Origin of the sequence: Nonlabens marinus S1-08 (assembly GCF_000831385.1) — a bacterium.
In the GTDB taxonomy this organism is placed as follows: Bacteria; Bacteroidota; Bacteroidia; order Flavobacteriales; family Flavobacteriaceae; genus Nonlabens; species Nonlabens marinus.
In genome coordinates, this window is sequence record NZ_AP014548.1 from 461,374 (window position 1) to 692,059 (window position 230,686).

At 39.9% G+C, this 230,686-nt stretch carries 216 protein-coding genes and 3 tRNA genes (2 of these 219 running past the window's edge); 119 read left to right on the top strand and 100 right to left on the bottom strand.

Annotated features, from left to right (window positions below; all coding sequences use genetic code 11):
- The 4 genes from NMS_RS02110 to NMS_RS02125 all read right to left on the bottom strand — a co-directional run.
- A protein-coding gene (locus tag NMS_RS02110; protein ID WP_041495163.1) for a S41 family peptidase crosses the window boundary here: on the bottom strand, positions 1–1,087 show its 5' portion. 497 nt of this gene lie to the left of the window's left edge; the window shows 1,087 of its 1,584 coding nt (coding positions 1–1,087); its start codon is at positions 1,085–1,087; its stop codon lies off the left edge, out of view.
- Positions 1,087–1,515, bottom strand: a complete 429-nt coding sequence (locus tag NMS_RS02115; RefSeq protein ID WP_041497383.1) for a deoxycytidylate deaminase — start codon at positions 1,513–1,515, stop codon at positions 1,087–1,089. The genes NMS_RS02110 and NMS_RS02115 overlap by 1 nt, the downstream gene beginning before the upstream one ends.
- A gap of 74 nt (positions 1,516–1,589) precedes the next feature.
- Positions 1,590–2,177, bottom strand: a complete 588-nt coding sequence (locus NMS_RS02120; protein WP_041495164.1) for a HupE/UreJ family protein — start codon at positions 2,175–2,177, stop codon at positions 1,590–1,592.
- Between the two features lie 85 nt (positions 2,178–2,262).
- A complete protein-coding gene (locus NMS_RS02125) occupies positions 2,263–4,239 on the bottom strand; it encodes a TonB-dependent receptor family protein (RefSeq protein WP_041495165.1) in 1,977 nt (658 codons plus the stop codon).
- A gap of 379 nt (positions 4,240–4,618) precedes the next feature.
- On the opposite strand from NMS_RS02125, the gene NMS_RS02130 reads away from it, so the two are divergent.
- Complete coding sequence (locus NMS_RS02130; protein ID WP_041495166.1) at positions 4,619–6,814, top strand: response regulator; 2,196 nt, start codon at positions 4,619–4,621, stop codon at positions 6,812–6,814.
- 15 nt (positions 6,815–6,829) lie between these two features.
- On the opposite strand, the gene NMS_RS02135 is transcribed toward NMS_RS02130, so the two are convergent.
- Positions 6,830–6,911: transfer RNA gene (locus NMS_RS02135), tRNA-Leu, on the bottom strand.
- A 129-nt stretch (positions 6,912–7,040) separates the two neighbouring features.
- On the opposite strand from NMS_RS02135, the gene NMS_RS02140 reads away from it, so the two are divergent.
- The 15 genes from NMS_RS02140 to NMS_RS02210 all read left to right on the top strand — a co-directional run bounded on the left by NMS_RS02140 (position 7,041) and on the right by NMS_RS02210 (position 20,676).
- On the top strand, positions 7,041–7,982 hold the full coding sequence (locus tag NMS_RS02140; protein ID WP_041495167.1) for a ribose-phosphate pyrophosphokinase: 942 nt from the start codon (positions 7,041–7,043) through the stop codon (positions 7,980–7,982).
- Between the two features lie 27 nt (positions 7,983–8,009).
- Complete coding sequence (locus tag NMS_RS02145) at positions 8,010–8,660, top strand: 50S ribosomal protein L25/general stress protein Ctc (RefSeq protein WP_041495168.1); 651 nt, start codon at positions 8,010–8,012, stop codon at positions 8,658–8,660.
- Between the two features lie 135 nt (positions 8,661–8,795).
- Entirely contained in the window at positions 8,796–9,362 is a 567-nt protein-coding gene (pth, locus tag NMS_RS02150) for an aminoacyl-tRNA hydrolase (RefSeq protein WP_041497384.1), read from the top strand.
- Positions 9,363–9,498: 136 nt separating this feature from the next.
- On the top strand, positions 9,499–10,428 hold the full coding sequence (locus tag NMS_RS02155; RefSeq protein ID WP_041495169.1) for a bifunctional riboflavin kinase/FAD synthetase: 930 nt from the start codon (positions 9,499–9,501) through the stop codon (positions 10,426–10,428).
- On the top strand, positions 10,418–11,758 hold the full coding sequence (locus NMS_RS02160) for an HTTM domain-containing protein (RefSeq protein WP_041495170.1): 1,341 nt from the start codon (positions 10,418–10,420) through the stop codon (positions 11,756–11,758). The genes NMS_RS02155 and NMS_RS02160 overlap by 11 nt, the downstream gene beginning before the upstream one ends.
- 67 nt (positions 11,759–11,825) lie before the next feature.
- On the top strand, positions 11,826–13,097 hold the full coding sequence (gene serS, locus NMS_RS02165; RefSeq protein WP_041495171.1) for a serine--tRNA ligase: 1,272 nt from the start codon (positions 11,826–11,828) through the stop codon (positions 13,095–13,097).
- 6 nt (positions 13,098–13,103) lie between these two features.
- The gene (locus NMS_RS02170; RefSeq protein WP_041495172.1) at positions 13,104–14,894 is read left to right on the top strand and encodes a tetratricopeptide repeat protein; all 1,791 of its coding nucleotides are present in this window, start codon (positions 13,104–13,106) and stop codon (positions 14,892–14,894) included.
- Positions 14,895–14,903: 9 nt separating this feature from the next.
- Entirely contained in the window at positions 14,904–15,233 is a 330-nt protein-coding gene (locus NMS_RS02175; protein ID WP_041495173.1) for a DUF4286 family protein, read from the top strand.
- Between the two features lie 18 nt (positions 15,234–15,251).
- The gene (locus NMS_RS02180) at positions 15,252–16,016 is read left to right on the top strand and encodes a hypothetical protein (RefSeq protein ID WP_041495174.1); all 765 of its coding nucleotides are present in this window, start codon (positions 15,252–15,254) and stop codon (positions 16,014–16,016) included.
- A 9-nt stretch (positions 16,017–16,025) separates the two neighbouring features.
- Complete coding sequence (gene rsmA / locus NMS_RS02185) at positions 16,026–16,865, top strand: 16S rRNA (adenine(1518)-N(6)/adenine(1519)-N(6))-dimethyltransferase RsmA (protein WP_041495176.1); 840 nt, start codon at positions 16,026–16,028, stop codon at positions 16,863–16,865.
- A gap of 166 nt (positions 16,866–17,031) precedes the next feature.
- The gene (gene mgtE, locus NMS_RS02190; RefSeq protein ID WP_041495178.1) at positions 17,032–18,381 is read left to right on the top strand and encodes a magnesium transporter; all 1,350 of its coding nucleotides are present in this window, start codon (positions 17,032–17,034) and stop codon (positions 18,379–18,381) included.
- 54 nt (positions 18,382–18,435) lie between these two features.
- Positions 18,436–18,912, top strand: coding sequence for a hypothetical protein (locus NMS_RS02195; RefSeq protein ID WP_041495179.1), 477 nt, complete (start codon positions 18,436–18,438; stop codon positions 18,910–18,912).
- Between the two features lie 47 nt (positions 18,913–18,959).
- Positions 18,960–19,901 carry a 2-hydroxyacid dehydrogenase gene (locus tag NMS_RS02200; RefSeq protein ID WP_041495180.1) on the top strand — a complete coding sequence of 314 codons (942 nt, stop codon included), beginning with the start codon at positions 18,960–18,962 and terminating at the stop codon, positions 19,899–19,901.
- Positions 19,898–20,293, top strand: a complete 396-nt coding sequence (locus tag NMS_RS02205) for a VOC family protein (protein ID WP_041495181.1) — start codon at positions 19,898–19,900, stop codon at positions 20,291–20,293. The genes NMS_RS02200 and NMS_RS02205 overlap by 4 nt, the downstream gene beginning before the upstream one ends.
- Positions 20,294–20,328: 35 nt before the next feature.
- Complete coding sequence (locus NMS_RS02210; protein ID WP_041495182.1) at positions 20,329–20,676, top strand: TM2 domain-containing protein; 348 nt, start codon at positions 20,329–20,331, stop codon at positions 20,674–20,676.
- Between the two features lie 42 nt (positions 20,677–20,718).
- Here NMS_RS02210 and NMS_RS02215 read toward each other — a convergent pair whose 3' ends face one another.
- Genes NMS_RS02215 through NMS_RS02230 form a run of 4 tightly spaced genes read right to left on the bottom strand, consistent with a single transcriptional unit; the run spans position 20,719 to position 25,423 of the window.
- A complete protein-coding gene (locus NMS_RS02215) occupies positions 20,719–21,810 on the bottom strand; it encodes a carboxypeptidase-like regulatory domain-containing protein (protein ID WP_158448947.1) in 1,092 nt (363 codons plus the stop codon).
- The gene (locus NMS_RS02220; protein WP_041495184.1) at positions 21,785–23,620 is read right to left on the bottom strand and encodes a GNAT family N-acyltransferase; all 1,836 of its coding nucleotides are present in this window, start codon (positions 23,618–23,620) and stop codon (positions 21,785–21,787) included. Before NMS_RS02220 ends, NMS_RS02215 begins: the two co-directional genes overlap by 26 nt.
- A gap of 46 nt (positions 23,621–23,666) precedes the next feature.
- Positions 23,667–24,953: an aspartate kinase gene (locus NMS_RS02225; protein WP_041495185.1), complete on the bottom strand. Its 1,287-nt coding sequence runs from the start codon at positions 24,951–24,953 to the stop codon at positions 23,667–23,669.
- A complete protein-coding gene (locus NMS_RS02230) occupies positions 24,950–25,423 on the bottom strand; it encodes a GNAT family N-acetyltransferase (RefSeq protein WP_041495186.1) in 474 nt (157 codons plus the stop codon). Before NMS_RS02230 ends, NMS_RS02225 begins: the two co-directional genes overlap by 4 nt.
- Before the next feature lie 115 nt (positions 25,424–25,538).
- Here NMS_RS02230 and fbp point away from each other — a divergent pair, with 115 nt between their 5' ends.
- Complete coding sequence (gene fbp, locus NMS_RS02235; RefSeq protein WP_041495187.1) at positions 25,539–26,549, top strand: class 1 fructose-bisphosphatase; 1,011 nt, start codon at positions 25,539–25,541, stop codon at positions 26,547–26,549.
- Between the two features lie 74 nt (positions 26,550–26,623).
- Here the strand turns inward: fbp and NMS_RS02240 are convergent, their stop codons facing one another.
- From NMS_RS02240 to NMS_RS02250, 3 genes are all read right to left on the bottom strand, one after another.
- Positions 26,624–27,049: a tellurite resistance TerB family protein gene (locus tag NMS_RS02240; protein ID WP_041495188.1), complete on the bottom strand. Its 426-nt coding sequence runs from the start codon at positions 27,047–27,049 to the stop codon at positions 26,624–26,626.
- A gap of 55 nt (positions 27,050–27,104) precedes the next feature.
- Positions 27,105–28,043, bottom strand: a complete 939-nt coding sequence (locus NMS_RS02245; RefSeq protein WP_041495189.1) for an NAD-dependent epimerase/dehydratase family protein — start codon at positions 28,041–28,043, stop codon at positions 27,105–27,107.
- A 302-nt stretch (positions 28,044–28,345) separates the two neighbouring features.
- Positions 28,346–29,017: a hypothetical protein gene (locus NMS_RS02250; protein WP_052476651.1), complete on the bottom strand. Its 672-nt coding sequence runs from the start codon at positions 29,015–29,017 to the stop codon at positions 28,346–28,348.
- A gap of 145 nt (positions 29,018–29,162) precedes the next feature.
- Between NMS_RS02250 and NMS_RS02255 the strand changes: the two genes are divergently transcribed.
- The 5 genes from NMS_RS02255 (at position 29,163) to NMS_RS02275 (ending at position 35,590) form a co-directional block, all read left to right on the top strand.
- Entirely contained in the window at positions 29,163–29,693 is a 531-nt protein-coding gene (locus NMS_RS02255) for a hypothetical protein (RefSeq protein ID WP_041495190.1), read from the top strand.
- Between the two features lie 54 nt (positions 29,694–29,747).
- Complete coding sequence (locus NMS_RS02260) at positions 29,748–30,824, top strand: ligase-associated DNA damage response exonuclease (RefSeq protein WP_052476653.1); 1,077 nt, start codon at positions 29,748–29,750, stop codon at positions 30,822–30,824.
- 142 nt (positions 30,825–30,966) lie between these two features.
- Positions 30,967–32,766 (top strand): ATP-dependent DNA ligase, encoded by a 1,800-nt coding sequence (locus tag NMS_RS14005; protein ID WP_041495191.1) that lies wholly within the window; start codon positions 30,967–30,969, stop codon positions 32,764–32,766.
- A 98-nt stretch (positions 32,767–32,864) separates the two neighbouring features.
- Positions 32,865–33,131, top strand: coding sequence for a hypothetical protein (locus tag NMS_RS13865; RefSeq protein ID WP_158448949.1), 267 nt, complete (start codon positions 32,865–32,867; stop codon positions 33,129–33,131).
- A gap of 2 nt (positions 33,132–33,133) precedes the next feature.
- Positions 33,134–35,590, top strand: coding sequence for a ligase-associated DNA damage response DEXH box helicase (locus NMS_RS02275; RefSeq protein WP_041497387.1), 2,457 nt, complete (start codon positions 33,134–33,136; stop codon positions 35,588–35,590).
- 10 nt (positions 35,591–35,600) lie between these two features.
- Here NMS_RS02275 and NMS_RS02280 read toward each other — a convergent pair whose 3' ends face one another.
- Both NMS_RS02280 and NMS_RS02285 read right to left on the bottom strand, forming a co-directional pair.
- Positions 35,601–36,305, bottom strand: coding sequence for a Crp/Fnr family transcriptional regulator (locus NMS_RS02280; RefSeq protein ID WP_041495193.1), 705 nt, complete (start codon positions 36,303–36,305; stop codon positions 35,601–35,603).
- Between the two features lie 17 nt (positions 36,306–36,322).
- On the bottom strand, positions 36,323–36,613 hold the full coding sequence (locus NMS_RS02285; RefSeq protein WP_041495194.1) for a hypothetical protein: 291 nt from the start codon (positions 36,611–36,613) through the stop codon (positions 36,323–36,325).
- A gap of 169 nt (positions 36,614–36,782) precedes the next feature.
- On the opposite strand from NMS_RS02285, the gene ileS reads away from it, so the two are divergent.
- Genes ileS through NMS_RS02305 form a run of 4 tightly spaced genes read left to right on the top strand, consistent with a single transcriptional unit; the run spans position 36,783 to position 41,893 of the window.
- Positions 36,783–40,193 carry an isoleucine--tRNA ligase gene (ileS, locus tag NMS_RS02290; RefSeq protein ID WP_041495195.1) on the top strand — a complete coding sequence of 1,137 codons (3,411 nt, stop codon included), beginning with the start codon at positions 36,783–36,785 and terminating at the stop codon, positions 40,191–40,193.
- 2 nt (positions 40,194–40,195) lie between these two features.
- A complete protein-coding gene (locus NMS_RS02295) occupies positions 40,196–40,585 on the top strand; it encodes a TraR/DksA family transcriptional regulator (protein ID WP_041495196.1) in 390 nt (129 codons plus the stop codon).
- Between the two features lie 7 nt (positions 40,586–40,592).
- Positions 40,593–41,243, top strand: a complete 651-nt coding sequence (locus tag NMS_RS02300; protein ID WP_041495197.1) for a DUF4097 family beta strand repeat-containing protein — start codon at positions 40,593–40,595, stop codon at positions 41,241–41,243.
- Positions 41,244–41,281: 38 nt separating this feature from the next.
- Positions 41,282–41,893, top strand: a complete 612-nt coding sequence (locus NMS_RS02305; RefSeq protein ID WP_041495198.1) for a lipoprotein signal peptidase — start codon at positions 41,282–41,284, stop codon at positions 41,891–41,893.
- Between the two features lie 34 nt (positions 41,894–41,927).
- Here NMS_RS02305 and NMS_RS02310 read toward each other — a convergent pair whose 3' ends face one another.
- The 7 genes from NMS_RS02310 to NMS_RS02340 all read right to left on the bottom strand — a co-directional run bounded on the left by NMS_RS02310 (position 41,928) and on the right by NMS_RS02340 (position 47,345).
- Positions 41,928–42,338 carry a response regulator gene (locus NMS_RS02310; protein WP_041495199.1) on the bottom strand — a complete coding sequence of 137 codons (411 nt, stop codon included), beginning with the start codon at positions 42,336–42,338 and terminating at the stop codon, positions 41,928–41,930.
- A gap of 3 nt (positions 42,339–42,341) precedes the next feature.
- Positions 42,342–43,433: an ATP-binding protein gene (locus tag NMS_RS02315; protein ID WP_041495200.1), complete on the bottom strand. Its 1,092-nt coding sequence runs from the start codon at positions 43,431–43,433 to the stop codon at positions 42,342–42,344.
- Positions 43,434–43,534: 101 nt separating this feature from the next.
- Positions 43,535–44,113 carry a 5-formyltetrahydrofolate cyclo-ligase gene (locus tag NMS_RS02320; protein WP_041495201.1) on the bottom strand — a complete coding sequence of 193 codons (579 nt, stop codon included), beginning with the start codon at positions 44,111–44,113 and terminating at the stop codon, positions 43,535–43,537.
- Positions 44,079–45,062, bottom strand: coding sequence for a succinylglutamate desuccinylase/aspartoacylase family protein (locus NMS_RS02325; RefSeq protein WP_041495203.1), 984 nt, complete (start codon positions 45,060–45,062; stop codon positions 44,079–44,081). Before NMS_RS02325 ends, NMS_RS02320 begins: the two co-directional genes overlap by 35 nt.
- A 2-nt stretch (positions 45,063–45,064) precedes the next feature.
- Complete coding sequence (gene rimK, locus NMS_RS02330) at positions 45,065–45,937, bottom strand: 30S ribosomal protein S6--L-glutamate ligase (RefSeq protein WP_041495204.1); 873 nt, start codon at positions 45,935–45,937, stop codon at positions 45,065–45,067.
- Positions 45,927–46,364 (bottom strand): ATP-dependent zinc protease family protein, encoded by a 438-nt coding sequence (locus NMS_RS02335; RefSeq protein WP_041497388.1) that lies wholly within the window; start codon positions 46,362–46,364, stop codon positions 45,927–45,929. Before NMS_RS02335 ends, rimK begins: the two co-directional genes overlap by 11 nt.
- A gap of 138 nt (positions 46,365–46,502) precedes the next feature.
- Positions 46,503–47,345 carry an alpha/beta hydrolase gene (locus tag NMS_RS02340; protein WP_084217587.1) on the bottom strand — a complete coding sequence of 281 codons (843 nt, stop codon included), beginning with the start codon at positions 47,343–47,345 and terminating at the stop codon, positions 46,503–46,505.
- A 140-nt stretch (positions 47,346–47,485) separates the two neighbouring features.
- On the opposite strand from NMS_RS02340, the gene NMS_RS02345 reads away from it, so the two are divergent.
- Entirely contained in the window at positions 47,486–48,187 is a 702-nt protein-coding gene (locus NMS_RS02345; protein ID WP_041495205.1) for a YqjF family protein, read from the top strand.
- A gap of 78 nt (positions 48,188–48,265) precedes the next feature.
- Here NMS_RS02345 and NMS_RS02350 read toward each other — a convergent pair whose 3' ends face one another.
- From NMS_RS02350 to NMS_RS13370, 3 genes are all read right to left on the bottom strand, one after another.
- Entirely contained in the window at positions 48,266–50,995 is a 2,730-nt protein-coding gene (locus NMS_RS02350) for a carboxypeptidase regulatory-like domain-containing protein (RefSeq protein WP_041495206.1), read from the bottom strand.
- 73 nt (positions 50,996–51,068) lie between these two features.
- Positions 51,069–51,923 carry a GLPGLI family protein gene (locus NMS_RS02355; protein ID WP_041497391.1) on the bottom strand — a complete coding sequence of 285 codons (855 nt, stop codon included), beginning with the start codon at positions 51,921–51,923 and terminating at the stop codon, positions 51,069–51,071.
- A gap of 83 nt (positions 51,924–52,006) precedes the next feature.
- Positions 52,007–52,882, bottom strand: coding sequence for a GLPGLI family protein (locus NMS_RS13370; RefSeq protein ID WP_052476655.1), 876 nt, complete (start codon positions 52,880–52,882; stop codon positions 52,007–52,009).
- A 120-nt stretch (positions 52,883–53,002) separates the two neighbouring features.
- Between NMS_RS13370 and NMS_RS02365 the strand changes: the two genes are divergently transcribed.
- Both NMS_RS02365 and NMS_RS02370 read left to right on the top strand, forming a co-directional pair.
- Entirely contained in the window at positions 53,003–54,562 is a 1,560-nt protein-coding gene (locus tag NMS_RS02365) for a sensor histidine kinase (RefSeq protein ID WP_041495207.1), read from the top strand.
- A complete protein-coding gene (locus NMS_RS02370; protein WP_041495208.1) occupies positions 54,555–55,250 on the top strand; it encodes a response regulator transcription factor in 696 nt (231 codons plus the stop codon). Before NMS_RS02365 ends, NMS_RS02370 begins: the two co-directional genes overlap by 8 nt.
- On the opposite strand, the gene NMS_RS02375 is transcribed toward NMS_RS02370, so the two are convergent.
- The gene (locus tag NMS_RS02375; protein ID WP_041495209.1) at positions 55,247–55,525 is read right to left on the bottom strand and encodes a DUF427 domain-containing protein; all 279 of its coding nucleotides are present in this window, start codon (positions 55,523–55,525) and stop codon (positions 55,247–55,249) included. The genes NMS_RS02370 and NMS_RS02375 overlap by 4 nt on opposite strands.
- Before the next feature lie 158 nt (positions 55,526–55,683).
- On the opposite strand from NMS_RS02375, the gene NMS_RS02380 reads away from it, so the two are divergent.
- Positions 55,684–56,712, top strand: coding sequence for a zinc metalloprotease (locus NMS_RS02380; RefSeq protein WP_041495210.1), 1,029 nt, complete (start codon positions 55,684–55,686; stop codon positions 56,710–56,712).
- A 62-nt stretch (positions 56,713–56,774) separates the two neighbouring features.
- Here the strand turns inward: NMS_RS02380 and NMS_RS02385 are convergent, their stop codons facing one another.
- The 8 genes from NMS_RS02385 to NMS_RS02420 all read right to left on the bottom strand — a co-directional run bounded on the left by NMS_RS02385 (position 56,775) and on the right by NMS_RS02420 (position 64,797).
- Positions 56,775–57,737 (bottom strand): L-histidine N(alpha)-methyltransferase, encoded by a 963-nt coding sequence (locus tag NMS_RS02385; protein ID WP_041495211.1) that lies wholly within the window; start codon positions 57,735–57,737, stop codon positions 56,775–56,777.
- Entirely contained in the window at positions 57,734–58,888 is a 1,155-nt protein-coding gene (gene egtB / locus NMS_RS02390; RefSeq protein ID WP_041495212.1) for an ergothioneine biosynthesis protein EgtB, read from the bottom strand. Before egtB ends, NMS_RS02385 begins: the two co-directional genes overlap by 4 nt.
- 151 nt (positions 58,889–59,039) lie before the next feature.
- Positions 59,040–59,864 (bottom strand): thymidylate synthase, encoded by an 825-nt coding sequence (locus NMS_RS02395; RefSeq protein ID WP_041495214.1) that lies wholly within the window; start codon positions 59,862–59,864, stop codon positions 59,040–59,042.
- Between the two features lie 121 nt (positions 59,865–59,985).
- Positions 59,986–60,369 (bottom strand): hypothetical protein, encoded by a 384-nt coding sequence (locus NMS_RS02400; protein ID WP_041495215.1) that lies wholly within the window; start codon positions 60,367–60,369, stop codon positions 59,986–59,988.
- 124 nt (positions 60,370–60,493) lie between these two features.
- The gene (locus tag NMS_RS02405; RefSeq protein WP_041495216.1) at positions 60,494–62,254 is read right to left on the bottom strand and encodes a NupC/NupG family nucleoside CNT transporter; all 1,761 of its coding nucleotides are present in this window, start codon (positions 62,252–62,254) and stop codon (positions 60,494–60,496) included.
- Between the two features lie 9 nt (positions 62,255–62,263).
- A complete protein-coding gene (locus tag NMS_RS02410; RefSeq protein ID WP_041495217.1) occupies positions 62,264–62,881 on the bottom strand; it encodes a bifunctional nuclease family protein in 618 nt (205 codons plus the stop codon).
- Between the two features lie 92 nt (positions 62,882–62,973).
- Positions 62,974–63,942, bottom strand: coding sequence for an electron transfer flavoprotein subunit alpha/FixB family protein (locus NMS_RS02415; protein ID WP_041495219.1), 969 nt, complete (start codon positions 63,940–63,942; stop codon positions 62,974–62,976).
- A 108-nt stretch (positions 63,943–64,050) separates the two neighbouring features.
- On the bottom strand, positions 64,051–64,797 hold the full coding sequence (locus NMS_RS02420) for an electron transfer flavoprotein subunit beta/FixA family protein (protein ID WP_041495221.1): 747 nt from the start codon (positions 64,795–64,797) through the stop codon (positions 64,051–64,053).
- 156 nt (positions 64,798–64,953) lie between these two features.
- Here NMS_RS02420 and NMS_RS02425 point away from each other — a divergent pair, with 156 nt between their 5' ends.
- From NMS_RS02425 to NMS_RS02445, 5 genes are all read left to right on the top strand, one after another.
- A complete protein-coding gene (locus tag NMS_RS02425) occupies positions 64,954–65,934 on the top strand; it encodes a pyruvate dehydrogenase complex E1 component subunit beta (protein ID WP_041495222.1) in 981 nt (326 codons plus the stop codon).
- Positions 65,935–66,314: 380 nt separating this feature from the next.
- The gene (locus tag NMS_RS02430; protein WP_084217589.1) at positions 66,315–68,819 is read left to right on the top strand and encodes a DUF5686 and carboxypeptidase-like regulatory domain-containing protein; all 2,505 of its coding nucleotides are present in this window, start codon (positions 66,315–66,317) and stop codon (positions 68,817–68,819) included.
- Between the two features lie 243 nt (positions 68,820–69,062).
- Entirely contained in the window at positions 69,063–71,435 is a 2,373-nt protein-coding gene (locus tag NMS_RS02435; protein WP_084217591.1) for a sodium-translocating pyrophosphatase, read from the top strand.
- 167 nt (positions 71,436–71,602) lie between these two features.
- Complete coding sequence (locus NMS_RS02440) at positions 71,603–72,871, top strand: MgtC/SapB family protein (RefSeq protein ID WP_052476657.1); 1,269 nt, start codon at positions 71,603–71,605, stop codon at positions 72,869–72,871.
- 17 nt (positions 72,872–72,888) lie between these two features.
- Entirely contained in the window at positions 72,889–73,911 is a 1,023-nt protein-coding gene (locus NMS_RS02445) for an App1 family protein (RefSeq protein ID WP_041497396.1), read from the top strand.
- Positions 73,912–74,471: 560 nt separating this feature from the next.
- Here the strand turns inward: NMS_RS02445 and NMS_RS02455 are convergent.
- Entirely contained in the window at positions 74,472–75,089 is a 618-nt protein-coding gene (locus tag NMS_RS02455) for a deoxynucleoside kinase (RefSeq protein ID WP_041495226.1), read from the bottom strand.
- A gap of 1 nt (position 75,090) precedes the next feature.
- Positions 75,091–75,912, bottom strand: a complete 822-nt coding sequence (locus NMS_RS02460; RefSeq protein ID WP_052476659.1) for a hypothetical protein — start codon at positions 75,910–75,912, stop codon at positions 75,091–75,093.
- Between the two features lie 191 nt (positions 75,913–76,103).
- Here NMS_RS02460 and rplM point away from each other — a divergent pair, with 191 nt between their 5' ends.
- The 14 genes from rplM to NMS_RS02530 all read left to right on the top strand — a co-directional run bounded on the left by rplM (position 76,104) and on the right by NMS_RS02530 (position 91,466).
- The gene (rplM, locus tag NMS_RS02465; protein WP_041495227.1) at positions 76,104–76,559 is read left to right on the top strand and encodes a 50S ribosomal protein L13; all 456 of its coding nucleotides are present in this window, start codon (positions 76,104–76,106) and stop codon (positions 76,557–76,559) included.
- A 3-nt stretch (positions 76,560–76,562) separates the two neighbouring features.
- Entirely contained in the window at positions 76,563–76,949 is a 387-nt protein-coding gene (gene rpsI / locus NMS_RS02470) for a 30S ribosomal protein S9 (protein WP_041495228.1), read from the top strand.
- 181 nt (positions 76,950–77,130) lie between these two features.
- Positions 77,131–77,913, top strand: coding sequence for a 30S ribosomal protein S2 (gene rpsB / locus NMS_RS02475; RefSeq protein ID WP_041495229.1), 783 nt, complete (start codon positions 77,131–77,133; stop codon positions 77,911–77,913).
- Between the two features lie 36 nt (positions 77,914–77,949).
- Positions 77,950–78,912, top strand: coding sequence for a translation elongation factor Ts (gene tsf / locus NMS_RS02480; RefSeq protein ID WP_041495231.1), 963 nt, complete (start codon positions 77,950–77,952; stop codon positions 78,910–78,912).
- Positions 78,913–79,060: 148 nt separating this feature from the next.
- Positions 79,061–79,969 (top strand): hypothetical protein, encoded by a 909-nt coding sequence (locus tag NMS_RS13375; RefSeq protein ID WP_052476661.1) that lies wholly within the window; start codon positions 79,061–79,063, stop codon positions 79,967–79,969.
- Positions 79,970–80,014: 45 nt separating this feature from the next.
- Entirely contained in the window at positions 80,015–80,938 is a 924-nt protein-coding gene (locus tag NMS_RS02490) for a hypothetical protein (RefSeq protein WP_041495232.1), read from the top strand.
- 63 nt (positions 80,939–81,001) lie between these two features.
- The gene (gene pyrH, locus NMS_RS02495; RefSeq protein WP_041495233.1) at positions 81,002–81,709 is read left to right on the top strand and encodes a UMP kinase; all 708 of its coding nucleotides are present in this window, start codon (positions 81,002–81,004) and stop codon (positions 81,707–81,709) included.
- Positions 81,710–81,755: 46 nt separating this feature from the next.
- A complete protein-coding gene (gene frr / locus NMS_RS02500; RefSeq protein WP_041495234.1) occupies positions 81,756–82,310 on the top strand; it encodes a ribosome recycling factor in 555 nt (184 codons plus the stop codon).
- A gap of 141 nt (positions 82,311–82,451) precedes the next feature.
- Positions 82,452–84,641 (top strand): DUF5686 family protein, encoded by a 2,190-nt coding sequence (locus NMS_RS02505; protein WP_041495236.1) that lies wholly within the window; start codon positions 82,452–82,454, stop codon positions 84,639–84,641.
- A gap of 83 nt (positions 84,642–84,724) precedes the next feature.
- Positions 84,725–87,115 (top strand): efflux RND transporter permease subunit, encoded by a 2,391-nt coding sequence (locus tag NMS_RS02510; RefSeq protein ID WP_041495238.1) that lies wholly within the window; start codon positions 84,725–84,727, stop codon positions 87,113–87,115.
- 143 nt (positions 87,116–87,258) lie between these two features.
- Positions 87,259–88,707, top strand: coding sequence for an asparagine--tRNA ligase (gene asnS, locus NMS_RS02515; RefSeq protein WP_041495239.1), 1,449 nt, complete (start codon positions 87,259–87,261; stop codon positions 88,705–88,707).
- Positions 88,708–88,844: 137 nt separating this feature from the next.
- Positions 88,845–89,273, top strand: a complete 429-nt coding sequence (locus NMS_RS02520; RefSeq protein WP_052476663.1) for a hypothetical protein — start codon at positions 88,845–88,847, stop codon at positions 89,271–89,273.
- A 132-nt stretch (positions 89,274–89,405) separates the two neighbouring features.
- The gene (gene rpoN, locus NMS_RS02525) at positions 89,406–90,854 is read left to right on the top strand and encodes an RNA polymerase factor sigma-54 (protein ID WP_041495240.1); all 1,449 of its coding nucleotides are present in this window, start codon (positions 89,406–89,408) and stop codon (positions 90,852–90,854) included.
- A 6-nt stretch (positions 90,855–90,860) separates the two neighbouring features.
- Positions 90,861–91,466 carry a hypothetical protein gene (locus NMS_RS02530; RefSeq protein ID WP_041495242.1) on the top strand — a complete coding sequence of 202 codons (606 nt, stop codon included), beginning with the start codon at positions 90,861–90,863 and terminating at the stop codon, positions 91,464–91,466.
- Here the strand turns inward: NMS_RS02530 and NMS_RS02535 are convergent.
- The 5 genes from NMS_RS02535 to NMS_RS02555 all read right to left on the bottom strand — a co-directional run bounded on the left by NMS_RS02535 (position 91,463) and on the right by NMS_RS02555 (position 94,660).
- Positions 91,463–92,176, bottom strand: a complete 714-nt coding sequence (locus tag NMS_RS02535; protein WP_041495243.1) for a porin family protein — start codon at positions 92,174–92,176, stop codon at positions 91,463–91,465. The two genes, NMS_RS02530 and NMS_RS02535, sit on opposite strands and share 4 nt — an antisense overlap.
- Before the next feature lie 83 nt (positions 92,177–92,259).
- Complete coding sequence (locus tag NMS_RS02540) at positions 92,260–92,745, bottom strand: ExbD/TolR family protein (protein WP_041495244.1); 486 nt, start codon at positions 92,743–92,745, stop codon at positions 92,260–92,262.
- A gap of 2 nt (positions 92,746–92,747) precedes the next feature.
- Complete coding sequence (locus tag NMS_RS02545; RefSeq protein ID WP_041495246.1) at positions 92,748–93,371, bottom strand: ExbD/TolR family protein; 624 nt, start codon at positions 93,369–93,371, stop codon at positions 92,748–92,750.
- 2 nt (positions 93,372–93,373) lie between these two features.
- A complete protein-coding gene (locus NMS_RS02550; RefSeq protein ID WP_041495247.1) occupies positions 93,374–93,850 on the bottom strand; it encodes a hypothetical protein in 477 nt (158 codons plus the stop codon).
- A gap of 24 nt (positions 93,851–93,874) precedes the next feature.
- On the bottom strand, positions 93,875–94,660 hold the full coding sequence (locus NMS_RS02555; RefSeq protein ID WP_041495248.1) for a MotA/TolQ/ExbB proton channel family protein: 786 nt from the start codon (positions 94,658–94,660) through the stop codon (positions 93,875–93,877).
- A gap of 333 nt (positions 94,661–94,993) precedes the next feature.
- On the opposite strand from NMS_RS02555, the gene NMS_RS02560 reads away from it, so the two are divergent.
- A complete protein-coding gene (locus NMS_RS02560) occupies positions 94,994–95,683 on the top strand; it encodes a VIT1/CCC1 transporter family protein (RefSeq protein ID WP_041495250.1) in 690 nt (229 codons plus the stop codon).
- A 40-nt stretch (positions 95,684–95,723) separates the two neighbouring features.
- Here the strand turns inward: NMS_RS02560 and NMS_RS02565 are convergent, their stop codons facing one another.
- Positions 95,724–96,665, bottom strand: coding sequence for an NAD-dependent epimerase/dehydratase family protein (locus NMS_RS02565; protein WP_041495251.1), 942 nt, complete (start codon positions 96,663–96,665; stop codon positions 95,724–95,726).
- A gap of 149 nt (positions 96,666–96,814) precedes the next feature.
- On the opposite strand from NMS_RS02565, the gene NMS_RS02570 reads away from it, so the two are divergent.
- From NMS_RS02570 to NMS_RS02585, 4 genes are all read left to right on the top strand, one after another.
- Positions 96,815–97,528: a glycosyltransferase gene (locus NMS_RS02570; RefSeq protein WP_041495253.1), complete on the top strand. Its 714-nt coding sequence runs from the start codon at positions 96,815–96,817 to the stop codon at positions 97,526–97,528.
- Entirely contained in the window at positions 97,525–98,145 is a 621-nt protein-coding gene (locus tag NMS_RS02575) for a lipid-A-disaccharide synthase N-terminal domain-containing protein (protein WP_041495254.1), read from the top strand. The genes NMS_RS02570 and NMS_RS02575 overlap by 4 nt, the downstream gene beginning before the upstream one ends.
- Complete coding sequence (locus NMS_RS02580) at positions 98,142–99,767, top strand: ArnT family glycosyltransferase (RefSeq protein ID WP_041495255.1); 1,626 nt, start codon at positions 98,142–98,144, stop codon at positions 99,765–99,767. The genes NMS_RS02575 and NMS_RS02580 overlap by 4 nt, the downstream gene beginning before the upstream one ends.
- A gap of 316 nt (positions 99,768–100,083) precedes the next feature.
- The gene (locus NMS_RS02585; RefSeq protein ID WP_052476664.1) at positions 100,084–100,638 is read left to right on the top strand and encodes a DUF421 domain-containing protein; all 555 of its coding nucleotides are present in this window, start codon (positions 100,084–100,086) and stop codon (positions 100,636–100,638) included.
- A gap of 231 nt (positions 100,639–100,869) precedes the next feature.
- On the opposite strand, the gene NMS_RS02590 is transcribed toward NMS_RS02585, so the two are convergent.
- Positions 100,870–101,316, bottom strand: coding sequence for a ferritin-like domain-containing protein (locus tag NMS_RS02590; RefSeq protein WP_041495256.1), 447 nt, complete (start codon positions 101,314–101,316; stop codon positions 100,870–100,872).
- Positions 101,317–101,557: 241 nt separating this feature from the next.
- Here NMS_RS02590 and NMS_RS02595 point away from each other — a divergent pair, with 241 nt between their 5' ends.
- Positions 101,558–102,673, top strand: coding sequence for an NAD(P)/FAD-dependent oxidoreductase (locus NMS_RS02595; protein WP_041495257.1), 1,116 nt, complete (start codon positions 101,558–101,560; stop codon positions 102,671–102,673).
- 237 nt (positions 102,674–102,910) lie between these two features.
- Here NMS_RS02595 and NMS_RS02600 read toward each other — a convergent pair.
- From NMS_RS02600 to NMS_RS02615, 4 genes are all read right to left on the bottom strand, one after another.
- Positions 102,911–102,995, bottom strand: a tRNA-Ser gene (locus NMS_RS02600).
- A 50-nt stretch (positions 102,996–103,045) separates the two neighbouring features.
- A complete protein-coding gene (locus NMS_RS02605; protein ID WP_041495258.1) occupies positions 103,046–104,119 on the bottom strand; it encodes an asparaginase in 1,074 nt (357 codons plus the stop codon).
- Entirely contained in the window at positions 104,109–105,236 is a 1,128-nt protein-coding gene (locus tag NMS_RS02610; RefSeq protein ID WP_316931176.1) for a 1-acyl-sn-glycerol-3-phosphate acyltransferase, read from the bottom strand. Before NMS_RS02610 ends, NMS_RS02605 begins: the two co-directional genes overlap by 11 nt.
- 44 nt (positions 105,237–105,280) lie before the next feature.
- Positions 105,281–106,048 carry a TatD family hydrolase gene (locus NMS_RS02615; protein ID WP_041495260.1) on the bottom strand — a complete coding sequence of 256 codons (768 nt, stop codon included), beginning with the start codon at positions 106,046–106,048 and terminating at the stop codon, positions 105,281–105,283.
- A gap of 132 nt (positions 106,049–106,180) precedes the next feature.
- Here NMS_RS02615 and NMS_RS02620 point away from each other — a divergent pair, with 132 nt between their 5' ends.
- Positions 106,181–106,621 carry a retropepsin-like aspartic protease gene (locus NMS_RS02620; protein WP_041495261.1) on the top strand — a complete coding sequence of 147 codons (441 nt, stop codon included), beginning with the start codon at positions 106,181–106,183 and terminating at the stop codon, positions 106,619–106,621.
- On the opposite strand, the gene NMS_RS02625 is transcribed toward NMS_RS02620, so the two are convergent.
- Positions 106,616–107,428 (bottom strand): DUF6252 family protein, encoded by an 813-nt coding sequence (locus tag NMS_RS02625; RefSeq protein WP_041495262.1) that lies wholly within the window; start codon positions 107,426–107,428, stop codon positions 106,616–106,618. The two genes, NMS_RS02620 and NMS_RS02625, sit on opposite strands and share 6 nt — an antisense overlap.
- Before the next feature lie 129 nt (positions 107,429–107,557).
- Here NMS_RS02625 and NMS_RS02630 point away from each other — a divergent pair, with 129 nt between their 5' ends.
- From NMS_RS02630 to NMS_RS02650, 5 genes are all read left to right on the top strand, one after another.
- Positions 107,558–108,067: a 30S ribosomal protein S16 gene (locus NMS_RS02630; RefSeq protein WP_041495263.1), complete on the top strand. Its 510-nt coding sequence runs from the start codon at positions 107,558–107,560 to the stop codon at positions 108,065–108,067.
- An 11-nt stretch (positions 108,068–108,078) separates the two neighbouring features.
- Positions 108,079–108,609, top strand: coding sequence for a ribosome maturation factor RimM (rimM, locus tag NMS_RS02635; RefSeq protein ID WP_041495264.1), 531 nt, complete (start codon positions 108,079–108,081; stop codon positions 108,607–108,609).
- An 11-nt stretch (positions 108,610–108,620) separates the two neighbouring features.
- Complete coding sequence (locus tag NMS_RS02640) at positions 108,621–109,355, top strand: tRNA1(Val) (adenine(37)-N6)-methyltransferase (protein WP_041495265.1); 735 nt, start codon at positions 108,621–108,623, stop codon at positions 109,353–109,355.
- Positions 109,356–109,492: 137 nt separating this feature from the next.
- Entirely contained in the window at positions 109,493–110,671 is a 1,179-nt protein-coding gene (locus tag NMS_RS02645) for an acyl-CoA dehydrogenase family protein (protein WP_041495266.1), read from the top strand.
- A gap of 90 nt (positions 110,672–110,761) precedes the next feature.
- On the top strand, positions 110,762–111,526 hold the full coding sequence (locus NMS_RS02650; RefSeq protein WP_041495267.1) for a DUF3050 domain-containing protein: 765 nt from the start codon (positions 110,762–110,764) through the stop codon (positions 111,524–111,526).
- A gap of 12 nt (positions 111,527–111,538) precedes the next feature.
- Here NMS_RS02650 and NMS_RS02655 read toward each other — a convergent pair whose 3' ends face one another.
- Both NMS_RS02655 and NMS_RS02660 read right to left on the bottom strand, forming a co-directional pair.
- The gene (locus tag NMS_RS02655; protein ID WP_041495268.1) at positions 111,539–111,823 is read right to left on the bottom strand and encodes a NifU family protein; all 285 of its coding nucleotides are present in this window, start codon (positions 111,821–111,823) and stop codon (positions 111,539–111,541) included.
- Positions 111,824–112,966 (bottom strand): Mrp/NBP35 family ATP-binding protein, encoded by a 1,143-nt coding sequence (locus tag NMS_RS02660; RefSeq protein ID WP_041495269.1) that lies wholly within the window; start codon positions 112,964–112,966, stop codon positions 111,824–111,826.
- Between the two features lie 187 nt (positions 112,967–113,153).
- Between NMS_RS02660 and NMS_RS02665 the strand changes: the two genes are divergently transcribed.
- A complete protein-coding gene (locus NMS_RS02665; RefSeq protein WP_041495270.1) occupies positions 113,154–113,618 on the top strand; it encodes a CBS domain-containing protein in 465 nt (154 codons plus the stop codon).
- Here the strand turns inward: NMS_RS02665 and NMS_RS02670 are convergent, their stop codons facing one another.
- From NMS_RS02670 to trxA, 4 genes are all read right to left on the bottom strand, one after another.
- The gene (locus tag NMS_RS02670; RefSeq protein WP_041495271.1) at positions 113,619–114,119 is read right to left on the bottom strand and encodes a GreA/GreB family elongation factor; all 501 of its coding nucleotides are present in this window, start codon (positions 114,117–114,119) and stop codon (positions 113,619–113,621) included.
- A complete protein-coding gene (locus tag NMS_RS02675) occupies positions 114,116–114,478 on the bottom strand; it encodes a DUF2237 family protein (RefSeq protein WP_041495272.1) in 363 nt (120 codons plus the stop codon). Before NMS_RS02675 ends, NMS_RS02670 begins: the two co-directional genes overlap by 4 nt.
- A gap of 139 nt (positions 114,479–114,617) precedes the next feature.
- Positions 114,618–116,015 (bottom strand): alpha/beta hydrolase family protein, encoded by a 1,398-nt coding sequence (locus tag NMS_RS02680; protein ID WP_041495273.1) that lies wholly within the window; start codon positions 116,013–116,015, stop codon positions 114,618–114,620.
- A gap of 107 nt (positions 116,016–116,122) precedes the next feature.
- Positions 116,123–116,419 (bottom strand): thioredoxin, encoded by a 297-nt coding sequence (gene trxA, locus NMS_RS02685; RefSeq protein ID WP_041495274.1) that lies wholly within the window; start codon positions 116,417–116,419, stop codon positions 116,123–116,125.
- Positions 116,420–116,620: 201 nt separating this feature from the next.
- Here trxA and uvrC point away from each other — a divergent pair, with 201 nt between their 5' ends.
- From uvrC to NMS_RS02740, 11 genes are all read left to right on the top strand, one after another.
- Entirely contained in the window at positions 116,621–118,420 is a 1,800-nt protein-coding gene (gene uvrC / locus NMS_RS02690) for an excinuclease ABC subunit UvrC (RefSeq protein WP_041497403.1), read from the top strand.
- Positions 118,421–118,430: 10 nt separating this feature from the next.
- On the top strand, positions 118,431–120,659 hold the full coding sequence (locus NMS_RS02695; protein ID WP_041495275.1) for a patatin-like phospholipase family protein: 2,229 nt from the start codon (positions 118,431–118,433) through the stop codon (positions 120,657–120,659).
- Positions 120,660–120,841: 182 nt separating this feature from the next.
- Positions 120,842–122,005, top strand: coding sequence for a homogentisate 1,2-dioxygenase (locus NMS_RS02700; protein WP_041495276.1), 1,164 nt, complete (start codon positions 120,842–120,844; stop codon positions 122,003–122,005).
- Between the two features lie 20 nt (positions 122,006–122,025).
- Positions 122,026–122,508, top strand: coding sequence for a CCC motif membrane protein (locus NMS_RS02705; protein WP_041495277.1), 483 nt, complete (start codon positions 122,026–122,028; stop codon positions 122,506–122,508).
- Between the two features lie 107 nt (positions 122,509–122,615).
- Entirely contained in the window at positions 122,616–123,779 is a 1,164-nt protein-coding gene (gene hppD / locus NMS_RS02710) for a 4-hydroxyphenylpyruvate dioxygenase (protein WP_041495278.1), read from the top strand.
- Positions 123,780–123,841: 62 nt separating this feature from the next.
- Positions 123,842–124,633, top strand: a complete 792-nt coding sequence (locus NMS_RS02715) for a DUF3108 domain-containing protein (protein WP_041495279.1) — start codon at positions 123,842–123,844, stop codon at positions 124,631–124,633.
- A 92-nt stretch (positions 124,634–124,725) separates the two neighbouring features.
- On the top strand, positions 124,726–125,694 hold the full coding sequence (locus tag NMS_RS02720; protein WP_041495280.1) for a tryptophan 2,3-dioxygenase family protein: 969 nt from the start codon (positions 124,726–124,728) through the stop codon (positions 125,692–125,694).
- Positions 125,695–125,698: 4 nt separating this feature from the next.
- A complete protein-coding gene (locus NMS_RS02725; protein WP_041497405.1) occupies positions 125,699–126,946 on the top strand; it encodes a M23 family metallopeptidase in 1,248 nt (415 codons plus the stop codon).
- A complete protein-coding gene (gene pgi, locus NMS_RS02730; protein WP_041495282.1) occupies positions 126,943–128,580 on the top strand; it encodes a glucose-6-phosphate isomerase in 1,638 nt (545 codons plus the stop codon). The genes NMS_RS02725 and pgi overlap by 4 nt, the downstream gene beginning before the upstream one ends.
- A gap of 118 nt (positions 128,581–128,698) precedes the next feature.
- Entirely contained in the window at positions 128,699–131,968 is a 3,270-nt protein-coding gene (locus NMS_RS02735) for a TonB-dependent receptor (RefSeq protein ID WP_041495283.1), read from the top strand.
- An 87-nt stretch (positions 131,969–132,055) separates the two neighbouring features.
- Positions 132,056–132,490, top strand: a complete 435-nt coding sequence (locus NMS_RS02740) for a hypothetical protein (RefSeq protein ID WP_041495284.1) — start codon at positions 132,056–132,058, stop codon at positions 132,488–132,490.
- A 65-nt stretch (positions 132,491–132,555) separates the two neighbouring features.
- Here the strand turns inward: NMS_RS02740 and mfd are convergent, their stop codons facing one another.
- Positions 132,556–135,909 carry a transcription-repair coupling factor gene (mfd, locus tag NMS_RS02745; RefSeq protein WP_041495285.1) on the bottom strand — a complete coding sequence of 1,118 codons (3,354 nt, stop codon included), beginning with the start codon at positions 135,907–135,909 and terminating at the stop codon, positions 132,556–132,558.
- A gap of 12 nt (positions 135,910–135,921) precedes the next feature.
- Between mfd and NMS_RS02750 the strand changes: the two genes are divergently transcribed.
- Complete coding sequence (locus NMS_RS02750; protein WP_231862351.1) at positions 135,922–137,349, top strand: dihydrolipoyl dehydrogenase family protein; 1,428 nt, start codon at positions 135,922–135,924, stop codon at positions 137,347–137,349.
- On the opposite strand, the gene NMS_RS02755 is transcribed toward NMS_RS02750, so the two are convergent.
- From NMS_RS02755 to gdhA, 6 genes are all read right to left on the bottom strand, one after another.
- Positions 137,346–138,170 (bottom strand): hypothetical protein, encoded by an 825-nt coding sequence (locus NMS_RS02755; protein ID WP_041495287.1) that lies wholly within the window; start codon positions 138,168–138,170, stop codon positions 137,346–137,348. The two genes, NMS_RS02750 and NMS_RS02755, sit on opposite strands and share 4 nt — an antisense overlap.
- Before the next feature lie 34 nt (positions 138,171–138,204).
- A complete protein-coding gene (gene pdeM, locus NMS_RS02760) occupies positions 138,205–138,840 on the bottom strand; it encodes a ligase-associated DNA damage response endonuclease PdeM (protein ID WP_041495288.1) in 636 nt (211 codons plus the stop codon).
- A gap of 12 nt (positions 138,841–138,852) precedes the next feature.
- Positions 138,853–141,264 (bottom strand): TonB-dependent receptor, encoded by a 2,412-nt coding sequence (locus tag NMS_RS02765; protein WP_041495289.1) that lies wholly within the window; start codon positions 141,262–141,264, stop codon positions 138,853–138,855.
- Positions 141,261–141,983 carry a DNA repair protein RecO gene (gene recO, locus NMS_RS02770; protein WP_041495290.1) on the bottom strand — a complete coding sequence of 241 codons (723 nt, stop codon included), beginning with the start codon at positions 141,981–141,983 and terminating at the stop codon, positions 141,261–141,263. The genes NMS_RS02765 and recO overlap by 4 nt, the downstream gene beginning before the upstream one ends.
- Positions 141,984–144,269, bottom strand: a complete 2,286-nt coding sequence (porZ, locus tag NMS_RS02775) for a type IX secretion system anionic LPS delivery protein PorZ (protein WP_041495291.1) — start codon at positions 144,267–144,269, stop codon at positions 141,984–141,986.
- 149 nt (positions 144,270–144,418) lie between these two features.
- Positions 144,419–145,762, bottom strand: a complete 1,344-nt coding sequence (gene gdhA / locus NMS_RS02780; RefSeq protein WP_041495292.1) for an NADP-specific glutamate dehydrogenase — start codon at positions 145,760–145,762, stop codon at positions 144,419–144,421.
- A 229-nt stretch (positions 145,763–145,991) separates the two neighbouring features.
- On the opposite strand from gdhA, the gene NMS_RS02785 reads away from it, so the two are divergent.
- The gene (locus NMS_RS02785; RefSeq protein WP_041495293.1) at positions 145,992–146,762 is read left to right on the top strand and encodes a THC0290_0291 family protein; all 771 of its coding nucleotides are present in this window, start codon (positions 145,992–145,994) and stop codon (positions 146,760–146,762) included.
- 59 nt (positions 146,763–146,821) lie between these two features.
- On the opposite strand, the gene NMS_RS02790 is transcribed toward NMS_RS02785, so the two are convergent.
- On the bottom strand, positions 146,822–147,964 hold the full coding sequence (locus NMS_RS02790) for a cystathionine gamma-synthase (protein WP_041495294.1): 1,143 nt from the start codon (positions 147,962–147,964) through the stop codon (positions 146,822–146,824).
- A 52-nt stretch (positions 147,965–148,016) separates the two neighbouring features.
- Positions 148,017–148,481 carry a DinB family protein gene (locus NMS_RS02795; protein ID WP_041497406.1) on the bottom strand — a complete coding sequence of 155 codons (465 nt, stop codon included), beginning with the start codon at positions 148,479–148,481 and terminating at the stop codon, positions 148,017–148,019.
- Between the two features lie 55 nt (positions 148,482–148,536).
- On the opposite strand from NMS_RS02795, the gene NMS_RS02800 reads away from it, so the two are divergent.
- Positions 148,537–148,896 (top strand): arsenate reductase family protein, encoded by a 360-nt coding sequence (locus NMS_RS02800; RefSeq protein ID WP_041495295.1) that lies wholly within the window; start codon positions 148,537–148,539, stop codon positions 148,894–148,896.
- Positions 148,889–149,806 (top strand): DMT family transporter, encoded by a 918-nt coding sequence (locus NMS_RS02805; protein ID WP_041495296.1) that lies wholly within the window; start codon positions 148,889–148,891, stop codon positions 149,804–149,806. Before NMS_RS02800 ends, NMS_RS02805 begins: the two co-directional genes overlap by 8 nt.
- Here NMS_RS02805 and NMS_RS02810 read toward each other — a convergent pair.
- The 4 genes from NMS_RS02810 to hemH form a co-directional block, all read right to left on the bottom strand.
- The gene (locus NMS_RS02810; RefSeq protein WP_041495297.1) at positions 149,799–150,236 is read right to left on the bottom strand and encodes a hypothetical protein; all 438 of its coding nucleotides are present in this window, start codon (positions 150,234–150,236) and stop codon (positions 149,799–149,801) included. The two genes, NMS_RS02805 and NMS_RS02810, sit on opposite strands and share 8 nt — an antisense overlap.
- Before the next feature lie 476 nt (positions 150,237–150,712).
- A complete protein-coding gene (locus NMS_RS02815; RefSeq protein WP_041495298.1) occupies positions 150,713–151,192 on the bottom strand; it encodes an acyl-CoA thioesterase in 480 nt (159 codons plus the stop codon).
- Between the two features lie 91 nt (positions 151,193–151,283).
- Complete coding sequence (locus NMS_RS02820; protein ID WP_041497407.1) at positions 151,284–152,663, bottom strand: MATE family efflux transporter; 1,380 nt, start codon at positions 152,661–152,663, stop codon at positions 151,284–151,286.
- A gap of 93 nt (positions 152,664–152,756) precedes the next feature.
- Complete coding sequence (gene hemH, locus NMS_RS02825) at positions 152,757–153,791, bottom strand: ferrochelatase (protein WP_041495299.1); 1,035 nt, start codon at positions 153,789–153,791, stop codon at positions 152,757–152,759.
- A 231-nt stretch (positions 153,792–154,022) separates the two neighbouring features.
- Here hemH and NMS_RS02830 point away from each other — a divergent pair, with 231 nt between their 5' ends.
- The 4 genes from NMS_RS02830 (at position 154,023) to NMS_RS02845 (ending at position 159,427) form a co-directional block, all read left to right on the top strand.
- The gene (locus tag NMS_RS02830) at positions 154,023–154,376 is read left to right on the top strand and encodes a hypothetical protein (protein ID WP_041497408.1); all 354 of its coding nucleotides are present in this window, start codon (positions 154,023–154,025) and stop codon (positions 154,374–154,376) included.
- Positions 154,377–154,386: 10 nt separating this feature from the next.
- Complete coding sequence (locus NMS_RS02835; RefSeq protein ID WP_041495300.1) at positions 154,387–156,753, top strand: M28 family peptidase; 2,367 nt, start codon at positions 154,387–154,389, stop codon at positions 156,751–156,753.
- On the top strand, positions 156,746–157,513 hold the full coding sequence (locus NMS_RS02840) for an NAD(P)H-binding protein (protein ID WP_041495301.1): 768 nt from the start codon (positions 156,746–156,748) through the stop codon (positions 157,511–157,513). The genes NMS_RS02835 and NMS_RS02840 overlap by 8 nt, the downstream gene beginning before the upstream one ends.
- A gap of 357 nt (positions 157,514–157,870) precedes the next feature.
- Positions 157,871–159,427 (top strand): hypothetical protein, encoded by a 1,557-nt coding sequence (locus NMS_RS02845; protein WP_041495302.1) that lies wholly within the window; start codon positions 157,871–157,873, stop codon positions 159,425–159,427.
- 259 nt (positions 159,428–159,686) lie between these two features.
- Here the strand turns inward: NMS_RS02845 and NMS_RS02850 are convergent, their stop codons facing one another.
- The 5 genes from NMS_RS02850 to purN are packed head-to-tail and all read right to left on the bottom strand — an operon-like array spanning position 159,687 to position 162,687.
- Positions 159,687–160,361, bottom strand: coding sequence for a porin family protein (locus NMS_RS02850; RefSeq protein ID WP_041495303.1), 675 nt, complete (start codon positions 160,359–160,361; stop codon positions 159,687–159,689).
- Positions 160,362–160,385: 24 nt separating this feature from the next.
- Positions 160,386–160,856, bottom strand: a complete 471-nt coding sequence (locus NMS_RS02855; RefSeq protein ID WP_041495304.1) for a CYTH domain-containing protein — start codon at positions 160,854–160,856, stop codon at positions 160,386–160,388.
- Entirely contained in the window at positions 160,856–161,632 is a 777-nt protein-coding gene (locus NMS_RS02860) for an ion transporter (protein ID WP_041495305.1), read from the bottom strand. The genes NMS_RS02855 and NMS_RS02860 overlap by 1 nt, the downstream gene beginning before the upstream one ends.
- 12 nt (positions 161,633–161,644) lie before the next feature.
- On the bottom strand, positions 161,645–162,124 hold the full coding sequence (gene rnhA / locus NMS_RS02865) for a ribonuclease HI (protein ID WP_041495306.1): 480 nt from the start codon (positions 162,122–162,124) through the stop codon (positions 161,645–161,647).
- Entirely contained in the window at positions 162,124–162,687 is a 564-nt protein-coding gene (gene purN, locus NMS_RS02870) for a phosphoribosylglycinamide formyltransferase (protein WP_041497409.1), read from the bottom strand. The genes rnhA and purN overlap by 1 nt, the downstream gene beginning before the upstream one ends.
- A gap of 134 nt (positions 162,688–162,821) precedes the next feature.
- On the opposite strand from purN, the gene NMS_RS02875 reads away from it, so the two are divergent.
- From NMS_RS02875 to pyk, 5 genes are all read left to right on the top strand, one after another.
- Positions 162,822–163,058 (top strand): acyl carrier protein, encoded by a 237-nt coding sequence (locus NMS_RS02875; protein WP_015361896.1) that lies wholly within the window; start codon positions 162,822–162,824, stop codon positions 163,056–163,058.
- Between the two features lie 10 nt (positions 163,059–163,068).
- Positions 163,069–164,316, top strand: a complete 1,248-nt coding sequence (gene fabF / locus NMS_RS02880; RefSeq protein ID WP_041495307.1) for a beta-ketoacyl-ACP synthase II — start codon at positions 163,069–163,071, stop codon at positions 164,314–164,316.
- A gap of 16 nt (positions 164,317–164,332) precedes the next feature.
- Positions 164,333–165,082, top strand: a complete 750-nt coding sequence (gene rnc, locus NMS_RS02885) for a ribonuclease III (protein ID WP_041495308.1) — start codon at positions 164,333–164,335, stop codon at positions 165,080–165,082.
- Positions 165,083–165,239: 157 nt separating this feature from the next.
- Positions 165,240–165,755, top strand: a complete 516-nt coding sequence (locus NMS_RS02890) for an IPExxxVDY family protein (RefSeq protein ID WP_231862352.1) — start codon at positions 165,240–165,242, stop codon at positions 165,753–165,755.
- On the top strand, positions 165,755–167,188 hold the full coding sequence (pyk, locus tag NMS_RS02895) for a pyruvate kinase (protein WP_041495310.1): 1,434 nt from the start codon (positions 165,755–165,757) through the stop codon (positions 167,186–167,188). The genes NMS_RS02890 and pyk overlap by 1 nt, the downstream gene beginning before the upstream one ends.
- 346 nt (positions 167,189–167,534) lie before the next feature.
- On the opposite strand, the gene dinB is transcribed toward pyk, so the two are convergent.
- Complete coding sequence (gene dinB, locus NMS_RS02900; RefSeq protein WP_041495311.1) at positions 167,535–168,620, bottom strand: DNA polymerase IV; 1,086 nt, start codon at positions 168,618–168,620, stop codon at positions 167,535–167,537.
- 93 nt (positions 168,621–168,713) lie between these two features.
- On the opposite strand from dinB, the gene NMS_RS02905 reads away from it, so the two are divergent.
- The 4 genes from NMS_RS02905 to NMS_RS02920 all read left to right on the top strand — a co-directional run bounded on the left by NMS_RS02905 (position 168,714) and on the right by NMS_RS02920 (position 172,834).
- The gene (locus tag NMS_RS02905) at positions 168,714–169,388 is read left to right on the top strand and encodes an NAD(P)H-binding protein (protein ID WP_041495312.1); all 675 of its coding nucleotides are present in this window, start codon (positions 168,714–168,716) and stop codon (positions 169,386–169,388) included.
- A gap of 66 nt (positions 169,389–169,454) precedes the next feature.
- The gene (locus NMS_RS02910) at positions 169,455–170,375 is read left to right on the top strand and encodes a PfkB family carbohydrate kinase (RefSeq protein WP_041495314.1); all 921 of its coding nucleotides are present in this window, start codon (positions 169,455–169,457) and stop codon (positions 170,373–170,375) included.
- A gap of 60 nt (positions 170,376–170,435) precedes the next feature.
- Complete coding sequence (locus tag NMS_RS02915; protein WP_041495315.1) at positions 170,436–172,334, top strand: amidophosphoribosyltransferase; 1,899 nt, start codon at positions 170,436–170,438, stop codon at positions 172,332–172,334.
- Positions 172,335–172,342: 8 nt separating this feature from the next.
- Positions 172,343–172,834 carry a hypothetical protein gene (locus NMS_RS02920; RefSeq protein WP_041495316.1) on the top strand — a complete coding sequence of 164 codons (492 nt, stop codon included), beginning with the start codon at positions 172,343–172,345 and terminating at the stop codon, positions 172,832–172,834.
- 128 nt (positions 172,835–172,962) lie between these two features.
- On the opposite strand, the gene NMS_RS02925 is transcribed toward NMS_RS02920, so the two are convergent.
- Positions 172,963–173,571, bottom strand: a complete 609-nt coding sequence (locus NMS_RS02925; RefSeq protein ID WP_041495317.1) for a superoxide dismutase — start codon at positions 173,569–173,571, stop codon at positions 172,963–172,965.
- A gap of 123 nt (positions 173,572–173,694) precedes the next feature.
- Here NMS_RS02925 and NMS_RS02930 point away from each other — a divergent pair, with 123 nt between their 5' ends.
- The 5 genes from NMS_RS02930 to NMS_RS02950 all read left to right on the top strand — a co-directional run bounded on the left by NMS_RS02930 (position 173,695) and on the right by NMS_RS02950 (position 183,208).
- Complete coding sequence (locus NMS_RS02930) at positions 173,695–176,841, top strand: UvrD-helicase domain-containing protein (protein WP_041495318.1); 3,147 nt, start codon at positions 173,695–173,697, stop codon at positions 176,839–176,841.
- Between the two features lie 41 nt (positions 176,842–176,882).
- A complete protein-coding gene (kbl, locus tag NMS_RS02935) occupies positions 176,883–178,082 on the top strand; it encodes a glycine C-acetyltransferase (protein WP_041495319.1) in 1,200 nt (399 codons plus the stop codon).
- A gap of 110 nt (positions 178,083–178,192) precedes the next feature.
- Positions 178,193–179,551 carry an OmpA family protein gene (locus NMS_RS02940; RefSeq protein WP_041495321.1) on the top strand — a complete coding sequence of 453 codons (1,359 nt, stop codon included), beginning with the start codon at positions 178,193–178,195 and terminating at the stop codon, positions 179,549–179,551.
- Between the two features lie 91 nt (positions 179,552–179,642).
- Positions 179,643–182,372 carry a PD-(D/E)XK nuclease family protein gene (locus tag NMS_RS02945; protein WP_041495322.1) on the top strand — a complete coding sequence of 910 codons (2,730 nt, stop codon included), beginning with the start codon at positions 179,643–179,645 and terminating at the stop codon, positions 182,370–182,372.
- Positions 182,369–183,208: an alpha/beta hydrolase family protein gene (locus NMS_RS02950; protein WP_231862353.1), complete on the top strand. Its 840-nt coding sequence runs from the start codon at positions 182,369–182,371 to the stop codon at positions 183,206–183,208. The genes NMS_RS02945 and NMS_RS02950 overlap by 4 nt, the downstream gene beginning before the upstream one ends.
- A 244-nt stretch (positions 183,209–183,452) precedes the next feature.
- On the opposite strand, the gene NMS_RS02955 is transcribed toward NMS_RS02950, so the two are convergent.
- Positions 183,453–183,526 (bottom strand) — tRNA-Ala (locus NMS_RS02955).
- A 78-nt stretch (positions 183,527–183,604) separates the two neighbouring features.
- On the opposite strand from NMS_RS02955, the gene NMS_RS02960 reads away from it, so the two are divergent.
- The 3 genes from NMS_RS02960 to NMS_RS02965 all read left to right on the top strand — a co-directional run bounded on the left by NMS_RS02960 (position 183,605) and on the right by NMS_RS02965 (position 185,607).
- Positions 183,605–184,939: an MATE family efflux transporter gene (locus NMS_RS02960; RefSeq protein WP_041495323.1), complete on the top strand. Its 1,335-nt coding sequence runs from the start codon at positions 183,605–183,607 to the stop codon at positions 184,937–184,939.
- A gap of 84 nt (positions 184,940–185,023) precedes the next feature.
- The gene (locus NMS_RS14060) at positions 185,024–185,155 is read left to right on the top strand and encodes a hypothetical protein (protein ID WP_262491888.1); all 132 of its coding nucleotides are present in this window, start codon (positions 185,024–185,026) and stop codon (positions 185,153–185,155) included.
- A complete protein-coding gene (locus tag NMS_RS02965) occupies positions 185,155–185,607 on the top strand; it encodes a 6-pyruvoyl trahydropterin synthase family protein (protein ID WP_041495324.1) in 453 nt (150 codons plus the stop codon). The genes NMS_RS14060 and NMS_RS02965 overlap by 1 nt, the downstream gene beginning before the upstream one ends.
- A 231-nt stretch (positions 185,608–185,838) precedes the next feature.
- Here NMS_RS02965 and hemF read toward each other — a convergent pair whose 3' ends face one another.
- Genes hemF through NMS_RS02990 form a run of 5 tightly spaced genes read right to left on the bottom strand, consistent with a single transcriptional unit; the run spans position 185,839 to position 190,580 of the window.
- Positions 185,839–186,750 carry an oxygen-dependent coproporphyrinogen oxidase gene (hemF, locus tag NMS_RS02970; protein ID WP_041495325.1) on the bottom strand — a complete coding sequence of 304 codons (912 nt, stop codon included), beginning with the start codon at positions 186,748–186,750 and terminating at the stop codon, positions 185,839–185,841.
- Between the two features lie 29 nt (positions 186,751–186,779).
- Positions 186,780–187,601 (bottom strand): EI24 domain-containing protein, encoded by an 822-nt coding sequence (locus NMS_RS02975; RefSeq protein WP_316931160.1) that lies wholly within the window; start codon positions 187,599–187,601, stop codon positions 186,780–186,782.
- Positions 187,561–188,910 (bottom strand): TrkH family potassium uptake protein, encoded by a 1,350-nt coding sequence (locus tag NMS_RS02980; protein ID WP_070097864.1) that lies wholly within the window; start codon positions 188,908–188,910, stop codon positions 187,561–187,563. Before NMS_RS02980 ends, NMS_RS02975 begins: the two co-directional genes overlap by 41 nt.
- A 1-nt stretch (position 188,911) precedes the next feature.
- A complete protein-coding gene (gene hemE, locus NMS_RS02985; RefSeq protein ID WP_041495327.1) occupies positions 188,912–189,931 on the bottom strand; it encodes a uroporphyrinogen decarboxylase in 1,020 nt (339 codons plus the stop codon).
- Complete coding sequence (locus NMS_RS02990; protein WP_041495328.1) at positions 189,918–190,580, bottom strand: uroporphyrinogen-III synthase; 663 nt, start codon at positions 190,578–190,580, stop codon at positions 189,918–189,920. The genes hemE and NMS_RS02990 overlap by 14 nt, the downstream gene beginning before the upstream one ends.
- Positions 190,581–190,621: 41 nt before the next feature.
- Between NMS_RS02990 and NMS_RS02995 the strand changes: the two genes are divergently transcribed.
- The 5 genes from NMS_RS02995 to nadD all read left to right on the top strand — a co-directional run bounded on the left by NMS_RS02995 (position 190,622) and on the right by nadD (position 193,720).
- Positions 190,622–190,972, top strand: coding sequence for a bestrophin family protein (locus NMS_RS02995; RefSeq protein WP_041495329.1), 351 nt, complete (start codon positions 190,622–190,624; stop codon positions 190,970–190,972).
- 66 nt (positions 190,973–191,038) lie between these two features.
- On the top strand, positions 191,039–191,632 hold the full coding sequence (locus NMS_RS03000) for a Crp/Fnr family transcriptional regulator (RefSeq protein ID WP_041495330.1): 594 nt from the start codon (positions 191,039–191,041) through the stop codon (positions 191,630–191,632).
- 47 nt (positions 191,633–191,679) lie between these two features.
- Positions 191,680–192,546, top strand: a complete 867-nt coding sequence (locus tag NMS_RS03005; RefSeq protein ID WP_041495331.1) for a YicC/YloC family endoribonuclease — start codon at positions 191,680–191,682, stop codon at positions 192,544–192,546.
- Positions 192,547–193,146 (top strand): guanylate kinase, encoded by a 600-nt coding sequence (gmk, locus tag NMS_RS03010; RefSeq protein WP_041495332.1) that lies wholly within the window; start codon positions 192,547–192,549, stop codon positions 193,144–193,146. It begins immediately after the preceding gene.
- Positions 193,139–193,720 (top strand): nicotinate (nicotinamide) nucleotide adenylyltransferase, encoded by a 582-nt coding sequence (gene nadD / locus NMS_RS03015; RefSeq protein ID WP_041497414.1) that lies wholly within the window; start codon positions 193,139–193,141, stop codon positions 193,718–193,720. The genes gmk and nadD overlap by 8 nt, the downstream gene beginning before the upstream one ends.
- A 69-nt stretch (positions 193,721–193,789) precedes the next feature.
- Here nadD and NMS_RS03020 read toward each other — a convergent pair whose 3' ends face one another.
- The gene (locus tag NMS_RS03020) at positions 193,790–194,698 is read right to left on the bottom strand and encodes a nicotinic acid mononucleotide adenyltransferase (protein WP_041495334.1); all 909 of its coding nucleotides are present in this window, start codon (positions 194,696–194,698) and stop codon (positions 193,790–193,792) included.
- A 219-nt stretch (positions 194,699–194,917) separates the two neighbouring features.
- On the opposite strand from NMS_RS03020, the gene NMS_RS03025 reads away from it, so the two are divergent.
- Positions 194,918–195,913 carry an NAD(P)H-dependent glycerol-3-phosphate dehydrogenase gene (locus NMS_RS03025; RefSeq protein ID WP_041495335.1) on the top strand — a complete coding sequence of 332 codons (996 nt, stop codon included), beginning with the start codon at positions 194,918–194,920 and terminating at the stop codon, positions 195,911–195,913.
- Between the two features lie 19 nt (positions 195,914–195,932).
- On the top strand, positions 195,933–197,486 hold the full coding sequence (amaB, locus tag NMS_RS03030; protein ID WP_041495336.1) for an L-piperidine-6-carboxylate dehydrogenase: 1,554 nt from the start codon (positions 195,933–195,935) through the stop codon (positions 197,484–197,486).
- 50 nt (positions 197,487–197,536) lie between these two features.
- Here the strand turns inward: amaB and NMS_RS03035 are convergent, their stop codons facing one another.
- Together NMS_RS03035 and NMS_RS03040 are read right to left on the bottom strand one after the other, a co-directional pair.
- Positions 197,537–198,280: a metallophosphoesterase gene (locus NMS_RS03035; RefSeq protein ID WP_041495337.1), complete on the bottom strand. Its 744-nt coding sequence runs from the start codon at positions 198,278–198,280 to the stop codon at positions 197,537–197,539.
- Entirely contained in the window at positions 198,277–199,413 is a 1,137-nt protein-coding gene (locus NMS_RS03040) for an ATP-binding protein (RefSeq protein ID WP_041495338.1), read from the bottom strand. The genes NMS_RS03035 and NMS_RS03040 overlap by 4 nt, the downstream gene beginning before the upstream one ends.
- Before the next feature lie 129 nt (positions 199,414–199,542).
- On the opposite strand from NMS_RS03040, the gene NMS_RS03045 reads away from it, so the two are divergent.
- The 3 genes from NMS_RS03045 (at position 199,543) to NMS_RS03055 (ending at position 202,667) form a co-directional block, all read left to right on the top strand.
- Positions 199,543–200,304: a UDP-2,3-diacylglucosamine diphosphatase gene (locus NMS_RS03045; protein ID WP_041495339.1), complete on the top strand. Its 762-nt coding sequence runs from the start codon at positions 199,543–199,545 to the stop codon at positions 200,302–200,304.
- A gap of 144 nt (positions 200,305–200,448) precedes the next feature.
- Positions 200,449–202,272, top strand: coding sequence for a PAS domain-containing sensor histidine kinase (locus NMS_RS13380; protein ID WP_052476672.1), 1,824 nt, complete (start codon positions 200,449–200,451; stop codon positions 202,270–202,272).
- 2 nt (positions 202,273–202,274) lie between these two features.
- Positions 202,275–202,667 carry a response regulator gene (locus NMS_RS03055; protein ID WP_052476674.1) on the top strand — a complete coding sequence of 131 codons (393 nt, stop codon included), beginning with the start codon at positions 202,275–202,277 and terminating at the stop codon, positions 202,665–202,667.
- Positions 202,668–202,670: 3 nt separating this feature from the next.
- On the opposite strand, the gene recJ is transcribed toward NMS_RS03055, so the two are convergent.
- Positions 202,671–204,365 carry a single-stranded-DNA-specific exonuclease RecJ gene (recJ, locus tag NMS_RS03060; protein WP_041495340.1) on the bottom strand — a complete coding sequence of 565 codons (1,695 nt, stop codon included), beginning with the start codon at positions 204,363–204,365 and terminating at the stop codon, positions 202,671–202,673.
- Between the two features lie 139 nt (positions 204,366–204,504).
- On the opposite strand from recJ, the gene NMS_RS03065 reads away from it, so the two are divergent.
- Positions 204,505–205,095: a carboxymuconolactone decarboxylase family protein gene (locus NMS_RS03065; protein WP_041495342.1), complete on the top strand. Its 591-nt coding sequence runs from the start codon at positions 204,505–204,507 to the stop codon at positions 205,093–205,095.
- On the opposite strand, the gene NMS_RS03070 is transcribed toward NMS_RS03065, so the two are convergent.
- Positions 205,092–205,880: a hypothetical protein gene (locus tag NMS_RS03070; protein WP_041495343.1), complete on the bottom strand. Its 789-nt coding sequence runs from the start codon at positions 205,878–205,880 to the stop codon at positions 205,092–205,094. The genes NMS_RS03065 and NMS_RS03070 overlap by 4 nt on opposite strands.
- Positions 205,881–206,045: 165 nt before the next feature.
- Between NMS_RS03070 and recQ the strand changes: the two genes are divergently transcribed.
- The 3 genes from recQ to NMS_RS03085 all read left to right on the top strand — a co-directional run bounded on the left by recQ (position 206,046) and on the right by NMS_RS03085 (position 208,997).
- On the top strand, positions 206,046–208,214 hold the full coding sequence (recQ, locus tag NMS_RS03075; protein ID WP_041495345.1) for a DNA helicase RecQ: 2,169 nt from the start codon (positions 206,046–206,048) through the stop codon (positions 208,212–208,214).
- On the top strand, positions 208,211–208,693 hold the full coding sequence (locus NMS_RS03080; protein ID WP_041495346.1) for an RNA methyltransferase: 483 nt from the start codon (positions 208,211–208,213) through the stop codon (positions 208,691–208,693). Before recQ ends, NMS_RS03080 begins: the two co-directional genes overlap by 4 nt.
- 109 nt (positions 208,694–208,802) lie before the next feature.
- Positions 208,803–208,997: a cold-shock protein gene (locus tag NMS_RS03085; RefSeq protein WP_041495349.1), complete on the top strand. Its 195-nt coding sequence runs from the start codon at positions 208,803–208,805 to the stop codon at positions 208,995–208,997.
- A 59-nt stretch (positions 208,998–209,056) separates the two neighbouring features.
- Here NMS_RS03085 and NMS_RS03090 read toward each other — a convergent pair whose 3' ends face one another.
- From NMS_RS03090 to NMS_RS03105, 4 genes are all read right to left on the bottom strand, one after another.
- Complete coding sequence (locus NMS_RS03090) at positions 209,057–209,251, bottom strand: hypothetical protein (protein ID WP_041495350.1); 195 nt, start codon at positions 209,249–209,251, stop codon at positions 209,057–209,059.
- Positions 209,252–211,363: a ferrous iron transport protein B gene (gene feoB / locus NMS_RS03095; RefSeq protein ID WP_041495351.1), complete on the bottom strand. Its 2,112-nt coding sequence runs from the start codon at positions 211,361–211,363 to the stop codon at positions 209,252–209,254. It abuts the gene before it with no gap.
- Positions 211,356–211,586: a FeoA family protein gene (locus NMS_RS03100; protein ID WP_041495352.1), complete on the bottom strand. Its 231-nt coding sequence runs from the start codon at positions 211,584–211,586 to the stop codon at positions 211,356–211,358. The genes feoB and NMS_RS03100 overlap by 8 nt, the downstream gene beginning before the upstream one ends.
- Before the next feature lie 105 nt (positions 211,587–211,691).
- Positions 211,692–213,215, bottom strand: a complete 1,524-nt coding sequence (locus tag NMS_RS03105) for a GH3 auxin-responsive promoter family protein (RefSeq protein ID WP_041495353.1) — start codon at positions 213,213–213,215, stop codon at positions 211,692–211,694.
- Between the two features lie 64 nt (positions 213,216–213,279).
- Between NMS_RS03105 and NMS_RS03110 the strand changes: the two genes are divergently transcribed.
- Positions 213,280–214,074 (top strand): DUF2797 domain-containing protein, encoded by a 795-nt coding sequence (locus NMS_RS03110; protein WP_041495355.1) that lies wholly within the window; start codon positions 213,280–213,282, stop codon positions 214,072–214,074.
- Here NMS_RS03110 and NMS_RS03115 read toward each other — a convergent pair whose 3' ends face one another.
- The 5 genes from NMS_RS03115 to NMS_RS03135 all read right to left on the bottom strand — a co-directional run bounded on the left by NMS_RS03115 (position 214,075) and on the right by NMS_RS03135 (position 219,266).
- Positions 214,075–214,617 (bottom strand): hypothetical protein, encoded by a 543-nt coding sequence (locus NMS_RS03115; RefSeq protein ID WP_148311324.1) that lies wholly within the window; start codon positions 214,615–214,617, stop codon positions 214,075–214,077.
- Positions 214,618–214,730: 113 nt separating this feature from the next.
- Positions 214,731–215,267, bottom strand: a complete 537-nt coding sequence (locus NMS_RS03120) for a TPM domain-containing protein (protein ID WP_052476676.1) — start codon at positions 215,265–215,267, stop codon at positions 214,731–214,733.
- 42 nt (positions 215,268–215,309) lie between these two features.
- Positions 215,310–215,801, bottom strand: coding sequence for a hypothetical protein (locus tag NMS_RS13385; protein WP_052476678.1), 492 nt, complete (start codon positions 215,799–215,801; stop codon positions 215,310–215,312).
- Positions 215,802–215,874: 73 nt separating this feature from the next.
- The gene (locus tag NMS_RS03130) at positions 215,875–218,553 is read right to left on the bottom strand and encodes an AsmA-like C-terminal region-containing protein (protein WP_041495357.1); all 2,679 of its coding nucleotides are present in this window, start codon (positions 218,551–218,553) and stop codon (positions 215,875–215,877) included.
- Positions 218,554–218,567: 14 nt separating this feature from the next.
- Positions 218,568–219,266 (bottom strand): queuosine precursor transporter, encoded by a 699-nt coding sequence (locus NMS_RS03135; RefSeq protein ID WP_041495358.1) that lies wholly within the window; start codon positions 219,264–219,266, stop codon positions 218,568–218,570.
- Positions 219,267–219,329: 63 nt separating this feature from the next.
- Here NMS_RS03135 and folK point away from each other — a divergent pair, with 63 nt between their 5' ends.
- Positions 219,330–220,499 (top strand): 2-amino-4-hydroxy-6-hydroxymethyldihydropteridine diphosphokinase, encoded by a 1,170-nt coding sequence (gene folK / locus NMS_RS03140; RefSeq protein ID WP_041495359.1) that lies wholly within the window; start codon positions 219,330–219,332, stop codon positions 220,497–220,499.
- Here folK and NMS_RS03145 read toward each other — a convergent pair.
- Both NMS_RS03145 and NMS_RS03150 read right to left on the bottom strand, forming a co-directional pair.
- Positions 220,483–221,028, bottom strand: a complete 546-nt coding sequence (locus NMS_RS03145) for an RNA methyltransferase (protein WP_041495360.1) — start codon at positions 221,026–221,028, stop codon at positions 220,483–220,485. The two genes, folK and NMS_RS03145, sit on opposite strands and share 17 nt — an antisense overlap.
- An 11-nt stretch (positions 221,029–221,039) precedes the next feature.
- Complete coding sequence (locus NMS_RS03150; RefSeq protein ID WP_041495361.1) at positions 221,040–222,041, bottom strand: PorP/SprF family type IX secretion system membrane protein; 1,002 nt, start codon at positions 222,039–222,041, stop codon at positions 221,040–221,042.
- Between the two features lie 231 nt (positions 222,042–222,272).
- Between NMS_RS03150 and NMS_RS03155 the strand changes: the two genes are divergently transcribed.
- The 5 genes from NMS_RS03155 to NMS_RS13665 all read left to right on the top strand — a co-directional run bounded on the left by NMS_RS03155 (position 222,273) and on the right by NMS_RS13665 (position 225,998).
- Complete coding sequence (locus tag NMS_RS03155) at positions 222,273–223,181, top strand: NifU family protein (protein ID WP_041495363.1); 909 nt, start codon at positions 222,273–222,275, stop codon at positions 223,179–223,181.
- Between the two features lie 49 nt (positions 223,182–223,230).
- Positions 223,231–223,962, top strand: a complete 732-nt coding sequence (locus NMS_RS03160; RefSeq protein ID WP_041495364.1) for a hypothetical protein — start codon at positions 223,231–223,233, stop codon at positions 223,960–223,962.
- Positions 223,963–224,188: 226 nt separating this feature from the next.
- The gene (locus NMS_RS03165) at positions 224,189–224,905 is read left to right on the top strand and encodes a hypothetical protein (protein ID WP_041495365.1); all 717 of its coding nucleotides are present in this window, start codon (positions 224,189–224,191) and stop codon (positions 224,903–224,905) included.
- Between the two features lie 79 nt (positions 224,906–224,984).
- A complete protein-coding gene (locus NMS_RS03170) occupies positions 224,985–225,701 on the top strand; it encodes a hypothetical protein (protein WP_041495366.1) in 717 nt (238 codons plus the stop codon).
- 102 nt (positions 225,702–225,803) lie between these two features.
- On the top strand, positions 225,804–225,998 hold the full coding sequence (locus NMS_RS13665) for a dodecin family protein (protein ID WP_316931178.1): 195 nt from the start codon (positions 225,804–225,806) through the stop codon (positions 225,996–225,998).
- Here NMS_RS13665 and tsaB read toward each other — a convergent pair.
- The 5 genes in view from tsaB to NMS_RS03195 are tightly spaced (at most 54 nt apart) and all read right to left on the bottom strand, a layout consistent with a single transcriptional unit that may run on beyond the window.
- Complete coding sequence (tsaB, locus tag NMS_RS03175) at positions 225,991–226,674, bottom strand: tRNA (adenosine(37)-N6)-threonylcarbamoyltransferase complex dimerization subunit type 1 TsaB (protein WP_041495367.1); 684 nt, start codon at positions 226,672–226,674, stop codon at positions 225,991–225,993. The two genes, NMS_RS13665 and tsaB, sit on opposite strands and share 8 nt — an antisense overlap.
- A gap of 18 nt (positions 226,675–226,692) precedes the next feature.
- On the bottom strand, positions 226,693–227,961 hold the full coding sequence (locus NMS_RS03180; protein WP_041495368.1) for an efflux RND transporter periplasmic adaptor subunit: 1,269 nt from the start codon (positions 227,959–227,961) through the stop codon (positions 226,693–226,695).
- 3 nt (positions 227,962–227,964) lie between these two features.
- Positions 227,965–229,431 carry a TolC family protein gene (locus NMS_RS03185; protein ID WP_041495369.1) on the bottom strand — a complete coding sequence of 489 codons (1,467 nt, stop codon included), beginning with the start codon at positions 229,429–229,431 and terminating at the stop codon, positions 227,965–227,967.
- Positions 229,432–229,485: 54 nt separating this feature from the next.
- Positions 229,486–230,655: an efflux RND transporter periplasmic adaptor subunit gene (locus tag NMS_RS03190; protein ID WP_041495370.1), complete on the bottom strand. Its 1,170-nt coding sequence runs from the start codon at positions 230,653–230,655 to the stop codon at positions 229,486–229,488.
- A gap of 24 nt (positions 230,656–230,679) precedes the next feature.
- Positions 230,680–230,686 carry the final stretch of an ABC transporter permease gene (locus tag NMS_RS03195; protein ID WP_041495372.1) on the bottom strand. The gene runs 1,253 nt beyond the window's last position, so 7 of the gene's 1,260 nt are visible here — the last part of the coding sequence; the start codon falls outside the window, past its right edge; its stop codon occupies positions 230,680–230,682.

Below are 230,686 nucleotides of genomic sequence, written 5' to 3' on the forward strand. Positions count from 1 at the left end.
AATCTTCGTTTCCTTTATTATAAGGTCTCTGAATGCTGCGACCTGTAGGAGTATAATATCGTGCTACGGTCAATCTCACGGCACTCCCGTCCCCCAGTTGCATCTCTTGCTGCACCAACCCTTTACCGAAGCTACGTCTGCCTATAATTGTCCCTTTATCATTATCCTGTAGAGCACCTGCCACTACCTCACTGGCACTGGCACTGTTTTCATTTATGAGGATAAATACTTTCTTGTCCTCAAAATCACCATTCTCAGTTGCGTAACTATCTTTTCTTTGATTGTTCCGGTCTTTTTGAAAAAGTATCAATTGATCCTCACGTAAGAATTCATCTGCCATATCAATAGCTGCATTCAATACACCACCTGGATTATCTTGTAAGTCAACTGCTAGCTGCGTGGCACCTTGAGCTTCTAGTTTGTGCACTGCCTTTTTGAATTCTTGACTGGTAGTTTCTGTAAACCGGTTGACTTTGATATACCCTAATTGATCTGTGAGCATGTATGCTGCGTCTACACTTTCGATAGCCACATCACCGCGCACGACAGGAACATACACCACAGCTTCATCTCCAGGTTTTAGAATTCCTAGGGTGATTTTGCTTCCTTTTTGTCCTTTAAGCGCTTCTGTTGAAAGTTTATCTTCACCAAAAAGGGGTTTCCCATCTAGGTACAAGATTTTATCACCACTCTTGATTCCAGCATTTTCACTAGGCCCTTTTTTTACGGTAGAAAGCACCGCTATAGTATCCTGATTCACAAAGTACCGAATACCGATACCCACAAAATTACCACGTAAATCGTCTGATGCTGCCTGAGCTTGATCTGTTGAAATGTAAACGGAATGTGGGTCTAAATTTTGAAGAATGCCGTTGACAGCCACGTCAACGATACTGTCTGTGTTGACCTCATCGACATAGCGCTGGTCGATAATGTCGATCAACCGGTTCAGCTTGCGCTTTTTGACACTAGAATTTGAGGTGAAACCATTATCCAATCCATTTACTGACAACAAGTTGCCTAGGAAAACCCCTAGACCCAAAAAGAGTCCCAAAAATAATGGATAGTATATGTAGCGTTTTTTCATTAATCAAGGTCGGTAATGTGCTCTATTACAACGCCCGCTTTCTCTAGGAATTGCAGACCGCTGTTGTCTTTATATGCCTGATGGTACACTACACGTTTAATGCCGCTTTGATAAATCAACTTGCTGCACTGCTGGCAAGGCGACATGGTAATATATAAAGTGGCACCATGACAAGATTGTGTGCTGCCCGCCACTTTCAATATAGCGTTTGCTTCAGCATGCAGTACGTACCATTTCGTATACCCTTCCTCATCCTCACAAAAATTTTCAAATCCACTGGGCGTACCGTTATACCCATCGCTTATAATCATGCGATCGCGTACAATAAGCGCTCCTACTTTCCGGCGTTTGCAATAGGATAATTGTGCCCATTCTCGCGCCATTCGCAAGTATGCTACATCGTACTTATGCTGTTTTTCTGCTTTCAATTTTACTGCTATGTTTTGCTGTTGTAGTGAGTTCGCTTTCGCGAAAGCGAAATTCATTAAAACTTATCTGCCACTTACCACATCCATCTAGCAATCAACATTGGGATAACAATTCCAAAAATGATAGCCGAAATGATTTGTGTCCAATCCTTTTTACTGAAACGAAAAAGTCCTGTAAATATAAAGTTTAAGATCAAGACTATGAGCACAATAACTAATTGTGCTGCCTCGATTCCCAAGGCAAATTCGCCCAGCATGAGTAGCGTGTTTTCATCACTACCTGCCGCCAGCATACGGAAGGCTCCCGAAAAGCCAAATCCATGTACCAGACCAAAGAACACTGCGATACTTGCGGTAAACCATGGCGTGTTATCTCTATGTCGCCTACCCGCTGTGAATATGTTGTACAACGCGGTAATCGCGATGGTTACCGGAATTAAAAATTCAATATAAGCCGTTGAAAATGAAACCTTCCCAAAAACTACTAGCAGTAGCGATATGGAGTGTCCTATGGTAAAAGCTGTCACGAGTAATAAAAGCTTGCGCCATCCATTGAATAGGAAAGGCACAGCGAGCAAAATGATAAACAAGATGTGATCATAAGCTTGAAGGTCCAGCACATGCCAGAAGCCCTCTAAAAAATAAAAGATAAAATTGTCCATTAGAATAAAAAGGTGGTTGATGGTTATTTCCCGAAATATAGAAAGAAGCGCTCGAGCTTAAAACTTATAACACCTCTATTACTAATTAAATTCGCACGCGTAATCCTGCGTAGACATGAACCCCAGGGGCAGGTTCGTAAAACCGCCCACCAAAGGCATTAATTCTTACATTATCAAAATAGCTGGAATTGAATAGATTATTGACGCCCCCTAGTACGGTGAATCTGGTATTCCCCAGTTGTAAAGGATAGCTTGCGCTCAAATCAGAAATTAGAGCATCTTTAATTTTAGCATCGTTCAGATCATCGGCAAACAGCGCACCTCGATACGTGGTATTAAGTTGAAGGAACAATCCATTCTCGACTTGGTAGGTCAAACCTAGGCTTGCTAGATGTTTAGGGATTCCGGGCAGCAGTTTTCCTTCCAGGTCTTGACCGTCCAGATTGTAGTCTGCATAGGCAAAATCAGAATAGGTATAACTGGCATTGACGGCAAGGTTTTGGGTAATAGCGGCTGTGGCAGAAAGCTCTAAACCATAGCGTTGGGTACTTCCTGCATTGCGATAAAATGTTCTTCCTGGAAATTGAGCCTGTTCAAAAGGAACCAGATCATCTGTAGTCTGGATGTAAAACACCGCAGCGGAATATTGTAATGCTGACTCTTGACTCTTGAATCCTACCTCATAATTTACGGCTTTTTGAGGGGTTAGATCAGGATTGAATCCTGAACTTCCATCGGGATTGGAAGAAAGCTCACTGAGCGCTGGAGTTTCAAAGCTGGTCGCAACATTAGCAAAAAAACGTTGTGATGGATTCAGTTCATAGTTAATTCCTGCGCTCCCGCTCCAACTGTTTAAATTTTGAGAACCGCTATTGTCATCACCTGATCGAACTTCTGCTTTCAAATTATTGATGTCATACCTTAATCCACCTAATATGTTCCACTGGCCAATGCTTAGACGGTCGACCGCATAAAAACCATAATTATTATAAGTTTCCAACTGATTAAAATCAAGTGCGCCTCGATCGCCATCCATATTATCATATCGCAACCGCTGGTCTGCTTGAAACGCTAATGAATAACCTATTTGAAACTTGTTTTTTAGTCGGTCATTTTGAGAATCGTAGGTCAAATAACTGCCTTGCCCATAATAATTGCGGTATAACTGCACCTGACCGCCAGACTCAAAAGGCAACTTATTGTCAAAATCCCGATAGGAATAAAACCCATAGGTTTGAAGCGACAGGTTCCCCCAACTTTGATCATAAGAAACCCCTGTTTTGAGTTGTCTAACTTGTTCTTGACTATCAAACTGAACATTACGATCTCTAGCCTGTCGTCGATCTTGCTTCACCTCGCTCAAGGTTAATCCTCCAGCATCTAGCGCAAAAGGACTATCTGTATAATTTAATTGTATACTAAAATTGTTGTCATTTTTTAAATCAAAGGCTGATTTCCAATTGAATTGATTGGTTTCAAAACCGCTAAAATCTCTATAACCCTCACTAGAGGTTCTGGAAAATGAAATGACACTTACTCCTGCATCATGCTTGATACCAGAAGTCAGGTCAAATTTGTTCATCCCAAAATTTCCTGCGACTGCTCCAGCCTCAATATAGGTACTGTCGATTTGAGAAACAGTATTGATATTGATCACTCCTCCTCCGGCATTTCCATAAAGTAATGAAGCTGGCCCTCTCAATACCTGTAGATTATCAATAAGTCCTAGAGTTAGGTTGTCAATTTGCCCTTGCCCATCTGGAGTAGTTTCTGGTATACCATCTACTACGATCTTTATTCCTCGTATCCCGAAGGCTGACCGTGCTCCAAAACCTCTTAAAGAAATTCTCAAGTCTTGGGAATAATTGTTCCTATTAAGCACAAACAGTCCAGGGATTCCATATAGGTATTCATCTAAAGAAAGTTGCTGTTTTGCAGTTTGTGAACCTTTAAAGTTCCTAGTGCTGATAGAAAATGGCAAGTCTACGGTAGTGTTTTGTAAATCGACAGGAGCGGCCACTTGAATTCTTACAGTTTCCAGACTATCAATTTGCGAGTGCATTAAAAAACATGAAAACAAAAGGGCAATAATTAGAACGCAATAATTTCTCAAGGGATTGGATTATGGTTAAGAAACTGCAATTTTACAACATACTAAATCGATTATCGTCAAAGTACACTCAGTATTCAAAATCGTAATTTTGAAAATACACAGATATATTTATTTGCCCCTCAACTATTTATACTTTAAGTGTACAGAAAAAATCGTGATCTGATCTGACTAGTATCACAAATAATCATCCCGCTACAATTAAGTTATAGTATCTTTATTAGCTTTTAAAATTCTAATTATCAGGGCAATATTGATCCATAGGGTTCTGGCGACCGTTTTTGTTGTTCTTACTTTTGGTGTCTGTAATGGGCAAAAGAAGTCTAGAGTCGTGCCTCAACGTGACACTACCTTATCTATCCAAGAGTACTTGCGAAACATGCTGGATAAGAGTTATTATCTATATGATCAGGGTAATTTCAGGGAATCTTTAGAAAATAATTTAGCCACCATAAAATTAGCGGAACAATATGGCGATTATGACGTGGCGCATAATTCATACAGCTATCTTGGGTATGATTACTTGGTTCTTGAAGATACCTTACGGGCACTGGAGAGTTTTGAAAAGTCACATTACTATGCTCGGAAGACCAGAGACCCTATATTAATTGCAAATGCTTATACAGACTTTGCGCAGTTATATGCTCAAGACAGCGCAACCTACGACAAGGGGATTCATTACTTTAAAAATGCATTGATCATTTATCATAAAGAAAGGGACAGCATTGGGCTGCAAGGTTCCTATTATGATTATGCTAGCATCCTTTTTCAAAGAGAAGATGAGAGACAGTTTCCTGTCATCATGGACTCCTTGAGTAAGTATACAGAAATTGCTGATGTAGGCCCAAGATTTAAGGCGATGGCATATATTCTACAAGCCAAAAGCCAAATGCGTGACAACGATCTTAAAGAGGCTGAAAGCACCTTAAGCAAATCTATCGCATTGACTAAAAAAGAAGGTCAGCGAGAACTGCTGGAAGAGTCATACAGTTTATACTCTGAGGTCTTAAGGCGACGAGGTAATTTCTTAGCCGCTTATGAAATGCTGTATAAATATGACAGCTTAAACAGAATCAATCAAAAAACGCGCAGGTTCTCAGAAAGCAAGAGGATTGCTGCACGATTTGAAGCTGATAAAAAAGAAAAAGAGATCCAAAAAGCAAATCTAGAAACAGAACTCGCACAAGAAAAAGTAAAGCAGCGAACGCTGACAAACTACTTGCTTGCAGGCATCATTGTGATAGGTATCGGCTCTATTATCATCCTTTTTTATATAGCAAGAAGACGCAAATCATTCATAAAAACCCTAGAATACAAAAACCAACAGGTAGTCAAAGCTAAAAAAGAGGCAGAACGACTGGCAAAAGTCAAAAGTAATTTCTTCTCTACGGTAAGTCACGAGTTACGCACACCACTTTATGGGGTAATAGGACTCAGCAGCATTTTGTTAGAAAAAAACAAAGACAAAGAAAACTTCCAAGATTTACAGTCCCTCAAGTTCTCGGCAGATTATTTGCTAGCTCTTATAAATGATGTACTTCACCTCAACAAAATCGATTCTTCGCAAAAGTTGGACAAAGAAGACGATGTATTTAATGTAAACGAGCTTCTAGACAACATCATTTCCTCCTTTGAATACATTAGAATACAAAACGATAACACGATAGAGACAGTGTATGATGTCCAGTTGCCACATCTTATTAAAGGAAATAGCACACAACTGTCTCAAATATTGATGAACCTAGTGGGGAATGCGTGCAAGTTTACAGAAAACGGCAAGATACGGGTAGAGTTGAAAGCCATAACTACTGGCAACACGTCTACTATAGAATTCTCAGTAGCCGACACCGGCCATGGTATTGCAAAAAATAAAATCAAACATATTTTTGAGGAGTTCGCTCAAGGCGAAAGCAAAAACAACACTTATCAAGGAACTGGATTGGGTCTTTCCATAGTTAAAAAATTACTGCATGCTGCTGGATCAAAAATAAAAGTCGAAAGTGAGCTAGGAAAAGGGTCAAAATTCTCCTTCCAAATGACCTATGAAGTTGTCCAAGAAAAAGTAACCCTCAAAAAACAGCACGTCAAAAACATTTATAGCCCTAAGTTATTAAATGGAGCGCGCATACTGATTGTTGAAGACAACAAAATCAATCAGATGGTCACTAGAAAAATTTTAGAGAAAGATGGTGTTATCTGTGAAGTTGCTGAAAATGGGAAGGTTGCAATAGACAAGGTAAAAGAGCAGTGCTACGACTTAGTCCTTATGGATGTAAACATGCCAGTTATGGATGGAATTGAAGCAACTCAAGAAATACGCAAATTCAATGCAGTCCCCATAGTGGCATTAACAGCTGTAGAATTAGAGGAAATGAGAGAGAAAATATATTCTAGTGGTATGGACGATATCATTGTAAAACCATATGATGTCAAACAGTTCCAGCAATCTATACTACATAACATAGAAAAAGGAAGCATTACTCGTAAAGGAAAAGAAATCCTAAAAACAAAAAAGCCAAAACAATAAAGTTTTGGCTTTGAGTACCTCAGGCCGGAATCGAACCGGCACGCCTTGCAGCATTGGATTTTGAATCCAACGTGTCTACCAATTCCACCACTGAGGCATTAAAATTGGGAATGCAAAAGTAACAAATAATCTCAATCTCCAATTTTTTTCCGTTGCTTTTTCTACGCAAGCAGGGAAAATAGTTTTACATTTGCAGCCTTAAAATCAAGACCCTAAACCTTTCACGATGCCGTATTCTATTTCTGAAGCAAAACTATTTGGTTGTAGACAAAGCATGGATCTCGCAAAATCCATTGCTCAAGAATATGGAGCGTCGCTAGGCCAAGTCAACTTCACCACCTTTAGTGACGGTGAGTTTCAACCTTCTTTTGAAGAGTCCATTCGTGGACGCCGTATTTTTCTAATAGGATCAACACATCCTAGCAGTGATAACCTAATGGAGCTGTTATTGATGATTGATGGTGCAAAGCGTGCAAGTGCTCGTCACATCACAGCAGTAATACCTTACTTCGGTTGGGCACGTCAAGATCGCAAAGACAAACCTCGTGTACCGATAGGTGCAAAGATGATTGCTAAAGTTCTTGAGGCTGCTGGAGCTACACGTATCATTACAATGGACCTGCATGCAGACCAGATTCAAGGATTCTTTGAGAAGCCAGTAGATCATCTATTTGCTTCATCCTTATTCATTCCTTACTTAAAAGAGTTAGGCTTGAGCGATTTGACCATCGCATCTCCAGATATGGGAGGTTCAAAAAGGGCTTATGCTTATTCTAAAATATTAGAAAGTGACGTGGTAGTTTGTTACAAGCAACGTCAAAAAGCAAACGTCATATCCCACATGGAGCTTATCGGCGATGTTACTGGTAAAAATGTGGTTCTCGTGGATGATATGGTAGACACTGCAGGAACATTGACTAAAGCTGCAGATGTTATGATGGAACGAGGTGCAAAAAGCGTTAGAGCTATTTGTACGCATGCGATCCTATCAGGAAAAGCTTATGAACGTATAGAAAATTCAAAACTTGTGGAATTGATCGTTACTGATTCCATTCCATTAAGACAACAAAGCGATAAAATCAGAGTCTTGTCCTGTGCTCAATTATTTGCCAGTGTGATGGCAAGTGTACAGAACAACGAGTCGATCAGCGATAATTTTATAATGTAATTTCAATTAATAATTAAATAACCCAAAATGAAATCAATCACGATCTCAGGATCTAAAAGAGAAAGCGTGGGCAAAAAGGCAACTAAAGCCCTACGTAATGCTGGATTGGTACCTTGTGTAATCTACGGAGGAGACGAGCCCATACACTTTTCAGCTGAAGAAAAAGCGTTCAAAAGCCTTATCTACACACCAGATGCACACCTAGTAGAAATAGATTTGGGTAGCGACGGTAAATTTGCTGCTATTGCACAGGACATGCAATGGCACCCAGTAAGAGAATTACTTTTACATGCAGATTTCTACCAGATTTTTGACGACAAAATGGTAACTATGGAAGTTCCTGTAAGAAGTACAGGTACAGCTCGTGGAGTACTTAACGGTGGTGTTTTGAGAAGAAACCTACGTAAATTAAGAGTTAAGGCTTTACCAGCAAACCTTCCTGACTTTATCACCATGGATATTTCTCCAATGAAAATTGGCGATAAGAAATATGTACGTGACTTGAGAGTTGATGAGTATGAAATCATGCACTCAGATTCTCTAGTAGTATTGATGATCAAAAACTCTCGTACTGCAATTGCAGATGAAGGTGATGATGAAGAAGAAGTACCAGCAGATGAAGTACCAGCTACTGAGGTGGACAATGAAGCTGCTGTCAAAGAAGGAACTGACGAATAAGCCACTCCTTGAATATTTTACAAGCCGTTCCTGCTATTGCTGGAACGGCTTTTTTATTTTTGATTTATGAAATTCCCTTGGAAAAATTGGTTCCAGTCCCCTAAACAAGAGGCCGCCATATCAACTGATGACACTATGAAGAAATTCCTTATTGTAGGATTAGGCAATCCTGGCGCAAAATACAGCGAGACCAGACATAATATAGGTTTTAAGATACTTGACCAGTTAGCAGCAGACAAAGGAGTTTCCTTTGAAACGCTCAAACTAGGCGATGTGGCTACTACAACCCATAAAGGTAAAACAGTCATTTTGCTTAAACCCAATACGTTCATGAACCTCTCAGGCAAGGCAATTAAATATTACATGAAGCAGGAAAATATCTCTAAAGAAGAATTACTTGTGATTACAGACGACCTCAACCTAGAATTCGGCACAATTCGAATGAAAGGTAAAGGCAGTGATGGCGGCCATAATGGGCTAAAGGACACCCAGGTGCAATTAAATACGCCTAATTACCCTAGATTGAGATTTGGGATATCAGATTCCTTTTCTAAAGGCCGGCAGGTGGATTATGTATTGGGAGAATGGGATGACGTAGAGCGCAAATCGCTTCAAGAACGTATTGAGACTTCCGCAGCAGCAGCACTGGCCTTTGTGCACGGTGGACTTGCTAATGCAATGAATGCCTATAATGGTAAATAATTTGAGAGGTATTTCGCTTTCGCGAAAGCGAACTTACTAGAACTTTCACCCAAAAAAGCTCCATGCGAGTTCCTCCGTAAAACCCTGCAAATTCCCATGGGATTATTTATTTTGCAGTGGGAAAAATAAAGCCACATTGAAGACTTACACGCATCTAGACCAATACCAGTCTGAAAAAAAATCCGTAGTTACTATCGGTACTTTTGACGGCGTGCATCACGGTCATCAACAAATTCTCAAAAAAGTAGTCAATCGAGCTGCAAGTGCAAACCTCACCTCAGTACTCTTGACTTTTTTTCCTCACCCGCGCATGGTCTTGCAACCAGATCATGACCTTAAGCTCATCAACACCATACATGAGCGTGTTGATTTAGTAGCTGCAAGCGGTGTGGATCACATGGTAATTCATCCATTTTCACTAGAGTTTTCTAGAACTACAGCACATGATTATGTCAAAAATATTTTAGTAGATCAACTTAACGCTGCGGTTGTAGTGATAGGTTATGACCATCATTACGGTAGAAACCGCACCGCTAATATTGAGGATTTGCGCAAGGATGCTTTAGAATATGGTTTCGAAATCATTGAAATTTCTAAGGAAGAAGTGGAAGAAGTAGCAGTGAGCAGTACTAAAATTAGAACAGCCATCACGGATGGCGACGTGGTTACCGCAGCACAATACCTCAACCGGCCTTTCAGCATTCATGGCACCATTGTTAAAGGAAAACAAATAGGGCGAACGATTGATTACCCTACAGCAAATCTTAAAGTTGACGAGCCTTATAAATTGATACCTAAACCAGGCGTTTATATTACAAGTAGTGTACTTGATGGTAAAACCGTTTATGGAATGACTAACATAGGGACGAACCCTACTGTTCCTGGAGCTGATAATCTTCAAAAAATTGAGACCTTTTACCTTGATTTTGATCGGGATCTTTATGGAGAATTAGTGGAGCTCTATTTTCATGAGCGACTGCGAGATGAAGTCAAATTCAAATCAATGCAAGAATTAAAAGCCGCCATGGCTTCAGACGAGGCAAAAACTAGAGCTTATGCAACATAAGGTGAATCAGTATTTATTCAAGCAGGTTGACAATTCAGCATTAGTACTGTTTAGGATATGTTTTGGGCTGCTGCTTGCCGTAGAAGCTTTTGGATCTATTGCTACTGGAATGGTTCGTCGCCAGTTCGTTGAGCCAGACTTCACGTTTACGTTTATTGGTTTTGAATTTTTAGAACCTTTGCCTGGCGATGGCATGTATATACTATTCAGTATTATGGGGGTAGCAGGGTTGATGGTCATGGTAGGCTACCGTTACCGTGTAGCCATGCTCTTTTATGCCATTACATGGACCTATGTATACTTACTGCAAAAATCCAGTTATAACAATCACTGCTATTTATTGATGTTGCTCAATTACATCATGGTTTTTTTACCTGCACACCGGTCTGCCTCTATAGACGCAATTAGAAAACCTGAACTGCGTAAAGAACATATGCCGCGATTGATCTATGTCTTTATCATCACATTGATCTGGATTGTCTATGCATATGCTAGTGTGGCCAAATTTTACCCAGACTGGCTGGATGGAAGTTTCCCTAGATACCTGATGAGCATACGCGGGAAAGAATGGTCTCTTTTACAAGAGTCCTGGACCCATGAGGCCATTAAATATTTCGGATTATTTTTTGATTTGCTGATCGTTCCCTTTCTATTGTGGAAACGTACTCGATGGGTAGCAGTTACAGCTTCCGTCTTTTTCCATATCTTCAATAGCGTCGTTTTTAAAATTGGGATATTCCCTTATCTCGCCCTTTCCTTTTTAATATTCTTCTTTTCCGTAGAAAAGATTCATCAATGGTTTTTATGGAAAAAAACATTCTATGATAAAGGTGAAGTCATCGTCCCTAAGTATCGCAATTGGATCCTAGGGATTAGCGGTATCTTTTTATTTATCATGTTTCTCCTACCCTTGCGGCATTGGACGATCAAGGGTGATGTCTTCTGGACTGAAGAAGGCCATCGCTTGAGTTGGCGAATGATGTTGCGCAGCCGCAATGGATCAGCAACATATACCACACTTGATAAAAATACGGGCCAGCGGTCGATTGTCAACCTTAAGGATCATGTATCCCGCAAACAACTAGGAGCCGTTCAAAGCAAACCCGATTTTATGTGGCAACTGGCACAGCGTTTGAAAAAAGAAGCCGCCGCCGAAGGGAAAGATATTGCCGTGTTTATCAATGCTCGAGTAGGCATCAACGGCCGCAGGCCTTCTCAATTTACCGATCCAGAAATAGATATCGCAGCCACAGAGTGGAAATACTGGGAACATGCGGAATGGATCTTGCCCTCACCAGGATATGACAGGGAAGAGAATCGTAAAAAGTAAAGCTTTGCATCCCGGCATTTTTACTAGCAGAATCCCTAATTTTATCACCTCATATTAGAAACCTCTCATGTTACAGATTGCAGCCATACGCGAGCACAAAGAAGAATTTGCACAAGCCCTGAAAAAGAGAAATATCGATGCTTACCCCATGCTGGAAAAAGCACTATCGATGGATGAAAAACGCCGCAGTATTCAAGCAAAACTGGACGAAACTCTTGCAGAAAGCAACAGATTATCTAAGCAAATAGGAGATTTGTACAAATCTGGACAAGCTCAAGAAGCCAATGCATTAAAGGAAAAAACTAGCGGTTTGAAAGAAACCTCTAAAGATCTTTCAGAGCAGCTGACGAATGCCGTCAATGGTCTGCAAGACATTCTATATGGTATACCTAACATCCCGCAAGACTCTGTTCCTGCTGGCAAGTTAGATACTGACAATGAAATAGTTTCTGAACATGATAACATCCCCACTCTTGTTGCAAATGCACAACCGCACTGGGAGCTGGCTAAGAAGTATGACATCATTGACTTTGAATTAGGGAATAAAATCACAGGTGCTGGTTTCCCAGTTTATAAGAGAAAAGGAGCTCGATTACAACGCGCATTGATCAATTACTTCCTTGATAAAAATACTGCCGCAGGTTATGAAGAAATACAAGTACCGCATCTAGTCAATGAAGCTAGTGGATACGGTACTGGTCAACTACCAGATAAGGAAGGACAAATGTATCATGTGGGTGAAGACGATTTATACCTCATCCCAACTGCTGAAGTTCCTATCACTAATCTATATCGCGGTGATCTTTTAGAAATGAAAGACTTACCTATTGCCATGACAGGTTACACACCTTGCTTCCGCAGGGAAGCGGGTAGTTATGGGTCTGATGTACGTGGATTGAATCGCTTGCATCAATTTGACAAAGTAGAAATACTACGCATAGAGCATCCAGATCAGAGTGATGCGGCTTTAGACGCTATGGTCGTTCATGTAAAAGGGATTTTAGAAGAGTTAGAATTACCCTATCGTATCTTGAGATTGTGCGGTGGTGATCTAGGCTTTACCTCTACACTTACGTATGACTTTGAAGTTTACAGTACAGCTCAAGAAAAATGGCTGGAAGTAAGTAGTGTTTCTAATTTTAGAACCTTTCAGGCCAATCGTTTGAAACTAAGATTTAGAAATGGAGATAATGGCACAGAATTAGCGCACACTCTCAACGGTAGTGCTTTGGCCTTGCCACGCATACTCGCTTCCATTTTAGAGAATTATCAAATGGAAAATTACATCAATGTGCCAAAAGCATTGATTCCTTATTGCGGCTTTGACCGCATCGATTAAAATTGAATGAATAGACTGCTGCTTTTTCTTTTTCTGCTAAGTTCCATTTTGGGTCAAGCCCAAAGCATACAGCTCGCAGATAATTATGCAGATCAAGGAGAATACGAAAAAGCCTATACTATTTATGAAAAGGCTTATCAAGGCAATAAGCGTAACTTCAATTACCTATTCCGGATGGTGGAATTCCAGCAACAATTGGAAAACTATCAAAAAGCAGACAGCTTACTGAATCAAGGAGAACAAATCGCAGCGGCAAAATTTTTGTTTCCTGTAGAACGCGGTTTTAATGCCAGTTTACAAGGCAAGGATGAGCTTGCGGCTGCATATTACAACAGTGCCATTGCACAAATTGATTCCATGCCAGAGAGCGGTTATAGTATTGCTCAGGCTTTTGAACGTCGCACCTTGCTGGATCAAGCCATTACTAGCTATGAAAAAACCATGGCTGTCAACCCCAGTTATGATTACAACTTTCAAACAGCCCGATTGTATGGTGAGCAAGGAAAGCTAGAACTCATGTTCAACAAATACCTGGATCTGATTCAAAATAATGAGGAGTTGGTCCCAAGAACTCAAGCTATCTTTTCGCAATACATCACAGATGATGCTGCAAACTCTGGAAATCAAGCCTTAAGGAAAGCCGTTTTATTAAGATCCAGATCAAACCCCAGCTTGATTTACAATCAGATTTTGAGTTGGTTATTTATCCAGCAAAAGGAGTTTAATGCAGCTTTTATTCAAGAAAAAGCGATTTACAACCGCACCCGAGAAAATATTCTGAATCTTCAGAACCTAGCGGTGATGGCGATGCAAGAAAAGGACGATGCCGCAGCCTTAAACATACTAGATTACATCATAGAAGAAACTCAGGTGCAAAGCATCAAATACGTCGCGCAAACTTTAGAGTTGAAGATTAAATCAGATGCCGCTGTGGTTAGCGATTTTCCCGCTATAAAAAAATCATACGAGCAGTTGATCAGCGATTATGGTAAAGATGAGCGCACGTTCTCTTTACAGCACAATTATGCTAACTTTTTAGCTTTGCAGACTGGAGACATTCAACAAGCCATTGAATTGTTAAGCACTTTAGAAGACCAAAAGTTGAGCAGGTATCAAATGGCAGAAAACAAAATGCTGCTGGCTGACATTCTTGTACTTCAAGAACAATTCAATCGTGCTTTGATCTTATATAGTCAGATTCAAAATGAACTCCCAAATGCTGAAATCGCTCAGGAGTCGCAATTTAAAGTGGCTCGAACTAGTTACTTTCAAGGAGATTTCCCTTGGAGCCTTACGCAGCTTAAAGTATTGCGTGGAGCAGCAAGCAAACTGATTGCAAACGACGCCATGGAACTGAGCTTGACCATAAGTGATCACTCTTTATATGATACGACATATGTGGCTTTAAAAGCTTTCGCGAAAGCGGAATTCAAACAATATCAAAACAAACGTACAGAAGCTATTGCCTTATACGACGCCCTTTTGCAAGATCATAAAGGCGATCCCATAGAAGATGAGGCCTTGTTAAAGCAAGCCAAGTTGTACGAACTCGAATCACAATTCCAAAAAGCAGAGCAGAACTACTTGAAGATTATAGACAATTACCCATCGAGTATCTTGATGGACGATGCTTTATATGGTATCGGCTTGCTCTATGAAAACCAAACACAGCAGCCAGAAGAGGCGCAAAAGATTTATGAGAAAATCATTTACAATCATGCAGACAGCATCTACTTTATTGATGCCCGTCGCAGATTCCGCAGGTTGAGAGGTGATTTTGAAACTACAGAATTATAAAACAAGCACATGGTAATTTACAACGTGACCAGTAACATGTCACAATCTCTAGAAGCAGAATGGCTGGAATGGACCCGCGAGCATATTGCCCAAGTATTAGGCACAGGGCTGTTCATGGACGCACGTTTGACTAAAGTATTGGTAGAAGAAGAGGACTCTAGCAGTACCTATTCCATACAATACAAAGCGAGCAGCAGGGAATCTTTAGATTTGTATTATGAGAAATATGCGCCTTCTTTAAGGAAGCTGGCGTACGATAAATTTGGGGAAACCGTACTTTCATTTAGAACCGAGTTAGAAGTAATTGATGAATATAGAGTGCACCCTAATTTGAATTAAGAATTTAATAGAATTTCAATGGAAGACAATCCTAAAACAGAGGCTTTCAGAAGAGCACAAAAAAAAGTAGTAAAACTTCGAAATAATCATAAAAAAACTCGAACGTTTGTAGGATTGATGGGTGCACTTACAATTATAATGGCGATAATTAGTATAATACTTCTTTTCAAGAACAAAAACTTATCATTCGATAAAAAATATTTTAATAAGGATATCAAGTCACAAATGGAGAAGGCCATTGAAGCTAATGCAGGTTTGGATGTTGTAAAGAATATTTACAATAATAGGGTAGTAACATCTCCTAGCATCACAGATATATTCAACAAAAATAGTGATCAATCAAAATATCCAGCAGAAACTCCTTTGTCCGAGGTATTATATGACATGAAGACTGACTACTATTTAAATCTTGAAAAGATTGATACTCTCTATCTGAAAAGGCTAGTGTTTGTAATTAAAACACACGAATTGATTAACCCATTTGATAAGTTAGATCAAAATCAAAAAAATGATTTTGAAAACTTAAGATTAAAGTTAGGAATAAATTATTCAGCAGTCTCTGCTGATGTGAATCGAATAACAGATCAACTACATAACAAAAATCAATTAGTGGATAAATATCTCGACAAATCTAACTTTAGTTTTTTAATCTCCATCATAGCCTTAGTTTTAACTATAGTTCTGTCTTTAATTCAAATTTTTCAAAACAGAAGAAAAAGAATGTTGGAGATTTGGAAGGATGTAATTTCTAATGATGAAATCTTGGAAGAAAATAAAGTTTAAAACAAACCCTTGGCTAAAAAACAATTTAAAAAATACACGAGTACCGATAAAGGCGTCACTGCCAAAAAGCATCTAGGACAGCATTTCCTAAAAGATGAAAGCGTTGCCATTGATATTGCAGAATGCTTGAGTTATGAAGGCTATAATCAAGTATTAGAAATAGGCCCAGGAACTGGAGTATTGACTAAGCATGTGTTGCGCAAAGGCATCAAGGTCACAGCGCTGGAACTGGATAGCGAGTCTGTGGTATATCTAAAGCATTCCTTCCCGCTGGAACATAATAAAATTGTTTCACCAGAAAGCTTTCAAGTCGTGGAAACCGATTTCTTACAAAAGGACCTGAAAGAAATTTATGACGATCGACCTTTTGCTATTATCGGGAACTTTCCATACAACATCAGTACGCAAATTGTTTTTAAAACCTTAGAATACCGCGACCAGATTCCAGAATTTGGTGGGATGTTTCAAAAAGAAGTTGCACAGCGCATTTGTGCAGATCATGGCTCTAAAACCTATGGAATCTTATCCGTATTGACTCAAGCTTACTATAATGCCGACTATTTATTTACAGTAGGTCCAGAAGTTTTTGACCCACCTCCACGAGTACATAGTGGTGTTTTACTGCTTACGCGAAAGTCAGACTACGACCAGCTTTCCTGCTCCTTTGAGAAATTGAGACAAGTGGTGAAACTAGCTTTCCAGCAACGCCGTAAAACCTTGCGTAATTCCCTAAAATCAATGGACCTTCCAGACGAGATGCGAGACAGGGAACTCTTTAGCCTAAGGCCTGAACAGATTTCGGTTCAAGATTTTGTAGACCTGACTACTGAAATTGAAGCCTTAGGATAAATTGACTTATTCAAACTAATAATTGAAGCTAGCTATACAAGCTATATTTCAATACTATCAAAGCTTTAAGCGGCGTTGCATAAACCGTATGCTGAAGCCTAATCCGATCAAAGGTTCCACATCCAATTTTATCCAGTTATATTTGTCCTAACCTCAACCCCATACTATGCAATTTCAGGTAACAGACGATTTTATTGAGGATCTACAGCGATTGATCGAGCAGGATGATTCTGTCAGAGTCCAGGCGATTCTAGAAGAATTACACTTTGCTGATATTGCAGAGATCATTGATGATCTCAACCTGGATCAGGCAATTTTCATCATCAAGTTACTGGACAGTGTTCGCACTTCAGAGGCTTTGATGGAACTGGACGAGGATCAGCGCGACCGAATCCTTAGCGCACTTTCGCCTCAAGAAATCGCAGACGAGCTGGAAGAAATGGATACAGATGATGCTGCTGATATCCTGAATGAACTTCCTGAAAATGTCGCTCAAGAAGTGATCTCTGCCATGATGGATGAGGAGCACGTTGAGAACATTGTAGACTTGTTGCGCTATGAAGAGAATAGCGCAGGTGGATTGATGGCTAAAGAATTAGTAAAAGTCAATGAAAACTGGACAGTTACAGGTTGTGTAAGCGAAATGCGTGCACAAGCAGAAAATGTAACCCGGGTCCACTCCATCTATGTGGTGGACAACAATCAAAAGCTAAAAGGTCGTTTGTCACTTAAGGACCTTTTAACCAGCGCAGAATCTACTCCTATCAAGGACGTCTACATACCTAAAGTGGATTATGTCACCGTAAACACCAGTGGTGAAGAAGTAGCACGCATCATGCGTAAATACGATCTAGAAGCCATACCCGTAGTGGATGAATTGGATCGACTCGTAGGCCGTGTCACCATCGACGATATTGTTGACTTTATTACCGAAGAAGCTGAAAAGGATTACCAACTCGCATCTGGTATCTCACAAGATGTAGAGGCTAATGACAGTATTTGGGAATTAACTCGAGCAAGGTTTCCATGGTTGGTTTTAGGGCTTTTTGGAGGTATTGGTGCCGCTGCGATTATGGGTCTATTTGAACCACTCATGTCGCAACATGCGATTTTATTCTTGTTTACTCCTCTTATTGCAGCGATGGCTGGAAATGTAGGAGTACAATCCAGTGCAATCATTGTACAAGGTATCGCAAACGACGATTTGAAAGGAAGTATTGGGAATCGATTGATTAAAGAGGTTTTGCTAGCCATGCTTAATGGCTTGATGCTAGGGATCTTATTATTTGCTTACACCTATTTTTCTAAAGGCGACGTGATGGTTTCACTAGCCATTTCCACAGCCTTATTTACGGTCATTATCGCTGCAGGGCTTATTGGAACCTCTGTCCCTATTATTTTGCATAAGCGCGGTATCGATCCTGCCCTTGCTACAGGTCCATTTATCACGACCAGCAACGATATTTGCGGGATTTTGATCTACTTTATGCTCGCCAAAGCCATTATCGGTATATAGACGGTTGATAGGTTTCCGCTTTCGCGAAAGCGTAATTCCCATTATCTTCACTGCATGGAAACAGCCAGTGCCAAAGAATTGCGAGATGAACTAAAACATCGCTCTGAAAGCGAGTTGCGGGATATCGTATTGCGGCTTTCCAGATTTAAGAAGGAAAATAAGGAACTGCTCTCCTATTTGCTATTTCAATCGCACAATGAGGACGATTACATCGCAACTATTAAAACGCTCATCGACGAAAAATTGCTGGAAATCAATACCAGTAATGGCTACTACGCAAAAAAGGCGGTTCGTAGGATTTTGAGAGAGACTAAAAAATTTGTGCGTTATTCTGGTAGTAAAGAAACTGAAGTAGCCTTGCTGATCCACTTTTGCCGCAGTTTGCAGGAAACCCACCCACGATTGATGAATGTCAAGGTTATTAAAGACATTGTAGAACGTCAGGTGGTGCTTATAAAGGTTCGTATTTCTACCTTACATGAGGATTTGCAACATGATTTTGAAGAAGAGATCAATTCGATTGATTACTAATTAGGGATCATCCTCGTCTTTTAGATACTTCTTTTACCTTTGAGCATATGAAGATCCTACACTTAGACAGCAATCACGAGATACTAGAGCAAAAGCTAGCAGATGCTGGCTTTGTAAACCACCATGATCATCAGTCCAGTAAGCAAGAGATCCAACAAAAAATAGCTGAATATGACGGCCTGGTAGTACGTAGTCGTTTCCCGATTGATGCAGAGTTTTTATCTCATGCAACTAACTTGAAATGTATAGGTCGTGTAGGCGCTGGACTGGAAAATATAGATCTTGAAGCTGCGGAAGCTATGAACATTACCTGCTTCAACGCCCCAGAGGGAAATAGGAATGCAGTAGGTGAACACTCATTAGCACTGTTGCTTTCTTTATTCAATAAGCTCAGAAAGGCAGATCAAGAAGTGCGTCAAGGAATTTGGGATCGAGAAGGAAATCGTGGGATTGAACTGGATGGTCGAACCGTGGGCTTGATAGGTTACGGGAATATGGGAAAAGCATTTGCTAGAAAACTAAGGGGTTTTGACTGCGAGGTCTTATGCTACGACATTAAAGATGGTGTGGGCGATGAAAATGCTCGCCAAGTAACTCTTACTCAATTGCAGCAAAAAGCAGAAGTCTTGAGTTTACACACACCACAAACACCAGAAACGATAGGAATGGTGAACGATGATTTCATCGCTGGATTTGAGCAACCTTTTTATTTAATCAACACGGCTCGTGGAAAATCAGTGGTCACCTCAGATGTGGTAAAAGCGTTAGAGAGTGGTAAGATTCTAGGTGCAGGGCTGGATGTTTTAGAATATGAGAAAAGCTCCTTTGAAAACCTTTTTCGCGAAAGCGATATTCCTCCCGCATTTAAAAAACTACTGGTAATGGACAACGTAATCTTAACTCCTCATGTAGCAGGATGGACCGTTGAATCCAAATTTAAACTCGCTGAAACCATCGCTGACAAAATGATTCAAAAATTAAAAGCATGAAAAAGGTAACAGGTATAGGTGGTATATTCTTCAAATGTGCGGATGTTCAAGTCACAAAAGATTGGTACGAAAAAAACTTAGGTATTGAGGGGGATCAATATGGACATACCTTTTGGCAACGAGATGCAGAAAATCCGGAGCAGAAAACCAGCCAACAATGGAGCCCATTCCCTAAAGACACCGATTACTTCCAGCCTAGTGATCAGGAATTTATGATCAATTACAGGGTAGAAAATCTAGATCAACTTTTAGTTGAACTACAATCTAATGGTGTAACCTTAGTTGGTGAACCTCAAGATTTTGACTATGGTAAATTTGCCTGGGCACTTGATGTTGATGGTCGCAAAATTGAATTGTGGGAGCCTAAAAACGAACATCTGTTTGAAAAATAATAGTACTTTTAGGGCACCAACTTAAACAAAAAACAATGAGCACTGAGGGTTACGACAGTACAAAAAGAAATAATGATTTTGAAGACGCAAAAAGAAGCGCGCAAGAAAGCGCACGAGATTTTCAGCGTGGAGTAAACGATATGGTTCAAGGTCAAGAAAATAAAAAAGTTCTAGCTGGTTTGCTGGGGATATTTTTGGGAGGGTTTGGAATCCACAAGTTTGTTTTAGGATACACACAAGAAGGGATCATTCAAATCATCATTACCGTTCTAACTTGTGGTTTCGGACAAATTATAGGATTCATTGAGGGTATTATCTACCTCACAAAATCTGATGAGGAGTTTTATGAAACCTATCAGATAGGACGAAAGCCTTGGTTTTAAATTTTATTACCTCCAATATCAAACCGCCACTGGCGGTTTTTTTTATTGTCCTACAGAATAATCGTAATCCATAGGCATCATACCTCCTACACCTAACTCAGGTATATAGCCAGAGAGCATCAATTCTCGAGGAGAAAGGTTGTTTCCATAACGATCTATGTACATGTAGTTACTTGACAAGTACATATCCGTTTGATTTCCATCGCGATCTCTAATGGAATATTTCAAGTTCCTGAAGGTTACTTGGTACACTTCATCACTTTCTCGACGTACTCTAATGTGATCCTCTGGTTTGACTTTAAATCCATCGTAGAACAGCTCAAAATTAGCTTCATTGAGCTGTTCACTTATGATCGATCGAAATAACCTTAGGTGGGATTTTGAAAAAGCTTTTTTTCTGCGGCGTTCCCGCTGGCGTTCCGTAGGTTTTTTACCTGGAAACTCTCTATAAAAGGAGGTGCCAGAGACAAATGAGTTTTCTGCTATATAGCGATCCCGTGCGTGTTCTAAACGGAACACTTTCTCTATATCAGTGGAATTTGGAATGAATTTGAAGTTCACTTCAAATTCAGCAAGATCGTAAGTAATCAAATAACCCAACTCTTCATTTTTTAGCAGAATAGGATTACTAGCAAAAGCTATGAGTTGCTTTAAACTGGGGTTGAATCGCAACTTTACATCTTTTAAATTGAGTACTGTGGCGTCCTCGCGACTTCTTTTACCCACAAAATAGTTGAGAAACAACTCTTCCTTTGTCGCTCGATCCCATGGATCTGGATCAATAACCACCGCTTCTAACGTATTAGTTTGTTCAGTCATTTTAACGCGACTCAAATCCATATCTATTGGATTCTCAATTTGGATTTTCTCATAGCCTAAAAAGGCAAAAACTAATGGTGCATTGTAAGCAGGAGAATAAATGATATTGTAAGTCCCATCTGGACCTGTCACTACACCTGTAGAGGTTCCAGAAATATATACAGCAACACCCATTAACGGCTCAGCGGTTGTCGCATCCACAACAATTCCAGATATTTTTGTGCTTTGGGCGCTAGCTATACCACCCATCAAACCTATCAAGAGAATTACTAAGCGCGAAAGATTAGTATTAATCGGTAGCCTCTTTATTTTCATCTCCATTCGATTCAAAATATTTCGCCTCCATTTCCGCTTGAAATTCTTCCATTACGGGCTTAACCGTGCTTTCAGGAAGATCTGCGATGCGTATATACATCAATCCATCAATGGCATCATTGAATAAAGGATCAACGTTGAAGGCAATAACCTTAGCGTTTTGCTTGACGTACTTCTTGATCAGCACAGGAAGTCGCAACTCATTAGGTTCTAACTCATCAATGAGTTTGTCAAACTTGTTCAAATCTGCCTCTGAAGCGTCAAAGATGAAGTCTTTGTCGGCATCTTCTAACTTGATTTTAAACTCCTTTTTAGGCTTGATGAATTGTGCGAGATAGGGATCGTAATAGTTGGACTTCATGAATTCAATCATGAGTGACTTAGAAAAATTAGAAAATTTATTGCTGATGCTTACTCCACCTATCAAGTACTTATGATTTGGGAATCGCAGCGTGCAATGCACAATTCCTTTCCATAATAAAAACAATGGCATCGGTTTTTGCTGGTATTCTGGAATGATAAAAGCTCTACCCATCTCAATGGATTCTTTCATCATTTTATGGGCATCTGTATCAATAGTAAAGAGTTCATTGAGGTAAAACCCTTCAATCCCGTACTTCTCAAAAATTTCCTCGCCCATGCCCATGCGGTAGGCTCCAGCAATCCGGTTTGCCTCATTATCCCACAAAAACATCTGGTGGTAGTATTGATCAAACTCGTCCAGGTCAATGGACTTGTTTGTCCCCTCACCTATTTGACGGAAGGTGATCTCACGCAAGCGGCCTAACTCTCTAAGAATGTTAGGTATTTGATCTGCTTTGGCTAGAAAAACCTCATAATTCTTGGAAATCAACAAGCGCTTCTCGTCATCGCGTAGTTTATTGACCTCTTGTATCATCGCATTAGAATCACCTGTTTTGATAATTTTTTGCGGTGGGGGTTTCGGTAATTTAATATTCTTAGGAATATCGCGCAGTTTTACAGTTTCCTTGTCGTAAGCTTTGGATAGCAGATAAGTCTTGCGGCGCAAAAACTCTGTAAAATCGTCTAGTGAGCTGTGCTCTTTTTGTGTAGCCACCGGGACGGCGTTTCCTATACGGACGATGATGGTTCTATGCTTTTGCGTAAGCAACTCTGAAGGTAATTTTGCCGTACGGAAGATATCTGAAATCTTAGCGAGTCTGTAAAAGAGCTTACTATTCTTCGCATGAAAGTAAATGGGTATAACAGGAACTTCCGCACGCTGGATCAACTTCATTGCTGATGGCTCCCAGGCTTTATCTACTACTAATTTCCCATCCCTATAGGTAGAGACTTCACCTGCTGGGAAGATACCCAAGGGTAAATCATTTTTCAAATGACGCATCGCTTGAATAAACCCTTTAGTAGAGGATTGCGCATCCTTATGATCTTCAAACGGGTTTACAGGCATGATATATGGCTTCAAGGGCTCAATGCGATGCAGCAAAAAATTAGCAATGATCTTGAAGTCTGGTCTGCGATCTACTAGCAGCTTTAATAATAAAATCCCATCGACGCCGCCTAGTGGATGATTTGATATAGTAATAAACGGTCCTGTTTTTGGAATTCGCCGCAGGTCATCTTCTGGAATCTCAAATTGAATTTGTAAATCATCGAGGATGGCGTCAAGGAACACCATCCCTTCCTTATCCTTGTTCTTATTATAAATTTTATTGAGGGTAGAAATGCGCAGTAGTTTCATTAAGGACCAGCCGCCTAACTTTCCTAGCAATCCATATTTGTCAATTTGGATTGCTTTTGCTACTTCGTTTGCATTTACCAGGCTCATATGCTCGTTCTACCGTGTTTCACAAATATAGTATATCAAAAAGTGATCACTCTTGGACGACCAATTGTAGTGTTTCTTGGGTTCGTTGTTTCAACAATACGTTCTTCCCTTCTTCCATTTCTTGAATGGTATCACCTGCATAATGACGAATGGTGTACAAAGAAACTCCAGTGACATGGCTCACCTTGAATTTTCCTTCTAGACCTTCTAATAAGGTAGAAATGCGATTGTACTTGTCTTCTAAACACAACGAAAAGCTAATGGCGCTGTTTTGAAGCAAACCTACCTGCATTTTGCTTTCACTCAATTCATGAAAAATATCTGAAATGCTGCTTTCTCCAATAAAGCTGAAATCCCTAGAAGAAATTCTCAAGAACACCATATTTTTTCTAACTATAAAGCAAGGCGTGGTAGGCACCAAGGATTTACTTGAAGTAATCGTCGACCCTTGTTCTTTAGGGTTGATAAACGACTTTACCTTAAGTGGAATCTCCTTCTCCTGCAACGGTTGCAACGTTTTTGGGTGAATTACAGATGCTCCATAAAAAGCCAATTCAATCGCTTCATCATAGGGGATTTTCTCTAACAATACCGTGTTGTTGAAAACTCTAGGATCTGCGTTCAATACCCCAGGAACATCCTTCCAAATGCTCACCTCACTAGCGTTTAAACTATACGCAAGAATAGCTGCTGTATAGTCACTACCCTCACGACCCAGTGTCGTGGTAAAGCCATTCTCGTCAGACCCTATAAATCCTTGAGTAATGAATAACTCGTCTGCACAGTGCTTTTGAATTTGCTCTTGGGTTTGTTCCCAGTCTACCGTCGCGTCTCGGTATTTATTATCTGTCATGATCAATTGCCGTGCATCTTTCCATACTACTGGAATCTCGCAGGCGTTCAAAAATGCTGCTACAATTTTAGAAGACATCAGTTCTCCATGGCTGACCACTTGATCGTATAAGAAACTGTAATTACGGCTTTTGTTGCGCAACATCTCGCCTTTTAAGGACTCGACAATTGCTTTGAGGTCTTTGTTAATTTCGCTTTCGCGAAAGCGTAATACACTAGCCTCATTCACACCATGAGCCAACTTTTTTAAGTCCTCCACTACCACTAAATGTTCCTCGTGCAGCTGATCGATAAGGTCTAAATAACTAGTATCGTTAGATTCATAGCTGGCGATGACCGCTTCTAAAGCGTTTGTGGTTTTTCCCATGGCAGATATTACGACCCCTAGCTTATCGGTTCCCATGGTTTTCAATACATTCATGACGTTGCGCACGCCATCGGCATCTTTAACTGATGCTCCTCCAAATTTGTATATTCTCATTGATCTAAATATTGGGCAAGTGATGTTTTATCCATTTGTGCGAGGTGCCACCCAGGAATAATGGAAGCTCCACTACTCTTATAAAATTCTATCGCCGAGGTGTTCCAATCTAGTACAACCCATTCCACACGACGTACGTTTTGTTCTTGAGCAAATTCCAGCACCTTATTGTAGAGCGCCTTACCCAGACCTTTACCTCGCATATGATCAGTGACGATCAAATCTTCCAAATGAATGGTTTTTCCTTTCCAGGTAGAAAACCTGGGATAACACAACGCAATTCCCTCAATCTCTCCATGGTATTCTCCAACGAAGCAAGTGAATAAAGGCGGAGTTTCAGATGCGTGCTTTTGAAGTTCCTCTACTGTTACTTCTACAGCGTCAGGCTCCTTCTCAAAAGTTGCTAGTTCTTGAATTAATTCTAGAACTCGTGGATAATCTTCTTTGACTGCAGGACGTATGTGTATCATGATAACAAAGTAAAGTCAAAAATGGAAGAAGCCCTTGAGATCTATCGTAAAAAGTAGTCCACTATAACGTTATAGTGCCTCTATAATTTTATATTTGTCAGCCTTAAATAGCTCTATGTCCCGTATTAATCAATCCCTAGGAGAATTTATCATTGAAAACCAAGGGGAGTTTGCCTATAGCAGTGGTGAACTATCACGACTCATCAACTCGATCAGACTAGCTGCTAAAATGGTGAATCACGAAGTCAACAAGGCAGGACTCGTAGACATTACCGGTAGTGTGGGAGAGATCAACACACAAGGAGAAGATCAACAAAAACTGGATGTTTTCGCTAACAATGTATTTATCCAAACCCTAACAAATCGTGAGATTGTTTGTGGTATCGCCAGTGAGGAAAACGAAGATTTCATAACTATCGCAGGAAGCAATAGTGATCACAAGAACAAATATGTGGTTCTTATAGATCCATTAGATGGTAGCTCTAACATTGATGTCAACGTGTCAGTAGGAACTATTTTTTCCATCTATAGACGTATAACTCCATTAGGAACTCCTGTAAAAAAAGAAGATTTTCTACAACCAGGAAATCTACAAGTTGCCGCAGGATATATCGTGTATGGTACTTCAACAATGCTTGTTTACACTACAGGCCACGGCGTCAACGGTTTTACATTAAACCCAGCATTGGGAACCTATTACCTTTCCCATCCTAACATGAGGTTTCCTGAAGAAGGAAATATTTACAGTGTTAATGAAGGGAATTATGTACACTTCCCTCAAGGAATCAAAGATTATATCAAATACTGCCAGCAGGAAGAAGGAAACCGTCCTTATACCAGCCGCTACATAGGTAGCCTGGTAAGTGACATTCACCGCAATATGATCAAGGGTGGAATTTATATGTACCCTAAAAGCTCTAAAGCTGCCACCGGTAAATTACGCCTACTTTATGAATGTAATCCCATGGCTTTTATTGTAGAGCAAGCTGGCGGAAAGGCGAGTGATGGAGAAACACGTATCATGGAATTGAAACCAACAGATCTTCACCAGCGTGTGCCATTTATTTGTGGAAGTAAAACTATGGTTGAAAAAGCAGAAGAGTTCATCGCAAAGGCAAAGAACTAATTCTTTAAAATTTGAGTAATAAAAAAGGGCTTTTCAATGTGAAAAGCCCTTCTCTATTTTACTTATTGCAATTTCTAGCGGTTCTTATTCAATAGATGACGGTAATCTTCCAGGTTCAAGTGACCATTAAAGATCTCTATAGAACGTTCTACCAGGTATTCTGCATCAGCATCTGTATAGCCTAATGCGGTAGCATATTTTCTTAATAATTTGTGCTCTGGTTCATCCATAACGTTGTCTGCGAAAACGATTTTAAACAAATCGTGCAACCACTGAATACGCTCATCACTGGTATTAGGAGGTGTTACTGGGTATCCCTGTGGGTTTTTAAGAATAACTTCATAATCAGAATCAGAAATATCAAGAACTTGCTTAAAACGTAATAGTTGCGTGGTTTCTTCTGGCTTTAAACCAGAGGAATAAGCAAGAGTCACTAGCATTGCAAAGTGACTTTTGTTTCTGGCGCTTTCTCCAGATTCAAACAGAGATGAAAATGACATAATTCAATTTTATTAAAGTACAAATATAATAATATGAAACAGGGAACTTCACATTCTAGCGCAGATGTTCCAGCATTTCTACAACCGTCTTCTTGAGGTCATAAGTGGAGTTCCAGTTCCAATCTTCCCTAGCTGTTGAGTCATCTATAGAACTAGGCCAGCTGTCTGCAATTTGCTGACGGGAATCTGGAGCGTAGGACATTTGGAACTCTGGAACATGCTTTTGAATCTCGCTTGCTATGTCAGCTGGAGTGAAACTCATCCCGCTCAAGTTATAGGAAGAACGTTCTTTGATTTGTTCTCCAGGGGCTTCCATAATTTGGACAGTAGCACGTATGGCATCTTCCATATACATCATAGGCAAGGCAGTATCTTCAGAAAGGAAACAAGAATAAGATTGTTCTTCTAGCGCTTTGTGAAAAATTTCTACAGCATAATCTGTAGTTCCACCACCAGGAAGAGTTTTCCAAGAAATCAAGCCAGGATAGCGTATGCTGCGCACGTCCACTCCATATTTGCTATGGTAATATTCACACCAGCGCTCCCCAGTTTGTTTACTGATACCATAAACTGTGGTCGGCTCCATAATGGTATGTTGTGGCGTATCGACTTGTGGGGTTGTTGGCCCAAAAACAGCAATACTCGATGGCCAAAACACCTTATTAATTTTTCCATCTTTAGCAAGATCCAGCACGTGGAAAAGCGAATTCATATTCAATTTCCAGGCTTTATCGGGAAATTTCTCACCCGTAGCGCTCAACATTGCGGCCATCAAATACACCTCATCCACCTCGTAATACAAACACGTATTCTCAATCTGATCATAATCCATCGCGTCGATGATCTCAAAAGGCCCAGATCTCATCAACTCCTCATTCCCTTCTCGTATGTCTGAAGCGATAACCTGATCATTACCATGCAGCTCGCGCAGTTTCATGGTTAGTTCTGTTCCTATTTGGCCGCAGGCGCCTATGACTAGAATTTTTTGGGGCATTGGTAAATTAATTTTGATGCAAAGATAAGAGGATGATAGGACAACGCATTTAGAATGTTACGGTAAGTTGTTGTGGGTTCCGCTTTCGCGAAAGCGTTACCTACCATAACATGTGGAACATCGATGTATTTTGAGAAAGAACTGGTTCCAATAGCAGTTCACCATAAAATTAGTTGGAACTGATGATGTTACAAGCCTGCAGATCAATAGATGTTCCGTTCTCATAATAAAATAGAAAACTCCCTTTGAAACGAGAATAATCTCGAATCCAAAGAGAGCCATCAACAATATGTATTCAAACATTACTTTTTCATTTCTTTCAATTTGTCCTCAGGTATGCTAGGTTCGTCTACATAACCTGCGTCTGCATTTTGTGAAAACATCATTTTTTGAGTGTATTCAGGCTTTTCTCCCTGAATTACTGACATGATAGTTTCCGTATAAAACATTCTGGCCTCATCTACAGATTTATTCCCTGTAGCCACATCATGAGCTAGATTTAAGGCAAGGTAATTTGCCATTTCTTTATCACATCTTGCTCCCATGGTACCTTTAGTTCTTTCCAGAATTACACTACCATCATATCTGGCCATGTCAGAATACTTTTCTACCGGAACCTGATAATTAACAGTTTGTAAAAGACAATCCTTATGTGGCATTGGGAATCGGTGGTCGATTTCCTCATTAGTTAACATAGTCATGGCAAAATCGCCGTTATTGTGCCATACCAATCTTTCATCTGTAATTTCATTGGGTACCCCATATTTATCCAGCATCACCTGAGCCACACCTTTAGGCGTTTCTTTCCAATTTTCAACATGGCTTTTTACTGAATCTACCGTCCATTCTGTCATTGCAGTTTCTGCGTTATCTGTAGTTTCCTGTTGCGGTTCCGCTGCCTCCTTACAAGAAGTCAACCCGATCGACAACACCATGATAAAAACAAACAATATTAAATTTTTATAATTTTTCATTTTATCAGTATTTTAGTTAATAACATATGTTTGTTTAAATATAAAAGTTAATATATCTCTTTTTGTTAAACAAATTATAGAAATTCTGAAAACAGATTGCTGCATACCGATCAACCTTAATTTTTGATTAGTTTTGGTATCAATTATGAAATATCTATTGTTTCTTTTTTTAAGCTTTCTACTTCTGTCCTGTGATCAGGACCAGAAAAAAGAACCTACACCAAAACCGGTAAACCTTGCTGAAATCCCATTTGACACTCCTAGGTTAACACTTGTGGGTAATGCTGCGAGCGTAACCAGCAGCTGGGAAGAGTACACAGCATTTCAAACTGCTTTTGAAAATTACGACCATAGTTTAGAAGCCACCGGAAGGCTAGCACTTGCCGTAAAAAATATGCGTGACAACCTGAGGCCAGAATTTGAAAACCAACCCATCCGGTCCCGTTTGCTAGTGTTAGAAAGCCGTGTCAAATCCTATGAGTCATTTTTGCAATACACCACTAAAACTGCTGATCAATACGAGGACTACTTTAATGCCATCGTTACCGCTCAAGATAACCTTACCGCACAACTCAATGAGAAATTTGAATTTGAACGCATAGAACAAGAGTTGATTGAAGAATTGAAAACCGACTTGCGTGACCTCAACGCGGTGCCATCTGACAGCTTGCGCTAATAAACTTCTCTTAAACCATCAGTCATTCTGGTACTCCGTGCCTAATTTTAGGCAATGTCCAAACCACTTTTACAATTTACCGATAGCGGAATCTATTGCGATGCTGCAGGTGTGTACCTCGATCCCTGGAAACCTGTGGACAAGGCGTTGATCACACATGGCCATGCAGACCACAGTCGCTGGGGACACAAGAAATACATCACGCATCACGATAACGTTCCTATTATTTCCCACAGGTTGGGCGACATTAATGTTTCTGGTATCGCTCACGGCGAAAATTTACTCATCAACAACGTCAAATTTTCATTCCATCCTGCGGGACACATTCCAGGATCCTGCCAGATAAGAGTGGAACACAACGACGAGGTTTGGGTTTTTACTGGTGACTACAAAACCGAAAATGATGGGATTTCTACTCCTTATGAACCTATCAAATGTGACACTTTTATAACGGAATGCACTTTTGGACTACCAGCATTTAAGTGGCGACCACAATCAGAAGTCATGCACGATGTCAACACATGGTGCGCACAAAATCATGCGGAAGGAAAAACCTCTATCCTATTTGCCTATTCCTTGGGAAAAGCACAGCGACTCATCAAACATTTGGATACTAGCCAGATGAAGATCTACTGTCATGGAGCCGTATACAAAATGACTGAAGTGTTAAGAGAATTGATTGATTTTCCAGAGACGACTCTAGTCACTAGAGATACTACCAAAGAAGAGTTGAAAGGGAGTATCGTGGTCGCGCCACCTAGCGCTCATGGATCTGCCTGGATGCGCAAATTTGTACCTTATGCAACGGCCAGTGCTAGTGGTTGGATGACCTTTAGAGGTGCGCGCCGCAGGCGTGCTATTGATAAAGGTTTTGTATTGTCGGACCATTGCGATTGGGATGGTTTGCTGCAAAGTATTGATGCAACCGGTTGTGAAAATGTCATTACCACACACGGTTATCAAGAGATTTTTGCAAGGTACCTGCGGGAAGAAAAAGGATTGAATGCGATTAGTGAACGCACTCAGTATGAAGGAGAAAATTTGAATGAATCTGAAAAAGAACTTGAAACTGAACCTGAACTTGAAACTTTAAAAGCAGAGGAAGTTAAATTGAAAAAAGAAAAGAAATAATGCTTACCAATTATAATTGCCTAAATAATTGGCAGATGCCTCAGTGCGCGACTAATGAAATTGTCAGTTCGAGCGCAGTCGAGAACACTTTATTCAATCAAGGTTCAAATTCGCATTCGAGTTCAAATTCAAGCACAGCGCTATGAAACAATTTGCAGAACTCATACGAACTATCGATGGCACCAATAAAACCAATCTCAAGGTCGCGGCACTAACGGAATATTTCAACACCGCACCAGAGGAAGATAAACTATGGACCATTGCCATCCTATCCCATCGCAGGCCTAAAAGACCAGTCAATACAACACTGATGCGCGAATGGGCGACAGAGATAAGCGGTATACCTATGTGGCTTTTTGAAGAATCCTACCACATCGTAGGCGATCTAGCAGAAACTATTGCTTTGATATTACCTACCACCAGCGAGCCGTCAGAAAAATCACTATCGCAAATTATTCACGAGTTGATTGCCTTGCGCAAAAAAACAGACCTTGAGAAAAAGGAATATTTACAGGAAAACTGGCTCAAGCTTAATTATTACGAGCGCTTCGTTTTCAATAAAATAATGACTGGTGGCTTTAGAATAGGTGTTTCTCAAAAATTAATGACTCGTGCACTAGCAGCCTCAACTGGTATTGATCAGGACATCCTAGCGCATAAACTGATGGGAAGTTGGACCGGCGAGAACACCACTTTTCAAGAATTGGTTTTTGAGGATAATGAAGTTGCCATGCGCGGTAAACCGTATCCATTTTATCTAGCTTATGCTATTGAAGATAAAGTAGAAGATCTAGGCGATGTAAACGACTGGAGTGCAGAGCATAAATGGGATGGAATAAGATCTCAAACTATTATACGCGCTGGAGAACTTTTTGTCTGGTCACGCGGCGAGGAATTGGTGACCGATAAATATCCAGAATTTCAGAAATTTCCGGAATTGATTCCTAATGGTACTGTTATCGATGGTGAGATACTGCCCTATAAGGATGGTCGGATTATGAATTTCAATGATCTCCAAACTAGGATAGGTCGCAAGACTGTGGGCAAAAAGTTGTTGAAAGATGTGCCTGTAGTGATTGTCGCCTATGATCTATTGGAATGGCAGGGAAAGGACATCAGGGAAATGCCATTTATTGAGCGTAGGAAGTTGTTAGAACAATTGGTGGATGCGGTGAAGGATGGAGTTCCTTATGGCCAATCTGGTAGCGACAAGCAGATCCTGAAACGAGTTCAGGATGACAAATCAGAAAATAATGTCAGTTCGAGCGAGGTCACTGAGCGGAGTCGAAGTGCAGTCGAGAACAGTTACGTTAGTTCGGATCTGAGTTCCAGTTCAAAACCTTTTTCCCCTTTAGGGAAATCTCCGCAGGAGAATGGGGCCGTTCCACTAATGCTTTCAGAAACCATGCACTTCAACTCATGGGAAGAAGTCGCCGAAGAACGCAACAAAGCAGAAGAACGCCGATCAGAAGGCTTGATGTTAAAAAGGAAAGACAGTCCGTATTTAGTAGGTCGTAAAAAAGGCGATTGGTGGAAATGGAAAGTCGATCCATTCTCTGTCGACGCTGTTTTGACCTATGCGATGCGAGGTCACGGTAGGCGAGCAAATCTCTATACAGACTACACTTTTGGGTTATGGCAGGATGGTGAGTTGGTCACTTTCGCGAAAGCGTACTCCGGACTAACCGATGCGGAATTTAGAAAAGTTGATGCTTGGATTAAGAAAAACACCTTGGAACGTTTCGGGCCAGTTCGATCCGTAACACCGCATCACGTTTTTGAGATTGCTTTTGAAGGCATAGCGCCCAGTAAACGACACAAATCTGGAGTTGCCACTAGATTTCCCAGAATTGTACGCTGGAGAAAGGATAAACCCATTGAAGAAGCCAACACGCTGGATGATTTAAAAGCGCTAATTCCTACGGATGGGGATTTTCTATAAACAACATTAGCATGAAAAATATTATTAGTTTAATTATTGTCATTGTAATAATTTCTTGTGTATCAACACAGCAAAATCTTTCTACAAAGTATCAATCAATGACAGAGTTATTCGACAAGGATGAAATACAGGGCAGATGGCTTACCAATTCTAAGATGGGTAGAGACTCTTACATTGAATTTCATCCTTCTGGATATTTCGATCTTAGTGATGGCAGAAACGGTTCTTATACTATTAAGAAGGACAGCATATATTTAAATTACCCAACTCTCAAACCGAAGGGCAGATTACTCAAACAGACTAAAGACACATTACTTATATATTGGGGAAATACGGAGGCTATACGCTATATCAGACCAAGGTGAAATTGAACAAAAAACAACTCTTCCATATCGCCGAAGATTTTTTCCAGCAGCAAGGCTGGACGGCTTTTCCGTTTCAGAAAATGACTTGGGATGCGTTTTTGGCGGGTAAGCATGGATTGCTCAACGCGCCTACTGGTAGTGGGAAAACCTATGCGCTTTGGGTTGCGATTGTTCTGAATTACATTAAAAATAATCCTGATTATAAAACCAAGCTTAAAAAAGGTTTGAAGGCGATTTGGATCACGCCGTTGCGTTCTCTTTCCAATGAAATTGAACAGACCTCACAACGATTTGTGGACGGCATTGGTTTGCCTTTTACGGTTGGGATTAGATCTGGCGATACTCCTACCGCTGAGCGCAAAAAGCAAATGAAGTCGATGCCAGATTTGTTGATTACAACACCAGAAAGTTTGCATTTATTATTGGCATCTAAGGATCATCAAAAGTTTTTCGGTAATCTCAACGCCATCGTAATTGACGAGTGGCACGAGCTGCTAGGAACCAAGCGCGGCGTGCAAATGGAACTGGGAATCTCTAGACTTCTCGGCTTGAGCCAGGAACTTCGCGTTTGGGGAATTAGCGCTACCATAGGCAATCTGGAACAGGCTAGACAAGTGTTACTGGGTGTTGATGAATCTCGCTTTCGCGAAAGCGTGCTCATCAAAGCAAACCTCAAAAAGGAAATTGAGGTCAAATCGATTATTCCAGAGTCGATGGACAAGTTCCCGTGGCGCGGACACCTAGGATTGCACCTAATGAAAGAAGTAGTTGATATTATCAACAGCAGCAAATCCACGCTGATTTTTACCAATACGCGAGCACAATGTGAACTTTGGTTTCAGGGCTTGATGACTAATTTTCCAGAGCTTGCCGGTGAGGTTGCCATGCATCATGGATCGATCAATAAAGAAACGCGCATTTGGGTAGAAAATGCCATACGTAATGAAAGCTTAAAAGCGTGTGTTTGTACCTCATCACTAGATCTGGGCGTTGATTTTGCGCCGGTAGAAACCATCATCCAAGTAGGCGGACCCAAAGGTGTTGCCAGGTTCCTGCAACGCGCCGGTCGCTCTGGTCACAGACCTGGCGAGACAAGCGTTATTCATTTTTTACCAACACATGCCTTGGAATTGATAGAGGCCAGCGCACTACAAAAGGCAGTTTCCACTCAAGCAGTGGAAGATCGATTACCATACATTCTTTGCTTTGATGTGCTAATCCAATATTTGTGTACGCTGGCTGTTTCAGGTGGTTTTTATCCTGACGAAATCTATCCCGAAATTAAAAATACGTTTTGCTATGCGAGTATAACCGAAGACGAATGGGACTGGTGCCTGAGATTGATCGTGCATGGTAGTTCATCACTACAATCTTATGACGAGTATAAGCGAGTTACTATTGAAGAAGATGGTAAATATGTCATCACAGATCGCAAGGTCGCGATGCGGCATCGATTACAAATGGGAACGATTGTCACTGCAACAGATGTTACGGTTAAATATGTAACTGGCGGTTACATCGGCTCCATCGAGGAATATTTCATCAGTAAATTATCTCGTGGTGATGTATTTGTTTTTGCGGGAAGAACCTTGGAATTTATCAGATTGAAAGGAATGGTCGCACAGGTACGCAACTCTGCTAAAAAAAGAGCTCAGGTTTCCAACTGGCAAGGAAGTAAGTTGCCGTTGAGTGCACAGTTGGGCGAATTGCTGCGCGAGGAAATGATCAATTTTCAAACTGGTAAAAAACGAACTCCGGAAGTCAAGGCTCTTCGAGATATCATCATCCGTCAACAACGTGAGAGCATTATCCCGCAGCGCGATCAGTTCTTGATTGAAACTTTTAAAACCCGAGAAGGTTATCACGCGGTATTTTATCCGTTTGAAGGTCGCTTTGTTCACGAGGCGATGGCTGGTATGATTGCCTATCGCATTAGTTTATTGAAACCCATCACGTTCTCGCTGGCTTTTAATGATTATGGCTTTGAAATTTTGAGCGACCAAGAATTTGATATGCAGGAAGTGCTGGACAATAATTTATTGACTCCAGAAATGCTATCCCAAGACCTGCAATCCAGCATGAACGCAACCGAAATGGCTCGAAGAAAATTCCGCGATATTGCGGTGATTTCTGGATTGGTATTTACGGGTTACCCTAACAAATTAATCAAGACGAAACACCTTCAAAACAGCAGCCAGCTGTTGTTTGAAGTTTTCCGGGATAATGAGCCAGAGAATTTACTTTTTCGTCAAGCCTATACTGAGACTTTTGAGCAGGCCATTGAAGAGTACCGATTATTTGATGCCTTAGAGCGTATTCAAAATCAAGAAATCATCTGGAAAGCTTGTGAAAAACCAACGCCCTTTTCTTTCCCAATCATTACAGACCGCTTACGCGAAAAATTAAGTAGCGAAAAGCTTGCAGATCGAATTAAGCGTATGCAGTTGCAGTGGGAGTAGGGTCTAATGGTTACAGGCCTTCGACTAACCTGTATAAAGCTTGCGGATCAATAACTTTTATTTGCTTCCCACTAGTTTCAATCCAACCTTTCTTTTTGAAAGCGGCCATTTTACGAATGCAGACTTCCTTTACAGTTCCTACAATTCCGGCAATATCCTCTCTGGTCAAAATAAGCGATAGGTAACCTTCATCATCGACGCCAAATTGATCTTTTAAGTACAGTAATGCAGATGCCAGTCGCTGCTCCACGCTTTTTTGCACCATATCTGCAATAACATTATCCGCTATTTTTAATTCTGCAGCCATAAACTTTAGAGCCGCTTTCATAAACTTTGCGTTATTGTCAATGGAAGATTCCATGGTAGACTTAGGAATAAAGCACAGCTCCATGTCATGAAGTGCGACAGCACCTAGATTGGAGTGCTCATCTACTACCATAGACCGCTGACCTAAAAGCTCTCCTTTTGTAGCCAGCTTAAGGATTTGATCCCTACCGCTGGTTCCTGCTTTAGTAACTTTAGAAACACCGCTGCGTACGCAATAAACGCCGTCCAGCCTATCGCCTTCATTAAAAATAGACTCACCTTTTTTGACAGATCTGGTTTTCTTACTATTAGAAATATTTGACAACTCTTCTCTACCTAAAACCTTAAGAGAATTGAGATGCCTGACAATACAGTTCTCACAACGACTTTCGTTTTTAGCTTGACCCATAAAACAGATATTCCTAGCTACAAGATAAATAAATTTAAAACGATAACGAAAGTACTAATCATGATGCTAGCGATAAATAAATGCAATACCGTTGTGGGTTTTTGAACAGTAAGAATGGAAGCATTATGTATCCCGCAAGCCGCAACTACTAAAAATACAGTAAGCAATTGAAAGAATCCAGCTGCTCCCATCATACTTGTCATGACGCCAAATCCACCCAAACACGTTGACACAATTATTGCGATTGCCGAATAACCCGTAAAATTCTCGTTCCAGTCTTCGTTTACCCTTGAATATAAAGTGTTCATACCATTTGATTTAAAAAGTTGAACAAATTTACCCTAGCAATAAGGCTGTAAACGATGACAAAAGTCACCGTATTCAAAATATGTAGAGTTCTTCTAAAAGGCACCAGGTAGTCAAAGCAAACATTTAGCTACAATTACGTACTTTTGCCAGCCGTAAAACAGTGGTGAAATGAGTACTAAATTCAAGGAATACAAAGGGTTGAACCTACCAGAAGTAGATGAGCGCATCAAAGCATTCTGGAAGGAAAACGATATTTTCAATAAGTCGATGACGACTCGCGAGGGAAATGAGCCTTTTATCTTCTTTGAAGGACCACCATCTGCTAACGGTCTTCCTGGGATCCACCACGTGATGGGACGTACCATCAAGGATCTTTTTTGCCGATTCAAAACACAGCAAGGCTATCAGGTCAACCGCAAGGCTGGTTGGGATACGCACGGACTTCCTGTGGAATTAGGCGTCGAGAAAGCACTGGGAATTACTAAGGAAGATATCGGCACTAAAATATCAGTGGAAGAATACAACGAGGAATGTAAAAAAGCAGTCCTCAAATACACCGATATCTGGAGCAAACTGACTGATGATATGGGTTACTGGGTAGATATGGAAGATCCATACATTACCTACAAGTCCAAATATATGGAGTCCGTTTGGTGGTTGTTGAAGGAAATTTACTCCAAAGATCTGATTTATAAAGGCTACACCATCCAACCGTATTCTCCTGCCGCGGGAACAGGTTTGAGTTCGCACGAGTTGAACCAGCCAGGTACGTATCAGGATGTTACGGATACTACGGTTACGGCTCAATTTAAGGTAAGTGAACCATCAAAATTGCCGTTTGAAACCAGTGGCGATGTATTCTTTCTGGCATGGACGACCACGCCTTGGACATTGCCATCGAATACTGCATTGACTGTAGGTCCTAAGATCGATTATGTTTTGGTCGAGACTTTCAATCAGTACACCGGCGAGCCCATGCAAGTGATCATTGCAGAAAAACTGGTCACGAGTCAGTTTGGAAAAAAATATCAGGATATTGAGGACAATGACGCTTTCGCGAAAGCGAAACAAGCCTACCGACTTTCTGACAAAAAAATACCATATCGCATCCTAAACAGCTGCAAGGGAAGTGAGCTAATTAACATTAAATACGAGCAGTTGCTGGATTATGCAACGCCCTATGAAAATGCGCAGGACGCATTTAGAGTGATCGCGGGAGATTTTGTGACCACAGAAGATGGTACGGGAATCGTGCATACGGCACCAACTTTTGGAGCAGATGATGCGCTGGTTTCCAGACAGGCAAATCCACCAATACCGCCAATGTTGGTATTGGATGAAAACCAAAATCCGGTTCCGTTGGTGAACCTTCAAGGAAAATTCCGTGAGGAGTTGCCTGAGATTGGTGGCAAGTATGTGAAAAACGAATATTTCGCAGAAGGTGAAGCGCCAGAGCGATCTGTGGACGTGGACATTGCCATTAAATTAAAAGAAGATAATCGCGCCTTCAAGGTCGAGAAATACGTGCACAGTTATCCGCATTGTTGGAGAACGGACAAACCTGTATTATACTATCCGCTAGACAGTTGGTTCATTAAAGTGACCGAGTTTAAGGATCGCATGCACGAGCTGAATAAGTCCATCAACTGGAAACCTAAATCTACTGGAGAAGGACGTTTTGGCAACTGGCTGGCAAATGCCAATGACTGGAATTTATCTCGATCCAGATTCTGGGGAATCCCATTGCCTATATGGAGAAATGAAACTGGAACAGAGGCAAAAATCATAGGTTCCATTGAAGAGCTGATGAACGAGATCGAGAAGTCCATCGAGGCTGGTTTCATGAAAGAAAATCCTTTTGCCGGATTTAAATCTGGCGATATGAGCGAGGCCAATTATGATCTGGTAGACCTCCATAAAAATGTAGTGGACCAAATTTTCCTAGTAGGAAAAAATGGTGAAAAGCTAACGCGCGAGGCAGACCTTATCGACGTTTGGTTTGATTCTGGCTCCATGCCGTACTCGCAATGGCATTATCCATTTGAGAACAAAGAAAAAGTAGAAAACGAACTGCGCAAAGCAGATTTCATTGCCGAAGGTGTGGATCAAACACGTGGTTGGTTCTACACACTGCACGCTATTGCAACGATGATAAGCGATGATGTGGCATATAAAAATGTTGTTTCCAACGGCCTTGTCCTTGATAAAAATGGGCAGAAAATGTCCAAGCGTCTAGGAAATGCGGCGGATCCTTTTGAGACGCTAGGCAAATTTGGTGCTGACGCGACGCGCTGGTACATGGTAAGCAATGCCAATCCTTGGGATAATCTTAAGTTTGATCTGGATGGTATTACTGAGGTTCAGCGCAAGTTTTTTGGCACGCTTTATAATACCTACAGTTTCTTTGCTTTGTACGCTAATGTTGACGGATTTAGCTTTCGCGAAAGCGAAATTCCTTTAAACGAACGACCAGAAATCGATCGCTGGGTACTTTCTGAATTAAATACATTGATCAAAGACACAACGGCATTCTACGAAGATTACGAACCAACTAAGGCTGCGAGAGCCATCACAACTTTTGTGACGGAAAACCTGAGCAACTGGTATGTGCGTTTGTGTAGAAGACGTTTCTGGAAAGGCGATTACCAGCAGGATAAGATTGCGGCTTATCAAACATTATATACGTGTTTGAAGACAGTGGCACAACTGGGCGCGCCTATTGCTCCGTTTTTTATGGATCAGTTGTATCGTGATCTAACCAGTGTTTGTGAAGAAAAAGCAAGTGAGAGCGTTCACTTATCCAGTTTCCCAACTTGTGACGAGTCTGTTATTAATCCAGAATTGGAAGAAAAGATGCACAAGGCGCAGACGATTTCTAGTTTGACGCTTTCCTTACGCAAAAAAGAGTCGATCAAGGTGCGCCAGCCGTTGCAGCGTATTATGATTCCTGTTCTAGGGAAAGCCGATAAAGAGCAGATTGAAGCCATTGCAGATCTTGTAAAAAGCGAGGTGAACGTGAAAGAAATCGAACTCATTGACGACGCTAGCGGAATCCTAGTTAAGGAGATCAAGCCTAATTTCAAGGCTTTGGGGCCACGTTTTGGGAAAGACATGAAATTGGTCGCTGGAATCATAAATAGTTTTCAACAAGAGGACATCGCTTTGTTAGAAAAAACTGGTGAGAAATCTGTTGATGTTGATGGAAAAGAAATTACTTTGGGCCTCGATGATGTTGAGATAACTTCTAAGGATATAGAAGGTTGGCTGGTTGCTAATCAATCTGGAATCACGGTGGCACTAGACGTTACTATAACCCCAGAGCTTAAAAAAGAAGGGATTTCAAGAGAACTGGTCAACAGGATACAGAATATCAGAAAGGATTCTGGTCTTGAGGTGACTGATCGCATCACGATTGAGATACAATCGCAGGAAGAGATCGACGCAGCTGTTTATAGCAACGATCAATATATTAAAGACGAGACGCTTGCGAACAGTATCGAAATTATAAACCAACTGGATAACGGTACGGAAATTGATTTTGACGAACTAAGCACGGTTATCCGTATTAAAAAGATATAACTATGAGTACTTCCACCGACGAAAAAGTAAGATACAGCGACAAAGATCTTGCTCACTTCAAAGAGATCGTAAAAGGTAAGATTGCCGAGGCAACTGAGCAGTATGAGTTGATTAAAAGCGCTTATATGAACGATGCTGACAATGGCACTGATGATACAGCACCGCAATTTAAGGCATTTGATGAAGGTAGTGCCGTAATGAGTAAAGAGGCGAATGCAGCCCTTGCCATACGCCAAGAGAAATTCATCCGTGATCTTAAAAATGCTTTGATACGTATTGAAAATAAATCATATGGGGTTTGCCGTGTCACTGGTAAATTGATTGCAAAAGAGCGTCTTGAATTAGTCCCTCATGCCACCTTAAGTATCGAGGCAAAAAACATGCAGGATTAAACAACTGGTGATTTTCTCTAGGGGTTTTCCCAATATCATTTTATTACTATGTATTTCAGCTTCTTTTTGTTGTCAAGCACAACAAAAAGAAGCTGTTTATACGTATACGGAATCTCAAAACGAAAATTTTGGTGTCGTATTAATTGATCTTGAACACTATATAGAGCTCACAATTACCACGAGTGAACAACCCCATTCATTTACCACAGATGATGTTCAGTCTGGCGAATATAGCAATGCGTTAGTCCTACAAACTAGAGTAGCAAACGACACCCTTTTCATCACGGATCCTGTTAGTCCCCTATTTCACTTTCCTCAAGATAAGCTTAGCGCACACAAAGTTACAGACTCAAAGGCCAAAATCGTTTTACCAGAAAGCCATCACCTTTTCCTAAATCTTTCTAATGCAAATGTTAACCTGCAAGGGTTATTTAGGAGCGTCATCGTAAATATCAACACTGGCAAAGTGAATCTAGAAAAATTGAAAGGAGACACTCAAATTACTAGCGTAAGCGCAGACATCACTGCAAAAGATTTAGAAAACTATTCCTTTGAAGCTAATTCCAGAAATGGAATTGTGACATTCAAAAATGAGAATCGCAGAAAAAAGTATCATTTGAAAGTTGAAAGCATCTATGGCGACATTGATCTGGATTAACATTTTTAAGTATATTGTAAATAGGTAGTACCAAACAAATGAAATTATACAAAGCCATTCTAATCATTGCCTTAGTGCTTATTGTTGATCAAGCCAGCAAGATTTATATTAAACTTAATTACATGCTGAGAGACTCCAGAAACCCGATAGTGGACTGGGATAAGTTTCAATTACTTTTTTATGAAAATCCAGGTGCAGCCTGGGGCTTTGAACTACCAGGTGATTATGGAAAAATAGTATTAACTGTTTTTAGATTATTTGCCATTTGTGGAATCGGCTATTGGCTGTGGAAGAGCGTCAAAAATAATGGCCACAAAATATTAATTATTTGTATCTCACTGATTTTTGCAGGAGCATTAGGTAACATCATCGACAGCGTTTTCTATGGAGAGTTATTTTCCAGCAGCGCTAATAGTGTGGCTACATTTTTACCTGCAGATGGTGGTTATGGGAGCTGGTTTCATGGTGAAGTGGTAGACATGTTGTATTTCCCTTTATTTGATGGTATATGGCCGCAATGGATTCCTATAATAGGAGGTCAGACCTTTTCCTTCTTTAACGCGGTATTCAATGTGGCTGACAGCTCCATCACTGTAGGGGTAATCTTGCTGATTCTATTTAGCAAAAAAGCATTTCCTGAAAAGAAGTGATGCTAAATTACTCACTTAAAAAGTATACCCGACTTTACTTTTGAAACGCTCTAGCGATCGCGTCCTTGGATATCGGCTTATTGATAAAGTGGTGCACGATGCCATGAGTTTCTGCGCGATTTACTTCAGCAGGATTGATGGTAGAACTCACTACATTTAATTTTACATTACGCTCTAATAAGCGGTCAGAATAAGGTTTGATTTCTTCCAAAAATTCCCATCCATTCATGATAGGCATGTTCAAGTCTAACAAAATTACTTCTGGAAGCTTTTCACTTTTATCATCTATGTGCTGATCAAAATACTGTAGAGCCTCTTGACCATTATTGAAGACGAGTATTTCCTCTGCAAAATGATTTTTTTTGATAAGCATGGTGACCAAACTAACATAAAGTTTGTCATCATCAATGATGCAAACCTTGGAAATAAGTGGAGCTACCTTCATAAGTTAGAATTTGACTGTAAAACTACTTCCAATGCTAGGGGCCCCTTTTACTACTAAGTCTCCGCCTAGGGCTTCAATTTGATTTTTAGCTAGGTAAAGACCTAAACCCTTAAATTCTTTGAGCTCCTCCTCGGTTTTATAACTTTTGAACATTCCCAAATCTTTACTTTTCAAATCAATGCCTCGTCCATTATCCTTAACTATGAGCAATCGCTTTTGACCTTTCACTTTAGTCCTTATTTGAATCACTAAGGGTCTAGACGGATCTCTAAAGTTAATCGCGTTAGAAATAAGAGTTTCAATTATATTTTCTAAAAAATTTGGTACGTATTCTATGTATTCTAAACGGATGAAATCAGTTTTCACTTGAATTCCAGCTTTATCAATTTCACTCTTGTATTTTGAAAGAATTGATTTAACCACCTTTTCTATCTGAATGACTTCTGTAGCTTTTTGAGAGTTGATAGTAACTACTTGATTTAAATGCTGTAGTGTGTCGCTTAAATTATGAGATATTTCTCTCAAGTATGAATAAAATACATTCGTTTTCTCATCTTCCAAAACCTCGTTGAACAATTCTAAAGTCAACTCAAGATTGCTACTGTGCGATCTTAAGTTGTGAGAGACTATATGGGCAAAGTGTAATAAACGCTCATTTTGAGCCTCTATTACCTCACTGTGCTGTTCTACAGCTTGACGCTCTCTTACATATTTATCAATGCTGGTAAATACACCACGCACTCCCATTAAATCACCATCAATATCAAATCTTGGTTTGCCAGTAAATCGCATCCAGATTTGCTGGTCGTCATAAGAGCACATTAAAATGTCGCGCTCAAATCGCTCTCCTCTTTGGCAGACATAAATTAGGTCCCGAGAGTCTTTATTGTTGCAAAAGAGAGAAGTTGCTTCATTTATAGATGGCGTATATTCTTCAGGCATATTAAGAATAGACCTTCCAATGCTATCGATATAGAATTTGTTTTGCTTGAAATTTGCACTATAAACTCCAGTTTTAGTAGCTTCAGCTACTTCAGTTAGAAAATAGGCTTTATCCTCAAGCGAGGATTTAAAATAATCATTGTGCTCTAACATCTTAGGGGACTATGTCAGTAATTTATTTTATCAGATGCTAAAAATAACAAAACTTTATCGACCAAAAGCTAGCTATGAGCTTTTAATCTATTAAAATAACGTTAGGGCGATCGGAATTTTACTACACCTTTTGGAGTAACTAACTGGTCCAAAGGCATATCAGTATCATTTGTCGTAATCGTAAAGTTAAGAGGCTCAAAGAAGGAAATTCCTACCTTAATGGTATTTGGTCGACATTTGGCTAAAAAACGGTCGTAAAAGCCTTTGCCATAACCTATTCGGTTGCCGTATTTATCTACCGCCAACAATGGAATGAACACCACATCTAAATCTTCATCCTTGATTTCAAAATCATCACCTTTTGGTTCTGGAATTCCATATTCATTGACTTTAATCGTAGTCTGATCAGTCAATAAGAAGTGACGAAGTTCAAAAGTCTCAAAATCACTCCTTGACAAGGCTACATTTTTATCTCTTCCTTGAATGACCTGAAGGATATACTCCGTACGTACTTCGTTTTTAGTTTGGATGGGTAGAAAGAGATGAAATAGGCTTTGATCCCATATATCTAGTTTCAAAACATTATTCGCAATTTGAAGGCTCAAACCATGAACCTCCTCATTAGACATTACTTGGCGTTTAGCCTCAAACTCTTTCCTTAAGCTCTTCTTGTCTTTCATCTTTGCTTATATGAAATATCGCATCTCCTTGATACACTAGTGGACTATGATTTACATTGATTACAAATCCATCCTGTGGGGACTTTACTTTGTGCCTCATTGTTCCATAGGGATCAGTAATGGAGGCAATCATCTCTCCTTTTTCAACTCGTTTTCCGTTAGCAACTCTAGGATGTAATAAACCACTGTATTTTGCTCTAACCCATTTGGATTTTTTAATTACATGAATGGGCTTCTCGTCAGGGTGAACTAATGATTTATCTTGTAACATACCCATATGATCCAGCACTCTTATTACACCATTTACCGCGGTAAGGATTACATTTTTATCACTTTGTTGAGATTTCCCTCCTTCAAACAAAAGGTAGTTTTTACCCATCTTGCTACACGTTTCACGGAAGGTTTTAGGTATGTTCTTTGACAATACTAAGAAGGGCGGGTGGAATATTTTAGCTAATTCCATGCTGTCTATCTCTAAGGGATCTACCCTTAACTGCGGCGCATTAAAACGTTGAGCTCCACCGGTATGAAAATCCATGACTAAATCTACATGAGGTAAAATGCCTTTAGTTACCTGATAGGCAAAACGACTTGCTAAAGAACCATTTTTAGCTCCTGGAAAAACTCGGTTCAGATCCCTACCATCTGGAAATTCTCTCTGCATATTCAAAAATCCAAACACGTTCACTACGGGAATAGCGATTACCATACCTTTTTTAGGGCGTACCACCTTTTTTGAAATAAGCTGACGAACTACTTCTACACCATTGAACTCATCTCCATGTACTCCGCCCGTGAGCAGAACCACAGGGCCTGCTTTTTTAGCTCGGTGAATAATTACCGGGATGTCTACCACAGTGCTGGTATATAACCGCGCCATATTAAAATTAAGCGTATGACTGGTACCTGGCTTTATTAAGGTGTCGAGAATAACAATGTCTGCTGCCATTCTTAAATATTAGTTTCTATATACTTTACTATTGCTCTTGCAATATTTTGTTGAGTAGCCGCTTCAATCCCCTCAAGTCCAGGAGAACTATTCACTTCTAGCACTAAAGGCCCTCGGCTGCTCTGCAATAAATCTACACCACAAACTCCTAATCCTAAAGATTTTGCAGCTGCAATTGCCGTATTTTCCTCTTCTTTGCTCAATTTTATTTTAGTGGCAGATCCACCACGGTGCAAATTAGAACGGAATTCTCCTTTTTGAGCCTGACGCTTCATAGCTCCAACTACTTTATCACCTACCACAAATGCCCTAAGATCTGCACCACCGGCTTCTTTAATAAATTCTTGCACGATGACTCTAGATTCCAGATTATTGTAGGCTTCTAGAATAGTCTCTGCACTTTCAAAATTTTCAGCAAGGTTGACACCTATTCCTTGAGTCCCCTCTAAAACCTTAATTATGCATGGAGGCCCATCTACCATTTCTAATATAGCACTGGTATGTTTACCGAAGTTTGTAAACACTGTCTTAGGCATTCCTACTCCAGAGCTACTCAAGCGCTGCAAACTTTGCAATTTATCTCTACTGCGTACTAAAGCTTGTGAGCTCACCGTGGTAAAACATTTCATCGCTTCAAATTGACGAACGATAGCGGTACCATAGAAAGTAATACTTGATCCTATGCGCGGTATAATGGCATCTGGCTTTTCTAAGCGAACGCCTTTGTAAAAAACAGTAGGTTTTTGCTTTTCAAGTTTTATATCACACTTGAGTGGATCAATGACTTTTACCTCATGACCAGCAGCCTTAATTTCTTCTACCATTCGAGCAGTACTATAGATACTACTGCTTCTTGATAGGATGTTAATCTTCATATTGGGATTGTAAATAGGAAATGTCCTGCAATTCAGGATCTACAATAAATTTTTTGGAGAGAAATTTTCTTCCTAAAAGAACGGGAAAACGCATCTCTGACCTATCGTTTAGGGTCAGAGATATTTTGTATAATTTATTGAACAAGCGTATGTTTGATTTTACCTCAAATCGTTGCTCTTTTAAGCCGTTGCTACTGCGTACGGTAGTCTCTTCATAGTCTGTAAATTCAATGTGTTGACCGTGAAATTGTGGGTGGCTTTTATCTAAAAAAACAGCATGAAGTACACCATCTTTCTCTACGATATCTTGACAATGAATACTTGAGGTATAGGCACCTGTATCGATTTTAATATCGATCTCATCCAGGTTAAGCTTTGGGAAATCTGCTTTATCCGTGCGGCCAATAATGGTTTTCTTACTCTTAATCACCCGTTTTCTTTAATTATGGTGCAAGGTAAAAAGATTTCTAATAGGAATTTTCCCTATTTCGCGCCAAAGGAAGTAGTGTTATTTCGCTTTCGCGAAAGCGAACTTCACCAACTTCTTAGATAACTTAATAGAAATTTATTGTTTATTCATAAACTCTCGCGTCTCATCAAACCGTGAGCTCCAGGGCCAAAACAATTGTGAAACCATTGCAACATGCCCTTTATCCAACCATTGAATGGAAGCTTGAGGCTGGTATTTTTTAAGTTCTTCAAGAAACTTTTTATTACTGGTGTCGATAGATTCATAGGTTTCATCGCCTACATAAATTTTGATCTCTGGGGTGTTTTCATCTATAAAATTGATAGGAGAAGCTTCTACCCACTCCTCTGGATTTTTAGTCCAGGTAGCGACATAATTTTGATCTGTCGATGGCGGATTTTTCCTTAAAAAAGATTCCATATCTAAACCAGCGGCATCGTTTAGAATGATTCCCTTAATGCTTTTAGGGTCAACCCCATACTTTGGATTCATTACAGCAAGTGCTGCGAGATGCCCGCCGGCGGAATGCCCTGTAAGATAAATACGCTCTGGATCGCCTCCATATTCAGTAATATGATCTTTTACCCATTGTATAGATTTGGCAATCTGTTGAGTCATTTCATCGTAGCTCGCTTTAGGGCTTTTAGTATAATCAGGCATGACCACCACCATGTCGTGCTTTGCAAAATTTCTACCTGCATAGCCGTATGTTTTCTTATTACCGCTATTCCAGTTGCCGCCATAGACGAATATTAACACAGGTAATTTGGCCTCCTTTTTTTGATTTGCAAAAACGTTGAGAGTCGGGTGATCAGCGATTCCATCGATCCTGCTGCCATAATCGATACCTGTCGTCTTAACAACGGAGCAGGAATTTAAAGTAAATACACCTATGAGTAAACTCAGTAAAATGGCACAGAAGTATGATTTTTTAAGCACTTAAATGTTGTTTGTCGACTATTTACGTCTTTTATCGTGTTTTGGTTTTCGGACATGAAAAAATACCGCTTTTACATTTGTACAAATTGCTGTGTGAGGTCTTTAACTAAGTATTCAAGTCCAGCCCCTAACTTTGTCAAATGTCGTTTCTTACCTCTACCTGGAGTTACCTCCCATTTGCCAATTATAAAGTCCCACCTGAACTATTGTATCCACACCTACCTAAAGGAACCGTACTGGATTTAAGAGGAGAGCTGGCAGATATTAGCTTAGTAGGTTTGCGATTTGAACGTACTCGCATTTTGAACTTACCTATACCTTTTCACATCAATTTTAGCGAGATTAATTTGAGATTCTATGTGTGTCAACCGGATACAGGTAAAAAAGGCGTTGTTTTTATTAAGGAAATTGTAGACAAACCCATGATCACTTTTGTAGCTAACAATCTCTATCACGAAAGGTATCAAACCATGCCTGTCCGTTTTGAACTGGAAGAAAAAAAGGGTCAGAAATCGCATTTAAAATACCAGTGGAAACCTAAAACCTGGCAAGAGTTTGCCCTAACCTATGAGCCTGAGGCGTTATCCATTGTAGATGGCAGTGAGGAACAATTTATTCTAGAGCGTTATTTTGGGTACTCCGAATACGATAAAAAAACGACCTTTGAATATGAGGTGTGCCACGCCAGCTGGGAACATTTTAAGGTTACCGACTTTCAAATTGATGTGGATTTTGAGCAAACTTACGGTCCTGAATTTGCTTTGCTAAACTCCTTACGACCAGACAGCGTGATGATGGCACAAGGGTCTCGAATCTCCATAGAGAAGAAAAGAAAATTGTAGAGTTCGCTTTCGCGAAAGCGAACTAAAAAAGGCAACATCTTGCGATATTGCCTTTAGAAATTTAACTGCAGATTTTTTTTATAAGTCGTATCTCACCTGTAGATAAACATATCGAGGTAGAACAAAATCTTGTGAAACGCTGGTCGCTACTTGACCAAAGTTTGCATTCACAATAGCCTCTGTATTCAATAAGTTTGTCGCTGCAACCTTATATTCCCATTTAGAGTCTGGCTCTCTATAGAAAGCACTAGCCTCTAGGAAGTCAAAGTTTTGCCCGCCTTGATCTGCATCAAACAAGTTCAAATCATACTCTGCCACCAGCTGTATTGCTTTTCCTATTTTCCAATTAGCATCGAGTCCTATTGCTTGGGTAGTAAATTGATTTTGGAACGTACCGTTGTCGGTATCTTGGAAAGATATTCTATAACTTACATCAAAGTTGATTCCCTCTTGCCAATTACTACCCGCACTTATATTGTAGGCATGTGTAAAGTTTGTCGATTCCAGCTGGCGACCATTGAAAATGTTGTTGAAAGAAGAGTAATTCACATTAGCTCCTATCCTTGTTCTAATCTTCCCAAATTCGCGTCCATACGATCCATTACCTCCAAAACTCTCATTTGCAAAAGCTGAGTTTATGGGCGCAGAAATTTGATTAATCCCATCTAGGATGGTACTATTTTGAATCGCATCACGATTTTTATTATAAAATACATTTGCAAATATGGTCGTATAATTAAACATATTAAAGTTGCGGTAATTAAGTCTTACCTCATCATTTATAGCTCCCTCTAACTGATTATTACCACTGCTTAAACTGTTGTAGTTCCCAAAAACTAAAGCTTGTGCGTAACGCTCCACATCTTGAAATGCGATGGTTTGATCATAGGTGAAATTCAATGATTCTGAAGATTTGAAGGCATACCTAATGTCTAGATCTGGAAGTATTTTTGATGTCTTTATCTCATTAGTCTCCCCATTCTGCTCATCTTTTGTCGTGATGTTATGGTAGTGAAATCCTGGTGTGATGGTAAATTTACCTGTGATGATTTTATAGTGCAATCCTGCATAAAGATCTGTGTAATTGTATTCTACGTTGTTTATTAGATCTGGATCAGTTAAATCATTTCTAGTGTCACCTCCTAATATTTGAAAAATATTAGAATTGTAATCTTGTTTATTAAAGATCCCACCTACAGTCAGGTTGATGTTACTTATTTTATTTAAGATGTACCAATAATCCACTTTAGCATCTAGCCTTTTAGTATCTACTAAATTTGACTGATTGATGTTATACGGGTCTGCTTGGGTCAAGTTCAATCTACCATTAAAAGGTTCTGGATCTTGTTGATCGCGTATGTCTCTTATCGCATTATAAAAAGGATCTTCTTCTTGATCTACATAACTTCCCTCAAAGGAAAATATACTACGATCGCCGGCTGTATAGTACATACTTAGATTTTGATCGATCACAATAGGACGTTGTGAATTAAGCTGATCAATATCTTCAACAATACTTTGAGTGCCGCCACCGTCAACAGGTTCTACACGTGCTGATAAGAAGTCAGATATTTGCTCTACATCAGTAATGTTAACCTGGCCGTTATAGTCTAGGGTAAAATTGGAGTTCGGTTTGTAATCTGCCCCTAATTTGAATATGGCTGTCTCGTTACGTTGGAACGAAAGATCTCTTGTATCTTCAATAATACCATTGTCGATGAATGTTCTATTGTTGTCCCTGCGATCTTCAGTATCGGTGCTAGAAACAATTGCAAAACCATTGATATCTAATGATTTATTTACTTTATAGGCACCGTTGAAGGCTCCAAACTTACTTTCAATATTTACAGCTCGATTGCTTTGAAAGGCTGTGATCCCTTGATTTCCAGTCCCTGTGTTTATACTTGACCCAATGCCACGAGTATTTGAAAAGTTTCTACCTGTAAAACGACGGTAATCGCTAAATGTAAATGCAGGCAAGCCTAAATTATTGAAGTCTGTCAAAATATTGATAGAAACATCTGGGCTATAATAAAATGCCTTAGGCTTTACTTGATACCGAGCTTCTTCATTACCATAACCTCCTGCTGCAGTGACTTCTCCAAACCAGAATTTTTCCTTCCCTTCTTTCAATCTAATATTGATAGCAACACGATCCTGATCGTTTCCTATACCTTTTAATTGGCTCACATTGTTGAAATTCTTTAACACCTCTACTTTAGAGATAGCATCTGCTGGGATATTTTTAGTGGCAAGTTTTGAATCGCCCTCAAAAAATTCCTTTCCATTTATGAAGACTCGCTCTACCCGGTTTCCTTCAACCGTAACATCGCCTTCCTCACTGACCTCCATTCCTGGAAGTTTTTTAAGAACGTCTTCCAGCTTTCGTTCCGTTCCATTAGTAAAACTATCGCTGTTATAAACGATTGTATCTCCTTTAATGGTAACGGGCATCTCATAAACAATGTTGATCGCATCCAATTGATCTGCACCATCTAACATCACAAAGTTTTTTACCATATCTCCTTGAATCTTAGTTACCTTTTCTTCAATCTGCCTTAATCCTAGAAAAGAGACTTTAAGGATATAAGTACTATCTTGTTTGAGGTTAGCCAATTGGTAGCGTCCTTCCGTATTTGTAATCCCAAAAGCTCCCATGGAATTGTTAGAACCATAAGCTATAACATTAGCCATTGCTACTGGAACACCTAGACTGTCTACAACAGTTCCTGTTATTTTTACGTTTTGTGCTTGGGCTAGCATTCCTGTAAGAAGTAAGCCTGCTAGTAAGAGAATAATTTTGTTCATTAGGTTGTTAGCTATTAAAAAACGAGGTTGGTTAGACCTCGCATTGTATTAAAAATGGGTTGTAATTATATAATTAGTTTCTACCACGACCGCCTCTACCACCACGGAAACGTTCTGACATTTCTTCCATCTTTTTAGTAAACGTGGCATTGTATTCTTCTAATTTGATTTCTTCTCCTTTGGTTTCTGCCTGAATTTTATCTCTCTTTTCAGGGTTCAAAACGATTTTAGTACACAACATAGTTGTGCCATTTGTGTTTAATTCTAAAATCAGTCCAGGTAGCCCTCCATATTCCGCTGGACCGTGTTGTACAGGAATTTCTGGAGTAAACCAGGCTGTCACGGTTGTAGTGTCATCCTTTTCAAACATGTCAGTCAATTTCATCGTTCCGTCTTCCTCTTTCTTTTTAGTATCCTCATCACGACGTCTTCTAAATGCACTCATATCTAGATCATCATTTTTCTTTACAGCAGTCGCTTTCACTGCAGTGTAGTTTCCTATTTTTCTAGATTCTCCTGTAATTTGCCAGTCCAATTGAGGCAGATCATCCTTAATAAGAAAGGTTTTTCCCATCATATCGCGCTGCTCCGTAAACGTGTTAGTGGTAATATTTTTATACTTATCGCCACCCATAGACGATCCCATAAAGTTTCCCCAGCCACCACCTTGACCAGGTGCTGCTAGCGCCACTTCTTGTTGCCATATAGATTCGTTTCTATTGAACTTGAGAATAAATGTTTTCTCGCTGGCTTTTTTAAGGTTGTCCTCTATACGCTTGCGTTGGTCTGGAGTAATATCTCTGTTCCCTTCTAAGAAGCTCTTATCGATTGAACCTTTTGAGAAATAAGTCGCCTCGCCGTACAATTCTTGAGCTGTAGACCAAGATCCCGCAGCTACAAGCGCTACCATTAAAAATATATTTTTCATGCCTTTTTGTTTTATAAGTGTTCCTAGCAACACAATAGTTACAAGAACTCACTTGAGACTTGAAAAAGTAAATAAGGTTTAATCTAGTTGCTTCTAGTTTCAGAAATTATGATAAATCCTTTCCCACCTTGCTTTTCCATACGCTCATCATACTTCTTTTTATAAAGCGCATCAAACTCTTTCTGGCTGATTTCCTTACCTGATTTAGGTTGTTTTATCTTTAAATTTTCAGCAGGATTGATCTCGATTTTAGTACATAAAAGCACCGTGTTTTTCTCCTTAACCTCCAGAATAAACCCTGGTAGCCCTTGATATTCTCCAGGCCCATTACTAATAGGGATTTCAGGAGTGTACCATGCAGTTATAGTTCGATCTTCATTTGTCTCTATTTGAGCCAGTAATCCTCCAGTCTCTTTCTTTTCTTCTCTTTTCTTTTTAGCTTCCTTTTGGATCTCAGTTAATTCAGGAACATAAGTAGCTTTGTAACACAAGTAGTTCCCTATTTGCTTGGTCTCTTGAGACAACTGCCAGTTGTAAGTAGGGAAACTATCCTTGATCAAAAACTCCTTGCCAAATATTTCTGCCTCCTTGTAATACATTTGTTGTGATAGGTTCTTATATATAGTCGCTCCTACACCATTATTGTTTGAAAATGAGACACTAAACTCACTACCTACACTGGGCTTTGCCAGCTCCACCACCTTATCATAAACAGATTCCGTTCCTGTAAACTCCATTTTGTATTCTTGTTGAGACCCTTTAGAGAGCGCTTCTCTGAACTTGCGCTTCATTTCATCTTGCATCGGGTCTTTACTTTTAGTAGTATCTTCCTTGATGTCAAACTTAGTTTGCGCTACGTAGTGTGCAATAGCTTGAAATTCTTGTTGGGCTTGTAATGTGTTCGCTTTCGCGAAAGCGAAAAAAACAACAGCCGCAACCATCCATTTAAAATTCTTCATGAGTATCTAGTTTAATAGTTCTGACCAAAGATGCTGTTATTTCTAACATATCTAAGTTAATGAGCGTTAACGTGTGTTAACCGATTTTTCAATACAAAAGGAAAACAGCACCTTTACCTTATGAACGGAAAAAGATATGCGTACGTATTAGTGTTAATCGTTGCGGTGATTTTTGCCACGCTTGCCATTCAAGTGTACTGGAACATCAAAAACTATGAAGATACCGCTGCGCAAGTGCATCGAGACCTTCAAACCGCTCTGGATAAAAGTGTGGAAGATTACTACACCATACAAGCTAAACGCAATACCATTAGCTTTTTTAATAATGATAAGGAAGGGTGGTCTAGTGAAAAAGTGGGGAATATAATGAGTGCAGTAGATTTTACTAAGGCTACAAAAGATGGTATTGTTTTACAGGATAGTTCTCGTTTGACGGGAATAACTGTGGTTCGAGGTGCTCAAATGGACTCGATAAATCTCATTAAAAACCCAAATTCGATATCGCATATTGATATAAAAAACAATATTCCTGTGTCAAAAAAAAGCGAGCTCAATAACATTTCTAATACAAAACCTCTCAGATCTGATACCCTTAAACCAAAACGGTCCTTCATTGAAACTTTGAGAATTAGTGATGATGAGATGAAGGGAGAAATGCAAGAATTTCAAAACCGTATCATTTTCTCCATGACTTCCAATGAAATGAACATGGAACGACTGGACAGCATTTATAAAAAAGAACTCCTACAAAAAGACATCGCCGTAAAGTATCAATTGCGATACAATGATGGGGATTCTCTGTTTTTTGAGGGTGACTCTCTTAAATCAGATTTCGTCATAAAGAGTGAAAGTGCTCTATTTTACAAAGACGCATCACTAGAAATGAATTATGCGGGTCAGGCAATGACAATTTTGAAACGCAACCTTACCGGCATGTTGCTTTCTACCGTTCTTATCCTTGCCGTGATCTCTTGCCTTTTCTACATGTTATACGTGATCCGCAAACAAAAGCAATTAAGCTTGATTAAAAATGATTTGATTTCTAATATCACTCACGAATTCAAAACACCTATTGCCACTGCAAGTGCCGCACTAGAAGGGGTACAAAATTTTACCATTTCAGGAGATACTGAAAAATCAGATCGCTATTTAAATGTAGGCCGGGAACAGCTCAATAAGTTGAATTTGATGGTGGAAAAGCTCCTAGAGACAGCAACCATCGACAGTGAGAATTTAGCATTGCAAAAGACAGATCTCAATATCAACCAGTTGATGCAAGAAGCTATTTGTCGTTATGAAAACACTACTAAAAAATCAATTTCATTTAATCGCCCTGAAGTGGATCCCATCATTTATGCAGATGCCTTTCATTTAGAGAATGCAATCAATAACTTGATAGATAATGCTTTAAAATACGGTGGTGATAAAATTGCTGTCGTGATAGATACATTCAACGAGCATCTATTCATAAAGATAAGTGATAACGGGAACGGTTTAAAAACTAGAGATGCCAGACATTTGTTTGAAAAGTTCTACCGTGTACCGCAGGGCGATCGCCACAATATAAAGGGACACGGTATAGGCCTGTTTTACACGAGAGCGATAATTGAAAAACATGGTGGCACTATTTCCTTAAACTTAAATCCAACCACCTTCAAAATTGAATTGCCTAATGAATAATTCACCTATTCATATATTATTAGCAGAAGATGAGCCATCGCTAGCGATGATAGTGAAAGAAAGTTTAGAAACTCGAGGGTTGAAAATATCCTTGTTCGCAGATGGTAAGTCGGCATTACAAGGTTTTACAAAAGGAAATTATGATCTTGTTGTTCTTGACGTTATGATGCCTGAAATGAATGGATTTGAAGTAGCTCAAGAAATCAGAGCTCAAGATGAAGAAATACCTATTATGTTTTTGACCGCTAAATCACAAACGGACGATGTCCTGAAAGGGTTTCACGTAGGTGGGAATGATTATATCAAAAAACCATTCTCAATGGAAGAGTTGATCGTACGAATACACAACTTATTAAATAGGAAAAAACTGCAACAATCTTCGGAGCAGTTTCGCATTGGGGAATTCATTTTTAATTTCCCCCAGCAACGATTGATTTACAAAAATAACGAGCCTGTCAAACTTACCCATAGAGAAGCGCACTTGCTGTATCATTTATGGAACAATAAAAATAAAGTGCTGGACCGCAGCTATATACTTCAAAAACTATGGGGAAGCGATGATTTCTTTTCAGGAAGGAGCATGGATGTATTTATTACCAAACTCAGGAAAAAACTGAATCAAGATCCTACTATAGAGATCTTAAATGTGAGAGGTTATGGGTATAAATTAATAATTCCGTCTACTTAAGACACCTCTACTCCTTTCCAGAAAGCCACGTGACCTTTAATTTCCTTAGCTGCTAATTTTGGATCTGGATAGTACCAGGCAGCATCTTTATTAATAGCTCCATCTACCTGAATGGAATAGTAGCTTGCGGTCCCTTTCCATGGGCAGGAAGTTGTTTTATCACTCTTATTAAAATATTCTTTACGGATAGAAGACGCTGGGAAATAGTGATTGTTTTCCACAACTATCGTCTTTTCACTTTCTGCCAATACTGTATTTTTCCAAATTGCTTTCATCCTATACTATTTTTTCCTTAAAATACAGCTTTTGTACATGCAGAACATCTTATCCGTCAAAGGTTTTAACTAAATAGTGTCGTTTATCGAAAAAATTGTGAATGCGTTAATTTATCGTTAAGATTAGTATACTTTCCAAGCTCATTAAAACCTAAGAAATGAAAAAAACTTTTTTAACTGTGGCTATTGCCGCACTGTTGTTTTCTTGTAGTGAGGAACGCTCTATCGCTGAAGATAATGCCATCACAAATGACGGAATTGAGCTAGCAGCTGCTCGTAAATGTTACGCAGCAGAGAACTTTGAAAAAATGCTTCTCCAGCCAGAATTCGCAAAAAATACAGAATCTATTGAAGCTCAAACACAACGATTTATTGAGCAAAGTGTAGCCCTAGCTAAAGCAAAGCCAGCCGGTAACGGCAAGCCAGGTGGAGGCGGCGGTGGTGGCACACCAGTCGCAGATAATTTAGGGGTACTAAACATTCCGGTTATTGTACACGTTATTTATAACACAAGTTCACAAAATATCAGCGACGCACAGATCAACTCTCAAATTGACGTGTTGAATGCTGACTTTAGAAAAACCAACTCGGACGCTGGTCAAGCACCTTCAGAATTTGCAGGTCTTGTAGCTGATTCAGAAATTACTTTTACACTTGCTAGTGTAACTCGTACTGCTAGCACTCGCACTTCATGGGGAACTAACAATGCAATGAAAAGCTCTGCTAATGGTGGTGTGGACGCAGTAGATCCTGCAAACTTTATGAACATTTGGGTTTGTAACATTGGTGGCGGAATCTTAGGATATGCTCAGTTCCCAGGTGGATCTGCTGCTACTGACGGTATAGTTGTTTCCCCACAGTACTTTGGAACTGTTGGTACTGCTACTGCTCCATTTAATGGTGGTCGTACTGCAACTCATGAAGTAGGTCACTATTTGAACTTAAGACATATCTGGGGTGATGGTAGATGTAGACAAGATGATTTCGTATCTGATACTCCTGCTTCTGATCGTGCTAACTACGGTTGTCCTTCTTACCCAACTAACAACTGTAAGTCAAATGACATGACTATGAACTACATGGATTATGTTGATGATGCTTGTATGTATATGTTCAGCACAGGACAAAAAACACGTATGAGAGCTTTATTTGCTCCAGGAGGTGTAAGAGAGTCTCTTGTGAATTAAGCCAGAGGTTTTAATAATTCAGAACCCCCAAGCAGAGAATGCTTGGGGGTTTTTATTGATACCTACCTGACTTGCATCAAATAGTTTTTGAAATACTTTTTCTCATCTTCATAAACGGCTGATATTTCTAATCCGGCTTCAGCGGCGAGCCACTCTACGACTTCGTCATCGTATTTCTGGGATATTTCAGTATGTATTGTTTCCCATTTTTTAAAACTTACGTTTAAGTCTAACTTTTGAACTTGCACTTGACATGCTTTTGTTGCTAATAGGTAGCTTTTGGCGGTACCAGTTTCGGGATCATAAGCTTCCCAGTGTTCAAATTGATCTACTGGAAAATTTGCCTGCATTTCTTTGTTGATACGGTGCAGTAAGTTTCTATTAAATTCTTGAGTTACGCCCTGGGAATCTGCATAAGCGTTCTGAATAGTCAATGGATCTTTCTTCTGATCAAATCCCATAAACAAGAAATCTTCTGGTCTCATCACATCTCTTAACTTGCTCAAAAAGTCGATAGCTTCACGATGCGCTAAATTTCCAATATTTGAACCAAGGACTAAAATTACCTTGGGCCGCTTATTGTATTGAGCGAGTTGTTCTAAGACCTTGAAGTAAGTCCCTTGTTCTCCTTGAACATCGATCTCAGGAAAAAGCTGAAGCAAATCTTGACTAAGCTCATCAATTGAATTTTGACTAATGTCAATAGGCTTGTAAGTAAAATTCACTTTTTGATCGTAAAGTTCCTTCAATAGCAACTTCGTTTTTTTTCCATCACCTGCGCCTAACTCGATCAAATCAAAACCGTTAGGTGAGGTAAATTGCTTGCGTAAATCGGCCTTATACGTATCGACGATGTTGTATTCAGATTCCGTCAGGTAATACTCTGGCAAACCCATGATTTGCTGGAATAGTTTATCACCTTTATCATCGTAAATATATTTAGAACTCAAAAATTTAGGAAAGGCGCTCAGTCCTGCCTTAACGTGTTGTTCAAACTCGTGTTGAAATACTTCTTTTTTAGTCATAAAGATTGGGCAAGTCTCAGTCCGGTAAATTGCCATCTTAAATAAGGATGGAAAAAGTTACGGTAGGTTGATCGGGCGTGGTGGGCAGCTGTGGCTATGGAAGCACCTCTCAGCACTTTTTGATTGACCATAAATTTACCATTGTACTCGCCTAAAGCGCCGTCTGGTTTTTGATAATTTGGGTAAGGTAGGTAAGCACTCTCAGTCCACTCCCATCGTTTTCCCCATTGAAATTTATCTTGCGCTACTTCCCATTCAAACTCAGTGGGCAGTCTCATGCCTTTCCACTGGGCATAGGCAAAAGCCTCATAATAGGAAATATGAGTTACAGCGGCGTCTGGATGGATCTTTTGTGATCCACTCAATAAGTAATTATACCACTGGTCGTCCTTGTAGTACCAGTACATGGGCGAGTTGATTTGTTGTTTTTGAACCCAATCCCAGCCTTCCGTATGCCAGATTAATACGTTTTCATAACCGCCTGCATCCATAAATTCTATCCACTCACGATTTGTCACTAAAGCGCTCGCGATGGAATAGGGTTCAAGAAAAACGCGATGTCTCGGCTGCTCGTTATCGTAACAAAAATCTTCAGAAGTGTATCCAATCTGATAAACCCCTTCCTCAATTGAAAGCATCTCATGTGATTGAGATTCTATTAAAACCTCATCAGTCTTGTCTCTATAAATAGGCTGGAGAGGATTGTTACCTAAAATATATTTGATATCAGTAAGTAGCAATTCCTGATGTTGCTTCTCATGATGGATTCCTATTTCTATAATTGGCTTTATCTCATCGCTTATTGGTCCACCTAATAATAACCTCATGGCATTAGTCACATGCTTTCGGTAATCATAAACGTCGCTCACGCTAGGTCTTGAAAGGTTTCCACGATCCGTTCGAACCACGCGTTTTCCCATGCTTTCATAATAGCTATTGAAGACATAAGCATAACTATCATCAAAACGTTTATAATCGGCTAGATGGGGAACTAACAGGAATTCTTCAAAAAACCAAGTGGTATGCCCTAGATGCCATTTAGGTGGTGAAACATCCACAATGGGCTGCACTACATAATCCTCAATTTCAAGAGGTTTACATAAGGTTTCAGAATCGGATCTGGTCTGGAGAAATAATTCAATAAGCTTCACTTATCAAATTTAAGATGTTTTGACGAAAACCTAATTCCTGCAGTAGTTAAGCTAGAGTTAAACAGAATCTTGTGGATCCCGCAGTAGTTCTTGAGAAGTTCGCTTTCGCGAAAGCGAAATAAACCACCAGATCAAAAACAGTTATATTAAATTATACGGCCACAGCACCTTTAATGGCTGGGTGCGGATCGTAGTTTTCTAATGAAAAGTCTTCAAATTTGAAGTCAAAAAGATCTTTAATTTCAGGATTTAACTTCATTGTTGGCAACGCTCTAGGCGTTCTAGACAACTGTAACTCTATCTGCTCCATATGGTTGCTATAAATATGTACATCACCAAAAGTGTGCACAAAGTCGCCATATTCATAACCGCAAACCTGGGCCATCATCATAGTCAATAGCGCATAACTAGCGATATTAAAGGGAACTCCTAAAAAAACATCTGCACTACGCTGGTACAATTGACAACTCAATTTATTGTCTGCTACATAAAATTGAAAAAAGGCATGACATGGTGGAAGGGCAGCTTTTCCATTGGCAACATTTTCAGCAAAGCTAACACTGGTATCTGGCATGACGCTGGGATTCCAGGCTGTTACCATCATACGACGGCTGTTAGGATTGGTTTTAAGCGTGTGAATGACTTCCTTAATCTGATCTATGCCCTCACTATTCCAGTTGCGCCACTGGTGTCCATAGACTGGGCCTAGATCGCCATTCTCATCTGCCCACTCATTCCAGATGCGCACTCCATTTTCTTGTAAGTATTGAATATTGGTATCGCCTTTTAGAAGCCACAAAAGTTCATAAATAATACTTTTTAAATGGACTTTTTTAGTTGTGACTAAAGGGAAACCTTCTTGAAGATCAAATCGCATTTGATGACCAAAAACACTGCGAGTTCCCGTACCTGTGCGGTCGCCCTTATCATTACCTTGTTCTAAAATATGCTGGAGTAGATCGTGATATTGCTTCATCTGTTACGAAATCTAATTTTTTGAAATAACTACATTTAGACTAGCAAAATAGGAAATTTGAAACCTAGATGGTAAGAAAGCCTTACCGAATTGCAATTGAGTTTTTAACGATTTTGAAACTCTATTGATCTTGACCCTCCACTAAGGACTCAGCCCAAGAAATGGCGCTGTCCATTGTATTGAAAACACCAAAAGAGCCAGAATAAGCGGCTTGCTCCTTCCCAGCAGAAACGATCAACTCTTCCCTGTGGCTGGAAACAATTGCTATACCTATAACTCGCTTTGCATCCACATATTTATAAACCGACAGATCCACGTTATGCCCAATCTCTCGGTCTGAGATGTAAACGTACTTATTTTTTCCAAAGTACTTTTTGCTACTGTTTAATAGCACCTTAGCCACATTATCATCCACAACAACGTTAGGATCAATCTTTCCTATTACGAAACACGAGTAATATTCTAATTGACCGAAATCAAACTGATCTACTTTAACCGGATTCATAATGACCTTAGTTGATAAATTTCAGTAAAGGTATTAGAACTTCTTAAATAAACGTTAATGAAAATCAAGATGTTTTTGAGCAAACTGTATTTCTCAAATAATAAGGTAGTTAAGAAATAAACACCTAACCGAATAACATTCCTGCTATTGTAGCCGTGAGAAGAGCCGCACAGGTACCACCTATTAAGGCTTTGATTCCAAACTTAGCTAAAACCGTACGCTGTGAAGGAGCAAGCACTCCTATACCACCTATCTGTATCCCAATTGATGCAAAGTTGGCGAATCCACACAGGGCATAGGTAGAGATAACGATAGATCTATAATTCACTAGAACCCCAGTATTCTTGAGCGTACTCAAGGATCCATAAGCGAAGAACTCATTCAATATGGTCTTCTCACCTAGCAATTGCCCAACCGCTATCACATCCTCAAACGGGACTCCAATAAGCCAAGCGACTGGGGCAAATAGGTTCCCTAAAATATATTGCATAGAAAAAGAAGTATATCGATCGTCTGTCCAGACAGCAATCTGTTCGTTCAATCCGGTAGGAGCTCCAATTAAATCACCTAGCATCCAATTTAAAACTGCCATAATTGCTGTAAAAACAAGCAACATTGCCCCAACATTTACTGCCAATTTTAAACCGTCTGTAGTACCTCTAGAAATAGCATCTAGAACGTTGGATCCTATTTTCTCCTTAGAGATATCTAATTTTCGATTGATTTTTTCCTTGTCTGTTTCTGGGTAAAGAATCTTAGCGATGATTATCGCTGCAGGAGCACTCATTATAGATGCCGTAAGCAGGTGTTTTGTAAAAATGATTTTTTCTGCATCGCTATCACCTCCTAGAAAGGCAATAAATGCAGCAAGTACACCACCAGCGATGGTGGCCATTCCTCCCACCATTAAGCAAAGCATTTCTGACTTCGTCATTTTATCTAGGTACGGCTTTACTACAAGAGGCGCTTCTGTTTGACCTATAAATATGTTAACTGCTGCAGCTAGCGATTCAGATCCACTCAATCGCATTGTTTTGCTCATTACCCATGCAAATCCGTAAACTACCTTTTGTAAGATGCCCAAATAATACAACAGGGAAGTAAATGCCGAAAAGAATACAATGGTTGGCAGCACCTTGAATGCAAAAATATAACCTAGACTAGAATTCACATCAATCAAATCGCCAAAGACAAAATCAGCTCCTGCTTCTGAAACATTAAGAAAATCTACAACCTTATCAGAAACCCAGTCAAAGACAAATGCCACCGCTGGAATCTTCAACACAGACACGGCAAAAATGATTTGTAAAGCCAGTCCTGTTGCTACTAATTTCCAATCGATCTCTTTTTTATTAGCACTTAGAACAAAGCATAGTCCTATAATAAATACGATACCAATAACTCCACGATAGAGACTTGTAAACGTAAAACCGAAACCCTTAGATGGATCTACAGCAAAATCCTTGGCTGCAGGCTCATCTGCAGCTACATCTAATGGTTCAAATGTTCTTGAAAAGCTAAAACTCTCTGAATCGTTGGAATATACCAACAAATCATTTGTCAAATTAGATACTTCATACCTCTTAGCATCCGCTGCTGGTTCGACAAAATATAAGGTCAGTTCATTCTGATCAAAAAAGTAGTTTCCAGCAACCTGTGCCAAAGAATCTGCAGCTAAATAGTAAGTAAAATTGCTCTTTCCAAAAGTTACCGAATCAATGACGGCACCTTGGAATGTTGGATTTTTAAAATTTTGTGAGTCAGCCACTGTATTCCAAGTACCTTCAATGGTCACTTGATCTGCTTGAGCGGTAACTAAAGATGGACATAGCCATACAAAGGCAACAACTAGAACACTCGTCAAGATCGTGTAGAAAAATTTCATAAAGGGTCTTTATCTTCTCGAGATTTCATCTCTTATGCCTGCGGCAAGTTCATAATTTTCACTTGCAACCGCTTCTTTCAACATCTTATTGAGTTCATCAAGCGACAGGTTGCTGTAATCATTTTTCTCGCCTTCAGCAGTGTTGATCAAGTCTTCTAGGATCTCGTTCTCTTCATCCTCATCATCCTCCTGGATCAGTTCTTTGTCAGCCTGCATGTGTTGCTGGATACCTGCTTCATCCAGTATGTTTTCATAAGTGAAAACTGGGGCTTTAAATCGCACGGCTAGGGCTATCGCATCGCTAGTACGAGCGTCAATAATCTCCTCGATTTTATCTTTTTCACAAATCAAGCTGCTATAAAAAACACCATCGACCAATTTGTGAATGATCACTTGCTTCACCACTATGCCATAACGCTCTGCAAAACTTTTAAATAAATCATGAGTTAACGGGCGTGGTGGGCTGATCTCTTTCTCTAATGCTATGGCGATACTTTGAGCTTCAAATGCACCGATAACTATAGGTAGTTGACGGTTTCCTCCAGACTCTTTTAGAATGAGCGCGTAGGCACCATTTTGCGTTTGGCTGTAAGAGATTCCTCGTATGTTAAGTCGTTTTAGACTCATTAGTTTTGAATGGACGTGAAAAGAAAAAGCTGTGCAAAAATGAGAGTTTTTCTCATATGGCACAGCTTTAAATTTAATAATTCTATAACTTTTTAAGCATTGGCTGCTTTGAAAGCTTTCAACTTCTCGATTAAGACAGGCACTACTTCAAATGCGTCACCTACTACTCCATAGTCTGCAGCTTTGAAAAACGGCGCTTCAGCATCTGTATTGATAACCACTTTAACTTTAGAAGAGTTGATTCCTGCAAGGTGCTGAATCGCTCCAGAGATCCCGATAGCTATATAAAGACTAGAAGCTACTGGTTTACCTGTTTGCCCTACATGTTCTCCATGTGGTCTCCATCCCATGTCACTTACTGGTTTAGAACAAGCTGTGGCTGCACCTAAAACTCCTGCAAGCTCTTCAATCATGCCCCAGTTTTCTGGACCTTTCATACCACGACCAGCGCTTACTACAATTTCAGCATCTGCTATCGTTACTTTATCTGTTGCTTTATCAACTGACTTTACTTCTACTTTAAAATCATCATCATTTAAAGAAGGTGCAAAATCTACAACGCTACAATCTGTAGGATTTTCTTTTAAACCATAAGCGTTTTTAGAAAGTCCGATCAATTTGCGGTCTGTAGAAATTTGTGTGTTGCTAAATGCTTTGTTTGTAAAAACAGATCTCTTAACGGTAAATGGATCTGCACTGGATGGCAAGGCTACCACGTTAGAAACATAACCTGCATCTAAATGAACGCTTAATAAAGATCCTAAATATTTAGAATCTGCGCTTGAGCTGATCACAATTACTTTAGCATCCACTGCTTTAGCAGCTTGTGCAATAGCATCTGCATAAGCTCCTGCGTTGAATTTATCTAATTTGGCATCTTTGACATTATGTAAGGTTTTCACCCCATAAGTTCCTAAATCACCAGCGTCTGCAGCGTGAAATGAGATAGCGGCAACATCAGTTCCCAGCATGTCTGCAATTCCTTTGGCATAACTTGACACTTCGTAGGCCGTTTTCTTAAAGGCTCCGTTTTCTGATTCTGTATATACTAATACTGACATAGTTTTGAATTTTGATGTGGATCACAAATTCTTGAAAACCCACTGTTTTTGATGTGTTTCCGCTTTCGCGAAAGCGTACTTCTTATAATTGTGTTGCTAGGTTCTGGATCAGATTACTTTTGCCTCATTGTGCAATAGATCTACCAACCTATCCAAATTGTCTGCCTCTACTAGAGTTACCGCACCTTTAGGAGCTGGCTTCTCAAAAGAAACCGTGCTAGTTTCACTACTCGCGTCGATCGATGCTTTAACATCTAATGGCTTTTTACGAGCCATCATGATCCCACGCATGTTAGGAATTCTTAAGTCGCTTTCTTCTACTAAACCTTTTTGCCCACCTATAACTAGTGGCAAGGAGGTAGTTACTGTTTCTTTACCACCATCAATCTCGCGAGTAGCGGTTACTGATGAACCCTCAATTTCTAAAGCAATACAAGTGTTTACAAAACTTGAACCGGTCATCGCTGCTACCATTCCTGGAACCATACCACCGTTGTAATCTATAGATTCACGACCTGCAATAACCAGATCATAACCTCCATTTTTCACAACATCTGCTAATTCTTTAGCAACTGCATAACCGTCTACTGCTGGAGTATCTACACGTATCGCTTGATCAGCTCCTATGGCTAATGCCTTTCTCAAGGTAGGCTCTACCTCAGCACCACCAACGGTGACTACATCTACACTCGCACCTTGCTTTTCTTTAAACCACATGGCTCTAGTCAATCCAAACTCATCGTTAGGGTTGATCACAAACTGAACACCGTTTGTATCAAACTGGGTGTCATTATCCGTGAAATTAATCTTGGAAGTTGTATCGGGCACATGGCTGATGCATACTAATATCTTCATGTTATCTATGCTTTTAAGTCAATTTTCAATCGTTTGCGAATTTAAAGAAAAACGAACAAAAGAACTATGCGTGCATAATAAAATTTTGTTAGTCTTTTCTTGAGCTTCGCGCGTTAAGACCTATTTTTGTTTCTTGTTCCCTTAAGGAAACTTTTTATGAAGACAATACAATTCCGTGAGGCCATTCAAGAGGCCATGAGTGAAGAAATGAGACGAGACGAGTCTGTTTATTTGATGGGTGAAGAAGTGGCAGAATATAATGGAGCTTACAAGGCTTCAAAAGGAATGCTGGATGAATTTGGCCCTAAACGGATAATAGACACTCCTATTTCTGAATTAGGATTTGCAGGTGTAGCGATAGGTTCAACCATGACAGGCAATCGCCCAATAGTGGAGTACATGACCTTCAACTTCTCACTAGTTGGAATTGATCAAATCATAAACAATGCTGCCAAAATACGCCAAATGAGCGGTGGTCAATTGAAGTGCCCTATTGTTTTCCGCGGCCCAACGGGAAGTGCGGGACAGCTGGCAGCAACACACTCCCAGGCTTTTGAAAACTGGTTTGCAAACACTCCAGGATTGAAAGTCATCGTACCTTCTAACCCATATGACGCAAAAGGCTTATTGAAAGCCGCCATACGCGACGATGATCCAGTAATTTTTATGGAATCAGAGCAGATGTACGGTGATAAAGGTGAGGTGCCTGAGGATGAATATGTATTACCTATAGGTGTTGCTGAATTAAAACGAGAAGGAACTGATGTAACTATTGTTTCCTTCGGTAAAATCATAAAAGAGGCTTACAAAGCAGCTGACGAATTAGAAAAAGAAGGCATCTCTTGCGAGATCATCGATTTGAGAACGGTTCGTCCTTATGATAAAGAAGCAATCTTAAAATCTGTAAAGAAAACCAACAGATTAGTCATCCTGGAAGAAGCATGGCCCTTTGGTAATGTATCTACTGAAATCTCTCACATGGTACAGGCGGAAGCTTTTGACTATCTAGATGCTCCTATATATAAGATCAACACGGCAGATACTCCTGCCCCTTATTCTCCGGTTTTATTTGCTGAATGGCTGCCTAATTCTGATGATGTTGTGGAAGGTGTGAAAAAGGTAATGTATAGAAAGTAATATCCTTTTATTATATAACTTTTCAAAGTCCCAACTTTTTCAAGTTGGGACTTTTTTGTGGGCACATTTCGCTTTCGCGAAAGCGAAATACCATAATGCCGTCAACTTTTTGCAACAATCCACTAGTTATTTTATGAATGTAAATTTCTGTCTTACTGATTATTACAAGGACTCCTAAAGGATCACAGTAAACATTTGGTATAAATAGATGTATTTATTGAAAACCAAGTGATAGGTATTTTCGTACGTAAAGTATGCCTTACTATGTGTAAGGCATTTTATAATCGAGTGGACTTGTAGGGAAGTCAGCTCGATTTTTTGTTTTAATAACATTAAATTCTGATTAGTCACTCTATCTTCGACCTCAGTTCCCCACCATTATGAACAAGCCAACATCCTATTGTATAACAACTAGTTGGACAATGCTATTGCTGCTCTTTTTCGGGAGTATGGCAGCTCAAACTAAAGTAGGTGGCGTGGTATACGATCAGGATGGAGCTACTGTGCCTTTTGCAAATGTGGTGTTCCCAGGCTCCTATGAAGGCACTATCACAAATGACGATGGCAGGTTCTATTTGCAATCTGACAAGACCTATACTCAAATAGAAATCTCTTTTGTTGGGTACAAAACCAAAACGATAGATCTTGAAAGCCGCGTCAAACTGGATTTCAATATTACTATTGAGGATGATGAGGCACAGCTGGATGCTGTGGTTGTTTATGCAGGTAAAACCTCTAAAAAAAACAACCCAGCAATAGATATCTTACGCAAGATTTGGGAAAATCGGCGTAAAAATGGTTTAAGTCAATTTGACCAGTATCAGTACGAGAAGTACGAAAAACTGGAGTTTGACCTCAACACCATCGACAGCGCCATGATTAATTCCAGTCTTTTTGAAGGAATGGAATTCATCTTTGATTATGCAGATACGAGCAGAACCAGTGGTAAAACCTACTTACCTATATTCATCAACGAGTCATTATCCACGGTTTATGGTGATAACAACCTAGATAAGGAAAAGGAAAACATCAAGGCCAATAAAAATTCTGGATTCTCAGATAATCAGACCTTGATTGCTCTGGTAAAAGATTTATACACCGACATAGATATTTACGACCGCTACCTCAAGTTCTTTGATAAGAGTTTTGTGAGTCCCATAGGTCGTGCCGGAATCGATAGTTATAATTATGTATTGCGCGATACGGCTGAGGTTGATGGAGTGCGCTCCTTCAACATCGTATATTATCCGCGCCGGAAAGGTGAACTCACCTTTAAAGGTGATTTCTGGGTAGCAGACTCAACCTTTGCCATCAAGGAAATTAATATGCAGGCAAATAAGAGTGCCAACGTCAACTGGGTCAAGGACATTTATATTGAGCAGGAGTATCAAGTGCTAGACGATAGCCTATTCTTGATTACTCGTGACTTTTTCCAGAGTGATTTCGCACTGCGTAAAAAAGAAGAAGCGCGTGGTGTTTACGGCAAGCGCACTACCCTATTTGCCGATTACCAATTTGATAAAGAAAAACCAGAAAACTTCTACCGCAGACGTGTCAACGATTATGACCCAGAAACCTACAATCGTTCAGAAGAGTATTGGGATGAGAATCGATTGGAGAAACTGGATGCAGAAGAAAAGCAGATCTACACCATGCTTGATACGCTCAAGCAGAATAAAAAATTTAAAAGACTCTATAATATAGGAACCATTCTGGCATCAGGTTATTACGAGGTAGACAACTTTGATATAGGACCCGTATTCTCCGTTTTTGGGTTCAACGATGTAGAAGGACTACGTATTCGCGGCGGTGGACGTACGTATTTTTCTGCAAACGACCTTTGGCGTTTAGAAGGTTATCTAGCCTACGGGTTTAGGGACGACCAGTTTAAATACGGCCTTTCAGGAAAATACCTGTTGGATAAACGCAGTCGTCTGACCATCCAAGCTGGGAATCGTCGGGATATTGAACAACTTGCAGCCAGCCTTACTAATAGCAATGATGTGCTAGGTCGTAGTCTAGCATCCAGTGCATTAATCACTACAGGAAACAACGGCCGTTTATCTTCCATTAATCTATCCACGGTTAATCTTAGTTTTGAACCATTGTATAACCTAGAATTTCGTCTAGGCGGCAGCTACCGAACTATAAAAACAGCCAACTCAGACTTCTTCAGTCTGGATTATCTAGACGATGACGGCACGATCAACGGTCAGGTCAATCAGAGTGAGTTAGGTTTGACCATGACGTATACGCCAGGTCGTAAAACCTCCAATTATGGTGTGGACAGGACCATCATCAACTCTTTCCAGTACCCTATTTTGTATGCCAACTATACCAGAGGTCTAGAAGGTGTTCTCAACAGCGATTTTAATTATGACAAGGTTCAGTTTTATTACGAACACCCATTGCAGATAGGTGGTTTTGGGAGACTTCGAGCTCGTGTAGAGGCTGGAAAAACCTTTGGCAAGGTACCGCTGGCACTACTCAATGTCGTCCCTGGTAACCAGACCTTATTCAATATTTCTGGGGCCTTCAACACCATGAACTTCTATGAATTTGTGACTGACGAGTATGTTACTTTACATCTCGATCATAATTTCAACGGCCGTATTTTTTCTCGCATTCCAGGATTGCAGCAGTTGGATTTACGCGAGCTCGTAGGCTTCAAGGCGGTTTATGGAACGATTAGCGACGAGAATATTGCCATTAACCGAAGTAATATTGACTACCTAGCGCCAGAAGATGTCTATTATGAATACAGCGTCGGTATAGGAAATATCTTCCGTATTTTGAGGATCGACGCTAGTTTTAGAGGTAACTATAATTCCCTGCCAGATGCTCGCAAATTTGCGATTACTGGCAGCTTTGGCTTTAGTTTCTAAACCTATTGCCTCAAATTTTATTGTTAATTCATTGATTTACTGATATTCTACAGATGTTTAGGTTTTCGCTTTCGCGAAAGCGAACTCAACATCAACCCCTAACGCTATATTTCCAACTTCTAGATTATCATGATGCATTATTTTGAGCGTTTTTATTGCGTTTCTGGCAATTGGGAACAGCCTATATTATCGTTAACAGAATTTTATTACATTAGCGATTATTAAAAATCAATCAATTAACACATGGAAGAATTAGTTATTTATCTGCCACTAGTACTGGCAGCTTTAGGATTTGTATTTATGTTGACCAAAAAATCTTGGGTCATGAAGCAAGATGCCGGTGACGGTAAAATGAAGGAGATTGCAGATCATATTTATGAAGGCGCTCTTGCCTTTTTGAAAGCTGAATATAAGCTACTCTCCATTTTTGTGATTGTAGTTGCCATATTACTGGGAGTTGTTTCTGTAATCGTTCCCACAACAAACTGGATGATATTGATCGCCTTTGTCTTTGGAGCCTTGTTCTCTGCCTATGCAGGAAACATCGGGATGAAGATTGCTACCCAGACTAATGTAAGAACCACCCAAGCTGCCAAAACCAGTTTGCCAAAAGCGTTGAAAGTTTCCTTTGGTGGTGGTACCGTGATGGGATTAGGTGTAGCTGTGCTGGCCGTTCTAGGGTTGACTTTATTCTTTATTCTCTTTTTCCAATTGTTCATGAATGGTGTATGGGCTCCAGCCGAATTTGCAGGAGTAATGAAAACCCCAGGCGAACTTATGACTATAGTCCTTGAGACTCTTGCCGGTTTCTCACTAGGTGCAGAAAGCATTGCTCTTTTTGCTCGTGTTGGTGGTGGAATCTACACTAAGGCTGCCGATGTAGGCGCTGACCTTGTTGGAAAAGTAGAAGCTGGGATCCCTGAAGATGATCCTCGCAATCCCGCGACAATCGCAGATAATGTGGGTGACAACGTTGGTGACGTGGCCGGTATGGGCGCCGATTTATTTGGCTCTTACGTCGCGACCGTTCTCGCAGCGATGGTGCTGGGGAATTACGTGATACGCGATATGGGCGGTGATATTGTCGCTCAAGGTTTCGGTGGGATAGGTCCTATTTTATTGCCTATGTCTATCGCGGGAGTTGGTATCATTATTTCAGTAATTGGAACCTTATTGGTCAAGATCTCCAGCAACGATGCTAAGGAAGCTCAAGTTATGGGAGCTCTTAATATTGGAAACTGGACATCAATCATTCTTGTGGCTCTATCCTGTTTTGGACTTTGTTATTGGTTGCTACCAGAAACCATGACCATGAATTTTTATGGTGAAGGCGCAATGACTATTTCATGGCTCAATGTATTCTATGCGACATTAGTAGGTCTAGTGGTTGGAGCCGTTATCTCATCTGTAACCGAATATTATACAGGATTGGGGAAAAAGCCTATTCTTAAAATAGTACAACAATCTTCTACGGGAGCTGGAACCAATATTATTGCTGGTCTTGCGACTGGAATGATTTCTACGTTCCCATCCGTCATTTTATTTGCTGGTGCGATTTGGGCATCGTATGCCTTTGCAGGATTCTATGGTGTGGCACTTGCGGCCAGTGCGATGATGGCAACAACTGCCATGCAGCTGGCTATTGACGCCTTCGGACCGATCTCTGACAATGCTGGTGGTATTGCAGAGATGAGCGAGCAAGAACCTATCGTACGCGAGCGAACTGACATTCTGGATTCTGTAGGGAATACCACTGCGGCAACTGGTAAAGGTTTTGCGATTGCGTCTGCAGCATTGACCTCGCTAGCTCTTTTTGCAGCCTACGTGACTTTTACAGGAATTGACGGTATCAATATTTTTAAAGCGCCAGTACTGGCCATGTTGTTCATTGGCGGTATGGTTCCCGTTGTATTTAGCGCACTTGCGATGAATGCCGTTGGTAAGGCCGCGATGGAGATGGTAGAAGAAGTGAGAAGACAATTCCGTGAGATTCCAGGAATTATGGAAGGAACCGGAAAACCACAATATGATAAGTGTGTGGATATTTCTACCAAGGCCTCTTTAAAAGAAATGATGTTGCCAGGTGTGTTGACCATTGGATTCCCATTAGTGATTGCTTTTGTACCGATGATTTTTGGGATGAATGCACTCGCCATTGCAGAAATGCTTGGTGGTTATATGGCTGGAGTTACTGTTAGTGGTGTGCTATGGGCAATATTCCAGAACAATGCCGGTGGCGCCTGGGACAATGCCAAAAAATCTTTTGAGGCTGGCGTTATGATCAACGGCGAGATGACCTACAAAGGTTCTGATGCCCATAAAGCGGCAGTTACCGGTGATACTGTAGGTGATCCTTTCAAGGACACTTCTGGACCATCGATGAACATTTTGATCAAATTGACCTGTTTGATTGGACTCGTGATTGCTCCTATTTTGGGAAGCCACAGCGAGGAAACTCCAGAGACTGCAGTTCCAGTAACGATGGAAATCGAATCTCCACAGGAACTTGAAACAGCACAAAACGAAGATCTTTTAGTGTCCTGTGATGCAGGCTTGTATTATTTCAAACCTATCAATGAAGTAGAGCAAAACACTCGCCCGCTCGCTGCTCGCTAATTAGAAAATTGAATTGATAATTGAAAAGCCGTTCTCGATGGAGAACGGCTTTTCTGCATATAAGAAAGAGGTATTAAAAAATCTATTTATATTTTTAATTGGAATTTAATTATATTGAATGGGAGACAGATTTAACTCTCCTAAAAAACTTTTAAGTAAAAATAGTATTGGAATATTCTGACTTATACACCTTAGGTATCGCGCTGGGATTAGGTTTCTTGGTCGGCTTCCAGCGACAGCGAGATGAGAAAAAAATGGCTGGTGTACGCACATACAGCCTTATAACGATATTGGGAACGGTACTGGCACTCATTGAAAGAGAGTCTGGTAATGTGTGGGTGCTACCCGTGGTTGGTATTGGGCTTACCGCCCTCATGGTTTCAAGCACTTTTATAAAATCAAAATCGGGAGATCGCGATCCGGGTCTAAGTACTGAGGTTGCTGCACTACTCATGTATGCTATAGGAGCTTATCTGGTTGTGGGCAATCAATGGATAGGTGTCATCGTAGGTGGTGGTGTTGCATTTTTGCTGTACTTAAAAAGTAGGTTACATTCTTGGATCATTGACCTAGAAGATAAAGATGTGCGTGCCATCATGACATTTTCTGCAATTTCGCTCATTATACTTCCCGTTCTACCAGACCAGACGTATGGTCCATACGATGTCCTTAACCCCCATGACATCTGGCTGATTGTCGTATTGATTGTAGGCATCAGTGTTGTGGGTTATTTTCTTTATAAGGTCATAGGTAAGAATGCAGGTGTCATTTCCAATGGGATCCTAGGTGGACTTATAAGCAGCACAGCAACCACAGTTAGCTACTCTCGCATGGCTAAGCAATCAAACAAAGTCGGGTCACTAGCAGCATTTGTCATACTCACAGCATCTGCGGTTTCCTTTGGGCGTATTATAGTTGAGATTGGTATTGTGGCGCCAGAGCAGCTGGGATCCATCGTATTGCCTATTGCAGTCGTTGCAATGGTCATGGTCATCCTATCAGTTGTAGTATTTATTTTGATAAAGAGAAATAAATCAGATGAAGAAATTCCCGAGCCCAAAAATCCAGCGCAGTTCAAAAGCGCACTTACTTTTGGTCTACTTTACGGCCTCATTCTTCTAGCAGTTGCTTTTGCAAAGACTGAATTAGGTAACGACGCCTTATACGTCGTCTCGGTAGTGAGTGGCTTGACAGATGTTGATGCCATCACGCTATCACTGTCCCAGCTTATGAAAAAAGGGTCGTTAGAAACATCACTGGGCTGGCAACTAATTATTTTGGCTGGTTTATCCAATATGCTTTTTAAGGGAATTATGGCAGTTACCATAGGTGGTAAAACCCTTGCTAGATGGATTGTCATTACCTTTGGAATAACCATAGTTGCTGGACTATTGATTATTTGGCTTTGGCCGCAATCTTGGCAACTAAGTGGTTAAGCAAAACCCACCTACACATGTTCAACCGCGACCCTTGGATCCTAGACGTTTTCAGAACCTATAGCGGCGAGAACCGTCTTTATGTGCGCGGTAGAGCGTTAGAGGATCAGCCCTTAAAATTGTACGAGCAACAATCTTTTTACCATACCATCAGGAACGCCTGGCGCGCTTTTAAAACAGATGAGATACGAGAAATCCCTGTACGTTTGACCTTGTCAAATGGCAATCACTTCGAGACAATAACAGACCGTGAGGGTTACTTTCTTTTTGACATAACTACAGAGACTAACTTGCAGGATCTTGCAGACGAGGAAGGTTATGTGCCTATCACTATTTCTTTTGATGAGGAAAATTCCGCTTTCGCGAAAGCGAAATCCCAACAAAGAATTTCCTTAAATAAGTTCACTGGTGAGACTCTAGTACCTCCTAGCACGGCTGCCTATGGAGTCGTCAGCGATATTGACGACACCATCATGAAGACGGGAGTCACTAGTTTCTTAAAATTGCGAGTAGCCTTCAACACCTTCTTCAAGAATTTTGACAAACGTACGCCGTTCAAAGACGCTGCGAATTTCTACCAATTACTGCATCGTGGAGCCTCTGGCAAGGATCAAAACCCAATGTTCTACTTGAGCAACAGCCCCTGGAACCTCTACCATTATCTTGAAAAATTTGTAGATTTTCACGGTTTCCCACGTGGACCGATACTTTTGAGAGATTTCCCGACACCCTGGAATCGCACCCCAAAGAAAGAAAGACCACATAAGGAACATGAGTTGATCAATATTCTTAAACATTATCCAGACCAACAGTTCATCCTGATAGGTGACGCAGGTGAGCATGATACCACATACTATACTAACGGGGCTACTGAATATCCTGAGCGCATAAAAGCCATCTACATTAGGGCTGTCAATCACACCAAAAAAATGGCCGCCATCAAAGAAATGGCAGATGCTTTTGAAGTTTGTCCTGTATTATTGGTTAAGGAATCCAGCGAGGCGATCAAGCATGCGCGGGAAATGGGATGGATTGTTTAGAAGAATAGGCTGGGATATATGTGGTGTTATGTCAAACAGAAGTGGTTTAGCGCTCTTTAAGACATTCTATAGAAACCATTTTTTTATAAGTTTGACTATTAGATTTAACCAGTCACTAAAAAATTCTAAATGCTAACTCACGAAAATAAAAGGTGGGATTTTAACCTGTCCCCAATAATTATATTGGTAGGGATTTACTGTCTCTTGGCTCAATATATAATTTTGAAAGGACGGTTTGAAACCTTCCGGTTTTCTCAAAATAGCTACATTCATGAATACGGCACCTTAATATCTAAGGGACTAACCTACCTGGCTATTGCTTTATCATTCATCGTACCTTTAATAATTTGGTCAAACATAAAGTATAGCCTTACGAAAAAAGTACTGTTGACTGCTGTTGGATTTTTACCGGCACTTTATTTTATTATGCTTTATATGTTGTCAAGCTAATATGAAATAGAACTAATCTTATGTCAAACAAAAGAATTGAGTTTCCCTACTAAAATAAAAGAAACATTAGCTGGGGACACTATTTAAGACTGTACTTTATATTTCTAACTCTAAGCAAACAAACCAGTCATCTCCGCATCAATCTTATTGATGATTTCTCCCATATCCTCAGGATTATTTACAAAGTCGATGTTGTCCACATCAATAATAAGAAGATTTCCTTTATCGTACCCGTGAATCCATGCTTCATAGCGCTCGTTCAATCGGCTCAAATAATCGATAGAAATCGTGTTCTCGTAATCCCTACCTCGTTTGTGAATTTGATTCACAAGATTAGGAATAGAACTGCGTAAATAGATCAACAAATCTGGAGCCCCCACCAGTTTTTCCATCAAATCAAAAAGGCTGCTGTAATTATCAAAGTCACGTTGAGATAAGAGTCCCATAGCGTGTAAGTTGGGAGCAAAAATGCTCGCATCCTCATAAATCGTGCGGTCTTGAATAATCTTTTTACCGCTCTCCCGTATTTCCAATACTTGTCTGAACCTGCTATTCAAGAAATAAACCTGCAAATTGAAGGACCAGCGTTCCATATCTGTATAGAAATCTTCCAGGTACGGGTTTTCTAAAACATCCTCATATTGAGGAGTCCATTTATAATGTTTGGCAAGCATTTGAGTTAATGTAGTTTTTCCTGCTCCTATGTTTCCTGCAACGGCAATATGCATGTTAGTTCTTGTTCTGGTTAGCTGTAAATACGCTTACGCGATTGAGGGCGTAAATATAGAGTTTTCCATTCTTTAGGTAAAAAGATTCTGTCGTCACTTGCTCAGGTACATCCCAGGAATTTGAGATGGACTCCAATTGATATTCACTGGTAAAAGCATATGATTTTAGTTGATCATCTTGCCAGACTACTAATTGTTCAAAGTCATAATCTGCTAACTGGATTCCTGCCCTATCTAATTTTGAAGTCCTACTCGCATAAGAGTTGAATACTAGGACGCTTTCATCAGTGATTAAAAAACAATAATTATAGTCTGAAGTGAAATGAGATACTTTATCCTTTATGATAGGCGAACTCACGATAAGTTTGTTCTGCACATAATCCACCAACTCTAATCGTTGCTGATCTTGATTATATAACCACAAGCGACGTTCTCCTGCAAGTGAGGAATGCTCAAAATAGCGATAAGGTTGTAATTCACTTAAGGAAATCCTTAAACTTTCATTCAAACGATTATCTAATAAGACGACAGTTTGTGTGTCCTTATAAAATAACAAAATACGCAACGGGTTAATTAGATCTACACTGGTCAAGTCACCCAATTGAACATCATAAAACTGTTGTGCTCCAGTGTTTGAGTTGACATGCATTGGACGTTTATAGATCACATTCTTTTTACCGTAATAGAGATTGTTAAAATCATCCACACCGTAGAATTGGTCAACACCTAGCGGTAACTCAATGTAAGTTGGAATTTGTGGTGATTGCGCTTTCGCGAAAGCGAAAAAAAAACAACATAAAAACAAGGTAAGAAACAACTTCATTATATAGCTATATTTGCAACGGCCACCGCAACGCATTAAAAATACGACTTCTATGAAGTCTGAGCGCACCCGGCATTGTAAATAAACTGTGTAAAATTATTTACTACTGCTTGTCAATCAAATTTTTAATAGTACATTTGCAGCCCGATTTTAGTTAGTAAAGTCGTACAAGAAATTAAAACTATTTCACAGTGAATACTTTAAGTTACAAAACCGTATCAGCGAATAGCGCTACAGTAAACAAAGAATGGGTACTGATAGATGCTGCTGGACAGCCATTAGGCCGTATGGCTTCTATAGCTGCAAAGTTCTTGAGAGGTAAATACAAGACAAACTACACTCCACACGTGGACTGTGGTGACAATGTCATCATCATTAATGCTGCAGGAGTTGAATTGAGCGGTAACAAATGGGACGATAAAAGTTACATACGCCACACGGGTTATCCAGGTGGACAACGTAGTCTTACCGCAAGAGAATTGTACTCTAAAGATCCAGCGCGCGTTGTAGAAAACGCTGTAAAAGGAATGCTTCCTAAAAATAAATTAGGAGCTGCTATTTACCGCAATCTTAAAGTATATGCAGGTACTGAGCATGAGCAAGGAGCTCAACAACCTAAAACTATTAATCTTAACGAGGTAAAGTAACCTATGGAGACATTACACAAAATAGGTAGAAGAAAGACTGCCGTAGCCCGTATCTACATGACTGAAGGTAAAGGCGATATTACAATCAACAACAAACCTTTAGACCAGTACTTTACAACAGGTACTTTGCAGTATAAAGTGAAGCAAGCTTTTATGCTTACTGAAAATGTAGATGCATTTGATGTAAGAGTAAATGTATTTGGTGGTGGTATCACTGGACAGGCGGAAGCTATACGCCTTGCGATCTCTAGAGCGTTAGTTGCTCTTGATGAGGAAAACAGAGCAGCACTTAAACCAGAAGGTCTTATGACTCGTGACCCTAGAATGGTGGAGCGTAAGAAATTTGGTCAAAAGAAAGCGAGAAAGAAATTCCAATTCTCCAAGCGTTAATACAACATACACTTTCCCGTTTGAGATTCTCAAGCGGGATTTGTTCTTTATTTATTATTTTAATTTGCTGTCAACTCGATTGCCGTCGAGTGCTAGTTTAGCATCTAAATGGGTGAGGCAACTTCCATCGTGGAACGACCACTTATCCATTGCTATCTGACAGAACGTAAACTATTTAACAATGGCAAATACAATCGAAGTCAAGGACTTACTTGACGCAGGTGTACACTTCGGACACCTTACCCGTAAATGGGACCCAAACATGGCGCCGTACATCTACATGGAGCGTAACGGCATCCACATTATCAACCTTTACAAGACTACTGCAAAGCTAGACGAGGCTAAAGATGCATTGCGCAAGATCGCAGCATCTGGACGTAAGATTCTTTTTGTTGCTACTAAAAAGCAAGCAAAAGACATCGTTGCTGACCTAGCTGGTGACGCTGGTATGCCTTACATAACTGAAAGATGGCCAGGTGGAATGTTGACCAACTTCGTAACTATCCGTAAGGCAGTTAAGAAGATGGCTACAGTTGACCGTATGAAAAAAGATGGTCGCTACGAAACTCTTTCTAAGAAAGAACGTTTACAAGTAGACCGTATGCGTGCAAAATTAGAGAAGAATTTAGGTTCTATTTCTGAAATGACTCGTATGCCTGCAGCCCTATTTATCGTTGATACGGTACGTGAGCACATCGCTGTTGCTGAAGCATTGAAATTGGGTATTCCAATTTTTGCAATGGTAGATACCAACGCTAATCCACGTGATATCGATTATGTGATCCCATCTAATGATGATGCATCTAAGTCTATCGAGATCATCGTTAAAGCAGCAACTAATGCTGTGAAAGAAGGTTTAGAAGAGCGCAAGACTGAGGCTGGCGATGACCAACCAAAGGAAAAGAAAGAGAAGAAAGCTAAAAAAGCCAAGAAGGCTGTAGCTTCATCTGAAGAGGAAGAATAACAATAACTCTGATAAAACAGAATTAAAACGTACAAAATGGCAAAAATAACCGCCGCTGAAGTAGGTAAACTTAGAAATACGACCGGTGCTGGTATGATGGACTGTAAGAAGGCCCTTGTAGAAGCAGATGGTGATTTTGATAAAGCAATCGACATCCTAAGAAAAAAAGGACAGAAAGTTGCCGCTAAGAGAGCAGACCGCGACTCATCTGAAGGTGTAGTTGTAGCAAAAATCAATGATGAAAATACCAGAGGTATTCTATTATCATTGAATTGTGAGACTGACTTTGTTGCAAAAAATGATTCTTATGTAGAACTAGCTAATAAAGTTGCTGAAGTAGCTTTTAACTACAATACAAAAGAAGAAGTTCTAGAAGCTGACCTTGACGGGATGACCGTAGGCGAAAAGCTAATCGAACAAACTGGTGTTATAGGTGAAAAATTGGAAATCGGTGGCTTTGAAGTATTTGAAGCTCCTTTCGTAGGTGCCTATGTACACGGTGGAAAAATCGGTGCTTTAACCGGGTTGAGTTCTGAAAGCGACAATAAAGAAGAAGTAGCAAAATCGGTAAGCATGCAAGTAGCTTCTATGGGAGCCACTACTTTGTCTTATAAAGATTTTGATCCTGAATTCGTAAAGTCTGAAACTGAAGCTCGAATTGCAGCTATCGAGAAAGACAATATTGAAAGAGGACGTTTAGGCAAGCCGCTTAAGAACATTCCTTTATTCATCTCTAGATCACAAGTTACTGATGCCGCTCTTGCAGAAGCTAAAGCAAACTATGAAGCAGAACTAAAAGCAGAAGGGAAACCAGAAGCTATCTGGGATAAAATCATTCCAGGTAAATTAGAGCGTTTCATTTCTGACAACGTTTCTCTTGATAAAGAACAAGCATTGCTTGACCAAGACTTTATTATGGACGACAAGAAAACAGTAGCACAATATGTAGATTCTAAAGGTGCTGATGTGGTAGGATTCAAAAGAGTTTCTATCGCTTAAGTACAACCGGATACAAATTACAAAGCCCTTTTCCTTTCCTTGGAAAAGGGCTTTTTTTATGCGGCGTTTAAAAATGAAACAGCAAATCCCTTATCCACCTTTGATCAATAATTAACAAGCCTATAAATTCCTTAAATTATCTTGCAGTATGATTTACCGTTTACTACTTGTTTTATTATTGGTTGCCAGTTGTGATTCCAACGGTAATTCCAATGGTGATAAAGAGCCTGAACCGGTTTTTGAGATCAAAAGTATTGCGCCTTTAGACAGTAGCCTAACGGAATCATCAGGTGTCATTACCATCGATGAAAAGCTTTATACACATAGTGATATGGCAGGTCTAGCAGATTTGTTAGAGCTCAACACAGACGGAAGCATTGCAAATACTATAACATACTCAAACATTCGTGTCAAAGACTGGGAAGATACCGCTGTAGACGATAAATTCATTTATATAGCAGATATAGGAAATAATCTAGGAAATAGAACTGACCTACGCATTTTCAAGGTAGCTCTATCTAATTTGATAAACACTAATGCCACTGCAGAAACCATTTCTTTCTCCTTTAGCAATCAAACTGATTTCGGGAACAGTCAATACAATCAAACCAGTTATGATGCAGAGGCAATGGTGGTTATTAATGGCCAGATTTATATTTTCACAAAAGACTGGTTGCAATTAAACACTCAGGTCTACCAGTTTGAAAACGTAGAAGGTACATATCCTGTAGCACCTATAAATAGCTTGAATATAGGTGGATTAGTCACTGGCGCCACCACTAATCCTAATGGAGAAATTATCCTTTGTGGATATAGCCCAACGCTGGCTCCATTTGTAGCACGCTTAGTTTTAAAAGATGGAGTTCCAACGGTAGATCGCAAGGTGGATATAAGTGGTATGCTAGGTAGCGGCTCACAAATAGAAGGTATTGCATATTTCAAAACAGTTGATGGCGTACCTGTTTATTACTTGACCAGCGAGAAATTTACCAGAACCATTGCAGGCCAGCAAATAGAGTTTCCCGCAGCCTTATATGAATTGCGATGGAATGATTAAAAGTTCGCTTTCGCGAAAGCGAACTTCACCAAAATATTCAATGTCATGAATACAAAATATCTGCCCGGCAGAAATATCATTTTAACCTTCCTTACTGTCATTATACTTACAGGCTGTGCGACAAAAAGCACGTCTAAATCACAAAATTCAAGCCTACTGCAATCATTTGAAATAATAAGTGATTTAGATCTAAAAATAACGGAGACTTCTGGTCTTGAGCGACACAACAATCAACTACTGACGCATAACGATAGCGACGACACACCCACAGTTTATTTTTTGAATACCACTGGCATAATTGAAGGTAGCACCACATTTACCAATATGAAAAATGTGGACTGGGAAGATATGGCTATTGGAAACAGTTCTCTTTTTATCGCAGACATAGGAAATAATTACGGTAACAGAACCGACTTGAAGATCTACAAAATTCCAGTTTCAAAAGTTACCAATCCTAAGGTTGAACCAGACCTGATTCAATTATCATACACTGCTCAAACAGAATTTAAAAGGAAAAACCAAAACCACTCCTATGATGGAGAAGCCATAGTATATCTCAATGGAGAGTTACTTTTATTTTCTAAAGACTGGGTCAATTTTACTACAGACGTTTACCGTATTAACGAGAAACTGAAAAACCAAAAACTAGAACGATTCCAACAATTCGATGTTCAAGGATTAATAACAGGCGCTGCCTTTAATAATAAAGATCGCATCGTATTGTGTGGCTACAATAGTAGCTTAGAGCCTTTTATAGCAGTAATATCTGTGACTGAAGGGAAATTGAAATTAACCGATCGCATTGCATTACCTATTGTAAACGGAGCTCAAGTGGAGGCTATTACTTACTTTGGAAACCGTGGGGATCAAGAAGTGTATTATCTCACCAGCGAGGCAGTGAACATAAAATTAGGGGAAGATGAAGCCACGAGCAAGGGGCAGCTTTACAAGTTGACATTGAAAAAATGACTTAGATTCCTAACAAATGATTCTCTTCTATTAATTTATATTTGCAGGACACACGACATTACTATGAAATACAACCGCATACTTCTTAAACTTTCTGGAGAAGCCCTTATGGGTGACCGACAATACGGGATTGATCCTGAAAGACTGGCAGACTATGCTAAGGAGATCAAACAAGTAGTGGATCAGGGAGTCCAGGTAGCAATAGTTATAGGTGGTGGTAATATTTTCAGAGGTGTTGCGGGAGCTAGCAACGGGATGGATCGCGTTCAAGGTGACCATATGGGAATGTTAGCAACGGTCATCAACGGTCTTGCCCTACAAAGTGCTTGTGAAGATGCTGGAATCCCTACCAGACTTCAAACAGCCATCCAAATCAATGAAGTAGCAGAGCCTTTTATACGTAGAAAAGCAATGCGTCATTTGGAAAAAGGTCGTGTAGTTATATTTGGAGGAGGAACTGGGAATCCTTATTTCACTACAGACAGTGCTGCAGTTTTAAGAGCCATTGAAATTGAAGCAGATGTTATATTAAAAGGAACTCGTGTGGATGGTATCTACACCGCAGACCCTGAAAAAGACAGTAGTGCGACTAAGTTTGACTTCATATCTTTTGAAGATGTCTTGCGCAAAGGTCTAAAGGTCATGGACACCACGGCCTTTACATTGAGTCAAGAAAACGAATTACCTATTATCGTGTTTGACATGAACACTCCAGGAAACTTATTGAAATTAATAGGTGGAGAGGCAATAGGGACTAAGGTACAAATATAAAATTGGCAAGCAAATTGCCATTTCATACTAAAAGAAAGACCACATCATGAATGAAGAAGTAGATTTTGTTCTAGACAGTGCCCAAGAAGACATGGGCAATGCGATCAAACATTTAGAAAAATCCTTATTGAACATCCGCGCTGGGAAAGCAAGTCCATCCATGCTGGGTGGCGTTATGGTAGATTACTACGGTAGTCAAACACCATTAACGCGAGTAGCAAATGTCAACACACCAGACGCACGTACGATTACTGTACAGCCTTGGGAAAAAGGATTGATTCCTGAAATTGAAAAAGGAATTATGATTGCTAATCTAGGCTTGAACCCTATGAATAATGGGGAGAGTGTGATCATTAACGTTCCTGTGTTGACTGAAGAACGTCGTTTACAATTGGCAAAACAAGCCAAATCTGAAGGAGAAGATGCTAAAATCGGAATTCGAAATGATCGTAAAAATGCGATGAACGAATTGAAGAAGCTGGATATATCTGAAGACTTACTTAAAAATGCAGAGGCTGATGTACAAGCACTCACAGACAAATTTATTGAGAAAGTAGATGGGATGCTTGCAGTAAAAGAAAAGGAAATTATGACCGTTTGATCTTCAACGCATAAGAATCATTTAAAAGCCAGCTTTCTGCTGGCTTTTTTGATGGAAAACCTCACAATATATTCATAGCAAGCGGCTTGTATCAAATCGCTTTCTTTAATTTTACAAACACCTTTAATTGAACCTTCTTTCATGAAGTACTTTCTGATCCTGATTGCTTTTTTCTCTACACTTACCATAGCAGCTCAAGAAAGCACTCCATCTCCAACAGACCTATTGTTGATGAAAGAAGTAATTGAAAGATCCACCGGCAACGACCTCGAGCAAGCTCTAAGCGAATTTCAATATAAGAGCTATGAAAACTTAAAAATTACCGGAGATCCGGAAGCAATTACAGGTCCGGGTTATAAAAAAACAGAACTGCGCAAAACCATTAAGCAAACCCAATTTTTCTTTGCTGAAAAAACTTCCACTTATCTATATACCGACGAGTACGGCCTAAAAGAGCAAATCACTGGAGCTGACATGCCAGGTTTCAACGAGCCCGTCTACCCTATTTATAACATCAATTTTCAATCAGTAAGTGCCTATCGCAAACCCTACATCATTTTTGATAGGGAGTTTATAAATCCTGTTAGCGAGAAGGGATTGCGCAACTACTTTTACGCAAGTAAACAGGATACTGTTATTGACGGTCGCTCTGTTTATAGACTAGACTTTCAACCTCTCAAGGAAGGTCACCCATCTGCCCTACAAGGTAGTTTATATATAGATCAGGAAACTAAGGCTATTGCGCGTGCAGTCTACTTGAATACAGGTGATTTGAACGTTCAAGCAGTACATAATTTTATCTATAGAGAGGATTTGGGGCTCTGGTTCAATACAGAGCGATTTTTATCCATCAAAAAGGAGAAAGACAAAAAAGAATTGGAACTTTTCGGCGCCAGGTTGCAAGTAGGAACTGAAAATGATAACAAGAGAAAAGAAAATCAAGAAGATCTTTACGTATTTCTCAAGGCGATTAACTTTGACTTGAACAATAAGCTGGAACAGTCCTTCGGCCGTAGGGGGTTATTTAAAGAGGTGACTGAAGAAGCCATCAATAAACCGGTAAACTATTGGGATTCCTATCGCGATCTAGCTAACAATACAGATGATGAATTTGCGTCCTATAAAGAGATTGACAGTATTGTAGTTGCCACAAACGTCACAAAAAAATTAGAAACCCTAGACAAATTTAAAGTAGGATATTATCCTGTTGGTTTCTTCGACATTGATCTCAAGTACTTAATCAAATACAATAACTATGAGGCCTTTCGCCTAGGAATAGGCGGTACAACTAACGGAAAACTATTTGAGGACTGGCGATTTGGCGGGTACGTGGCCTATGGAACTAAAGACGATGCCTTTAAATACAATGTCAATGCGGGATATCGATTGAGTAAGGAAAACAATACTTGGTTAAGCATCTACAGAACAGACGACATCAATGAGTTTGCTGCAGAAACCTTTTTAACTGATGCTCGCGTTTATTCTCTATTTGAACCTCGTTTGGTAAACATCCCAACATTTTACCTGTATCGAGAATATGGATTGTCATTACAGCAGCGGTTGTTTCCTAGTGTATTGAGTGAAGTTTCGCTTTCGCGAAAGCAAATAGATCAAACCACCAGGTACACCTATCAACCGTCGGACACCCCTTTTAATAGTTACACCTTAACGGAGTTAAAAGTAGGAGCACGCTGGAGTCCCTACAGCGATTTCATGAGAACACCAGCTGGCTATGAAGAAACTGTCAAAGGGTATCCAGTCTTAAGTGGTCAATTCACTAAAGGTTTTAATGATGTTTTAGAAAGTGATTTTAATTACATTAAAGTGTCTGCCAAAGCTGCCTATACGATTGCACAGGCAAATAAGTCTACTACTGAACTTTCTATTGAAGGTCATTATGCCAGCGGCGAGGTCCCTTTAACTCATTTATTTCATGCCTATCCAAACGCCCCAAACAAAGACGGTATCTTTCAACGGTTTTCAGTAGCAGGAAGACGCAGCTTTGAGACTATGTATTTCAATGAATTCTTTTCTGATAAAATTGCCGTAGGCCAGATCAAGCATGAGTTTGCTCCTTTCAAAATCGCCTCATTCCTGCAGCCAGAACTGGTTTTAATATCAAGGTATGCGATTGGAGATTTAACTGACAAGCAACAGCATATCAACGTGGACTTTCAAACTTTGGAACATGGATATCTAGAAAGTGGTTTTGAGCTCAATCAACTTTTCTATGGGTTTGGATTAAGCGCTGCCTATCGCTATGGAGCATACCACTTGCCCAATTTAGAGGATAACATCTCCATAAAATTTACTTTTTACCTAGAGTTGTAAGGCTTTATACCCGGTGAAGTCTTACGGAGCTAATTATAGTCTCATTTCTTTAAGTCTTACCTTTGCATACTGCTATCACGCCTATGCTTAAGTTATTCAGCTTTAATTTTTGGGATAAAGTCGCAAGGCTTATTCTGCGCAACCGCATCACTATTCTCATTGCCGTACTACTGGTAACCATAGGACTGTCTACCCAATGGAAAAACCTGCAATTCACCCATACTGAGGCTAATTTACTGCCAGACGATCACCCAGTAAACCTAGAATACAATCAATTCTTACAGCAATTTGGAGAGGAAGGAAACCTGATCATTTTAGGAATTGAGGATGTCCAATTGGATACCTATGAAAAGCTAAATGCCTGGAATGAACTCTCTGATAGCATCGCTACCTTTCCTGAGGTAGACCTAGTTTTATCTACCGCAAATTTACCAGAGCTTGTCAAATCTGAGGATGGGACAAAGTTTGAAATCGAACAGCTCGTCAAAGGAAGGCTTAGTTCTAACCGCCAGTTGGACTCACTTAAGCAAAAGCTTTACAGTAATCTGCCTTTTTATAAGAATCTCATTTTTTCTGAAAAAGACAGTGTCCTGCGAACCGCAGTTTACTTGAAGAAAGACATTGTCAACACGGTAGCTCGTAAAGAATTTGTTTTAGAAGATTTGAATCCGTTGATAGAGCGCTACGCCCAGCAGGCAGATCTTGACATCAAGATTTCAGGAATGCCGTACATACGTACCCTGAATGCTCAGAATATTGTAGACGAAATTGGCGTTTTTCTGCTTGCAGCACTCTTAATCACTTCTGGAATCTTCTTTTTCTTTTTTAGGTCATGGCGAGCCACCTTCATTTCGATCGTGACAGTTGTCATAGGTGTGATGTGGGCTTTTGGTATACTAGGTCTATTGCAATTTGAAATTACCGTACTTACAGCACTAATTCCGCCCTTGATTATTGTCATAGGAATCCCCAACTGTATTTTCCTGATTAATAAATACCAGCAAGAAATAAAGAAACATGGGAACCAGGCAAAGTCATTACAACGTGTCATTACTAAAGTAGGTAATGCCACATTGATGACAAATCTCACCACTGCCAGTGGTTTTGCCACGTTTATTTTTACGGAAAGTACCCTCTTAAAAGAATTCGGAATCGTTGCGTCGATTTGTATTGTTTGTATTTTCCTCATCAGTTTGATGGTTATTCCAATCATCTACAGCTACTTAGCCATCCCTAAGAAACGTCACCTAGAACATTTAAGAAAGAGATGGATTGGCGCTTTTGTCGACTGGATGGAAGCGATGGTGCGGAACCACAGGATCTCTATATACATCAGCAGTGTCATCGTTTTGATCATAAGTATGATCGGTATTTATCAAATACGCGTTTCTGGAAGTTTGATTGAAGACATGCCTAAGGGACAGCAATTCTATAAAGACATCAAGTTCTTTGAAGATAGCTTTGATGGTATTATGCCTGTAGAGATTGTAATTGATACCAAGAAAAAAGAAGGTGTCACAAGTTCTAAAAACCTAAAAAAACTAGACAAACTAGAAGAACACATCCTAGAAACCCCAGAGCTTTCTCGACCCTTGTCTGTTGTCAGTCTTGTCAAATATTCTAAACAAGCTTTTTACGGTGGTGATCCAGAATTTTATGACCTGCCTACCAGCAACGAGCGCATGTTCATGGCGCCGCTTATGGAAGGAAGCGGCTCTGATATAGGCCTCATGTCCAGCTATGTTGACAGTACCGGTCGTTACGCACGTGTGACTACCTTTATGAAAGACATGGGTACCGACCGCATGGAACGGGTCGAAGAAAATTTAATTGCAGAAATCAATACCATATTCCCGGCAGAGAAATATGATACGCTTGTGACAGGAAAAGCTTTGGTATTTCAAAAAGGAACCAACTATTTGATCAATAACTTGATCATCTCTTTATCTCTTGCCATAATTTTGATAGCGCTATTTATGGCCTGGATGTTCAAATCCTTCAAAATGATACTGGTATCTCTAGTGCCCAATTTATTACCACTCTTAATAACAGCGGGACTTATGGGTTACATAGGCGTTCCTATCAAACCCTCGACCATTTTAGTGTTTTCCATTGCTTTTGGAATTTCCGTGGATGACACCATCCATTTTTTAGCAAAATACCGACAGGAACTTATCGCTAATGACTGGAAAATCAAGCGATCTGTTTACGGTGCCCTTAGAGAAACTGGCGTTAGTATGTTCTACACCTCGATCGTGCTTTTCTTTGGTTTCAGTACATTCACTATTTCTAGTTTTGGAGGTACCGTAGCGCTGGGTGCCCTGGTAAGTGCCACATTGCTTTTTGCGATGCTTGCTAATCTATTACTACTTCCTAGCATGTTACTTTCATTGGAGCGCCAGATCGCAAACAAGGAAACCATAAAACAACCCGCTATTCCGATAATTGCAAAAGATCTGTACGAGGAAGAATAATGAGGGAGAGCTCGCTTTCGCGAAAGCGAAATTCCCACCCTTACCCTGCACCCTAACGTCTATCTTTTACTGCATTTAAAGGTGACAACATTGAATTTAGACTTCATAAAATTTATATTTGTCGGCTACAGAATGAAAGACAAATGAAAAGAATAGCAGCACTGCTCCAATCGGACCCATCATTACACGAAATTACCGTTAGAGGTTGGGTGCGCAGTTTTAGAAATGACCGCTTTATTGCCTTGAATGATGGTTCCTGTCTAGGGAATCTGCAATGTGTGATTGAGCCTGAAAATTTTGAACGTGAACTGCTAGACCAGATTAATATTGCCGCTGCGGTTGCTGTGACTGGAACACTTGTAGAAAGCGAAGGAAGCGGCCAGCGAGTAGAACTCCAGGCTAGCAAAGTGAAAGTTCTGGCTCCTGCAGATCCTGAAGACGTCAAGAAAACCGTGCTTTCGCCTAAAAGACACAACCTTGAAACCTTGCGTGAGCAAGCGCATTTGAGAGTTCGCACCAATACTTTCGGTGCAGTTATGCGAGTAAGAGCTGCGTTGTCATTTGCGGTACATCGCTATTTTCAAGAAAAAGGTTTCTACCAAGCGCACACACCTATCCTAACTGGTAGTGATGCAGAAGGTGCAGGAGAGATGTTCAGAGTTAGCACGCTAGATCCTAAAAACATGCCATTAAATGAAGATGGTAGCGTAGATTATAAGCAAGACTTTTTTGGTAAAGAATCTAACTTGACCGTTTCTGGACAGTTGGAAGCTGAAACCTATGCGATGGGATTAGGTCAGGTATATACCTTTGGCCCCACCTTTAGAGCGGAAAATTCAAACACCTCTCGACACCTAGCAGAGTTCTGGATGATTGAACCAGAGGTTGCTTTCAATGACTTGCAGGACAACATGGATCTTGCAGAAGATTTTATCAAGGATGTCATCGCCTATGCCATGAAAAATTGTGCGGAGGACATCGAGTTCTTAGAAAACCGCCTACAACAAGAAGAAAAGTCTAAGCCTGAAGCAGATCGCAGTCCCATGCCACTCAAGGAGAAGTTGGAGTTTGTACTTAAGAACCATTTCAAACGTGTTTCTTATACAGAAGCTATCGAAATCTTGAAGTCTTCCAAACCTAATAAAAAGAAGAAATTTAATTATATCATTGAAGAATGGGGCGCTGACCTTCAGTCTGAGCATGAGCGTTTTCTAGTTGAAAAGCATTTTAAATGTCCAGTAATTTTGTTTGATTACCCAGCTAAAATCAAGGCATTTTACATGCGCTTGAATGAAAAAGACAAAGAAGGACGTGAGACTGTTCGTGCCATGGATATTTTGTTCCCTGGAATAGGCGAGATTGTAGGTGGTTCCCAAAGGGAAGAACGTTACGACGTCTTGAAGCAAAAAATGGAAACCATGGGAATTCCTGAAGAGGAATTATGGTGGTATCTAGAAATGCGCAAATTTGGTAGCGTCACTCACAGTGGTTTCGGTTTAGGATTTGAGCGATTGGTTTTGTTTGTTACCGGTATGACCAATATTAGAGATGTGATTCCGTTCCCTCGCACTCCTGGGAATGCTGCCTTTTAATAAACGGCATTAAGTTCAAATAGAAATAGCCTGTCGATGACAGGCTATCTCATTTGAAAGAGATTACAGCAGATATGGGAGAGAACTTTAATTGTAGAAAAAAAGTATGTTTACTTTTATTGTTTAAAGCTTAAACCATGAGACAAATTCTGACTATACTCTTTATTGTATCAGTAATATCAACTTCTGCTCAGAAAAGAAATCACTCAAATGATACCCTGAAAGTTGTAAGCTATAAAGTAACTACAGTTCATGAAGTTTCCCTCATAAACCTTATAGCTACACCTGAAAAGTTCGATGGTAAGTCTTTAAGCGTAAAAGGATTTCTTCAAATTGAGTATGAAAGCTCTAGAATATATTTGAATAAAGCGGATTACGAAGCCGGTATAACCTCAAACTCTATTTGGGTAAACCCAGATGAATTAAGCATGAAGAAAATTCTTAAAAATAACTGCAACGGTCACTACGTTGTACTAGACGGAAAATTTAGGGTGAATTCTGATCATTCATCAATTGTTGGTTCAGGAGAACTTGATGATATAACTAGGGTGTATCGCTTGGACTAAAGTATATCCTAGCTGGATAATAGAAATTTTTCACATTCCAAAATTTAACTTAAATAGTGAACGGATTATTTATAATTTCAATGGCAGTATTGCATCTTGCTTTTTCTATTTTTACGAGTAACGTAATCATCCATGCTTAAACAGTCTTTAAATTTCAAGCTTTCGCAAAAGCTATCACCGCAACAAATTCAGTTAATGAAACTGATACAGTTGCCGACGCAAGCTTTTGAACAACGTGTAAAATCTGAACTTGAGGAAAATCCAGCTTTAGATGACGGCAAAGAAAAGAGTGACGATGAATATGATGAATTTTCCAACGAGAATGAATATGATGATGCGCCAGAGCCGGACATCAATGTAGACGATTATTTGAGTGATGATGAAATTCCAGATTACCGCACCAGAGCCAACAATTACAGCAGTGACGATGAAGAAACCAGCATACCCTATGCCTCCGGTAAGTCTTTCACACAAACCCTTAAAGACCAATTAAACACTCGACGTTTAAGTGAGCAAGACCGCGGTATTGCTGAATTTTTAGTAGGTAGCATCGACAACAGCGGATACATACGCCGCAGTATGGAGGATATCACTGACGACCTTGCGTTCACCATGAATATTTATACGGAAGTTTCTGAAGTAGAAAAAGTTCTTAAAATGGTGCAGGATTTAGATCCAGCCGGTGTGGGAGCTCGAGATTTGCGAGAATGTCTGGTGATTCAGCTTTCGCGAAAGCGGAACAGCCCCACAGCAGATCTTGCATTGAAGATTATTAAAGATTCCTTTGATGCTTTCAGCAAGAAGCACTACCAAAAATTGATCGCTAAATACGATATCACGGAGGATCAGCTGCGGGAAGCTATTGAAGAAATAAGTCATTTGAACCCAAAACCAGGTAGTTCTTATGCAGGAGGAAGCACCCGAATCGTGGAACAAGTGGTTCCTGATTTTACGATAAGAATTAAAGAAGGAGAATTAGAATTGACATTAAACGGTAGAAATACTCCAGAGCTTCATGTAAGCCGGGATTATTCAAACATGTTAAAGGGCTATAAAGAAGCTAAGGAAAAAACTAAATCTCAAAAAGATGCGGTGATGTTCATTAAACAAAAGCTTGATGGTGCAAAATGGTTCATTGAAGCCATTAAACAGCGTCAGGAAACGCTTTTTATGACTATGTCGTCCATTATGAACTATCAGAAGAAATACTTCCTGACAGGCGACGAGCGCAACTTGCGCCCGATGATATTAAAAGATATTGCAGATGAAATCCAGATGGATGTGTCTACTGTTTCTAGGGTGGCTAACTCTAAGTATGTGGATACGCCTTACGGCACTAAACTAATTAAAGAATTCTTCTCAGAATCCATGACTAACACTGATGGAGAAGAAGTTTCTACTCGAGAAATCAAGAAGATTCTAGAGAACGTTATAGGTGAAGAAAGCAAACGCAAACCACTTACAGATCAAAAGCTGGCAGAAATTCTAAAAGATAAAGGATATCCTATTGCAAGACGTACGGTGGCAAAATACCGAGAACAACTCGATATTCCTGTAGCCCGTTTGCGTAAACAAATCTAAGGTTTCATGAAATGGTTACTAAGGTCTTGGAGTTTTCTATCCAGCCCATTGTTTTTACCACTACTCGTTTCTATTTGGTTTTTCAGTTATGCTGATAGCCTTCAAAACCCTGCTATAGTCTTAAAACTCTATATGATCGCAGTGTTATCTGCTGCTATCCCTTTAGTTGTATACACCTTACTTAAGGTGGCTAAAATGGTAAATAGCGTTCACTTGTCCAGCACTAAGGAACGGTTGATACCTCTAGCAATTTATGCCATACTCATCATTATTCTGCTAAGAGGTGTTTTCCAAGGCGGTATGCATCTACCCTTATACTATTTCTTCATTGGACTTTTGATGTCAACAATTGTAGCGTTAGTCATGGCATTGTTCAAATTTAAGATAAGCCTGCACATGATGGGAATCGCTGGAATTCTAGGGTTTGTAATTATGATTAGTATACTGGGCAATATACCACTGACCTATTGGATCATTGGTCTATGTATTGCCGCTGGACTGACAGCAACCTCAAGATTGCACATGGAAGCTCATTCACCAACGGAACTGGCATTTGGTACAATAGCGGGATTATTCATTCAAATCTCTATAGCCTACAGTTACTTAGTTTAAAGGAAGTAAAACTCGACACCAAATTTTATAGGCTGTAGACCTACTTGTTCTCCATCAGTAGTGATGGCCTTGTCATTGAACAAGGTGTTCAGATTGTAGTGGACAAAGGCATTGAAACTTCCGTTACCTATAGTCAATGTTCCTACATACCTCAATCTGTTTAACTCAGCAACTTCTGTCTGTTTTAAGGTAATTCCATCTTGTTTGAAGGTAGACTTGAAATGAAATAGGTACCCCAATTTAAAACCTGTGTAAATACGCCAGAAATTAGTGGTGGTAGCAGTGGAAGTACGCCAACGGAATTGCACAGGCAACTCCACTAGATTGGTATTAAATCTATTGGATTGATATTCGGTTTGATTGTCCAATACTTGAAATATGGTTCGCTCCCCTTCCAATTCACCTACGAACAAGTTGGAATTATAAGTGTTCGTTGATAAGCCTAAGCCTACTCCTATAGCCACGTTGCGCCTATCATTGATTGGCATATCTCTAATGAATCCTGCATTAAGTCCACCAGAAAATCCATTTTGAGAAAAAGCAGACGGGTCATTTGTAACAAGATTGAAAGCAAGACCTAGATAAAATTGATCCTCTCTGTACAGGCTGTCAACGACATCAGGAATAGCATTTTGATCTCGAGGCACATCAGCCCTTTGTGCTTGTGAAAAAGCACCACATAATAAAAGCAAAAAGGCAAGATATTTCATGTACTAAAGATACGGTATGAAAAATGTGTTCCAACAAAAAACCACCTCATGTGAGGTGGTTTTTAATATCAATTGGTGAAAGACTATTGCTTTACATTACGCATAGGATCACCCTTTTTCGCAGTGTAGTTAATCTTCAATGCCATAGCATCGCGTAACTCTTGTTTTACATCAGTCAATTGACCAACTTTTGAACTGCTATCCACTTTCAAAGAAACCATCATTTCGTCTTGAATATCTTCAGGCATAGCGTTACGCTTTGTATTGACGTAAGTTTGAACTTCAGACACACTAGAAATCTTATCGCCCAGCTGGATCACATCAGTTGTACCAAAAGTCTTTTGATACTGTGGACTAGGTTTCCCTATGTAGATATAGATCAATTTGTTTTTGCTCTCCAGTTTTTCAACTTGGTTTGCAGTAGGTAGTCGATTTTCAATCATCAATTCATCTTCCCTCATTACGGTCGCAACCATAAAGAAGAAAAGCAGCATGAATACAATATCTGGCAAGGATGCCGTAGATATCGCAGGTAAATCACCACTTTTTTGTTTCTTAAACTTTGACATAATTATCCTTCTTGTGGTTCAGCTTCAGAAAGTTTCAGTGGATACAAATCACGGATTTCATCTACTTGCTTTCCAAGTTTTTCGTACTCTGGAGTTTCCTTTTCAGTCTCTGGCCATTCTTTATAGCGCATATACATCTTTTCGAAAGTCTCGTTGTAACGAAGTTCTGCCTCACGGTTACGTAAAATTGTGTAAGCTCTTACAAGTTCATTGTAAACAGTTACATACATATTGTAAGTAGCCTGTCTGTCATTCACTAGTGAGATTACCGCTTTATCAGGGTTATCAGAACTGGCAGGATCTCTATCTCCTCGGCAATACGCACAAGCAGCAGGACCTTCTCCACCACCATTGTCTAGAAAGGCAACAGCAGCTTCTGTAAGATCTTTGATCTCCATCAATTCATCTTCTACAAGCAATTGATTGTTCTGGTTCACAAGAACCTGAAAAATATTCTTTTGCTTGATCGGTGGCGGCTCAACCTCGTCCGGCACCGGTGGTGGCAATTTACTTTGAATACCACTATCTACTTCAATGGTCGTGGTGACCAAGAAAAATATAAGAAGAAGAAATGCGATATCTGCCATAGATCCAGCATTTACTTCAGGTGCAGATCTTTTAGCCATAATTATTTTTTTACAAGTTTAGTTGCGCCAGCCCATAATATAGAACCTATTGCTAGGATTCCAATGATGTAGAACGTCCACAATGCAGCACCGATCCATTGAGAATCTGCAGCAGTAAGCTCTTCACCATCATCTAGCATTACTTGTTTACCTGTTAAAGGATCAAGTACACTATCATCAGCAAACACGAAATATGCTAATAAAATGATAACAAGCATTATGCCAACTGATACGGCTGCGCTTTTTAAAGCACCAGGCTTCGTAAACAAATTGATAATTACAAAAACAGCGACTAGGGCTAGGATGATAAACATTACTATATAAGCAATGTACATCATAGGCACTACAGTCATCCCTTGAACACCATCTTCATCCATCTGTATAGGCTCATCACCTACACTTAAAGCGTAGATAAAAAACACGGCAGCGATAAGGCAAAGTGCTAGAGATAAATATTTTAATACTTTATGTGCAATCATGATTAAGTATTGATTAAAGGTTAATTACAGCTTACCGTTCTTGTAATCTACAAGAATATCGATAAGAGTAATAGATGCATCTTCCATGTCGTTAACGATACTATCGATTTTAGCTACGATGTAGTTATAAAAGATTTGAAGGATGATCGCTACGATCAAACCGAATACCGTTGTAAGAAGTGCTACTTTAATACCAGTTGCTACAAGTGCAGGTTCCATAGTACCAGCTTCAGCAATACTATCAAATGACTTGATCATCCCGATTACCGTACCCATAAACCCAAGCATAGGAGCAAGAGCGATAAATAAGGAAACCCAAGATACGTTCTTTTCTAATTGTCCCATTTGAACACCACCATAAGCGACAACCGCTTTTTCAGCAGCCTCAACGCTTTCATCTGCTCTATCAAGACCTTGATAATAGATAGAAGCCACAGGGCCTTTTGTATTACGACATACATCTTTTGCAGCCTCTACACCACCACTTTTAAGAGCTTCTTCTACATCAGCAGCAAGTTTCTTAGAGTTAGTAGTTGACAGGTTTAAGTAGATAATTCTTTCTATAGCAATAGCCAATCCTAAAATCAAACATACAAGTACAATGGACATAAATAAAGGTCCACCCTCGATAAATCGTTTTTTTAGTTCTTGGTGAAAGCTTACAGTAGTTTCTACTTCAGGCTCTGCGTCGTCTTGAGCAGTAACGATAGTAGCAACTGCTGCGTTAGTTGTAGTTGTTGCTGTTGCAGTAGATGACATACCTAATATCATTACAACTGCCATGAACAAAATTGAAAGTGATCGTTTCATTTTAAGATTTATTGATTTATTGATTTTTCTAATGAAGGGCTAAATATATAATTTATCCTGTTAATACCGAACTTCTCATGTATTTCTATCGGCTTTACTTCAATATTTTTTATTGCCCGTGGTATGAACTATTTATTCAATTGATCTATCTACGTATTTTTTCACCCTTAGTATAAACTGACAATAGGCTGTAAATGAACTTATACCACTTTTATTTTTGATATTGAGAGCAGGACTTTCTGAGGTTTTCGCTTTCGCGAAAGCGAACTTCTCATAAAATTATGCTTCCCTAAAATCTGTGAAATTCTAATTATATGTAATTTCCCTTGTATAATGAATAGAGAACGGCATTACGGGAATAGAAGCAACTGGTTGAGAGCGGCAGTTCTAGGTGCAAATGATGGAATCCTTTCTACCGCTAGCATCGTTATAGGGGTTGCAGCTGCAAGTGCCACTAAGGATCCCATCCTGCTCTCTGGACTAGCGGGTCTGGTGGCTGGCGCTCTTTCTATGGCTGCAGGAGAATATGTGTCTGTAAGCTCGCAAAGTGATCTTGAAGAAGCTGATTTAAAACGGGAAGAAAAAGAGCTCACAGAAACCCCTCAAGCTGAACTGCAAGAACTTGCTCATATCTATGAAAGTCGCGGTTTAGACAATGTTCTCGCTCTACAAGTGGCTAAGCAACTTACAGCTCACAATGCACTGGAAGCTCATGCACGTGATGAGCTAGGCATTACTGATATGACTAAAGCCAATCCTCTACAAGCAGCTCTATCTTCTGGAGCGTCCTTTGTTTTTGGAGGGGCCTTACCTGTAATCGTTGCATTTCTAGCTCCTGTGGATCAAATGGAAATCTATCAATACCTCACTGCACTGCTGTTTCTCATTCTACTAGGCTTTCTATCTGGAAAAGTAGGTGGCTCTAGCAAGCGTAAGGCGGTATTGCGCATCGTTCTAGGTGGAACAATTGCTATGGGCATCACTGCTGGGATAGGTTACTTATTTGGAGTAGGTATGATTTAATCTACTCTTATCGAGCAAATAATTAGAACAACAGATTTGATCAATCTCGGTTTCTAAGAAACCAGTCAATTTGTTCTTGAACACCTTCATCTAATCCTACTCTTGGATGATACCTTAACAGTTTTATAGCCTTATCGATAACCGCTTTAGTTCGCAACTGGTCGCCACTGCGGGCTGGCTTTTTAAGTATTTTGATCTGAGTACGTAGTAACTTTTCTACCGTGCGTATTCCCTCTGCCGTAGTGTATTCTTGATCTGTTCCTAAGTTGAAGATTTCTCCGTCACAAACAGATTCCTTTCCTAGCACGCTTACAATACCTTCAATGATATCCGTAATATGAGTAAAACTGCGCTTGTGTAATAAGCTCCCCTCAAATAAAGGAAACTCTTTTTGATGCAACGCACAATCAATTAACTGGCTAAACATCTTATCTGGTCGCTCTCTTGAACCGTAAACAGAGTATAGTCTTAAGGAACACGCAGGAAAATTTCCTAACCTGGAATGGGAAAGAGCAATCTGCTCAGCAGCAAGTTTTGTAACTCCGTAATTAGAGACTGGCTTTGCCATAGTTTCTTCACCGCAAAAAACATCTGCTCCATATATAGAAGAGGTTCCTATATTGATGAATAGTTTTAAAGATGTACAAGCACCTGCAAACTCGGTGAGTCGCTGGGTGGCAATCACATTGTTTTCCAAATAATCTTCAAACGTACAAGTGGGCGCAATGCCTGGTTGTGCTGCGGCGTGGAATATGTAATCCACATCTACTGGTAGCAGTTTGTGTAAATCTGCAGTTCTTAGGTCTGCTTCTAGAATAGAAATACCAAGGGTTTTGAGTTCGCTCGCGTTTTGTCGTTTGAGATTGACATCATAGTAATCAGAATAATTGTCTAGTCCTAGAACTTTGTATCCTAATTGATGAAGGCGTTGCGATAGGTGAGATCCTATAAAACCTGCGGCTCCTGTTACTAATACTGTCATGGGCGAATAACTCATTTATCAAAAGAAACCATTATCAAGTGAGGCTCAAAGGATTTATTGAGATACTTGTAAAAATGGCAAAACTTCAAATTTACTTTAGAATATGCTCGTATTTTCGCAAATTAATCCAATCCTTTTGATAATTCTACATGAATCAAGCGCTTACTATCATCGTACCTGTTTATAATGAAGAAGAGAACCTGGCTCGTGTACGGCAAGAAATGGAGCGCTACATGGCAGTCGCCACGGTAAAAACAGGAGTACTATTTGTGAATGATGGCTCCCAAGATCAAAGTATAGATCTCATCAGGGAAATTTGTTCACAGAATCCCGCTTTTCAATACATCAATTTTGATAAGAATTATGGACTGAGTGCCGCGATAAAAGCAGGGTTTGACCATGTAGAAACAGAGTTTGTAGGTTACATTGATTCTGATTTGCAAACCACACCCATGGATTTTGATTTGCTTCTATCTCATATTGGAACCTACGATCTGGTTACTGGCGTGCGATCTAATCGCAAGGATAGTTTTGTAAAAAACATGTCTTCTACTATTGCTAACGGTATACGTCGCAGCTTTACTCATGACGGTATGGACGACACTGGGTGCCCATTAAAAGTCATCAAAACAGAATACGCTAAGCGTATACCAATGTTCAAGGGATTGCACCGTTTTCTTCCAGCCATGATATTGCTACAAAACGGAAAAATAAAACAAGTACCCATTCAACACTTTGAACGTATTGCAGGAACCGCAAACTTCGGAGTTTGGAATCGGTTGCTGGGACCCTTAATGGACTGCTTTGCTTATTTATGGATGAAAAAAAAATACATCAATTATAAGGTAGCAGATAAAGGATGAGTGATTGGTTAGTATATGCCATAGGGTTCATCGCACAAATTCTTTTTTCAGCAAGATCCATCATGCAATGGGTAGTGTCTGAAAAAAACAAAAGAGTGTTGACACCTGTGTTGTTTTGGCAACTCAGCTTGATTGCTTCATTCTTATTGTTCATTTACGGGTACCTGAGGGACGACTTTGCTATCATGCTAGGTCAAGTTCTCACTTACTTTATTTACATACGCAACATGCAATTGCAGCGCAGCTGGCAACTTTTTCCAGGATGGTTGCGGTTATTTTTGTACGCTTTTCCATTGATCATTGTTATCATAGGGTTTAATAATCAAGTATACGATAGTGTCTCCTTGTTCCAAAACTCAAATATTCCGCTTTGGCTTTTAATCTTAGGAATTGTGGCACAGGTAGTTTTTACTTTGCGATTTTTATACCAGTGGTTTTATTCTGAAAAAAGGAAAGAATCCTCACTACCTATGGGCTTTTGGGTACTGAGCCTTTTAGGTTCTTTATTAATTTTGACCTATGCGATTATACGTAAGGATCCTGTATTATTGGTAGGTCATTTGTTGGGTATGTTTTTATACTTGCGCAACATAGTAATCCTGAAAAAACAGTCATGAGAGACCTGATAGAAAAACACCCATACTGGACCATCCTTATTTTATGGGGATGCGTTTTTCTAGCGCATCTAGGCGTTCTTTATCCTAATATTATGGAAGCCCGCAATTTCATCACGGCTCGAGAAATGCTGACGGAGGGCAACTGGATATTGACCACCATGGACGGCTTGCCACGTTATGAAAAACCACCTTTACCTACTTGGCTTACTGCGTTTTCCGGAGCCCTTTTCGGTTTCAAAAGTCTTGCAGGGTTGCGACTTCCTGCAGCGTTCATAACACTTGTACTGTTGTTTGTGATGTATGCGCTTTCGCGAAAGCTGACTCACAACAAAACCTATGCACTTGTGACGACCTTAGTGCTAGGTACCTCATTTTACATCATTTTTGCTGGCCGAAACGGCACATGGGACATATTTGCGCATAGTTTTATGCTGTTAGGAATTTACTTTCTGTTCCAGTTTTTTGAAACATCATGGCAGCTCTATACGAACTCTTTATTGGCAGGACTATTCATCGGTTTGTCCTTTATGAGTAAAGGTCCAGTGTCACATTATGCCTTGCTATTGCCATTTCTGATCGCATATGGCGTCATCTATCGCTTTGCAGATTTTAGAAAAAAATGGGTGCCACTCGCTCTTATGATTTTAATAATCACCATCCTTTCTGCCTGGTGGGGTTATTATATTTATCTCTTTGACGCAGACGACGCGACCCGAATCGCAGAGAAAGAATCAGGTCGATGGATCGATTATGAAACCAAACCATTCTATTATTACTGGAGTTTTTTCACTCAATCAGGCATCTGGACCATTCCAGGCTTCATTTGTTTGCTGTACCCTTATTTGAAATCGCGGGTCTCTAATTTAAAGGCATATCAGTTTGTTCTATTATGGACACTTGCTTCTTTGTTACTTCTTTCCATCATTCCTACTAAAAAATCTAGGTATTTACTGCCCGTATTGATTCCGCTAGCCATGACTATAGGTTTCTATATGGAATATTTATTCTTGTACTTTAAAACAACAACAAGGCGGTGGGAGACCTGGCCAGTCTATTTTAATTATGGATTGATTGCCACTATCGGGATCGCGTTTCCAATAGGAGCTTTTTTATATCTAGGACCCCAGTTGGAGGGACATTATGTGTCCTATATTCTCACCTCAATTGCGCTGGTCTGTGTAGGAGTCTTTTTATTTATACAACTTAGAAAAAAGAACTTTGCCAAAGTCTTTTACGGTACCATCTCCTTTATATTATTCACTGTAGCTCTAGGCTTCCCGTTAGCGAACGCATTATTGGGAAACCCTGAATATGAAACCTTTTCCGAACTTAAAAAATCCAGCCTACCGATCTTGACCTTAGACAATCTGACGCCAGAACTCGTGTGGGAATATGGAGAAATCACTAAGCACACCAGCATGAGTGAATTGCGTCAACAACAGCAGTTGGACTCGATTATGGTATTAACTACTTTTGAAAAAGACAAAACCCGTCTGGATTCATTGAGGTCTGATTATAGTGTAGAATGGAAGGGCACCGTAGACCTCAACCCTTTAGACAGCACTAGAAGTTCTTACAAAGACCGATTAAAAAGCGATTATTATTTGTTATCAAGGAATTAACACGATCTACATTACCATATTTCATTATTCTAGGTTGATACTTAGGAATGCCACTCTTATTGCAAGAGTGAACAGCCTAAAAACTTTTCTGCTCAGGGAGCATAAATAATTGATTATCAGAAAGATCTTACAACTATTTTAAGGAGCAAACCCAATTAAGTTCACGAACTTAAATCATTGTAAGGCATCGCAGCGTATAATATTCGCCTGAGCAATACAGTGATTTGAATCTATCCCTTCACAAGTATTTCCAGAAGATGAAATATCAGTAAAATTGTAAGGTGGTGTCCATATTAAGAGATGAAAAACTAGATTTATGAAATTTGAAAACGCCTCAGAGTGGCTACTTTTTGACCTTTCTACAGCTGCTATTATTGCACTTAGTGTAATGATCATATTTAGCACGTTGATAGTTATTACTAGAATTTCTGGACTGCGCACGTTTGCTAAAATGACCAGCTTTGACTTTGCTACAACCATTGCGATTGGAAGTATCCTTGCGACCATATCTATTGATCCTAAGGTATCGATTACTAATGGTGCAGTGGCCTTAGTTTCCATTATTGCCTTTCAGGTGATTTTTGCGTTGATACAGCGTAAATCAGAAGTCTTCAGAAAAACAGCTACCAACAAGCCTGTTTTATTAATGACGAATGGAAAAATTTTAGAGGATAATCTAGCGAACACCAATTTACATAGGTCTGAATTGATCGCAAAATTGAGAGAAGCAAATGTGTTGAAATTCGAAGATGTTAAAGCTGTAGTACTTGAAAGTACAGGAGACGTTAGCGTACTTCACGGGAGCAAAGATGTGACATTGGAAAGTCGCTTGCTGGACTTCTTAGAACCCTCTAAAAGTAAAAAAGAGTAGTAATGCTATAATCAATGAAAGGCGGTAAGTAGCTAGTCCCTTTTAAACCATTGACACTATCAAAATTTATTCTAGAATAACAACCGTATTCCAAGTCATGTATCAAGGGCTTACCTGATATCAAAGTCGAAAGAAAAAGAATAAGATTAGGTTAGACAATCTAGCAAGTATTACAAAACAAAACCCCATCAGTACGACTAATGGAGTTTTCATTGCAATCAAAAGATCGTATTACCAGGTTTTCTCTAATGAGTTTACCTTAGTCAATGCACTTTGAATATTATCTCGGTGCTTCGTCAGTACGCTTTTTGTAGAAGGTGGTAAGCTCGTCTCATTGATGATTTCATTATACTCTTCAACAGCGGTCTTTTCTCCACGAATCGCCTCTTCCAAGATGCTTTCTTCATTGTCACTGGAAAAAGTGGACTTAATGTTCATCCACATGCGGTGAGCATCTCCTGCCACACTTGTTCCTTTGTCTGGCTCCTGCCCGAAACTCTTTAATTCCGCTTTCAATTCATGACCGAAATTATAACGCTCCTGCGCCTGCTGTCCGAAAAAACTTTTCAACTGTGCATTTTTAACATTGTCTGCGGCGGCTTTATAACCAGCTTCTGCATCATAGTTTTTTTCTAATAACGCATTTAATTTTTTTCCTACTTCATCTGTATAGCTCATGATAATTAATTTAAAATTAGATCACTAAATTAGATTTAAGTAGGCTGTTTCTTACACCAATTAATACGGCTTTGGCTATGTTTTAGGTTGGATTTAACGATGTAAGATTTCTTTCAGCTAGTTGTTTATCTATCCTTAAAGCCAAAAGTAAATCAACAAGTAATAGTCAAAGTCCAGTTCGTGTAGACTGATTTCACTAGCTTTAAGCTATAGATATTAAAACAACAACTAAAATTACTCTATGAACCTCTCCTATTGGGAATGGAAGTCCTGGCTCACTGATGTAGATTTCACCATCATCGGTAGTGGTATCGTAGGGCTCAATACAGCACTACATTTAAGAGATCGATTCCCGAATTCTAAAATTTTAGTTTTAGAGAAGGGGATTCTACCGCAAGGAGCCAGCACTAAGAATGCAGGTTTTGCGTGTTTTGGCAGTTTGAGCGAGCTCATAGATGACTTAGTTCACCACAGTGAAAATGAGGTTATTGAATTAGTACAGCAACGCATCGACGGCCTCAACCTGCTACACTCTACACTGGGAGATGACGCCATGGATTATCAAGAATTAGGTGGCTACGAATTGTTTTTAGAGTCCGATCCCCAACTATATGAGACCTGCAGGGATCAAGTGAATTTAATTAATGAGCTCCTAAAACCTATTTGTAAGAAACCTGTGTTTTCCTTTATCGACAACAGTCTCGCTTTTAAAAACATAAAAAGTCAATACAGCTTTAATCCTTTTGAAGGCCAAATTGACACAGGCAAAATGATGGAATCTCTATTGCGCCTAGTGCAAAGCAAAAACATCAATATTTTAAATAATATAACTGTAGAGAAACTCTCTCAAGGCGCTAATAAAGTTCACATAGCTACCAATCATTTCGAACTTACGACTTCTCATGTTTTTGTGGCGACTAATGGGTTTGCCTCGCAACTCTTAGAGGAGTCTGTCAAACCAGCTAGAGCTCAAGTCCTAATTACAAAGCCTATAAAAGACCTGCATATTAAAGGAACCTTCCATTTAGACCGTGGGTATTATTACTTTAGGAATATTGATGATAGAGTATTACTAGGTGGAGGCAGGAACTTAGACTTCAAAGCAGAGGAAACTATTGAATTTACACAATCGAGATTGATTCAAGATAAATTAGAAGACCTATTAAAAACCACCATCTTACCTGACACTTATTTTGAAATAGACCACCGCTGGTCAGGAATTATGGGAATAGGAAACTCTAAAAAACCTATTGTTAAACAGCTGGATGCTAATATTTACTGTGGCGTACGCCTGGGCGGCATGGGTGTGGCCATAGGAAGTACGATAGGCAAAGACCTGGCCTATCTGTTAGAGTAAGCAAAAAGATACACTAAAAATGAAAGCCCAACTTTCAAAAGGAAATTGGGCTTTTTGCTTGCAGAAAGGAAGGATTAACTCACATTGATCCCATTTACAACACCTTGAAAATAAAGCCTCATATCGCTAACGCGATCTCTTTGCTTTTTCCATTTCTTAGACCTTCAAAGCGTTGCTTTAGGCCTTAAAAATGGAAAAAGCCCGATTCCCTTTCGGGAATCAGGCTTTGCATTAGTGCAGAGAGGAAGGGATTCGAACCCTCGAAACGTTGCCGTTTACACGCTTTCCAGGCGTGCGCCTTCGACCGCTCGGCCACCTCTCTAAAACGAAATGCAAGATTACGACTTTAACTCGCTTCTTGCAAATAAGAAATCATTCTGTCACCTCCCCACGCAAGGATTTTTCAAAATAATGCTTGAAGTCAGCAAGTGTTGTGGTGTAATTCAATAAGTACATCATTTTGGCCAGCGCAGTTTCCGTGGTCATGTCTTTACCAGACACCATCCCAATAGCTTTAAGCTGTACACTGGTTTCATATTTCCCCATGTCCACAGCACCTCCACGGCATTGGGTCACGTTTACAATATAAACGCCTTTATCAAGAGTTCTTTTCATCGCATCGACAAACCATTGCTCACTAGGGGCGTTCCCGCTGCCATAGGTTTCCAGTACGATGCCTTTCAATTCAGGAATATTACAAATCGCATTGACCACCTCAGGGGTTATTCCAGGAAACAGTTTGAGAATGACGACATCATTGACAAAATCAGGGCGGTAAAACATCTTGTACTCATCTTCAGGAAGCTGTGGTTGGTTCGCTTTCGCGAAAGCGAACTCATCAAAAGTTCCCTGCCATAAAAGATTCTGATCAATATTGAGATGTACCCCACTTATCGCTAGCGGCGGATAGTTAGGTGACATAAATGCTTCAAAATGATCTGCACTCACCTTAGCTGTCCGGTTTGCGCGATACAACTGATATTCAAAATAAATGCAAACTTCTCTAATGATAGGCCTACCGTTTTGAATCTGGGATGCCAGCTGTATGGTGGTAATTAAATTTTCCTTAGCATCTGTTCTTAAGTCGCCTATAGGCAGCTGTGAGCCTGTTAGAATAATAGGCTTAGTCAAGTTCTCAAACATAAAGCTCAAGGCACTGCCGGTGTACGCCATAGTATCACTACCATGCAAGACAACAAAGCCATCAAAATCATCATAGCGCTCATGAATCATCTCTCCCAGCCGCTGCCAGCTTTTCAAGTTCATGTTAGAGGAATCTATGGGATGAGTATATGAGATTGTACTGATCTCGCAGTCCAGTTGTCGCAACTCTGGTATATGCAGGAGGAGTTCTTCAAAGTTAAATGATTTAAGAGCCCAGGTTTCTGGATCCTTCATCATCCCAATCGTACCGCCAGTATATATAAGAAGAATTCTAGGCTTCATAAGCAAGTTCTAGCTCTTCTTTATTAATGACCGGTCGGGCATACATATTTAAAAAACTTTTTACTGCTTCTGGATCTTTCATGTCAACTCGCAGGCGCAAACGGCGTTCGAATTGTTTTTGATCTTTATCGGTATAATGCTCTGTATATGACTGAGTATCGTTGAGCAAATCAAATGCGATATAATTTGTAGGCCACAAACGGTAATTACTTTGAATCACACGATCCAGCTTGCTGACCACGTGTTGTAGCAATTGATTGACCGCCTCATCATCCTTAGTTTTCAATTCCAGAGGTTCAGAAGCATGTATATGGATGTGCTTTTTCTGACCTAGCGCTCCCTTAAGAATGCTATTGAAATCTTCGTTTTCAGACTTGATGTATTCTTTTTGGGCTTTTTTGGCCAGTAACTCGGGTACTTTGAGAATATCTGTAGGATCGTATTCATACGATATGGAGACTGGAACTATTTTGAGGCTGTTGAGATACTCTGCAACGGGTCGTTTGCCAGCAGCTAGGGCTATCATTTTCAAAACCCCCTGCTCCGTCACATCATTGCCATCTTTTGTACGTCCTTGTCGTTGAGCAATCCAGACACTGCGATTTCTTTCTTTAAGCAAATATTCTACATATTCACTAAGGTTCTTACTACTCATTAAAGTCTCTCGAGGAGTACCGCCACGCTTCACAATAAAATTGCGAGTCAATTTACTTAACGCGTTTACAAAAGGACGTTGCACCAGATTGTCACCTATCGCACTTGCAGTACGGATCAAATCGTAATTGAATAGAGTAAGATTGATCAAACACGTATCTAAAACGATATCTCGGTGATTAGAAATGTACAGATAGGATTGCTCTGGATCTAATTTATCAAATCCAGTAGTCGTCAATCCTGCAGATGTTTCTTCTAACACCCGTTTTACAGTTACAGAAATGACCTCACGCTGAAAGTCGTTAACTGTTTTACAAGAAAGGACGATCTCCTTAATCTCCTCGTCCGTTTTATCTGGGAAGGTGTATTGAAAAAGCGTCTTGATCATAGGGTGACGCACAGCACTCTTTAGGGCAACGCCCACTTCTTCCTCATTAAAGTACCGTATATCATCAAATTGCACCAAAAGTCTATCTATTTAAACCTCAAAAATACGGATGTTCTGCCCTACACGCCGAAGACTTCACGAGAATTTAAGGTGGTGATGCGTGCAACCTCTTCTACCTCTAACCCATAAATTTCTGCCACTTTAATCGCGACCCTCTCTATATAGGCGCTTTCATTGCGCTTACCGCGGTAAGGCACTGGCGCTAGGTAAGGAGCATCTGTCTCTAAAACAATCTGTTCTATGTCGATTTGATCTAGAAACTGATCAATTTTTCCATTCTTAAAAGTAACCACCCCACCTATGCCTAATTTCATTCCATAGGCAATGGCAAGTTGAGCTTGCTCCAGCGTTCCAGTAAAACAATGAAAAATTCCTTTTAATCTCCTCCCTTGATGTGATTTAAGCACCTCAAAAACTTCATCAAACGCATCCCGGCAATGAATCACAATCGGCAATTCATACTCCAGCGCCCATTCGATTTGTTGATGAAAGGCTTGCATCTGCAAGTCGCGAGTGGACTGATCCCAGTATAAATCAACACCTATCTCACCAACGGCTACATAATCACCAGTGGCCAACTCCTCTTTTACATGCTGCAATTCCTCTGCATGATTTTCTTTTACATGGGTGGGATGTAAACCTGCCATAAGAAACATATGATCTGGGTAATTCTGCTTTAATTCTCGCATACCTGCGGTGTATGCAGAATCTATTGCAGGAATGAAAAATCGGCTCACTCCAGCTTCGAATGCTCGTTGAATCATGCTCTCGCGATCTTCATCAAATTGCTCGCTGTATAAATGTGTATGCGTATCAGTTAAAATCATCATGCAAAGGTACGGGATGGTAAAGTGGCTGTAAAATCAATTCTAGGCTTATAGATTTATAGCTAAGGCTTAAGACTGTTTTTTATTTCGCTTTCGCGAAAGCGAACTTATCTTCACACTCTATTTTTATCTATGGCATCGATTAAAAAGATTTTAAAGGAACAAGGTTACATTGCACACCGCATACGCATTGCTAAAAAGAGCAGCCATATCGTTACCAAAGCACAACTTAACGGTCATCCTGGTAGGTTCATTATTGATACCGGTGCGAGTGCTACTTGTGTAGATCAAGCGCTTTACAAGGAATTTCAATTGACTACGGAGTTTATGGAGAAACAAATAGGTACAGCCAGCGGCTCCTTACGGCCACGAGTTTCTTATAAAAATACACTAGAATTGGGTGACTGGAGCGATGAAGATGTGACCTTACTTTCTATGGACATGAGCTTTGTCAACAGTGCTTTGAAAGCAGAGGGTATGCGATCTGTTCAAGGATTACTAGGTGCCGATTTTCTAATCGCAAGCGCCGCCATTATTGATTACCGCAGTAAATGGTTGTTTTTGAAATTATAGAGTGATCGTAAAAGAACCTTGAGTGACCACCACATTTCCTGGAGGTCCAGACTCAAACTTAAACAAACCACTATATCGACCTGCCGCGCGATTCACAATAGAAACATCTAGGGTTCCGGAGATTGCATCTGCATTAGTACCTCCACTGGAATAGGTTGCGCGATACATTCCAGTAGCAGAAAAATTATAGCTCCCTACAGTGACCGCTTCAGGAAAACTGAGAAGTAGAGTGTTGTTGCCGTTTGCAGCTTGAATGACGATGGTTCCAGGTCCTTTAGTAGCTGAAACTGATGATGGATTGAGTGCTGTACCATTAATCAAGGCTTTCAAGTCATTGACGCGATCAGAACCTACTTCAGTCCCAAAAGGCACTCTATAAATGACACCTTTACGCATGGTAAGTGTATCTGTAGCTCCTGGCGTATAGCTCACAAAGCTAAAATTCCCTGTTACGGTACCGTCTGGTGATCCAGCATCAAGAATGACACTTCCCGCACCATTTCCTGTACGAGTAGAAAACTGTTGTTCGCCATTGAAGGTGTAAATGGCTTCATTAGCCTGACCTGACCCTAACTCATAAAATCCGGGAGTGGCTGAAGTCAAGCGTATCTGAAGTGTTTCTAGTGGGTTTTCTCCACCTATAGTGATGGTTCCATCAGTATTATTAGTCACTGAGGTTTTAGTGGCACCAAAAAACTCTCCATTTCGAGAAGCTTGTAAAGCAGGGGAGTTGATTTTATCGATGTTTTCTTCACATCCTGTAAATGCAATAGATAGGAGTACTATGAGTAATAAAAGTTTGTTCATGGGAGCAATGCTTGACTATAAAACTCAAAATTAAATAAAATAGTATGAGCGGTTGCTGATTCTCAAATAAATAGTATTTTTGCAACCTCAAATTAATAACCAGGGTCGAGAACCCCTAAATTTAATGTTATGCCTGTAAAAATCAGACTTCAAAGACACGGTAAAAAAGGAAAACCTTTTTACTGGATCGTAGCTGCGGATTCCCGCTCTAAAAGAGATGGTAAGTACCTAGACAAAATAGGAACTTATAATCCTAACACCAACCCTGCAACCATTAACCTAGACGTTGATAGCGCTGTACAATGGTTAGAAAACGGTGCACAACCTACAGATACTGCAAGAGCAATATTAGGTTACAAAGGAGCTATGTTGAAAAGACACTTGAAAGGTGGTGTAAAGAAAGGTGCTTTTACTGAAGAGCAAATGGAGGAGAAATTCAACGCTTGGTTAGAAGAAAAAGAAGGAAAGATTGCTAACAAGGCGTCTGGACTTTCTAAAGAAGAAGATAAGAAAGCTGCTGAAGCTCTTGCTGCTGAAAAAGCGGTGAATGAAGCACGTATCGCTGCTAACACTCCAGAACCAGAAGCTCCAGCTGAGGAAGAAGCTCCTGCTGCTGAAGCATCTAGCGAAGAAGAATAAATCGTACTGCCATGCGTAAAGAGGAATGTTTCTACGTAGGCACGATTGTCAATAAATTTAGCTTTAAAGGGGAACTGCTTGTCAAATTAGACACAGATGAACCAGAGCTATTCTTAGAAATGGAATCAGTTTTTATCGAGATCGGTAAAAACTTGGTTCCATTTTTTATTGAACACAGCCAGCTCCATAAATCCTTATTGCTGCGCGTTAAATTTGAGGATGTCGATGATGAACCCATGGCAGACAGCCTCATGAAACGTGAGTTGTACTTACCACTCGACGTACTTCCTAAACTGGAAGGAACTCAATTCTATTATCACGAGGTCATAGGTTTTGAAATGATCGATACCGAGTATGGAAGCGTGGGAACCATAACTGGAGTCAACGATACCACCTCACAAGCACTTTTTGAAGTAGATCACGATGGCAGCGAAGTGTTAATACCTATCAATGATGAGTTTATTGAAGAACTGGATCGCGATAAAAAAACCATTACCGTAACTACTCCTGAAGGTCTCATCGACCTCTATATTTCCGAATAAAATCTTTACTGATGAGCACCTTTAAGTTCAAGCAATTTGAAGTCGCTCAAGATCAATGTGCTCAAAAGATAGGCACTGACGCTGTCTTGTTAGGCGCATGGACTGATACAGTTGAACAGCCGCTGTCTATACTTGATATAGGCACAGGCACTGGAGTTATCGCACTTATAATGGCACAACGCTTTTCCAGAGCTCAAGTGGACGCTATTGAAATCGATGATGCTGCTTTTGAACAAACCACTTCAAATTTTGAGAACAGTCCTTATGGCGATAGGCTTTACTGTTATCACGCTTCATTTCAAGAGTTTTATGAAGAGGTAGAAGAACGCTATGATCTCATCATTTCAAACCCTCCATTTTTTGATGGAAAGTTAAACCGCAATGATGCGATGATAGATGTAAAACGTCAACAAGCACGTTTTGATGATGCGTTGCCGTTTGAAGAATTGGTTTATGGCGTTTACAAACTCTTGGAAACTAGCGGTACTTTCGCCTGCATCATTCCATCAGATCGGGAAGAGGAATTCTTGAAAATCACCAGCCACTTTCAATTTGTCGCCACTCGCAAGACCTATGTGCGTGGTACAGATGCCAGTGCCGCGAAAAGAGTTTTGTTAGAATTTCGCTTTCGCGAAAGCGTAACAACCACCGAACCCTCCACCTCGCATTTGACCATTGAAAAGTCAAGACACATCTATACCGAAGACTACATTGATCTGGTTAAAGATTTCTATTTGAAAATGTAGGTAAAGATCTACTGTGCATTACGACTGATTTTATGTAGAAATAGCGATTGAGATTCCTATTTTTACTACTCTTATGAAAACCGCAATTTGTTGCGATCGCGATTAAGAAATTGACAAACATCCCTTGAAACGCATTTATGAAACCAGACTTATTTGAAGCTCCAGATTATTATCAGCTAGACGATCTATTGACTGAGGAACACAAAATGATACGTGACACGGCTCGAGCATGGGTCAAACGTGACGTTTCTCCTATTATAGAACAAGCGGCTCAAGATGCTAAATTCCCTAAGAGCATCATACCAGGACTGGCTTCCATTGGCGCCTTCGGACCTTATATTCCAGAAGAATATGGCGGCGCTGGACTGGATCAAATCTCATACGGGTTGATCATGCAAGAAATTGAACGCGGCGATAGCGGCGTGCGTTCCACAGCCTCAGTACAATCATCATTAGTGATGTATCCCATCTGGAAATATGGTAGTGAGGAACAGAAAAAGAAATTCCTACCAAAGTTGGCCAGTGGAGAATTTATGGGAAGTTTTGGATTGACTGAGCCAGATTCTGGATCAGACCCAGGAAGTATGATTACTCGATTTAAAGATGCAGGCGATCATGTGATCTTGAATGGTGCCAAATTATGGATTTCTAACAGCCCTTTTTGTGATGTGGCTGTCGTTTGGGCAAAAGATGAAAATAACCGTATTCATGGTGTGATTGTAGAGCGTGGTATGGAAGGATTTACCACACCAGAAACTCACAACAAATGGTCCCTGCGCGCGAGCGCAACTGGCGAACTGATCTTCCATGACGTCAAAGTTCCTAAAGCAAATATTTTACCAGGCCGCACTGGTCTAGGAGCTCCATTGAGCTGCTTGGACAGCGCTCGTTTTGGTATCGCCTGGGGCGCCATAGGCGCTGCCATGGATTGCTATGATACAGCACTGCGGTATGCTAAGGAACGTAAGCAATTTGGAAAACCGATTGCTGGATTCCAATTGCAACAAAAGAAACTGGCCGAAATGATTACTGAAATCACCAAAGCACAATTACTCGCATGGCGACTAGGTGTTTTGCGTGAAGAAGGAAAAGCGACCAGTGCTCAAATCTCAATGGCCAAAAGGAATAATGTAGAAATCGCCATCAACATCGCCCGCGAGGCACGCCAGATCTTAGGCGGTATGGGAATTACTGGCGAGTATAGCATCATGCGCCACAGCATGAATCTAGAAAGTGTGATTACTTATGAAGGTACACATGATATTCACTTGTTGATTACAGGTTTGGATATTACGGGTGAGAATGCGTTTTCATAACCACAGATTATGATAGTGAGTTAATCCTATATTAAAAATCTTGAGGGCTGATTGTTAGTGACAATCAGCCCTTACTTTTGCAAAAAAAATATGCAAGCGCAGTTGAATGAGAGAATATCGCTTTCGCGAAAGCGATTACTACAACATCCTCTTTACAAATCTATAGAGACCACCGCTCACTTACAGACTTTTATGCAATCCCATATCTATGCGGTCTGGGATTTTATGTCGTTACTCAAAGCGCTCCAGCAGCAACTGACCTGTACCATCTTACCCTGGCAACCGGTAGGCAACCCACAATTGCGATACCTTATTAACGAAATAGTATTAGCCGAAGAAACTGACGAAATAGGAGAAGGACAGCGCATGAGTCATTATGAAATGTATCTCGACGCAATGCAGGCAGCAGGAATTGAAACGTCTGAGCTAGAGTCTCAAATTAGCAGCTGGAAAAGTGTTTCTCAAGTATTGAACCTCACCCAAGGCTCTGAGTTACCGGAACATATTAGCCAATTTTTAAACACCACGTTTAGCGTCATCCAGCGTGGAAAATCTCACGAGATTGCTGCAGCATTTACCTATGGTCGCGAGGATTTGATCCCAGAAATGTTTACGGAAATCATTGGAGGTTTGGAAGGCTCAGGAGTGGATATTGACTTGTCAAAAATAAAATATTATTTTGACCGTCATATTGAACTTGACGGCGATGAACATGGCCCTATGGCCCATCAAATGGTTGCCCTGCTGTGCGGCGATGATCCAGTAAAATGGAATGAAGTAATTACTGTAAGCCAGCAGGCTTTAGAAAGTCGTTACCAACTTTTTGATGGAATCTTAAAGGAAATAAAATCTTAACGGAATAGCAGGTTAAGGGGTATCTAATTGATCTCTGTAATCTTCTTTCTCAGTCATAGAGGAAATATCTACCACGCTCTTTATTTGAGGAGCGTGTTTTTTTATGGTCAATTCCACTCCAGATTTCAGGGTCATTTGATTCACATGACAGCCCACGCAGGTTCCTAACAAGCGAACTTTCACATCTTTGCCATCAGTAATAGAAACGAGTTCTATATCACCGCCATCCCGTTGTAAAAACGGGCGGATTTCTTCTAATCCTGCCTGTACTGCTACTTTAAGTTCGGTATCGTTCATTTATTTTTTATTCACTGGACTACATCCTGCCATCGTTGTAATTTTTACAGCCTCTGTAGGAGGCATGTTTTCATTACGCCTTACCGTTTCAGTTACCACATTACGGGTAATATCGATAAAGGATTTTTCTATATCAGTTCCATCCTGCATGGCTGCCGGACGGCCCACATCTCCTGCCTCACGTATACTTTGAATCAATGGAAGCTCACCTAAGAAAGGGATGTTTAGATCTGCCGCTAAATTACGAGCACCATCCTTACCGAAGATATGGTATTTATTTTCTGGAAGTTCTGGTGGAATGAAGTACGCCATATTTTCAATGATACCCAAAACTGGTACATTAATGCTTTCTTGCTGGAACATCGCTACACCTTTACGCGCATCAGCTAATGCTACATTTTGAGGAGTGCTTACCACTACCGCTCCTGTTAAAGGAAGCGCTTGCATGATACTCAAGTGAATGTCTCCGGTACCTGGAGGTAAATCTACCAGAAGAAAATCAAGCTTACCCCAGTCGGCATCAAAAATCATTTGATTCAATGCCTTGGAGGCCATAGGCCCACGCCATACCACTGCCTGGTCTAGTTTTGTGAAAAAACCTATAGATAGAATTTTTACCCCATAACTTTCTACGGGTTTCATTTTTGATTTCCCGTCTACATTCACTGACAAAGGTCTTTCATTCACTACATCAAACATAATCGTCGCTGATGGCCCGTAGATGTCAGCATCTAATAAGCCTACTTTGAAGCCCATTTTTGCCAGGGTGACCGCAAGATTTGCAGTAACTGTAGATTTACCTACACCGCCTTTACCAGATGCGACTGCAATAATATTATCGATTCCTGGAATAGGTTTACCTTTTATTTCAGGAGCCTTATTTTCATTAACCGGTGCTTCTACTTTTAAGTTGACCTTGATTTGCGCTTTCTCATAAACTTCTTTATGAATGGCTTGCATTATGGACACTTCTGTCTTCTTCTTAGCTTGTAAACTTGGATTATTAATAGTGATATCTACTATTACTTCTTCGCCAAAAACAAGAACATTTTTTACCGCACCGCTTTCTACCATATTCTGGCCTTCACCAGGAACTGAAATGGTTTCTAAAGCTTTAAGGACGTCTTTCTTTTCTATCTTCATTTTACAATCAATTGGCACAAAGATAAGGTCTAGACTTGCGTATTGAAAATCATTCTAAATTATTAAATTGAATTGTAAACAAATCAACTTAAGTTATAAAAAGTTAAAATTTATCTGGATTCGTAGTTTTTTAATAATTCTTAATCTAATTCAGTAACTTACTGGTTCGGTTTTTAAATGTTTCATTATGGGGATCAAAAGTTTTATGGGCCGCAGGTCTGAAGAGAAGGTAGATAAGCGCGAGTCTATACGAGTTCGTGATTATATGAAGCGCAAACTGATCACATTTACCGTCGATCAGAATATCAATGAAGTCATGGAAACCATTTTGAAGCAACGCATTACCGGTGGACCCGTTGTGGATGATCAAAAAAATCTTATTGGAATCATCAGTGATACTGATTTAATGCAAGTCATAGGAGATAGTAGATACCACAACATGCCTGTGGGAGATAAAACTGTAGCAGATTATATGAGTCATCAAGTCTCCACAATAGACGCGGAAGCGGATATATTTGATGCTGCCGCTCGCTTTTTAAAAACAGGCCATCGCCGTTTCCCAGTTATCGAAGACGGGAAACTAATTGGCCAAATTTCAAGAATGGATGTCATCATCGCTGCTTCTAATCTTAAGAAAAATCACTGGAGGTAATTAGTAGTTGATTTCTAAAATTTTTAATTTCTGGATTTCATTTCCCAACTTAAATTCTACTACATCTTCTTTTTTAGCACCTGCTAGAGCTTTAGCAATAGGAGTTGTAAAAGCGATTTTGCCTTTGGACACATCTGCTTCATCAACACCCACAATGCTTATTACCTGAGTCAACATAGCTGCCATATTTTTATACTTGACCTGTGCACCAAATCGCACTTCATCTTGTGCTTGATCTTCAGGGTTTATAATACGAGCAGAAGCTATTCTCTCTTTCAGTAATTTAATCTTGCCGTGAATCATATTTTGCTCACGACGCAAATCGATTTCATTTTCAATTTCTAAGTTTCCGTATTGTTTTTCTAGAAGACTAGATTCTTCTTGTAATTCTTCAAATCCCACTGGAGTAACATAGTTGATCACACCATCGGGAAGTATCGCTCTAGGTGGTATTACTAGTGGCTCTTCTTGATCTCCTTCTTTTACAAATCCTCTACTCATATCGCATAGGTTTTAAGGACATGAATGCTAGTGTATTGTAATGCCTTTTGATCTGTAGCCTCTAAATCAATGAACGGCGCTACTCCAGCTTTCTCTGCCTCTAACCAGCGATTGACACAAAGGCACCATTTATCTCCTGGTTTCAAACCTGGAAATTGATACGCTGGTATAGGGGTAGACAAGTCGTTTCCTTTAGATTTTGTGTAATCCAAAAACTCTTCCGTCATGACCGCACATACTACGTGAGTTCCTGTATCTGCTGGAGAGGTTCTACAATAGCCGTCCCTGTAAAATCCAGTCATAGGATCAGTACAGCAACCAATTAATTTTTCACCAAAAACATTTTTCACATCATTCATTTAAACAGCTTATTAGAAGTGTTATTGAATATACTTATTAGATTTTTTTAAAGACCTAACTGTTCCATAAACTTCAGAGTTCGTCTGCAAGTAACTTCAAAAGAATAGCCTCGACAGGTTGTCTAGGTCGTTTTCAGATTTAAAATCTCTCATTGATCCAGCTAGAAATGATGTCCAGCGTTGCAGGGTCAAAGGTTTCCTCGATCGTTGCATATTCACTGCCACTGCCGGTAATCGCATTTTGGAACAAATGGTTCAAACCTGGTCGTATTGTTATGGTGACGTCTGAGTTGTTCGCTTTCGCGAAAGCGGACTTCATACCAGGCAAATTAATTTCAGGAATCACTTGATAATCCAAAGATCCATTGAGCGCCAAAACAGGACAACTTACTTTCTCTAAATAAGGAGTTGGGTCGTAGGAAACAAAATATCGAAACCACGTATCGCTGAATTGAGAGGCTACTATTTGCGCATATTCAGACGTGTATTTAGATCCTAAATTCTCAGGTGCCGCATCTGCTTTAGTTTCAATGATCTCTAGAATAGCATCTTTAACCTCTTGATTGCTAGAGTCAGGAGTGTTTTTAATTTTTTCTAAGATCGCTTCCATAATCTCCATTTCGAGAGCCACAGCTTCTGGACTGGCTCCTTGAAACTCTACAGATTTTTGCATTTGTGGCAGCAACACATCAGTACCAGAAACTCCTGGTCCTGCAAGAGAGACGAAAAAGGCAATATCCTTAGGATTAGCGGCAATAACTATAGGCGCAATTAATCCGCCTTCACTGTGACCTATCAAACCTATTTTTTCAGGATCGATGTCATTGCGCGTTTTCAAAAAAGCTACCGCAGCCTCAACATCAGTAGCAAAATCTAAACTTGTAGCGTTGGCTTGTGTGCCTTCAGATTGCGCCACGCCGCGATCATCATATCTCAATACAGCAATCCCTTTCTTAGCGAGATGATCTGCAATGACAAGAAAAGGCTTGTGAAAAAAGAGTTGCTCATCCCGATCCTGAGGGCCCGAACCAGAAATCATGATCGCCACTGGGGGATTCTCAACATCAGCAGGCATGGTTAAAGTCCCGGCGAGTTTGATATTTCCAGCTTTAGGGTTTTCAAAAACTACATCTTCTACTTTATATGGAAAAGGTGCTTTGGGTTCTTGGGGTCTATCGGGCACAACTTCTTCATATGCTTTCTTTTCTAGAGTCATGGGTGCAGATCCAGGCCCTTGGGTGAAGGTTCCTTCAATTTTGCCATCTTTCAACTCTCCTACATATTTAATCTTATAGGCATCGAAAATTATAGTGATGAGTCCATCTTCAACCGTAGCACTGTCCATTTCGAAAAAGTTTTTAGACTGTTTCGGACTTTGCATTTTAGCGCTATAGCCATCTCCTAAGGGTGTAATTTCAAAAATAAGCGGCATGCCTTGAATGGAGCCCGTCCATGACCCTTCAAAAGCTTGTGCATGATTAAGGCATGAGAAAAAAAGGATGACCAGCCATAATGCGATGTTGAGTGTAGTTTTCATAGGTTGAGTTTTAAAGTTTTTCCAAAACTAGGAGACAGTTTCAAGCCACGGAAGTATATTATGACGAACGGTAAGCTGAAGATGACTAGCGGTTTTGTACGAGGGAATCACCCGGCCTTTTGAATTTGATGTTTTAAATCGGCTAATGGCTGTACTCCTGCACCTCGCCAGATTTGCTTGCCATTTTTAAAAATAAGGAATGCTGGAACACCGCGCACATTGAACTGGGCCGCAAGAGGCTGATTCTTATCCACATCTACTTTGATGATTTTCACTTGATCCCCTAGATCTTTTTTAAGTTCCTCTAACACAGGCATCATCGTCTGACATGGGCCACACCAGGTAGCATAAAAATCAACAAGCACTGGCACTTCCTGATCTACTATTTCACTGAACTTTGCCATAATGATAGTTTTTTACCAAATTACAAAATGTTCTATTTATGGATGAGTTATTAGAATGTCTTTTGTTTAGAAAGCATATTCTCCTGAAATGCCAATAGCACTAATCAAAACTTTATTTCTCTTTTCAACGTACACTTTTAGGCTCCAATTAGGATTCTATTGATTTCAAGGAGCCTGTAAAATATGTACCTTTACCTTGCTATGGAAGTACCACCACTAGAGGTTCAAATACAGACACTACCGCTATCTCCTGGAGTCTATTTGTATTTTGACAAGAACGACCGGCTCCTTTATGTAGGGAAAGCTAAAAAACTCAAAAAGCGAGTTTCCTCTTACTTTACGAAAAATCACGACAGCTATCGCATCAAGACGATGGTTCAAAAGATCTTTCGCATCGAGCACATCGTTGTTCAAACCGAGACAGATGCATTACTACTCGAGAATAGCTTGATCAAGTCCAGGTCTCCTAAATACAACATCATGTTGCGGGACGACAAAACTTATCCGTGGCTTTGTATCAAAAACGAACGCTTCCCTAGGATTTTCTTGACTAGAAAAATGATCAAGGATGGTAGTGAATATTTTGGACCTTATACCAGTGTTCGAACCGTGCGAACACTATTGGAATTAGTCAAATCCTTGTATCCAATTAGAACATGCAAATATGATTTACAGGAAGAAAAAATACAAGCAGGCAAATACAAGCTTTGCTTAGAATATCATATAGGAAATTGCAAGGGTCCTTGTGTTGCTCTTCAAACTGAAGCAGCATATAATAGAAATATCGAGGCTATTCGGAATATCGTAAAAGGAGATTTCAAAGATGCAGTGAACCATTTTCAAGGTTTAATGAAGGAAATGGCTTCTAACATGGAATTTGAAGAGGCTCAAATCATTAAGGATAAACTGGACATCCTGACCAGATATCAAGCAAAATCAACAGTAGTCAATCCTAATATCTCTAATGTTGACATTTTCACCATTGTTAGTGATGAGGCTGCAGGATATGTCAATTACATCCAAATCAATCATGGTTCCATAACCAGGTCGCACACCATGGAACTTAAGAAGCAGCTGGACGAGAGTGATAAAGAATTACTCCAACTCGCTATTGTCGAATTGCGTACCCGATTTGATTCTCAAAGCAAAGAAGTATACACTCAATTTGATGTGGATTTAGGAGAACATATTAAGGTGACCGTCCCTAAATTAGGAGATAAAAAACGTGTGGTCGAATTGTCAGAACGCAACGCAAAATTCTTCCGTCAAGAGCAGTTTAAAACAATTAAAATCGTAGATCCAGACCGTCATGTCAATAGATTAATGACCCAAATGAAAGCCGACTTGCGACTCGACGAGGAACCGCGTCATATGGAATGTTTTGACAATTCCAATATTCAAGGAACTAATCCTGTGGCCGCATGCGTTGTATTTAAAGATGGTAAGCCTAGCAAAAGTGATTACCGACATTTCAACATCAAAACTGTTGATGGTCCAGATGATTTTGCCAGTATGGAGGAAGTTGTTTATAGAAGATACCGGCGTTTACTAGAAGAAGATGAACCCTTACCTCAACTAGTCATCGTTGACGGTGGTAAAGGACAGTTGTCTAGCGGAGTCACCGCTTTGGAACGATTAGGTTTAAGAGGTAAAATTCCCATTATAGGAATTGCAAAGCGATTGGAAGAACTGTTTTATCCTAACGATCCCGTACCTTTATATTTAGACAAACGATCTGAAACGCTGAAAGTTATCCAGCAAATGCGTAACGAGGCGCACCGTTTCGGTATCTCGCATCATAGAAATAAGCGGAGCAAACAGGCGATAGAGACCGAGCTTGATGAAATACCTGGAATAGGTGAGAAAACAACAGTGGAGCTACTGCGTCATTTTAGGTCAGTCAAGAGAGTAAAAGAAGCTAGTAAACAAGAGTTAATCCCTATAGTTGGGACGAGTAAAGCACAGAGGATTATAGATTTTTACAAAGAGCACAGTGAATAGAATATTTCTTATGATAACGCTGGTTTTGATGGGGCAGTTTTGCCTATCACAAACTACGCCTGTCAAAGACTCCCTACTTCATTATGATGGCTCCCAAAAAATTGGTCTCGTTTTATCTGGAGGTGGTGCCAAAGGCTTAGCACATATAGGCACACTTAAGGTGATAGACTCTCTCGGTATTAAAATTGATTATATAGCAGGAACCAGCATGGGAGCCATTGTAGGTTCCCTATACGCCTCAGGTTATACCGGTCAACAAATAGATTCAATTTTCAAAGTCACTAATTTCAACAACATCATCTCTGACGAGATTCCTCGCAGTGCCAAAACATTTTATGAACGCCGTGAAAACGAGCGTTATGCAGTAACCCTACCCTTTGAAGATTTCAAAATCAAGCTGCCCAACTCCTTGAGTAAAGGTCAGAACGTTTATAATTTACTGTCTCAAGTTTTATCACACGTCAATGATGTGAATGATTTTACAAAACTTCCGATTCCCTTTTTCTGCCTCGCAACTGATATAGAAACAGGACAAGAAGTTGTTCTCGATTCTGGCTACTTACCCAGAGCCGTAAACGCCAGCGGAGCCTTACCGTCCCTATTTGCTCCCGTACAAATAGATAATAGAATGCTTATCGATGGGGGCGTTACGGATAATTACCCCATTGAAAAATTACGTGCCAAAGGCATGGATATCATCATAGGTGTGGACGTACAAGATGATTTTAAATCGCTCGATGAACTTACAGATGCTTTTAGCATACTGACTCAAATCAACAACTTTAGGACCATTAATGACATGAAGTTGAAGGCTCCAAAGACAGATATTTATATCCAACCCAATATTAAAAACTTTACCGTCATCTCATTTGACCAGGGAACCGCTATTGTTGAAAAAGGAAGAGTAGCAGCTCTGGCTCAAATAGGCTTGTTGAATCAATTATCTAATGCTGCTTATCAAAAGCCAAAACTAAAAACCGTCTCAAATGACCGTCTGTATTTGAGCAATATCAACATCAATGGTAATGAACGCTACACGAGGTCCTATGTGATTGGCAAATTTAAATTGACCACCCCAGGATTCACCACTTATGAAAACATCAAGAATGGTGTAAATAATCTACAAGCCACAAACAACTTCACTAAGATCAATTATGAGCTGATCCCTCATGAAGAAGGTCTAGAGCTTGACGTCACTGTAGAAGAATCGACTGTACGCAACTACTTAAGGCTTAGCTTACACTATGATGAATTGTTGCGCAGCGCAGCTTTAGTAAATCTTACCAGGAAAAACGTTCTCTTTAACAATGATGTAGTGTCTGCTGATTTTATTCTAGGTGACAATTTGCGCTATGTTGCAGATTATTACATCGATAAAGGAAATTACTGGTCCATTGGATTGCACAGCGAGTTCACTCAGTTTGAAAAAGATATTCCAACAAGCTTCATAAACTCCGTAACTGGAACTCTTCCCGTAGGTGTAAATAGTGTGGAGATCAACTATTATGATTGGACACAGCAGTTTTATTTACAAACCCGACTAGATAAAGGCTTCAATGTCATTGCGGGAGCAGAACTTAAATCTCTTGATATTTTTACGAATACTCTAGTTACAGGAAGCGTTACCGACAACCGCACTGATTTTGAAAACAGCACCACGGGCAGTATTTATGGTAAAGCGCTGTACGACACCTATGACAACAATTTCTTTCCCTCCTCTGGCTGGAAAGTAGACGCAGATTTTCACTTGTATTTATATAATGATGTACTTCAAGAAGATTTTAGTGAGTATTCTATCGCTCAACTACAAGTGGGGTATGCGAGAGCTTTCGGGAAATTTAGTTTAAGAGCAGAAGGACATGTTGGTATTTCCATCGGGAATCCTGAGACTTCATCGCTCGATTTCGTTTTGGGCGGTTATGGTGCTAGACGTATAAATAACCTTATTCCCTTTTACGGCTATGATTTTATAAGTTTAAGCGGGAACACCATGATGCGCAGCTTGTTTGAGCTGGATTACGAGATCTTCCGTAAAAACCATGTGGTGTTGAGTGCAAATTTTGCAAATCTGGACGACGATCTGTTTGAACAAGACGACTGGTACAGCAAGGCACGCTATTCTGGTTTTGCCGTTGGTTATGGTGTGGAGACCTTTTTGGGACCTTTAGAATTAAAATACAGCTTTAGCCCACAGCAAGATGACGGTGAGTTTTTTGTTAGGCTAGGTTTTAATTTTTAGAATTGTAAGAAGTCCGCTTTCGCGAAAGCGAAATACCACATCATCACCCTGCAAAATCAGTTAAAGAAATCACTGTATTTGAGTAATTGTAACATTTAACCTACAATCGCATCTAATTTATAGAGGTTCCTTATGGAATGGTCTAGAGAATTTCCGAAATTTACGTTCACAACACTACAGCTATGCCTTTTTATCATAAAATGGGAAAAATACCGCACAAGCGCCACACGGTCTTTAAAAAACCAGACGGCTCGCTGTATTACGAACAACTATTTGGAACCATAGGTTTTGATGGGATGTATACGAACTCGTATCACACACATCGCCCTACTATGGTTAAGGAAATACAAGGCAGTTATAGCGTTAAACCTGAAATTGCCCTTGAAAATCATTTAAAATCTTATCGCTTGAAAGGTTTTCAGGTACCACCGCAACCCGACTATCTGGATAGCAGAACGACGGCGCTGGTAAATAGCGATGTGGCTATTGTGCTGGCAGCACCTCAAGAATCTCTGAGAGATTATTTTTATAAAAATGCAGATTCTGATGAGTTGCTTTTTGTGCATCAAGGAACTGGAACCTTGAGAACCCATTTAGGAAGTCTTGAGTTTAAGTATGGAGATTATCTATTGATTCCTAGAGGTGTTATTTATCAAATTGATTTCGACACCCCTGTCAATCGATTTTTTATAGTAGAGAGTCGACGACCTATTTATACTCCTAAGAGGTATCGCAACGGGTTTGGTCAATTGTTAGAGCATTCACCGTTTTGTGAACGCGATTTGCGCAGACCAGAACAGTTGGAGACTCATGATGAAAAAGGAGAGTTTTTGATCAAGATTAAGAAACAAGACGAGATTTTTGAAATGGTCTATGCCTCCCACCCTTTTGATGTGGTAGGCTATGATGGCTACAACTACCCCTATGCGTTTTCCATTCACGATTTTGAACCTATAACTGGCCGCATTCACCAACCGCCGCCTGTCCACCAAACATTTGAGACGGATGCGTTTGTAGTATGTAGTTTTGTGCCGCGCAAATACGATTACCATCCGGACAGCATCCCTGCACCCTATAATCATAGCAATATTGACAGCGATGAAGTGTTGTATTATGTCGACGGAGATTTTATGAGTCGTAACGATATCGAGAAGGGGCATATTTCCCTTCATCCAGCAGGCATTCCACATGGGCCACATCCTGGTGCGGTGGAACGTAGTATAGGCCAAACAGAAACTGAAGAGCTGGCTGTAATGGTAGATACGTTTAAGCCATTAAAAGTAACTAAAGCAGGTCTCGCGATTGCTGATGATTCGTATCATAAAAGCTGGCTAGATCATAAATAACAACTATTAAAACTATCACATTGAACGAAATTCAAAACAAATTACCTGCAGATCCTGGAGCGATGATCCTGGGAATCATCGCTTTAATTATAAGTTTGATAGGCTGTTGTTGCGGCATTCTTGCCATTCCAACGGTTATTATGAGCATCATAGGACTGGTATGGGCAAACAAAAGTGTCAAGGCCTATAAAATGGCTCCTGACTCTTACAACCCAAGAAGTTACAGCAATGTAAAATCAGCAAAAATTGTCAACATCATTGCACTTGTGCTAAGCGTCATCGGTTTTGTAATTTCCTTGATTTGGTTCGGTACTGCTATGCTGGATCCAGAAGGGGTTTTCAAAAAACTAGAAAACGGAGATTTTAAAAGACAGATAGATGGTTTTGAAGATGACGGCGAGGTGGATGAAGAAATAGATACTTGGAAGTATGAAGATGCTGTGGACAGCACTCAGGTCAACCAAGAAGTGATTGAAGTGGAACAAGTGACTGACAGTATCTAAAAAAATGAAGATCAAAAAGTCTTTTTTAGCATTTCAAACCAGAGCCATGTGGTGATTGTAGAAATAAATCCGTTTCACAATTATTTCACCCTCAAAAATTCAATGCCATGCCTGCAGAAATCAAAAAATTAAAAGATCTAAAAAATACGGAATACAGCCTCAAGAAGTTATTCAATGAGGCCGAAGACTTTTTGCCTTTATTAGGAACAGACTACGTCGAGCTTTATGTAGGAAACGCAAAGCAAGCCGCGCATTTTTACAAAACAGCTTTCGGTTTCCAGTCCTTAGCCTATGCTGGATTAGAGACTGGGCTTAAAGACCGAGTTTCTTATGTTCTACAACAAGGTAAAATAAGATTAGTCCTTACCACTCCCTTGCAAAAAGGTGGCGAAATCAATAGACATATTGAAGAACATGGAGATGGTGTTAAAGTTGTTGCCTTGTGGGTAGAAGATGCGACTAAAGCGTTTGAGGAAACCACAAAAAGAGGAGCTAAACCTTTTCAGGAACCTACCAAAGAAACGGACGAGCATGGAGAAGTGGTCCGCTCGGGAATCTATACCTATGGAGAAACCGCACATACGTTTGTGGAACGCAAAAACTATAACGGCATTTTCTTACCTGGATTCAAGAAATGGGAATCTCATTACAACCCTGAGCCAGTAGGTTTAAAGTTTATCGACCATATGGTAGGTAACGTGGGCTGGGATGAAATGAATACCTGGTGTAAGTTTTATGGCGAGGTGATGGGATTTGCCCAAATCATCTCCTTTGCAGATGATGATATAGCAACAGAATATACTGCGTTGATGAGCAAGGTAATGAGTAATGGTAATGGCCGTGTCAAGTTCCCTATCAACGAACCTGCAAAAGGAAAAAAGAAATCTCAAATTGAAGAATATTTAGATTTCTACAATGGGCCTGGAGTACAGCACATTGCCGTGGCTACAGATGATATCGTTAAAACAGTAAGCGCCATGAGGGATCGCGGTGTGGAATTTTTATATGTTCCAGATGAGTATTATGATGATTTGTTAGAGCGTGTAGGAGAAATTGATGAAGATGTAGAAGTACTGAAGAAGCATGGCATTTTGATCGATCGCGATGAAGAAGGTTACTTATTGCAGTTATTTACAAAAACAATTGTCGACAGACCAACTATGTTCATTGAAGTTATTCAGCGTAAAGGCGCTCAGTCTTTCGGAGTAGGTAATTTTAAAGCATTGTTTGAGGCTATTGAAAGAGAACAAGCCCTGAGAGGCACATTATAAAAAATTGGAATAGGTTTTGTATTCCTATCGTAGAGGCAACTAAAAGGCGCCTTACCACAGTCATGAAACGAATTATACCAGTACTGCTCACATTGTTCACTATAAGCGTGGGCTTTGCTCCTGCTTATGAAACAGCCCCACAACGAGCTTATGCAGATGGGGAGTGGTTTAAATTCCGCATACACTATGGGATGTTTAATGCGAGTTATGCGACGCTAGAGGTTAAGGATACAAAGCTTAACGGTAAAAAAGTATATCATTTAAAAGGTAAAGGAAAATCCACAGGATTGATGCACTTGTTTTTTGAAGTCAATGATCGCTATGAAAGCTATATTGATAAAGAAACTGGAGCACCTTATAGATTTATACGGGATATAGATGAAGGTGGTCATACCAAGGATATTCAAATCGATTTTGATCATGCCACAAAAGTTGCTACGATCAACAACAAGAAGCGCAAGGAAATAACTCAAATGAGCATCAAACCAGGGACTCAAGATATGATCTCTGCATTTTATCATTTGCGCAATATTGTGGATGCCACCAAACTGAAAAAAAATGATGAATTCATCGTTCCTATGTTTTTTGATAACGAGAATTATGATTTCAAAATGAAATTTTTAGAGCGCGAAGTGGTTCGTACTAAATTTGGAAAAATCAATGCGCTCAAATTCCGTCCCTATGTTCAATCCGGTCGTGTTTTTGAAGAAGAAGAAAGTCTGACCGTATGGATTAGCGATGATGAGAATAAATTGCCTCTTAAAATTCAGGCAAAGCTAGCCGTGGGATCTTTGACTGCAGACCTAGACGCTTTTAAAGGCTTGAGTCATTCTTTTAAAAAGATTGCCGATTAACTAAAGCTTTGCCCATTTGTGGTAAATAGCAGCGGATTAAACTCGCAATTCGCTCAGGTTGTTTATTTTTGGGGCAATCTTAACATACATTAATGTCGGACCAGATATCCCCTGAAATCGCGGAACGTATCCATTTGCTAGAAAAGAAGTTTAAAAACTCTGGGCAGGACATGCTTTCTTATCTTGATGGGCTGCTCTACGACCAGTACATAACTTACTGGGACTACATACGTCTTGACACCTTATTAAGCCTTCAAGTACCATCCACGTCTTTTCCTGACGAGATGATTTTTATAGGCTACCATCAGATTACAGAGCTTTATTTCAAATTGGTCATTCACGAGCAAATGCAGATCATAGAGCAAGAGCATTTGACCGGCACTTACTTTTTAGAGAAAATTCGACGCATCAACAGGTACTTCAATGTGATGATCAACAGCTTTGAGGTTATGATTAAAGGAATGGAGCGCGAGCAGTTTCTTAAATTCCGCATGTCTTTGCTGCCTGCTAGTGGCTTTCAAAGTGCGCAGTTCCGTATGATAGAGTTTTATTCGACAGACATGTTGAATCTTGTTCATTATGAGGAGCGAGCACGCTTTCGCGAAAGCGAAAAAACCAACAACATCCCAACACTTTTTGAAAATATCTACTGGAAACGTGGTGGGATTGACAAAGCAACTGGAGAAAAAACGCTTACACTAAAGCAATTTGAGAAGCGTTATACTCCTAGATTTTTAAGAATCGCAGAGCAAGTGAAGCATACTAATATTTATCAACGATACCTTTCCCTACCACCGGAAGAACAAATCCCGGAATTGAAGGAAGAACTACGCAACATGGATTTGAGCGTAAATGTGAATTGGTTATTGATGCATATGGGAGCAGCTCACCGCTATTTACGTAAAGAAGGTGGCGCTGTTAAAGCCACTGGAGGCACCAACTGGAAAGAATTTTTACCACCTAGTTTTCAAAAGATTTCATTTTTCCCAAGTTTATGGACTGATCAAGAACATGATGAATGGGGAAAACAATGGGTGGATCACTTATTTAATACAAAATAACAGAATGAAGAAATTAATAGCCCTTGCATTTACTGCATGCCTAATAGTCCTTACTTCCTGTAATGATAATGAAGAGACAAAAGACTTGGCTGTTTTAGAACAAATTAAAATTGCACCTGTTTATTTATACGGCTATGATTTGAATAACTATAATGTAGTTGAAGACACTGTTCAATCAGGGGCTACGTTTAATGACTTGATTGCGCCGCATCTGGTTCAAGGTCAAAGTGCTTATGAAGCTGCAATCACTATGGATTCTGTTTTCCCCCTGAGAAAGATCCAGGCTGGAAAACCCTATAAAATCATCAAACGCAAGGATAAAGCGGGAACTCCAGAGGCTTTTATTTATGAGGCAACTCGCATGGAGTATGTGCAACTCAAATTAACAGGCCAGCTAGAGGCAAAAGCAAATCAACATCCGTTAACCGTAAGACGTAAAACGGCATCTGGAGTAATTCACTCCACTCTTTCAGAGGCAATGGAAGAAGAAGGTCTAGGAATGAGCGCCATTTATGAATTAAGTGATATTTATAAATGGACCATCGACTTTTTCAAATTACAAGAAGGGGATAAGTTTAAAATGATCTATCAAGAGCGTTATATCAATGACTCTATATATGCTGGGATTGAAGCAATTGATGTGGCCGTATTTGAAACTGGCGGTAAACCGTATTACGCATTTGATTATGTAACTGATAGTATCAAGGGGAAAAGAGATTATTACAGTGATAAAGGAACGACTTTAAGAAATTTCTTCCTAAAGGCACCCGTAAATTATACGCGTATCTCTAGTAGGTACAGCGGTAACCGCTTTCACCCAGTTCAAAAACGATGGAAAGCTCATAGAGGTACAGACTACGCCGCTGGTTATGGAACACCTATCGTTTCTACTGCAAATGGTGTGGTTACTAAGTCTGGTTATACTAGAGGTAATGGAAACTATGTAAAAGTACGCCACAATGGAACCTATGAGACCCAGTACCTGCACATGACTAAAAGACTGGTTAAAGTGGGACAAAGTGTTGCGCAGGGACAAACCATTGGTACTGTGGGAAGCACAGGACTCGCTACAGGACCGCACGTATGCTACAGATTTTGGGTAAATGGAGTACAAGTAGATCCCTACAAACAAAACCTGCCTAGTGCAGATCCATTACCTAAAGATCAAATGTCGCTATTCCAAAAACACATTGAGCCTTTAAAAGCTGAAATCGACAACCTACCTTACAAAGACACTGCAGCAGTTTTATGAAAAATGTAAATCCAACCGAAACAAATTCATGGAACATTCTAAAAGAACACTACCGGAATCTCAAAAACTTTGATTTAAAGGAGGCTTTTGCTGGAAACCCTTCTAGAGCAGAGAACTTCACATTAGTCGATGATGATTTTTATGTAGATCTTTCTAAGAACTTACTTACAACTGCCACTAGAGATGCATTGGTAGCCTTAGCGGAAGAGTGCCATTTATCTGAAGCAATGGACTCCTATTTTAACGGAGAGCCAATTAACCTTACAGAAGGTAGAGCAGTTTTGCACACCGCTTTAAGAACTCCTCTAGCTAAAGCAGATGACAAAGTGAAAAGCTTTGTGAAAGAAGCGCTTGAGAGTAAAAAGAAAATGTTTGATTATGTGGATCAAATACACAATGGTGATCTACTAGCATCAAATGGTGAAAAGTTTGATACTGTCGTCAATATAGGCATAGGCGGGAGTGATTTAGGACCAGTGATGATCTATCAGGCGCTGGAGGCATACCAGAATAATTTGAAAGTTCATTTCGTTTCTAATGTTGAGGGAGATCATGTAGAAGAAGTCTTGAAAAAGATTCAGCCAGAAAGAACCTTATTCGTTATTGTTTCTAAATCTTTTGGAACTCAAGAAACACTTACCAACGCCACAACCATAAGAAATTGGTTTACCGGCAAGGTGAATGCGGAGGCTGTAAGCCAGCATTTTATAGCCGTAAGCAGTAATGTGGATCGTGCCACCGCATTCGGTGTGGACGAAAACAACATTTTCCCCATGTTTGATTGGGTAGGTGGTAGATTTTCCTTGTGGAGTACCGTGGGTATGTCCGTTGCGTTAGGAGTGGGAACTTCAAATTTTCAAGAATTGCTAGATGGCGCCCATAGCATGGACGTTCATTTTAAAGAAACCCCTTTACTAGAAAACATACCTGTACAGCTCGCACTATTAACCATTTGGTATAATAATTTCTTTAAGGCAGAAAGTGAGGCCGTGATTCCTTATACCCAATACTTACAAAAACTTCCAGCTTATTTGCAGCAAGCAATCATGGAAAGTAATGGTAAGAGCGTGGATAGAACTGGAGAATCTGTGGATTATCAAACCGGCAATATTGTTTGGGGAGAACCAGGCACTAACTCGCAACATGCTTTCTTCCAATTGATCCATCAAGGAACTAAGTTGATTCCTGCTCATTTTATCGCTTTCGCGAAAGCGAAATACCCACAGCCAGATCACCACAACAAATTAATGGCCAACTTCTTTGCACAAACAGAAGCCCTCATGAACGGCAAATCTGAGGAAGAGGTAAAAGCAGACCTTGATCAAACAGATCTCACTGAAATTGAAAAGAAAAGACTACAACCCTTTAAGGTATTTGCAGGTAACAAGCCGACGACGACAATTTTAATCGATGAATTATCCCCTAAAAGTATAGGAAAGTTAGTTGCGATGTATGAACACAAGATTTTTGTAGAAGGTGTTATATGGAATGTCTACAGTTATGATCAATGGGGTGTCGAACTAGGGAAAATTTTGGCAGATCGCATACTTGATGATATTGAACAACTTAAATCTGACGGTCATGACGCTTCTACCACCGCATTGCTTAAACAGTTTTATTCTAAATTATCTTAATCTAAACATTATCAACACCTTATAGTTGAAAAGTTACGAGTTAATTAATGTTAGCTTAATGTTGGAGAACTGTTAAACGACTTATTTTTGCACTAACCAAAAATTAAATCGTTTCAAAATGAACAAATCACTACAAATTTTCCTCTTTCTAGGAATAATTTTAAGCTCGATGGCTGCCATGGGACAAGGGGTTACTACCTCATCCATTAACGGTCGAGTATTAGAAGGAGAAAACCAGCCACTTTTGGGTGCTACCGTTATAGCGGTACACACTCCTACAGGAACTAAGTATGGTTCTGTAACTGACTTTGAAGGATACTACCGTATCAACAACATGCGCGTCGGTGGACCGTATAACATTACTATTACTTATGTAGGTAAACAAGATCTTGCCCTTACTGACATCTACTTACAACTAGGTGAGTCTGAGCAAATCAACGCTACACTTGCAGAATCTACAAATGCTCTTGATGAGATCGTCATCCAGGCACAACGTAATGGTATTTTTGACAGTAGTCAAACAGGACCTTCAACAAACATCTCTACTCGTGAGATTCAAGCACTTCCTACTGTAACTAGAGACATCTCAGATTTGTTGAGAAAAACACCTCAAGCTTCTGTTGGAGAAAATGGATCCATAAGTTTAGCTGGTGTGAACAACCGTTACAACTCCTTCTATATTGACGGCGCAGTAAGCAATGATGTTTTTGGACTTGCTGGATCTGGAACTAATGGTGGTCAGATAGGCGTTAACCCTATTTCTTTAGACGCTATTGAATCTTTCTCTGTAAACCTAGCTCCTTTTGACGTACGTCAATCTGGTTTTGCTGGTGGAGCGATCAATGCAATTACACGTTCTGGAACTAACACTTGGTCTGGATCTGCTTATGGATATTATAGAGATGAAAATCTAGCTGGTAAAACTCCAGGTGGGTTCAATGCTGAAGATAGAGAGAAATTAGATCCATTTACAGCTTCTCGAATAGGAGCACGTATTGGTGGACCTATCATTGAGGACAAATTGTTCTTCTTTTTGAACTATGAGCGTCAAGATGAAGAAAGCCCACGTTTCTTTGATGCAGCTGCATACAATGGAGACTCTAGCGTAACCGATATTCAGAACTTACGACAGAATTTGATCGATACTTTCAATTATAACCCAGGAGGTTTTGAAGATGGTACACAATCTTTAATTTCAGATACGTTTACTGCCCGTTTAGACTACAACCTTGATGATAAGAACACTTTTACTTTAAAGCATAACTACGTTAGTGGTGAATCTAACTCGCCTAGCCTAAGTAATGCAAACAACATCAACTTTGCGAATGCTGGTGTCTTGTTTCTATCTGAAACTAATAGTTCTACTTTTGAATGGAGAACTACCAATGGTTCTAATTTATCTAACAATTTAGTAATTGGGTACACTACAGTGAATGACGATAGAGATCCTATCGGGCGTAACTTCCCAAGAGTACAGATTGAAGATGGAAATAACGGGAGCATCACTTTAGGTTCTGAAGCTTTCTCTACTGGTAACATCCTAGACCAGACTTTATTCAATGTTACCAATAACTTTGAAATTCAATCGGGAGCTCACAATTTTACACTGGGTGCAAACTTTGAATATTTTGATGTAAGAAACGTTTTTGTTCGTCAAAACTTCGGTCAATACCAATTCTTGAGTCTTGCTGACTTCAACACTTATTTTGACAACAACCCTAATAACGATGTGGCTGCAGATGCGTATGACTATAGTTATTCATTATTAGACCCTGCAGGAACTACTGGAGATGATATTACAGCAGCGGCAGCAGCTTTTAATTATTCTCAATTAGGCTTCTACGCGCAAGATGCTTGGAACCTTACTGAAAACTTCCGTTTGACGTATGGTATTCGTGTAGATGTTCCTTATTTTGAAGATGGAACTGTAAATGATGATTTCAACACTAGAACGGTAGCTTTGCTTGAAGCAGCTGGTAAAGACTTGCAAGGTGCACGCGTTGGTAAACCAATCGCAAGCAGACTTCATGTTGCTCCACGTTTGGGAATCAACTGGGATGTTAAGGGTGATAACACAACACAGGTACGTGGTGGTATAGGAATCTTTACTTCTAGAATACCTTTAGTATGGCCAGGTGGTGCTTATAATAATAATGGTGTATCAGTTGGTTCTGTAGATGAAAGAGACTTCCCTAATAGAGAAGTATTCTTTAATGCTGATCCTAGCAACCAGCCTATTGGTAATGGTGCAGCTCCAGGAAGTGGAGAATTAGGTGGGCAGATTGATTTATTCGCTCCTGACTTTAAATTGCCACAACGCTTAAAATACAATATAGGTATTGATCAAAAATTAGGCGTATGGGGATTGATCGCATCAGCTGACTTCTTGTACAATGATGTTATCAACGATGTTACTTACCAAAACTTAAATACTGTAGGACCTATTGGAACTTTAAATGGTGCTGACAATCGTTTCTTCTACGGTAGAAATAGAATTGATGACACTTACAGCAACATTTATTTAGGAACTAATACAAATGACGGCTACTCCTATAATGCGACATTTACTTTAACTAAGCCTGTACAAAACGGATTTGGTGGTCAAGTGTCTTATACTTATGGTGATGGTGAAGCTGTATTTGAAGGAACTTCTTCTCAAAACAGCAGCCAGTGGAGAAATGTTTTGACTGTTAATGGTAAAAACACTGCAACGTTACAAAACTCTCAATTTGCAACAGGTCACCAGATCATTGCAAACGCCACTTATGACTTGACATGGAATGAAAACATTTCTACAACCTTTGGATTGTTCTACACTGGACAAAATGGTGGTCGTATATCTTACATCTATAATGAAGGAAGAGACTTATTAGGTGATGATTCACGTGATAATGCTTTGCTTTATGTTCCTGCTAACGCAAGTGAGATTAACCTTGTTCCTTTGACTAGAAATGGTGTAACCTTTTCTCCAGCAGAGCAGTATGCAGCTCTTGACCAATTCATTGAAAACGATGAGTACCTAAGAACGCGTCGTGGTCAGTATGCTGAGGCTAATGCAAGTCGTGCATCCTGGAACCACAGTATCGACTTGAAAATATTGCAAAACTTCTCTATCTACACAGGAGCAGATAAGCAGAATAAAAACACGTTACAACTTTCTGTTGACTTATTCAACGTGGCTAACTTGCTGAACAAAGACTGGGGTGAACGTACATTCGTTCCTGGATTTGGTGAAGTTGGTTTAGTTACTACAGAGAGAGGTGGTCCAAACCCAGAATTTACGTTTGATCCTACCTTCACTAATGATGACGTAGAAGTTATCGATGATGGTGGTACAAGATCTTCAAGATGGCAAGGTCAGATAGGTCTTAGATATATTTTCAACTAGAACCTTTCTTACATTAAGATTCAGAACCCGACTCAAACGAGTCGGGTTCTTTGTTTTTGGAGTATTTTTGTTGAAAGCAAAACGACCATGTACAACATTCTTAAAGCAGCTCACTCTGGCTGGGCATACCTTCTCTTATTAGTTCTAGTCATCGCAACCGTCAATGCGCTTATTGGCTTATTCGGTAAGAGAGAATTTGGAAATAGAGACTTTAGTTTTGCACTTATAGGGTTGATCGTTACACACATCCAGTTGTTGATAGGACTAGTTCTGTGGGCATTATCACCTTACTCCAGCGCACTTTTTTCAAATACCTCTGAGGTCATGGCGACTCCAGCACTACGCCTTTTAGCACTAGAGCACCCACTCATGATGATCATCGCAGTAGCCCTTTTGACGATAGGATATTCTAAACACAAAAAGAAAATCGTTAGCAATGGCAAATTCAAGATGTTAGCGATCTTTTATTCACTTGCTTTTATTGTCGTTCTCAGCCGCCTGCCTTGGTCTCAATGGATGTAGGAGAATGGAAATGAGTTCGCTTTCGCGAAAGCGAAAAACCAATCTATCTTAAATATAAAAAGAGTTTAAGTTGTTGCCGTAGTAGCTTGCTGCAATGGCATCACGGAATTCAAATGCTCAAATGCTTTATCAATAGATTTGATATGATCCATTTTGAGTAACAAGCGCATTCCACTTCTGGTTTGTTTTTGTTTCATTTGCATCTTACTGTCGCGATGACTCATGGATTGAATCAATTGACCAAACGTATCACTCTTGTAGAATCTGTGTTCTTGATCTGCAATGAAGTAACCAACAAATTGGCCTTGCTTCATAATAATCTTTTCTAGTCCCATACGGCTAGCAATCCACTTGACCTTGATACTAGTCAAGAGATCTTCCGCAGGATCTGGTAGCTCACCAAAACGGTCCAATAGCTCCTTACGGAACACCTCTAGTCCCGTTTCATTCTCAACATCATTCAGCTTTGAATACAATGCGAGTCGCTCTGTAACGCTGTTAATATAATCATCTGGGAATAACAGTTCAAAGTCTGTATCTATGGTTACATCGCTCACGTGCTTCTTGTTGGGCTGATCAGTGGTAGGGTACAAATCTTTAAATTCGTTTTCCTTTAACTCTTCTATCGCCTCACTTAAAATCTTTTGGTAGGTATCAAAGCCGATCTCGTTGATAAAACCACTCTGCTCTCCACCCAGAATATCTCCTGCACCACGTATCTCTAAATCCTTCATCGCGATGTTGAAACCGCTACCCAACTCTGAGAAACTTTCTACCGCTTGAATGCGCTTGCGGGCATCGTCCGTCATCATATCGTATGGCGGCGTGATGAAATAGCAAAAGGCTTTCTTGTTGCTTCGACCCACACGACCGCGCATCTGGTGCAAATCAGACAGTCCAAAGTTATTTGCATTATTGATGAAAATGGTATTTGCATTAGGAACATCCAATCCACTTTCAATAATCGTAGTACTAATCAATACATCAAACTCGCCGTTCATAAAAGCGAGCATGATGGATTCTAGTTTCTTCCCGTCCATTTGACCATGACCTATACCTATTTTGGCATCTGGCACTGATCGCTGAATCATACCTGCGACTTCCTTGATATTTTCAATGCGATTGTGCACAAAGAATACCTGGCCACCACGTGAAATCTCATAACTCACTGCATCCCTGATGGTTTCTTCTGAAAAACGAACCACGTGAGTTTCTATGGGGTGCCTGTTGGGTGGTGGTGTCTTGATAACACTTAAATCACGAGCCGCCATCAATGAGAACTGTAAAGTTCTGGGTATAGGTGTCGCTGTGAGGGTAAGCGTATCTATATTTTCTTTGAGTGTCTTTAACTTGTCCTTGACAGCCACACCAAATTTTTGCTCCTCATCAATAATGAGCAACCCAATATCCTTAAACTTAACAGATTTGCTCACCAGTTGATGCGTACCGATGACGATGTCAATAGACCCATTTGCTAGACCTTCTAAAACTTCTTTACGCTCTTTAGCGGTGCGGAATCGATTCAAATAGTCGACCCTCACCGGCATATCTGCAAGACGTTCCCTAAATGTTTTTGCATGTTGGAATGCTAGAATGGTCGTAGGTACTAGAACAGCGACCTGTTTACCATTGACCGCGGCCTTAAAGGCTGCTCGAATGGCAACTTCTGTCTTTCCAAAACCTACATCACCACACACCAATCGATCCATAGGGCGCTCGCTTTCCATGTCATTTTTGACATCTTGGGTCGCGGTACTTTGATCTGGCGTGTCTTCATAAATAAAGCTCGCCTCTAATTCGTTTTGAAGGTAACCGTCAGGTTCATATTGATAGCCTTTATTTGCCCTGCGTTTTGCGTATAGCTTGATCAGGTCAAAAGCGATTTGCTTAACTCTAGTTTTGGTCTTCGCTTTTAATTTTTTCCAGGCAGGACTTCCTAACTTATATATCTTAGGAACTTTTCCATCCTTAGCGGCGTATCTGGTGATTTTGTGTAACGAGTGAATCGATACGTACAAAATATCTCGCTCCCCATAAAAAAGTTTGATGGCCTCCTGCATCTTGCCATTGACATCAATCTTTTGTAGCCCGCCAAATTTCCCGATACCGTGATCAATATGAGTTACATAATCACCAATCTCGAGAGTGTTGAGTTCCTTTAAAGTAATCGCTTGCTTTTTAGCATAGCCATTTTTCAAATGGAACTTGTGGTAGCGGTCAAATATCTCATGATCTGTATAGCAAGCGATACGCAAGTCGTGATCAATAAATCCTTGATATAAAGTCATGATCACCGTTTCATAAGAAACATTAGCGCCCATATCATCAAAAATGTCCTTAAAACGTTTAGCCTGTTGTGCTGAACTACAAAATAGGATGGTTTTATATCCATCATCCTCGTTTTGTTTAAGGTTATCAATGAGTAATTCAAACTGCTTATTAAAAGAAGGCTGCGGTGCGGTGCGGTACACCACATCAGCATTACTTCCTGAAAACTCTACCGTATTAAAATCTGGTAGCTGACTTTTTAATAAATCAGACGTGCAAAAAATATCTTGAGGTTCCAGTTGCTTGATCTCACCTTGCAGATTCTTGTAGGCTATTTCCGCTTTCGCGAAAAGCGAATCCATCTTACCATACAGCATGTCCAGGTTTTGCGCAAAAACCACTGTTTTTGAAGATAGATATTTGAAGAAGCTCTCCCGCCGCTCATCGGAATGCTTGTTCTCTACATTTGGAATGATGCTTATTTTTTTGATCTTGTCTTGCGAGAGTTGCGATTCTACATCAAAAACTCTAATAGAATCAATCTCGTTACCAAAAAACTCTATCCGGTAAGGCTCATCATTTGAAAATGAGAACACATCTAAAATACCGCCGCGCAAAGAAAACTCTCCTGGCTCTGTTACAAAATCAACCCGTTTAAAAGCGTATTCAAACAATACTTCATTAGCAAAGTCGATGGAGATCTGGTCTCCTACAGCTATTTTCAATGTGTTTTTCTCCAGCTCTTTACGAGTAACCACTTTCTCAAATAGGGCTTCTGGATAAGTAACTATGATCGCTGGCTTCTTGCGCGAATTGATACGATTCAACACCTCAGCACGTAGCAGGACATTAGCGTTATCTGTATTTTCAATCTGATAAGGCCTTCTATAGCTACCTGGGTAAAACAAAACATCTTTCTCCCCCACCATTTTCTCCAGATCATTCAGGTAGTAAGCCGCCTCTTCTTTATCATTTAGAATGAGAAGAAATGGCTTTTCTGAATCATTGAAAAGGTTTTTTAATATGAAGGAAAGCGAGCTTCCTACTAAACCTTGAACCCTTAAAGATCCTTGAGGTAATTCCACATGCTCCTTAAGGCGAACCGTGTTGACTGCCTTTGCGTAAGCTTCAATGATTTCTGGATATCCCAAAAGGTATAAGAATTGGCTGCAAAGATAGCTTGCTATCGCACCTCTTCCCAAATATTGAGAATTCTTTCACAGCCTATAACATCCTGCGGTGTACATTTAGACATGAAGCATTATGACGTATTTATTTTAGGGACTGGAACCGCTGGTAAGTTAGTAGCTAATCGCTGCGCCGATGCTGGTCTAACTGTAGGAATCATTGACAACCGGGAATATGGGGGAACTTGCTCGCAGCGCGGTTGCGACCCTAAAAAACTGATGTTAGCAAGCAGTGAAGCGCTGGAAGCAGCTAGAAATATGAAAGGTGATGGTATCACAGGAGATATTGCCATCAATTGGATAGATGTTTACAATTATGCCAGACGTTATGCTCAAGACATTCCCGATAATACTGAGGAATTTTTAAAAGAGCTGGGAGTAGATCGCCACCATGGAGAAGGCTATTTTGTCGACGAGAAAACTTTCCGCTATGGCGATACTTCCCTTACTGCAGATAAATTTGTCATAGCTACAGGAATGAAGCCGCTGGAGTTAAAAATTCCAGGAGCAGAGCATTTATTGACCAGTGATGATTTTTTCAATTTAAAAGATCTACCAGAAAAAGTTCTCTTTATAGGCGGTGGTTATGTAGGAATGGAATTCAGTCACATGCTAGCGCGGGCAGGAGTTAAAGTTACTGTTGTAGAGCAAGGTGAACAGCTGCTTCCTCCTTTTGAAAAATATACAGTTGATTTCCTGAAAGAATGCAGTGAAGAATTAGGCATCGATATCCTATTAAACTCTCAAGCAGCAGCAGTTGAAAAAGATGGTGATCGATTTATAGTGAAGTACAGTAAAGACGGTATTTTACATCAGGTTACCTCAGATCTTATTTTTAATACGGCAGGTAGAGTCCCCTCCATAAAGCAGCTTCAACTAGAAAATGCAGGAGTAGTAACAGATCGTTCGGGTATTGTTGTGAACGAATACTTTCAAAGCACAAGCAATGAAAGGTTCTATGCTTGTGGTGATGTATCTAGTAAGAATGTACCCCTAACCCCATTAAGCGGACTTGAAGCTAATATTGCTGCTAAAAATATAACCGAAGGAAAGCATGCTTTTATTCCTGTAGATATACCAAGCGTTGCGTTTACCATACCCCAAGTCGCAGGAATAGGACTAACTGAAAAACAAGCTAAGGCTACAGGTAAAAAGTTTAAGGTATTTTTCCAAAATGCCAGTGGATGGTTCAACACCAGACGCATCAAGGCTGGATGCTATGCCTATAAAGTTATAGTAGACGAGGAGACAAGAATGGTGTTAGGAGCGCATATCATATCTCATGAAGCGGGTGAAACCATCAATATATTTTCAGTTGCGATGAATCACGATATTACATTCCAGTACCTGCAACAGACGATATTTACATACCCCAGCTGGGCAAACGATATCAAAAGCTTTTAAGCTTTAGAAGCACGCCATTGTTTAAATTTGAGCATCGGATTGGTAGCTCTGTTTTGATATCCATGTATGCAGACATTGACAAAAATGACTGCAGCACAGCCTAGTGCTAAATAAGAAATATCATTCATGGTTCCTGAATGTCTCACATAAATAGCAACCAGCGCCCATATGGCGACACTCGCATATTCACGCATGTTTCGATACCACACCATCATTAAGTTGATTACAGTGGCTACGACAATTAAAGCTAAAGTGGCTAATATTTGTTGGTTTTCTGGGATATCAAACATGCCATTAAGGTAGCTGGCAACGTTTGCGATTATAGCCACACTTATCCAACCTGTATAAAGGCATAAGGGCCACCATACAAAAGCAATTATAGGAAGTGGGGCGTCCCATATTTCCATATCAAGTTGCTTGACACAAATCAATAAACTTACTAAAATACCTATCATACAAAGCACCGAAGCCCCTATCATTTCTTCCAACCATAAGGCAACCCAAATGGTGCAAAAAATATTAGCCAGTAAGAAATAAGGAAAAGTAGTTATGATAAAGTTGGTTCGATAACCACGAGGTTGAAGGGATTTCGCTTTCGCGAAAGCGATATAAACTCCATAAATTCCAAAAGCTAAAAGCATCAGAAATATCAACCCCCATATAGAGAATGCATAACTCGCTGGAGTAAACAAATTGTTGTACTCTGCACTCAAGTCGCCTACTGTTTTACCCTTAAAATTACCGGTATTTGCATAGCCATTCCAAGCAATTAAAACAATAATAATAAGCAAGTTGAGAGCACTGATGAGTTTTTTGTACATGTGGTAGGTTTAGCGAACTAAATATAACGCACTTTTAGGACAACTCGAACACCTCATCTTCCACGCACACAAATACGCGGTTTCCCCTCTTAGGCTTGAGGGCGTAGGTTCCAGTAAAATCACCATAGGCAGGAAGAATCATCCCGAATTCTGTACAAAAATAACAAGGCACTTTCATACGCTGACGACCTACTCCAGTTAGCTTCACCGCAGGATGTATATGTCCTGCAACATTAAAAACTCCCTGCTTCTCTATAGGGTGGTGAGTTAACAAAATCGTGCCTATTTGGATTTGGTCAACAGTGGTTACTCCCAGCGCTTCAAAATGATTTCTAGAAATGATGTCGTGATTTCCCATCACTAGTACTATCTCAATAGATTGCATTCGTACCCACTGCTCAAAAAAGTGCCATTCGGCATTTTGATGGGAATGAAACAGATCTCCTAAAAACCAAATGCGCGACGGTTGAAACTGGGCAATTACTGCGTTAAGCTTGTCGTATTCATTATCGTCAGCCTGGGATGGGACGGCCATGCCGTGCTTTCTAAAATGGGCGCTTTTCCCTAAGTGAACATCAGCCAGTAGAATCACGTCTTGCTGTTCCCAGTAACACGCACCAGATGGGTGCAAGTGAAAGGTTTGATCGTGTAATTGTACCTTGAGACTCAATTCAATAACGGGTTAAAAAGTATAATTGAGAGCCATAATGAGGTTGCGACCGGCTGCTGCAATTCCAGACGAGTAGGTACGGTACCGTTGATCTGTTATATTTTCTAGGGTAGCGATAGCACTTAAACTATTGGTAAATTGATACTGCGTTCGCAAATTGAGAGTATACCAGGAAGGAGAATATGGGTTCCCGTTAGCGTCTGATGCATACAAGTAATCCCGATCCTGCTGCTCTGGAGCTAGCTCATCAAAATCAAACTGGCCATTGAAAATTGTATAGGCATCTACTTTCCATTTATTCTGATCATAAACAAGATGTGCATCGCCGAAGGCAGGTGCAACATGACGCACTGCCACCTCGCTCCCGTCTTCTTCTTCCTGCACCCCATCTAGCCAGGTATAATGCCCGTACAAACGCCATTGATCAGACCACTGATAGTCCACTCCTAATTCAAACCCGTAAATTTCAGAACGTTCTGAATTTTGTATGGCTTGTACTTGACTCAACTCTCCCTGGTATAAAACTTCATCTTGACCATTTAGTTGAAAATCTCTAGCGACTAACGCATCTTTTAAAATGGTAAAATACCCGGCACCATCGATCGTCAGTCGTTCAGTCACACGTTTTTTTACTCCTACCTCTGTATTATAAGAGTATTCAGACTCTAAGTCTGGATTAGGCACGACCACTGTTCCTGGGCTAGGATCGAATATTTTCCCTATGTCATCGATATTAGGAGCGCGGAATGCAGTACTTAAATTCGCTCGCAATTCCCAGCTAGGATCTGGTAAATAGGTAGCTCCAATTGCTCCGGTTAAAGCGCCTGTTCGTACGGTAGCTTCTTCAAACGGGAACTCGAAAAATTGATCATCAAAATCTGCATCAATCCAGATGTAATTATATCGCGCTCCTGTTTGCAGGGTAAGGTTACTTTTAATTTTCCATTGGTAACTGGCATAAGCAGCCATGGATTGCCAGGTGGAACCGTCTGGGTATCGGGTAGGTGCCTCTCGCTCCTCTCCAGTTTCAATGTTGCGTACGCTGCCATCAGAAGTTACCTTATTGTGCAAGTACTCCAGTCCGTAAAAAAGGGCGTTATTTTCCCGATCGCGACGTTCAAAATCTATGGCCGTACTTAAAGCATCCACTCGTTCATCGTTTTCAAACAAGTCTGTAGATCTGAAATTTCTAGTATTGCGACCTTCATCAAACTTTTGGTACGCTTGGGTAATTATCATTTTATCGTACCATTTCCCGTCGCCTCGATGCTGGGCTTTTGCATTCACCATCAACCACTTTTGTGGTCCATAATACCACTCAGAATTTCTGGGGTTTCCGCTTTCGCGAAAGCGAGTTAACGCATCATACCTGCTAAAATCTGATGTCGCGGTGTAAATAAGCCCTAAATCAAACCTCCATGAAAGACTGGGTCGGTAGCTAAATTTTTGCAACAAATTAAGTTGATCGAAGCCCGTAGGTACTTGCACCTCTGGATCTGGATTATCGATGACTATGTCCTGATTATCACGCCTGATGGTATAGCGATTTCTCAAATAATCATCAGGGCCATGCGAACCCATTTTCAAATCACCGAAGTTATTTATGCTAATGCTGGTAGCACTTGCAAATTTATCTGTACTGTAATTGAAATCGAGGTGGGCCGTTTTTTCATCATTTGCGGTAGCATACCGTAGCAAACTATTACCACTTAATTCTGTCGTTTTTGTAGATGTAAATTTAGGCGTTTGAGTGAAGAAGTTCATCACACCGCCTATGGCATCACTTCCATACACCACACTGCCTGGTCCTAGAATAACCTCAGTACGCTCAACGCTCAACGGGTCAATGGATATTACATTTTGCAGATTGCCACCACGAAAAATGGCCGTGTTCATACGGACGCCATCTACAGTGATCAACAACCGATTGGTCGAAAACCCTCTTATCAAAGGGCTACCGCCACCTTGTTGGGATTTTTGAATGTAAACCTGGCCAGTTTGCTGTAATAAATCAGCACTGGTTTGAGGGTTTTGGAAAACGATTTCCTCTTTACTGGTGCTGATGATGGATTGCGGGATATCCTGTTTGCGCTGTTCAAATTTAGAAACCGAAACAACCACAGGGTTCATCTCTTCAGATTTAGGCGGTAACTGTACTTTAAAATTTGATTCTTCTATTTCTTCTTTTGTAGCTCTATAAGTTACATAGGCAACGTCTTGAAAATAGATAAGCTCATAAAAATCAAATGCACTTATATCAGCATATCCATTAATGTCTGTATAGGTAGATTTTTGTTTCTTCTTATTATAGATAGCTACAGCGCCTACTGGCTCACCCGTTAATTGATCAACAACTTGTATTTTTTGCGCAAAAAGAGTGCTGGTCATGAATAATCCAGCAAGTAGTAGAAGGTAAATTTTCACGAATCGAATAACTGTTTGAGGATGTCTAGAGAAGCTGGTTTTTTAAATGTATGAAGGTGAATCTTAAAATAATCCAACACCAAATGAAGTAAAGTACCGCGCTGCTCTCTGTTAATTTTGATAGTTGGGATAGCATCAAAATTTGTACCAACAAACTCTTTAAATAAAGAACTTTCAGCTTCAGATAAATGATGTGGTAACATACCATTGTTGTCAAAGGTACCGTCCAACATATTGAAGTAAGGGTAATCCATAGATGTTTGATCCATCCCAAAACCCATCAGCCCGCTGATGTCCAGCAAGGTCTTGATGGTAAAGTTAGCCACATGATCCGTTTGGTCTAGATAAGAAAAGACGTTACTCAGGTAATTATACAATTGTTCATCAGGTTGTTGTTCTGTCAAAAGTTGTGACAACACTTCTCCAAAGAATAGCGCAACGCTGCTTTTTGCAATGTCTGCTGGAATGGAAACATATACGTAAGAAAGGTTCGCTTCCTTAATGTACTCTAGGGTTCCTTTGCCTTTATGCTGCGTCTCGATCTCTAATTGAGTCAGCGGTTGAAATAAAGACACCCGCAACTTCCCTTTTCTAGACTTGCGGATTCCCTTGAGCATATAGCTTTGAGTGCCCAAATCTCTAGTATAGATCCTTGCGATCAAGTCGGACTCGCCATATTTGAGCGTTGAAAGAACTATGGCTGGAGTGCGGATCAACATCTATCGTATCACCATGATTTTTGAAACCTTAGTTTCAATATTATCGTCAGTAGAAATGAACAACATGTAAACTCCTGATGACACTTGATTACCGTTAAAGCTACGGGTATCCCATTGCACACTTCCTCCCTGAGAGACTATCTCAAAAACCAAGTTTCCTTCAATATCAGTAATCTTGATACGAGCGCGATCTGTCAATCCGTCTATGGTGACATTTCCATCAAATCCTGGTTTCACTGGATTAGGAAATGCATACACATTCTCTAAATTCTCTGACGGCTGGCTGGTACGATCGCCCTGAAAGGCAACAATGCCGTTGTCCGTCCCGAAATATACTTTACCTGTTGCCTCATCAATAGCAATGTCATTAACTGTATTTGATGGTAGCGGCGAGTTATTCTTAGTGAATTGAAAAATGGTTTCTTGACCAGAGGGAGAAAATAAGAACGCCCCAGAGCTGGCGGTGGCAATCCATTTACGATTGTTTCCATCCACTTCTATATCTAGAATGGCTTCATCTGCTAGCAATTCTCTTGGAATACCATTGACATCTTCAATGATAATGGCTCGTGCATCTGGTGGATTTTCTGAAAGAATGCTGTTTGCATTAAATAAAACTCGCAAACCTAGATTACTACCTATCCACAACTGTCCATTTTGATCGACTGTTAACTCGCTCACATAATTATTGATCAAATTACCTCTCTGGATCTCGTCAATCAGTCTGCCATAGCTATTGTTATTAGGATTGTAGGCTATGACGCCCTGCCCAGTAGTTCCAAAAATGACATTTCCCGCTCTAGTAACTACTAGTTTTGTAGTGCTCTCTTTATTAGAACCCGCCAGTTCCGAATAACCTTCAGAAACATCAATTGCTTCCCAAGAACCGCTAGGATTACGTTTATTGATTACATCGCTTACTTGAGATGCAATTGCCCAAAAATTACCAGCGTCGTCAAAAGTACTGGAAGGTACTCGTACGAACTCAGCACTGGGCGGCAATATGCTGTTCAATGTGCTGTTGTTGATACCATATTGAGTTGTCGCTGTACCGTCTACAAACTGTAAAATCCCATTGTGCATGGAATTAAGATAGACCTCATCTGGGTTCTCAGGATTAATGGTGATGCTCGAAATACTGCTGATGTTATTTACCTCTGACGTAGAATAATTAATCCAAACATCTTCCTCCAGATGGCTAACACCAAATTGCTCTAAAGGGAATGGATCATAGAATAAGTTGTAATCTCCATAGCCTACCCACAATTCATTAGGCGAAGTGGATAGTGAAAACGCCCGGTTTCTCGTTGGGCCGTCAGCAACAATAATTTCAGCAATACTGGAGTCCTGCGTATCTAAGCGTATCATTCCGTTTTCAAATGTTCCTATATAGATCTCATTGCCGCTTACATTAGCGCTTGTAAATCGATAACTGATACCGTTGACATCTGTAATACTAGTCCTGATATTTTGGCCAGCGTCTAGAATCTGGACATAGTTTTGACCTGCAACCGTTAATTCATTATCTAAAGAAGTTGCATCTAGACTGCCGGACGGGAAACGATAGCCTGTAGGCTGAAAGGAATTGCCTGCTAAACTATAGAGTCCACCTGCGTTGTCAATGGCAAACACTTCATTATCTAAGGCTGCGACCTCATCAAAAACTCCTGCGTTGATTCGGCTCCAGTTTTCAAAGTCAATTAAAAAGGGGTCACTAATATCTGCACGTCTTATTCCATCATCCTCAGTTGCAGCATATAGGAATCCTTCAAACATCTCGATCGAATTGACCCGCAATTGAGCCCCATTATCGCCTATAAAATAGGTGTCATTAAACTCCAGTCGATCAAGATCGTACAATGCAATACCAAAATCTGTAGCGATATATAGCAAACCATCATTTTGTTTGAACTCATTGATACGTTTACGGTCTGGAGTGATGACTTGTTTATCCCTTATAGCAACCACATCTAACACGACATCGTCTTGAACAATTTGCAGTAAGCCATTTTGATAGCCTATGACCAACTGATCTTCAGTTTCTCTATAAAAAATCTGCGAAATCAGGTCGCCGCTCAAACCATTTACCGTCGTGATGGTAGTAAAACTGCGTGTGGGTATATCATAAACAAAGATGGCATTTTCACTAGCAGCATATACTTTGCCGTCCGTTTGTTCAATATCTAAGATTTGATTGAAAGAGAACAGCCCAGTCCATTGCTCTGTAAAATCTTGAGCTTGCCCTACTGCAACTATTAATAATAAAATTAGAAATCTGTAGTTCATAGTAGGATAACGCTGTTTTCCTGAAAATCTGATTGCGCACAAAAATAGACTTATTTATATGCCAATAAAAAACCCCTGAGTTGTTCAGGGGTTTATGGTTTAGTTCGCTTTCGCGAAAGCGAAATAAAGAAAGCGGAAAGAATTATAATTTATACAATCCCTTGAGCAAGCATAGCATCTGCCACCTTTACGAAACCTGCAATGTTAGCGCCTTTCACATAGTCTGTGAAGCCATCCTTGTCCGTTCCATACTGCACACATGCCTCGTGGATGTCATTCATAATGGAATGTAGCCTGTTATCTACCTCATCAGCAGTCCAACTGTAACGCAAGGAATTTTGAGACATTTCCAATCCAGAGGTAGCAACACCACCGGCATTACTTGCTTTCCCTGGGCTGAACAAGATTTTCTTTTCAAGGAAGTACTCAATAGCTTCTGGTGTACAAGGCATGTTAGCACCTTCACCTACACACATACAGCCGTTGTCCACTAAGGTCTTAGCTTCATCGCCGTTCAACTCATTTTGAGTGGCACATGGTAATGCAATATCACATTTGATACCCCATGGACGCTCGTCTGCATGGAATGTTGCCTCTGGGTATTTCTCCAAATACTCCTTTATACGGCCACGTTTTTCATTCTTGATGTACATGATATGGGCCAACTTGTCTGCATGAATACCTTCTTTATCATAGATAAACCCATCAGAGTCGGACATAGTGAGCACCTTTCCACCTAGCTGGATGATCTTTTCAGCGGCATATTGCGCCACGTTTCCAGATCCAGAGATGACCACGGTCTTGCCTTCAATCTTTTCATTACGGGTCTTTAACATATTTTCAGCAAAGTATACGTTACCGTAACCTGTTGCCTCTGGACGTATTAAGGAACCTCCATAAGATCTTCCTTTACCAGTTAAAATACCTGTAAACTCATTACGGATCTTTTTATACTGTCCAAAAAGGTATCCGATCTCACGACCACCTACACCTATATCTCCAGCAGGAACATCAGTATCTGCACCTATCACCCTTTGCAACTCAGTCATGAAAGACTGGCAAAAACGCATTACCTCACGGTCAGACTTTCCTTTAGGGTCAAAGTCAGAACCACCTTTTCCACCGCCCATAGGCAATGTGGTCAAGCTATTTTTGAAGGTTTGCTCAAAAGCAAGAAACTTGAGAATGGACAAGTTCACGGTTGGGTGAAATCTTAAGCCGCCTTTATAGGGACCTATGGCGCTGTTCATCTGGATGCGGTATCCACGATTTACATGAACTTCATTATTGTCGTCCGTCCACGGCACTCTAAACATGGTAACACGTTCTGGCTCTGCCATGCGCTCCAACAACTTGTCTGCACCATATTTTGGGTTATCTTCAATAAAAGGAAGGACAGCTTCTGCCACCTCAGTAACAGCCTGAATGAATTCAGGCTCGTTAGGATTCCTTTTTTCTACTAAATCAATAAAATCTTGGATGTTTTTTTCCATTATTTATAAAATAAGCGTTTTAAAAAACGTTTTCGTTAATCGTGCAAATATAAAATTATCGCTTATACCACGTTATTATTTGCAATTATTTTAGCTTATGACGCCCCATGAATTATTAACTAGATGGGAGAACCTGCTTTTTGTCTAAACTAAAATAGTGATTCCAGCGTTACTGACTTGATCTGAACCCTATTTTGTTATATTTGGCGTTACTACTTAAGACTATTGAATGAGAACTAGATCCCGACTAGTTGTACTGGTTTATTTTTTAATCGCCTGCGCGTTGCAATCCCAAGCTCAATTTGGTTTTTCTCATGAAGTAGGTGTCATTGCTGGACCAGTCGCTTTTCAAAGTGATTACGGAGAACGTTATGATTTTGATACCAACAAGGGAAACGTTGGTATGGGAATAGGAATCATTCACTACATCAACTTTGCCTATAGAGCCGATTGTAATTGTTACAGCCGCGACACCTACTGGAACGACCATTTTAAAATACGATCCCAACTCAATTATAGCGTGACTACTTTAAACCACTTGAGCGAGCTTGCAGAGCGAAATAGCATAGGCGGTTTACAGTTGCGATCCATGGAAGGAAAAGCCAAAGTGTTAGAACTAGGTGCTCACTTAGAATATTATCCATTAAGCATACGTGACTTTCAAAACGGTGGTGAAAAATGGGCCCCATATATAGGACTGGGTGCACATTATGTAAATTACAAACCTGAGGCAGAAAGCTCACTTGGACCACTAGGTAACTCCATTACAACCTTCCCTACTTTCATAGATAGGATTGATACCTCTAGAGGCAGTACGATTGCCTATGTCGCTGATCTAGGTGTTCGGTATAAATTGACACCTCTTAGTGATTTACTCATCTCCTCCGCATGGCATTACTATGATGACAATTATGTCGATGGATTGAGTCCTGATAATGTCAACAATCGTGCAAATGATTGGATCTGGTGGTTCAATGTGGGTTACATCTATTATTTATAGTTCGCTTTCGCGAAAGCGAATTTCTCCAAAGTATATTAACGCATAACTGATTTAAAGATTTAAGACAAAGCTTGTTCTAAGTCGGCAATCAAATCGTCTATATCCTCGATACCAACTGATAACCGGATCAAGGAATCTACCACTCCCGTTTTTTCTCGATCTTCTTTAGGAATACTGGCGTGAGTCATAGTAGCAGGATGGCCGGCTAGGGATTCCACACCGCCAAGACTTTCGGCAAGCGTGAAGACTTTCAATTTGCTCACAAATTCTAACGCGCTTTCTAAAGTGCCTTTTTGAGTAGTAAAAGAAACCATACCGCCATAGTCCTTCATTTGTTTTTGAGCAACCTCATGATTTGGGTGATCTTCAAAACCAGGCCAATACACCTTGTCCACTTCGGCATTTGTTTTTAAACAGTGAGCGACCGCTGCTCCGTTCTCACAATGCCGCTGCATACGTACATGTAGGGTTTTAATCCCACGCAGCACCAGAAAACAATCTTGAGGTCCTGGAACGGCGCCGCTGGCATTTTGAATAAAGTAAAGTTGGTCTGCAAGATCTTTGTCGTTCACCACCAAAGAACCCATGATCACATCACTGTGTCCTCCTAGATATTTAGTGGCGCTGTGCATCACTATATCAGCACCTAGATCTAAAGGTTGTTGCAAATATGGAGTAGCGAACGTGTTGTCAACAGCCAGTAATAAATTGTACTTATTCGTAATTTTAGAAATAGCCTGGATGTCGATAAGGTTCATCATAGGATTAGTAGGCGTTTCTGTCCAGACTAATTTTGTGTTATCGTTGATGTATGATTCTACAGCCTGCGGATTACTCATGCCTACAAAATGAAACTTGATTCCAAATTTTTTAAAAATAGAAGTAAACAAACGATAGGATCCACCATATAAATCGCTAGTAGAAATCACCTCATCACCAGGTTTCAATAATTTGAGTACAGCATCAATAGCCGCTAACCCAGACCCAAAAGCTATCCCGTACGTTCCGTTCTCTAAACTCGCGAGAGATTTTTCTAGCGCAGATCGCGTTGGGTTCCCACTACGGGCATATTCAAATTCAGGATGTTGACCTGGAGCAGTTTGTTTAAAAGTGCTGGTTTGATAAATAGGTGGCATCACAGAGTTGTAAGCAGGATCTATGTTTTCTTGACCACCGTGGATGACTTTAGTGTTGAATTTCATTTTTTGGGTTTTAATGTGACGTTAGGGTTACAACTTCTAGGGGTTCCTTTTTTTATGCATCTTTCAATGCTTTCCTTAATGCCAGTACGTAACCCAGGTGTATCCCGTCGTGAATATTTACCAGATTCATAGCATCATCAATATTTCTAAGTAAGTAACCAGTACTGGTAGTGTATTCTTTGAAGTTATCAAATTTGTCGTTTTGATAATCTGAGGTCATTTGATCTAGCTGTGGGATCAATTGGTTTTTGAATTCTTCAATCTCTCCGGAACTCACATCTTTTTCTGGTCTAGTACCATGCTTATAGAAGAGGATAGTTCCCTTAGACATATGTTGTTCCAGGCCTGCTAGACCATAGGTCAGCCCTTGCTGTGTTACCATGCAATGGACGATATTCCAAATGATATTATTAGAAAAACCAACTGGAATTTTATTGAGATCTGTAGTACTTAACTCTTCTAGTATGGCAACAAAATGCGCTCTGGTACACTTGTTATGTGCTAATCTTATGTCCATTATTTTCATTTTTATAAAGGTATTATTAAAGCAGCGGCTGTTGTAGATTTGTTGCATGGAAAATCGATTCATCTATTTAGACAGTTGCAATACATGTCAACGTATCATGAAAGAATTGGAATTATCCGATTCTGTCAGCCTTCAAAATACTAAGGAAAATCCTGTTACAGAAGAGCAGATAGAATTTCTCAAAGACCAAAGCTGTTCTTACGAATCCTTATTCAATCGCCGTGCGCAATTATACAGAGGTAGAAATCTCCATGAAAAAGAGCTCACCGAGTCTGATTACAAAGAGTTGCTCTTGGATCACTATACTTTTATCAAAAGACCCATTCTTATTTACAATAGTGTTGCCTACATCGGTAATTCTAAAAAAGTTGTTGCTGCCGCTGTAAAAGCTGTCAAAAATGACTAAGCGACAGGTAGCTATATTATGCGCTACGTTTGTGGCTCTATTTTACGCTATCAACTTTTCATCTGCTAAGGAAGTGACTCCAGAGCACGTTGGCCCATTTGGTCTTACCTGGTACCGCGTGATTTTCACTTGTGCTATTTTTTGGACGATTTCACTTTTTGCTGGCCCTAAAGAAAAGGTACCCTTGAAGGAACTGCCCTTGATTGCTCTAGCTGCTTTTTGTGGTGTAGGATTCAACATGCTCACATTTATGTGGGGTTTATCCCTGACCACACCTATTAGCGCATCTGTTTTAATGGTGACCACTCCTATAATAGTGGTGGTATTGAGTGCTATATTTTTAAAAGAGCGTTTATTTCCCATGAAGATTGTAGGTATCGCCACAGGGTTTGCTGGTGCTGCCTTATTGATATTTCTATCCTCAGCACCCAACCAAATAGGCGCTGACCCCACCACTGGAAATATATTAATATTCCTCAACTCGATATCTTATTCCTTTTACATTCTGCTAGCGAATAGGCTTACCAAAAAATACCATGTTTTCACGTTGATGAAATGGTTATATCTATTTGGAGTACTTTTTATTACTCCCTTTGGAATTCAACAAGGTTTAGCATTTGAGGTTGGTGAAGCTTCCAACTTTGTGTTGTTGAACATTGCTTACGTGATCTTGTTCGCCACTTTTGGTACTTATATGCTCAATATTATTGCGATACGTACTTTGAAACCTAGTGTGGTTGCTGTATTTGTGTATCTACAGCCATTACTCGCTGCTCTTATTGCCGTAGGGTTAGGAACAGATCAAATGACCTGGACTAAAGCAGGTGCTGGTGCATTGATATTCTTTGGAGTATATCTGGCTGGGAAAAAGAAAAAAATCCGTGAAGATTTTAAACCTTCAACTAATTAAGACGGTGCTTTCCTTGCAATTCAACAGCCCATTGAACCGCCGTTTCAAGATTATTGAAAAATTGGAACTTGCATGGAACAAATTGTTTTTCTAAAAAAGCATTTTGCTCTGCTCTAACGCGATCATCTATGATACCATAACCTTTTAAGTACTGGTCCATAAATTTGAAATCCAACCAGTCGACTGGACGTGTGGAATAAGAGTTCACTCTGTTGGAAAGGTAAACAAATTCCATAGACCGTTTGACGCCGTCGTAAAACTCCATTAGTAGACTAAAAATATCTAAGGCTTCCATCCCGCCAAATATGGCTCCTTCATGAACTTCAGACACTACAAAGTTATCGAATAGGTAAAAGTCAGCGTAGGGTCTATGAATTTTATGTAAGATGTATTGTGAGTAGTCCGATTCTTTAATAGAATATAATGGCATTACTAATTTTGCTTTTAGGGGAACACAAATCTAGTTAACATTAGTTAAATACTAAAGTGTTTTAAACTTTATTGTTTAACATATATATCCAATTCATAGTATCCTCTAAACAAAAAAAGCTTCCGGATTTGGTAGATACAAATTTGGGTTCCAGCACTGAATTTGTATCTACCATCAACTCTAGAGTAGGCCACACCGTAACACAATAAGCTAATTAGATAAAAGTTTAAAAGAAAGCCAACTGACTGACATAACCGAATAGGAGTTATTTCTGTTTGAGAAATACACCCTTTTTCTTTACACTACTATCGATGCTTTTAGAAAAGCCATCGTGGCTTCTTTCAAGCCTTAGAGTGGTTCTCCTTCAACTATAGATGTGATCTCCTGATCAGGTACATACAATTACCAAAAATAGCTTCAGATTAAGTAATCGCCATAAACAGACGCGGTTTGCTCAAATAAGATAACGACTTGACTTAAGAATTGAGGTTGACGGGCTTTTGTCCGTGTGCTCGGGTTTCCTCTTTTTGAATGATTTTAAAATCTGCCGATTTCTGGAAATTGGATATTTTTTTTAGTAAGTCCTTATGAAGACTAGTAATACGTCGCTCTTGAAGATTCATCCACGCTCCCATCATGATTCCACGAGCAACATTATTGCCTCTATGATCATAAAAATTATGGCGGAAACTAAAAAAACTCCCATCCTCACTCATACCTGTCCACTCACAAGAAACCGTGATAGGAGGGCCTTGATGTATTTCTTTAAAATAGTAGATGTTCTCTGTAAAAATGACCGGACCTGTCTTGTATAACTCCATTTCCTGATGACCGAATCCATTTTCCATAAGATAAGCCATGCGCGCATGGCTCATGAAATTTTGATAAGCACTGTTTGCCATGTGCCTATTGGCATCCAGATCACTCCAGCGTACTTCAAATTCTTTTGAATACATATCTTCCAATTTTCAAGCAAAGATAAAGCGATAATTTAGCTTGTTATCATTTGCGAAGTGGTTGTTACGCTTTCGCGAAAGCGAACTCAACCTAAGCTTCGTGTGGCTCTAGAGCATCCTGGTGTCCAGGAGCATCTTTTAGTTTTTTCATGGCTCTCCAAAGAAAAAATGCAGTAATCAGTGTACTTGAAACATCAGCAATCGGGAAACTGATCCATACGCCTTGCAGTCCATACGTATCGCTCAAAATCCATATCAACGGTATAAGAATAATTCCAGTGCGCAAAGTGGTCAGTAGTAAGGCTGGCAATGCTTTACCAATTGCCTGATAATAAGCCGCTCCTATTAACTGGATCGCTATAATCGGCACAGCAAGAAAAACAATAGGTACCGCTGCAGCTGTTTGATCTATTATGGACTGGCTCTCTATAAAAATGGCAGAGATGTCTGCTGCAAAAACAAACAACAAAACAAAGATGACCGCACCCATGATGCAAGCAAATTTGATGGATGTAAAAATGACTTCTCTTACTCTTTTAAACTGTTGCGCGCCATAGTTATAGCCTGCAATAGGCAAGAATCCTTGAGTAATTCCCAATACTGGGAAAATAGCAAACATCATCAATCGGCCAATGATTCCAAAAACTGTGACACTATCCTCACCACCTAGATCTAGTAGAATATTGTTCAATATTAGATAAAGAACACTTGTAGTTGCTTGACGTCCTAGCGTCACAAAACCTAAGCTGCCGATCTCTCCTAAGATTTTCCAATCTGGCAACAGCTGGGATAACGAGGGCATCAATTCACTGCGTCCTGAAAGAAAAAACCAGGCGACGTATGCAAAGCACAATCCGTAACTTATGGTGGTTGCCCAGGCAGCACCTTCCATACCCATATTTAGTTGATTAATAAGGACATAATCCAAAACTAAATTTCCAACCGAAGGTATGAGCATGGCAATCATGGCATGTTTAGGAGCACCTTCAGCACGTATCACATTGTTTCCCATCATGCAAAGCGCAAGCACAGGAACACCATACAAAACGATACGGTAATAGATTTTAGCGGGTTCAAAAATAGCTTCCCTACCTCCAAACGCAGGCACTAAGCTGTTGATGTAGATCAGGCCAAAAACGACCATCAGGACCGTAATCAATAAAGTGATAGAAAGCTGATTCCCAAAGGTGCGCTTAGCCTTTTCTGTATCGCCCTTACCTAGCGCTCTTGAAATAATACTTGCACCGCCTATTCCTATCGCCATACCTAGTGCAGCAATAAAAAAAGAAACAGGCAAAACGACATTTATTGCGGCGATGGCGACTGGGCCTATCCAGTTTCCAACAAATATGGTGTCCACCAGAATATTGAGCGACATGACCAATATCCCGATGGATGCAGGCACCGCTTGCTGGATCAACAAGCTAGGAATGGATTTAGTTCCTAAAAGGGCACTTTTTTTAGAAGAAATTACAGGACGAGCCAATAGTGGTTGTTAAAATGTTTTCAAGACAGAAAAAGCTTGTTGTGAAGCATGTGTTTCTAGTCGCTCAAGTCAAATTGACTAGACCGCAGCCACTTCACTCATCGCCCATTCATCAATCCATCGGCTCATTACTTTTACCCAATCCTCTCGTGTATTTAAACAAGGGATCACATGAAATTCTTTCCCACCTACTTCGTGGAAAATTTCCTCACCTTCCATTGCAATTTCTTCTAGAGTTTCTAGACAATCGCTTACAAAAGCAGGCGTTGCAATCGCCATTTTTTTAGTGCCTCCTAGACCCATGCGTTCTATGGTACGATCTGTATAAGGCGTCAACCATGGATCAAATCCTAATCTCGATTGGAACGAGGTGGAATAGGTTCCCTCTTCTAATTCAAGGTATTCACCCACTAATCTTGTCACTTCCTTGCACTGGTGGCTGTAACAAAATTGATGCGCTGGTGATGGTGTCTCACAACACTTCCCGTCCATTTTACAGTGCCCATTAGTGATATCACTTTTACGTATGTGTCTTTTAGGGACACCGTGATAGGAGAACAATAGATGTTCATAGTCTTTCCCCTCAAGAGATTCTTTGATCGAGTTTGACAATACTCGTATATAGTCTGGATGGTTGTAAAACGGTGGCATTTGGGTAAAGCTCATGTGAGGGAACTTTTCTTTACGCAGTTCATCTGCTTTCACCACAATTGTTTCCGTGGTTGCCATGGCAAATTGAGGGTACAATGGCACAAGCAATACTTCTGTAACGCCTTGATCGCTTAGTTCCTTCATTCCGTTTTCAATGGTCATGCTGCCGTAACGCATGGCTAGAGAAATAGGAACACTGGTGTACTGATCGATTTTTTCTTGCAGTCGCTCAGAAAGCACAATCAACGGGCTGCCTTCTTCCCACCAGATTTTACTGTAGGCTTCGGCACTTTTCTTAGGTCTGGTATTAAGCACAATTCCTTTTACCAGGATTGCCCTTAAAATGTACGGTAGGTCAATGACGCGCTCGTCCATTAGGAATTCATCCAGGTATCGTTTCACATCCTTAGGCTGCGGCGTGTCTGGCGACCCCAGATTGACTAAAAGAACTCCTTTTTTCATGTGCTGAATTTTGTGCAAAAATAATGGTTTTGTAGTCGGCTCTATTTCTCATTCATTACCCTAAACTTTATAGCAGTATTAGTTCTGGCTATATATCGCTTTCGCGAAAGCGAACTCCCCCTCACTTTAATTACACCTATCCTGTTGAAAGTTAGCTATAAGCTTAGGGCATTTGAGTTTTTCCTAACAGCCATTTACAAACATTTAGTACATTTATCAAAACCAATGATCATGGCCGTTAAAAAATGTCCAGAATGTGGCGACGAGGTACGCGGCCGTGCCGACAAGCGGTTTTGTAGCGACTATTGCCGTAACGTGGCAAACAATAACTTGAACCGTGACAGCAGTGCGCTCATGCGTAATATCAACAACAGACTGCGTAAAAACTGGCGCATTCTCGACAGCCTCAATCCTACAGGAAAATTTACCACCACAAGAAATAAATTGCTATCAAAGGGATTTGATTTCACTCTTTTCACCAGCATTTACACCACTAAAAAAGGTGCGATCTATTATTTTGTTTATGATCAAGGCTACCTAAGTATGGAAGACGACAAGTTCTTGATTGTAAAACGCGACACTTAAAACCAACTTTATGAGACCTAAATCACACGTAACCTCAGCTTTATCATTTTTACTGCTTATGGCGCTAGTGTGGTATGCTTTCTCTTCTCAAACGCCTAGTGGCACCGTCGATAAAAATGTTCCTGAAAATCAATGGTCCACCGCCAGAGCATTAGCCCATGTCAAAGCTCTCTCGACCGCACCGCATTACCTAGGGAGTGAAGCACACGAGCAAAATAGAAATTACATCAAACGGGAGCTGGAGAAAATAGGTCTCAAAACTGAAGTCCAAACAGGTTTCACCGTCGACGAATACGGCAACCTGTCCCGCCCTGTAAATATTATGGCGCGTGTGGAAGGAACTGCAGGAACAGACGATGCACTGGTATTGATGAGCCATTACGACAGTGATCCACACTCCGCATTAGGTGCCAGTGATGCGGCGTCTGGTGTAGCCACAATCCTGGAAGGCATCCGAGCTTATTTAAAAGACGATCAACCTGAAAACGATGTCATTATTCTCATCACTGATGGCGAAGAATTAGGGCTAAATGGTGCGGATCTTTTTGTAAGCGAGCACCGCTGGGCAAAAGATGTACGGATCGCGTTGAACTTTGAGGCACGTGGTAGCGGCGGTCCTAGCTATATGTTATTAGAAACCAATGGCGGAAATCGCAAAATCATCAAAGTTTTTAAGGAAGCGGGTGTTGACTATCCCGTAGCCCACTCCCTAGCTTACAGCATCTATAAAAAATTACCCAACGATACAGATTTGACCGTTTTTAGAGAAAAAGGAAATATCAACGGGCTCAATTTTGCTTTTATAGGCGATCACATTGATTACCACACACAACTGGACAATTATGAAAATCTAGACCGCAATACCCTTGCTCATCAAGGCAGTTATTTGATGCCATTACTTTCCTATCTCGCTACAGCTGATTTGAGTGACGGTTTAAAAGTAGAAGCAGGCATGGACGACATTTACTTTCCCATGCCCATTTTAGGGTTGGTGAATTTCCCGTTCACCTGGATGCCTTTTCTAATCATCATCAGCGGGATACTATTTATAGGTTTAATTTTTTACGGAGTACGTAAAAAAAGAGTGTCGATAGCGCAATTGTTCTTAGGTTTTGTTCCTTTATTTGGAAGTCTGATTCTAGGTTTTTTAATTCCTAAATACACTTGGGAAGTTCTAAAAACAACTGATTTTTACATTGAGCAACCTTCAGTTTTTCCTGCTACGGGATATTTGTGGGTTGCAGCGGCAGCCTTTTTTGGGATCGCTGTTTCCTTTTATTTATATCACTTAGTGTTTAAAAAAGACAGGGTGGCAAGCCATATGGTTGCGCCACTGGTCTTGTTATGGATCATCTGCTTGTTGGTCGCGTTTCCAGTGGGAGACTCTGGATTAATACCTGCGGCTTATTTACCTGGCGCTGGCTATTTTACCGTACCACTGTTTGCAGGATTAATCATGTTATGGTTGCACTTGTTTAGAAAACGAGTCAGCTACATCGTCATGTTGGTATTTTCAGTTCCTGCTATTTTTATTTTCGCACCATTTGTGGTGGCATTTCCCGTTGCGTTGGGAATGGGAATCCTATTTGTTGCAGCCATTCTCAGTTCATTCCTTTTCAGTTTGCTATTGCCTGTTCTAGGACATTACCGCAGGAAAGATGTTTTGGCCGTGATCTCTCTTGTAGCGACGGTAATATTTGTTTGTGCCGCTTTCGCGAAAGCGGAATTCACCACCACCCAACCACAAAAAACAAGCTTGGTCTATTTTCAAGATGTAGATGAACAAACCGCACAATGGGCCACCTATGATAGAAATTTGAGCGATTGGACGAAAGAGAAACTGGGCAGCGATCCCACAGGTCCAGACGATACAACTAACGTTATAGATTCTAAGTATGGAGGGCGATTCACCTATGTAAAAGAAGCGTCGCTCATGAAGCTCCCGGCGCTGGAACATCAAATAACGGTAGACACCACCGTTGAAGGAAAACGTACCATCAAGCTATTACTGCGCAGTGACCGCAATGTGGAACGCTGGGAGGTATTTAGTAAGAATGAATTTCAATTTACAAACGCCGTGCTCAATGGCAAACAGGTTCCCGTAAATGAGCAAGGAATTCCATTTGCAAAGCGCTATGGCAACCGGATTGCTTCTTATTATGTTTCAAATCGATCACCGCTTGTGATGGAATTGACTTTTGACGCATCGCGGTCTCCTGAATTTGACGTGTACGCTGCAAGTTTTGATTTACTAGATCAACCCGATTTTCAAGTGGCTCCAAGACCTGAGAATACCATGCCCATGCCTTTTGTATTGAACGACGCTGTAGTGGTGAAAAAGCATATTACGACTAACTCTAAAAATAGAGATGAATAACACGGTAGGTATTATGGGTTGTGGCTGGCTAGGTACGCCGCTAGCGCTGTCGCTTTTAAAGAAAGGTCACGTTGTGAAGGGAACCACTACCCAGATCATGAAGCTGCAGGAACTAAGAGATGCTGGAATTGATCCCTACCTGGTCGAACTCAAGGAAACTTTTATCCACGGTGGCGTGGATGAGTTTTTAAAAGATTTGGATGTTCTCATCATCAACATCCCTCCAGGATTACGTAAAAATCCGGAAAGTGATTATCCGGGACGGATGGAATTACTGCTGCACACGATACAAAAGCATAACATTGAGCAACTCATCTATATATCGAGCACGGCAGTTTTTGAAGACCGAAAGGAAATCCCAACGTATACAGAATCCGATGCTGCCAATGCTACAGACTTGAAAGGGCAAAAACTGATAGCTGCAGAAGAGAAAATCATCCAATATCCTGGATCGACAACCATTATCAGACCAGGCGGCTTAATAGGCGGCGACCGTCATCCCATCCAAATGCTGGCAGGACGCGATGGAGTTTCAAATCCTGATGCACCCATAAATCTGACCGATCGAGAGTATTTAATCCAACTTATTTTAAAAGTGATAGAAGGCGAAATTGAAGCGCCTATTTTTCATGCGATTAGTGAACCACATGAAGATCGAAAATCATATTATGAAAAGACGGCTCAAAAATTCAATCTTGATAAGCCAGAATTTGAGATTGGGTACACCGTAGGCAAAAAGGTAGTGTCGGAAATATATTAACCTTTTTGAGAAAAGCAGTTTAAAAACCTTCCTAATCCCACTTTTTGGATGAACTAATTAGCTTGGAACTCTTTATTGATGCACCGATTACCACCTCGCGATCATCTTTATTTTTTCGTTTTTAATCTATTTATTATACCTTACCTAAAGCAGTGCTTCTTTTTTTTTAAATTGACCTAAGCAGGTTAAAGTTTTAGCCGATTCCTTCTGAATGCGTCACAATTATCATCTTATTTGTTAATTATTACAAATGCTGTGGTGAAACTTATCCATTATTCCAACGCGTCAACGAGTTTGTGCCATTGTACTCATAATCAACTTGTAATATATTTATATTTAAGTTGACTTTCTCAATTTATGTCTTCCATAAGTGGCCATCTGCTGCGATTAATTATTGAAGATAATCTCAGCGGTATATTAAAAATCGCAAGTAATTCATTCGCACTCATTTTAGTGATGTGGATGGCTCAAACACGTTTTTTAATTCTAAATTTTATAAATATGAAGAAGTTAATTTTATGTGCAACGGCTTTAATGGCGGGAGCAGTTATGTATGGACAAAGTAATGACTCGGGAGTCATGCAGTCCGGAAACAATAACAATGCGGATGTAATCCAAACAGGTAATTCCAATAAGGCAAGATTAGAACAAGGAGTTCAAAATGTTTCGGCGGCCGCTTCAAATAATAACACAGCCATCGCAACCCAAAGAGGAAGTATCAATGATGCCAATGTCGTTCAAATAGGCAATAGCAATATTGTAAGAATAGATCAAGTAGGGGCAAATAATATAGCCAATGCGAACCAAGGCACGGCTAGAAGACTCTTCGGCACCTTTTTCCAAGTTACCAAAAGTTTGAATAATGAAATAAATCAAGATCAAGATGGTAATAGAAATGAAGTAGATGCTGATCAGTTGGGCGCAGCTTTTGGAGGCGGAGGAAATAATTTAATCAATCAAAACCAGTTAGGAGATGATAACTTTTCAAGAGCACAACAAGATGCTGGTGCTTCAAGAAATACTATTAATCAAACTCAAACTGGTGACAATAATGATGCGTTAGGACTTCAAGGTTCTGGAGGTGGAATTGGTACTTTTGATAATACAATAAACCAAACACAGACTGGGGATAATAATGATGCACAAGCTCGCCAATTAATAACTACTAAAAATTCTAGCTCCACCCAAGATCAAATTGGCGACGGGAATTTTGGAGGAGTAAGACAGCAAGGTGATACTAATACTGCCTTACAATTACAAACAGGTGATGACAATAATGCGGCAATTGAACAAGACGGTACTTTTGCTGGAACGAGTTTTTTAAACGAAGCTAGTCAAGAGCAAACTGGAAATTCAAATGAGGCGTCATCAGATCAAAAAGGGGCACTTAACAATTCTATTGAAACCCAAAGGGGAAATGAAAACACGTCTGACATAGTTCAAACAGGAGATTCCAACCGTTCAGAAGTAAAACAATTAGGCAATGGCAATATTGGTGCAACTGAACAAATTGGAAATATCAATAGAGCTCGTGTTAGTCAAGATGGGAACCTTAATTCTGGAGAAACCCAACAGACTGGAGCAGATAACGATGCTCAAATCGCTTCAGAAGGAAATTTAAATATGGGCTTGATTGCTCAGATAAACGACTTAAATGATGCGTTCATCTTTCAGATAGGGAATGAAAACATTTCTAACATCAGTCAAAATGGAAATCAAAACTTTGCAGACAGTGACCAAACGGGTAATCAAAACAAATCTTTTATGACTCAGGATGGAACTTCAAACCGCAGTATCGCTAATCAAATAGGAAACCTTAATATGAGCACAGTTTCTCAAAGCGGATCTATGAATATCTCTAATGTATTGCAAAGAGGAAACAGTAATACTAGTACAGTGACTCAGGGAAACTAAACCTGTTAAGTAAATAGGCTATTCTATTAAATATGAAACCAGTGGAGAAAATCTTCAGTGGTTTTTTTGTGATTTGTCTAAATTGTTTAGCCGATGTATAAGTCATTATTATGAGGTATTTACGATCGCGACATATGTATCTCATGTAATCAATGAGCATCTTGATTCTTGAAAATTATATGGGCTATAATAGACTGACAGAATGTATCTAAAAACCAAATGTGTTTGATGAAAGAATTAAGAATGCAATACGAATTGGTTAAAATTGATATCCTAAGCTTGCAGTAAATACAGAATGTCTAAATTCTTCATAGGAAAATGTTCGTCCGGTATCTTGTGCAAACTGTTCGTCTTTAAATATATCATAAACCCCAAACTCGTATTGACCTTGAACAAATATGTTCTTATACAAAAAGACTTTTACTCCCAGTGTAGCAGATAGCGATAGTTCTTGAACGTTCTCTGATTCAAAATCAAAATCTCTATTTCCAGAATAAAGTCCATCCTCTACAAACTCGTATTGCTCCTTATTGCCCACTAAAAATCCTATCTGAGGACCTATAAACAAAGACGCATTAGGTATTACCTCGTACTCTATAAACAAAGGGATTTTCAGGTAGTCTAGCTTCAAGGAAGCCTTGTAGTCTAAATCTGGACCATCGAAAATACTAATAAATGAAACATCACGTTTAGCGCCTAGTTGAGAATAAAGTAGTCCAGAAGTAAAGCTCAATGGAGAATCAAGAAAATCATAGGAGACAAAAATTCCCGCATTCAATCCAATTCGGTTTTCAAAATCTTGATCTTCCGTAAAATTTGCAAGGTTAATTCCTGCCTGAGCACCGTAAGTAAATTGGTTTTTAGAATCTTGTTGGGCACTTGAAAATTGAAAGACTGCTAGAGTCAAAAGCAGCAAGCAGAGTATGGTCTTCATAATTAATGTTGGATAGGTTTCCTACTAGATGCTCCAAACCGCAAAAGGTTGCGCAACAAGAAAAGAATTATAATACCGCACATCTCCTGTGACCTCTTCTCCTAACCATTCTGGCTTTTCAAATTTTTCGTTTTCATCGCTAAGCTCTATTTCAGCAATGATGAGACCTTTGTTTTCTCCTTCAAAAACATCCACTTCGTAAACATGATTCCCAAGCTGGATTTCATATCTAGTTTTATCGATGACACCAGGAAGGCAGAGTTTTAATAACTCTTCCGCTTCCTTAATATCTATAACTTTTTCCCATTCGAACCGGCTAGTGCCTGATGTGTTTGAAATTCCTTTAATCGTTAGAAAAGCTTGGTCGCCTTTGATGCGGATGCGAACATTGCGTTCAGGATCGCTGCTCAAATAACCTTGGACAATTTTGTTCCCTACTAGATTTTGAAGAAAGTCAGTGTGTTTGACTAAAAATTTGCGCTCGATTTCTTGCATTAATTATTCTCTTTTATTTCATGACCACAATTGGGACAAGCACAAGACTTGTTTTCTTTAGTCTCCTTTACTTTTTCAATAAAGGCTGAGCTTATGATACCTGTCGGCAATGCTAGAAAACCAATACCAATAATCGCTGTAATTCCTCCAAGTATCTTGCCTGCTGCAGTAACAGGATATACATCACCATAACCCACCGTTGTCAGTGTTGCAATTGCCCACCAAAACGAGTGACCTATACTCGCAAAACTTTCTGGTTGAACCTCATGCTCTATGTAATACATTAAAGTAGAAGACAATAACAAAAGAATAAATGCTACAAAAAAGCTAATTGAAAGTTCTGACCTGGTTTCTTTAAGCACATCTAGGATACTGCGCAGTGCTTTAGAGTGCCTTCCTAATTTGAATATTCGAAGCAATCTAATCAAGCGTAATACTCTCAGAATTCTCAAATCTACAGCAAATAAGAAAGGTAGATAAAATGGTAAAATAGCGATCAAATCAATGATCCCATAACCAGAAGAGGCAAATTTCCAGCGTGATTTTATTTTACTGTTTACTTTAAATTCAAGTGGTGCTGTATATAAACGTATCACATATTCTATCGTAAAAATAACGACTGAAAACACCTCAAAAACATATAGGTACCAACCATATGCTGCCTTAAAATCAGCATAAGATTCTAATATGATAGATAAAACATTGACTATTATGAGCCAATATATAAATTTAGACACAGGCCCACTGTGTAGGATATCGTAAAGCTTTTGTTTCATCAGGTATAAATTTTAAAACAACCCTTTCTCTCCCGCCTCATAACCTTCATCCACCAAATGTTGCTCAGGGTGAGTTGCGGCATAAACCGCCAGCTGATCGCAACGTTCGTTTTGAGGATGATCATTATGCCCTTTGATCCAGACAAATTTGGCTGGTGCTTGATTGTAGGCTTTAATGAAGCGCTTCCATAGATCAACGTTTTTGACGTTTTTCCATTTGCGGCGTATCCAGCCATCGATCCACTTTTTATTGACCGCATCGCTTACATATTTACTGTCTGTGAAAACGGTAATAGGTATTTCGGGCTTCTTTATTTTTTCAAGGGCTACAATCACGGCCAGCAACTCCATCCGGTTGTTTGTGGTCTTGCGGTATCCTTGTGCAAATTCCTTTTTGAAATTGCGACTGGGTTGTTCCATAACAATCCCATAACCACCTGGACCTGGATTCCCTCGTGAGCTGCCGTCTGTATAAATATGTACTTGATCCATTACTTAAGCAATTCTTCTATGGTGATGGGGAGGTTTTGATGTTCGAGTTGGTGAATTTTATGTGCCACATCTTCAGCGGTATCCGTGCTTTTTACCTCGCATGAAGCTTGTTTGATAATAGCACCTTCATCATAATGTTCATTTACATAATGAATGGTAATCCCACTTTCAGTTTCTTTATTAGCCACAACGGCTTCATGTACATGAGCTCCATACATGCCTTTACCGCCATATTTAGGTAGCAGCGCTGGATGGATATTAATTATTTTATCAGGGAACTCTTGCACTAAAAACTCAGGTATTTTCCATAAAAAACCAGCAAGAACAATTAAGTCAGGCTGCAATTCTTGCAATAGTTTGTGGATCGAGCCCGCTTTCGCGAAAGCGAACTTATTAAAACTTAAGCCTTCCACTTGAGCTTTTTTAGCTCGATCCAGCACGCCTGCATGCGGGTTGTTTGACAAAATCAGAGAAACTTGAACCTGGTCAGAATCTTTGAAATGATCTAATATGGCCTGGGCATTAGTACCCGATCCACTTGCAAAGATTACAATTTTCTTCATGGGATAAATATAGTAAGGTGGTTGTAAGGTTCTAGAAAATTTGACACTTCTATGTCCACTTAAATGCAAGAACCGTGGTTTTGTCGCAAAGTTTGTTATTTTTGCCATTCATTTAAAATTAAAACTAGATTATTATGTCTGACATTGCATCAAGAGTTAAAGCGATTATCGTTGACAAACTAGGAGTAGACGAAAACGAAGTAGTAACTGAGGCTAGCTTCACTAACGACTTAGGCGCTGACTCACTTGACACCGTTGAGCTGATCATGGAATTTGAAAAAGAATTTGATATCCAGATCCCAGACGATCAAGCAGAAAACATCGCTACTGTAGGTCAAGCTGTTTCCTATATAGAAGAAGCAAAAGCTTAATTAAGAGTACATGGAATTAAAGCGAGTTGTCATTACTGGAATGGGCGCCTTAACCCCTATAGGGAATAACCTAGGGGATTATTGGGAAGCATTGAAAGCAGGGAAAAGCGGCTGTGCCGATATCACCTACTTTGATACGGAACATTTCAAGACTAAATTCGCTTGTGAACTCAAAGACTTTAAAGTCGAAGATTTCATAGACCGTAAGGAAGCGAGGCGCATGGACCGGTTTGCACAGTACGCTGTGGTTGCTGGTGATGAGGCTATCGCTGACTCTGGATTAGATACCGACTCTATTGATAAGAATAGAGTCGGTGTTATCTGGGGTGCTGGGATAGGCGGTCTGGAAACATTCCAAGAAGAAGTGAAAGCCTTTGCTAATGGCAACGGTATACCGCGCTTCAACCCTTTCTTTATCCCGAAAATGATTGCAGATATCGCTCCGGCTCATATTTCCATCAAGTATGGTTTTATGGGACCTAACTACACAACGGTTTCTGCTTGTGCCTCTAGTGCAAATGCGATGCTAGACGCTGTTAATTACATTAGATTAGGACATTGTGACGTGATTGTTACTGGTGGCTCTGAAGCTGCAGTAACACAAGCTGGAATGGGTGGCTTTAATGCCATGCACGCTTTGTCTACACGCAACGAAAGTCCTCTAACTGCCAGTAGGCCATTTGATGCGACCAGAGATGGTTTTGTATTAGGTGAAGGTGCAGGAGCACTGGTACTGGAAAGTTATGAATATGCAAAAGCTCGCGGAGCAAAAATTTATGCCGAAGTCATCGGTGGTGGATTCTCTAGCGATGCTTACCACATTACCGCACCAGATCCTGAAGGAAGAGGTGTGATTGCAGTAATGAAAAACACATTAGAAAATGCTGGAATTAATCCTGAAGATGTAGATCACATCAACACTCACGGTACTTCCACTCCATTAGGTGATGTAGCTGAATTGAAGGCTATTAAAGCCGTTTTCGGTGATCATGCCCCTAAGATTAGTATCAATTCCACAAAATCCATGACAGGTCACCTCTTGGGAGCCGCTGGTGCCATTGAGTCCATTGCAAGTGTACTTGCTATCAATCATGGAATCATTCCTCCTACCATCAACCATACTACAGTAGATGAAAGTATTGATCCATCCCTGCACCTAGTACTGAATGAGGCAGAGAAAAGAGAGGTCAAAGTAGCGCTGAGCAACACCTTCGGCTTTGGAGGTCATAATTGCTGCATCGCTTTTAGAAAAATCTAATCTCTGGATCTATCAAATGAATAGAATCAGAAGCCTTTTCCAAACTCGAAAATTATCAAATAAAGAAACCGAGTCCCTAGAGCAAGGCATCAAAAGAATTACTGGTTTTTCCCCTAAAAACATGTTGTTGTATCAAACCGCCTTTACCCATAAATCTATGGGGTTGCAAGGCGAGGATGGCAATGTGATGAGCTATGAACGCTTAGAGTTTCTAGGAGACGCCATTCTAGGAGCGGTAATTGCAGAATACATCTATAATGAGGTTCCTAGCGGTGACGAGGGGTATTTGACTAAAATGCGATCTAAGATCGTAAGCCGCGAGCATTTAAATGAGCTAGGACAAGATTTTGGATTGATTTCATTTGCCCAAACGCAAGTTCCGCATCGTCATTTTGGCAATAATATTCATGGAAATTTATTTGAAGCGCTCATAGGCGCGATATATCTAGACAAAGGATATACCGATTGCAGAAAATTCATTTGTAAGAAAGTGGTAGAACCTTATGTGGACATAGAAAAATTAGAAGGCAAGGTGATCTCCTATAAAAGCTTGCTGATCGAATGGTGTCAAAAGAATAAAAAGTTCTTTGACTTCAACGTCTACGAGGATACAGGCTTTAATGAAGTCAGGCACTTTGCAGTCAAATTGTCTATCGACAAGCGTGTTGTTGCTAAAGCTCGTGCTACTTCAAAGAAAAAAGCAGAGGAGAAAGCGAGCAAAAGAGCCTTCTTTGCGCTTCAAGACAAAATGTCTACAGGCTCTTAAATCAGTACTTTAGAGTTTATATCCTGGTCAATTTCGCTTTCGCGAAAGCGAAACACCTCTCAAAATGCGCCTAAGTTATCAACGCAAACGTTTTCGTAAGTGCCTAAACAGCAATAATTGATAGGATAATCCAACCGCAAAATAAAAATATTGTAGATTGTCTTTTACCTTTGTTGGTACCTCTATGGCTGTGCACAAGTTTCTAGATTGGGATATGGAAGAAGAGCCTTTTGTGCTCATAGGAATCCATTCTACCGTTGAACCGTACCGCATGGCATTCTTGATCAATAAGTATTTGAAGGTCTGTTTTAAACGCGATCAACGTGATCAAGATGTGAGACTAATAAATTATGTCGCACAATTCCCTGTCTATCATTACGAGGACAAAGAACAAAATGCAAAAATATTCCTAGTGGCTAACCATTGCCGTGCGGAATTAAAAGCCACTGCCAGTGTGGGTAGCCTTTTTGAAGGCGATGCTTCTACTACAGTTAAATCCACTCTAGTAAAAGAATACCGCAAGGTGGATTATTTGATAAAGATTGAAAAGGATGCCGAGCACTATCCTACAAAAAAGCTGCTCAATAAACTTATTGAGATTCCTCAAGTCATTTCCGTTTATGAGATCGACACCATGATCATCAAAAACACGGATTATTTAATATTTGAATAATGAAAAGCCTTCCTAAAAAGACCAAAATTGTTGCAACCCTAGGACCTGCAACAGCTACTAAAGAAGTTTTATACGACATGATCATCGCTGGAGTGAATGTCTTCCGCATTAATTTTTCACATGCGGATCATGATGGCGTAAGAGAACGCGTGCAAATGATACGTGATCTGAATGAAGAGCATGGATTTGCTACAGGAATCTTAGGAGATCTTCAAGGTCCTAAATTGAGAGTAGGTGTCATGAGTGAGGAAGTCGTGGTAAATCCAGGAGACCGCATTACATTTTCCACAGGAAAACCATTTAAAGGCACTGCAGAGCGTGTGTATATGAACTATGATCGCTTTCCTAAAGATGTTCAGGCTGGAGAACGCATCTTACTTGATGATGGAAAACTGATTTTTGAAGTTGTAGAAACAGATCGCGAAAGCAATGTGTTGACTAAAGTCATACAAGGTGGTCCACTACGTTCCAAAAAAGGAGTCAACCTTCCACAAACCAATGTTTCTCTGCCAGCTTTGACTGAAAAGGATATCGTGGATGCAAAATTTGCTTGTGAATTACAAGTAGACTGGATGGCACTTTCTTTCGTGCGTCACAGCCGTGATTTGATTGAATTGCAAGATTTGATCAGCGAGCATTCTAAACATAAAATTCCAATCATTGCTAAAATTGAGAAGCCAGAAGCGGTTCAAAATATAGACAAGATTGTTGCTTATTGTGATGGACTAATGGTAGCCCGTGGTGATCTAGGTGTAGAAATTCCCGCACATGAAGTACCATTGATTCAAAAGCAACTGGTATTGAAGGCTAAAAAAGCTCGGATTCCAGTAATCATCGCGACTCAAATGATGGAGACCATGATTACTAGCCTAACACCTACTCGTGCGGAGGTGAATGACGTGGCAAATAGCGTTATGGATGGTGCAGATGCTGTAATGCTTTCTGGAGAAACTTCCGTAGGACAATACCCTGTGCAGGTGATTGAGAAAATGGCGAGCATTTGCCGCAGTGTAGAAGATAGCGATCTGATTAAGGTACCGCATGAGGCACCTCACATCAAGACTAAAAGATATATAACTAAATCGGTGTGTTATCACGCTGCTAAAATGGCCAACGAGATCAGTGCCAAAGCAATAACCACGATGACAAATAGTGGATATACCGCATTCCAGATCAGTGCCTGGAGACCTGCAGCTCATATTTTGACTTTTACTAGCAACAGTCGTATTTTGACTCAGTTGAGCTTGTTATGGGGCGTTCAAGCCTTCAGCTATGACCGTTTTGTAAGTACAGATGAGACGATTGAGGATGTTAACGCTTTTGCATTGAAAAATAAATTTGTTGAAAAAGGAGATTTCCTGATCAACCTTGCCGCCATGCCTGTGACTGATAAAGGAATGGTGAACACACTGCGTGTAAGTGAGATTGAGTAGTTAGTAGTTAGTAGTTAGTAGTTAGTAGTTAGTAGTTAGTAGTTAGTAGTTAGTAGTTAGTAAAAATGCTAGCTCGACCGGAGTCGAGAGCTACCTAGGAGTTAAAATATCGGTTTTTTTAATAGCCTCTTTTTAGATCTCCCTACTGTTAATTAAACATAATTTTGAAAGCTGGAAAGACTTCGCTGTCTTCCAGCTTTTTTCCTTGGATCAGTTGATGCATCCTTTTCAAATAGCAAGCGAAAAAGAGTCCCATTGAAATTATTTAGTTTCACCGAAAATCATATCTCGACTGTCGCTCGATACTGATTTATGGGATTGATCATTATTTAGGTTGGAACTTTATTTAAAACTTAAACTCCAGCTGCACTTCCACTGGTTCTTCCTCTTCTTTATCTTCTGTATTGAGGTTGCTTAGGGATAGTCCTAGAAGACGCACGCTTTCGCGGAAGCTTTCCTGACGCACAAGCTCAGTTGCAATTTCTAGAATCTGTTGTTTCTTAAAAATATAATGATCGACAGTCTTACTGCGGGTTTGCATTTTGAAATCACTATACTTGATTTTTAAGGTTATGGTTTTGCCAGCTACTTTATTTTTGGCGAGCCGTCGTTCAATTTCCTCAGCGATTTGATCAAGCCGTTCCATCATGAAGATTTCGCTAGAAATATTATCTGAAAAAGTACGCTCTGCACCTAGTGATTTCCTGATACGATCTGGTTTTACCGCACTTTCATGAACACCACGAACGATATTGTAATAGTACACCCCACTTTTACCAAAATGCTCAGCCAGATATTCTATCGGTTTCCGTTTGAGATCCGCCCCATTGAAAATACCATGCTGGTACATCTTCTCTGCCGTCACTTTGCCTATTCCATGAAACTTACGAATCTCAAGTTGTTCTAAAAACTCCAACACCTCTTCAGGCACAATCGTTTTCTGACCGTTCGGCTTGTTGTAATCGCTAGCGACTTTAGCGATAAATTTATTGACAGATATTCCCGCACTAGCGGTAAGGCCAGTAGTTTCATATATTCGACGCCTTATATCATAGGCAATGATCGTTGCGCTGGGGTAATTCAGTTTATTCTCGGTAACATCTAGATAGGCCTCGTCCAGAGATAATGGCTCTACCAGATCTGTATAGTCAAGAAAAATCTCTCGTATTTGCTGAGACACTTCTCGATACCTTTCAAATCGAGCCTTGACAAAAATCAAATCAGGACACAAGCGAGCAGCGGTAACGCTAGGCATCGCACTACGCACCCCATATTTACGCGCTTCATAACTAGCCGCAGCGACGACACCTCGCTGACTGCTGCCACCAACTGCAATAGGTTTCCCTTTCAATTCTGGCGCATCCAGCTGCTCTACAGATGCGTAAAACGCATCCATATCTACGTGAATTATTTTGCGATCTTCCAGAGTCATGTGGCAAAATTAGTCGTTTCTAATAGTACCGGCTGACTTAATCTTAGCTTAAATCTAAGAGTTATACTGATCGCATTTTGATACCTTAGAATCATGGAACAACAAGGACACACGGCAATCATTATTGGAGCGACAGGACTGGTCGGGTCTTCATTGCTAGCACAAATTTTAGACGATAGCAGGTATGGAAAGGTGATTACGCTTTCGCGAAAGCGAATACCCAACAACCACCCAAAACACGAGAATTATATCGCAGATCTATTAGATCCAGCAACTTATAAGGAACACTTAAAAGGAGATCACCTATTTATTTGCACAGGTACTACCCAAAGCAAAACTCCAGATAAGGATCAATATTACCGCATCGAGCATGATTTACCGGTCGAAGTTTCTAAAAATGCGCTGCAAAATGGGGTGCAGAGCGTAATTGCAGTTTCTGCACTGGGCGCTGATCCAGACAGTCGTTTCATATATAATCGAGGTAAAGGCGACATGGAACGCGATATTGAGAAACTTGGTTTTACCCATACCTATTTTGTGCAGCCAGCACTCATAGGAGGCGAGCGAGATGAGAAGCGAACCTTTGAAGCGCTATGGAAGAAAGTTCAAAAATTCATCGATCCATTATTAATGGGTGGACTGAAGAAATACCGAACCATTGAACCTGAGGTTATCTCACGAGCCATGATTGAAATAACTACAAACGGTTATCCAGCGACTAGAATTGAAAGCGACGAATTAAAAGTCATAGCGACTATGAAATCATAAATCCTTATGATTGTGCGTGGCATTTTTGCGACCTAAAAAGAGTATTTTTGCACCAAAATAACCCTCATGAGTAAGTTGGTAGTAGTAGGAACGGTAGCTTTTGATGCGATCGAGACCCCATTTGGAAAAACAGATAAAATATTAGGTGGCGCCGCTACCTTTATAGGCCTTGCCGCCGCTCATTTCAATACTGAAGTTGGATTAGTGAGTGTGGTAGGTGGTGATTTTCCAGAGAACTACTTGACCATGCTGGAAGATCGAGGCATGAATATCGAGGGGATAGAAATTGTGTCAGAAGGAAAAACCTTTTTCTGGAGTGGTAAATACCACAACGATATGAATACCCGCGATACTCTTGCTACAGAGCTTAATGTACTCGCAGATTTCAACCCTGTGGTACCTGAACATTTTAAGAATGCCAATGTGGTTATGCTAGGGAATTTACACCCAGCGGTACAATTAGGCGTGATTGAGCAAACTAAAGATGCTGATTTGCATATACTGGACACCATGAACTTCTGGATGGACAGTGCGCTGGACCAGTTGAAAGAAGTTATTGCCAAAGTAGATGTTATTACCATTAACGATGAGGAAGCACGTCAACTATCTCGCGAATACAGTCTAGTCACTGCGGCTAAAAAGATCCATGAAATGGGTCCTAAATTTGTGGTGATTAAAAAAGGAGAGCACGGCGCCTTATTGTTCCACAACGACGAGATTTTCTTTGCGCCAGCCTTACCGTTAGAAGAAGTTTTTGACCCAACTGGTGCAGGAGATACTTTTGCTGGTGGTTTCGCAGGATTCCTAGCGGCGAGTAATGACTATAGCTTTGAAAATATGAAGCGGGCGATTATCTATGGATCTAACTTTGCTTCCTTTGCGGTAGAGAAGTTTGGAACTGAGAGAATGCAAACCGTGACAAATGACGAGATCAGTAAGAGACTGGAGCAGTTTAAAGCGCTGACTAAATTTGAAATTTTATCGTAACAATATAACAGCCCGAAATTACTTCGGGCTTTTTTTAACTTCGTTTTTCCCCAAAGTGCTATGAGTGATCAATTGAAACATGAGTGTGGTATTGCCCTGATAAGGTTATTGAAACCTTTAGAATATTATAAGGAGAAATACGGCACTGCATTTTATGGTATCAATAAGATGTACCTAATGATGGAAAAGCAGCACAACCGCGGTCAAGATGGTGCTGGTTTTGCAAGTATCAAACTTGATGTGAAACCGGGAGAGCGCTACATCTCTCGAGTGCGTAGCAACGCCCCACAACCTATTCAGGATATTTTTGCACAAATCAACAACCGCATTAATGATGAGATGACTGCTCTTCCTGAAATGAAAGATGATGTGGCTGCACAAAAAAAGAACATTCCATATGTAGGGGAACTACTGATGGGCCACGTGCGTTATGGAACATTTGGCAAGAATTCTATAGAATCGGTTCACCCCTTTTTACGTCAAAACAATTGGATGCACCGCAACTTGATCATGGCTGGAAATTTCAACATGACCAACGTTTTCAAGCTATTCAATAAGTTGGTCGAATTAGGACAGCATCCTAAAGATATGGCAGACACGGTAACCGTGATGGAAAAAGTAGGCCATTTTCAGGATCGAGAAGTTCGCCGCCTTTACAAGAAATTCAAAAAAGAAGGCCTTTCTAAAATTGAAGCCTCACCTAAAATTGCGCAGGAAATTGACGTTGCCAAAATATTGCGGAAAAGTGCTCGCGACTGGGATGGTGGTTATGCCATGGGCGGATTGATGGGCCATGGAGATGCTTTTTTATTGCGCGATCCCGCAGGAATACGTCCAGCCTATTATTACCAAGACGACGAGGTAGTCGTGGTGGCGAGTGAACGACCGGTGATCCAAACCGCCTTCAATGCACAATTTGAGGATGTTCATGAATTAGATCCAGGAAAAGCGATCATCATCAAGAAAGATGGAACCGTTACCCTAGATCAAATAAGCGAGCCCCTGGAGCGTAAGGCTTGTTCTTTTGAACGCATTTATTTCTCGCGCGGTAGCGATGCAGAAATTTACCAAGAACGCAAGATGTTAGGTCGTTTACTATTTCCTAAGATCATGGAGAAGATTGGGAATGACATTGACAACTCTGTGTTCTCCTACATTCCTAACACTGCAGAAACCTCCTTTTACGGGATGATAGAAGCAGCGCACCAGGTTTTGAACGAGCAAAAAAGAGATGCCATACTAGCGGGCGAGGGCAAACTCACTCAAGAGCAAGTTGAAAATACGCTTTCGCGAAAGCTGAGAACCGAGAAAATTGCGATCAAAGATGCCAAATTGCGCACTTTCATCACTGAGGATTCATCTCGTGACGATCTGGTAGCTCACGTATATGACGTTACTTATGGTGTTGTAAAACCAACAGACCATTTAGTGATCATTGATGATTCTATAGTTCGTGGTACGACACTTAAGAAATCCATTCTTAAAATGATGGATCGACTGCACCCTAAGAGTATTGTCGTGGTTTCCAGCGCACCACAAATACGTTATCCAGATTGTTATGGAATCGACATGGCAAGACTAGAAGGGCTGATTGCTTTTCAAGCTGCTTTGCACCTGCACAAAGACCGTGGCACAGAATCCATTATCAAGGACATTTACGCCAAGTGTAAAGTACAACTGGAATACGAAGATCGCGACGTAGTAAATTATGTCAAGGAATTATACGACCCGTTCACAGACGAAGAAATCTCAGACAAAATAGCTGAACTACTTTCTGACGATGACCTCAATGCCAAGGTGGAAATCATCTATCAAAAAGTAGAAGACTTGCATAAAGCCTGTCCTAAAAACTTAGGAGATTGGTATTTCACAGGAGACTACCCAACAGATGGCGGTAACCGAGTGGTGAACCGCGCCTTTATCAATTTCTTTGAAGGAAATGATGAGCGGGCTTACTAAGTAATTTTATGAAAACTAGATTTTTTATTCTTATTTCATGTTTATTGGTGTTTAGTAACTGTAAAGATTTAGCAGAAGAAAAACATCCAATCGTAGAATCTTTCGTTCCAGAGAATTATGAAGATTTTGAAAACCTTGGAGGAGTTGTTCTAGGCAACACAGATAGATCAATAGGGCAGTTGCGAATGGATAGCTTAAATCTATTTGTCCTTCAAAGGTTTGTTAGTCAGAAAAAACTAAATCTAGAATTTGAAAAACTTGATGAGGTTCAATTTATCGAACACGAGCCGTTTCTATTTATTGATTCAGAATTTTGCAATGAAGTAAATGGTGATGATTCAGATTTCATTATTGCAATAGTAAAAGACAAAGAAGTAGCAGTTTTTGAGAATTCTAATGTATTAAAAGCGTGGAAAATAAATTTATCTACTGATAAGTTTGAAGAAATTGAATCCTTAAATGTTCAGTGCATTAACCAATGGTATGGTTACGATGGATAATAATTAGTTCACTTTATTACTTAACTACTGCTATCTGAAATTGTATTTATTCATTAATTTGAATTATGAGAATAAAAAATCCCTTCAACTCAGGTTGAAGGGATTTTCAAATTTTATAGAGCTACAGATTATTTGTTCTGAGCATATAATTTAGAAACTTCTTCCCAGTCAATTACATTAAAGAAAGCTTCCACGTAATCTGGTCTTCTGTTTTGGTAATTTAAATAGTAAGCGTGTTCCCAAACGTCCAATCCTAGAATTGGTGTTCCACCACATCCTGTCTCTGGCATTAATGGGTTGTCTTGATTAGGACAGCCACAAACTTCTACTTTTCCACCCTCATGTACACACAAGAAAGCCCATCCAGAACCGAATTGGCCTTTGGCTGTTTCAGAGAATTTAGTTTTAAAATCTTCAAAGCTACCAAATTCAGATTCGATCGCTGTTTTCAAATCTCCTGTTGGTTGTCCTCCGCCGTTTGGAGACATGATGTTCCAGAATAATTTGTGATTATAAAATCCGCCGCCGTTGTTTCTAACCGCTTTGTTTTTCATATCTAGATTTTTGAGAATGTTCTCAATCGTCTTTCCTTCATAATCTGTCCCGTCTATAGCAGCATTTAATTTGTCTGTATATCCTTGGTGATGCTTTGTATGGTGTATTTCCATTGTTTTAGCATCTATATGTGGTTCTAACGCGTCGTAGGCGTAGTCTAATTTTGGTAATTCAAAAGCCATTTTATAAGGTTTTTAGTTAGTATTTCAATCGAGTTTAAAGTTACTCCAGGAAGCGCGTAGCACGAAATTGCTGATGTTATAATATACTTAAAGATGAGAGCTCGATAAATAGTAAATTTGGGTATGGCTCATCAACCCACCACATTTTACAGCGCGAGCGCTGGCTCAGGTAAAACGTACACCCTAGCGCGCGACTATTTGACCTTACTTTTCAAAAACCCTTTCCACAACGGCTATCGGGAAATTCTTGCCGTCACCTTTACTAATAAAGCGGTGGCAGAAATGAAGCAGCGCATCCTAGAAAACCTGCATCATTTAACTCAGGAAACCATACCGGATCCATTACTAGCGATAAAAGAACACATCCAGCTAGAAACAGGACTCGATGATGAGCAACTGAGGAAGAAAGCTATAAACATTGAACAAAAATTGCTGCATGATTATGCCGCTTTTGACATTGTTACTATTGATAGTTTCAATCACCGCATCTTACGCACTTTCGCTAAAGAAGTAGAACTTCCAGACGGCTTTGAAATAGAGCTCGATAGTGACAGCCTGATTTCTAAAGCAATTCACAACCTATTATCAAGAGCCGGTAAGGAAAAACAATTGACAGACTTACTCATTGATTTCTCACTGTCAAAAATTGACGAAGGAAAAAGTTGGGACATTGAATTTGACTTGCACACCATAGCTAGACTCATTTTAAGTGAATCCCATTATGACTACCTCAAAAGCCTCAAGGAAAAAAGCATCGCAGACTTCTTAAGACTCCGTAAAAAATTATATCACTTGATTGAAACTTCAGAAAAAGACCTTCTTAAAAAAGGCGCTGAATTGTTCAATTACTATGAAGCAAACGGTCTTACCTCAGATGACTTTTCGGGAAAATCTCGTGGTATTCATAATTGGATCAAAAAATTTGCTGAAGGAAATTTACCAGATAATGGGCAACAAAAATATTTAGACAAAGCCCTAACCGACTCCATTGCAGGAACCACAACTGCTGGAAATAAATCTATCATAGATTCCAAACAGCAGGACCTGATCGAATTAATACTTCAGTTTCAAGAGCAATCGGGAGCTATCGCCATGCACCGCAATGCGATTAGTAAAATCACCGCGCTTTCCTTATTAAACGAATTGGTTCGAGAAATAGATACCATTAAAGAAGAAGAGCAGATAGTTCCTATTTATGAGTTCAATGGCATTCTGGCAAGTCAAATTAAAGATCAGCCAGCGCCTTTTATTTATGAGCGGCTGGGGGAACGCTACCGTCATTATTTTGTAGATGAGTTCCAAGATACCAGCCGTATGCAGTGGGAAAACTTGATGCCATTGATTGAAAACCCGATTGTCCAAGAACGCCCAGACGGCAGCCGAGGCAGCTTGATGCTTGTGGGAGATGCTAAGCAGTCTATTTACCGCTGGCGCGGTGGCGATGCTGATCAGTTTCTTGACATTTTGAGCGACGAGCATCTTTTTCTTCTATCTAAAAACAATGTCACTCTAGGCACCAATTGGCGCAGTTACGACAGCATTATATCCTTCAACAATAACTTTTTTAAGCACTATGGTGGGTATTTGACTAGCGAAGTCTACCAAAAACTGTATCAAGAATACCTACATCAAGAACCAAATCATAAAACTGGTGGGTACGTTCAAATTGATTTTTTAGATTCTGAGGAAACTCAAGTGGTAGAGGAAGATGACGAACTGACTACCATTTATCCAATTCATGTAAAGCGACATATCGACCAGGCGCTGGAGGCAGGTTTTAGGCCTAGTGAAATTTGCGTTCTGGTACGTAAGAAAAAACAAGGTGATGAGATCGCCCGTTACTTGGTTCGTGAAAAGATGAGCGTCGTATCCAGCGACAGCTTACTAATCAATGCATCTCCTCGCGTAGGGTTATTGGTGCAGTTCATGCGCATGTGCCTATATCCTGAACAGCAACAGCCCAGATACGAGTTCTTGCTTCAATTTGCTCAGTTGAACAACCGGTCTGACTATCATTCCTTCATCAATGCGCATTTGAATCAATCTTTAGAGGAACTCTCAAATGATTTATTAAGCAGTGAGGATGAAGTGTATCTCGCTTTCGCGAAAGCGCCCTTATTTCAAGCTACAGAAAAAGCAGCAGTAGCACTGGATCTATTTAAGGATCATGACACGAGGCTGCAGGCTTTTTTAGAACATGTATTTGAGTTTGCGGCAGGCTTTGAAAAAACGGCATCTGCATTTCTTGAACACTGGGAACACAAGCAAAATAGCTTGAGTGTTCCTGCTGCAGACGACCCCACGGCAGTACAGATCATGACTATTCATAAATCTAAAGGTCTCGAATTCCCGGTGGTGATTGTTCCTTACTGTGATGTCATACTGGATGATGCGAGAGATGTAACAGGTTGGTTACCCGTCGATCCACAAAATTATGAAGGGTTTGATCACCTGTATCTTTCCTTAAAAAAAGAGTGCTTGCTGTATCCTGAGCCCGCACCACAACTGTATCTAGAACAAAATTCTAAGGCTGAAATGGATCAGATCAACACCTTATATGTCGCTTTTACTAGAGCAAAAGAGCAATTGTACATCAGCTGTCTAGAGAATAAAAAGCCCAAAAACAATTACAGCAAACTCTTGATGGAGTTTGTGGAAGAGTCGAAATGGACCTTAGTAGAAAAAAACGGATACAAAACCACACATACAGGAATTGCAATCCGCGAATCGCAAACTGCGCTAAATCATAGTAGCGAATTAATGGAAAGTTATTTTGTGAGCGATTTAAAAGAGCGGTCCTCATTTGCTACCCGTAAAGGAATGTTGTGGGCTAGTGGCGCCATGGAAGCTATGGATACGGGAACCCAGTTACATCATTACTTGTCTATGATTCATACAGAGTCAGATATGGACATCGTCAAAGAATCATTGACGCTGGATCGCAGTATCAATGCAACTCAAGCGGCGGAAATCCTCCTTCAAATAGAATCCATCATTAAGCATCCACAATTAAATCATTTATATAGGAATGGTGTAAATGCCATTAATGAGATGGGAATATTAAAAACAGATGGCAGCAAGGCGATCCCAGACCGGCTAATTCAGGAAGGAAAATTCATGACCATTATAGATTACAAGACTGGTAGCGCAAACTTGAATCATAAAGATCAAGTGGATGGTTATGCTTCACTCTTGATTTCTATGGGATACCATATCAAAGAAAGAATTCTGGTTTATACGGACGAACTCAAGATCGTTTCATGGAACTAGAAAAGTTATAGTGATTACCTTTGTAGGATAAGCAAACAACTATGTACGGAGCAATTCAAGAATATTTACAAAAGGAATTAGAAGAAATCAAAGATGCTGGCCTTTATAAGAAAGAGCGCATCATCACCTCTCCTCAAGATGCGGTAATCACGTTAGACGATGGTAGCGAGGTGATTAATTTTTGCGCAAACAATTATTTAGGACTCTCCTCACATCCAGAAGTGATTCAGGCCGCTAAGGATACGCTAGACAGTCACGGTTTTGGGATGAGCTCTGTACGTTTTATTTGTGGAACTCAAGATATTCACAAGAAACTAGAGCAAAAGCTAGCCGATTTCTATGGTATGGAAGACACCATACTTTATGCAGCATGTTTTGATGCTAATGGTGGTGTTTTCGAACCTCTACTAGGAAAAGAAGATGCGATCATATCTGATTCCCTTAACCACGCTTCAATTATCGATGGCGTGCGTTTATGTAAAGCAGCGCGTTACAGATATGCAAGTGCAGACATGGCAGATCTTGAAGTGCAATTGAAACAAGCTAATGAAAATGGTGCAAGGTTTAAAATAATCGTGACTGATGGTGTGTTTTCCATGGATGGAATTTTAGCACCACTAGATAAAATTTGTGACCTAGCTGATAAGTACGACGCTCTAGTAATGGTAGATGAATGTCACGCAGCAGGATTCCTGGGCGATACAGGAAGAGGATCTTTAGAAGCAAAAGGTGTTTTAGGTCGTATAGACATCGTAACCGGAACTTTAGGTAAAGCCCTAGGCGGTGCTATGGGAGGATATACCTGCGCTAAAAAAGAAGTCATTGAAATCTTGCGCCAGCGCTCTAGACCGTATTTATTCTCTAATTCTCTTGCCCCTTCTATTGTTGGAGCTTCCATTAAGGCTTTAGAACTTATCGATTCGAGCACTGATTTAATCCAGAAAGTACAATCCAACACAGCTTATTTCAAAAAAGGAATGCAGCGATTAGGTTTTGATTTTGTGGATGGAGAGAGTGCTATCGTGCCCGTTATGTTATATGACGCAAAGCTGTCGCAACAAATGGCAGACATGCTTCTAGACGAAGGAATTTATGTAATCGGCTTCTTTTTCCCTGTAGTTCCTAAAGAAAAAGCAAGAATAAGAGTTCAAATGAGTGCTGCTCATTCTCAAGAACATTTAGACAAAGCTATAAACGCCTTTGAAAAAGTAGGTAAATTGTTAAATATTATCAAAAATTAACAGTAATAACGCCTAAAAAATAGTGGATTACGATAATTTTAATCTTTAATGCTTGCAATTGGCACGGAACAAATTATTTTTGTCCAGTTGTAAAATCTAAAAAACCCAACATGAAAAATTATTTTAAACTCTTTATTGCTAGTGCAATCTTGCTTTCTGCAAGTTTGGTACAAGCACAAGACGAGACCAACCGATGGTCTGCATCCATAGGCGTAAATGCCATCGACTTTTACCCTACTGGTGAACCAGGATTAGGTGGTTATTTCGATGAATTTTTTAACACAGATCACTGGAATGTAATGGAAGTTCCTAGCCGTATCGAATTAGGTTATTATGTAGGTGATGGTATCGTCGCTACTTTAGCTGGTTCAGCTAACCAAATTGATAGAGTTGGTGATACATCTGTAGATGACCTGTTCTATGTGAGTGTGGATGGAGGTTTGAGATATAACATACGTGAAATTTACAATGGTAGTGATGCATTCAACCCATTCATAGGTATTGGTGGATCTTATCAATTTATTGAAGATGTTTCTTTTGGTACTTTCAATGGTACTATTGGTTTTGATATTAAAATGGTGGATAACTTCTACCTTAATTTCCAATCTACTTATAAGCATACTTTTGAAGATGATAACCCAAGACACTTCCAACACGTTGCTGGTGTAAAATTCACTTGGGGAGCTACAGACTCTGACGGCGATGGTATTCCAGATAATAAAGATGAATGTCCTGAAACTCCAGGTCTTCCAGAATTTAATGGTTGTCCAGACTCTGATGGCGATGGTATAAAAGATAGCGAAGATGAATGTCCATTCGTTGAAGGTCCTGCAGCTACTAATGGTTGTCCTGATTCTGATGGTGATACGGTACTAGACAAAAATGATGAATGTCCTGAGGTTGCTGGTTTAGTAGCTTTAAACGGTTGTCCTGATTCTGATGGTGATGGAATTGCTGATAAAGATGATGAATGTCCTAATGAAGCTGGTCTAGCTAAGTTCAACGGTTGCCCTGACACTGATGGTGACGGAATCGCTGATAAAGATGACAAATGTCCTAATGAAGCTGGAATCGCTGAATTACAAGGATGTCCACGTCCAGCAGTACCAACTGTTAAGGAACAAGAGCAACTTAACGCTTATGCAAGAACAATCTTGTTTGAAACGAACAAGTCTGCTATCAAATCTCAATCTGCGGAAACTCTTCAAGATATCATCGACATCTTAAAGAAATACCCAGATGCTGAATTTTCAATTGATGGTCACACTGACAGTGTAGGATCTGACGCTTACAACCAAGAGTTGTCTAATGAAAGAGCCAACTCTGTACTTAGATACCTAGTTAACGGTGGTATCGATGCTGATAGATTATCTGCTGAAGGTTTTGGAGAGTCTAAGCCAATTGCTACTAACGCAACTGCAGCTGGAAGACAACAAAACAGACGTACTGAAATTAACTTGAAGAAATAATTTTCAAGATCAAGTCTTAATAATAGAAACGCCATCCTAACCGATGGCGTTTTTTTATGCCCTATTTTTAACGAGAACTCAACTCCTTTACATGCAAAGCTTCATCCAAAATGTCCTAGACTCCTTGAAATCGAAAGACATTGATATTACCCAGGTACATTATATTGTCCCCAGCCGGCGTGTAGGACTATTCCTCAATAAAGCAATAGCTCGCTCACAAGAGCAACCCATTTTTGAACCTAAAACTTCGAGTATTGAGGAGTTTATACAAGAGCTGTCTAAACTGCATATACTACCAGATCTTGACATTCTCCCTTACTTTTACACGGCCTATTGCCATGTGGAACCAGAAGACAAACGTGATAGTTTTGACGCTTTTATAGGCTGGGCACCCACGATACTTAAGGATTTTAACGAGATAGACAGGTACCTGGTAGACACTAAAGAATTCTTCAACTATTTGGGCAATTTTAAAGCGCTTGACACCACCTCTCATTGGTCGCTGGAGGCAAATCCTACCCAGATGATCACCCAATACCTAGATTTCTGGAAAAAGCTATCTAAGTATTATGAGGCATTAAAAGAAGTGTTGACCACAAACCAGATCGCATATCAAGGACTTGCTTATAGAATCGCTTTCGCGAAAGCGAACTTAAAAGAAAAGCCTACTGCAGAGAAACCCATTGTTTTTTTAGGGCTCAACGCATTAAATACCGCAGAAGCTGAAATCATTCAACTTCTATTACAAAAGGGAAATACACACATTTATTGGGATGCCGACAGTTATTTTGTAGATCGCCCGTACCATGAGGCAGGCAAATTTATCAGGGAGCATAGAGACAAATGGAGTTATTATCAAAACAATCCATTAGAGCTGCTAGGAACGAATTATGAAAATGAAAAAAATATTCACATCATCAGTTCCACTGGTAACTTAGGAATCGTACAAGCTGCAAGCACCTATTTATCCCAACTGTCTGAGGCTGAATTACTAGAAACTGCAGTTGTCCTAGCAGACGAACAACTGCTGTTACCCCTATTGAGTGCGATACCTGACAATGTAAAGGCTTTTAATATAACAATGGGTCTGAGTATGGACCAGCTTCCACTCGCCTCTTTCTTTACAGATCTATTCAAGCTTCATAGAGAATACACCAGCGAGGGTTTTTATTATAAAAATGTTATCCGGGTGTTAGAATCTTCATTTGCTTCTATGTTATCTGCAGACGAGGTGGCTTATTCATTAAAAAAGATTCGGAGTGAAAACCTCATCTATGTAAATCTTGAACAATTGGATTCAAAGGATTCTTCATTTCTAGACAGCCTTCTAAAACCTATTCAAGATCCAAAAGAAATACTGTTACTGGCTTCTGAAATTCTTGTAGAACTGAAACAAGTGTTGATCAATCAACCGAAAAGTCAGTTAGAACTAGAACAGCTACTGGCGATGACTGAGATTCAAAATGAGTTACAGCAGTTAGTCAATGAAAACAAGGGAATCAAGGATTTGAGAACCTTGACCTTTTTATTGAGACAACTACTACCATTGAAAAAACTAGACTTTATAGGAGAACCCATACAAGGACTTCAACTAATGGGGTTGTTAGAAACGAGAGCATTGGACTATAAGAATGTGCTCATGCTTTCAGTAAATGAAGGAGTACTTCCAGCAGGCAAAAGCTTCAGCTCCTACATTCCCTATGAGATGAAAAAACAATTTGACTTGCCTACGTATACTGAGAAAGACAGCGTCTATGCCTATCACTTTTATAGATTGCTTCATCGGTGCCAGTCGGCTACCTTCATTTATAATTCAGAATCAGACACTCTGGGCGGCGGTGAGAAAAGTAGATTTTTATTACAACTGGAGACAGATCAAGTTTTAACTCATCAATTAAAGCATACCAGTTATTATCATAAAATCAATCCAGTAGAGCAAACGCTTATTGAGATAAAAAAAGAGGAACCCTACTTTAAACGTTTGAAGCAAGTCGCTGAAAAAGGATTTTCGCCCTCTGCCCTGACCAGTTACGTGCGTAATCCGTTAGAGTTCTTTGCAAATAAGATTTTGTCGGTTTCAGATCTGGAAGAAGTGGAAGAAGATATTGCCTTGAATACCATGGGTTCCATCATTCACGAGGCACTGGATCAATTGTACCAAGGATACCAGAAACGAATACTCACCTTAGAAGATTTTAAAATCATTGAGAAGCAAATACCTAGTGAACTTGATATTGCTTATAAAAAGTGCTATTTATCAAAGTCCCTTCCCGTTGGTAAAAACAAAATCATTTATGAAGTGTCGCTTCATTATGTAAAAAAAATGATCGCTTCAGATAAGCAATTGGTCCAATCTGGTAAAGAATTGATAATCGAAAGTGTCGAGCAAGATCTTGCCACAGTAATAGAGGTGCCAAATGTAGGTAGCGTCAGGCTTCACGGTAAAGTGGATCGAGTAGATCAACTCGATGGAGTCTTAAGAATTATTGATTATAAGAGCGGTAGTGTAACGCAACGAAATGTAGCAATCGATAATGATTATAGCGTCTTAAAGAACGACTACGAACGCTCAAAAGCATTTCAAGTGCTTATGTATGCATATCTATATTTAAAGAATTATCCAACAAGGGATATCGAGGCAGGAATCATCAGTTTCAAAAACTTCAATGCTGGCTTTATTTCATTTGCTCTAAAATCTGGCTATAAATTTGAACCGAAAACGATAGACCAAGAAGTTATGGATCATTTTGAAGTCCAATTGATCCAATTGATCCAAGAACTTTTTAATCCAGAACTTCCCTTATTAGAAAAAGCAGTATGATGAACACTAAAAATAACTTGCAGATTCCGTCAGAAAATGGAAAGTCGATTCTATTAGATTATACCTACGAACCTCAAGAGACTCCGCTTCCAGTAATCATCTTCTGCCATGGGTTGAAAGGTTTTAAAGACTGGGGCGTATGGGATTTGATGGGTGCCGCTTTCGCGAAAGCGAACTACCTATTCATCAAGTTTAATTTCTCACATAATGGCGGTACACCACAACAACCTATCGATTTCCCAGATCTAGAAGCATTCGGAAATAACAATTACAGTTTAGAGTTGCGCGACTTAGCGCGAGTTTTAGATTGGTTGGAAACTTCAGATTTGCCGGTGAATCAAAAAGACATCAACCTTATAGGACATTCCAGAGCTGGCGGAATCACAACCATAACAGCAGCAAACGACAAACGCATCAATAAACTCATCACACTAGCCGGAGTGGCAGATTATGAGGAACGGTTTCCCACAGGAAAAGAGCTAGAACAGTGGAAAACACAGGGTGTTTACCATGTCAAAAATGGTCGTACTCATCAAGAAATGCCCTTTTTCTATCAGATGTATGAAGACTTTTTAGAAAATAAAGCAGCACTAGATATTCTCGAAGCAGCAGCTCAACTCTCCATCCCGCATTTGATTGTTCATGGCACGGCAGACCCCACAGTTGATGTTGGCGATGCCCATCGTTTAAAGTCAGCTAGTAAATATGGTCAACTGTCGTTAATTAGGAATGCAGATCATGTTTTTGGAGCGTCACACCCATGGCAATCAGCATTAATGCCGGCAGATTTGAGACTTGCGGTGCAATGCATGATGAATTTTTTGAATAACAAATGATTCCTGTATTCTTTACTTGGTTATTTATTATCAGATTGTAGAAGCAAAAAACGCAACCTAAAAAGGTTGCGTTTTGCTGTGGAGAATAGCGGATTACTTGAATAAAATAATCCGTTTTCCTCCCGTCCTGCAATTACAACTGCCAGCCTTGAAAAAAGGCTGATGCCTAAAAACAACAAAACCCATTCAAGCGAACTTGATGGGTTTCTTATGTTTTCATTCATAACGAAGTCGTGAATGATCGTGGAGAATAGCGGATTCGAACCGCTGACCTCTTGCCTGCCAGGCAAGCGCTCTAGCCAACTGAGCTAATCCCCCAAAATTGACTGTGGCAAATATACTCTTTCCCATCATTTTCACGATAAAATTCAAATTCTTAAATCCTAAGTTTGCAACGTGAAATCAACTATCAACATTTCTACCAGCGATATTCTAAAGCTCGCTTTTCCAGCCATTATTGCTGGAATTGCTGAGCCTGTGATCAGCATCACAGATATTGCGATTATTGGTAATATGGAGAACAATAGCGTTGATGCGCTTGCCGCCGTGGGACTTGCTGGAGCTTTTTTAAGTACAATTATCTGGACACTAGCACAAACAAAAACTTCTATTTCAAGTATTGTATCAAAAGCTCTAGGTAAGGATACCTTGAATAAAGTAGATGCTTTAATCCCTCAAGTGATCTGGATCAATATCGCATTAGGATTAGGAGTTTATGCTATCACCGTTCCTTTTGCCAGCTTCATTTTTAGCTTGTATGGCGCACAAGGTGAAGTACTGGAAATGACGGCCTCCTATTACCAACTTCGGGCAATAGGGTTTCCTTTGACTTTGAGTGCGTTTGCGATATTTGGAATTTTTCGTGGGCTGCAAAATACCAGCTGGGCGATGATCGCTAGTATATCTGGAGCGCTCGTCAATGTGGTTCTGGACATCCTATTAGTCAACGGGATCGAAGGGTGGTTTTTAGGAATGGGGCTTACTGGTGCTGCTATTGCGAGTTTGTTTGCCCAAGTTACAATGCTGGTCATCGCCCTGTTTTATTTTTTCAATCGCACCCCTTTTACTTTATGGATTCAACAGTGGAAACCACACCTACAATTAAGCCACCATATTAAATTAACCGCAAACTTTTTCTTGCGCACATTAGCCATTAATATTTGCATCTACCTATCCTATAGATACGCCACTGGTTATGGCGTGGAAGAAGCTGCGACACACGCCATCTTAATGAATATCTGGTTGTTCTTCTCCTTCTTTATCGACGGGTTTGCAAATGCCGGCAATGCCATAGGCGGTAAGCTTTTAGGTTCAAGAGATCGAGAATCCTTAAAATATTTAGCATTAAAAACCAACAGTTTTGGTGTTGGAGTTTCTATAACTTTATCATTGATGTGCGCATTGCTTTATTACCAAGTAGGCGACTGGTTCACTGACGACAGTGCAGTACAGCAACTTTTCATACAAACCTTTTTTATCATACTTCTCATGCAACCAGTAAATGCCGTGGCATTTGTGTATGATGGTATTTTCAAAGGCTGGGGCGAGGCACCCTATTTGCGCAACCTGCTGCTGGGAGTTACACTCCTTTTATTCATCCCTACACTTCTCTTATTTGACTTTTTCGGCTTTGAATTAAAGGCAATTTGGATCGCATTTTTTGCTTGGATGATAGGTCGCGCCTTATTACTGCATTTGAAATTCAAGAAAAGATTGGATGCTATGGTATGATGTGGTGGGAATTTCGCTTTCGCGAAAGCGTAAACCTCCACAATCCAAAAACAAACCTAGTATCTTTGTAAGAAATTCATCACTATGTTGACACTGCTCCAAGAGGACAATTGGTTCATAAGCCTTTCCAGATTCATGGGCGGCGTGGGTATTTTTCTTGTGATAGGTATCATACTTGTCATAGTGGTGCTCTATAAAAAATTTAAGAATCGCTAATGGGAACTGTTAGAATTACCAAAGAATTCACTTTTGAGACTGGACACGCGCTGCATGGATACGACGGGAAATGTCGTAACGTTCACGGGCATAGCTATAAGCTAGCCGTGACGGTCATAGGAGAGCCTATTATGGATTCTAACCACGTGAAATTTGGGATGGTGATCGATTTTGGCGATTTGAAGAAAATCGTAAAAGAAGAAATTGTAGACCCATTTGATCACGCTACTGTTTTCAATAAAAACTCCCCTCACGTAGAATTAGCTAAAGAATTAGAGTCTCGTGGTCACGAAGTCATTTTAGCGGACTATCAACCTACTAGCGAGATGATGATTCAGGACTTTGCAAAAAAGATTGCCGATCGACTTCCTAACAATATTAAACTCTTTTCCCTGCGCCTGCGCGAGACAGAAACCAGCTATGCAGAGTGGTTTGCGAGTGATAATGGGTAATTAGTATAAATAATTGCTTGACTGAAGTAAAGAGCGTTCTTGGAGCAATATTTATCAATTTTTCCGACAATCATTTAGATAAATTATAGCCGATGCCGCTCTTCAGCGGCATGACCTTGTCGATGGGCATGGCTTATTAGAATTGTTGAAAAATAATTGGCAATTGACAATCAAGATTTGCTAATCAAATCAACAAATGGTTCCCGATAGAAATCGAACTTGGAACTTAGCTTAAACCCAATCCCGCGGATTCTCTAGCACCTCAACCAACTCTGCCTCTTTAGTTCCAGCCTCAGGATGATGATCGTAGCGCCATTGTACTGCTGGTGGCAAGCTCATAAGGATACTCTCAATACGACCATTAGTTTTTAATCCAAATAAAGTTCCCTTATCATGAACCAGATTGAATTCGACGTAACGACCGCGACGTATTTCCTGCCACTCTATGTTGGCTAGCGTGTGGGATAAATCTTTTCGCTTTTCTACGATTGGAACGTATGCTTCTAAGAAGTGTGAAGCCATATCTTTTTGGAACTTTAGCCAGTCTGCCATAGAAAAGGCATCACTAGCACGGCAATAGTCATAAAATAGACCGCCTATACCACGTGCCTCGTTGCGGTGAGTATTGTGGAAATATTCATCACATTTTTTCTTGAAAGTTTTGTAGTCGGCTACTTCATGTCGATCGCAGACTGTTTTGCATACTTGATGAAAGTGCTTAGCATCTTCCTCGTATAAATAATAAGGTGTCAAATCAAGACCGCCACCAAACCAGCAGTCAACGATCTTTCCTTTCTTATCGTACATCTCAAAATAACGGAAATTGGCATGAACCGTAGGAACCATTGGATTCAACGGATGAATCACAAGGCTGATGCCCGTAGCGTAGAAGTCGGCATCTTTGACTTTGAAATAGTTTTGCATAGCGACGGGAAGCTCGCCATGCACAGCACTGATGCTTACACCACCTTTTTCAAAAACATTTCCTTTTTCAATGATTCTGGAAAAACCTCCACCACCTTCTTTACGATACCATTCATCTTCCTTAAACTTTGCTTTTCCATCTACCTTTTCCAAGGTGGAAGTGATGGTATGCTGCAACTCTCTAATAAAGGTATAAAAGGCGTCTTTCTGGGATTCCATAAGGCAAAAAATCTGCTTACAAAGTTACTTTATACAATAATGTTTGTCGCTGGATCTGTAAGTAATTTTTGCTCGCTTAACAGCTCTAGCGTGGTTTTACTTGCAGCAGTAACTGATACTGGCAAGACGAGGATGATACCAATAACAGGAATCAGTAACATCGCATTGAACACAATCCCATTACCAATGGCATAACCACGATTGCTTTTTACAAAGTCTACACTTTCACGGTATTTAAAATGCCGCTCTAATGTATAATCCATATTACCAAATCCCGCATAGTACGACTGCACCAGAAATCCGATGATCCAGAAAACAATTCCCACAACTGGAATTAAACTCAAGACTAACAATGGAAGCGTCAGCAGTAATTCAAAAAACAAGTTGCGTACGTTGATCCGAATTCCACGATAAAGCTGGGCACTATAACTAGTATCCCGATGGGTAATAGATGATTGTAAGTCTGGATACAGGTGTTTTTCTATCTTTTCAGACACAGGCGACATGAAGGGTGCGCTCATCGCCATGACAAAATGTTTGTAAATCAATAAACCTAAGATCACGATGAGGATTGCGCTAAGAATTTCCGCGAAAGCGAAAAAAGCTTCAGAACCAGTTTCCCAAACCCACAAGCTAGTGAGCACGCTAGCAACATTGTCAGACAAGCCATAAGCCGTAAACCCAATCAATACAGCAAACAAAAAACTAATGCCCATCGGAACCATGAAATACTTCCATAACCCTAATTGCGTCATGAGTTTGAAACTGCCCGTATAATCTTTTAAAGCTCTGAGAATATTTTTAATCATCTTATACTGCAACATCTTTTTCTTGCTCCTGCTCTTCTTCATTTTCGTTCTTAACGTATGCCCTACTCATGGCCAGCCCAAATGTCAAAACACCTAATCTACCTATAAACATTAAACATGTGATCACTGCTTTACCGAAAAAGCTCAAATCTCCTGTAATGCCTTTAGTAAGCCCCACAGTCCCTAAAGCAGACAATACTTCAAAGGAAATTTTTTCAAGGGATTCTGTTTCAGAAAAGGTTAAAAATAGAATACCGAAGAAACTTAAAATGAAATAAAATATAAAAGTAGAAACCGCAGCGTCAACTCTTTCATCAGGAATACGCGTATTAAAAAACAAAAAATCACTGGAATTTTTGAGCTTACTGCGCAGATAGGCAATGGTCGCTACTATAGTTGTAATCTTCAACCCTCCTGAGGTACCTGACGGTGAAGCTCCTATGTACATAAGAAGAATAGTAACTATGGCGACAGGAACCACCAGCGCGCCATTATCGATAGTATTAAATCCTACTGTTGTCATCGCGGTCATTGTCTGAAAAAAGGAAGCGTAAAAACGTGTCGCTCCATCTAGTGCAACGATGCTAGGTTCTGTAAAATACATAGCAATAGTTCCAGCGGTCAGTAAAATAAAGAATCCAGAGAAGATCAATTTTGAGGTGTAGCTTACCTCATGTTTCTTGCGTGCGAGCTTGAGCCAAAAATCTGAAAAAACAATGAAACCAAGTGATCCTGCAATTGATAAAAACGAGATAGTAAAGTTGATCCACCCATCACTCACATAATCAACAAACCCAGAATTTAAAAGACTAAACCCAGCAGTACAAAAGGCGCTGACACTATGAAAAAGACTCATCCATAGCTGCTCCCAAAAATCGTAACCTTGTCCCTCAAACCCAATGTAGAAAAAAACAGTACCTACGATCTCAAATAAGACCGTAAAAATGATTACGGACTTTAAAAAGGGTCTGAGTTCAATTGACTTTGGTATAGCAAAGGCTGCGTTTAATATGCGCTCTCGCCATTTGGAAGTGTGATGACTTGTGTTTAATAGGATGTAAGTGGTAAAAGTCATGTAACCTATACCTCCTATTTGAAAAAGCAACATCACTACAAACTGACCAAAGAATGTAAAATTATCAGACAAGCTGATTGTCATCAATCCAGTAGTTGATATGGCTGATGTGGAGACAAAAATCGTATCAATAATTGACAGATCTCCCTTTCTAGAAAAGGGCAAACATAGTAATAGAAAACCTACGAGATTATAGATGAAAAAACCGTAAACAAGATTGCGCTGTGGTGAGAGCGTCGATAAAAGTTTATAGTATTTCCTGAGCAGGCTTTTCAACTTAATATTCCTTCACTGCATCTACAAAAGCTTGAGCATTCTCTACAGGAATATTGGGTAAAATTCCATGACCCAGATTAGCTACAAATTTATCCTTGCCGAATTCATCAATCATTTGCTTGACCATTTTCTTAATAGTTGCTGGCGGTGAGAATAAGCGTGATGGATCAAAATTTCCCTGAAGGGTTATATTCCCACCAGTTAAATAACGCGCATTGCGAGCGCTGCAAGTCCAATCCACACCCAGAGCAGCTGCGCCACTTTTAGCCATGTCATTCAATGCAAACCAGCATCCTTTTCCAAAGACGATGACCTCAGTAACTGGACGCAACGAATCAATAATCTGTTGGATGTATTTCCATGAAAATTCCTGATAATCTGTGGGAGACAACATACCGCCCCAGGAATCAAAAACTTGTACAGCGTTAACACCATGCTTTACCTTTTCATGCAAGTAAGCGATGGTGGTATCTGTGATGCGTTGCAATAATTCGTGCGCAGCTTCTGGTTGAGTGAAACAAAACTCTTTGGCTTTATCAAAATTCTTACTTCCTTGACCTTGGACACAATAACATAGTATTGTCCATGGTGAGCCGGCAAAGCCTATAAGAGGCACACGATTAGCGAGCGCATCTTTAGTCATATCGATAGCTTCCATGACGTAACTTAAGGAGTCTGCTACATCTGGAACCACCACTCGCTCAAGATCTGCTGCAGTTCTAATGGGATTAGGTAACCATGGTCCTACACCAGGTTTCATCTCTACCTCAATATTCATAGCTTGGGGTATTACGAGAATATCAGAAAATAAAATAGCAGCATCAGGACCTATTTGATCAATAGGCATCACCGTGATTTCAGTAGCAAGTTCTGGTGTTTGGCATCTAGTAAAGAAGTCATATTTTGCCTTGAGCTTCATAAAATCTGGCAAATATCTTCCTGCCTGACGCATCATCCATACGGGAGGTCGTTCGACGGTTTCTCCTCGTAAAGCTCTTAGGAACAAATCATTTTTTATCATCTCGCAATATTTTTATGGCTGTGACCAGCACGTTCTCAACGGTTTGTTTTGTAGCAACATGCACGTTCTCAAAAAGCTTTCTCGCTGCCGCTGCGGTGGTCTCACCTATGCAAATGGAGCATTGAGGTTGATGTTTGTTCGCTTTCGCGAAAGCGATAACACCACGAGGACTGTAAAACAAAACAGCTGCAAAAATACGATCAAAGCTCTTTTGGACGATGGCAGAATGGTAAACAATAATTTCTTTTAACGCGACCTTATGGCTCTTGAACAAATCAGGCAATTCATCACGCCTGTGGTTGCTGCATAGGTAGGTAAAATTGGCGTTTGGTAATTTTTCAATAAGCAGGAGCGCCAGTTCACGAGCGTTTTCTGCAACTATTTTTGGGGAGATTCCCATTGTCTGTAATTCAGCCGCAGCAGTTGTTCCCACACAGTATACATTCATAATATGAGTTTTATGGGACTCAACGGCCAGTATTGCGTTCTTGCTGGTAATGATCAAATGCTCCAACAGTTTTTGATCCAAATGAGTATCGATCGCTGTAGTTTTAAGTATATCGTAATGTACAAACCCAAAGCCACTATGCAGCATTAGCTGCTGTTGCGGTAAAGTTAATTGTTTGGTAGAGAGTATAGTAGACGACATTTGCTAAAGTTGGAGTAAATTTACAAACCAATCAACAGATTATGTACATAACAAGACAATATGGATACATTACTAAGTTATTTACATGGAAATTTGTATTGCTACTTCCTTTGGGGATGCTCAATGTTTTTCAAGAACATATTGATTCTACCGGGACTGAATTAATGAAAAACTGGTATCTCTTTCTGCAAATTCCTTTCTCTGTTTTGGTCATGTGGATCTTCACAACCATGGAAATTGTAGGCGATAACAGTGAGGATCCATTTGAAGGCCGTATCAACGACGTTCCCATGACCGCTTTATGCCGTACAATTATGATAGACTTGAGAGATATACTTGATGAGAAAAATTTACCTCAACCGGTACTCCCTAAGGATAATATTTTATATTAAACAACTCATGTAGTTGTATATACGATTAAAATAAGCGATATTTGATTTGAAAAGGGTAAAGAAAATATGGAGCTACCAGAATTTCTTCATGATCTAACTGGCGGTGGTGATAAACCATCATTAAAGTATGCTACTGAGATATTTAGCATGCTCGAGGTTGTGAAGGTCAAAAAAAAGGAAGTAATTCTTCACTTAGGGGAAGTATGTGACAATATCTACTATATCAAGTCTGGAATTATTAAAGGTTCCATAATTGACGAGTATGGCGATATGCATGCCATTCGTTTTACAGCTGAGAATGACGTGATTACTTCTATGTACAGCTTTATTGATCAAACTCCTTCTAACATAGAATTACAATGTGTTGAGGCGGGAGAGGTGATGTGTTTTAAATATCAAGATTTTGAATACATCAATAAATTGTATCCTGGATTAACTCCTGCATTCAACAAGTTGATGTTGAAACGCTATCACAAATTACTAGATGAGAAATCTAGGATGATCACTTACGATGCTACGACTCGTTATTTGAAGTTCATGGAGCGTTATAGTTACATGGAAGAACGTTTGCCCCTCAAGGACATTGCTTCTTACCTAGGGATACGTCAGCAATCTTTAAGCCGTCTGCGCAGTAAAATCGACCAAGAAGCTTACGATTAGAGCTAGGATCTTTGATTCCTTTATCTTTGCATGCTTAAATCCATAGCATGATTACATCAATGACAGGTTACGGTAAATCTGTAAACCAGTTACAAGACCGTAAGATTACAGTAGAGATACGCACCTTAAATAGTAAAAGCCTAGATCTTAACTTAAGAATTCCATCTGCCTATAGGGAGAAGGAATTGGAATTGCGCCAATTGACGGCAGCTCAACTTTCTAGAGGTAAAGTCGATGTTTCACTCTATGTAGAACACACAGGTACAACAACAGGTCAACAATTAGACATCGCTAAAGTCGAGAATTACATTTCTCAAATAAGTGCTATTGATGGTGTGGCTGGGAATAATAAACTTAAACTAGTAGAAATCGCCACTACATTTCCAGATGTTTTTAAAAGCGTACAGGAAGAAGTAGATGAAAAGGATTTTTCAATCATCATGCAGCTGGTAGCAGATTGTCTTGAAGAAGTAAATGACTTCCGAAATAAAGAAGGGGCTATCTTAAAAGCAGAATTTGACAAACGTATTGCCAATATTTCATCCCTGTTAGATCAGGTTCTGATAGAAGATAAGCAGCGATTAGACGATGTGCGTACAAGACTTGAAAAGGCTGTATCAGAATTGAAAGAGAAATTAGACGAGAATAGGTTTGAACAAGAATTGATCTATTACCTAGAGAAATACGACATTACTGAAGAAAAAGTCCGCCTTCAAAATCACCTTAATTATTTTACAGAAACCATGGAAACTTCAGGTTCCCAGGGTAAAAAACTTGGGTTTATTTCTCAAGAAATTGGACGAGAGATCAACACCATTGGAAGCAAGGCAAACCATGCCGCCATGCAGCAATTGGTCGTTCAAATGAAAGACGAGCTAGAGAAAATAAAAGAACAAATGCTTAACGTACTTTAAATGGAAGTAGTGCCTAAATTGATTGTATTCAGCGCGCCATCAGGTGCAGGAAAGACCACGCTGGTGCGTCATTTATTAAAGAAAAAAGAACTTAATCTAGCCTTTTCAATCAGTGCAGCATCTAGAGAACCTAGAGATGGCGAGCAAGATGGAAAGGATTACTATTTTCTAGGCATTAAAGAATTTAAAAATCGCATAAGACACGAGGACTTCCTAGAGTTTGAGGAAGTCTATCGAGATCAATTTTATGGTACGCTCAAGGCAGAAGTTGAGCGTCTCTGGGCTCAAGGAAAAAACGTGATTTTTGATATTGACGTGGTAGGTGGATTGCGCCTTAAGAAGAAATTCCCTGAAAGAACGCTGGCAATTTTTGTCAAGCCACCATCCATCAACGAACTCCAAATACGTTTGAAAAAACGGAAAACGGAGACTCCAGAAAAGATAGCCATGCGAGTTGCCAAAGCAAGTACTGAAATGGCAACAGCCCCACAGTTTGATGTAATTATCAAGAATGACAACCTAACAGAAGCTAAAGCAAGGGCTGAGCAGTTAGTAGCGGAATTTATTAAAAAGCCCCTAACTCAAGATGAAGATGAATAAAATAGGACTCTATTTTGGCACTTTTAACCCTATTCATATTGGGCACCTAGCTATTGCTAATTATCTGGTTGAAAATAGCGACTTAAAGGAAATCTGGATGGTGGTCACGCCGCATAACCCTCTCAAAAAAAAGAATACATTGCTCGATGATTACCAGCGTTTGCATATGGTACACTTAGCTACGGAAGACTATTTGAAAATTAAGCCCAGCAACATTGAGTTCAATTTACCGCAACCTAATTACACTGTAAATACTCTAGTCCACCTTAAGGAGAAGTATCCAGACAATGATTTTTACCTGATCATGGGTGAAGACAATTTGAAGAGCTTGCCTAAATGGAAAAACTATGAGGTGCTACTAGAGGAATACAACATTATAGTGTATCCCAGAATCTCTAAAGGTAAAATACCTGAACACCTCAAAGATCACCCAGCCATTTTAAAAATAGACGCTCCTATAATGGAAATATCTTCCACCATGATCAGGAATAGCATCGCTGCTGGTCAAGACCTGAGGTATTTTCTACACAATAGAGTCAATCAATACATTGATGAAATGGGTTTCTATCAATAAAAAACCGCCCGCAGTCTTTTAATCGACCAACAGGCGGCTTCCAACCAACCAACTCTTAAATCTCTATAGTTACAGAGATGTATTTTTATTCTTTCTCGCTCGTTCTACATCCAGCAATCTGGACTTTGAAACTTCAGTAGTTTTGTATTGAATCGAACTTCTTCCTTTGAATTCATAGGTGGTTCCAGATGCATTATGGAACAGTTCTATCGTCTGATCATCAATAACGTAAAGGTCGAAATAATCATTGCCTAAAAAATCATAATCGAGCGTTAAATGCTTGTTAAGTGAACCAGGGGAAACGTCATCCACCCAATATTCTCCCGTATAATCCCAGTATAGGCTATTCACACCAGTTCCATTTCCATCGTTTGAACTTTGAAATATATCTGCATTAGAACCAGGTCGAAACTTCAAGTAGTTTTCTGCATCAAATTCATTGATGGCTCCTTCTTGACTGGTATACACTTTTTCCCAAGCACGGTACTCTTGTAAAAAGTACTGTATGTTATTATAAAACAGTTTGTCGTAATCAAAATTGCTGGTACTGTATCCATCGACAAAATATCGGGTGCCAGTAAACGTATCACGCAATTCCAAACGGTCAGATGCTCTCACGAAAACTTGAAATTCATGAACACCATCAACATCATGATCTATAGTCAAAATATCAGCATAGGTATCATACACGCCCACATCAACTCCTAGACCTGAACCAGCACGTCCTAATCCTACCAGATTATTATTCGCAAATAAAGTTCCGTAATCAAAACTGAGCGTGAATGCCCTAGTCATAAAGGGGATATCAAGATTGCCTTGAGAACTGTTTAAATCCAGGTACCATAGATCGCTTGAAGCAAGAACCTGATTAAGTGTAGGTTCATCCGCTATTGGGTCGCCTATTATGATGTCTGCCTCACAGCTATTCAATGTGAATGCCAGTGCAAGACCGCCTAAAAGAGTAGTTATTGCTTTCATAATTGATCATTTAATGTTCACTACAACGTTTTCGAAAATCATGCCATTTATTCAAACCGCTATTATACAGAAGGTTACATTTATGTTTAGTTCGCTTTCGCGAAAGCGAACTCCACCAAACTCTAAAAACAAGTATCAAAATTGAAGCAAATAGAGACAGGACCATAGCTCTCCGGGCTTTCGTGCGAAAAATGTTACCTTTACCCTTTATCACTTTTTATGGAAAAAGAACTCAAAATTGCAGTGTTGGGTGGCGGTAGCTGGGCTACAGCCATAGTGAAGATGTTGTGTGAAAATATGGAGGAAGTGGGCTGGTACATGCGCAGTGTGTACGCCATAGAGCATATCAAACGCAATGACCATAACCCAAGCTATTTGAGCAGTGTAGAGTTCGACCCTTCAAAATTGAAGCTTTCTAGCAATATCAATGAAATCGTAGAATATGCAGATGTTTGCATATTTGCTATCCCCAGTGCCTTTTTACATTCAGAGTTGGAACCATTGACTATTTCTTTTGAAGGGAAGATGGTAGTTTCAGCTATTAAGGGTATTGTTCCTGAAACTGGACTTATTGTAGGGGAACATTTTAGCCAAAATTATAATATTGACCTTGATGATATTGGAGTCATCACTGGGCCTTGTCATGCAGAGGAAGTGGCTTTAGAGCGCCTATCCTATTTGACCGTTGCTTGTGCAAATCAAGAAATGGCAGATCGACTGGCCAGTTATTTTGAAAGCGATTATATCAACTGTAAAACTAGTGATGATATTATAGGGACTGAATATGCCGCTGTTCTTAAAAACATTTATGCCATCGCTGCAGGAATTGCCCATGGATTGGGATATGGTGATAATTTCCAAAGTGTATTAATGTCAAATGCCATACGGGAGATGAAACGCTACATCAAGAAAGTCCATAAAATGAAGCGTAATATTAATGATAGCGCCTACTTAGGAGACTTACTAGTTACTGGATATTCTGTGTTTTCTAGAAACCGCCTATTCGGTAATATGTTAGGAAAAGGGTATACAGTGCGCAGCGCACAACTGGAAATGAGTATGGTAGCAGAGGGTTATTATGCTACTAAAAGTGCCTATAAAATCAATCAAGAGCATGGTGCTAAAACACCTATTCTTAATGCGGTGTACGACATCTTATACGAGAACAAAAACCCAAAAAAGACTTTTAAAAAGCTAGCTGAAAAGCTGGATTAAACTTTCAAAAATAGATTACATGTCAGAAATAGCGAAAGCTTTTGCAATCAACGACGCCCTGAAACAATTAGGCGTAGAAAAGATAAATAAAGGGACCTCAACTGGTAATGAGAACTTTGGTAACGGTGCCGAGATCATCTCCTCATCCCCTGTGGATGGAGCAGAAATCGCACGAGTAACCACCACCACTGCGGATGATTATGATAAAGTAGTTGCCGCAGCTCAAACCGCTTTTAAAGACTGGAGATTAAAACCAGCGCCCCTGCGTGGTGAAGTGGTACGCCAGTTTGGTGATGAGTTAAGACGATTGAAGGAGCCTCTAGGAAAACTCGTTTCTTATGAAATGGGGAAATCCTATCAAGAAGGATTAGGTGAAGTTCAAGAGATGATTGACATCTGTGACTTTGCTGTAGGTCTTTCTAGACAGTTGCACGGTTTGACCATGCACAGTGAGCGCCCAGGACATAGAATGTATGAACAATACCATCCACTAGGGATTGTGGGGATTATCAGTGCTTTCAACTTTCCAGTAGCCGTATGGGCTTGGAACACAGCGCTCGCATGGGTTTGCGGCGATGTCTGTATCTGGAAGCCAAGTGAAAAAACTCCTCTAACAGGAATTGCTTGCCAAAATATCATTGCCAAAGTTCTTAAAGACAACAACCTTCCAGAAGGTATTTCTTGTCTAGTGAATGGCGATTATAAGGTAGGAGAAATGATGACCACTGATAAGCGCGTACCATTAATCAGCGCGACTGGATCTACCCGCATGGGTAAAATTGTAGCGAGTAAAGTGGGTGAGCGATTAGGAAAGTCCTTGTTAGAATTAGGCGGTAACAATGCCATCATTGTCACTCCAGATGCAGATATTAAAATGACCGTGATAGGTGCGGTATTTGGCGCTGTAGGAACTGCGGGACAACGCTGTACATCAACAAGACGATTGATCGTTCATGATTCGATGTATGATAAAGTTAAAACAGCGGTAGTGGATGCTTACAAGCAATTAAAAATTGGAAATCCATTAGATGAAAATAATCATGTAGGTCCTCTAATTGATAAAGATGCCGTTAAAGGATATCAAAACGCTTTAACTAAAGTAGTGGAAGAAGGCGGTAAAGTAATTGTAGAAGGTGGTGTTCTAGAAGGTAAAGGCTTTGAAAGCGGTTGCTACGTAAAACCTGCTATAGCTGAAGCGGAGAACTCTTTTGAAATCGTACAGCACGAGACTTTTGCTCCTGTTTTGTATCTATTGAAATACAGCGGTAATGTAGAAAATGCTCTAGATCTTCAAAATGGTGTGAACCAAGGGTTATCCAGTGCGATAATGACCAACAACCTAAGAGAAGCCGAGCACTTTTTGAGCGTTGCAGGATCTGATTGTGGTATCGCAAACGTCAATATAGGAACTAGTGGAGCGGAGATAGGCGGTGCCTTTGGAGGTGAAAAAGACACAGGCGGTGGTCGTGAATCTGGTAGTGATGCCTGGAAGATATATATGAGACGACAAACGAACACAATAAACTACACAACCGAACTACCCTTAGCCCAGGGAATTAAGTTTGATTTATAGTAAACTATTTTTTAGTGAATCTAAAAGACCGCCTCAATCAGGCGGTCTTTTTAATTCCTACCTTTTTCCTCAGGATACAAATCTGGTAAAGGGTCGCTTTGCCATATTTCCTTAGTTTCCACGCACAATGCCGTGAGTGGTCCTGTAAATGCTGCGCCAGTATCTACATTCCAGATGTTGGCCGCGTGAATAGGTTGTGTACTGTCCAATCTTGTAGTAGGCGTATGGCCTATAAATATCTCATTGTACAACTTGAGTCGGTTGGGGTATCTGGAGTCGTCCTTGGATAAGTTTGGATCGATACACAATGCCATTTCCCACAAGGATCGATCCCAGTAGGGTAAATTCTTGTAATACTCATAATGCGGCCCATTTAGATTATGAAATCCTGCATGGAAATACCCGTTGCCATCCAATTCATAGAAATCCACAAGTTCATCTGTTAGAAATGAAATGTGTCTCGCTATTTCTGATTCGGATTTTCCACTGTAGCTTTTAACCGTACTCGTGCCACCATGGTGCAACCACTGTTTGTTTTTCTGCCCTTTGACTAGAAAATCAAGTACTAATTCATCGTGATTTCCTCTTAAAAAAATGGGAGCTGTGTGTTTGTGGAGAGCTCGCTTTCGCGAAAGCGATATCAACTCCTCAATCACCTCAAAACTTTGCGACCAGCCATCTACATAGTCACCCAAAAATATGAGTTGATCTCGTGGTTCTACCTCTAATCGCTCTAATAACTGGATTAAAGCGCGGTAGCCGCCGTGTATGTCTCCTATAACTAGTGTTCTCAAGAATTATATTTTACTTTTCTCAAGATACGCAAGGACTCTTTATATGCCTTATAAGTGTCCGGATAATTTTTCAACTGTTGGCGTTGTAATTTCATTTTTTCAATAGGTTCTCCCACATTATTAAACTGGCAAATAAGCATAGTTTCTGGGAGGTTGCGCAGATCTTGAAGCTCTCTGCCTGTTAAAATAGCACCTGTGGATAATTTTGCCAGCAAGGATAAATTAGCATTATAGATATGGTGCAACGTACGCCTATCGTAATAGGGCGGGTTGAAAAGTATCTTAGTTTCCAGTTTGTAAGTACCATTTGGGAAAAAGCGTAACGTTTGCCGTTCCAGCGGGTGATAGGCCTGACGGTCGCCTAGACCCAACTCTACAAATTCAAGGATGCTAAAACTGTCCTCATCATAAGAAATTTGAACCTCATCTAACGCACTGTAGAACAACCGCACTTGCTCATTCACCATCTCGATATCGACGCGGTAGTAGTATTCATTGCCTTTTTTACGTTTCATTTTGCCAGACCAGCAAATCACAAATTGCTCTTTAAACACTTTATAAAAAACTTCTAGCCCGTGCTCCTTACGATTCATAAAATCCTGCACACGATCCAGCGTCAACTCAATATTATTACTGGCATTTTTCTCGATCTCTTGAACAATAGTAGAATTCACATCATCCATTCGGATCCCAAAATCTTTAGGCATGGAAATGCTGCCGTCTCTAAAAAACACAGCACCACCGTAATATTTCCAAATGTTTTTACGCAATGAAGTGATGCCGTTCTGGGATCGTATGGTGACTAGACCTACCACTTTATCCACTGGCAAGTGTGGAAAAGGAATGTTCTCGTACTGCACTAAAGGTGGGTTTTCTAGATAGGCATTGATAAGATTTTGAAGTTTAGAATCGTCAAAAAAATCGACGCCTACAATCTCATTTTTGCGATCGTCCACTCCTACTACTATGAAGCTATTATTAGCAGGGTTAGAATTAGAAAGCGCACAAATGTGTTTTAAAAATTTAGCCTTACCTTCTTTATGGCTTAAGTCCACCCGCAGTTTCTTGTCGTAGAAACTGTTTTCGTCGTTGTGCGACAGTAGACTCTTGACCAGTAGGCGCTTGTTGATCATGACCTAAATATAGTTCAAGGAATTTGTATTTATACCGCTTTCGCGAAAGCGAAATTCTCCCATTTCACTGCTGCAATTGATCATTACTGTATTCTAGCGCAATGCGGTGATATTGCTATCTTTGAACCCATGGAGATTCCAGAAGGTAAAAAGATTTATTTTTCAAGTGACAACCACCTGGGTGCGCCTACTCAAGAATTGAGCAAGCCCAGAGAGCGCAAATTCCTGCAATGGTTAGACATGGTGAGAGATGATGCGGCTGCCATTTTTCTACTGGGAGACTTATTTGATTTCTGGTTTGAATACAAAACGGTAGTACCAAAGGGTCAAGTAAGAGTCCTAGGCAAACTTGCAGAGCTGCGGGATAGCGGCATACCTATTTATTTCTTTGTAGGGAATCACGATTTGTGGATGTTCGGCTATTTTGAGGAAGAGCTAGGCATTCCTGTCTATCACGAGCCCAAAGTGTTTGATTTCAACGGCAAAAAATTTCTAATAGGACACGGTGATGGAAAAGGTCCTGGCGATAAAGGCTACAAGAGGATGAAAAAGGTTTTTACCAGTCCTTTTTTCCAGTGGTGTTTTAGATGGATACATCCAGATTTAGGTGTGAAGCTTGCAAGACATTTGTCCGTTAAAAATAAACTGATATCAGGAGACGAGGATGCCATTTTTCTAGGGGAAGAGAAAGAGTGGCTAGCGCAATATGCTAAGCGCAAACTAGAGAAAAATTCCATTGATTATTTCATTTTTGGGCACCGTCATTTACCTATGGAAATTAAACTTACAGATACTTCTACTTACTTCAATCTGGGCGATTGGATATCACATTATTCTTATGGCGTGTATGATGAAAATGGATTTTTGATCAAATCCTTTGAAAAGTCTTAGCTTTAAAAAATTAGTGCGATGTTAAGATTTGGCTTACAGATAAACAGATATTAGTGTTTTATGTCGAATATAACATTCCCAGAATAGCTGTTTTACCAGTTGAGTTAAAACTTCTCACTACTTTATAAAAGTAAAATAAAAACGGTGGTTAAAATTGACAAGTACAGTGCTATACGGCAGGCTCCAGTGGCCATTGCTTACTTAGATAAAAACTTGAACTATGTAGCTCACTCTAGTAAGTGGTGTGCGGACTATAAGCTACCTCATAAAGATCTAACCGGAATGAACCATTATGATCTTTTCCCTGAAATAGGTCAAGAATGGCGAGATAAGCATCAACAAGTTCTTAAGGGAAGCTATGAATCCAATCCTGCAGAATTATTTGTGCGCCATGATGGAACTGAGCAATGGATCAAATGGAGTGTAGGGCCTACTTATGATGACGACGGGAACATCAACGGTATGGTCATGAGTAGTGAGGATATCACAGAAACCATGGAGATCAAAATGAAAATTGATCGAGAACACCAACTACTGCTTGATGCATCAAATAAAGCCAAAATAGGTTCATGGGAAATGAATTACTTGACTAATGAATTGTACTGGTCTGATGTGACTAAAATGATTCATGAAGTTGACATGGATTACGTTCCAGATGTATCTACAGGTATTGAATTTTACAAGCCTGGATATAATCAAAAAAAGATCACAAAACTTTTCACAGACTCAAACGCTACTGGCAACTCCTATGATGTAGAACTGCAAATTATTACTGCTAAAGGCAACGAACGCTGGGTAAGAAGCGTCATTAAGGCAGATATGGAGCACGGCAAATGCATACGTCAATACGGGACTTTTGAAGATATCACGGAGCGGGTATTAATTAATCTAAAATATAAACAAGCCGTTAAAAGATTTCATGACGGTTTTCAAGCATCTGGAGTGGGAATGCTGGTGATAGATCCGCTTACTCTAAAAATCAAAGATTCTAATCCTAGTATTTCAAAAATGCTTGATCTAGATAAGTCTAATCTAGTGAAAACCTCTCTTGAAAATCATGTTAGAAAGGAAGATTTTCCTGGCCTATTTCAAGCTGTAGCTGATCTTTTAAGTGAGCAATCTAACCATCTGATCCTTGATCTAAATCTCAAAAAATCAACGGGTAGATATGTAAGTTGTTCTTTAATGGGAACCTTACTTGAAGATGAATATGGAAACCCAGTTGATCTAATCGTTCAAATTTTAGATGTTTCTGAGGTCAAGAAGAAGGAATTAGAACTTCAATCGTCCACTCAGCAAATAAAAAAGCAAAATGAGCGACTGCTCAATTTTGCACATATTGTTTCCCACAATTTAAGGTCTCATTCTAGCAATTTTGAAGTCTTACTTCAATTGTACGTTCAAGAAACCCTAGAGGAGGATAAAGAGAATATTATAAAATTATTAAAGGCTTCAAGCTCTCAATTATCTGAAACGATTAACCACCTTAATGATGTCGTTGCTGTAAACATTGAGAAAATTGAACTGACTCGAATGTTCCTCAAAGAAAACATCTTCAATGTTATGGAGAATATTTCTTCTGAAATCGCAAAACATGATATTAGTGTTGACGTGGATATAGACGATGATTTTATCATTGTTGCATCACCTGCATACATGGAGAGCATCATTTTGAATTTGCTTACAAACAGCATCAAATACCGTAAAAAAGACGTTCCGGCTCATATTAGAATAAGTGCCTTCAAGCATAAAAATAAATGCCGCATAATTTTTGAAGACAACGGTATTGGTATTGATATGAAGCAGCATGGTCATAAGGTATTCGGGATGTACAAAACATTCCACGGCAATAAAGACGCTCGCGGGATAGGTCTGTACATGACTAAAAATCAAGTAGAGGCTATGGGAGGAACTATTCGAGTCCAGAGTACAAAAGACGTGGGGACAATTTTCAAAATAACCTTGTAGTTATGAAGGTGAACTATGTTTGGATCATTGATGATGATGCTGTATACACTTTCACAGTTCGAAAATTACTAGAGCAATGTCAACTAGCTCATACTGTAAAAGATTTTAAAAATGGGCAACTAGCTATCGATCAGCTGACTGAAATAAATTTTAATACACACCTCTATCCTGACATTATTCTACTGGACATCAACATGCCGGTCCTAAACGGGTGGCAGTTCATGAATGAATTTGTAAAGTTTGTTGACAAAAATGCCATAACAGTTTATATGGTGAGTTCTTCCATAGACCCTAGAGATCGAGAAAGAGCCATGCAATATGAGGAGATTGAGGATTTCGTAATCAAGCCTTTGACTATAAAATGTTTAAGAGATCTTCTGAGCGTATCTATTTAACTTCTACTGAATATCTCTCAATCTTAATTGGATTTTTGAAACTCCTTGCCAGGTATTCTTATCTAGGGAATAGGCAATTTTTAAAAGTTTCTTTTGTTGCAATTCTTCCCATTTACTTCCCTTATTAAAACCGATCGCATCGTAGCTCGTTATACCTTGATCCTGGCTCAAACAGAGCTTTAAGTGTTCTCCTCCACTCCCTACCTTTTTACCATACCCAGTATCTGTAACTTTTTCAGTCAAGAATACAGGAGTCATATTTTTAGGACCGAATGGCGCCATCTGCTGTAAGATTCTATAAAATTTACCGTTTATAGAGCCTAAGGGCAATCGACAGTCAATGGATATTTCCTCTGTCCGCTGCTGGTTTTGAATGGTAGCACAAACCACCTCTTCAAATCTATTTTTAAAAGCTTCAAAATTCTCAGCCCTTAAGGTAAGTCCCGCAGCATACATGTGTCCGCCGAATTGTTCTATAAATTCAGAACATTGCTCTAGCGCATCGTATACATCGAAACCTTTAACGCTACGCGCACTTGCGGCTAGAAAATCACCACTTTTAGTAAACACCAGTGTAGGGCGGTAATACGTTTCCATAAGTCTTGAAGCAACAATACCTATTACGCCTTTATGCCAGGATGGGTCAAAAACAATAGTACTGTATCGATCTTGAGCTCCTGTATCAAGTATTTGCTGTAATGCAGCTTGAGTGATGTATCTATCGGTTTCTTTGCGATCGATATTGAATTGTTCAATTTCCTTAGCATAGACAACAGCTTTATCCACATCAGTTTCAGTGAGCAACTGGACCGCATGCAAACCGTGCTTCATTCTTCCGGCCGCATTGATTCTAGGAGCGATGGTGAACACAACATCTGTAGAGGTCAGCTTATCTTTTTTATCAAGCTGTGATATAATTGCTTGAAATCCTGCTCTAGGACTAGTGTTGATCACATGCAGTCCATGATAGGTCAAGATTCTATTCTCTCCAGTCATGGGAACGATATCTGCTCCTATGGCAGTAGCTACCAGATCCAAATAAGGAATTAGTATTTGAAAATCCCAATTGTTTGTTATGGTAATCGCCTGGCACAACTTGAACCCTACACCACATCCACAAAGTTCATCATATGGGTAAGTGCAATCTTCCCGTTTCGGGTCAAGAATTGCCACAGCGTCTGGTAGGTTTTTTCCAGGCCTGTGGTGATCACAGACTATAAAATCAACGCCTTTTTCTTTTGCGTAAGCGATCTTATCCACCGCTTTCACTCCGCAATCTAATGCGATTATTAATGTGAACTCATTGTCGTGTGCATAGTCAATACCTTGATAACTCACCCCATAACCTTCCTCATAACGGTCTGGAATATAGGTAGCTACATTAGGATAATACGACTGTAAAAAAGAGGAAACTAACGCAACACTGGTAGTTCCATCCACATCATAATCACCAAATACTAAGATGTTTTCCTTTTGCGCCACTGCTTTAGCAATACGGTCAACCGCTAATTGCATATCCTTCATTAAGAACGGGTCATGCAGTTCATCTAACGAGGGTCTAAAAAATGATTTCGCTTTCGCGAAAGTGTCCACCCCTCGCTGCACTAACAAACCAGCCAAGACTAAATCGATATCAAGCTCTTGCGCTAGTTTAGCTTGCAAAATAGGATCAGGAATTGGTTTAAGAGTCCAGCGCAAATTTGTAGGATTAAGACAGCAAATATAGGATCATTTTGAAGTCGTGCTATACATAATAGTGCGGTTGGAATTTAAAGGCGGTGGATGGCTATGACCTACTAAGTGTTTTTGGCTACCTTTCCGTTTCAAATCCCAAATTATGCCATTAGTAACACCATTGCATGCAGATCATGATGCTGAAACTCAAGAATTATCAGAATTCTTCAATGAGACCTTAGGTTTTTGCCCTAACTCTGTATTGACCATGCAGCGCAGGCCAGCTATTTCCAAGGCATTTATCAACTTGAATAAAGCAGTCATGGCAAATGAAGGTCGAGTGACGAGTGCCTTAAAACGAATGATTGCGTGGGTTTCTAGTAACGCTACAGGATGTCGTTATTGCCAGGCACATGCGATCAGGGCAGCAGAACGGTATGGGGCAGAACAAGAACAGTTGGACAATATTTGGGAATACCGCACTCATCCCGCTTTTTCAGAGGCTGAACGCGCAGCGCTAGACTTCTCACTAGCGGCGAGCCAAGTTCCTAACGCTGTAGATAGCAAAATTCAAGAACGCTTGAAAAAGTATTGGGACGAAGGAGAAATTGTAGAAATGCTGGGCGTGATATCCCTATTTGGTTATTTGAATAGGTGGAACGATAGCATGGGAACTACATTAGAGAATGATGCTATTGATAGTGGAAATCAATACCTAGGAAAACATGGTTTTGAAGTAGGGAAGCATATTTAGTTGACTTTATCGAGCTTGATGCGTTTTAGCTGCCCAGCCTCATCGTACTCTACGATAAAGGAATCATTTTCAATAAACCCAATACCTGTAAAAGAAGCGCTGGTAACTAAATAAACTCCAGCAGCAGATTTGCGTCCAGAACCTACTTTAGCACCAAAGCGGTAAAGTTCAAAATTAGATTTTGATTCGTCAAATTTCAACGCATACGCTGCGTCTGATTTTTCTTGATAATCGTATACTTCCTGTTCTGAAACATCAATGTTAGTTGTTTCTTCCTTCGCCACAATAACCTTAGGCTCATTGACTTTAGTTTCCACAACATCAGCCGTCCTAGTAATAACATTCGGCTCTTTTACATATGGTCCTTCGTATGCATAACTGAGTTCTTCAAAAGACTGGAAAGCTTCTCGAACCGCGCTGAAGTATGCCTTCTCATAGTTTTTTTGAGTTCCTCGTGCTTCTTTAGTAGTAAAAAGGATTTCTCCATCACAATTTTCTAGGTGTGCATAGATGTCCGACCAAAAGACACCCGACTTAAAAACTTTTAAGTTTAACGAATTACAAACACCTAGGTTTAGGTCTTTTGGCAATACCTCGTTGTCTCTGTAGGTTTCAAAGCCATACTTTTGAAGTTCAAACTCCATTAATTCATTCAGTCGGTACTCATTTGCACTGGATTGAAACTCATATTCATTGTCGACAATTATATATTTATAATTATTGACCGATTGCGCTTTCGCGAAAGCGAAACTTATCAATAATATAGCAACGAGAAGATTTTTCATAACCCAGATAAAATGTAAATATAGTTAATTAACCACCACGGGATTCCTTACTAAAAACACAGTGAAGGCAGCTGTATTGCTTCACTTATCATGCAATTCTTATACCGTTTGTGTAACTTTAGCCATTACAAAAACACCTCCACGCCACACACATAAATTAGAAGGATGACAAAATTAGAGCTGCTTAAAAAACACTTCGGGTACGATAGCTTCCGGCCGTTGCAGGAAGAAATAATTGACAATGTTTTAAACGGTAGGGAGTTGATGGTAGTCATGCCTACAGGCGGTGGGAAATCCATGTGTTTTCAATTGCCCGCATTGATGCTAGAGGGAGTTACCTTAGTTATTTCTCCCCTGATTGCGTTGATGAAAGATCAAGTAGACGCCCTGAATGCTAACGGTATTCCTGCAGGCTTTTTTAACAGTTCCCAAGAATCGGGAGATCAACAAGAAGTCCTTTCCCGTTTACAAGACGGTAGTTTGAAATTATTGTATGTAGCACCAGAAAGCATCTCGTTATTACAAAACCATCTTTCCAGCATCAGCGTTTCCTTGATCGCAGTGGATGAGGCGCATTGTATTTCTACCTGGGGACACGATTTTCGGCCAGCTTATACGCAATTGGCTTATTTAAAGAATTCATTTAGTGATGCAAACCTCATCGCACTTACCGCTACAGCTGATCGTGCGACTAGGTCTGACATAAAAAAACAATTAGCGATCAGCGAGGCGAAAGAATTTGTTGCGTCTTTTGACCGGCCTAATATTATGCTGTCGGTGCGGCCTGGAAATAACCGAATTGCCCAAGTGCGGCAATTTCTCAAGAATTACAAAGACGAGTCTGGCATTATCTATTGTTTGAGCCGCAAGAGCTGCGAGAGCCTTGCAGATAAGTTGAAGGATTATGGATATTCAGTCGCGGCCTACCATGCTGGATTGGAAAATCGCTTTCGCGAAAGCGTACAAGAACAATTTATAAAGGACGAGATCAAGATCGTGGTGGCAACCATCGCATTTGGGATGGGAATTGACAAGTCTAACGTGCGATTTGTGATTCACTACAACATGCCTAAAAATATTGAGGGTTACTATCAAGAAATAGGTCGTGCTGGTAGGGATGGACTCGAGTCTCAAGCACTGCTTTTTCACAGTTATGCAGACGTGATACAGCTGCGCAAATTTGCAGAGGGAAGTGGTAATGGTGAGGTACAAATTGCCAAGCTAGAACGTATGAAGCAATTTGCTGAAGCACTTACGTGCCGCAGACGCATGCTGCTGTCGTACTTCAACGAATACCTAGCGGAAGATTGCAATAATTGTGATGTATGCCTCAATAAGCCAGACTTTTTTGACGCTACTTTGCAGGCTCAAATGGCGCTGAGCGCCGTGTATCGCATGCGGGAACAGTGTTCCATGAACTTATTGATTGATGTGCTGCGTGGTGCGAGCAACGCTGGAGTGATGGAAAGTGGTTTCCAAGCCATAAAAACCTATGGTGCTGGTAAGGATATATCCTGGAATAACTGGCAACAATATATCATTCAAATGATCAATCAAGGCTTGTTAGAAATAGCATTTCACGAGCAAAATCACTTAAAACTGACGCCCCAATCTCAAGAAGTGCTCTTTGAAGATCGCAAAGTAGCCCTCGCTGTCATTCCTAAACCAGAAGAACTGTCTGCAAAACAAGCCAAAGCCACGGCAGTAGAATTACCAACGGAAGTCAACCGCCAACTTTACGATGCTCTCAAACAACTACGAACAAATCTAGCGCGCAAGGAAAGCATAGCGCCTTACATGGTATTTAGCGATGCTACCCTTAAAGATATTGCGAGTCGCATACCTCAAGATGATAATCAATTTGCAGATATTACCGGTGTGGGAACTCATAAACATGATAAATATGCTTTTGATTTTTTGAAGTTGACGGAAGATTTTAAAGACGCGAGAACTTCTGATTTTGTCTATCGCATGGATGCACCTAAGAAAAAGACCCGGAAAAAAGCCAAATCTAGTGGCTTGACAGATACCGTCATGAATAGTGTAGAATTATACTGGAGCGGAAAATCAATAGAGGAAATAGCCACAGATCGCGGCCTTAAAGCAGATACTATTTTATCTCACATAGGCAAGAGATATGCCTCCCATAGAGACGTAGAGGTAGATGGATTATTAGAAGGTGTGGATCTTGAAATGCTAGAAAAAATGCTCCCTAATTATAAAAAGGAAGGCTCCATGAAACCTGTTTTTGAGCATTTTAATGGCAAGGTTGGCTATGGAAAATTGAATTTAGGAATGGCTGTCGTTGAAGCTCGTTTAGCTACTGCCTTATGATAATTGATAATTTAGAAGCGGGCTATTTCGGGATTGGGATTGAAAATGGAAAAACTCCAGAGAATCTGGGTGTTTTGTGGCGTAGCGCTCAAAATCTGGGAGCTAGTTTTATTTTTACTATAGGAAATAGGTATGCGAAACAGTCCAGCGATACCCATAATGCCGTTAGTTCCTTACCTTATTTTCACTATAAAACCTTTGCTGACTTTTTTGCACATCTGCCGAAGGGAGCCATGCTAGTAGGCGTAGAGTTAACTGGGGATGCTCAATTGCTGGCTGACTTTCAACACCCTCGTAATTGCGTTTACTTATTAGGGGCAGAGGATAATGGTCTGAGCAAAAAAGCCATTGAAAAATCCCATCAACTCATCAAATTTGAAACGCCTAAAAGTCTTAATGTATCTGTTGCTGGAAGTATTGTGATGTACGACAGGAGTGTAAAAGGTGCTAGTATTTACATAGACGGAAAGCCCAAATAGGCTCTTGCACAGCTTGTTAATACTGAAAAATTGAAATAAATTTAGTTATTAACAATTGGAATAAAATAATCCTAATATATTTGTAGCTTAATTATTACAACTTATTACAATGAAACAAGGTACCGTAAAATTTTTCAATGAGTCAAAAGGTTTTGGCTTTATCGTTGAAGATGGAACAAATCAAGACTGCTTCGTGCATGTAACTGGACTAATCGATGAGGTTAGAGAAGGAGACAAAGTAGAGTATGAAGAAAAAGAAGGAAAAAAAGGAATGAACGCTGTTAACGTAAGAGTCGTTCAGTAATCTAATTTATATTTCTAGATCTAAAGAGCCCGTTCGATTGAACGGGCTTTTTTTTGGACTTAATGACAACCGCAATCTCCATCACCACAGTCTCCAGACTTATATTTTTTAGGGAAAAGTTGTTTTCTAAACAGCCATAGCACAGCACCTGACACAGCAAGACCTAATAAGATATATTGAAATATGATCATGGTTGTTCCGCTTTCGCGAAAGCGTGCAAGAATCAAGCCTAATACAAGTCCATAAAAATTCATTTACTTAAGTATTTGAAAGGCACCTAATGCGGCGAAATAAGCAATTAGCGTCATGGCGGCAAATTGAATTGCTGGCCATTTCCAGCTCACTGTCTCGCGTTTCACAATCGCGAGGGTACTCATACACTGCATTGCAAATGCATAAAATAACAACAGTGATATCCCACTAGCAAAATTAAATAATGGACCTCCCAGAATAGGGTTCGTCTCTGCTTGCATTCGGTTTTTGATAGTTTCCTCTTCAGCATTTTCAACGCTATAAATAGTTGCTAGTGTCCCCACAAATACCTCGCGTGCTGCAAATGAGCTTACAATTGCGATACCAATTTTCCAATCGTAACCTAATGGGCGTACCGCTGGTTCAATTCCTTTACCTATGTATCCTATAAAACTATGCTCCAGTTTGTGAGAGGCAATTTTTTGTTGCAATGCTTTGTCTGAAAGGTTTTGACTGGCATATTTTTCCGTCACTATTTGCTCTGCTTTAGTGAATTGGTCGCCCAATCCATAACTCGCCAAAATCCACAATACGATACTGATCGCCATTATTATTTTTCCTGCACCCAGCACAAAACTCTTGGTTTTTTCAACAACGGTGATTCCTACATTTTTAAACATCGGCAGTTTATACGCTGGCATTTCCATCACAAAAAAGCTCTTGCGTTTAATGGGCAAAATCTTGTTCAACACCCAGGCTGAGAAAATAGCAGCCCCAAAACCTAATAAATAAAGTAGCATCAAGGTTAATCCTTGAAGGTTGAAAATCCACCAAATGTCTCGATCAGGAATCACAAGAGCAATGATGATTAAATACACAGGAAGCCTAGCAGAACATGTTGTAAATGGAACCACTAGAATGGTGATCAACCGCTCTTTCCAATCCTCAATATTGCGGGTAGCCATAACTGCTGGTATCGCACAAGCGGTTCCAGAAACTAAAGGCACAACGCTTTTACCGCTTAACCCAAACTTTTTCATTATGTGATCCATCAGGAACACCACACGACTCATATACCCACTCTCTTCTAACAGCGCAATAAAGAAAAATAAGAAGGCTATTTGAGGTATAAAAATGACAATACCACCTAAACCAGGTATGATACCTTCTGCTAATAAGCTGGTAAAAGGACCAGCTGGTAAGCTTTCAGCCGTTATGGCACTGAAAGAAGCAAACAGCTCGTCAATCCAATCCATAGGATAGGAGGACCAATCGTAAATCGCTTGAAATATCAATAATAGTATCAAGAAGAAAATAAGATAGCCCCAGACTTTATGAAGAAGTATGCGATCCAGCTTGCTGCGCAAGTCTTTTGCGTGAGACGTGTCGACATGAAGTACTTTCTTAAGCAACCCATTGATGAATTGATACCTCACCACCGTTTCTTTATGTTGCAGTCGCTTAAGATCTTCCTCTGACTTGATATCAAAAGAACTGGTTTTCAGTTTCTCGTAATCTCGATCTCGTTCCACTTTCCCAAAGTTTACATCTTGAGTAATCACCAGCCATAACTTATATAAAAGCTGGTGTGGGTAGGCTTTTTTCAATCGGGCAAAATACTCAGGATCTATAACGCTGGCATTAACACAAGGTTGAGTGTTCAATGTTTTGTATTGAGTAATCGCGTCCTTAAGGTCGTTTATTCCCTGATTTTTGCGAGCACTGACTAGGACAACTTTAGTGTTTAATTCTGCTTCCATCAATTCGATGTCGAGCGTAATGGCTTTGCGCTGCATGCGATCTGCCATGTTTATGGCAAGAATAGTTGGAATCTCAAGGTCCTTTATTTGAGTAAAGAGAAGTAAGTTGCGCTTGATATTTTCTATATCACTTACTACTACCGCTACATCAGGGAAATCTCTAGAATTACGATTGAGCAAAGTTTCTACTACCACACTTTCATCAAGTGATGAAGTATTTAAACTGTAAGTTCCTGGCAGGTCGAGAATATGAGCTTTTAAGCCACGGTCAAGCTTACAAACCCCTTCTTTCTTCTCGACAGTGATACCTGGATAGTTGCCTACTTTCTGATTCAATCCTGTCAACCTGTTGAATAAGGAAGTTTTACCTGTGTTAGGGTTTCCAATAAGAGAAACGTTGATCGATCTAGACATAAGGATCCACGTTTATTTTACAAGCGGTTTCCCTTCTTATGGCAAGATGTGTACCATTTATATTTAAATAAATAGGGTCTTGGAACGGAGCACTTTGCATCATGGTCACTAGATTTCCAGGCAAGCAGCCCATTTCTAATAATTTTAATGGCACATCAGTTTCCTTAAAACTTTTGATGATGGCGATTTCTCCACGCTTTAGATGTGCTATCGTTTTTTCCAATTCTTATTTAGAATAAATTTGAATAAGCAAAAGTACGCTCCAACTTAGGAATAGGAAAATTATAGCCGTTAAATCTATGCACGAATTGACTTCAGCTAAGGATTATCAACCTAAGGTGTTATGAATAATTAGAAGCTCCTCTAGGTAATCTCTACTGTTAGATAATCTAGGAATTTTGTGCTGACCGCCTAATTTATTTTTTGACTTCAACCAGAGGTAAAACACATTGCCTTTTGCAAAATGGATCAAAGGTTCTTTTAGAGTGGTATTGTTATTTCTTTTGGCAGCATAATCGCTGTTCACAGCTTGTAGATTTTCATCGAGTAAGAGTTTAAATTCTTCTGCATTAGAGGGTACTTCTTCAAACTCGATGATCCATTCATGAGCTCCTTTTTCCTTGCCTTCCATAAATATAGGCGCGACTGTATAGTCTTTAATGATGCAAGGAATCTTTTGAACGGTTTGCTTTAATGCAGATTCAGCATTTTCAATGATCAATTCTTCACCAAAGACGTTGATGTGATGCTTTGTACGACCAGTTACTTTAATACGATATGGGGAGGTGCTGGTAAAGCGTACTGTGTCACCTATTTTGTAACGCCATAAACCAGCATTAGTAGTGATCACAATCGCATAATTTTCACCCACCGCTACTTGCTCCAGCGGGATCACTTGTTGGAACTCCGTTCCATAATGACTCATGGGTATAAACTCATAGAAAATTCCATAATCTAGCATGAGCAGTAAGTCCTTACTATCGTTCCTATCTTGAATGGCAAAAAAGCCCTCACTTGCATTATAGGTTTCATAATATTTGATATCAGCATCAGGAAGCAACCGGCGGAAAGGCTCTTGATAGGGTTCAAAACTCACCCCACCATGGAAAAACACTTCCATGTCTGGCCATACTTCTAGGATGTTTTGTTTTCCTGTAGTTTCTAATACATTATTAAGCAAAACCATCATCCAGGAAGGAACACCAGCAAGACTGGTTACTTTTTCATCTATAGTTTCTCGAACAATGGCGGGCATTTTTTTCTCCCAGTTGTCCATCAATGCCACCTCATTGCCTGGAGTAGAACTATAATCAGCCCAGAAAGGCATGTTGTCAATTAAAATCGAGCTCAAATCTCCAGCTGAAGTTCCTGAGGATTTATCCAATTTCTTACTGCCACCTAGACGCAAACCTTTCCCAGTAAATAGTTGGGAGTCTGGATTGTTATTAAGGTACATGCACAGCAAATCCTTAGCAGCTGCATAATGACAGTCTTGCAACGATTGTTGACTTACTGGAATGAATTTACTCCTAGCACTAGTTGTACCGCTAGACATGGCAAAATACTTGACCTCCTCTGGCCAGAAAATATTGCTCTCACCATTCCTTGAACGATCAATATCCAGCTTCACATCTTCATATTGAGAAAGAGGTACCTGATCCTGGAATCGCTTATAGCTTGTTATAGAGCTGAATCCATACTTTTTACCCACCTCTGTATTTTTGGCCTGATCCACCAGCTCCATCAATAAATTATTCTGAAGCTCCTGTGGGTGTTTCATAAATAATTCCATATCGTGAATGCGTTTCTTGAGAAACCACGACACTACAGAATTGATCAAAGGAATAGCCACGCTCTAGTCAGATTAAGGTATTTTTGGAGCAATATAGCTACATTTTCGCACAAAAATTATAAAAATGGTTCTAAGCGGTACGATACGTAAAATGCAAACAGAACTCAAGGATACCGTACAATACTACCTTGTTTTTAAAGATCAATTTATACACGTCAACCAGCTGCTGGATCATCAGTTAAGTATCAAGCATGTAGCAAATGAATGTCTTAATTGTGCATTGGATAAAAAAATATGGCGTCAAGGTTTTTGTTACGATTGTTTTTCTAACATACCGCAAGCCGGCGACTGGATCATGAAGCCAGAATTAAGTCGGGCACATCTGGATGAAGAAGATCGAGATCTAGAATATGAGAAAAAAGTGCAGCTCAAACCACATATGGTATATCTGGCAAACTCCAGCAACATTAAGGTAGGCGTGACTCGCAAAACTCAAATCCCTACCCGCTGGATAGATCAAGGTGCTCATGAGGCTATCGCCATACTCGAGGCTCCTAACCGCTATCTGGCTGGGATAACTGAGATTGCCTTAAAAGAAAAAGTTGCTGATAAAACCAACTGGAGAAAAATGCTGACTAATAGCATTGAAGATGTGGATTTATTACGCTTTCGCGAAAGCGTGCTCGACCTCATCCCACAGGAAGCCCAAGAATTTATTCTTCCTGTTAGAGAAGAGACTCACATCAATTTTCCAGTGCTCCAATATCCAAAAAAAGTAACCAGCGTCAACTTGGCTAAAGCACCAGAACACACTGGAAAACTAGTAGGTATCAAAGGGCAATACTTCATTTTTGAAGATGGAACCGTCATGAATGTACGCAGTCATGAAGGTTTTGTGGTGGATCTTAAAGTAGATTGATTATTCTACGGTAAATGTAAAGTCACGATCAGGACTGCTTTGCTTAAGAAATGACGTCAAATCAATTCTGGTGTCAGTAATCGATGCGTCTAGTTGATAGAATATGGGCATTTTAGCAAGGTTACTGGATCTCACTTCATAAGTTCCTGCCGTGTCAAGTTTAATTCCCATGCGATTAGTAAATCCACTAGAAGTCTTCTCATAGAAAAAAGTTACAAATTCCTCATAGACCCCAGCATCTCCAACAAGTTGGTTGCTTGTCAATAAAACTGGCTCGAAACCTCCGACGTCATTAAGCTTGTAAAGCGAAATTACACTTCCAATCTGCGAGGCTTCTAGTTGGATTTCTTCAAGATCAATTGGTTTTCCAGAAGCACTGGTTAACAGAAATGGTATGTTAGTTTCAAAGTATAAAATATCTCCAACACTATAATTTGTCTGGACGTTAGTCACAGTCGTAATGTTTGAAGTTTCAACTCTCAGATAGGTACTGTCTTCATACCCATCGTCGCCACACCCGCACATCCATGCGCACAACAACATACTACCTATTGCAATTCTGGTAATTATGGGGGGGGGGGGGTATCATAACTGTTGTGTTTCAATCTAGATGTAAAAACTCAAAAATGGTTGCGTCTTCCATCAAAACTGCTAGATTATTTCCATTGGTCTGCCAAAGCATTCAAACCCCTATTGATTCCTTCATAGTAGTTGCCGTTTTTAAATTCGGGAAGCATGATGGTATTGATAATATTTTGACAGATCTCGTCAGTAAGTATTTTTTCAGTTCCCAGTCCAGTAGAGATTCGAACTTCTCGTAATGTTGTACTGAGAACAATTGAAAGACCATCATTTTTATCTCTATCGCCTATTCCCCATTCATTGGATAAATCCACTGCAAAATTTTTGATATCGTTGTAAGGTGCGATATTCTCGACCGTAACTACTACGATGATCCTACCAGTTCTCAATTGGTACTCATCTAGCTTTCTTTCCAACTTTTGAGCTTGTTCCTGAGTGAAAACGCCCTCAAAGTCTGACACAAAACCTGACGCTTCTGGGAATTTATTGGTTTTGGCTTTTGTAGTATTTTCTATTTGAGAAATCGACTCGTTTTTTGCAGTCGTGGTTGATTGAGCTTTACAGGAACTTATACCTGCAATTACAAATAGAAAGATGATTGTATAATTCATTTACGGATCAAGGTTATTCCTTGCTATAAAGATTTTGTAGCATCAATTCCAACTTGTGGGATTAGATGTGTTTTTAGAAATAGTAATCGAATATTCCCATCCGTCCTTTGTCTTATACCCTTTGAAAATATTCATACCTGTAATTCCTGCATAAATTATCGCTATACTTCCTCCAAGGATTGGAATCCCTACGATTGGAGCAAAACCCGTGAGAGCAATACCAACGAGACCACTTACCGTTCCAACAAAAACAAACGCAGTACTTTGGAGGGCCATAAATAATTTTGGGTGCGCTTTTATTTTTTTGAGATCTGTGAGTGCTAAAGTTAAGGAATCAATGCTGATAGAGTCGGCACTAACGGCAGTCCACCTACCATTGTATCTTTCACCATCGTTTGTCACTACTCGAATACTTCGATTTTCCTGAAATTCCCTGATTTCGCTACTTGACGAATTTGTAGCAGTCAAAACCGCGTCTTGCGCACTAATAAGGTTACATAAAAACAAGAGTGCTAGTAAAAGAAGATATTTCATCAGAAAAGATATAGGCTTTAGTAGATCAAAATATAAGGGTATTTCAATCAATGATAATAAATTTCTCTAATCTCTAACTTTTCGTCGTGTCCTTCTTTTTGTTCAACAACCCGTTTAAAATATTTCGGGCTGTTTCTTTGACTGGTTCTTTTGGAACAGGCTGTTTGGTAACGGAATCCACAGGTTGTTTCACTGCTGCAGTATCATTGACTGTTGGCTTATTCCCTTTGATGATATCCTTAATTCCACCCAGCGGGTTTTTACCTGTGGTAATGTCTTGAATAGCTCCACCTAACGCATCCTGCCCTTTTTCTTTCAATCGTTGCTTTTGGATTTCAACAATTTGGTTGGTCAAATTTGTTACTGCTGCTTCTAGATTTACTTGAACATTAGGCTTAGCAAATGAACCGCTGAATCTTACAGGAACTGGAACAGTCAGATTTTCTATATCGCTTGCCTGCAGTTGAGACAATAAAGAAGCTCCTTCTTTACCTAAGTATTTTGCTGGAACATTTAGATCCATAGTGTAATCCATTTCATTAGTTAGACTATGCCTTCCGCTAGCGGTTACAACAATGTCTTTTATCTTAAAATCGAATGGGCTTACTTGAACCGCACCATCTTGAAATTTAAGTTTGGTTTTCAAATCACTCAAGTCGATATCTTTTAAGCTGATGAAAGATAATTGCTGATCCAGTCTATCTAAAAGTGGTGCTGCGCCAGTTTTAATATCGCGAGTAAGCAACTCCGCAAGGGCGTTACCATTGATACTGGTTAAAATAGGCGACAAGTCATTAGACAAATCCCCCTTGATTTGAATGTCTGTATTTATTTTTCCCTGTAAGGCTTGTAAAATAGGAACGTATTTCTGGAACATCTCAAACCCATTGAAGGCTTGGGCAATGTCCAGATTATCCATGTTTAAATTCATATTGAATACCGGTTGCGCTCCTTTAGTACTCACCATACCTGCAAGTCCTATCGCACCACCGAAAATATCGCTACGCACATCGCTCATCGTTAAAGTCTCATCACGCACTGCTGCTATCCCTTGAACATTTTTAAGGGTTAAACCATCGTAACGCACTTCTTTGAGGTTGAAGTCCAGATTAGCATCTAGAAATGCTGGGATTTTCACGGCTTCCTTAGTAGATGCCGTAGTGGTTTGATTGCTTGATGCAACTTCAGTAGTCTCTTCCATAAAGTCAGAGACATCAAAACTGTTAGAATTCAATTTGAAGTTTCCTTTCAAGCCTTGATCTTTCATCAAGAAACCTATCAAGTTATTGATCGTACCACTCGCTTTAATATCAGTATTTCCAGTGATCGCGTCAAAATCATCCAATCTAATGGTGGACTGATTCAAGTCTATGGCGGCTCTACGTATTAAAAAAGGGTTTTCGAACGCATCACCTATATATTTAAAGTCTGTTAGTGTCGCTATCCCCCTTGTGTTTACTCGCTCATAACGCTCTTTCTCGATACTTTCCATATCAAACTGCGCAGCCATGTCTAAGGCTAGACGTCCCCCTAAGTCAATATCTTCTGGCATCGGAAAAGATTGAGAAAGGTTATCAAGGTCTAGATTCCCTTTAACATTCATATCCACCTTCATATTACTAGTCAATGCGGTCACCATGGCACGACCTTCTAATCTATCGCTACCTATGTTGAAAGATGTATTTGCAATATTCAAGTAAGTGTCATCCACTTTACCTGTTTTGTTCACTAGTTGGGCATCGATAAATATGTTTGTTACTTTTTGAGGTAAGTCAGGGTACTGAAAGGAAGCATTGTTTGACTTTACATTAATGTCCATCGTCGGAATTAAATTATCAGATACTTGACCTTTAATTTCTCCATTTACCACAAAATCTCCTGTTGTAGTAATCCCATCCAGATTAGATCTGTAGGTTTCTGGAATTAACGCAAAGAAATTTTTAAAGTCTGAAGAAGGTGCAAAAAATGTAAGATCTACCATGGTATAGTCTTCTTCTAGATCAATGTAACCTTGCAACTCTAGCTCCAGAGCATTGACTAGAGCTTTGTTATCTTTCAAGGTATACTTTTGGTTTTCAAGATCCATCAAGATATCAGCGTCCAGTTGGACATTTTGACCCGATAGGTATTCAATGTTGTCGAGGCTGTAGATCACTTTGGCACTTGTTTCTGTATCCAGCGTACTTGTTGTCAAGGAAAAGTCACCGTTTCCACTGTGTTGAATATCAGTAAGAATCAACAAATTTTTTGTGGTCACGTCCTCATAGGAAAGTTCTGAGTTGTTGATCTCGTAGTGCTGCAGCGCAAGATTAAATCCAGATGTAGTGTCTTGCGGTTGTTTTTCCGCTTTCGCGGAAGCGATATCCCAGTTGGAAATATTGTTCTCATCCACTTTTAACCTTGAAACGGCTCCATCCACAATCAACTCATTAATGCGAATGGGCTCACTAGCGTCATTGAATACATCAAATAGCGGCATGTCAACGTAGGTCTCCTGTGCATAAAACAAGGTGTCGCCTGCAAATGGCGCCTTATTAATGATGGATAGATCTGCAATATTCAATCGCGCATCTGGGAAGGCTTTTATGAAGCTCAAGTCAACCTCACCAAATTCAATTTCAGCATCCAGCGACTGGTTCAATTTGTCCTTGACCACCTGGGCGATTTGATCTTGAAATACAAATGGTGCAGCTATCACAACCACCACGAGCAGTAAAACTACTATACCTAATATTTTGAAAAATTTCTTCATAGTCATTTGATCTTTTAGTCAATTTGAATTTCTTGGCCTTGTTCTAAGTGAAACAGCCTTTTGAAAATGTATACTCCTGCATAGAGCGATGGGGTGTCTAGTAATGCTACCAGGACTTTAAAAAGAAACCCTGCACCTAACAGCGGCCAAAATTTATCCCAAGGTAATATACCTGCATAACAGAGCAATAATAATACCGACATCGTATCTACAAATTGTGAAAAGAAGGTGCTCAAGTTATTGCGCAGCCACAGCATTTTCCCTTTAGTGACCCGCTTCCAGAAATGATAAATCTGTATATCAACAAACTGCGCAAACAAATAGGCCATCATGCTAGAAATTACAGCGAGAGTGGTCGCTCCAAATACAGAGTTAAAGACGTCATTTTGTATCGCACTTTCAGGTATTGCTGGTACGATATCTGCCAAATAAATAATCCCTAAACTAAAGATGGAAGCAAAAATACCCGCAAGTACTAAGTCATTAGCTTTGCGCCTGCCATAAATCTCACTGACTAAATCTGTTATTAAGAAAGTAATAGGATAAGGCAATAAACCCACCGATATTTCAAAGCGGAACCAACCAAAAGGATTCCAGAAAAAAAACTTTTGAAATATCAAATTTGAGACTACCAGCGAACATATGAATAAAGCAGCCAGCACGAGATAAATACGGTGTGCGAGTCGTAATTCCTTGCCTTTGAGCTGTTTCATATTACCACAAAAGTACCACAGCAGTTGGCTATAATTCCTTAATTTGCTGCAAAAGTAATTGCCATCACCTCATCACATAACCATAAGATTTTCATTGCTTTAGGAAGTAACCTAGGCGATAGGTTTGAGAACCTATGCAATGCTGTTGATCTTATTGAGCAAAAATTAGGCTTAATTATAAAAGTGGCACCAGTTTATGAAGTTCCAGCGATGGGCTTTACTGGGAATGATTTTTTAAACAGTGCTTTACTAGTACATTCTGCTAAAAGTCCTATGGAAACCTTAGAAATTCTACAAGGAATAGAAAGTTCCATGGGTAGAAAACCGAAGGTTGGAGCAACTTATGAAAACAGAGTCATTGACTTAGACATTTTATTGTTTGATGATATCATAGTGAACGAGGCAGGTCTGGTGATCCCTCATCCCCACATGCAGGATCGCGACTTTGTAATGAAGCCCTTAAACGCAATTGCTAGAGATGTGATACATCCTAAATTCCAGAAGTCCATTGAGGCTTTGACTTTTTCTAAGGAATTGACAGACATGGTAGATCAAAGCGGCATATCGCTTTCCCAGAATGCCTCCAGCTTCCAAACCCAATTGAACCAATTTCCCCTCGATCAATTGAATTTCATAGCGATTGAAGGCAACATAGGATCTGGCAAAACCAGTCTAGCCCTTAAGATTAGTGAAGATTTTAATGGGAAATGTGTTTTGGAGCGTTTTGCAGACAACCCGTTTTTGCCATTATTCTACGAGGACAAGGAACGATATAGCTTCCCGTTAGAGATGTCCTTTCTCGCTGATCGCTACCAGCAATTGAGTGATGACGTCGCACAGCATGATCTATTCACGAATTTTACTGTAGCTGATTACTATGTTATCAAATCACTCATCTTTAGTAAAATCACCCTGCAAGCGGAAGAATATGCGCTTTACAAACGCTTGTTCAACATGATGTATAAAGAGTTGGTGAAGCCAGACCTATACATCTACTTATATCAGACGGAAGAGCGATTGCTAGAGAACATCAAAAAACGTGGTCGAGACTATGAGCAAAACATAGAAGCAGATTATCTCGCTCAGATCCAACAAGGTTATGCGGAATTCATCCGCTCTCAGAAAGACTTAAACATCAAAGTGATTGATGTAACTGATCTTGATTTTGTAAATAATCAAGAAGATTACCTCAACGTACTAAAGCAAATTGCAGCGGCTATCGCAGCGGACTGATTTTATAGAAAATATCGTAAATCACGATCCCTGCACAAACGGCGATGTTTAAACTGTGTTTAGTCCCATATTGATCCAATTCAATCACAGTATCACAAGCATCAACAACCGCCTGCTGAACACCTTTTACTTCGTTTCCTAGAACTATCGCAACTTTAGAATTTTTATCTGGGCTGTAGTGAAATAAATTTTGAGAACGCTCGGCCTGTTCAATGGCACAGGTTTGATATCCTGCAGCATTCAGTTGTTGAACTACTTCTAGAGTATCTTCAACATATTCCCAGGCGACAGATTCTGTCGCGCCTAAAGCTGTTTTACGAATTTCCCGGTGAGGCGGCTGTGCGGTGATTCCGCATAGATAGATTTTTTCCACACGATAAGCATCGGCACTACGGAAAACGCTCCCGACATTATTCAAACTGCGAACGTTGTCTAGAACGATGATGAGTGGGGTTTTTTCGCTTTCGCGAAAGCGAACTGGCGACAACCGTTCTAACTCGTCATTGAGAAGTTTTCTTGTTTCAGACAAATGAAATGCGCTTATAGATTTACCGCTGGGCAGTTACAGCTCCAACGATCTTTAGTACAAAGGAAATCGATCCCTAAAGTAATCTGGTGAAAGCCACCGCTGGCAAATTGTACATCGCCAAATTGCTGGCTATAGGTGTAACCGACGGTGAAGTTGTTGATTTTAGCTCCTAGAAACGGAGACAATAAGGATAAGTTTTGCTGTTGAACATCAGCTCCATTTTGGAATTCTGCCCCTTCAAAACTTTGTCTGTAGGAAGCTCCCATATAAAGAACTGTGGTTTCATTGAGGTCGTAAAAAGCTTTGGCATTCACATCTACAAATTGCTCTTTAGTTCTATTGGTTCGCTGGTAAAGTACGGAAGGTTCAAACTGCCAGTCTGATCCTTTTGGAGCAATTAAATAACCTGCGTTAGCAATCAAGCGCAGTTGGTCTGTACTCTCAAAACCTTCAGAGTATATTTCTCTATTTTGAAAAATCGCATTCTTGACGGTAGCGTGAAGGAAAAAGTCTTTGTACAAATAGGAAGCACCAATATCAATGTTGAAATAAGAGTCGCTCACTAGAACCCCTGTAATGATTGGGTCAAAATTGGTACGGTCAAAACTAGTTTCATCTAGACGACTTTGTACCATCCCAACGTTCATCCCAAAGGATACTCGATTCAAATCTTCATAACCACCACCCACTTGTAAGTGGTACGCATAGGATAAATAAGCTCCTGTTTGTGAATGATATCCATTTTTATCGTTGAAGACGATTGCCCCTATACCGCTGTTCTGCCCAACGCCTGTATTGAAACTAAGGGTTTGTAAGTTAGGAGCATCCTGTTGATCGAACCACTGTTGTCTTGCCGTTGCGCGCACTTTGCCACAATTAGCAGCACCTGCCATAGATGGGTGCAACAGGTACAAGTTGTCCATTAAGTAATCCTGATATACTGGAATTCCTTCTTGAGCGGTACTAAGTTGTACTGAGGCGAAAAGAATTATGAGTAGTAAAAAATGCTTCATTTATAAGTGGTCTAAGGCTTTAACGTGCTGATTATCGAAATGTTTTATCCGTAAACCAGTATTCTAATGAATCGCCGATTCAAATATATCATATAAAGACAAGAAATGAGAGCAGATCACCTGATAGGGAATTTGGATTTCATTTTTAAATCTCGCTATAACCTAATCCTTTGCCTATTTTCTAGTAGTTCCTTGCTTCCTATCTATCTTTGTAGCTGAAAATGAGATGACATGAGTGAACACCAAATTAAAGTGGTTCCTACCACTAATGAAGCAATTGTAAAATTTGAAAGCAGTGAATTTCTAGTAAAAAATCACAGCTATGAATTTAAAAACATAGATGATGCTAAGCCGTCCCCACTAGCGCAGCAATTATTTTATCTGCCGTTTGTTAAAACGGTCTACATCGCTCAAAATTTTATTGCTATTGAGCGATATGATATTGTGGAATGGAATGACGTCCAGGATGAAGTAGCAGAGCAAATTGAGAAGTATCTAAATAGCGGGAAAGCCTTAATTCCTGAAGAAGCTGAAGCGAAAAAGACCGCAGTTACCGTTTATGCGGAGGCAACTCCCAATCCTGCTGTTATGAAATACGTGGCCAATAAAAAGTTGGTCGTCAATAGTCAAGAGTTTAAAACTATTGAGAATACTGAGGCTGGTTCGCTTTCGCGAAAGCTATATCAGTTCCCCTTTGTGAAAGAATTGTATGTGGACGAGAATTACATCTCTGTGCACAAACATGATATCGTGGAGTGGCAGGAAGTGACTCATCAAATACGTTCTTTTATCAAGGAAGGAATTGAGAAAGGTGATGAAATAGGGATTTCTACTTACCAGTCGGGCACTGTAAAAGAAAGCGGAGAAATCATGGATCTTCCCAAATTTGAAAACCTTAGTGAGGTATCTAAAAAGATCGTTGAGATTCTAGATGAGTACGTCAGACCAGCGGTGGCAAGTGATGGAGGAAATATCGTTTTTGACAGCTATAATGAAGAAACTCAGGAGGTAAATGTTATTCTGCAAGGTGCCTGTAGTGGTTGCCCTAGTTCAACCATGACTTTAAGAAACGGGATAGAAACCATGATGAAAGAAATGATTCCCGGTAAGATTCAGAGAGTTGTAGCGATAAATGGATAAATTTATGGCATAATTTGTGAAGCCTTAAATACAACAAACCTACTTAATTATGAGAAATTTAAAACACATTAGTATTGCTTTAGCCCTAGTTGTAAGCTGCGGCATGAGCGCACAATTATTTCAAGAGGGTAAAACTTCCACTGGAACTCAATTGGATTTACAAACCTTCCAAAATTCAGAATTAACCACGATGCAGTTAACTGAGCCTGGAGAAGTTGATGGTGACCCGTTACTTTTTGATAAATACATGCCTGCAGAAATCATTTTTGTAGGAACTGATCAAAAACCGATCAACATGTATCTTAATTATAACGTCTATGCAAACCTGATGAAAATGCTTTCAGACGAAGAAAACAAGGATGAAGTTCGTATGCTACCAAGAGCCTCTAATTTTGATATTCTTATAGATAACAAGAGGTTTAGGTATATAGATTTTAAAGTTGATGGATCATATATTGAATCCTATGTGGAAATCCTAGACTCTTATGAAAATGGTGATTTGCTAGTATTACATAGGACTAAAGAAATTCAGAAAGCAGTATCGAATGGTAGCTCTTATGCATTAACTACTAATGATCGCTATAAATCTGATGATGCCTTTTATTACATTAAATCTGACGGTACCGCGATAGAAATGGAAAATCACAAACGAAGAATAACTAATAACTTATCATCAAAAGCTGAAGATATGGTTAAAGATTATATCAAAGAGAAAAACGTAAAGTTTGAAGATGATTTGAAAGGACTTAAGGGAGTTGCTAGATATTATAATAGCATTTAATTTTCGTAAGAATTTTTCCGAATAACAAATTTTTCTAAGATTTTGAAGTCCGCTGTTCAGCGGACTTTTTTTTGTCAAGAATGTAGACTTTAATACAGGTCAAATTGATATTACACAGGTATATGACTGTTTATCTGTATTTTAACTTTTAAAAAAGAGTTAATGAAATCTTTTTAAAAAGTTGACTTCGTATATTTAAAGAAGGTCATTTAAATAGTTTTTAATTATGAGATTTTTTCACATTTTAGGTTTTTTAGCGTTTTGTTCTGTGACTTTTTCGTCGCAGGCACAAATCGTAGGGTCTAATCAATTTCCGAATACCTATCGGATGCCTGGTGGCTATGCGTTCATTGAACCGAACACAGACCCCTCTCTCAAATCTGTTACCGAGCCTAGGAGTGTCCAAGGATCTCCGTTTCTTTTTGAAGAAGCAGTCCCTTCAAAAATAATCTTCACTGATTCTGATGAAGAATCTATAGATCTTGAATTGAACTATAATGCATATGCAGATTTTATGAAAATAAAAGATGAAGCTACTACGTCTAGTGATATTGAATTATTACCTAGAGGTTGGAATTACGATATCTTAATGGGTGAAAGGAGATTTAGGTTCATCAATTTCACACATAATAAAAGCGAAGTGAATACCCACGTTGAAATTGTTGAAACGTTTGACGATGGGTCCTTTCTGGCTATACAATGGTCTAAAGTAATTCAAGAGATTTTTCCAGGAAAAGATCGTTACGTTAGTTCTCAACGCTATTACTTAATCAATACAGACGGAAGAGCTTTACAACTTAAAAATGATAACACTATTATAGATGCTTTGCCCAAGGCAGATCAAGATAAAATTAAAGAGTACATAACTAATAACAATATTCGCTTTACAAAAGATTTGAGAGGTCTAAAAGGTGTTGCCAAGTACTATGTGAGTCTAAATTAAATGCGTACAATAGAAGCATGAACTATGAAAAAAGATGATTGGATTTTAGAATAAACAATAATAACTCAAAGAAATAATTATGAAATATATGCTGTTTACAACAACTGCTGTTTTAACCATGATAAGCGCTCTGAGCAATGCACAAGCTACAATTGGAACTTCCTCACAATACCCTCGAGATGGTGATCTAATGCCTGGCTCACCTTATGGCTATACCTATCATGAAAATTTGACTGAGCCGTCAAACGTTTCTGGATATCCTTTTCTTTACGATGAATTCAAACCAGCACAAATCATATTTATTGATAATGAAAGCAATCCAGTGAACTTGAATTTGAACTATAATATGTATGCAGACTTCATGAAAATAGAAGGGACCAACCTAGGCAACCAAAGTATACAGCTATTACCTAAAGCTTTGAACTATGATATACTTATTGAAGGAGATCGTTTCCGGTTTGTGAGCTTTTCCAATGAAGGAAAATCAGTAAATTCTTATGTGGAGATCATTGAATCCTATGAGAATGGATCTTTTTTGGCTTTAAAAAGAAGTATGAAAATTCGCAAAGGTTTAAACTATTTTAAACCTGAATTTCAAAAAACTGAGCATTTCTATTATATCAACAACGACGGTTCATCATTCATATTAGAGAACCATGAAAAAAGGATAAGTAACAATTTTCCAGATCATGTAAAAGCAAGAGTGGAAAAATATATAGCGGATAAAAATATTAGGTTTGATGAAAACCTAAGAGGTCTAAAAGGTGTTGCCAGGTATTATGCGAGTCTAAACTAAATAAATCTAGCAAATACTGTAAAGTCAACATCTTGTTAATCGTTGTGCAACAACATTTTGAAGAGTGAGCTTTAGGTAAGAATCATAGTCATTTTAAAAGTAATTGAAGTTCTAGTTAATAACTATAAATTAAGGGAATATGCTGCAAAAAATGCAGTAGCTTATGCCTCCAAAAGTGTTAAGAATATCAAGTCTGTTTGCATCCATGAGCAAAGCGCACAATTAAATGACAATAATATTACGGAATACCGGGTGAATGCTAAAATCACGTTTGAAATAGATAAAACACTTAATTAGATTTAAACTCTTTCAAATAAAAGGGTTCAAAATAAGCGATATCTTCAACGGTATCGCTTTTTTTATAGGCTTGAATGGCGAGATTGCACATCGTCAAGGCAGTAGGCACTGAAGATACATACTCGTTTGACCTATCTGCTGTGAGCTCCTGAAATTTAGCTGCACCCGTGCCTAATACTGTGGCGTCGCCGCTTTTCAGATACCTCTGGAAAGAATCTTCTTCAAGAATAGTAGCGGCAACCTTTTCTTTCAACTCTCCATTTGTATACACGGCGCTGTAGACTTCCATTCTTCTGGCATCCATCATAGGTATGACCGTTTTGTTCTGAGGTACCTGTAAGGATAGGGCTCTCAAAGTATCTATTGAAATAAGTGGAATGTCTTGCGCAAAACACAATCCTTTAGCACTTGCTACACCTATCCTAAGACCAGTATAGGATCCAGGTCCTTTACTAATAGCGACAGCAGCTAAATCTTCAATCGTTAAATTATTCCTATTCAAAAGCTCTTTGATATACACATGGAGCAATTCTCCATGACTATACGAATCACTCTTGTCTTCTAGCAGGTCAAGGCAATTCTTTACATTCATATCATTTTTATACCCCCCTTTTTCTGAAGCTAGTGCGACAGAGCAATTGGTAGAGGTCGTCTCAATACATAAGATGATAGGCATGGAACTGTAGTTTATTAGTTACTCTTCAGCAACCTCAACAACTTTCTTAGAATTTACTGGTTTTCCAGATTTGAGAACATCTGTCACAGTGCGGTAAGGTCCGGTAATCACAATTTCTCCAGGTTTTAATCCAGAAGTGATCACGATATTTTTATCGTCTTGAATGCCTGTTTTTACCACACGTAATTCAGCTTTTCCATTTTTCTCAATAAAAACACATTCGAACTTCTGAGTAGTAGAAGTAACTGGCATTTTATTAGTTTCAGTTGAAGTGGTGTCGTTCTTAACAACTATTGCACTTATAGGAACTGCGATAGCATCTTTCTTCTGTTTTGTAATGATGTCTACAGTAGCAGTCATTCCTGGTTTAAAAGGACTGTAATTGTCTGGTTTACCTTCTGTCAGGTCTTTGTAAGATTCTGATAGAATTCTGATTTTCACCTTAAAGTTGGTGACCTGATCCGCTGTTAAGGCCCCAGTGGCGGTATTGGCTATTTCTGTAACTTGTCCTTCAAATTCTTTCTTTAAGTAGGCATCTACTTCGACAATGGCCTTATCACCCACGTTGATCTTGACAATGTCATTCTCATTCACATCTACTTCCACTTCCATTTGTGACAAATCTGCAACTCGTAAAAGCTCTGTTCCTGCCATTTGCTGAGTTCCAACCACTCGTTCTCCTAATTCTACCGCGAGCAATGAAACGGTTCCTGTCATAGGTGCGTAAATGCTAGTCCGACCTAAATTATCTGCAGCTTCATTAACCGTAGCGGCGGCACTTTGAACATTGAAATAAGCTGATCTTTCTGATGCTTTCGCACGATCATAGTTTGCTAACGCTGTATCATAATCCGATTGAGAAATTACCCCTTTTTTGAAAAGTTGAGAACTGCGATCAAAATTAGCTTTAGCTTCAGCAAGTGTTGCCTGGGCTTGAGCATAATTAGATCTAGAGTTTGAAAGACCTGCACGAGACCTACTGACGCTGGATTCTAAAAGGTCTGGATTGATCATGACTAGAAGTTGTCCTTTTTCAACCGCATCACCCTCATTCACGTTTAATTGAATAATCTCTCCAGGTACTTCAGGTGAAATACTAACTTCCACCTCTGGCTTAATCTTTCCTGTGGCGCTAACTGTTTCAGTTACATCCATCTTTTCAACCAGCATGGTTTCTACGGGAGTTCCTGTATCTGAGGACCCTATGACACCTGCTAGTTTCAAGGCAACATAGCCTGCTATTAAAACTCCAACAACAATTAGTGCTATTAGTAACTTTCTATTCATGATCTATAATTTTAAGTCTGATGGTTCGATGCCAAAATACAGCTCGAGTACTTTCAGTCTAAACAGGTAGTTGAATTTTGCCTGATTAAGGTTAATTTTTGAATTGTCGTAACGCAACTTGCTTTGACTAAAATCAAAGGCATTTGTTAAACCAACATCATAGCGTTGGGTTGCATAATCATAAGCGAGTTCTTGGGATTCCGTAGCTCTTTTTGCAGCTTCATAGGATTCTCGAGCACCTTTTACGTCCACATAAGCTTGGTAAACGTTACTTTCTAGGTCAAGTTTTGCTTGTTCTAATTGATATTCTGAACGTTTAAGGCTCACCTGATTACGTTGCACGTTACTACGTGTACTAAACCCGTTGAAAATTGGGATATTTAATGAAAAACCATAACCAATACCGTCATTTTGATACAGTTGATCAATAAAAGGATCAGCACCACGAATGGTCGTTATCGTGTTTGGAAATTCACCAATTACATTTTGACCAGTACCTTCAACAGTACCAATCACCTCTGTTCTTGTTGGATTGTCTCTGTCTAGTGTTTGAGAAAATGAGGTAGCATCTGTATATCTAGTGTCGTATCCAAAAAAGGCACTGAGACTAGGGTAATAAGCTCCCTTTGCAATCTGGAGACTTTTTTCAGCTAGCTCTACATTTTTCTCAGCAATTTTAACTTCAGAACGATTGTCCTCTGCAGCTGCAATGATCTCATCTACAGATCTGCTAGCTATACTTTCATCTATAATGTCATAATCAGCATCTGCTATATCAAAGTTCTCGTAATCCTTAATAAGCAGCAGTTGCGCCAAACTGATTTTACTGATGGTAACGGCATTTTGTGCATTAATTATTTGCTGTTGTTCAGATGCACTAGTAGCCCTAATTTCAAGAAGATCTCCTTCAGGCAATTGACCAGCATCCACTAATTCCTGTGTACGTTCAATCTGATCTAGGGTTACCTGATTTTGTGATTGTAGCACTTCTAGATTAGCTTTATTTGTCAAAATATCTAGATAACTATTTGCTACAAATAGGGAGATATCGTCTTTCATCTTATCCAGTCTGTAAAGGCTGGCAATTTGAGCAATCTTAGCCTGCTGTAACTGGCGTACATTTCTTAAACCATCAAATAATGTGTAGCCTACGTTGATTCTACCAGTCACCGATAAAAAGGTCGTAGTTTGTGCATTATTAGTTACTGGGTTGAAACTCAAACCAGTGTTTTCTGATAGTCCTGCTGACCCGTTAACAGTTGGCATAAAATTTCCCAAAGCATTCAGCTTATCGGCATCTGCGGTTTCAATATCAAGTTGGCTTTGTTTAATAGAGATGTTATTCTCAAGTGCATATTCCACACACTCGGCTAGAGTCCATTGCTTTTGATTGTTTGGATTTGGTGATGTTTGCGCTTTCGCGAAAGCGAAACACCCTAGAAAAGCAGCACAAATAATTAAGTTCTTCATAATCGATTAATGTCTATAGGTAGTTCTTAAATATGAATTGTTACAGATTATTTTCTAACCACCGTAATTACCAGTAGCAGCAGGCGCTTTGAGAGCATTCCATACTTTAATCTTATCCGTTTTTGAGAGACCTTCCTTCACTTCTACGAAAATTCCGTTACTCAGTCCCAGTACTACATCTCGACGCTCAAATTGTTGATCGCCAGTTTCCACTTCTACAAACGGCTTTTTAGTCTCAGGATCGTACTGCACTAGTGCTTCTTTAATCGCAAGTACATCAGTAGCTTTATCTAGTATGATGCTAGCGTTAGCACTCAAACCTGCTCGTATAAATGAATTATTCTCTGAGGGCTCCAGCGTTCCTTTAATGGCAAATTGAATAGCACCGTTTTCAGCAACACCTTTAGGAGCAATGTAATCAAGAGTAGCGTTGAATTTTCTGTTATCATAAGCACCAACAGTGATCTCCAATGGTAATCCTTCTTTAATTTTACCTACTTCACTTTCATCCACTTTACCTTCAAATATCATTTTATTAATGTCTGCCAGCAGCGCAATGGAAGTTCCCTCATTAAAATTGTTGGATTCAATCACTTGATTTCCCTCCTTAACTGGAACATCTAAAATCATCCCTGAAACTGTCGCTCGTACATTGGTATTCGCATACTCTCCTAATCCAGCTGTCGTACCTGTTCTTATGATGTCGTAGTTTTGGCTAGCGCCACTTAAGGAAACTTGTTCCTGACGGTAACGTTGCTGGGCATTATTGAAGTTGTTTTGTGCCAGATCAAAATCATTTGCAGATATCACTCCTTTATCAAAAAGCTCTTTCTGGCGGTTATAGATTGCAGTCTGATTATCCAAGGCTAATTTTGCAGTTTGCACGGCTGTACGCTGGGCCGCAATGCTGTTTTTTGCACTGGTCAAGGAGCTCACGTTAGGTACTACTTTAATATCAGCAATCAAGTCGCCAGCATCAACATAATCTCCTGCTTGCACATGAATCTTTTCAATCACTCCTGAAATGTTAGGTTTGATATTCACCTCTTCTTTAGGAACTATGCTACCCGTCGCTACGGTTTCCTTCACGATGGTTTGCATTTCAGCCGTTTCAGTTTCATAGGTTACAGGATCTTCCATATCCTTAACCACAATGTACCAGATTCCTGCGATTGTCAATATTACAATGACTGCAAGCATTACAATGGTGCCTCTTCTTTTCATTTATTTACTTCTTTAATTCGTTCGTTATTCT

Bases quoted from the DNA above. Each gene is read 5' to 3' on its own strand.
- recQ (WP_041495345.1), top strand. From the start codon at position 206,046: ATGACAAAATTAGAGCTGCTTAAAAAACACTTCGGGTACGATAGCTTC.
- NMS_RS02640 (WP_041495265.1), top strand. From the start codon at position 108,621: ATGAGCACCTTTAAGTTCAAGCAATTTGAAGTCGCTCAAGATCAATGT.
- NMS_RS02380 (WP_041495210.1), top strand. From the start codon at position 55,684: ATGAAAAAAACTTTTTTAACTGTGGCTATTGCCGCACTGTTGTTTTCT.
- NMS_RS02250 (WP_052476651.1), bottom strand. From the start codon at position 29,017: ATGAAAAATTATAAAAATTTAATATTGTTTGTTTTTATCATGGTGTTG.
- rpsB (WP_041495229.1), top strand. From the start codon at position 77,131: ATGGCAAATACAATCGAAGTCAAGGACTTACTTGACGCAGGTGTACAC.
- NMS_RS13865 (WP_158448949.1), top strand. From the start codon at position 32,865: ATGACAGAGTTATTCGACAAGGATGAAATACAGGGCAGATGGCTTACC.
- NMS_RS02925 (WP_041495317.1), bottom strand. From the start codon at position 173,571: ATGGCTTTTGAATTACCAAAATTAGACTACGCCTACGACGCGTTAGAA.
- NMS_RS02905 (WP_041495312.1), top strand. From the start codon at position 168,714: ATGGAACAACAAGGACACACGGCAATCATTATTGGAGCGACAGGACTG.
- hemF (WP_041495325.1), bottom strand. From the start codon at position 186,750: ATGGAATCCCAGAAAGACGCCTTTTATACCTTTATTAGAGAGTTGCAG.
- NMS_RS02505 (WP_041495236.1), top strand. From the start codon at position 82,452: ATGAAGTACTTTCTGATCCTGATTGCTTTTTTCTCTACACTTACCATA.
- NMS_RS02370 (WP_041495208.1), top strand. From the start codon at position 54,555: ATGAATAATTCACCTATTCATATATTATTAGCAGAAGATGAGCCATCG.
- NMS_RS02125 (WP_041495165.1), bottom strand. From the start codon at position 4,239: ATGCACTCGCAAATTGATAGTCTGGAAACTGTAAGAATTCAAGTGGCC.
- NMS_RS02965 (WP_041495324.1), top strand. From the start codon at position 185,155: ATGGGAACTGTTAGAATTACCAAAGAATTCACTTTTGAGACTGGACAC.
- NMS_RS02800 (WP_041495295.1), top strand. From the start codon at position 148,537: ATGGAAAATCGATTCATCTATTTAGACAGTTGCAATACATGTCAACGT.
- NMS_RS03070 (WP_041495343.1), bottom strand. From the start codon at position 205,880: ATGAAAAATCTTCTCGTTGCTATATTATTGATAAGTTTCGCTTTCGCG.
- NMS_RS02715 (WP_041495279.1), top strand. From the start codon at position 123,842: ATGAAACGAATTATACCAGTACTGCTCACATTGTTCACTATAAGCGTG.
- NMS_RS02555 (WP_041495248.1), bottom strand. From the start codon at position 94,660: ATGAAACGATCACTTTCAATTTTGTTCATGGCAGTTGTAATGATATTA.
- NMS_RS03155 (WP_041495363.1), top strand. From the start codon at position 222,273: ATGAGTGAACACCAAATTAAAGTGGTTCCTACCACTAATGAAGCAATT.
- NMS_RS02530 (WP_041495242.1), top strand. From the start codon at position 90,861: ATGAAATGGTTACTAAGGTCTTGGAGTTTTCTATCCAGCCCATTGTTT.
- NMS_RS02200 (WP_041495180.1), top strand. From the start codon at position 18,960: ATGAAGATCCTACACTTAGACAGCAATCACGAGATACTAGAGCAAAAG.
- NMS_RS02630 (WP_041495263.1), top strand. From the start codon at position 107,558: ATGCCTGTAAAAATCAGACTTCAAAGACACGGTAAAAAAGGAAAACCT.
- NMS_RS02875 (WP_015361896.1), top strand. From the start codon at position 162,822: ATGTCTGACATTGCATCAAGAGTTAAAGCGATTATCGTTGACAAACTA.
- NMS_RS03065 (WP_041495342.1), top strand. From the start codon at position 204,505: ATGCCATTAGTAACACCATTGCATGCAGATCATGATGCTGAAACTCAA.
- NMS_RS02295 (WP_041495196.1), top strand. From the start codon at position 40,196: ATGAGTACTTCCACCGACGAAAAAGTAAGATACAGCGACAAAGATCTT.
- NMS_RS02320 (WP_041495201.1), bottom strand. From the start codon at position 44,113: ATGAAAGACAAGAAGAGCTTAAGGAAAGAGTTTGAGGCTAAACGCCAA.
- NMS_RS02680 (WP_041495273.1), bottom strand. From the start codon at position 116,015: ATGAAAACTACACTCAACATCGCATTATGGCTGGTCATCCTTTTTTTC.
- NMS_RS02170 (WP_041495172.1), top strand. From the start codon at position 13,104: ATGAATAGACTGCTGCTTTTTCTTTTTCTGCTAAGTTCCATTTTGGGT.
- NMS_RS02230 (WP_041495186.1), bottom strand. From the start codon at position 25,423: ATGATACACATACGTCCTGCAGTCAAAGAAGATTATCCACGAGTTCTA.
- NMS_RS03135 (WP_041495358.1), bottom strand. From the start codon at position 219,266: ATGAAACAGCTCAAAGGCAAGGAATTACGACTCGCACACCGTATTTAT.
- rimM (WP_041495264.1), top strand. From the start codon at position 108,079: ATGCGTAAAGAGGAATGTTTCTACGTAGGCACGATTGTCAATAAATTT.
- NMS_RS03090 (WP_041495350.1), bottom strand. From the start codon at position 209,251: ATGAATTTTTATGGACTTGTATTAGGCTTGATTCTTGCACGCTTTCGC.
- NMS_RS02655 (WP_041495268.1), bottom strand. From the start codon at position 111,823: ATGAACGATACCGAACTTAAAGTAGCAGTACAGGCAGGATTAGAAGAA.
- NMS_RS02615 (WP_041495260.1), bottom strand. From the start codon at position 106,048: ATGATTTTAACTGATACGCATACACATTTATACAGCGAGCAATTTGAT.
- NMS_RS02815 (WP_041495298.1), bottom strand. From the start codon at position 151,192: ATGTATTCAAAAGAATTTGAAGTACGCTGGAGTGATCTGGATGCCAAT.
- NMS_RS02785 (WP_041495293.1), top strand. From the start codon at position 145,992: ATGAGAACTAGATCCCGACTAGTTGTACTGGTTTATTTTTTAATCGCC.
- NMS_RS02915 (WP_041495315.1), top strand. From the start codon at position 170,436: ATGAGTGATCAATTGAAACATGAGTGTGGTATTGCCCTGATAAGGTTA.
- NMS_RS02565 (WP_041495251.1), bottom strand. From the start codon at position 96,665: ATGACAGTATTAGTAACAGGAGCCGCAGGTTTTATAGGATCTCACCTA.
- NMS_RS02195 (WP_041495179.1), top strand. From the start codon at position 18,436: ATGGAAACAGCCAGTGCCAAAGAATTGCGAGATGAACTAAAACATCGC.
- NMS_RS02645 (WP_041495266.1), top strand. From the start codon at position 109,493: ATGAAACCAGACTTATTTGAAGCTCCAGATTATTATCAGCTAGACGAT.
- NMS_RS02395 (WP_041495214.1), bottom strand. From the start codon at position 59,864: ATGAAGCAATATCACGATCTACTCCAGCATATTTTAGAACAAGGTAAT.
- rnc (WP_041495308.1), top strand. From the start codon at position 164,333: ATGAATAGAATCAGAAGCCTTTTCCAAACTCGAAAATTATCAAATAAA.
- NMS_RS02950 (WP_231862353.1), top strand. From the start codon at position 182,369: ATGATGAACACTAAAAATAACTTGCAGATTCCGTCAGAAAATGGAAAG.
- nadD (WP_041497414.1), top strand. From the start codon at position 193,139: ATGAATAAAATAGGACTCTATTTTGGCACTTTTAACCCTATTCATATT.
- tsf (WP_041495231.1), top strand. From the start codon at position 77,950: ATGGCAAAAATAACCGCCGCTGAAGTAGGTAAACTTAGAAATACGACC.
- NMS_RS02975 (WP_316931160.1), bottom strand. From the start codon at position 187,601: ATGAAGAAGAGCAGGAGCAAGAAAAAGATGTTGCAGTATAAGATGATT.
- NMS_RS02580 (WP_041495255.1), top strand. From the start codon at position 98,142: ATGAGAGACCTGATAGAAAAACACCCATACTGGACCATCCTTATTTTA.
- NMS_RS02210 (WP_041495182.1), top strand. From the start codon at position 20,329: ATGAGCACTGAGGGTTACGACAGTACAAAAAGAAATAATGATTTTGAA.
- hppD (WP_041495278.1), top strand. From the start codon at position 122,616: ATGCCTGCAGAAATCAAAAAATTAAAAGATCTAAAAAATACGGAATAC.
- porZ (WP_041495291.1), bottom strand. From the start codon at position 144,269: ATGAACTACAGATTTCTAATTTTATTATTAATAGTTGCAGTAGGGCAA.
- hemH (WP_041495299.1), bottom strand. From the start codon at position 153,791: ATGAAAAAAGGAGTTCTTTTAGTCAATCTGGGGTCGCCAGACACGCCG.
- NMS_RS02535 (WP_041495243.1), bottom strand. From the start codon at position 92,176: ATGAAATATCTTGCCTTTTTGCTTTTATTATGTGGTGCTTTTTCACAA.
- NMS_RS02850 (WP_041495303.1), bottom strand. From the start codon at position 160,361: ATGAAGACCATACTCTGCTTGCTGCTTTTGACTCTAGCAGTCTTTCAA.
- NMS_RS02650 (WP_041495267.1), top strand. From the start codon at position 110,762: ATGCAAGCGCAGTTGAATGAGAGAATATCGCTTTCGCGAAAGCGATTA.
- feoB (WP_041495351.1), bottom strand. From the start codon at position 211,363: ATGTCTAGATCGATCAACGTTTCTCTTATTGGAAACCCTAACACAGGT.
- NMS_RS02605 (WP_041495258.1), bottom strand. From the start codon at position 104,119: ATGAAGCCTAGAATTCTTCTTATATATACTGGCGGTACGATTGGGATG.
- NMS_RS13385 (WP_052476678.1), bottom strand. From the start codon at position 215,801: ATGAAATATCTTCTTTTACTAGCACTCTTGTTTTTATGTAACCTTATT.
- NMS_RS02575 (WP_041495254.1), top strand. From the start codon at position 97,525: ATGAGTGATTGGTTAGTATATGCCATAGGGTTCATCGCACAAATTCTT.
- NMS_RS02990 (WP_041495328.1), bottom strand. From the start codon at position 190,580: ATGTCGTCTACTATACTCTCTACCAAACAATTAACTTTACCGCAACAG.
- NMS_RS02140 (WP_041495167.1), top strand. From the start codon at position 7,041: ATGCCGTATTCTATTTCTGAAGCAAAACTATTTGGTTGTAGACAAAGC.
- NMS_RS03160 (WP_041495364.1), top strand. From the start codon at position 223,231: ATGAGAAATTTAAAACACATTAGTATTGCTTTAGCCCTAGTTGTAAGC.
- NMS_RS02940 (WP_041495321.1), top strand. From the start codon at position 178,193: ATGAAAAATTATTTTAAACTCTTTATTGCTAGTGCAATCTTGCTTTCT.
- fabF (WP_041495307.1), top strand. From the start codon at position 163,069: ATGGAATTAAAGCGAGTTGTCATTACTGGAATGGGCGCCTTAACCCCT.
- NMS_RS02520 (WP_052476663.1), top strand. From the start codon at position 88,845: ATGAGACAAATTCTGACTATACTCTTTATTGTATCAGTAATATCAACT.
- NMS_RS14060 (WP_262491888.1), top strand. From the start codon at position 185,024: ATGTTGACACTGCTCCAAGAGGACAATTGGTTCATAAGCCTTTCCAGA.
- NMS_RS02255 (WP_041495190.1), top strand. From the start codon at position 29,163: ATGAAATATCTATTGTTTCTTTTTTTAAGCTTTCTACTTCTGTCCTGT.
- NMS_RS02430 (WP_084217589.1), top strand. From the start codon at position 66,315: ATGAACAAGCCAACATCCTATTGTATAACAACTAGTTGGACAATGCTA.
- frr (WP_041495234.1), top strand. From the start codon at position 81,756: ATGAATGAAGAAGTAGATTTTGTTCTAGACAGTGCCCAAGAAGACATG.
- NMS_RS02585 (WP_052476664.1), top strand. From the start codon at position 100,084: ATGAAATTTGAAAACGCCTCAGAGTGGCTACTTTTTGACCTTTCTACA.
- NMS_RS02425 (WP_041495222.1), top strand. From the start codon at position 64,954: ATGAAGACAATACAATTCCGTGAGGCCATTCAAGAGGCCATGAGTGAA.
- NMS_RS02415 (WP_041495219.1), bottom strand. From the start codon at position 63,942: ATGTCAGTATTAGTATATACAGAATCAGAAAACGGAGCCTTTAAGAAA.
- NMS_RS03110 (WP_041495355.1), top strand. From the start codon at position 213,280: ATGGTTCTAAGCGGTACGATACGTAAAATGCAAACAGAACTCAAGGAT.
- NMS_RS02205 (WP_041495181.1), top strand. From the start codon at position 19,898: ATGAAAAAGGTAACAGGTATAGGTGGTATATTCTTCAAATGTGCGGAT.
- amaB (WP_041495336.1), top strand. From the start codon at position 195,933: ATGTCAGAAATAGCGAAAGCTTTTGCAATCAACGACGCCCTGAAACAA.
- NMS_RS02995 (WP_041495329.1), top strand. From the start codon at position 190,622: ATGTACATAACAAGACAATATGGATACATTACTAAGTTATTTACATGG.
- NMS_RS03165 (WP_041495365.1), top strand. From the start codon at position 224,189: ATGAGATTTTTTCACATTTTAGGTTTTTTAGCGTTTTGTTCTGTGACT.
- NMS_RS02790 (WP_041495294.1), bottom strand. From the start codon at position 147,964: ATGAAATTCAACACTAAAGTCATCCACGGTGGTCAAGAAAACATAGAT.
- NMS_RS02660 (WP_041495269.1), bottom strand. From the start codon at position 112,966: ATGAAGATAGAAAAGAAAGACGTCCTTAAAGCTTTAGAAACCATTTCA.
- NMS_RS03055 (WP_052476674.1), top strand. From the start codon at position 202,275: ATGAAGGTGAACTATGTTTGGATCATTGATGATGATGCTGTATACACT.
- NMS_RS02145 (WP_041495168.1), top strand. From the start codon at position 8,010: ATGAAATCAATCACGATCTCAGGATCTAAAAGAGAAAGCGTGGGCAAA.
- NMS_RS02670 (WP_041495271.1), bottom strand. From the start codon at position 114,119: ATGAGTAGAGGATTTGTAAAAGAAGGAGATCAAGAAGAGCCACTAGTA.
- pyrH (WP_041495233.1), top strand. From the start codon at position 81,002: ATGAAATACAACCGCATACTTCTTAAACTTTCTGGAGAAGCCCTTATG.
- hemE (WP_041495327.1), bottom strand. From the start codon at position 189,931: ATGATAAAAAATGATTTGTTCCTAAGAGCTTTACGAGGAGAAACCGTC.
- NMS_RS02455 (WP_041495226.1), bottom strand. From the start codon at position 75,089: ATGCATATTGCCGTTGCAGGAAACATAGGAGCAGGAAAAACTACATTA.
- NMS_RS02910 (WP_041495314.1), top strand. From the start codon at position 169,455: ATGAGTAAGTTGGTAGTAGTAGGAACGGTAGCTTTTGATGCGATCGAG.
- NMS_RS02260 (WP_052476653.1), top strand. From the start codon at position 29,748: ATGTCCAAACCACTTTTACAATTTACCGATAGCGGAATCTATTGCGAT.
- NMS_RS02280 (WP_041495193.1), bottom strand. From the start codon at position 36,305: ATGGGTCAAGCTAAAAACGAAAGTCGTTGTGAGAACTGTATTGTCAGG.
- fbp (WP_041495187.1), top strand. From the start codon at position 25,539: ATGTCCCGTATTAATCAATCCCTAGGAGAATTTATCATTGAAAACCAA.
- NMS_RS03000 (WP_041495330.1), top strand. From the start codon at position 191,039: ATGGAGCTACCAGAATTTCTTCATGATCTAACTGGCGGTGGTGATAAA.
- dinB (WP_041495311.1), bottom strand. From the start codon at position 168,620: ATGACTCTGGAAGATCGCAAAATAATTCACGTAGATATGGATGCGTTT.
- NMS_RS02830 (WP_041497408.1), top strand. From the start codon at position 154,023: ATGGCCGTTAAAAAATGTCCAGAATGTGGCGACGAGGTACGCGGCCGT.
- NMS_RS03150 (WP_041495361.1), bottom strand. From the start codon at position 222,041: ATGAAGCATTTTTTACTACTCATAATTCTTTTCGCCTCAGTACAACTT.
- NMS_RS02625 (WP_041495262.1), bottom strand. From the start codon at position 107,428: ATGAACAAACTTTTATTACTCATAGTACTCCTATCTATTGCATTTACA.
- NMS_RS02410 (WP_041495217.1), bottom strand. From the start codon at position 62,881: ATGAGTCTAAAACGACTTAACATACGAGGAATCTCTTACAGCCAAACG.
- NMS_RS03040 (WP_041495338.1), bottom strand. From the start codon at position 199,413: ATGATCAACAAGCGCCTACTGGTCAAGAGTCTACTGTCGCACAACGAC.
- NMS_RS02795 (WP_041497406.1), bottom strand. From the start codon at position 148,481: ATGGACATAAGATTAGCACATAACAAGTGTACCAGAGCGCATTTTGTT.
- NMS_RS02860 (WP_041495305.1), bottom strand. From the start codon at position 161,632: ATGAAACAAAAGCTTTACGATATCCTACACAGTGGGCCTGTGTCTAAA.
- NMS_RS03020 (WP_041495334.1), bottom strand. From the start codon at position 194,698: ATGAAAGCAATAACTACTCTTTTAGGCGGTCTTGCACTGGCATTCACA.
- NMS_RS13370 (WP_052476655.1), bottom strand. From the start codon at position 52,882: ATGAAGAATTTTAAATGGATGGTTGCGGCTGTTGTTTTTTTCGCTTTC.
- NMS_RS03025 (WP_041495335.1), top strand. From the start codon at position 194,918: ATGGAAAAAGAACTCAAAATTGCAGTGTTGGGTGGCGGTAGCTGGGCT.
- NMS_RS03130 (WP_041495357.1), bottom strand. From the start codon at position 218,553: ATGAAGAAATTTTTCAAAATATTAGGTATAGTAGTTTTACTGCTCGTG.
- NMS_RS02620 (WP_041495261.1), top strand. From the start codon at position 106,181: ATGGCATCGATTAAAAAGATTTTAAAGGAACAAGGTTACATTGCACAC.
- NMS_RS02445 (WP_041497396.1), top strand. From the start codon at position 72,889: ATGTTCAACCGCGACCCTTGGATCCTAGACGTTTTCAGAACCTATAGC.
- NMS_RS02590 (WP_041495256.1), bottom strand. From the start codon at position 101,316: ATGAGCTATACAGATGAAGTAGGAAAAAAATTAAATGCGTTATTAGAA.
- NMS_RS02285 (WP_041495194.1), bottom strand. From the start codon at position 36,613: ATGAACACTTTATATTCAAGGGTAAACGAAGACTGGAACGAGAATTTT.
- NMS_RS02315 (WP_041495200.1), bottom strand. From the start codon at position 43,433: ATGTTAGAGCACAATGATTATTTTAAATCCTCGCTTGAGGATAAAGCC.
- asnS (WP_041495239.1), top strand. From the start codon at position 87,259: ATGAAAAGAATAGCAGCACTGCTCCAATCGGACCCATCATTACACGAA.
- NMS_RS03180 (WP_041495368.1), bottom strand. From the start codon at position 227,961: ATGAATAGAAAGTTACTAATAGCACTAATTGTTGTTGGAGTTTTAATA.
- NMS_RS02310 (WP_041495199.1), bottom strand. From the start codon at position 42,338: ATGAAGGTAGCTCCACTTATTTCCAAGGTTTGCATCATTGATGATGAC.
- NMS_RS02225 (WP_041495185.1), bottom strand. From the start codon at position 24,953: ATGAGAATATACAAATTTGGAGGAGCATCAGTTAAAGATGCCGATGGC.
- NMS_RS02675 (WP_041495272.1), bottom strand. From the start codon at position 114,478: ATGAATGATGTGAAAAATGTTTTTGGTGAAAAATTAATTGGTTGCTGT.
- NMS_RS02720 (WP_041495280.1), top strand. From the start codon at position 124,726: ATGTCGGACCAGATATCCCCTGAAATCGCGGAACGTATCCATTTGCTA.
- NMS_RS02700 (WP_041495276.1), top strand. From the start codon at position 120,842: ATGCCTTTTTATCATAAAATGGGAAAAATACCGCACAAGCGCCACACG.
- NMS_RS02695 (WP_041495275.1), top strand. From the start codon at position 118,431: ATGATAACGCTGGTTTTGATGGGGCAGTTTTGCCTATCACAAACTACG.
- rpoN (WP_041495240.1), top strand. From the start codon at position 89,406: ATGCTTAAACAGTCTTTAAATTTCAAGCTTTCGCAAAAGCTATCACCG.
- NMS_RS02550 (WP_041495247.1), bottom strand. From the start codon at position 93,850: ATGATTGCACATAAAGTATTAAAATATTTATCTCTAGCACTTTGCCTT.
- NMS_RS02220 (WP_041495184.1), bottom strand. From the start codon at position 23,620: ATGAGCCTGGTAAATGCAAACGAAGTAGCAAAAGCAATCCAAATTGAC.
- NMS_RS03085 (WP_041495349.1), top strand. From the start codon at position 208,803: ATGAAACAAGGTACCGTAAAATTTTTCAATGAGTCAAAAGGTTTTGGC.
- NMS_RS02545 (WP_041495246.1), bottom strand. From the start codon at position 93,371: ATGGCTAAAAGATCTGCACCTGAAGTAAATGCTGGATCTATGGCAGAT.
- NMS_RS02855 (WP_041495304.1), bottom strand. From the start codon at position 160,856: ATGCAAGAAATCGAGCGCAAATTTTTAGTCAAACACACTGACTTTCTT.
- NMS_RS02755 (WP_041495287.1), bottom strand. From the start codon at position 138,170: ATGTACAAAAAACTCATCAGTGCTCTCAACTTGCTTATTATTATTGTT.
- NMS_RS02355 (WP_041497391.1), bottom strand. From the start codon at position 51,923: ATGAAAAATATATTTTTAATGGTAGCGCTTGTAGCTGCGGGATCTTGG.
- NMS_RS02930 (WP_041495318.1), top strand. From the start codon at position 173,695: ATGGCTCATCAACCCACCACATTTTACAGCGCGAGCGCTGGCTCAGGT.
- NMS_RS02120 (WP_041495164.1), bottom strand. From the start codon at position 2,177: ATGGACAATTTTATCTTTTATTTTTTAGAGGGCTTCTGGCATGTGCTG.
- NMS_RS02385 (WP_041495211.1), bottom strand. From the start codon at position 57,737: ATGACTAAAAAAGAAGTATTTCAACACGAGTTTGAACAACACGTTAAG.
- NMS_RS02725 (WP_041497405.1), top strand. From the start codon at position 125,699: ATGAAGAAATTAATAGCCCTTGCATTTACTGCATGCCTAATAGTCCTT.
- NMS_RS02735 (WP_041495283.1), top strand. From the start codon at position 128,699: ATGAACAAATCACTACAAATTTTCCTCTTTCTAGGAATAATTTTAAGC.
- NMS_RS03115 (WP_148311324.1), bottom strand. From the start codon at position 214,617: ATGTTGTTGTGCGCATGGATGTGCGGGTGTGGCGACGATGGGTATGAA.
- rimK (WP_041495204.1), bottom strand. From the start codon at position 45,937: ATGAAGATTAACATCCTATCAAGAAGCAGTAGTATCTATAGTACTGCT.
- NMS_RS02510 (WP_041495238.1), top strand. From the start codon at position 84,725: ATGCTTAAGTTATTCAGCTTTAATTTTTGGGATAAAGTCGCAAGGCTT.
- NMS_RS03190 (WP_041495370.1), bottom strand. From the start codon at position 230,655: ATGAAAAGAAGAGGCACCATTGTAATGCTTGCAGTCATTGTAATATTG.
- kbl (WP_041495319.1), top strand. From the start codon at position 176,883: ATGTACGGAGCAATTCAAGAATATTTACAAAAGGAATTAGAAGAAATC.
- NMS_RS02460 (WP_052476659.1), bottom strand. From the start codon at position 75,912: ATGAAGTTGTTTCTTACCTTGTTTTTATGTTGTTTTTTTTTCGCTTTC.
- NMS_RS02245 (WP_041495189.1), bottom strand. From the start codon at position 28,043: ATGCCCCAAAAAATTCTAGTCATAGGCGCCTGCGGCCAAATAGGAACA.
- pth (WP_041497384.1), top strand. From the start codon at position 8,796: ATGAAGAAATTCCTTATTGTAGGATTAGGCAATCCTGGCGCAAAATAC.
- NMS_RS02420 (WP_041495221.1), bottom strand. From the start codon at position 64,797: ATGAAGATATTAGTATGCATCAGCCATGTGCCCGATACAACTTCCAAG.
- NMS_RS02835 (WP_041495300.1), top strand. From the start codon at position 154,387: ATGAGACCTAAATCACACGTAACCTCAGCTTTATCATTTTTACTGCTT.
- recO (WP_041495290.1), bottom strand. From the start codon at position 141,983: ATGTTGATCCGCACTCCAGCCATAGTTCTTTCAACGCTCAAATATGGC.
- NMS_RS14005 (WP_041495191.1), top strand. From the start codon at position 30,967: ATGAAACAATTTGCAGAACTCATACGAACTATCGATGGCACCAATAAA.
- NMS_RS02175 (WP_041495173.1), top strand. From the start codon at position 14,904: ATGGTAATTTACAACGTGACCAGTAACATGTCACAATCTCTAGAAGCA.
- NMS_RS02810 (WP_041495297.1), bottom strand. From the start codon at position 150,236: ATGCCATTATATTCTATTAAAGAATCGGACTACTCACAATACATCTTA.
- NMS_RS03120 (WP_052476676.1), bottom strand. From the start codon at position 215,267: ATGAATTATACAATCATCTTTCTATTTGTAATTGCAGGTATAAGTTCC.
- NMS_RS02240 (WP_041495188.1), bottom strand. From the start codon at position 27,049: ATGTCATTTTCATCTCTGTTTGAATCTGGAGAAAGCGCCAGAAACAAA.
- NMS_RS02920 (WP_041495316.1), top strand. From the start codon at position 172,343: ATGAAAACTAGATTTTTTATTCTTATTTCATGTTTATTGGTGTTTAGT.
- NMS_RS03170 (WP_041495366.1), top strand. From the start codon at position 224,985: ATGAAATATATGCTGTTTACAACAACTGCTGTTTTAACCATGATAAGC.
- NMS_RS02840 (WP_041495301.1), top strand. From the start codon at position 156,746: ATGAATAACACGGTAGGTATTATGGGTTGTGGCTGGCTAGGTACGCCG.
- NMS_RS02845 (WP_041495302.1), top strand. From the start codon at position 157,871: ATGTCTTCCATAAGTGGCCATCTGCTGCGATTAATTATTGAAGATAAT.
- NMS_RS02665 (WP_041495270.1), top strand. From the start codon at position 113,154: ATGGGGATCAAAAGTTTTATGGGCCGCAGGTCTGAAGAGAAGGTAGAT.
- NMS_RS02570 (WP_041495253.1), top strand. From the start codon at position 96,815: ATGAATCAAGCGCTTACTATCATCGTACCTGTTTATAATGAAGAAGAG.
- purN (WP_041497409.1), bottom strand. From the start codon at position 162,687: ATGAAGAAAATTGTAATCTTTGCAAGTGGATCGGGTACTAATGCCCAG.
- NMS_RS02740 (WP_041495284.1), top strand. From the start codon at position 132,056: ATGTACAACATTCTTAAAGCAGCTCACTCTGGCTGGGCATACCTTCTC.
- NMS_RS02435 (WP_084217591.1), top strand. From the start codon at position 69,063: ATGGAAGAATTAGTTATTTATCTGCCACTAGTACTGGCAGCTTTAGGA.
- NMS_RS02560 (WP_041495250.1), top strand. From the start codon at position 94,994: ATGAATAGAGAACGGCATTACGGGAATAGAAGCAACTGGTTGAGAGCG.
- NMS_RS02305 (WP_041495198.1), top strand. From the start codon at position 41,282: ATGAAATTATACAAAGCCATTCTAATCATTGCCTTAGTGCTTATTGTT.
- NMS_RS02595 (WP_041495257.1), top strand. From the start codon at position 101,558: ATGAACCTCTCCTATTGGGAATGGAAGTCCTGGCTCACTGATGTAGAT.
- mgtE (WP_041495178.1), top strand. From the start codon at position 17,032: ATGCAATTTCAGGTAACAGACGATTTTATTGAGGATCTACAGCGATTG.
- NMS_RS02365 (WP_041495207.1), top strand. From the start codon at position 53,003: ATGAACGGAAAAAGATATGCGTACGTATTAGTGTTAATCGTTGCGGTG.
- trxA (WP_041495274.1), bottom strand. From the start codon at position 116,419: ATGGCAAAGTTCAGTGAAATAGTAGATCAGGAAGTGCCAGTGCTTGTT.
- gmk (WP_041495332.1), top strand. From the start codon at position 192,547: ATGGAAGTAGTGCCTAAATTGATTGTATTCAGCGCGCCATCAGGTGCA.
- pgi (WP_041495282.1), top strand. From the start codon at position 126,943: ATGAAAAATGTAAATCCAACCGAAACAAATTCATGGAACATTCTAAAA.
- NMS_RS02345 (WP_041495205.1), top strand. From the start codon at position 47,486: ATGTCGTTTCTTACCTCTACCTGGAGTTACCTCCCATTTGCCAATTAT.
- NMS_RS03045 (WP_041495339.1), top strand. From the start codon at position 199,543: ATGGAGATTCCAGAAGGTAAAAAGATTTATTTTTCAAGTGACAACCAC.
- NMS_RS13375 (WP_052476661.1), top strand. From the start codon at position 79,061: ATGATTTACCGTTTACTACTTGTTTTATTATTGGTTGCCAGTTGTGAT.
- NMS_RS02400 (WP_041495215.1), bottom strand. From the start codon at position 60,369: ATGAATCCGGTTAAAGTAGATCAGTTTGATTTCGGTCAATTAGAATAT.
- NMS_RS02325 (WP_041495203.1), bottom strand. From the start codon at position 45,062: ATGGCAGCAGACATTGTTATTCTCGACACCTTAATAAAGCCAGGTACC.
- ileS (WP_041495195.1), top strand. From the start codon at position 36,783: ATGAGTACTAAATTCAAGGAATACAAAGGGTTGAACCTACCAGAAGTA.
- NMS_RS02945 (WP_041495322.1), top strand. From the start codon at position 179,643: ATGCAAAGCTTCATCCAAAATGTCCTAGACTCCTTGAAATCGAAAGAC.
- NMS_RS02215 (WP_158448947.1), bottom strand. From the start codon at position 21,810: ATGAAAATAAAGAGGCTACCGATTAATACTAATCTTTCGCGCTTAGTA.
- rpsI (WP_041495228.1), top strand. From the start codon at position 76,563: ATGGAGACATTACACAAAATAGGTAGAAGAAAGACTGCCGTAGCCCGT.
- NMS_RS02180 (WP_041495174.1), top strand. From the start codon at position 15,252: ATGGAAGACAATCCTAAAACAGAGGCTTTCAGAAGAGCACAAAAAAAA.
- NMS_RS02405 (WP_041495216.1), bottom strand. From the start codon at position 62,254: ATGAAATTTTTCTACACGATCTTGACGAGTGTTCTAGTTGTTGCCTTT.
- NMS_RS02490 (WP_041495232.1), top strand. From the start codon at position 80,015: ATGAATACAAAATATCTGCCCGGCAGAAATATCATTTTAACCTTCCTT.
- pyk (WP_041495310.1), top strand. From the start codon at position 165,755: ATGAAAAGCCTTCCTAAAAAGACCAAAATTGTTGCAACCCTAGGACCT.
- NMS_RS03185 (WP_041495369.1), bottom strand. From the start codon at position 229,431: ATGAAGAACTTAATTATTTGTGCTGCTTTTCTAGGGTGTTTCGCTTTC.
- gdhA (WP_041495292.1), bottom strand. From the start codon at position 145,762: ATGGAAAAAAACATCCAAGATTTTATTGATTTAGTAGAAAAAAGGAAT.
- NMS_RS02540 (WP_041495244.1), bottom strand. From the start codon at position 92,745: ATGTCAAAGTTTAAGAAACAAAAAAGTGGTGATTTACCTGCGATATCT.
- NMS_RS02805 (WP_041495296.1), top strand. From the start codon at position 148,889: ATGACTAAGCGACAGGTAGCTATATTATGCGCTACGTTTGTGGCTCTA.
- NMS_RS03005 (WP_041495331.1), top strand. From the start codon at position 191,680: ATGATTACATCAATGACAGGTTACGGTAAATCTGTAAACCAGTTACAA.
- NMS_RS02160 (WP_041495170.1), top strand. From the start codon at position 10,418: ATGCAACATAAGGTGAATCAGTATTTATTCAAGCAGGTTGACAATTCA.
- NMS_RS02375 (WP_041495209.1), bottom strand. From the start codon at position 55,525: ATGAAAGCAATTTGGAAAAATACAGTATTGGCAGAAAGTGAAAAGACG.
- NMS_RS02350 (WP_041495206.1), bottom strand. From the start codon at position 50,995: ATGAACAAAATTATTCTCTTACTAGCAGGCTTACTTCTTACAGGAATG.
- rnhA (WP_041495306.1), bottom strand. From the start codon at position 162,124: ATGGATCAAGTACATATTTATACAGACGGCAGCTCACGAGGGAATCCA.
- serS (WP_041495171.1), top strand. From the start codon at position 11,826: ATGTTACAGATTGCAGCCATACGCGAGCACAAAGAAGAATTTGCACAA.
- NMS_RS03080 (WP_041495346.1), top strand. From the start codon at position 208,211: ATGATAATTGATAATTTAGAAGCGGGCTATTTCGGGATTGGGATTGAA.
- tsaB (WP_041495367.1), bottom strand. From the start codon at position 226,674: ATGCCTATCATCTTATGTATTGAGACGACCTCTACCAATTGCTCTGTC.
- uvrC (WP_041497403.1), top strand. From the start codon at position 116,621: ATGGAAGTACCACCACTAGAGGTTCAAATACAGACACTACCGCTATCT.